Source organism: Paenibacillus borealis (genome assembly GCF_000758665.1).
Lineage (GTDB): Bacteria > Bacillota > Bacilli > Paenibacillales > Paenibacillaceae > Paenibacillus_AQ > Paenibacillus_AQ borealis.
The window spans coordinates 7375524-7606209 of sequence record NZ_CP009285.1 but is presented as its reverse complement, the minus strand read 5'-3'; the positions used below and the strand labels follow the sequence as shown (position 1 = coordinate 7606209).

Genomic DNA, 230686 nt, shown 5'->3' with positions numbered 1-230686 from the left:
CACGAGAGCAAAGAATATGTTTGAGAATAGAGCCAAAATCCTGGAGAAGGAAATTGCCGCAAAACGCGCGCTACAGGAGATTACACAGGAACTGATGGAAGAGCTGGTATTGTTTACAGGGTTCCATGATGCATATAATGACCTCGTTATTGCCGAGAATGCATTGATTGAATGGTCGCATGCTACGATCAAACATGAGAAGAGCTACCGTGAGAATCGTGGGGCGATTGATGCTATGTATGAGAATGTAAATGCCAGTCCTGAGAAGCGTCAGGAATTGATTCAACTATCAATGAAGATCCGTTAGTTCATATGCCATAAAAAAGAGCGCCGGAAACGGCGCTTTTTGTTTTGTCAGAGGATAGTGGTTTTAGAGTTTGAAGAAGGCAGATTATGTTTATTAACTTAACAAATATTGCTTAATGACGTTTGGAAACCGTCTATGCTATACTGATTCCCGTAGCCACCCAACATTAACAATAGTTAGTAGAACATACATAAGGTTCTTCTATTGGAACGGGGCCGGGACACAAAAAAGAAAAAAAGTTTTTTTGAACAAAGCGCAACTTTCTCGGAACTAATGCGTTTAAGGTGTAGAGTCACTTACACAAGGCAAATGCCTAATGGCCATTATGGAATGAAGCTTACTGCCGGATGGAAAAATTAGCTTTACGTGACTAGAGGCACATTGTATAATACTTAGGTAGAATTAGGAATCTAGTATTAGTCTGCCTTGAACCTGTTTACAAGTTTCTGTGATACCCGTCACAGACATTATTTATACTTAATATGCTCAACTCGGGAAAGGGGGTGCATCGGCTAATGAGTGACATGAGCTACCCAACTAAAGAAAAATCTCAGTTCATGAACGTCCAAGGAGGAGAAAAAAAGGTTATGAAGAAAATTTTATCCGTAGCATTATCTACAGCAATGGCATTCTCGATGTTTGCCTCTGTAGCATTTGGTGAAACAGCACAAGCAACTCCACAACAGGCATTCGACGCTTTGGCAGCTAAAGGTATTCTCAATGGGTACCCAGATGGTCAAGCTCACCTTGAAAAAGATCTGACTCGCGCAGAATTCGCTAAGATCGTTACTAAATTGTTCGGTCTTACTGAAGTAACTGGCAAGTTGTCTTACAAAGACAAAGGCTACACAGCTACTAACTGGGCTGTTCCTTACATCGAAGCTGTTACTGCAGCTAACTTGATGCAAGGTAAAGATACTGTTAAAGGTATCTTCGACTACAATGGTAAAGTTACAGTAGAAGAAGTTGCGGCTGTATTGTTCCGCGCTTTGAAACTGGAACAACCTACTACAACTGATAACTCCGCTTCTGTATGGGCTAAGGGCTATGCTCAAGCAGTTATCAACGCTGGTCTGGTTGCACAAACAACCAACTTCAAAGCTAACGCTACCCGCTCTTTGGTAGTTTCCACAGCTTATGCAGTTGATCAATTGTCCGTACAGCCTACATTGACTGTAGCTTCTGCTGAAGCAGTAAGCCCAACAAGCGTTGTAGTAACATTCTCTGACAAAACAACTCAAACTGTTGAATTGACAACTGCTCTTGTAGAAGGCGTTGAAACAACAATCAGCTTCAAACACCTTGAAAAAGATTACACTGCAAAAGTAACTTTGGCTGCTCCTAAGGTAATTTCCGCAGAAGCTCCAAACGCTAAGCAACTGGTTGTTAAATTCAACCGTGCGATTGATGCAGACTCAGTAATCTCTGATGGCAAGTTGATTGCTGATGTGATTAAAGTAGTTACTGTTACTGGTCAAACTGTAACAGCAGCTGGTTCTTCTGCTAGCCTTAACACAGCTGGTACTGAATTGACAATCACTTTCAACGTTAACGAATATGACTACCTGAAAGGTCAATACACAATCGTAGTTAGCGATGATGTTCTGACTACTTCCGGTTCAGCGGTTGCTGCTTACACTACGCTGATTTCTGTAGCTGATGTTGCTGCTCCAACAGTTAAAACTATCAACGCAGTAGCTAAAACTACAACAAACAAAGTATACGTTCAGTTCAGCGAGCCTGTTAAACCAGCTGGCATCATCGCTACTGTTAACGGTGTAGCTGCTTCTGTATACAGAGAATCCGCTGATACATTCAGCTTGACTGCAGGTACTTTGAACAGCGGCACATCGTATGATGTCTCCCTGACTAACGTTTCTGACTTCGCAAGCAACGTTGCAGCTCCAATCAAGACTACTGTAACTGTTGTTTCTGACACTGCTGCTCCTACAGTTGTGAGCATCACTCCTGTTAGCGACCAGTACGTTAATGTTAAATTCAACAAAAAAGTTAGCTACGAGTCCTTCAACGGTAATGTTGGTTTGCTTAAAGCTGACGGAGACAAAATCGGCAATATGAACGTGATTACTAAAGAAGATAGTGACACAATCAAATTGCAGGTTCCTTCTAACTTTGACTTCCCTACATCCGGCGCATTCACTGGCACACTGCAGTTCGGTGCAACAGTGCGTGATACTTTGGGCAACACACTGGGAACAGCTCTTTCGCAGCAGATTTCCCTGACTAAGGACAGCACAGCTCCTTCTGTAGCAAGTGCTACTTACGGTTCCAAAGGCCTTGTAATTACTTTCAATGAAGATATCACTTTCCTTGGTTCCCCAGCTACAATTAGAGTAATCAATAACGCTACTGGTGCTTATGTTACTACCGGCGTTGATTTCTCTGGTCAAGTTGTAAGTGGCGCTAAAGTGACATTCCCTAAAGTAACTGGTCTGAGCGGTGACTACACTCTCCGCATTGACAAAGAACTGGTTAAGGACTTGTCCAAAGCCGGTAATAAATCCGCTGCTGCAACAGTTGTAGTAACTGCTGCAACAACAACTTCCAACGACACAGACAGACCAACAGTTACAGGTATTACTTACACTGAAACTGCTTCTGAAGAAGCTGGATTCATTCAATTCAATGTACACGTAGAAGATACTGTTGGCTTGAACGCTGCAACTCTTCGCGAAAACTCAAGCTACACATTGGGTAGCAAGGCTCTTCCTAGTACTTCATTCGTTCTTATCGAAAGAACTGATGGTGGTGCAGCTAGCAGTGCACTGAAGAAGGCTATTGCTAAAGTATTCGTACCTAAGTCCGGAATCAGCAAAACTGAAGCTATTGAGTTCGTAGCATTCGGTCTTACTGACACTGCTGGTAACGTTGCAACTGTTACAGATAAGGCTGTTATTAAGCCAGTTCTGACAGACGGTGTAGCTCCTACATTGACTGCTGCTGTTGTTAACGCTGGTAACACTGGCCTGCTTACTCTGACATTCTCCGAAAAAGTTAAGAATGTTGATGGCGGAGACTTCACTGTTCTGGTGAACGGTACAGAAGTTGCTGTAACTTCAGCAAACGAAGGTACTGGTAGCGACGCTGACAAATGGCACCTGACACTGGCTGGATACTCTGACCTGAACGCAAGCAATGTAAATGCGATTAAGGTTACAGTTAAGAAGACTTCCAATATTACTGACACTTCTAACAATGGCATTACTACTGAAACTGAAGTATACGCTAAGTAATCTCCGATTACCGAAGCAAAGAATAGCCTCTTCGGAGGCTATTCTTTTTTTATAGCCATTTATTCCGAGTTGAGGAGGAATTTAGTTGAAAACGGTTTGGAAAGTCACGATGTCTGCGGTACTGTTAGCCGGTGGTCTTTGGGCGGGTACATTGCTTAATCTTACCGCTGAAGGCGCCAGTGTCGGCTCACAACCAGGAACAGCAGATGATCCGGTGGTTACAAAGAGCTATGTAGATCAACAGATCCAAAAGGCTTTGCAAGGTGGAACCATTAGTACCCCAACGCAAGCTCCCAGCGCAACTGCAACGAATGCTCCTGCCGCGACTGCAGCTCCGACAACAGCGCCAACTCAAGGTACAGGGAGTACCGGAACTACTGGTAACACCAGCGAGATCGTTGATGTTAAACCCGGCCAGACTCTAATTGCCGGTGCAGGTGCGGAATTTATTGTCCGTGCAGGGAAGGCTATTATTTATTCCCAGGATGCTAACGGTGTCGCTGATCTGACAGATGGTGTGGATCTGGCAAACGGCGTGGCTGCTCCTACGAATCACCTGTTATCTTTCCCACGGGATGGACGTGGAATCACGGTGCAGAACGGTCAGACATTAGGTCTTGTTGTTATGGTCCGTGGTTCATACACCTTGAAATAAGCATTTGCACATCCCATTGGTAAGCAGTAAACTTATGTTTTCCTTCTTATATAAAGGATGCCCTATAACTGGTTTCAACATACACCCGGAACTCATTCCCACAGCTGACAAACATTGAGCGGATTTGAAGCTCTGGAATGTGCACACAATACTACCTGTAATCTTAAAAAATTCACAGGAGGTGCTGTAACATGGCACGTACTAATCGCACAGTTGTACCAGAGAGCCGGGCAATGCTGAAACAAATGCAATACGAGATCGCCTCTGAATTTGGATTATATGGAGCATCGTATGGCGGTGGGATGGATACGGAATTTGCCTCTGAACTGGGGACAGTGGGTGGAGCAGGATCAACAGGCGGTACTCCGTATCTGGGACATCTTACTTCCAGAGATAACGGATCTGTAGGCGGGGAAATTACAAAGAGGTTGATCAAGCAGGCGGAGCAGTCTCTTTTCACATAAGCTGCCTTCAATTGACAGCACCCGGTAAATAAGATAATATGACTTTTGAGGAAAGCCTTAAACCTTTTCCATGCGGAAAAGGTTCATTTTTTGAATAAACCGGCTTATCAGATTTTATTATTCTACTTAATATATTGGCCTGTTTTTTACTAAGGTGCCCCCTTATACAGTGTCAGAATAATAATATGGGAGGTAGTTGTACATGTCTATTAAAGGGCGTCATTTGTTTACTTCTGAGTCCGTCACAGAGGGACATCCGGATAAAATCTGTGATCAGATATCCGACGCGGTACTTGATGCATTTCTCACTAACGATCCCAATGCCCGGGTTGCTTGCGAGGTAGCCGTAGCAACAGGTCTCGTGCTTGTTATTGGTGAGATTAGTACGAAGTCCGAATATGTGGATATCCCGGCAATTGTCCGTAACACGATTAAGGAAATCGGCTATACCCGTGCAAAATACGGATTTGATTTCAATACCTGCGCTGTGCTCAGCTCATTAAACGAGCAGTCGGCTGACATCGCCCAGGGTGTAAATGCTGCTCTGGAGAATAGGGATCCTGCGCTCGTAGCTGAAGAAACTGCCAACATTGGTGCTGGTGATCAAGGTTTGATGTTTGGTTTTGCCACTAATGAAACTCCTGAGCTTATGCCGCTTCCCATTGCCTTGTCGCACCGGATTGCCCGCCGCTTGGCGGAGGTTCGGAAGAATGGAACTCTGGAATATCTGCGTCCGGATGGCAAGACTCAAGTAACGATTGAATATCAGGATGAGAGACCGGTACGTGTAGATACAATTGTAGTATCCACTCAGCACGCAGAAGAAATTTCTCTTGAGCAAATCCAGGCTGACATTAAAGAGCATGTTATTCTACCGGTTGTGCCGGCTGAATTACTGGATGAGGCTACTAAATATTTCATTAATCCGACAGGCCGGTTTGTGATTGGTGGTCCTCAAGGTGACGCGGGTCTGACCGGACGTAAAATCATCGTCGATACATATGGCGGATATGCACGTCATGGCGGCGGCGCGTTCTCCGGTAAGGATCCGACCAAAGTTGACCGTTCTGCGGCTTATGCAGCACGCTATGTAGCGAAGAATCTGGTTGCTGCCGGCCTTGCTGACAAATGTGAAATCCAACTGGCCTATGCGATTGGTGTGGCTAATCCTGTCTCGATCAATGTAGATACATACGGAACAGGCAAGATCAGCGAAGAGAAGCTGGCTAATCTTATCAGCAGCAATTTCGATCTTCGTCCGGCAGGCATCATCTCAATGCTGGATTTGCGGAAGCCTATTTATAGACAAACCGCAGCTTATGGACATTTTGGCCGTACAGATGTTGACCTTCCGTGGGAACGTGTCGACAAAGCAGATATGTTGAGAGCCCAGGCAGGGATTTAATATAGAGGTCATAATTTCAGACGAAGAAGTGTTTATTGGAAACCCGCAGGGCGAATCTCCGGCCAATGGAGCAGCCTTGCGGGTTATTTGTGTTCGCAGACATGTTGAACATTCACGGATTTGGACAAGCTCTTTTCTAAACTTTGGAAGCCCTTTAACCGAATATAAGAATATACGAAAAGACGAAAGTATGGCTTGAGAGGAGTCTATTACGGCATGAAAAAGAGAATTTCAATCTGGACGGCAATTATTCTATCAGGCAGCATGATGATGGGAACTTGGCAGCCCCTGAGCGGATTCACAAACCCGGCAGTCTATGCAGCCGCTGAATTCGGTATTACGGTATCACCTTCGGCAGGAGCTTATTATGTGAATACGGGGGCGAATCTGGGATTGCGCTTCGATCGGCAGGTAAATCCGCAGAACGGGAAAATTACTATTACTAATAGTGAATCAAAGGAAGTCTTTGTGGAGATTCCTATCGGCAGTTATGGACTGGTGGGCACCTCCAATGCTTATGATATTAAGTGGGGGGGAGACAAGAAGCTTGCTCCAAATACTAAATACACGGCATCGATCCCTCAAGGGTTGTTCAAGGACAGTGAGGGTAACGGGTCTGCAGCCACCAGCTGGTCATTTGTCACAGCGCCTGAGAATGATACCTCAATAGCAGCAAGTGAACTTACACCAGCGAATAACAGCAGAGTAGATGCTGCCGGGTTAACCCAATTGAGCTTCAAATTGAATAAAAGGCTGTTGAAGGGCGGCGGAACTGTCCGGTTAATGTCTTCATTTAACAATGACGTCGTTCAGGAGTTCAGAATATGGGATGATGTTCCTGCTGTAGATGTGCAAAGTGATGCTTCCTCGACAACGGTGAAGCTGACTATTGCTGCGAATAAGGTAGCAGCGGGCAGCAATTATTATATACTTATTGATTCATATGCATTCAAGGCAGATGATAATCGAACCTTTGCCGGAATCTCCAGCGGTAATGTCTGGAGTTTCTCTACAGTGGGCGGAGAGGCTAAGAACATAACTACAGTTCCGGATAAAGGTGCAGTGAATGTACCTACAACTGAAGTATTCAGGCTGAACTTTGACCGTCCTATGATGCCGGGATCCGGATACATTACAGTTTCGCCCGGTACAACCGATGATTCCAGAACCAGATGGATTAATGTGAACTCAACCTCTGTAGTTGGAGGTGGAGAAAAGTCTATTGCGTTCACACCAGCGACGAATGATTCACCTTTGTTAAGCGGAACGACTTATACGGTAACGATCCCTCAAGGGGCTTTTTATGACCGGGACGGAAATGTGTTTCCGGCATCGGGACCTTATACTTGGACGTTTACGACCACTCCGCTCTCAGGTCTTGCTGCTGCCGCCTTGTCGCCTGCTGACAGGAGTGAATCTGTAGGGGTAAGTAAAGCTATGACAATCACGTTTAACAGAGATGCAGTCTACAACAGTACTATTATTGATGGTGTGCAGCTTTATAAGAGCAATGGTACCAAAGTTCCCGTTAACGTGAGCAATGGGGCTTCGGCCAAAGAATTCATTATCAGTCCGAATACAGCTCTCGATCCAGCAACAACGTATTATGTGGATATCGCCAAAGGCGTATTTACAGACGCAAATACTGCAGGACTGGTATATGACGGGATAAGCGGCAAAACGTCATGGAGCTTTCAAACGGAAGTTATGGATACCACAGCTCCTGCACTCGTCTCGGCACAGCTGGATAACAACCGTACGATCCGTCTGAAATATAACGAAACACTTAATTCGGGGATGGCACTTCTCTATTCAAGCTTTGCTGTGACAGTAAATGAGGAGAAGCGTACAATAGAGGGCCTGTATGTTCAAGGGGACAGTGTATATGTGACCCTAGCTACAGGAGTAGCTGTTGGACAAGTCGTGAAAATTAGCTACTCAGGCGGGTTACGTACGATTCAGGATAGCCACGGCAACTCTGCCGGCACTTTTACGCTGCAGCAGGTAACAAATTCAATTCAATCGGCTTTACCTTCACCAAGGGATGGAGTTTTATCCGGCAAAACAGTGACACTGAATTTCAATGATAGCCTCAAGGCGGTCTCCGCCAATGCCTATACTCAATTCTATGTCTATGCGGATGGCGGTTCCCTGGGAGTGAACAGCATCAGTTCCAGCGGCAGCTCCGTGGTCCTGGGGCTAAACAATGCTGCATCCAGCGGACAGACTATACGTGTTTCATACTACGCAGGGTCCTATCCGCTTCAGGATCAGTATGGCCAGAGTATTGCTAACTTTAATGATTTCTATATCCGGAATACTAGTGATACCACTGCACCGGTCTTCCAGAATGCTGTAGGAACAGGGAATAAAATCGTACTGACTTATAATGAAGGGATATCCTCATCTGCGCTGCCGCTGAACAGTCAATTCTCTGTTCTCGTCGGCAGTACTAGTACTCCCAATTATGTAACCGGCGTTTCGGTAAGCGGAACCCAGGTCACACTTACGCTCCAGAGTACGCTTGCACTTAATCAATATACTACCATTTCGTATGTTCCGGGCAGTGCAGGGCTCAGCGACCTGAACGGTAACCGTGCAGCCTATCTTAATCTGCAGGCAGTATCGGTTTCCGGAAGTACGGGGACCTCTGTACCTGATATCAGTTCGGCAACCATCTCGGGCGATGAGATTACGGTGACCTTCAGCAAGAATATGCAAGCTTCTTCTGCCTCACTCTATACGAATCAGTTTGGAGTCCGGGTGGATGGCAACAGTGTTGGTGTGCAGTCGTATTATGTATCCGGGAATGTGCTGAAGCTGACGTTGTCCGCCATAGTTAAGACCGGGCAAGTGGTTGATCTGTCCTATATGGCCGGATCTGGTGCGATAACGGATGCCAGCGGCATTCCGCTGCCTTCGTTCACCGCGCTCTCAGTCTACAACGGGGCTGGAACATCTTCGGCTAATTCCAGCCGCCCTTCATATCTGGGCACACTAGCTGCCAGTGAATTTGGCCAGGAATATCCGCTGCTCAAAAGTGATTCGGCAACGGTTGCAGATGACCGTTCTGTGTACAGCCAGTCCGTCAAAAGATATACACTAACTGCGGACCGTTTGACAGCAAGCTATGATTATCTGTACAAGCTGGGTACTTCGGTGCTTGCTTTTGAAGTGCCGTCTACAGAATTGGCAGCTTACGTAGCCTTGCCGCTGAAGCCGCTTTTGACCGCGGTGAACCGGGATAAGAAAGCTACAATGGTCGTACGCTTCGGAGATAACCTCTATACCTTGCCTTTAAATAACGTGGATATGAATAGCCTTGCGGCAAGCCTGGTGGCAGACAGCAGCAATATTTCACTTATATTGCGGATGGAGAAAGTCCCGGCAGGCACATTTACGCCATTTGAGCAAAAGCTGCAATCGCAAGGATTACAGACTATTACTGGCTTAACTGATATCCGTTTGACGGCTTCGATCAGCAGCAATTATGCCAATGCCAGCGCATTAAGCGTGGAAGCTGAGTATACCGCACGCACAACTGCTACATTGAATAGTGACCAGACTTCGGCCGTCAGACTGGATCTTGCCTATTATGATGCTACCTATCTGCCTACCAAAATCAGCACGGCTGGAAGCAATACTGTAATTCGGGCAAAGACAGTCGGCAATCAGGTAGTAGGAACATTCCTGTCTACCCGGACCTTCAGTGACATGAGCAAACATTGGAGTAATTCAATAGTCTCGCTGCTCGCTGCCAAAAACATTATCGACAGCAGCTATGGCAGCAGCTTTAAGCCGGAGCAGAAAATTACGCGGGCCGAATTTGCTGTCATGCTCAGCCGGGGGCTGGGACTGCTGGGTGACCGTGAGACGGCGCAGCGGTTCAGAGATGTGCAGCCCTCCACGCAAACCGGGGATTATATCGGTGCTGCGGCTAAAGCCGGTATTATTACTGGCAATACGGATGCAACTTTCCGGCCAAATGATAATATCACCCGTGAACAGCTGGCAATCATGATTATACGGGCCATGGAATATTCCGGGAATCCGATTACGTTGAACGGAACCTCTTCTTCGGCATTGTCCGCCTTCAAGGATAAGGCAAAGATTCAGAATCAGAGTGCTGAGTTTGTAGCCAAAGCGGTCCAGCAGGGAATTATTCTAGGCATGACACCTACTGAATTTCTGCCTCAGGGCAATGCTACCCGCGCCCAAGCCGCAGTGATGCTGCAGCGTATGCTTTCGATGGCAGGTTATTTGTAATTTAAATATAAGCCAAATTTGTTCTATGAGCGTCCGGCCTTGTGCCGGGCGCTTTTCTTATGGATAGAAAAGTAGCGCTCTTCCGGTTCAAGTAGAGTTGGAATCTACCAATATTCGCAACTTTTCAGCCTAAAATCAGTCTATTAAAGATGTAAAGGGATAGCAGGAACTAATGATAGGGATGTCTTTTATACATTAAGAGTAAATAAGATGGGAGAGTTAAACTGAAATGAATGAAGTTTTCATGGGGAAAAAGAATAGCAAGCTGGTACGGGAAAACAAAAGCTTAACTTCTAAAAAATGGGTTGCCGCCTCGTTAGCAGGCGTATTGTGGATCATGCCGGTTATCGGAAACACTGGACCCTCCTTATTCAGTGTAAGCTCTGCTTCAGTAGCTCAAGCTGCAACAGCCTCCTTCTCAGTGACAAAGCTGAGCGAAGAAGTCATTACTTCAGGCGCGATGATGATGAAATATAAATTTACGACTGTGCGGTCCGGCAAAAGTGTAACAGGTCTTGCTGACGTGGTTCGGGTCGATCTGAATAACCCTTATGTGTCTGTGGATGTAATGACAGGCAAAGGCGGTAATCTGACTACGCGGCAAAGTACCGGAGGAATGGCGGCAGAAACCGGAGCAGTGGCCGCAGTAAACGGGGATTACTTCAATACCGGCGGGGAAGGTGCACCGATTGGTGGTCAAGTATCAGGCGGGGTTGTAGTCTCTACACCTTCCCAGCTTGATGGAATGTATGCTTTTGCTGTGACCAAAGACCGTAAGCCGGTTATTGATGAGTATACATTCGAAGGCATGCTGACGGCAGAGGATGGTTCACAATTTCCATTATCCGGAATCAATAAAGGGGCATATAACCCTGAAGGCGGCAGTTCCACCTACAGTCATGCCAATGCTGCCTATATCTACACAGATGCCTGGACAGCGCTGGAGCGGCCTAAGAACAGCTCTACAACGCCTACAGAGGTGCTGGTAGAGAATGATGTCATTACCCAGATTTCCCCGGACGCAGCTTTGCCGATAACCGTGCCTGACGGGGCGTACATTCTGCGGACTCACGGGCTTGCAGCCCAATTTGTAAAAGCACATCTGGTTGTAGGGCAGAAGCTAAGCAGTGTCTACACCCTTCGTTCCAAAACCACTCAGCAGGAGCTTGATCCATCCACGCTGCAGATGATGATCGGGGGGCATACCATTCTGGTAAACAACGGGAAAGCAGCGACCTTCTCCCGCTCCACCACCAGCATCGGCGGGTATCGTGCCCGCACAGCTCTGGGTTATTCAGAGGATGGGCGGTACGTATATGTCATTGCAGCTGAGAAAAATAGCAACAGTGCTGGACTGTCACTGACAGAGCTGCAGTCCTTCATGACGAATATCGGTGTCTGGAAGGGGATCAACCTGGACGGAGGGGGCTCTACAACCATGGTAGACCGTCCGCTTGCGGAAACCTCTACGACCCTTACCTTCAATACAGAATACGGCACAGAGCAGCGCAGCATCGTTAACGGCCTTGGTGTATATACTTCTGCTCCGCAAGGTGAAGTGAAGGGAATTAAGATCAGCGGCAGTTCAGTGCTATTGATTGGACAAAAAGCTACGTATTCTCTAAAAGGCTATGATACGTACTACAATCCCATTGATGTGGCTGCAGCAAATCCTGCCTGGAGCTCCAGTGGCGGCAGTGTGACGGTAAATGCAGGTGAAGCAACCGCAGTCAAGGCGGGAACCGTTAACCTGAAAGCTACCAGCGGTTCGGCCAGTGCAGAGACCAAGGTAACCGTTCTGGGCGGAGATGACCTGACAAGTCTGACTTCAAGCACAACTACTGCACCGCTTATAGCGGGAGCATCGGTATCTGTTCCGGTTAATGCAGTGTCGAAGAGCGGGGCAACGATTGCCGTTCCGGCTGCATCGCTGAAATGGGAGTTTATCGGGTTTAAAGGGAATGTAGGTGACGGCAAGATCACGGTGCAATCCGTTGATCCGGGGGTAACTACCGGATATGCCATTGCACGTTATGACGGCTTCAGCACAGCTGTGGTGTTCTCGGCTGCGGCGTCAACAGCTTGGGAGGATTTCGAGAATGTAACGTATCCGTTTGCCTTCACAACCAACGCAGCTGGGGTAACGGGAACTGCAGCGGTTGTACCGGGCAGCGCGGAACGGGCTGGTTCGAAGGTATTGTCGCTTAGCTATGATATGACGGCCTGCACCGGCAAGATGTATGCCTATGCCCAGTTCAACGGCACAACGGGCAAGAGTATTCCGGCAACGGCAACGTCTATGTCCGTAGACGTGATGGGTGATATGAGTCTTAACTGGCTGCGAGCAGAGGTAACGGATGCCAGCGGGGCAACAGCGTATATTGATCTGGCCAAAGTGATCGACTGGAATGGCTGGAAGAACCTTAATATTGATCTTTCCGGTTCAGGGATTAAATTCCCAGCTTCCCTAAAGAGAATTTACGTGGTAAACGTAGAGGAAGGCCAGGATGAGCGCGCTAAGACAGGTACGGTAGCTGTTGATAATATTTCCTTCGTTATGCCTTCACTGTCCAGTGAAGCCGGATTGCCGAAGGGGACGGCATCCATGAGTATCGGAGCCAAGTCGATGGTTGTAAACGGCACAAAGCAGGCGATTGATGTAGCTCCGATTGTTAAGGACGGCAGTACCTATGTGCCGATTAAATATGTGCTTGATGCTTTTGGAGGCAATGCCATCTGGGATCAGAATACCAAGAAGATCATGGTGCTTCGCGGGTCCAAAGCGCTGGATCTGACGGTAAACAAGAAGGAATTCCTGCTTAACGGCAAACGCCAGAGTGCAGATGTGGCGCCTTTAATTCTAAATGGCAGGACTTTAGTACCGCTTAGACTCGTGACAGAACAGCTAGGACTCACTGTAAAATGGGAACAGAAAACGAAGACCGTAACTATCGAATCGTGATATGTTAGTATAAAGGAAACTCTTTAATACGATCCGATAGAAATGGGGCAAGCATCCGTGGAATTTCAAGCCGATGCGATTGATCGCGTTATTAAGAATACCATCGACGTGATGGAGAGCAGCAAGTATCAGATTTTTGAAATATTGCAGGTTGCACGTGATGAGCTTGCTGCACTCACCAAAGAACTGCAGCGGGTTATTGAAGAAACGGATGAAACATTGCAAAAGGTAGACAAGCTGGAGCTGCAGTATCACCGCTCCCGGATCCGGCTGACTGAGGTCAGCCGGGACTTTGTCCGCTATACGGAGAAGGATATCCGGATTGCTTACGAGAAAGCGACGGAGCTTCAGTTAGAGCTCATGATGACGAGGGAGAGGGAAGCCTACCTGCGGAGCAGACGGGATGAGCTGCAAATGCGGGCTCGCAGTGTCGAAAATTCTGTAGAACGGGCCGAATCGATTGGTTCGCAAATGAGCGTTGTCCTGGAATATCTGTCTGGAGAACTAGGCCAAGTGACGAGAATTGTCGAATCTGCGAAAAACACGCAAATGGTTGGACTCAAGATCATCCAGGCCCAGGAAGAAGAACGGAAGAGAATTGCCCGGGAAATTCACGATGGTCCTGCTCAAATGCTGGCAAATCTAGTCCTAAGGACGGAAATTGTAGAAAGAATGCTGGTAAAGCAGGAATTTGGGCTGGTACAAGCCGAAGTAATAGATTTAAAGGGGCAGGTAAGGTACAGCCTGGAAGAAATGCGTAAAGTGATTTTTAATCTGCGTCCGATGGCTCTCGATGATTTAGGACTGATTCCGACACTCCGGAAGTACGTGCATGATTACGAGGAGAAGACGAAGATACGCACTTCTTTTGAAACAAGGGGGAAAGAGCACCGTCTGTCCTCAGCCATGGAGGCTGCAGTCTACCGTCTTGTTCAGGAAGCTTTGTCCAACGCGGCGAAGCATGCCTATCCAAGTTATGTTCTGGTAGAGATTACTTATCAGGCACAGCTAATTAAGATCGTTGTGAAAGACAACGGTCTAGGCTTCAATGTGAAAAAGATCAGTGAACAAGCCAACCGTGAAAGCTTTGGGCTGGTGGGAATGCGTGAACGTGTGGAGTTGCTGGAAGGTAGAGTGGAAATACAGTCAGCAGAGAACCAGGGCACAACAATCATAATTCACATTCCGACGAATGTGGACAAAGGAAAGGAGTAGTGTGATGGAAAACCAGAATTCTGGAAAATCGCCCATAAAGGTTCTTTTGGCGGATGATCATCAGTTGTTTCGTGAAGGGCTTAAACGTATTTTGAATATGGAGGACGACATTGAAGTCATAGGTGAGTGCGGGGACGGCATCCAGGTGCTTGAGTTCTGCAATATCAATAAGCCGGATATCGTGCTGATGGATATCAATATGCCTATTGAGAACGGTGTGGAGGCTACACAAAAGCTCCGGGAAATGTTCCCGGATGTAAAAGTGATTATCCTCTCGATCCATGATGATGAAAGCTACGTATTCGAAACTCTGCGCAAGGGTGCGAATGGCTATTTGCTGAAGGATATGGAAGCAGAGTCGCTCATTAATGCGATCCGCTCTGTATGCGAAGGCCATGCCTTCATTCATCCCAAAGTAACCGGCAAGCTGATCAATCAGCTGCGCCGCATGACGTACCTTAACGAGACAGGTGCCATGGCCGAGACTCCGGTTAAGGAAGCTGGTGTGAAATTTGTTGCAGGCGACAACAATCCGCTGACCCGCCGCGAAGCAGAAGTGCTGCGTCTTATGGCTGAAGGCAAGAGCAACAAGATGATTGGGGAATACCTTTTTATCAGCGAAAAAACCGTCAAGAACCATGTCAGCAGCATTCTGCAGAAGATGGAAGTCGACGACCGCACGCAGGCTGTCATCAATTCGATTAAATACGGCTGGGTAACATTATAATTCATACGTAAACTTTTAACTGAGCGTTTTGGAGAATCCTAATGATCCTTATAAAACGGTACATAACTTGATTGCAGCGTTTTAGCTGCAGTCAACGTATTGTTTCAGTCCGCATGATATTCGAATTTTGCAAAATGCTGATTTAAATATGTACCCGAAACCGGAAGCTTTAATCTGTCTTCTTGCAGGAAGGCGGAAATTCTGTGCTTTGCGATATATAGAGAGTCAGAATAACCGGGTCATCTGTCCCGGCAGGCTGGGCTGTCACCGTCCCTTTATCACCGGCATATAGTGTCGGTATAAGAGGGAGGTGCATCTCCGTGATAGCCCAGTTAATCTGGATTGTGTCTATTTATGCATCCGCAGCAGCCCTTGTTCATATTCTGCATCACCGGGAAGAGAGCCGGGAGGCAATGCGGCCTGGAAAGCGGCTTCATTATATTCTGATCACCCGCAATCATGAAGCTGTTGTGGAATGGTATATCCGTATGCTCGCTGTGTATGCATTTTGGATGGGCAGACCGCTGTATGTCACTTTGATGGATGATGACTCATTGGATGGAACGCTGGCGGTTGCCTCACGGTTAGACTGCAGCGGCTCGTCTATCAGGTTCGCTCCGGTAATGCCGCACTACAATACTCTTGCTGAAGCGGAACACCAGAAGGAAACCGTACTGGATCTGCGGACACAGGAGCAGCCTTTTCCGCTGAAGATGATGCGGCTACCGGGAAGCAGGGGATACGGATCGAAGCATGGCGAATGATAATCAAATATGTCGGCAACGGGTGAAGCACACTCTCCAGTGATGGGGGAGTGTGCTTTTTTGTGTTTGTTGAGCAACCTGGGATGGCCGTCGGTTGTAGGAATCTAGAGGTGTGTTGAAATGGGGGGTGTTCTGGTGTTCTCACTCGCGCTGAAGTAAGTCATTTTTAAAATAGAGTGAACTTAAGAATCTGACTTGATGCGCTGGCTTAGAAATCCTTGATATACAGGGGCTTCGTAGTTCAGCCGGACACCAAACTTAAGGTCAGCTACTTTAGTTGTATTTCATGCAGCTATTATTCAGATTTAGACAGGATATCCGGAGATAGTTGCACTTCGTACACTTATTATTGCGGACATGAGGCCAAACTGCTGTTTTCCCGGATTTTAGTTGTACGAAATACACTTCAGTGGATAGATAGGCTGTGACAGTAAGAAATAGTTGTAGTAACTGCAGTTAAACCATCTGCTGTTAAATACAGCATTGAAAGAACAGATTCTAAATAGATAAGTAACAGAACAAACCAAAACCTGAGAAAAAACGCAACGGCCGGAATCCTGACATTCTCTGTAGTCACGACTAGCCCGGAATAGAAAGACGGTAAGTTTGTAGGTTCGGGGGAATCGCAATCTATGGTGACGGTGATGAGCTTCTTTGAAGGAGAGAGGGAGGGACATGATGAGAGTAGCAGTATATGCGGTAGAGCATAATGCCGCTTGGGAGATCAGGATATCGCTAAATATGGCTGTGGACAGGTTATGGTGGCATGGTGAAGGAAAAGGAGGTGTAGGCTGGGGCGGCAGACAGGCGGACAGGCTTGTGCTGTTATCGCCATCGTTCCCGCTTGGCTGGGGGGTGAAGCTACGGGAGGGCTTCAGAGCTTCCCCTGCTATGGGTCTGTGGAACATGGAGGAATGGGAAAGGTATGTTGCTAACTGTTTGAAGGCTGAAATTAGACAAGAGCAGGTGGCGGGAGGCTTCCGGGAGGCGGAGCGGCTGACCGCGGGAAATATCAGTGGAGAATCCATACTGGACGGGGCGGGAGGAGGTGTGAAGGAGGCAACAATTTCCGGGAACTACGGTGGTCAGCCGGTACTTCCTAAGGAATGCTTATTGGGATGGAGTGACCTCGCTGCGTTGGCAGCGGCGGCTAATCAGTTAGCAGCAGCGCTTGCCGGCCGTTCCCTGCTGCAGGGCGAAGTGGAAGCTCTGGTGGCAGAACGGCTGCCTGAGCTGGCAGGGAATTGGCCAGCTGCAGCACAGCTGGCGCATTTGCAGGGATGGATTAGGGTTGAGGCGGCAGTTGCTTATGATAACCTGAGGCAAGGCGGGGGAGTGGTGGGATGGATGAGCAAGGCAAAGCGGAGCGGGAAAGGGAGGGAGCGGATAGGTAACCGGGAGCAAGGCGGGGGAGTGCTGGGGTGGAGGAGCAAGGCGAAGCAGGGCGGGAAAGGGACGGAGCGGATAGGTAACCGGGAGCACGGCGTGGGAGTGTTGGGGTGGAGGAGCAAGATGAAGCAGATCGGGGGAGTGGTGGGATGGAGGAGCAAGGTGAGGCAGAGCATGCATGCGTTGGGACGGGTGAGCGAGGCAGTTGCCCGGCGCGGCGGCGCTGCCGCCCGCCGCGGGGCACCGCGCTGCCTGCGCTGCGGCAGCGTACCCACGGGCCGCACGGCCTGCGCCGCGTGCGGCCTTGCCGGCTGCGCCTATTGCGAGGCCTGCCTCGCACTCGGGCGCAGCCGGGCTTGCGCGCTGCTGCTGCGCAGCGCGCCGCTGCCTGCCGTGCGCTGCACGGCAGGCGTCTCCCCCACCGTAGCGGCACGCCGGTGGGGGCTTAGCGCAGCGCAGGCGGCTGCGGCCGCCGCTGCGCTGGGGTTCCTGGCGGAGCCGCGGGAGCGCTCCGCCTTACCCGGCCCTGAGCGGTTCCTGCTCTGGGCTGTGACGGGAGCGGGAAAGACGGAGATTACGTTCCCGCTCCTGGAGGCGGCGCTCGCCGCAGGAAGCCGGGCGCTGATTGCTACGCCGCGGCGCGACGTCGTGCTGGAGCTGGCGCCGCGCCTGGCCAAGGCCTTCCCGGCGGACACCCCCGCCGTGCTGTACGGAGGCAGCGAGGACCGCTGGAGCGCGAGCAGAATAACGCTGGCAACAACCCATCAGCTGCTGCGGTTCAATCAGGCCTTTGACCTCGTTATTATCGATGAAATCGATGCTTTTCCCTATCATAATGATCCAATGCTGGCCTACGCTGCCGAGCAGGTTTGTAAGCCCTCCGGATCCTTCATTTTCCTCTCAGCCACACCACCGGCAGAATTACAGCGCCTCGCTCGTTCAGGAAGACTGCCGCATGCGAGAGTGCCTGTCCGCTTTCACGGCCATCCCCTGCCGGTTCCCAAACATTTACATATGCCGCCGCTCCATCGTTGTCTGAAGCAGGGGGGACTCCCCGGAAGCCTGTTTCGTGCTCTACAGAGCTCCCTTGACCGCAAAGCACAGATTTTTCTCTTTGTCTCGCGGATTGCCCATATTGCAGGACTGCTGATGCTTCTCCGGCGGCTTTTCCCCGGAATAGCTATGGAAGGAACCTCGTCCAAAGATCCGGATAGAGCAGAGAAGGTGCTGGAGTTCCGCAATTGTACGATTTCACTCCTGGTAACGACGACAATTCTGGAGCGGGGAGTTACGGTTCCGCGCAGTGATGTGTTTATTCTGGATGCGGACAGCAGCCTGTTTGACGAAGCTGCTTTGGTGCAGATGGCGGGCCGGGCAGGACGCTCCAAAGATGATCCGGCCGGCCACGTCGTATTCGCTTCCGCAGAGTGGAGCAAGTCCCAGCGCAGAGCCATTTCACAGATTCGCAGCATGAACGCCATTGCCCATAGGCAGGGATACCTGTGAGATGAGACTCTACATACACTCTTTTATTCATAAACCCCTGCACATAGCCTGAAGGAGGTTATCGATGAATTCCGTATTGTCTTGGATAAAAAAAGCCCAATTCTTAATGGCTCCCTCTCTGCCTCAATGTCTGTTTTGTGGTAAAAGAAGCCGTCCTTCAACCGGGTTGCCCGGAATATGCGTAAGCTGCCATATAGGGATCCCGTGGATCCGCAGTCCACGGTGCCAGACCTGCGGACGCCATGTCGGCTGTCCGGATTGCAGCCGCAGCCGTGAGCCTGTGCCGATCCGCTGCAACCGCAGCGCGGTAGCTTATACAAGTGACATGCGCGAGTTGCTGGGCCAGTATAAATATAGAGGTAATGAACGCTTGGCCCCTGTACTGGGGCTGATGCTGGATAATGCATATGCCATACTCCAACAAGAGCAGAGTGAACAGCAACAAACCGCTACTCTACAAAGTAACTCTTCCCGCAAACCTTTTTCAGCAAGAAATCCAAACCATCTTCTTATTCACCCGGCCCTATGGCAAGCTGATTTGCTAGTCCCTGTGCCTGTAAGCACAGTCCGCCTGTCTGAAAGAGGATTCAATCAGGCCGAGCAACTGGCAGAAGTATTAACTCTGCGGAGGGGAATACCTCAACTTCCACTGCTGGTCCGTACCCACCATACCGGCAAACAGAGCTCCAAAAGCCGAAGCGAACGTCTGGCCGATATGAAGCATGCTTTTACCGGAAATACGGATCCTGAGATTCTGCGAAGTCTTAAAGGACAACTGGATTTGATAACTCCCCGGCTTCAGAAGCGCCCCCTGCAGATCATTATTATCGATGATATCTACACCACGGGAAGTACAATACGGGCCTGCGCCGAAGCACTACATCAGCTGATTGGTAATTTAGGCTACCGGGCGGAGATTTACAGTCTGACATGGGCACGTTCATAGCGGTTACGGCAGTCCGATAATTTACTAAAATGCTCCTCATAACCGATACTAATCATAGACGGAACATCAGCTATCATGTAATCTTATTAGCATAAGATATTTATAAGCTGTGCAGAATGTAAGGAAGGGAGCCGCGGTAGAAATGAATGTTGATAATTGTCCAAGATGCGGCCGGCTATATGTTAAGAATTTAATGAACCTGTGCCAGCCTTGTATCAAAGATTTAGAGCATGAATATGAAATCTGTGTAGACTACCTGCGCAAAAATAGAGGCACTAATATTCAGGAACTGTCCGATGCCACGGAGATATCCATTAAGGAAATTACCCGTTTTATTCGTGAGGGCCGGATTTCCATAGCGAACGCACCTAACATGATGTACCCTTGCGAAGTCTGCGGGACCTTGATCCGGGACGGGCATATGTGTGACAGCTGCCGCAGCCGTTTGACCAAGGATCTGGCAAATGCTGCCAAGGAAACTGTAGACAAAAGCAGTACCAAAAAGACTTCTGATGCCGCATACCGCGCCGTGGACAAGTTCCGCAACTAATAAAATCTGCAAAAAAACGTTTGCAGCTATAAAGAATGTTTCAACAAAGGCCGATAAACTTAGTAAAGATTATCGGCTTTTTTATATCAGAAGGAAGGTGGAAGTTATGAAAATTAACGAGACCGGACGAATTAACGCGATGAACCCGTATCAACGGAGTGCGGAATCGCAAAGGCAGGAACAAATGAAGAAGAGCACACGCAAGGATGAGGTATCGATTTCGGATGAAGCCATTAAGCTGCTCCAGGCACAAAACAGCGGCAAGATTGACGCTGAACGTGCGAACAAGATCGAAAGCCTGAAACAGCAAGTATCCGCAGGTACCTACCAGGTTGACGCAGCTAAGCTCGCAGAGACACTCGCCCCCTACTTTAAGCAATCCTCCGAGAATTAGGTGAACACACCCATGGCACTTACGACATTATTAGAATTGCTAGAGCGGCTGGACGAAGCGCATGTGCAAATGCTGGATTTGGCCGCTGTCAAGAAACAGACCATCATGGACAACAAGGTGGAGGGTCTCATCGACATCCTGAACCGTGAGTCCAAGCTTATGAAGGTGATCGGACAGCTGGAGGAGAAGCGTGCAGAAGCCGCATTTACTTTTCTGCAGGGGGTTGGAATCCGTTCCAATCTGAATTTGAATCTTACCGAGCTGTCCCGCCTTGTATTTGATCCTGAGGACAAATCGCGCCTGCTGCAAATTCAGCAGAAGCTTTCCGGCACATTGCAGCAATTGAAACTAGCCAATGAGCTGAACCAGAAGCTGATTGAGCAGTCGCTTACCTTTATAGATTATTCCCTGGATTTGCTTGTCGGAAGACCAAATCAGGAAATGACTTACCATCATCCGTCCGACAAGGGCAGCAGTGTGACTCGGCCGGGCCTTTTTGATGCCCGCGGATAACCCGTTTATCCTCATGGCCTCTTTCACCGCAGCAATCACAAGGGAGGAACAAGTAGCATGACATCCACATTTCACTCGATAGAAACAGCAAGACGAAGCCTGTTTACCCAGACTGCTGCGCTCAATACAACCGGCCACAACATTGCCAACGCCAATACGGAAGGTTATACCCGCCAGCGTGTGAACATGAAGGCGGCTATACCTATCGAGGCCTATGGTCTCAATAACTCAACACTGCCGGGACAAATGGGTACCGGTGTGGAATTCACTTCCATTGAGCGGATCCGCGAGATGTTTCTGGACGATCAGTACCGTGGAGAGAGTTCCGCCAGCGGCAACTGGAGCATCCAATCGGATACCTTAGATAAGCTGGAAGCCATCGTTAATGAGCCCTCGGATACCGGTATCCGTACAGTGCTCGATAACTTCTGGAAATCCTGGTCGGATCTCAGTAAGAACCCGGAAGATCCAACAGCCCGCAAGATTGTTGTACAGACTGCACAGTCACTAACTGATGCTATGAACTATATGAGTACACAATTAAGTAATCTGGATCGGGATCTGAGCACCAACGTTGAAGTCAAAGGAAAAGAAATACAGAGCTACCTCAGCTCTATCGCTGACTTGAATCAATCTATCTCCAAAATAGAAGGTATGGGAGACCAGGCGAACGATCTGCGGGATCAGCGTGATTTGATGACGGACAAGCTGTCCAAGATAGCGAATATCACGGTACTGGAAACCGATGCCGGTTATAACATATCACTGGGAACACAGCAACTGGTTCAAGGAGCAACGGTTACTGCGACTGTAGACAGTGCCTTTTTGAACACTGCCTATGCCTCTGGTGATCTGAAGGCCGGAGAAGCTTATGGGATGATTTTTTCCAGCACAACCTATGTGGCGGATTACAGGAAACAACTGGATGCTATGGCCAACACGATCGCTAATGGCGAAGTGCAGGTTACTATACCAACAGGCTCTACTTTACCTGCAGGTACCACCGTGCTTAAGGATTCAGAAATCATTAATGCTGACGGAACCAAAACCTCTCTTCCAGCAGGGAGTGCAGTGCCTATCCCATTGACAGGTGATTTAAAAACTACAGTCAAAGGTTTGAATGGACTGCATCAATTGGGGTATGCGATGAATGGAAGCTCAGGCCGGCCATTCTTTACAGCTTCTGTTGCTGGTGAGGCCATCACAGCAGGCAATCTTAAACTTAATCCCGAAATCGCTGCTGATCCTACACTGTTTGCGACTTCTCTTCGCACCACTACAGACAGTGCCGGAAATGTATCCGTCGTTAAAGGGAATAATACATTGGCGCTTTTGTTCAGCAATATGAAGGATAATAGTACATTTACAACAGCAGATGGTCTCAAATCAGGTACTGTCGGATCCTATCTTAGCTCTATGGTTGGGCAATTAGGTATTCAATCCCAAGAAGCCACACGTCAGGCGAGCAATGCCGATTATTTGGTGGACCAAGTGAACTCCCGCCGGCAGTCTGTAAGCGGAGTATCTCTGGATGAGGAAATGTCCAACATGCTGGTATTCCAGCATGCCTATAGCGCTGCTGCCCGCTTCATGACAACCTATGATGAGTTGCTAGACAAATTGATTAATTCTACCGGCACAGTCGGCAGATAAGGGAGGAACATACAATGCTCAGAGTCACCTCCAATATGATGAGCTCACAGCTGCTGCTTAACCTGAACCGTAATGCGCGTACTATGAATGATACGCAGCTTCAACTGGCGAGCGGCCGCAAAATCAACAAGCCCTCCGATGATCCGGTAGGTATCACATATTCCTTGCGTTACCGTGCCGAGTTGTCCTCGAATGAACAGTACACTAAGAACGTAGACAGTGCTCTGTCATGGCTTGATTATAATGACACTGTATTGGGACAGGCAGGAGATGTAGTTCAACGTTTGCGCGAGCTTACTGTGAAGGCTGCGACAGGAAGCAACCCTCAATCAGCCCTGGACAGCATCAACGAAGAGGTTTTGCAACTTAAAGAACAACTGGTGGACATTGCGAACAGCAAATTAAACGGCAAATACGTATTTAATGGCGAGAAATATGATGTCAAGCCATATGAATTTGGTAAGGGTGCCGATGGAACTTATGATACTACTAAGGAAGTCACGACAGATTCCGGACAAATTCAGTATATTGTAGGTGAAGGTGTACAAATGCCTATCAATATGACAGGTAATGATGTATTCGGTCATACGGGGGAAGCAGACAATCTGTTTTCTATTATCAATAATATTTCTGAAGGCTTGAAATCTGGCAATATTACAGCTGTTTCCGGACAACTTGATAAAATTGATACTCGCGTAGAGACCATTTTATCAGCCCGCTCCGAAATAGGCGCGAAGACTAACCGTGTAGAATTAATGCAGGATCGTCTGAGTGATTTGAACATAAATCTGACAGACCTTCAGGCTAAGACCGAGGATGCAGATTACGAAGAGCTCATTATGAAATCCAAGATTCAAGAGAATATTTATAATGCTTCACTTTCTGTGGGTGCTAAGATTATCTCTACAACTTTAGTAGATTTCATTAGATAACGGAGGTGATGCCCGTGCTGCAGCCTATCCTGCAAATTCGACAGACACCTGCTCTGATTGGTATTGATGCTGATCCTGGCACGTTCTCCATCACTCAACCAAAGGCTGAAGTTAACATCACAACTACACCTGGGGAGTTAAGCATTCAGTCGTCACGTCCGGAGCTTACAATTGACCAGAGCCGGGCACGCGCTGCCTATAACGGCGGAAGTGTGCTGGATATGAATAAGAGAATTTATTCAGGTATTCAGCAGCTATACCTTCAAGGTCTGGCCCGGAAAGTTGAGCAAGGGAACCGGATGGCTGAGTTTTTTAAGGCTGGGAATACCATTGCTGAAATCTACGGTACAGATACCGAGCCCAACTCTTTCCCCGAGCCTCTCGGACCAGCGTCCTATGACAATGTTGATATTTATTTTGACACTAAGGCTCCTGAAATAAGCTTCCGGGCGGCACAAGTTGATATTCAAGTGGAGAGACACCGTCCGGAGACCGAGTACACACGGGGTAAGCTAAATATTTATATGCAACAGTATGCTTCGGTGCAGTATATTCCGCCAGAAGTGAATGTTCAGATGTAGCTTCAGAGCTATAGATGTGCCAGAGAGCGCTTCTATAGCTTTTCTGCTGTTTATGTATCATATTAAATACAGATGAAATGACCGCCAAAGTAAATAACCTGGTTTTGCACAGCAAAACTGTTTGAGGAGTGAATAATTTGATTATTGAGACACTGTCTTGGGGAAAACTTGAAGTACATGAGGAACAATTGTATCATTTCTCCAAAGGAATCCCCGGTTTTGAAGAGGATACTGATTTCGCATTGGTTGCTATGGAGGATTCAGCATTCTGGGTACTGCAGTCCACCGAGAATAAGAACCTCTCATTTCTATTAGGAGATCCGTTTGCTTTTTATCCGGACTATGAGTTTGAACTTCCGAGTGCTGAAGCTGAGGAGCTGGGAATTGCTTCGCAGGTGATTGTAAGATGCATAATTACCCTCAAAGAAAAGGTGGAAGAGTCCACGATTAACCTACTGGCACCTATTGTTCTGAACCCGGAGGAACTGAAAGGTAAACAAGTGGTACTGCATAAAGCACCCTATCATACGAAGCATAGTTTATTTCAGGAACAGCCGGTAATCGACGGAAAGGATGGTGGATGAAATGCTCGTGTTATCCCGTAAAAAAGGTGAGTCCATTATCATTCAGGATCAAATTGAACTGACGGTCTTGTCAGTAGAAGGAGATATTGTAAAAATTGGCATATCCGCGCCGAAACATGTCGATATCTTCCGCAAAGAAGTATATCTGTCTATCCAGGAGACCAACCGTGAATCATCTGCACCTGTGCAATCTGATCTCAATGCATTGATTGACCGACTGCGCGGGCCGCAGAAATAAAAGGATTTAAACTAAATAAAACCAACTCATAATATGCAAAAAACCGTGAAATTTCTCTACTTCACGGTTTTATTATTGTGTTTAAATATGATTACATCAGGCGAATCGTTATATAATAAATTCACGATTCTTAAACTAATTTTTCAAATAGGGACTGAAGATGCTATGAATTTCAGTCTTCCATATTAAGAAGCAGGGTACAACCTGTTGAGACAGTTCATCTTCTAATGGACCCCAAGAATCTTGATTGAAATACATAACCGCTTCCAAAAGATGATCATTAAACTGTGCATTAAGTGGCGCCAGATTGTTTTCGTTTAGTAAATTAGATAAAGAATCTAATTGTTGATTTATTGTTGTGTAAGCATCTAGTACATCCTGCATAACTGTAGCTGCCTCGTTGTAGTTTTGTTCACTTATTTTATTAAGGATAAAGTCAAACCCCTCCTCTATCGAATCGCAAATATCTAACATACTACGCATCAACTGGAAAGAGTGTTTTAGATCATAGTCTGTTTTAATATTGTCCCTAATCGTAACGTTCATTGTGAAATTCTCTCTAAATTCAAAAATATAACTTGATCTTCCGCAATTCATCGAGTGTAGTGTGTTTTTTGAAAATTCATTTTCACTTAATTCTTTAGTTAAGCCGTACTTTAGGTCCAACTCAGCAACGTAATCGAATAGTTTGCGCAAAGAGGCATTCATTGCATGCGTATAATTTTTGAAAAGAGCGCCATCAAGATCAGCTTCTCCGATCCGTTTATAGTAGGTGAAATTATAATTTGTTAACAAGGTAGCTACCATATCTTTATCTTTTACTGAAGCAATATGATCCTCTTCACAGTGAAAGAGATAGTAACGTGTTTCCGAGGGAATTCTATGCTCTCTGGCTAAGAGATTCCGGATCAACTTATGTGAATCTCCAAAGTAGTTAGGGGAGGTCTCGTCCAAGATTGTCCACGGATTGTTATATGCATAATTTAGAGTATAAGACTTATTATTATAATTCAAATTAACAGCAAAGTCGGGTTCGAAGATTTCTCTGCCAACAATATGTTTCATTTCTGAGCGTGAAAACCCCGAATTATCAATAATGACTGAAAAGGTATTGGGCGCAAACTTTCCACATAACATTGCAATATAGCCACCGTATGAAGAACCATAGGCAATTATTTTCTTTTTATCTAAAAGAGGATATCTTCTGAGAACATCACCTAATACCGCTAAGTGGTCTAGAGCAGGTAAAAAGCCAAAGGACTGGTATTCATTCCGTTCTGTAATTCTTAATGCTTGACACCGAGGATCTAACTGGGACAATCCTTTGCTTTCCAGCAGTTGCCCTACCTTAGTATAAAAATCATTATCGCTTGAAATATTATCCCAGTAGTCACTAGGAACTCCGTATATATTTTTCATGTTTTCTGTGAAAAGACTGTCGGTTAAGGTCTTTACTCCTCTATATATACCAAAGTAATTAATGGATACTACTACACAATTGTATTTCTCAGCAAGGTATGGATTTAATTTTTCTAATTGATAGCTTGTATTTGCAAGCCCGCCAAATCCCGGAATCGTTAAAATAATACCAGTGGATTCTGTTATACCTTCGTATGGGATAGATATATAATAATCCAGTTCCTCTCTTACAAAACCTAATTCAATATCATCATGTGGTTTGATTTTATGGCAAAGTGTCTCCAACATCTTCACTCCTTATTTGAGTATGATTACATTTTAAATGATACGCTGTAATATCTTTATTTATCGGATAAACATAGGAGACTTGATATAGTGTGTAGAGAATGGGAGCAAGTATTTGTACAGAAAAAATTTAAATCTAAAAAGTCATATAAAATGCTATAAAGATATAGACACACTCTGACGATATATAATTTAGACGCTGAATCAGCAGGGCGGCCGACCTTAATGGCTCAGCGTTTACCACAAGGATGTGGAACTAACTTAATTTCAGGGAGGAAATATCAAATGATTATCAACCACAATATTCCGGCGTTGAACACTCACCGCCAACTGTCTATCAACACAGCTAACACTAACAAAAATATTGAGAAATTGTCTTCCGGTCTTCGCATCAACCGTGCTGGTGATGACGCCGCTGGTCTGGCAATCTCCGAAAAAATGCGCGGCCAAATCCGCGGTTTGGATCAGGCTTCCCGTAATGCTCAAGACGGTATCTCTTTGATTCAAACTGCTGAAGGTGCACTGAACGAAACTCACTCCATCCTGCAACGCCAACGCGAAATTGCGAACCAATCAGCAAACGGAACGAACACTGATGCTGACCGTCAAGCGCTGCAAGATGAGATGAACCAGCTGACTTCTGAAATCAACCGTATCGGTAACACAACTGAGTTCAATACTCAGAAACTATTGAACGGTGGTATTGGTTCAGGTGAAAGCGGCAAGCTGACTCAGGCAACCAGTGCTAAAGTCACTGCAACTACAGCAATTTCTTCGGGAGCAATCACTCTTACTGCCGGAGCAACTATTACTGTAGACAATCAAACGTTTGATCTTTCAGCAATTAAGGTAGGTTCTGTAGGTGCTTCTGTAGCAAATAATGCAAGTGCCCTGAAGACAGCACTAGAGTCTGTTACTTCGGGTGGTGTTAAATTATCTGACCTGGTAGATATCAAAGTCGGAACGGGTAATAAACTGGAGATTACAGCTAAATCTACAGGTACTTCAAGTGAACTGAAGTTTACAGGAGCGAGCTCTAGTCTGGGCTTGAGTGCAGCGCAAATTGGTGTAACTCTTAAGGGAGATCCATCGACTATAGAACGTGCTGGGGTTGAGGCTGCTACTTCGCTTACAGCAGGTGCTACTATTGCTTCACAGTCAACCATCAAGTTTACTATTGGTTCTGAAAGCGAAGTGGAAGTTACTCTTAACTCTGGTACTGCAGACAAGGTTTATAAAACAAATGATCCTGATGCCAATGTTGCTAAAGCAGCTATGGCTGATCTCGTTAAAGATTTGAATGCAGCACTGCAAACTGCCGGACTGGAAAGCAAAGTAACAGCATCTTTGTCCAAGGACAACAAGATTCAGTTTATTTCTGAAACTGGTAAAGATATTACAGTAGCTGCTGGTACCGGTGGGGCCTTAGCTGCACTTGGCGGCGGTTTGAATGCTGTTAAGAACGTTGACCAGGTTGTAGGTGCTGGAGCTCAAGGTGTAGGATTTAGCACGAAATTCCAGATTGGTGCTAACACAGGTCAATCTATGTCCCTGCAAATCAACGATGTTCGCGCAGCAGCACTTGGTATCACAGGAAATGCTGGACAAGCTGGTTTCACTAAAGAGAATGCCGTTACTAACGGTTCCAACGATGTTAAATCTGAAGCTGCGTTGAATATCGCTACCCGTGAAGATGCTTCCAAAGCAATTGCTGTTCTGGATAAAGCTACTTCCCTGGTATCGAGCGAACGCGCTAAACTGGGTGCTGTGCAGAACCGTCTGGAGCACACAATCAACAACTTGGGAACAGCTTCCGAGAACCTGACGGCTGCTGAATCCCGTGTCCGTGACGTTGACATGGCCAAAGAAATGATGCAACAAACTAAGAACAACATCCTTGCGCAAGCTGCACAAGCAATGTTGGCTCAAGCTAACCAACAGCCGCAAGGCGTACTGCAACTGCTGAGATAATAAGAATAGTAGTCCAAGGTTATTCAATGTATTATCTGCCACGACTCAAAGAAAGCCCCACTTTGTGGGGCTTTCTTGCTATACTTATTTTGTGAATTATCTAAATATTAACTTAAAAACCTTGGCAAGGAGCGAAACAATGGATCTGTTAAGCCGCAATATAGAAATCCTGTCCAGTAATTCTAATCACAGGATTGGAATGCCTGAGGAAAGCGAAGTAGCACAGGCGGTATTCAGTAAAGATGATGCCGGAAATGAGATCTTTATTACTCAGGATCAGCAATATATTATGAAAAGCGACTTTGATCATTCCAATCAGCCTAATTCGCTCAAACGGGAATTGATTTTTGTTATCGGGATATTCTCTGTAAATGAAATTAAACAGGTTATTCAAAAACGGGGTGACGGTTCTTTACTTGTAATCCTTGAACCCAATTCTGCACTTTTTAATTATGCTTTAAATCACAAAGATCTTTCATTTATCCAAGCCTCAGGAGCAGTAATCTTTGCTGATAAAATATCTGATTTGCCAATCTTTTTAGATAATTTACTTCTGACTGATGCGATTTTCTATATGAAAACAATTAAGTTTTACTTCACTTACTTTTATCGGGAATACGATATCAAAACAAGTCTGGAAATCGTCAGAAATATCAAAGACGTTGTCCAGTATAAAACTTTTATGTACGGAAATTCAGTAGAGGACAGCTTGATCGGGTTCAGACATCATATGAAAAATCTAAAGTATCTGACCCGCTCTAAGGATGTATCTTTACTCAAAAATAGAATGCTTGATGTTCCGGCTATTGTAGTATCTGCTGGCCCATCTTTGAATAAGAATATTAAACAATTACAAAGCTTGAAAGATAAGGCGGTCATTATTGCAGTAGATACAATAGCCCAGCGGCTGTGTGACGAAGGTATTATCCCTGACTTTATATGTTCGATCGAGCGGGGAATAGAAACGTACACATACTTCTACGAGGGCAAGTCATACCCTGTTGACTCAACACTTGTTGGCCCGCTTGTGCTCTATCCCAAAATATTTGAAGAGTATCCTGGTGAGCTAGTTATCCCTATGCGTGAGAAAGTAGGGGAATTTATTTGGCTTAAGGAAATTCTAGGGCTGGAAGCGGACTATTCTATTAGTATAGGCTTATCCTGTGCTCATGTAGCGTTCGGAGTTGCGGAACATATTGGGGCTTCGCCAATCATATTGGTAGGACAAGATTTGGCTTACGGTAGTTCTAAGGAAGAAACACATGCCGGGGGTACCATTTATGATGATAAAGAGATTATGAACAGCATAACTTCTAAAGAAAAAATGTTAGAAACCGAAGGATACTATGGAGGTACAGTTCCTACGACTGAAATTTGGAATACGTTTCGGACCTGGTTTGAGAGGGAAATTGAAGATAAGAATTTAAATGTCATAAACTCGACAGAGGGAGGAGCGAGAATTGCTTATACTAACCAGTTGAGTCTGGAAGAAGTGGGAAATAAATATTGTACTGCCAATGTTACTCCAGTTACTGAAATATTAAAAGGAATAGGCGTATATCCATTAGAGGAAAAACAGATGAAACATGCGTTAAGAGAGCAATACAAATTTTTTCTGGATATAAAAATGAAATTTGAATACCAACAGAAGCAAGTCAAACGCCAGAAACTTAGTGAGCATTCTAAGGAGAAGGAAATAAAGGAAGCACTGAGAAAAATAGACCGTACTGAAGATTGTTTTAGAATAGTTCTAAATAACTGGCTTCTTCGGCACTGCCTGCAGCCGGCAATGATAAACTCGATATGGAATTTGTATGATATCGAACGTGTAATTACTCCTGCTAGTGTAATGCAAGCTCGAGAAATCAATCTTGGATTTTTAGATATCGGCGTGTATACTTTGACTGAAATTGTTTCTGTTTTAGAAGCTGCGGCAGAATCTTTATAGCACAATAATTCATTAATATACAAGTGATTGCTAAAAGCATAAGGATGTGCATACATGAAGATGGAAACCTATACCGGAAAAAACATTCTTATAACAGGCGGAACCGGTACAATTGGACGGCAGCTAGTTCAACGGTTATTACAAGACAGTCCTCAAGTTATTCGTATTTTCAGCCGTGATGAACACAAACAATTCGAAATGGCAATGGATTTTCAAGAGCACTCCAAAAATTTACGGTTCTTGATTGGTGATATAAGAGACCAGCAACGTTTAGGAAGAGCGATGGAGAATATTGATTACGTATTCCATTGTGCGGCCATGAAGCATGTTCCTGCGTGTGAGTACAATCCTTTTGAAGCTGTTCAAACTAATGTAATAGGGACTCAGAATGTTATACAAACTGCCATTGAAAGAAATGTGAAAAAAGTATTATTCACCAGTACCGATAAAGCTATTTCCCCTACGAATACTTACGGTGCTACGAAATTAACTGCAGAACGTCTGATTTCAGCTACAGAGCATCATAAAGGGGCTATATCTACAATCTTTTCTGCTGTTAGATTTGGGAATGTAATGAGTTCCAGGGGTTCGGTGATTCCTTTGTTCAAGAAACAAGTATTGGAGAATCGCAGAATCACTTTGACTGATTATAATATGCTAAGGTACATGATGACGCCGTCTCAAGCTATTGATCTTATACTTGAAGCTAATAATATGGCCTTAGGAGGAGAAGTTTTTGTTTTGAAAATGCCTCTCATCAAAGTTGGGGACTTAGCAGAAGTCGTTATTGAGCAAATTAAGGAGAACTATGGAATTACCGAAGATATTCATGTGGATATAATTGGACTTCGTTCAGGAGAGAAACGGTTTGAAGAATTAATGACTGATGATGAAGCAGCAATTGCTTATGAAACTAATAGTATGTATATAATTCCACAGCAGGGCAAAAATCACTCAGTTTATGATGCGAATTACAAAAAAACATTTGAAAAACCTTACCCGGATATTAATAAAACAATTGAAAAAAATGAACTTGCTGATTGGTTTATTAAAGAGAAGTTACTATAGAAAATAAAATCCAAAGGAAGTTGCTTATGAAGTTTTTTATTCGAGCGGATTCATCAGCGAAACTAGGTGTAGGTCATGTGATGAGATGTCTTGCATTGAGTGAAGAACTTATCAAACGCAAGCAACAGGTCATTTTTATTTGCAGAGAGAGCAACGCTTATATTTCCAAACTTATCGTTGAAAAAGGGTGTGCTATACTCCAGAATGAGACCGAATATCTTCTTGGAAGCCAAAAGGAAGCCGAGTATATTATTGAACTTATAAATAGTAATTATAGTATTCAAAAAGAAGACTGGATAATTATAGATCACTATTCTCTGGCTTTTGAGTTCGAAGGATATCTACGAAAAGTATTTACCAATATAATGGTGATTGATGATCTTGCTGATAGGCAGCATGATTGCGATGTTCTGTTGGATACTGGTCTAAGTAAATTTAAAAGGGATAATTATGATCTTTTGATACCCCCAACATCAGTGAAATTATTAGGACCAGAGTATGCATTACTCAGGCATGAATTTACTAAAGAACGTAAATCTCTGAAGCTACGGGATGCAAAAAGTGTGGAAAATATATTTGTTTGTTTCGGTGGGACAGATCCGACTAATGAAACGTCTAAGGCTATTAAAGCTTTACTACCAATTTTAAATGAGTCTATGAAAGTTACAGTTGTTATGGGGAAAACAAATCCCCGTATAGAAGAGTTAATACACCAATACGAGGATGAAAAGATTGAATTTTTGATCCAACCTATCTCAATTTCCTCTTTGATGTCCTCTTCAGATTTAGCCATATGTGCTGGCGGAGGGATGACCTGGGAACGTTATTGTTTAGGCTTGCCCGGAATAATTATAGCGATAGCAGCAAACCAAGTAGAGGGAGCTCAACGCAGTCATTTACTGGAAGTGGATGAGTATTTAGGGTTAAGCCATCTGGTAAAAGAAGAAGATTTAAGGCAGACTATAGAACGCTTAATCTATTCAAATGAAAAGCTTAAAAATGCTAGAGAAAGAGCTATGGATATAGTTGATGGTAACGGGGTTTTTAGAGTGGCAGATATTTTAATGAAGAAGAATGAAGCGTTGGAATTGCGCGATTTCGGGGATGATGAAATTTTGTTTCTTTTGGAGTGTCGTAATGAAATTAAGGCGAGACTCAACTCAATTAATTCAACCGAGGTGTCTCTTAAAGATCACTTCAAGTGGGTAGAAGAAAGCAAGCTGATGCCGGATCGCAAGTTAATGGTTGCTTGGAGTGGAGTAGAAAAGATTGCTGTTGTTAGGCTTGATAGAGTTGGCGATTATGCAGAAGTGAGCATCAATGTTGCTAAAGAGCATAGAGGTAAAGGGTATGCTCAAAGAATTTTGAAAGAACTCGAGATCACGGCGATCATCTGGAACAGAAGCATCCATTTTCTACAAGCTGTAATTAAAAAAGAAAATAATATCTCTTTAAAAAGCTTCATTAAAGCTGGATATAGGGAATGGAATATTGATAATGAATTAATTATTATGCAAAAAAAAATAACTGACTAAGGGAGGTCAAAAGATGGAATCATCCAGCATTGAAGTGAAAATAGCGGGAAGAGAAATTGGACTAAATCATAAACCTTTCATTATAGCAGAGATGTCCGGGAATCATAACCAATCTTTAGACAGAGCTCTTGCGATAGTAGAAGCTGCTGCAAAGACTGGGGTGGATGCAATTAAGTTACAGACTTATACTGCTGATACAATGACCCTGAATGTTTATTCCGAAGAGTTCATGATTAGTGAAGATTCAAGTTTATGGAAAGGAAATTCATTGTACGACTTATATAAGCAGGCATATACTCCGTGGGAATGGCATTCTGAGATATTTAAGAAGTGCAAAGAATTAGGGCTTGTTGTATTCAGTTCACCATTTGATGAAACAGCAGTTGATTTTTTAGAAACTTTAGATGTACCTGCTTACAAAATTGCATCTTTTGAGAATACGGATATTCCACTAATTAAAAAAGTAGCTATGACTGGTAAACCTATAATTATGTCTACGGGTATGGCCTCCACGGCTGAACTTGACGAGGCTGTACGTACTGCTAGAGAGTATGGTTGCAATCAATTGATACTTTTGAAATGTACAAGTACTTACCCAGCAGAGCCTACCTTCTCGAATCTTGCTACAATTCCACATATGAAGCAGCTTTTTAACTGTGAAGTGGGGCTGTCGGATCATACTTTGGGTATAGGTGTTTCCATAGCTAGTGTGGCTATTGGGGCAACTGTTATTGAGAAGCATTTTACATTATCCAGGGCTGACGGGGGCGTGGATTCAGTGTTCTCAATGGAACCACATGAAATGAAAAGCTTGGTTGAAGAGACAACAAAAGCATGGCAAGCGATGGGTGTAGTTTCTTATGGTGCTACCGAAGCCGAGAAGGATTCTAGAAAATTAAGAAGATCTATTTATGCAGCGAAAGATATAAAACCGGGTGAAGTAATTAATTTTGATAATGTTAAGGTTATTAGACCGGGCTATGGGCTTGCTCCTAAATATCTAGATATAGTGATTGGAAGAACTGCTACAGTAGGTATTCCGCTGGGAACTCCGATTACATGGGAAGTTGTTTAGTATTCAATTCAATAGCTGAGGTGAATGATGAACTATACTGTTATTATTCAAGCCCGCATGGGATCGACCAGACTTCCTGGTAAAGTGTTAATGCCTCTTGGTGATACGAATATACTTGATTATGTTGTCTCAAGGTGTCAAAAAATTCAAAAAGTAGCTCAAGTGATAGTAGCCACTTCGATTCTCAATCAAGATAATGAAATTGAAAAATGGTGTGCACTAAATAATGTGAGCTGTTTTAGGGGTTCAGAAGAAGATGTATTAGCTAGATATTATGAATGTGCAAAAAAATATCAAGCGGACTATATACTGCGTGTGACTTCTGATTGCCCATTTGTAGATTATGACTTAGCGGATATGATGATTGAAGCGATGATAGCTAATCCTTCTGAGGTTTTGTTGTATGAAGAGGGATTGCCTCGGGGGCTAGCTGTTGAAGTCATATCATTTGTTGCTCTGGAAAAAGTGCATATGATGGGTAAAGAAACTCGGCATCGCGAACATGTAACGTATTATGCTTATGAAAATATTAAATCCTTCACACATGTTCCATTCAAACTTCCGCAACATTTGAAACACCCCCAATTAAGAATAACATTAGATACTCCAGAAGATTATTTGGTGTGTCAGGCTATAGCAAAGGAATTTTTCAACAATAAAATTGTAAGTTCTTCAGAGGTGGTTGACTTTCTATTGAGATCGCCTGAGATAACTAGAATTAATGCTCATATCGAACAAAAACCTGTAATCTAATACGCTTGCCGGTTTTCGATTTAATATAAGGAGGTTAACAAGTGAATATTCTACTTACTGGTGGTGCAGGATTCATCGGGCGTTGGGTTGCAAAACAGTTGCTAAGTGAAGGACACCAATTATGGATTCTCGATGATTTGTCTAATGGGCAAGAGCGTAACTTGACAGAATTCATTGATCATCCAGGGCTTGTGCAGTTTATTAATGATTCTATTCTTAATGAGAATTTACTGGAAGAATTGTTTAATAAGCATCACTTTGAAATATGCTATCACTTAGGTGCTTCAATTAATGTACAGGATTCTATTGATGACCCAGGAGTGACCTTTAATAATGATACTGTTGGAACCTTTTATATTCTGGAGCAGTGTCGCAAGCATAATACTAAAGTTGTGTTTATGAGTACTTGCATGGTATATGACCGATGCGTTGATGAGACGGGCATCACTGAAACGCATCCAACAAAGCCGGCGTCACCATACGCAGGTGCTAAAGTAGCAGCAGAGAATATGGTACTTTCTTATTTTTATGCCTACGGACTTCCTACCGTTGTTATCCGACCGTTTAATACCTATGGTCCATATCAGAAAACAGGTGGTGAAGGTGGCGTAGTTGCTATTTTCATTAACAATCATTTGAACGGCCGGGATTTGAACATTTACGGAGAAGGAACACAAACTAGAGATCTTCTATATGTGGAAGACTGCGCGAGATTTGTTGTATCTGCTGGGTTCTCCGATCAGGTTAACGGAGAGATTGTTAACGCAGGATTGGGTAAAGACATTTCAGTGAATGATTTAGCTCTATTGATTTCAGGTGATCCGTCAAGAATTAAACATGTAGAACATATCCATCCACAGAGTGAAATTCAAAAACTACTGTGCAATTTCGATAAAGCGCGTCATTTGCTCAAATGGGAGCCAGAAATAACATTAGACGAAGGAATCGCCCGTACTAAGGCATGGATTCAAAATGGTGGCCTTCAATAACATCGTAGTGGTAATTAGATAAGGAGGAGTTTGCATGTCAGGAATTGATCCCCCATTCGCTCAGCCGATACGCAAAACAACACTACCCTATGGTCAGCAGTGGTTAGATGAAGAGGACATTGCGGCTGTGGTTGAAGTTCTGCGAGGTGATTTTATTACGCAGGGTCCGACTATTCAAGCATTTGAATCTAAAGTGGCAGAATATGTCGGAGCTAAATATGCAGTTGCCTTCACTAATGGAACTGCTGCGCTACATGGCGCGTGCTTTGCTGCGGAAATTGGCCCGGGCGATGAAGTCATTACGACGCCTAATACCTTTTTGGCAAGCAGCAATTGCGTACTATACCAAGGAGGCATTCCTGTTTTTGCAGACATCGACATGGATACGTATAACATAGATCCTGTTCAGGTTGAGCAAAAGATCACTGATAAGACCAAAGCGATTATTGCTGTAGATTTTTCTGGACAACCGGTTGAAATAGATCGTTTAAGCATGATCTCCAGAGACAATAATTTAGTTTTGATTCAAGATGCTGCCCATTCTTTAGGAGCTACGTACAAAGAAATTAAGGTTGGGGCATGGGCAGATATGACTATGTTTAGTTTCCACCCTGTTAAGCATATTACTACGGGAGAAGGGGGGATAATAGTCACTAATAGTGAATATTATTTCCATCGGCTCCAAATGTTCCGAAGTCATGGAATGACTAAGGAGCCTGATAAAATGATTAAAAATGATGGACCCTGGTATTATGAGATGCAGGAGTTAGGGTGTAACTATAGAATGACGGACATGCAAGCTGCTCTAGGTGTATCACAGATGGGGAAGCTTGATAGTTTTGTGAATAGGAGAAGGGAAATTGCAGAGCGTTATAACCGGGAGTTAGCTGGTATCCAAGGTCTAATATTACCTTACCAACAGGAAGAGAGTAATTCAAGCTGGCATCTTTACGTTACTCGTTGGCTGCCTGAAGTACTTAAGGGAACCAGAAGAGAATGGTTCGATGCCCTTCGTCAATTAAATATTGGAGTCCATGTCCATTACATTCCTGTTTACACACAACCTTATTATCAGAAATTAGGTTATGAATCTGGTCTTTGCCCTAATGCTGAGACTTACTATAATACAGCTATTACGCTTCCTTTATATCCAAAAATGTCAGATCAAGATGTAACAGATGTCATTCGATCCGTCCGTTGGGTTGTATCAGAATTTAGCAAGTAAGAATGAGGTCTGCATTAGTTAATTACTTATAAAAATTACTAAGCTCAGAGAGTGTGTTCTCAGAGCTTTTTTCTTTTTTCTCTTGACTTCACCCCGAATCCTAAATTATCCCTGAAACTAACCGATATATAAAGTATAAAATGAGTGTTGGTGGAGGTCGGGGTTATGAATGTACAGTTCTCTCTTTCTGCGAGTTCGACAACAAGCGTCCAGAACAACAAGCCGGAAGTAGTGCCGGTTAGTTCTGAACAAGCAGCACCTGCTAATCAAGTTGCAGGAATTCGTACTACAAGAGATATGAATCTTAAGGAAAAGCAGGGCGTGAATGTATCCGTTGCAGAGGAGCAGTTGATCCGAACCATTGAAAGAGCTGTGAAATCTCTTCAGGGACCCCAGACCACGCTTGAGATCAGCATCCACGAAAAAACACATGATATTATGGTGAAAGTACTTAATAAGGATACCGGTGAGCTTATACGTGAAGTGCCCCCTGAGAAGACATTGGATTTGGTAGCCAAGATGATGGAAATTGCGGGGATATTGGTTGACGAGAAAATATAGAACAAGGGGGTGCCGACTTGGTAACACGCGTAAATGGATTTTCGGGTATGGATATTGACAGTATGGTTAAGAGCATGATGACGGCCAAAAAAGCGCCGCTCGACAAAATGAATCAGCAGAAGCAGCTATTAAACTGGACAAGAGAGAGCTATCGAGAAGTAAGCAGTAAGCTTTATGATTTCCGGTACAATAAGCTTATTACTAAGTATGGCAGTAATGACGTTCTTACAGTAAGCAAAGCAGTTGTATCCGGAAATACGGATGCTATCAAAGCTACCGCAGGCTCTAAGGCCAACGGGATTGATATGGAAGTATCTGTGAGTCAATTGGCGACCAAGACAACGGTTACGACGGCGGGAGCTGGATCAGGGAAACCAAGCACTAGCACGCTGGCGTCGCTGCAATCCGCCTTTGACAGCAGTGATCCAACCTCTGATGCGGCCAAGGCGAAAGAATTCAAGCTGGTAGTAAACAGCCAGACATTTACGTTTAAAGGCTCTACTGATATTCAGACGGTGATCTCTACGATTAATGATAATTCCTTGGCTAATGTCACTGTCACCTTTGATGAGACGACAGGTAAACTAGCAATTGCTTCTAAGACAAGTGGTACGGATGGTAAAGTAGAATTGGGCTCAGGAACTGACGACAATACGCTGTTGAGCCTCTTTAACAAAAAAAATCAAACTGAAGATGAATGGACCACTAAAACAGGTGTTAATTCAATTGCCACTATTAATGGCGTAGAGTATAACAATTCCGGAAATACGTTCACCGTTAATGGAGTTACAATTACCCTGCTAACTAAAACAAATACATCCGGTACCGACGTCCCTTCCAAAATAACTACACAAACCGACACTACTGCTGCGGTGGACATAGTAAAAAGCTTTGTTTCTGATTATAATACGTTAATTGCTGCCCTGAACTCCAAGATTGATGAGGAAAAATACAGGGATTACGCGCCACTTACGGATGATCAGAAGGCAGAAATGAAAGAAGCGGACATTACAACATGGACCTTGAAGGCACAAAGCGGCCTGCTCAAGAATGATGATATTATTAAATCAGTATTATCTGAAATGAGAGCCCACATCACTGAGCAATTGGGTGGACTTGCCGAAATGGGAATCTCTACTGGAACCTACGCAGAGAATGGTAAATTAGTTCTCGATGAAAATAAACTCAAAACAGCTATGGAAGCTAATCCCCAAAAGCTTATGAATATATTGCAGGGGCCGGCGAGTGCACCTGCAACTGGTATTTTTGACAAAATGGCCTCTTCTGTATTTAATGCAATTGAAAAAATATCTAATCGTGCGGGAACTAACCGTTACTCTGCTGATCTTACCAGCACTTTTAAAGAAGAAAGTGTGATGGGGAAGAAACTCAAAGAGTATAATTCACGGATTAGTACAATGCTCACTTATTTAGATAATCAGGAAACTCGTCTGTATAAACAATTCACTGCCATGGAAACCGCTATGAATAAGCTTCAGTCTCAATCTTCCAGTCTATTCTCAACTTCCAGTTAATTTATTTTAAATTAGAGGGTGACAACATTGATTAAATCTCCTTATGATAAATACCGCCAGTCGTCAGTCCAGACTTCAACACCTGCGCAACTCGTAATTATGCTGTATGACGGGGCTATCCGTTTCGTGAAAACGGCTTTGGATGGGCTGAGCAAACAGGATCTGGAGAAATCGAATCTGAATTTCGGTAAAGCCCAAACCATTATCAGTGAGTTGATGAGTACACTGGATTATTCAATTGAAGTATCCAAAGGTCTCTACTCTCTATACGAATATACGAACTACTTGTTAATCGAAGCCAACATCCACAAGAACCCGGCAAAAGCCGAAGAAGCCATTGGTTACCTTACGGATCTGCGCGAAACCTGGCTGCAGGCGTCTAAGCTTGCCGCGACTCAGACTGAGATTGCTAATGGATGAACTAATCCGTAGTCTGGACCTGCTTACCCGAGAGATGATGAGCAGGCTTCAGGAAGCAACATACGAGGAGCTTGTAGTGTTTGTAGAGGAGCGGCAGAAACTTGTCGATTCCATTGCAGAAAAAGTCGCAATTTATCCTTCGTCGGCTGCACAAAAGCAAGAAATTCATCGGATTTTAGGATACGATAATGAACTGCTGGACCGGATGAATGCTCTTCGTCAGGAAGCCCAGAACTTTCTGCAGAAACGCGGCCAAGCCAAGATTCAGCGCAGTGCCTACGAGCAGAATTACACTCCCGACAGCATCCTAATGGACCGAAAAAAATAATAGATTCCAGATGTTTCAGCTGGGGAGCGGGCGGGTATTTAAATAGCGTCTGCTCCTTTTTTTGTATCTTGTATCACAGAATCTGCCTTTTTTATGATAGATTTAAGGATGGTAAAATATTGCAAGTAATCATTTACTATTCCAATTGACAATAGAGAAGCAGCGGTGGTATAGTCGAATTGTGAGCAAGACTCACGTTCATCTGATGACGAAGGGAATGTTTAGTCAATGGAAGGTAAAGTAAAATGGTTTAACGCAGAAAAAGGTTATGGTTTCATCGAAACTGCCGATGGTGGCGACGTATTCGTACACTTCTCCGCGATTCAAACTGACGGTTTCAAGACATTGGACGAAGGCCAATCCGTAGAGTTCGATATCGTTGAAGGCGCACGCGGACCACAAGCAGCTAACGTCATCAAATTATAATCATCCGGCGAAGCCGACCTACATATATGGTAGATGGTTAGCAATTGAGACAACGCTAGCGTTAGACCTTGGGGGTATTCTCCGGGGTCTTTTTTACGTTCATCTAACAAAATGACGTGCAACATAAGGCGGAAAAGACACATTATTAGACACATTGTAAAATTTTATTTCAAGAATCCGTTATTTCCCTCCAAAATATGGGTAATAAGAGGCGTTGGGCTTTTTCGTTGCCTAGATAGCACCTCATTATTAGCTTAGGCGTATGCTTCCGAAAAGAATTCAGATAAGAAGACATGCAGTGAAGCCTATGCCCATCAAACACTCAGGAGGATGAACAAAAGAATGAAGAAAACATGGCGTGGCCTTATGGCCGGATTACTTGGTATTTCGATGTTGCTCGGATCATTAGGCAGTGTGTCAGCTGCGGCTACCCCCAAAGACATTCAAGGTCACTGGGCTCAGAAGCAACTGCAGAGCTGGCTGGATAAAGGATACCTGGGCGGTTATCCTGACGGAACGGTGAAGCCGAACAAGGCTATTACCCGTGGCGAGTATGTGGCACTGATCAATCGCCTGTTCGGGTTCACCGAAACGGCTTCCATTAGCTTCACGGATGTCAAAAGCACAAATTGGGTCTACAGCGAAGTAAGCAAAGCCGTGAAGGCTGGTTACATCGGCGGGTATGAGAATAATACCTTCCGTGCCAACAACCCGCTTACCCGGCAGGAAGCAGCTGTCATTGCTGCCAAGGTGCTGAAGCTGAGTACAAGCTCTACTACGCTTAAGTTCAAGGACAGCGCTCAAGTAGCGGCTTGGGCCAAAGGTGCGGTGGTGGCAGCAGCAGACAAGAAGATTATCAATGGTTATCCGGACGGAACCTTCGGGCCGAAGAAATCACTTACACGGGCCGAAGCGGTCGGAATCATCAGCAACTCTGTTGTCTATAAACCGGCAGGCACTGGTGGAGTAACACCTACACCGGCCCCTACGGCAACTCCGGCTCCAACAGCAACACCTGCACCAACTGCCAGCCCAACAGCAACCCCGGTTACCGGTGGTAGTGGTGGTGGCACTGGCGGCGGTGGTAACGGTGGAACTACCTCACCTACTGTCAGTGGTGTCACTTATGGTCATGTAGGGTCTGTTACGGCTGATGTGTATCTTACGACTTCAGTAACAGGTGCTGTATATTATGTGGTAGCTCCTTACAGCATCAATGCAACAGCACCAACCGCCCTTCAAGTGAGAGACGGGTTAATTAGTGCAAGCACAGCTGGAATTCATTCCGGGAAAAAAGCTGTAACCGCTGGTACTACTGCTACTTTCTCCGTGTATGGTCTAAATCCAAATACTGAATATACTACCTACATCGCAGTGACGGATGCTTCTGGAGCCTGGTCCGGGGTAACGCCTCTTCAACTGAAGACTGCTTCAGGTAGCACCACATCACTTACTCAGGTGGGAATTGACAGCATAGGAACGGTGACTGCCGATGTATATGCTAAATACGGGCAGACTGGAGGAATCCCTACACCGCTGAAATATGTTGTGGTTAAGGCAACTGATGCTGACCCGAGCGCGGCACAAATTGCTGCCGGGCAGGATAGTGCTGGCGTTCAGTTAACGGGAACTTTTGCCGGTCCGAATTCTACAGTATCTCCAGGTGTAAAGCATACCTTTACGCTAAACGGACTGACTTCGAACACAGAATATAAAGTCTTTTTCATCACTGGTTCTAATGGTGTCTGGTCACCAGTAGAAATTCTGCGTATCCAGACTAAATAAGCAAGAGGTATGGACGCAGAACCTTCTGCCCTGCAATAGGTCAGCAATCATTCATAATCTTGGCTTCAAAGTGAGATAATACTGTAGCTGTAATGGTCCGGCCAGGGCGAGTTCATGCGCCAGCCGGACCTGTTTATTGTTTAGGACAAGGCCGTGACATCTTTTGTTAGCTAAATGTAAAGGCTGTCATGATTTGTTTTTTACTTAGCCCTGACAATTTGCTATAATGAAAAGGTAAACAAAGGAGGAGTGCCCATGCAATTCAGCATTCGAGGTCAACAAATTGAAGTGACCGACGCTTTGAGAGACTATGTTGATAAGAAGCTCAGCAGACTTGAGAAGTATTTCGATGCACCCCCTACCTCAGAAGGATATGTGACGCTTGGCGTCGTTCGCGGCCTTCATACGGTGGAAGTTACAATCCCTCTGGCAGGTGTGACGCTTCGTGCGGAAGACCGCAGCGATGATATGTATGCATCCATCGATGCCGTAGTGGACAAGCTGGAACGTCAGATCCGCAAGCACAAGACCAAACTTAACCGCAAGTTCCGCCAGGAAGGCAGCTTGAAGACCTTGTTCGTAGAAGGTTCGGCCAGCGCCGTAGCTGTTGAGGATCAGGAACAGGATTATGATGATCTTGAGGTCGTGCGGAACAAACGCTTCACCTTGAAGCCTATGGATGTGGAAGAAGCGATTCTGCAAATGAACATGATTGGTCATACTTTCTTCGTGTTCTCCAACATCGACACTTCTGAAGTTAGCGTTGTTTACAAACGCGATGACGGCAAGTATGGTTTGATCGAACAGAACTAACCTGCTAACCGGAAATTGCTGGTATAAGGAAGGGCTTCCGTTTCAGCCTGACGTAGACAATTAGACGAGCCCCTATTCGCTTGAAGCGAATAGGGCTCTTGTGCGTATATACAGAAGGTAGAGGCAAGAATACCTGCATCTGTTCCTATGAAAAGGCATTATGCAGAATAAGGTTGCGGCAGCTTGTATTGCGGCTTCTCTTACAAACTGTTACAATTTATGAAGCAGCGGAATCGAAATCATATATGGCCCTTTCAATTTGTTGAGGATGGGCTCGGTTCCACCATCTGTGTTGCATGAAAGGGGTTAACCATGCTAGGACTTGTTAAAAAAATATTTGGCGACGTTAATGAACGTGATGTCAAACGTCTCATGAAGACGGTCGAAGTAATCAATGGTTTGGAGCCGGATTTCGTATCGCTTACGGATGAAGAGCTGCAGGCTAAGACGGTAGAGTTCCGTGCCCGTCTTGAGAAAGGTGAAACCTTGGAAGAGATTCTTCCCGAGGCATTTGCAACCGTACGCGAAGCTTCCAAACGGACGCTGGGCATGCGGCATTTTGACGTTCAGTTAGTTGGGGGTATGGCGCTGCATGAAGGCCGGATCTCCGAAATGAAGACCGGGGAAGGCAAGACGCTGGTAGGTACACTGCCGGTATATCTGAATGCACTCTTGGGCAAAGGCGTGCATGTCGTAACCGTAAATGATTATCTGGCTCAGCGCGACAGCGCACAAATGGGGCAAATCTATAACTTTCTGGGCATGACGGTTGGGGTTAACCTCAACGGCATGGACCATAATGATAAACAAGCAGCTTATGCCTGCGATATTACGTATGGCACGAATAATGAGTTTGGTTTTGACTATCTGCGTGACAACATGGTGCTCTATAAGGAACAGATGGTACAGCGTCCGCTGTATTTCTGTATTATTGACGAAGTCGATTCCATCCTCATCGATGAAGCCCGTACACCTCTGATCATTTCCGGACAAGCTGAGAAATCCACAGAGCTGTATTATGCAGCAGACCGTTTCGTGAAGAAGCTGACTGCTGAAGAAGACTACACTGTTGATATTAAGGTGAAGTCTGTTGCCTTAACCGAGAAGGGCGTTGCTGTCGCTGAGCGTGCTTTTGGCATAGAGAATCTGTATGATCACAGTCACGTTACGCTGAACCATCATATCGTACAAGCGCTTAAGGCAAATGCAATTATGCGCCGCGATGTCGACTATGTGGTCAACGAAGACGAGGTGATGATTGTCGATGAGTTCACGGGACGTCTGATGCAGGGCCGCCGTTACAGCGACGGGCTGCACCAGGCTATCGAGGCTAAGGAAGAGATTGAAGTCCAGAATGAGAGCATGACGCTGGCTACTATCACCTTCCAGAACTACTTCCGGATGTACCGCAAGCTCGGTGGAATGACCGGTACTGCGAAGACAGAAGAAGAGGAATTCAAGAAGATCTACGGTCTGGAAGTACTCCAGGTACCTACCAATAAACCAAATCAGCGTGTTGATATGCCTGACGTGGTGTACAAAAGCGAGAATGGCAAGTTCAACGCTGTAGTCGCTGAAATTGTGGAACGCCACAAAAAGAATCAGCCGGTGCTTGTAGGTACGGTATCGATTGAGAACTCCGAACGCGTATCTGAAATGCTGAAGCGCAAAGGTGTCAGACACCAGGTGCTGAATGCGAAGCATCATGCTGCAGAAGCTGAAATCATCTCTTATGCCGGTCAGCCGGGAACTGTAACGATCGCTACGAATATGGCTGGACGCGGTACGGATATCGTACTTGGCGAAGGCGTGACCGATCTTGGCGGTCTGCATATTATTGGTACAGAGCGTCATGAATCGCGCCGTATCGATAACCAGCTGCGCGGACGTGCCGGACGCCAGGGTGACCCGGGTTCCACACAGTTCTACCTGTCACTTGGGGATGAACTGATGAAACGTTTCGGCGCGGACAACGTGCTGAACATGATGGACCGTCTTGGATTCGAAGAAGATCAGCCGATTGAGAGCCGTATGATTACCAAGGCGGTTGAATCTGCCCAGAAACGGGTGGAAGGCAACAACTTTGATATCCGTAAAGTCGTATTGCAATATGATGACGTGATGAATCAGCAGCGTGAGATTATCTACAAACAGCGCCGCGAAATTCTCGAGTCTGACAATATCAAAGACATTGTAGTGGAAATGATCAAACCGGTTGTTGAACGTATTGTTAATGCCCACTGCAGTGACGATATCCCGGAAAACTGGGAGTTGCAAGAGGTTGCGGATTATGTGAACAGCAAATTGCTGGAGGAAGACTCCCTGACCCGCGATGATCTGTGGGGCAAAGAAGTAGAAGAAATCATCGAATTCATCTTTGGCCGTGTACTGGAGAAATATGCAGCACGTGAAGAACGTCTCGGCGCTGAGCTGGTACGTGAATTCGAGAAGGTTATTGTACTTCGTTCCGTAGACAGCAAATGGATGGATCATATCGATGCCATGGATCAGCTTCGTCAAGGGATTCACCTCCGTGCTTACGGCGGTACCGATCCGCTTCGCGAATATCAGTTCGAAGGCTTCGAAATGTTCAATGCCATGACGGCGAACATTCAGGAAGAAGTCGCGACCTACATCATGAAGGCGCACATCGAGGCGAATCAGGAGCGTCAGTCGGTAGTGGAAGAAGATAAGATTTCCACGAATGCTGAGCCTGCTGAAAAACGTCCAGTACATGTGGAGTCTACCGTCGGCCGTAATGATCCATGCCCTTGCGGCAGCGGCAAGAAATATAAGAACTGCCACGGTCAGGCGTAAGAGAGAATAAATTCACTATAATCTTTATAATACTGGTGAAATAATGAGCAGGCATCAAGCTGCGAATACTTTTCACCGTAATGCACTTCTAGTTTTGTTCACTGGCACTTAGGTTATAATGACAATAAAAGCGGCTGGGCCCGGGGGACTCCCCGTTTGCGGCCCGGCCGCTTTTTTGGATGTTTGAAGGAATGGGGCGATTGCTTCAAGCGAAGCGAACGGAATGGCTCTGTAGAACTGCAATTGAGGTGGAAGTGACGGAGGGGAAGTTTGGAACTGTAGGAGCGTCAGCGTCCGCCTTTAGGATTGAATTTCTACTGCGCTGAGCAGTTTGAATGAGGAAATTCAATCCTAACAGCGGCCGGAAGTCCAAACATTCCCCGCAGTTACGGTGTACACCGACAGGAATTTCTTAAGGGCGATTCATCAGCAGGAAGAAGCTGAATCACCCATTCCGCAAAACACCCGAACCCAGCGGCCGGCGCAATATTTTATTTTGAAAGGTGATGTGATCCAAGTGATCGATCCTAATGTGAAGCAGGACCTGCGTGAAATAGGCAAGAAACTAACCAATCTTAGGGGGTCACTTTGACTTAGACCTTAAGCTGGAGATTATAGCGAACTTTGAAGAGAAGATGGCGGCGCCCGGGTTCTGGGATGATCCGGAGAAGGCGCAAAGCGTCATTGGAGAGATGAACGCCGTGAAATCGGTGGTCGATCAATACGATAAGCTGCAGCAGGATTATGACGATGCGGCGATGATGGCGGAGCTGGCGGATGAAGAAGGCGATGATGCGCTTGCCTCTGAGATTGCCGGAACGATCCGCAGTGTGAGCAGCAGAGTAGATGAGTTCGAGCTGCAGCTGCTGCTTAATCAGCCGTACGATAAGCTGAACGCGATCCTGGAGCTGCATCCCGGTGCGGGCGGAACAGAATCCCAGGACTGGGGCCAGATGCTGCTGCGTATGTATACACGCTGGGCGGAGAAACGGGGCTTCAAGGTGGATGTGCTCGATTATTTACCGGGTGATGAAGCAGGCATCAAGAGTGTAACGCTGCTGATTAAAGGCTACAATGTATATGGATACCTGAAGGCAGAGAAGGGTGTACACCGTCTGGTGCGCATTTCGCCTTTTGACTCCTCGGGCAGACGGCATACCTCCTTCGTATCCTGCGATGTGGTACCGGAGATTGCCGATGACGTAGAGGTGGATATCCGTACAGAGGACCTGAAGATCGATACGTACCGGGCCAGCGGCGCGGGTGGTCAGCATATCAATACTACGGACTCGGCGGTGCGGATTACCCACTTACCAACCGGAGTCGTGGTGACGTGTCAGAATGAACGTTCGCAGATCAAGAACCGGGAACAGGCGATGAAGATGCTGCGTTCCAAGCTCTATGAGCGTAAGATCCAGGAGCAGCAGGCGCATCTCGATGAGATCCGCGGCGAACAATCGGAGATTGCCTGGGGCAGCCAGATTCGTTCCTATGTGTTCCACCCCTATAGCATGGTGAAGGATCACCGCACTTCTGTAGAAACCGGCAACGTTGGAGCGGTGATGGACGGCGATCTGGATGGCTTCATTGACGGCTACCTGCGCAGTCAGATCAAGACAGAAACTGAATAAGGGTATGGATATTCCTACGCGTCTTCGGAGGTGTAGGGATTTTTTTCTTGATAAAATAACAAGGCAGCAAGATTACATCTAAGGAGCACAGGGCAACTATGCAAAAAATCAATTCACGCAACAAACCTCCGCTCATCCCGCTAAACGGGCCGCTGCGTCATACGGTGGATATTGCGCTCATTCTGATCGGCTCGCTGATTACGGGTCTGGCGTTCAACCTGTTCTTCCTCCCGAACCAGATTGCTTCCGGAGGGGTATCGGGGTTGTCGGTGCTTGCCGAAGCCTGGTTTGGGGCGGAGCCGGCTTTTACCCAGTGGGCGCTTAATATTCCGCTCTTTATTCTCGGGGTCGTGTTCCTCGGTAAACAGTATGGCATCCGCTCGCTCTTGGGGAGCTTTGTGCTGCCGCTGTTTATCTTCCTGACCAAGGATGGGCCGGTGCCGACTACGAATCCGCTGCTTGCCTCTATTTATGGAGGAATTGGTGTGGGGCTGGGGCTTGGCCTGGTTTTCCGCGGACGCGGATCAACGGGTGGACTGACCATACTCGCGCAGATTATTCAAAAGCTTACCGGCTTCAGCTTCTCGCTGTCCGTCGTGCTGCTGGATGGTACGGTGATTACGCTGGCTGCTTTTGTGCTGGGCATGGAGCAGGCAATGTATGCACTGATCGGTCTGTTCGTAACGGGCAAGGTAATCAATGCGCTGGAGGTTGGCTTCAGTACCACGAAGGTGGCGTATATCATCTCCGATCAGACGGAGGATATCTCGCAGGCGATTCTGAATGATCTGGACCGCGGGCTGACCAAGCTGAATGCGCAAGGCGGCTACACCGGAGATAATCGTACCGTGCTGATGGCGGTGGTGGGTCAGAATGAAATTACGAGACTCAAGGCGATCGTCCGCTCGGTAGACCCGGGTGCATTTGTAATTATTACGGAAGCCCATGAAGTGCTGGGCGAAGGATTTAAAAGAGAAGCGTAGACTCCCTTTAGGGGAGCTCTGCGCTTTTCTTTTGATAAAAGGCATGGCTGTTTCTGGTGGGAACCTCCGAATAAAGTTAACGTTACGTGTTGTATTTATATTAATTCGGTCGTATAATAATACATATTTGCAGAACGGTTATTCACAGGTAATAATGATATAAAGTAGATATAAAGCAGAAACGGGAAGCGGGGATGACAGTGACAGGCAAGCTGAGAGCGGCAATTGTCGGATCAACGGGATATGGGGGCGTGGAGCTGATCAGGCTGCTGCAGAGCCACCCTGATATAGAGATTACTTCAGTAATATCTTCTTCGAGCGCCGGTACGCCGATTGAGGAAGGGTTCCCGCATTTAACTGGGATTGTGCAGCGTAATCTGGATGGTGTGGATGCGGCAGAGATTGCCGGGAGGGCGGATGTCGTATTCACAGCTACCCCTTCGGGTGTGAGCGCGAAGCTGGTGCCCCAGCTGCTCGAAGCCGGCCTCAAGGTCGTTGACCTGTCGGGGGATTTCCGGCTGAAGGACGGTGCGGAGTATGAGCAGTGGTATAAGCATCCGGCTCCTCCGGAAGCTTATCTGCAGCAGGCGGTATACGGGTTATGCGAAGTATACGGCGAGCGTGCCGCTGGTGTAGATTTCATCTCCAATCCCGGCTGTTATCCGACTGCTACGCTGCTGGGACTGGTTCCGGCGCTTGAGGCAGGCTGGATCAAACCGGACAGCATCATTATTGATGCGAAATCTGGGGTGTCCGGGGCAGGACGGGGAACGAGCCTGATGGTTCATTTTGCCGAGATCAATGAGAACTTCAAAGCCTACAAAATCAACAAACATCAGCACATCCCGGAAATTGAGCAGGCGCTTACGGATATCGCCGGGGAAAAAGTAACGGTAACGTTCACTACGCATCTTGTCCCGATGACCCGGGGAATTATGAGCACGATGTATGCCGGGCTGACTGGAGAACACAGCGAGCAGGAGCTCGTGGACTTATACCGTAAGTATTATGCAGGCAGACCGTATGTGCGGGTGCGTGAGCCCGGAGTGGTTCCGGCGACGAAGGAAGTCAGCGGATCGAACTACTGCGATATCGGCTTCGCGACAGACGCACGTACCGGACGGGTCACCATTGTGTCGGTTATCGACAATATCGTTAAAGGCGCTGCAGGACAGGCGATTCAGAACCTGAATTTGATGATGGGATGGGAGGAAACCCGCGGTCTTGGTTACACACCAGTGTATCCTTAAAGTGCAGCGGTCAAACTATAACATGAGCGAGAATTCATTATATACCGTCGTGGAAGGCGGAAGCATTACTACACCTAAGGGCTTCATTTCAGGAGGGCTGCACTGCGGGCTCAAAAAAACCGAACGCAACGACCTCGGAGCTATTCTCTGCGAGGTTCCGGCGACGGCTGCTGCGGTATTTACCACGAATGTGTTTCAGGCGGCTCCGCTGAAGGTGACACGGGAGAGTCTGGCGAATGGGACGCTGCAGGCGGTAATTGTGAACAGCGGCAATGCCAATGCCTGCACAGGTGATCAGGGCGAAGCGGATGCGTATGAGATGCGCGCTGCGGCTGCACGTTATTTGGGCGTGAACGAACTGGATGTTGCGGTAGCCTCAACCGGGGTAATCGGCGAGCTGCTGAAGATGGACTGTGTGCGCAGCGGCATTGCCGGACTGCCGGAGAAGCTGGATGGCGGCGCTGCCGGTGCAGAGGAGTTCAGCCAGGCAATTCTTACAACGGATCTGGTCAAAAAAGAAAGCTGCGTTAAGCTGACCGTTGGCGGTGCTGAGGTAGTGATTGCCGGTGCGGCCAAGGGTTCGGGGATGATTCACCCCAATATGGCGACGATGCTGGGTTTCATGACAACAGATGCTGTCATTGATGCCGAGGATCTGCTCAGCTTGCTGCGCAGTGCGACCAACTCTACTTTTAATATGATTACAGTGGATGGAGATACTAGCACGAATGATATGCTGGTCACTATGGCGAGCGGCCTGGCGGGGAATGAGAAGCTGACGCGTCTGCATCCGGATTGGGAGGCTTTTGCCGCAGCGTTCACGCATGTGTGCCGGAGTCTGGCGATGGCGATTGCCCGAGACGGGGAAGGTGCAACGAAGCTGATTGAAGTGCAGGTGAATGGTGCAGTGCATGATGAAGGTGCTGCTGCGATTGCCAAGACTGTAGTCGGATCAAGCCTGGTGAAATCAGCGATCTTCGGGGCGGATGCCAACTGGGGACGGATTATCGCCGCTGTAGGCCGAGCAGGAGTGCCGGTATCGCCGGAGCAGGTAGACATTAAGCTGGGAGATATAGAGGTGCTGCGTTCGTCGCGTCCGGTGGCTTTTGACGAAGAGAAGGCGCTGCATTATTTGCAAAAAAGTGATACCGTGCTGATCACCGTAACCTTGTCAGACGGAAGCGGAAGTGCTACTGCCTGGGGCTGCGATCTCACTTACGATTATGTGCGCATTAATGCTGCTTACCGTACGTGATTCGCGCTGATTGGCGGCGAGCACAATCTTATATATAAGCGGAATAAAAGTGAAACCAACAAAAAGCGAGAAGGATCGGAGGGGGATTTTGGAACTGTAGGAGCGTTAGCGACCGCCTAAAAGCTTTCCGCAGGAAAGCTCGCTTCGGAAGCATTAGCAAGTCACCGGATTTCCACCGCCCATAGTGGTATCAATTAATCAAGAAATCTGGGGACAACAGCGGCCGGAAGTCCAAATATTCACCGTAGTGACGACTGAGCTTTAAGTTAGTATCTTAAGTTCAGCTTATATAGGGAGGTAACTGAGGAATGACGTTTGAACCTATCGAGAAGCAGCCGGGCAGTAATATGTTCGTGATGAAATGCGGGGGAAGTACGCTGGCTGCGCTGCCGGATTCGTTCTTTGAGGATTTGCGGGAGCTGCAGCGAAGCGGGGTTCAGCCTGTTATTGTTCATGGCGGCGGACCGGCGATTTCGGGGAATCTGGAGAAGCTGGGGATTGAGAGCAGCTTCGTGGACGGCCTGCGGGTGACTACTGAAGAAGTGCTTGATGTGGTAGAGATGACGCTGTCCGGGAGCATCAACAAAACGATTGTCCGCCGCATTCAAGCCACCGGTGGGCAGGCGCTCGGATTATCCGGCGTTGACGGCAACCTGATTATGGTGCGGCCTGTTGCGAACAGTGATGTGCTGGGCATGGTGGGAGAAGTAACCGAGGTCAGAGCGGAGATTGTGACGGGTATCCTCGCGATGGGTTACATCCCGGTAATCGCACCTATCGGTGTGGATGGCGGCGGCCAGCGTTACAACATTAATGCGGACACAGCTGCCGGAGCGGTGGCCTCTTTTGTGGGGTCGCCTACAATGATCGTGGTTACGGATGTGCCGGGAATTATGCGTGTGCTGGATGGAGAGAAGGTTGTGCTTCCGTCCGTGACGGTGGCGCAGATTGAGGAACTGATTGCGGACGGTGAAATTTACGGCGGGATGATTCCTAAAGTGCGCGCTGCGATGGACTGCATCCAGGGTGATGTGTCTGAGGTTGTCATTGTAGACGGCAAAGAGCCGAATGTGCTCAGCCGGGTGCTGCAGGGCGAAGAGCTGGGGACGCGGATTGTCCGATAAAATTTATAGAGTCATATAAGGATGTTAGTATCTTGATTTCAGTTACATTGCAGTTGCTTTTGTAAGTACGGTATGAATGGCGCATGGCGGATGTGGCGGTACCAGGTATAGTGGAGAGTAAATTAGAAGCGCTGACGGTAATCCGGCAGCAGCATGGTGGGAGAGTGACTGAGAATGAGTGAGCTTACACAGGCAGATAAGGATTCTTTGACGGGGGCGCCGCAGGAACGTTCTGTGGAAACGAAGGAACAGGGGGCCGCTGCTGCTCCTGCCAAGCTGAGTGCGGTATTCCCGTCATACGCCAGATATGATATTAGTCTGGTTAAGGGTAAGGGAAGCTGGGTGTGGGATGATCAGGGGAACAAATACCTGGATTTCATGTGCGGACTCGCTGTAACCAGCCTAGGCCATGCCCCGGAGAAGGTAGGCGCGAAGCTGAAGGCGCAGATTGATACGCTGTGGCATGTCTCGAACCTGTTCCACATTCCGGGCCAGGACCGGGTTGCTGCGCTGCTTACAGACAACAGCTGTGCGGATCAGGTGTTCTTCTGCAATAGCGGAGCAGAAGCGAATGAAGCAGCGATTAAGCTAGCGCGCCGGTATCACCAGAAGGTAAAAGGTGCGGACCGCTATGAAGTGATCACGTTCGAGCAGTCCTTCCACGGCCGCACACTGGCTACACTGACAGCTACGGGTCAGGCGAAGGTAAAAGAAGGCTTCCTGCCGCTTCCGGCAGGCTTTAAGACTGTGCCTCTGCATGATCTGGAGGCGCTGAAAGCGGCAATTACTGAGCATACGGCAGCAATCATGCTGGAGATGGTTCTGGCTGAGGGCGGTGTAATTGAAGTACAACAGGAATTCCTGGATGCTGTGGTCGCGCTATGCGAAGAACATGGACTGCTGCTGATCGTAGACGAAGTGCAGACCGGCATGGGCCGTACCGGCAAGCTGTTCGCGCATCAGCATTACGGCATTGAGCCGGATATCTTCACCTTGGCCAAAGGCATAGCCAGCGGGTTCCCTGCCGGTGTCATGCTGGGCAAAGGCTACCTGCGTGAGGCCTTCAGCCCGGGCAGCCATGCGACTACCTTCGGCGGCACCCCGCTGGCAGCAGCGGTTATGGAAGCTACGATTGAGACGATGCTGGAAGACGGGCTGGCGCAGCGGGCTGCTGAGATGGGCGATTATCTGACCGGCTTGCTCAGAGAGAAGCTGGCGGACACTTCGTTCGTGAAGGACATCCGCGGCAAAGGCCTGCTGATCGGAATCGAATGTGCAGAACCAGTGGCTGAAATCGTGCTGGCCGGACAGAAACGCGGACTGCTGTTCGTCCAGGCCGGACCGAATGTCGTTCGCCTGCTGCCTAATTTATACGTAACCCATGAGGAGATCGACCAGGCGGTGGACATCCTTTCAGAACTAATTCATACTTATGCTAACAAAGGAAACGGGGAGGCAGATTCATGAGTCAGGGAACAACGGGCGTTACAGAGGCTATCGCCGCACAGCTCAAGGGACGTGATCTTCTGGAGCTGAATGATTACAGCCCGGAGGAAATCACGTATTTGATTGATTTGGCGATAGAGCTGAAGCGCAAAGCTAAGAACGGCGAAGTCTACCAGCCGCTGCTGGGCAAGACAATCGGGCTTATTTTTGAGAAATCCTCAACCCGTACACGCGTATCGTTTGAAGTGGGTATGTATCAGCTGGGCGGCCATGCGCTGTTCCTCAGCAAGAATGACATCCAGCTCGGCCGCGGTGAGACGGTTGGTGATACGGCGCAGGTGATGTCGCGTTATCTGGACGGTATCATGATCCGTACCTTCGGCCATGATAAAGTGGAAGAATTGGCCCGGTATGCATCCGTTCCGGTTATCAACGGCCTGAGCGATCTGGCGCATCCCTGCCAGGTTCTGGCGGATTACCAGACCGTGTACGAGCACAAGGGCAAGCTGAAGGGCTTGAAGCTGGCCTATATCGGCGACGGCAACAACATGGCGCATTCCCTGCTGATCGGTGGTGCCAAGCTGGGCGTGCATGTCTCAATCGCCGGACCGGAAGGATATGAGCCAGACGCGGCTGTAGTGGCCGAGGCGCGCGAGATCGCTAAGGAGACAGGTTCGGTCATCACCGTTACCCGCAGCCCGCAGGAAGCGGTACAGGACGCTGATGTGATCTATACGGATGTATGGGCGAGCATGGGCTTCGAGGCTGAACAGCTGGCGCGTGAAGCGGCGTTCAAGGATTATCAGGTCAATGAGGAACTCGTGAAGGGCGCTAAGAGCGATTACCTGTTCCTGCACTGCCTGCCGGCCCACCGTGAGGAAGAGGTCAGTACGGGCGTCATCGACGGTCCGAACTCCGTTATCTTCGATCAGGCGGAGAACCGCCTGCATGCGCAGAAGGCGCTTATGGCTGCTTTGATGGGCTAACTTATGCCCCGGCAATGGTTTAGAGTACATTTTAGAGAGAAACAGGGGTAACCCTGTTTGGATCTTATCTTATATACAAACCCAAATATAAGATGAACTTAAGTACAGAGCGTTAGATTTCCGGTGCGTAGCAGCGAAGTGAAGTTTGGAACTGTAGGAGCGTCAGCGTCCGCCTTTGTCTCCGGATATTGTCCGCAACAGCGGTATATTCAAAGATATCTGGAGACAACAGCGGCCGGAAGTCCAAACATTCACGCAGCTGCGTCCGGGCACCGGATATCTATAAGCAATGTTTCGAAGTTAATCTTATAACACCCCCCATACTGAAAGGAAGTTGCACCCCCATGGCAAAAGAAAAAATTGTACTCGCCTATTCCGGCGGACTGGATACCTCAGTCATTCTGAAATGGCTGAAAGAAACCTATGACGCGGAGATTATTGCTTTTACAGCCGATATCGGCCAGAAGGAAGAGCTGGACGGCCTGGAGGAAAAAGCGCTGGCGACCGGCGCCTCCAAAGTCTACATCGATGATCTGCGCGACGAATTCGCCAGTGACTTCATCTACCCGATGTTCCAGTCGGGCGCACTCTACGAAGGTCAATATCTGCTGGGCACAAGTATCGCCCGTCCGCTGATCGCTAAGCGTATGGTGGATATCGCCATCGCCGAAGGCGCAACTGCTATTGCTCACGGGGCAACCGGCAAAGGGAATGACCAGGTGCGCTTCGAACTGAACGCCGCAGCCTTGTCCCCAAGCATCAAAGTAATTGCACCTTGGCGTCTGGAAGAGTTCCGCAACCAGTTCCCGGGACGTGCGGAAATGATCGCTTACGCTGAAGCCAACGGCATTCCGGTACAAGCATCAGCAGCGAAGCCGTACTCGATGGACCGTAACCTGCTACATATCAGCTATGAGAGCGGCGTGCTGGAAGATCCTTGGTTTGATCCAAGCGCACCGGAGAACAAAGAAATGTTCCTGCTGTCGAATGCACCGGAAGATGCGCCGGACGAAGCCGAATATCTGGAGCTGGACTTCCTGAAGGGCGACTGTGTAGCGCTGAACGGCGAACCTTTATCCCCGCTGCAAGTCATGGAGAAGCTGAATGAGCTCGGCGGCAAGCATGGCATTGGACGCGTTGATATGGTGGAGAACCGTTTCGTCGGCATGAAGAGCCGCGGCGTGTACGAAACACCGGGCGGAACGATCCTGTTCACCGCTCACCGCAAAATGGAGTCGATCACCATGGACCGTGAAGTGATGAATCTGCGCGACAGTCTGATCACCCGTTACAGCACACTAGTGTACAACGGCTTCTGGTTTGCTCCTGAACGTCTTGCACTCCAGGCTCTGGTAAAGGAAAGCCAGAAGAACGTAACCGGTACTGTACGCGTCAAGCTGTACAAGGGCAACATCATCGGAGCCGGTGTGAAGAGTCCGGTCAGCCTGTACAACCCGGATATCGCTACGATGGAAGCAGATCCTACACAGGCATATGACCAGGGAGATGCAACTGGCTTCATCCGTCTGAACGCTCTGCGTCTGAAGGTATCGGCCGGTGTAGCAGAGTCCAACAAGTAGCAGCATATAGCCGCTTAGCGGTTTTTCAAAATATAAGAATTTATACAGCATCACACAATATAAGCGGACAGAAGAAGGCCGTTCCTCCCATCCGGACAGGGGCGGCCCTTCTAACGTCAACCGAGGAGGAAACAACAGGTGAGTAAGCTGTGGGGCGGACGTTTTACCAAAGGAACGAACAAGCTGGTGGAGGAGTATACGGCTTCCATCGGATTCGACAAGGCACTTGCAGAAGAGGATGTGCAGGGCAGTCTGGCGCATGTCACGATGCTGGGCAAATGCGGGATTCTGCCGCAGGAAGATGTAGATACGATCAAGAACGGATTAAACAAGGTACTGGATAAAGTGCGCGCGGGTGAAATTGTGTTCTCCGTAGCCGATGAAGATATTCATATGAATATTGAAAAGAATCTGATCGAGGAGATCGGCCCGGTCGGCGGCAAGCTGCACACCGGCCGCAGCCGTAACGATCAGGTAGCGACGGACATGCATCTCTACTTGCGTAACCGCGTGGTGGAGCTGGTGGCTCTCCTGCATGAGCTGCAGGACGCGCTGATTGGGCAGGCCAAAGACAATGTAGAGACCATTGTGCCGGGCTACACGCATCTGCAGCGGGCTCAGCCGATTCTATTCGCCCATCATCTGCTGGCCTATGTGTCGATGTTCCGCCGTGATGCGGAGCGCCTGACCGACAGCTACAAGCGGATCAACGTGCTGCCGCTGGGCGCTGGGGCACTGGCGGGAACTACGTTCCCGATTGACCGTCACTTCGTGGCCGAGCAGCTTGGCTTTGGCGGTGTCTATGAGAACAGCCTGGACGCTGTCAGCGACCGTGACTTCATCGTTGAGTTCCTGGCCAATGCTGCGCTGGTGATGACTCACCTGTCCCGGCTCAGCGAAGAGCTGGTGCTGTGGAGCAGCACGGAATTCAGCTTCGTAGAGCTGGACGATGCCTTCTGCACCGGCAGCAGCATCATGCCGCAGAAGAAGAACCCGGATGTGCCGGAGCTTGTACGCGGCAAGACAGGCCGTGTCTACGGCAACCTGATCGGGCTGCTGACCGTGCTCAAATCGCTGCCGCTGGCCTATAACAAGGATATGCAGGAAGACAAGGAAGGCATGTTCGATACGGTAGCCACGCTGACAGGAGCGCTGCAGCTGTTCGCGCCGATGATCTCCACGATGAAGGTGAACAAGACGCGGATGCGCGAAGCCGTCAACACCGACTTCTCCAATGCTACTGATATCGCTGACTTCCTGGTGGGCAAGGGCCTGCCTTTCCGTCAGGCGCATGAAGTTATTGGCAAGACCGTATTGTACTGCATTAACGAAGGCAAATTCCTGCTGGATCTGACCCTGGAGGAATTCAAGCAGTTCTCGCCGCTGTTCGATGATCAGATCTACGCTGTACTGCAGCCGGAGGCTGTTGTGAACGCCCGTAACGTATACGGCGGCACAGCTACTGTTCAGGTGCAGGCAGCCATTGAACGGGCCGAGGCAGCTCTGCTGGCGGCTAATGAATGGGTTGAGCAGCATGGTAATGCTGCTCAATAAGAGCAGCTAAGCTGGCAGCAGATATAGCTGAACATACAAGTGGAAACGGCTTTGCCATCCTTTAATAAGGACGGTATCGTTTCAGCGAGAAAGATAAGGATCATTTATTGTGCAAAGCATATAAATTCTTATCTTTTCAAAAAGACTGTCCTCTACCGCATCGATAGGATGCGGGAGGACAGTCTTTTTTGGCAGGAATGAATAAGTATTATTCACATACGTGGCGGGTACCCGCTTACAAGTCAGCGGACTTTACTTTGCCCAGTGGCAGCCAGTTCAGTACATCACGGATTTTGGTGTCCCAATATCCCCATTCATGCTCGCCCGGCCCTTCCTCATAGGTCAATGACAGCTTGGTCTTGGAGCAGGCCTTACGGAACGTCTGATTGTCCTCATAGAGGAAATCCTCGGTGCCGCAGCATTGGTAGAGAAGGGGCTTCGGCCCTTTGGAGCGGTTCACTTCCTTCAGCAGCCACAGCAGGTCTTCGGGCGTACCTGCAATGTCCTTGTCTCCAAAAATCTGCACATATTCTTTAGTCTTCTGCGAAGGTTCTTCCCCGTTCAAGAAATTATGTGCCATATCCAGGGCGCCGGACAGACTTGCGGCAGCGGCCCAATCTTCAGGCTTGCGCAGCCCCAGCTTTATCGCTCCATAACCGCCCATCGACAGCCCCGCTACGAAGTTATCCTCGCGTTTCGCTGACAACGGGAAGAACGAACGGGCCAGCGCCGGCAGCTCCTCACTGATAAATGTCCAATACTGTCCGCCCGCCGCCATGTCGGTGTAGAAGCTGCGGTGGACCTGAGGCATAACAACGGCAATGCCCATCTGCGCGACATATCGCTCTATCGAGGTCCGGCGCAGCCAGATCGAATCATCATCGGATAAGCCGTGCAGCAAGTATAGCGTAGGGTGAAGATTCCCCCGTGACACGTTGCTCATTCCGATCTGTGTAGTGGTCTGCTGCGGCAGAATCACGGTCATCGAGGTGTTCAGCCCCAGCACTTCCGAATAAAACTTGCATTCGATTAAAGCCATTCGCATATCCCCTTTCAGCCCAAATAATAGCACAGCCGCTAAACGATATAAATTGTAGAAATCTCTAGATTTATTCCCTGCAAGCATTGCTGGTGCCGGAGTTGAAAGAATATAATGGAAGTAGGTAGAAAGATTCAGAGAGACGAAGAATGGTACAGGTCTCAAGACCGATGATTGAATCCAATAGAGCATAGGGAGCGAACAGGATGTCTTGGAAAGACAAGTGGAACCGAAACCGGGAGCGGGGCAAGGAAGAGGGATTTACGCTGATTGAGGTGCTGGCAGCTATCGTTATTTTGTCGATTGTTTCCCTGGTGCTTACCTCCTACTTCACCAATGCGCTATCCTATTCAAAATCGAACCAGAATAAGACGATCATGGTCAATCTGGCGCGTAATGCGCTCTTTTATATGGAGAAGCAGGATTTTGAGAAGCTTGAGCTCTATTTCAGAGGGAAACCCGGATCAGGAGCACAACCTCAGATCATAGGACATCCGGCGATTCAAGCTGCTGGTTGTGTGCCGTTGACACCCACTGTAAGCTGCAGTGTCTATAGTACTGCGGTTAGTGATGTGACTACTTTGGCGAAGGTGCTGAATCCTACTATAAATAACGTCAATTATCATATAGATATTGAATATCAGTCGTCCTTGCATCAAGGGATGATCGGCTCCTCCGATCCGGTTGAGCAAGCCACTGCGGAGTTTCTTTTGCCCGTTCGAATTAAAGTAAAGGATTCAGGCAAGGGTGGGACTAATGTCAAGGAGACAGTTGTGGAGGGGTATATTACCGATGAGAAAATTCGTTGATCTTCTCCGCAGGGAACAGGGATTCACGCTTATTGAACTTATTGCCGCCTTGTCATTGTTCTCCCTGGTATCCGGACTGATCTATGGCGTGATGATGTTTGGTGTGCAGAGTTATCAGAGAGTTACGATGGAGAATACATTAAGGGATGAAAGTGACCTGTTGATGTCTGCTATTATTACTGAAATCTATACCTTTGCTCCAAGTACCGTTCGTTCAGACACGAATCAAACTATTTTTCTGCAGAGAGACAATATCAATGGGGGAACCGATGAGGTGGAAATTGGAATAGCGGGCGGACAGTTGGTGATTAACGAGATTCCGGCATCAAACCCGGCATCCAATCAGGGAACCCCAGATCCTGCAGATTCTCTAGCTACTCCGGTACCAGCGGATACCTACAATACGCGTACTTCGACTGATTCGAAGCTGGGTCCGGCTTCCTCCATCACTCTGGAATGTAGTGCGAATACAATACAGCCATGTGAGAGTGGTTTGTTGAATATTAATCTTTCACTGGTCTTACAACGCGGGGACAATACACGGCAGCTCAATCTTGAGAGCAAATTCGGATTCTAGGGGCGGTGGGCTGAAATGAAATTTAGCAAAAAGAAAAAGGGAAGCTCTTCTCAGTTTGTCGCCAATATAGAGTCGGAACGCGGCTCTGCTCTTGTACTGGTCATGTTCGTGGTGCTGCTCCTTACAATCCTTGGATTGGCGGTTCTTGGTGCAACAGTTGGGGGAGCCCAGCGAAGTGAGACGAGGGAGAATGATGTGCAGTCGCTGCATCTTGCCCAGAAGGGACTTAATGAAGCTGCTGCCTATATCCAATCTGAGCTGCAGGGACTAAAGCTGGAGGATATTGATCCGCAAAGCTTGGGAGATATTCTCGGGAAACTGGATGACAATAAATCGAGCCTGAAAGTAGCTACCGAATTGCAGTCTACCAGTAGCGGTTCGGTTGATGGTATTGAATATGATGATAATAACGATAAAAAGATAGGGAAACAGTCTATTCAATACACGATTACTATTAGTTCCAAGGCTGTGGTTAACGGGGTGGAGCGGACATTGAGGCAGCAGGTTATTATAGACAGCTATCCGGACTTCCTCAAATACGTGTTCGGTTCACAAAAGACGCTTAGACTTAATGGATCGCCCATCCTCAAAGGCAATGTATATGCGGGGGAGAAGCTGCTAGTAACCAATACACCTTGGTACACGTATTTGGGACGGAGATATCCTGAGGTCACCCTTGATTTCCCTAAGGTCACCAGTAATGCTGATGGATCTGCCTTGGGTGAGATACATGTCCAAGCGATGGATAATATTAAATACAAGGAGAACTTCCAGCCGAAGGAAAGTGTTTCATCCGAAGACCAGGAAGATAATATGACTTCTCTGCCAGGAAATGAGACAGCGCGAAATGATATTTTGAATAAGATTCTGCATGTGAATTCGTCTAATATCAAAATCAAAGAGAAAAATAAATTTGTCCAGATTAATGTAGAGGAATCATTCTTCGATAAACTGGCTCAAGGACTAACCCTCTCAAAAGATGATTCTACCCAAAAAACATTAAGAAACAGTATGCGCGCGGAATACAACCAGAGTACCGCTCAATTAAACTCATGGATTATTGGCCGCTCTGAGGTTACACATATTCAAGGAATGCCGGTAGCCCCGGTCAAGGTACTTCCGGATGCTGAGGAAGCTGACATTGAGCAGTACGAAAGGGATTTGAATAATTACAATATGAAACTCCAGCAGTTGGAGACTTTGGATTCCACTATGATCTTTAATGGGAATTTGGTCGTTGATGGTTTAGCCTATAAGAAACTGTTCTATCCGCCGGAAACGTCTACTCAAAATGATCCCAAAAGTGGAGAGTTGCCACGCTGGTTCATAGTAGCCGGGAATTTGGAGATTAATAACTTTACAGCGGATTTTTTACCGGTCCGGGCCAATATATTAGTTACGGGTAATGTGAAAATCAAAGGGAATGTTGAATTCGATTCAACGATGCTGGTGTTGGGAGAGACGACTGTAGAAGATGCCAACATAAAGGGCATACGAAGCAGTAACGGATCGAATAATGAGGAGACTAAAGAACTGGTGCTGATCTCCAAAGGGAAAGTGCTTATAAACCGCCTGCATGCCTTTGCTGTAAACGAACCAAGCGTAGAAGAAACGATGGAAGCATTTTTCTACACAGACTCCAGCGGAGAATTGTATGGTGTAGGTTCTATGTTCCACCTGATAGGCGGGTTTTTCGCCAAAGACAACCTGACAGTTAATGCAGTCACGGGAAAAGTTGTAGAGCCTGATCCACTTACAGGTGGGAGCCTAGTCATTTCACAGACACCTGCACCAGAGCGTTTTGTAATTGATTATAAACCGGATATTTATGAGAATCAGCAGTCCAGCTTACCCAGAGTACAAACCGTTAATGTAAATGTCGGACCTATGCAATTGGTGAACTGAAGATCTGCAATAAAAAAGGAGCCATTTCGCGGCAGTATCAACTGCGCAAAATGGCTCCTTTTAGGTTAGATCTCTTTAATAACGGTCATCCGTATCAAGAGGGTTTACTTTGACAAGAATAGTTGCTTTGATTAACGGATTATTGGCATACTGAACAGTTACCAATGTACTTCCGCTTTTGTGGGCATAAATTTTCCCTCGGTTGCTTGAGTCCACCGGAGTTTGGAAGGAAGCAATACCTGAGAAGGTGCTTTCCCAGTTCAATTGATTTCGTACATCATCCAGAACAATTTCTCTAGGGGAAAACCAGAGAAGCTGGTCTAGATACCTCGAATCTCCGACGTTCATCTCCACTATAGTACCGGTGAACTGCATATCAGTAAGAACCAGTGTTTCAATCTTAATTGGCTTGGTCCTGGTGATACCTCCTGCTGTAACAGAAATAGTAATGTTATCCTTCGGCGCAATGCCTGTTAAATTATACTTTGTGTCATTAGTATCGGTTGATGCTTTAGTAAGACTAGCGAATTGTATACCATCCCCCACGAGATCCCATTTAAATGGGACGATATCCGCATTATTAGGCACAAAATTCTTTAAGTTCAATTCAATAGATTTACCTACAAATACACTGCCGGCACCTTCAATGGTAAAGTCCGTTAAAGGGTTGGTGATGGTAACTATTTTAGAGGCAGGAGTACCAGCCGTATTACTATTGCTGTATGCAGTTACGGTGATGGTGTATTTCCCACTTTGAGACGCATTGAAAGCTCCAATAGGTGAAGCTGGACCCGTCGTTGTCAGGTAATGATTAACCACGTTATCGTCAGCATCTGTAACAGTCCAGCTATAGCTAATCCCCGTCTCAACCGGTTGGCTGGTATATGAAGCTGTGAAGTCTATAGAAGAATTGACGGTTCCCGAATTATCTCCTGTTAGTGTTATCTCGCGTATTGGCTCAGGAGGAGTAAGGGGATTTACAGTAATTGTTGCTGTATTGCTGATAACATTGCTTCCATCTTGGGCTGTAGCTGTGACTTTAGCCTGTCCGGCAGCTATTCCTTTAATCACACCATCACTTGTGAATTCGATGATATTGCTGCCGCTGACGATTGTCCACAGGGGCTTTTTGTTCTTTTCCTCTACATCCGATGGCTCTATCGCCGTCACTAAGGATTGAAGTGATAATGGGCTGTCAACTAATATGGTTTCATCCCGTACAGTTATTTTAGTGATTTCAATAATCACTTCCAGATCAACTCTAGTGAACGTCAGGGTCACACTTATTAATGGAGCCGGTGTAACCGTTGGTGCCACTGTTTGTGTTGCGACAGCAGTAGTAGGTGCAGGCGTAGCTGTAACGGTCGCAGTAGCTACCGGAGTAGCTGTAGGGACTGCCGTTGGGACTGCGGTGGCGGCTGGTAAAGGAAGGGTTCCTTTTAGTGTTGCAAGATGAGCGTTCATTGAACCACCTAGTGTACCAGGAACACTGAACGATTCCACGATAATTGAACCGGTTATGTTCGTGCTGTCAGAGCGCATAATAGCTAACGGTGCAAGGAAATTTCCATAAAAAGTGCCCTCAGTTCTTAATGTGCTTGCATTTGGGAAATTGTAAAGAATATGACTTGAATCAGTTTCGCCAAAATCGTACCAGATATTGGTGAATTGTGGACTATCCCCAATGATATTAACTATGGCAATTGAGCTTTTGGGAATTTTAAACTTCATTCCTCCAGGCTTAATATCATCAGCACTTACTTTGAAAACGTTATAATCGGCACGTTGGCCCTCGAATACAAGCAGGCCGTTCACAGGCTTAGTGCTTACCGCTGGAGAAAGTGTATTCAGATGAACTGATAACGCCTTTAGATATGCAGCTGTTTTATCAAAATTAATAGGATTTCCTTGCTTGATGTCGCCGTGAATATTACTTAAGCTTCTAACATTATTATTGAAATTTCTACCGTAAGTAATATCGGCATTGATTTCAATACCAGTGTCAGAGCCGCTATTGCTGTTATAAGTGAAATCTTGGCCGGCGATCATAATTCCTTTCGGCTTTATAACTACGCCACCAGACTTGTTACCCATAGTGATATCCCAACCTGCAGCAACATTTCCATCTACATTTAGGTTTCCTATGCTAATATCTATATTCTTCAAAGCAAAAATATTAAAATCACCAGCTAGTCCCAATGTAGAACCAGTAGTAGATACTGAAGGATCAAAAGCATCTACTATAGGAACAGGAGTCGGTATAGGCGTCGGCGTTGGTGTTGCTGTTGCTGTTGCCGTTGCGGCAACTGTTGCCACTGCTGTTGGTGAAGCCGTAGCCGTAGTTACAGGTTCAGCAACAGCATGGATTTCATCAAACGTAATGCTGGAATTATCCAGAACATATTTCTGCGCAGCCTTAGGTATGAAGCTTAAGGTGAATTTATATATAAGCGGGTCTACTGTACTGTTAGGGTTGACAGGCTTATAATATTTGACTCCATCTACTGTAGTTAACAAGAACTTGATGTCATCAAAGGTTGCTGTAATAGTGTAACCCTCTGTGAGACTACCAGTTCTGGTGAAACCTTGCGGCAGTGCCTCTTTACTGATTTCAAGATTTGGAGCAAATGTTTCCTCATAGCGCAGATTGGAAATCACCAGGTTGTCTTTCCCTTGATGTGGAGGTTGAACTTCCGTTAATGGTAATGTTTTTGGAGTAATGCTGTAGTCTATCGTTACCGTCTTGTCTCTACCTATTTTGGTAGCAGATTGACTTCGGCTAATCGATAAAGAAGAATCCACCTTCTTTACGGTCAGGGGAATGGTAACTGGCGAAGCGGAAGCACCCTGGTCGTCTTGTGCCGTAATCACAATTTGAATATCCCCGCTCTCAGAAAGCGGATTTCGGAAGGTCTGGGTAATTGTTTCTTCCGATCCTACGCGCCGGTCTTTAATAATATAATCCGGGCTGGTCAGTTCCGTTCCCTTCACAATAAATTTCAGACTGGTAGTCACGCTGCGGTCCTTCAGATCCAAATCGGCTACCGAATAGCTTACAGTCAGCTTATCTTGATAGGATGGGATAACAGTTCCGCTGTCAGGTGCATAAACGGTGATTTTGGGAGCGTGATTGGAACCCATGAATGCTCTATACATAGTATTGACGAATAGTTTTTGTTCCCAAACCGGGAATACTGCCTCGCTGCTTGAAAGACCGGATCCAAAAAGGTGGCCGGTGCCGGAATAGGTTACATTACTTTTGGAGTAAGTGTAGTAGTGGTTCCAGCTATCATCAGGTGTTCGTTGGTCAGTATTACTAGGTTCACTAATAATGTTATACCACGGCACAACTGTCGGATCTTCCAGATCGAGAGTGAAGTACTGGTTATGTGTTTTTGCTACCTTAGGCACATCTATACTGGTCTGTGCACCGTCGCTATTCTGCTGACTCAGGTAAAAAGGATATTGCATAAGCAAGCCATCGTTCACCGGTTTTACTTTGGTTGATGGATTAAGCGCATTATGGCCGAGATTGACAACGGGGTCCTTTTGGCCCGTAATTTCTTTGAAGTTGTTTACCCAGGTATTGGCACCATAAAGGTTAATGACAGTGTCATGTGTGAACATAACGCTTTGGTGGGAGATCCCAATAAAATTTTCCACTGCTTCTATAGATCTAGTCTTCATGATTGCTTTTAAGTAATATTCATCACGGAAACCGAACAATAACATATCATAGACGCCATTGAGGCCATAGTTCTGAGTTTTTGTATAGGTGTTCTCAACATAAGAATTGAATTCATCCATAGTCATAACAGTAATATCTAAAGAATAATCAGTTGAAGCCAGATAATCCTGATTCATGTTTACAGTTTTTTTCAAACTGCTTTCAGGAATAGTACCGGTTCCGGCAGGAGTAACCTGGAGAACCTTTACAACGGTCTTCTCATTCCGGTAACGGATACTTCCGCGTTCGTAATCTTTTAATTGCAGAGTACTGGTAGGATTGCTGATTTCAAGCTTCCAGTACAACAGCCCTGAGAAAGTCCGGGGGAGCGTATACTCCAGTGTTCCGGTTGCTTTGTTCACTTTAACAGAAGCTACAACCTGTTGTTCGCTCATGGCAATGGACTTATCAAGGTTAATGTATAACTTGGCTGTCAAAGGATGATTCTCGAGGTCTATAGTGTTGCCGACGCTGAAGTTGAATTTCAGCTTATCACCTGGAACATAGATTTTTCCGTCTGTGGATGCCGGAACGTAGTTTTTGATCTCACTGCTGTTAGTGATTTCAAGTTGCGGGCGTTGCTTCAGTATGGAACTGTCGGTCTTCAGTCCATTGAAGAAATCAGTCAGTCCATTATCATTCAGAAAAAGAACATTGCTTTTCTTAGCTGTAGAGCTGCGCAAGGGATTGAAAGCTTCATAGAGGATGCCTTTGCTGGCGCCTGACTTCTCCTGATTTAAAAAGGTTTGCTCATGGAAAATTACATACAAGCCCTTATCAATGAAGAGCTTAGTAATATCGTCCGCCCGAAGACGCGTAATATCGTTCTGGACTGCCGAGGTATTCATTGCTTTGGAGCGGACAGAAGGGTCCTTATCCTTAAGATTACCCAGGGTTACGGGACTGTAGGTACCTTTACCTATGTAAATGCCGTCATATTGTCCATCCAGATCATCGCGTAAAGCTACAAATCTCTTCATGCTCATGGTAACGACTGTAAAGTCTGTCAATCCGGTCTTGAGGGAGGATAACTGGCTTGCACCGTCTTCCGTGACTTCAAGCAGGCGAATCGGATAACTGGCCGGGCCAGCGTCAATTTTGGATACCATGCTCCAGACGATACCAGCCATGATCAAAACCAGTGGAAGGCTAAGCATAAGCAGCAGTCTTTTTCGTTTCAAGACCTTCATCGCGATCTCTCCCCAATAGTTATAAATAACACAAAATATGTCATATAAACTTCTATTTTGCCTTATAAAGGCTGCAGTTTAGGTCGGTTTCCGTTGTAAAATTATCCATTCTATGCTATATACATTCTAGGACATATTTAGTAGATAGGCAATTAAAAGATATGCATATTCACCTAGTAAACTGAGACTAAATAACTATAAAATTTAAGATAATTTACAGGTGAATAATCGATACGCTGAGTTCAGAGGGTTAGAGTGATTAGTTTGTACTAAGGTCAAAAATAAAGCGCTCTGGAGTGATACGGATATGGCTATCATGAAGAAGAGACTGGGAGATTTGCTTGTAGAAAACGGGATTATCTCTCAAGAACAGCTTGAAGAAGCGCTAGTGGAGCAACGTAAAACCAAACGCAAGCTGGGGGATCTTCTAATTAATCAAGGGTATATCACTGAGCAACAGCTCATTGAAGTGCTGGAGTTTCAGTTAGGTATTCCCCATGTAAGCCTGTTTAAATATCAAATTGACCCGGCGATCACGCAGATTATCCCTGAGAGTATGGCTAAACGCTATCAAGTGCTCCCTTTCATGAAGGAAGGCAGCAAGCTGATGGTGGCGATGGCAGATCCCTTGGATTATTTCGCCATTGAAGATTTGCGCATGAGCACCGGATTCCGGATTGAACCGGCGATCTCCAGCCGGGACGAGCTGACAAGAGCGATAGCCAGACACTATGGCATGCGGGACTCTATGAGCCAGATGATGGTTGAGCTTCCTACTCAGGAAGAAATAGAAGAAACAGAAATTACGGATGAGGATTCACCGATTGTGCGTCTGGTCAACCAGATGATTCAGCAGGCAGTTTCATTACGGGCTTCGGATATTCATGTCGACCCGGGTGAGAATAATCTCTCCATCCGTTACCGGATTGACGGAACTTTACGTACAGAGCGGATCATTCCTAAGCAAATGCAGGGTTTTATAACCGCAAGACTTAAGATTATGGCCCGCTTAAACATAGCAGAACGGCGATTACCGCAGGATGGCCGGATCAAAATGCAGTTTGACTACAAGATGGTCGATATACGTGTATCTTCGCTCCCAACTATGCATGGCGAGAAGATCGTACTGCGGCTCTTGGATCTAAGTACCGGAGTGAAGTCGGTAGATACCCTGGGATTCAGTGACGGAAACGCGGAAGCCTTCAGAGATATGATCAGCAAGCCGTACGGAATACTCCTGATTACAGGCCCGACGGGCAGCGGTAAATCAACAACCTTATATTCAGCCTTGAGTCAGTTGAACACTGAAAATGCAAATATTATCACAATTGAAGATCCGGTGGAGTATCAGCTTGAAGGCGTTAATCAGGTACATGTGAATCCGGCAATTGGCCTGACCTTCGCAGCAGGCCTCCGTTCCATTCTCCGCCAGGACCCGAATATCGTTATGGTAGGGGAAATACGGGATACGGAAACTGCAGAAATTGCTGTGCGTGCTTCGCTGACAGGACATCTCGTCTTGTCCACATTGCATACAAATGATGCCATCAGTACGATCTCAAGATTGCGTGATATGGGTGTTGAGCCCTATCTGATTGCATCTTCGCTACTGGGGGTTGTCGCTCAGCGGCTGGTACGCAAAATTTGCCCGGATTGCAAAGAGGAGCACAAGCCTACAGAACAGGAAGCAATTATGTTAAGGCGCCATAGTCTGCCTGCTGAGGTGATATACCGCGGGAGAGGCTGTGGTAACTGCAACAATACGGGCTACCGGGGCCGGATTGCCATACATGAGGTGCTGAAGATTAATGATCGTATGCGGCAGTTGATTACCGACTCTGCTTCCATAGAAGAGCTTCGTGCAGCCGGCAGAGAACAGGGAATGGTGCAATTGATGGAGGACGGGTTCATCAAAGTGTCCAAAGGAATTACAACATTGCAGGAAGTAATGCGTGAGACGGTATCGCATTAGTTAGGGGGAGTAAGAATGCCATTATTCAATCGTGATATTGTTCAGCTGCTGCACATGGCCTTTACTTCCAAAGCTTCGGATTTGCACATATCTGTTGGATCGCCACCGGTTATCCGGATAGATGGAATGCTTCATACGCTGGAGGGAGAGAACATCGTCCCCGAAGAATCAGCAAGCATGGCGGACGCTTTGCTTGGCAGCAGCAGGAGTGAAATCTTCCGCGATATTGGAGAAATGGATTTCTCTTACCCTCTGGACAACGGAGTCCGGTATCGTGTCAATGTGTATAGGCAAAGAGGAGAAGTCAGTATAGCAGCGAGGGCAATACCTGTAGAGATTCCAACTCTTGAACAGTTATCATTGCCTCCCATACTCTCCAGTCTCGCTATGAAACCACAGGGTCTAATATTAGTAACGGGTCCCACAGGCAGCGGTAAATCCTCAACACTTGCCGCAATGCTGCATCATATTAACAGGACAGAACGCAAACATATTGTTACTCTGGAAGATCCGATAGAATTCCTGCATACCCACGGCACTTGTCTAATAGATCAGCGTGAGGTAGGAAGTGACACCGGCAGCTTCGCCAGCGGATTACGGGCTGCGCTCCGGCAGGACCCTGATGTGATTCTGGTAGGCGAGATGCGTGATCTGGAGACGATGTCGGCAGCAGTTACGGCTGCGGAGACCGGACACCTTGTGATGGCCACTCTACATACGACAGATGCACCGCAGACGATTGACCGGATTATTGATACGTTTCCAGGCCATCAGCAAGGTCAGATTCGTTCACAGCTGGCCTCGGTTCTGCTGGCGGTACTCTCGCAGCGCCTGTTCCCGCGGGCAGGAGGCCGGGGGCGGCTAAGTGCAACGGAACTGTTAATCAATACTCCGGCTGTGGCTAACCTAATTCGCACGGAAAAGACCCATCAGCTCAAAAATGTGATGCAAACCGGGCGTTCACTCGGAATGCACACGCTTGAAATGAACATCCGCGAACAATTGCAGTACGGGCTTATTAAACCTGAAGCTGCCAAAGCCTATCTCACGGAGGTGGGCAGCTGATGCCGCAATTCGAATATCAGGTTAAGACCCATACAGGGAAGCAATTGAAGGGTAAGCTCACTGCAACAGATAAATCCATAGCGATGGAAGAGCTTCGGAAACGCGGATTGACAGTGTTCTCACTTGTAGAACGCAAAACGACGATTCTGTCTATGGAGATTTATATTGGGAATCCGGTCAAGACGATTCATTTCATAATTTATTGCCGCCAGTTCGCCACGCTAATGCGTGCCGGTGTTTCTATCGTGGATGCCACCCGGATATTAGCGGAGCAGACAGAGAGTAAACCTCTACGCAAGGCATTGCTGGATGTGAATTCCAGTCTGTTAAGGGGGACGGCGTTCTCGCAAGCCATTCAGGACCATAAGAAAATATTCCCGCCGCTCTTCGTCAGTATGATCCGTGCAGGTGAGGAAACAGGAGATCTTGAAGGAACGCTAGAACGGCTTGCGGTGTATTTCGAGAAGCAGCATACAACCACCGAGAAGATCAAATCAGCACTCACCTATCCAATTACAGTTGGAGTTATGGCCATTGCGGCAGTGGTATATCTTCTCTGGGCGATTGTGCCTCAGTTCGTCAGCATGTTTGAGTCCATGGATGCAGAACTGCCCGCTATAACTAAGATGGTACTGGCACTCAGCAAAAGCATTCAAGGACAATGGTATATTTGGTTGCTGGTAATTATTCTGCTTATAACTGCCTATCAGTTTGCTAAACGGACAGAACGTGGTGCGTATGCGCTTGATTATGCAAAGCTCAAGATTCCGGTGTTCGGCAAACTGAATCAAAAGGGCTCCATTGCGCAATTCACGCGAACCTTCTCCTCGTTATATGCCAGCTCAGTGCCTATTCTTCAATCGCTCGCGATTGTGGAAGAAGTGGCGGGTAACCGGGTAATAGGCGGATATATCCGCAAGGCTAGTGATTCTCTGCGCCAGGGTAAGCCGTTATCAGAGCCGTTGAAGAAAGCCTGGGTATTTCCGCCGCTGGTTACGCAGATGATTGCCATCGGTGAAGAGACAGGGGCACTGGATCAGATGCTCTCCAAGGTTGCTGATTTCTATGAAATGGATGTAGAGAATACTGTTGACCGCTTGAAATCGCTCCTTGAGCCGTTGCTGATTGCTTTTCTGGCAGGTGTGGTTGGAATCATAGTAGCAGCCATAATGCTGCCTATGTTCAGTCTTTACAGCAATATGTGAGCCATGTGCTCCTTGCATAGATTGAGAGGGGTGACGCCAAACAGGCGGACCGGGAGCGAAAGCATAAACAGGCTCCTCGACTAGCTGGGATAGGACAAGTACATTTCGATGAGAGTAGTAGGGCAGCAAGAGATTACGGAATTACGGAGTATCGGTCTTATTCACTAACATCATTTATAAGGGGGAAACGGCATGTTGGCACAAGCAATTCGTAAGAAATTGGGCAAGGCGGTTAAAGAGGAAAAAGGGTTTACGTTGATTGAATTATTGGCTGTAATTGTGATTTTGGGGATAATTGCAGTAATAGCATTTCCTTTAATCGGTAAAATAATTACAAATACGGGGAATTCTGCAGACTATGCAACTGCCCGACAAGTATATGATGCTGCAAGATTGTATGTAACGGCTGAGGAGCAGGGAGTTTTCGATACTGATTCAACTACAGCAAATACACTAGTTCAAGTCACAGTAGGTGAAATGCAAACTGCTGGTTATTTAGATACTCCGATTTTTTTGCCGAGTACTAAAGAGGCTATTTTTAGCGGAACGGTTACTTTTACTGATGGGAATTTAACCGGTGATACAGCCGTAGTTTTGACTACAAGAGTTACTGCGAGTGGTACCTCCACAGATACACCGCACAACTTTAATGGTGCTAAAGTGCTGAAATCAAGCAATAAATAAATATATTGATCAAAAAAAGGAATCGGAATTCCCGATTCCTTTTTTAAAATTCACCAGACAGGAACCGTTGAACCATGACGATTTTTCTAGCATGTTACATCACGCTTATCGGTCTGATTCTGGGCTCTTTTTTTAATGTAGTGGCCTTGCGTATACCGGCAGGCGAATCGTTGCTGCGGCCGCCCTCACATTGTCCAAGCTGTAGTACACAACTGAAAGCAAGGGATCTTGTGCCTGTCTTAAGCTATTTGTTCACTCAGGGGAAGTGCCGCCACTGCGGGAGCAGGATATCACCGTTATATATGCTTGGTGAACTAGCTACAGGCTTATTATTTCTATGGATGTACCTGCAATTCGGCCTGACGGGCAAGGGGATTATTGGCTTTCTATTGGTGAGCCTGGCGGTTATTGTGACGGTAGCCGATCTTAAGTTTATGCGGATTCCGAATAAGGTTCTGCTGTTTTTTCTCCCATTACTCTCTCTAGCAGTGCTGCTGTTTCCTGAAACGTCGCTAGTCTCTCATCTGCTGGGAGCGGCGTTGGGTGGTGGTATTCTCCTGTTATTGGCCTTGTTTGGCGGAATGGGCATGGGGGATGTGAAGCTGATGGCATTGCTGGGCTTGGTATTGGGGTTCCCTAATGTCATTCTGGCCTTTCTGATCGCCTGCCTGTTAGGGACGATGGTTGGCGGTACTTTATTGCTTACGGGACGGATCCAGCGCAAGCAGCATATTCCTTTTGGACCATGGCTGGCAGCAGGAGCGCTACTTGCCTTCTCATACGGGTCACATCTTATCAGCGGTTATCTTGCGCTCATTCGTTAGGAGGAACTCTAGAGCATGTTTGGATTAGGTCACAGAGCGGCCGGTATCTCCATTGAGCAGACTGGAATCCGCTATATCAGCTTCAAGAATAACAATAAGCAGGTTCATAAAAAGAAATTCATCTCCCTGCTTCCGGGGATGATTGTAGAGAATCAGATCGCTGACAGGGAGGCTCTGCTTGACCGGTTGAAGCAATGGGTCAAAAATAAGGGCCTGCGCGGCAGTGTAGTGGATCTGTCGATTCCTCCCTCACAAATGATTGTCCGTAAGATGATGATTCCCAGTATCGGCGAAAAACAGATTGACCAGCTTGTGAAGCTGGAGGTTGAAACCGGCCTGCATCTGCCGTTCGAGAATCCGGTATATGATTATGTGATTACCGATCAGGATGAGGGCCAAAGCCAGTTAATCATTTTTGCGGCTCCGCGTAAGGTCGTTCAGGATTATGTGGATGTTCTCGAAGCTGCCGGTCTGCGGATCAGGAGTGTAGAAGTAACAGCCACTGCGCTTGCGCGAAGTATTGTGGCAGGTTATGGACATGAATTCAGTGAGACGATGCTGATTCACCTGGAGCAATCTTTGCTGGATATTTATATGTTCCGCAGTGGTAATCCTGTGTTCATGAGAACCATTAGCCTGGTCGATCTGACGCATGAGCAGCCGCTGAACCTCCAAAAGGAGCTGCCATTCCTGGCTGAATCCGAAGTTGCAGCTGCTTCACAGGAATACCTCTCTACCGAGCAAGTCGTAGAAATAACAGCAGAAATTTCCCGTATGCTCAGCTTCTATCAGTACAGTCTGCATGACGGCTCCACACGTATCACTGAGATGCTGATTACCGGGTCTCCGGAGATGCGGGTTCAGCTGCAGCAGGAACTTCAATTAGCGCTTCCGGAGATGGCAATCGCACCAATCGCAGTGGACCAATTCTCACAAGGGGCGAAGCCGGATAGCAGTCTTAATGATTACAGGATTGCTGCAGGAGCGGCACTGCGTGACAACAAAATCCGCAGCATTAATCTGCTGCCCCGTGAAGACCGTGAGACGATCGTTTTTCCCTATTTCGCTATATCCTTAGCGGCAATATGGATTCTGGGTGTTGCCGGGACAGGCATTCTATATGCATCTGCCCAGGGACAATATACGGAGCGGAGTGAACAGATTCAAGCTTATCAGGACCAGAATGCAATGCTTCAGGCGGAGTTAGCCGGATTAAACAACAGTAATCCATCCTCGGGAAGTCTTGACCGGGCAGCTGTTATTGAAGCGATGTCGGCTAACCGTGCGGATGCCGCTGCCGTCCTTGACGAATTGCAGGCAGGTCTTCCTTATGGTGGAGTAATCAGAGACATTAATTATTCGTACCATGGAGAAATCGCTCTTTCATTGAACTTCACAGCAATGGAGCATAGCACAATTTATTTGACTGCACTCCGTCAGATGTCATTCTCCAAGGGAGCTTCTATTCAGAAGCTGACAGAAGGAACTCAGAATACCGGCAATTCTATCGCCAAATACACTGCTGTCTACAGAGTGGATATGGCACCTGTGGCAGAACTGAATGCAGACGCCCAGGCTCCAGCGGAAGGAGGGACGGATAGCAATGGAACAAATCAATAAATACCGTTCGTCCATCGTACTCGGGTTGCTCGTTTTGTTCCTGATTCTGTTTGCCTTCTATATGTTCGCGATACGCCCGGTGAATAACGACATAGCCCTGCAAGACAATGAGTTCTCGATGCTTCAGCAGGAAAAGGAAATTCTGGCGAATAAGATCAATGAGCTTAAAAGTGCAGAAGCTGGACCGGATTCAAGTGAAGACACTGCCTTGGCAGCAATCCCCCAGGGCGATGACAGCGAAGGGTTGATTCTGGATTTGAAGAGCATTGGCAACAGCTCCCACGCCAGATTGAAGGATATTGGATTCTCGCTAACAGAGACTAATGGAATTAGCGCATGGACGGGGATCCCCCCGGAGGCTACCGGTAGCCTGAAAGAAATTAAAATGGCAGCCATTGTAGAAGGCGGCTATACAGAGATTCACGAATGGTTAAAGCAGCTGCATGACCTTCCGCGTATCATCACTGTAGACTCCTTTTCCTTTCAGCAGCCATACGAATTCCCTACATTGACGAAACCGGGCAGTATTCTGACGGCAAATGTGTCCTTTACCGCTTACTATGAAGCTGAAGCAGCAGCTGCACAGCCTCAGTAATTCAGGCAATACATGCTATATAGTTCCATTTATTCCAGCTCTGGCCCCTATAAACAAGAGGCCGGAGCTTTTTTATGCAGTTTCGGGGTTTAACCGTTTACACCCGGGGGTGGTTTGGGTATTTTAGCTTACGGGCTATCGTAAGTTATATAGTACTTATCGCAGCAGTTGGAGAGAATTAATTCTTCAAATTATAAAACAGGATTACAAGGAGGCGTTCAGGATGAACAAAAAAATGTTGATCGGTTCATTAGCACTATCACTGGGTCTGGTTTCGGCGGGAAGCGGGGCATTCGCGGCTTCGCCGGCGGGAGGAATAGAAGGGGTACGAACAGTAGCGGTGTCTGCGCCCGGCAAGGAGGGTCCGGCTACGATCAATAATCTGACCGAGAAGAGTATTATTCCGCTCATGGTTCACGCGAAGGCAATCTATACGTATGCAAGCCGGGGAGGCAGTGCATTCAATCCAGAGCTGTTTCATTATAATACGGTAGAGTACCGTTACCTTTCCAGTGACCTTGGCAGCAAGCAGCAGCTGATGAACTATATTAAAAGAGCATATACCCACAACGCCGCAGCCTTCTATCTGCAGACACAATTCCTTGAGTACAACGGTAGAATGGCACAGCCTAATGTAGACCTGGGCAACACGCTGGATTACAGCAGAGCCACAGCCCGGATGGTATCAAAAACTGCGCTGACCGCAGTATTCGAGCTCAGTGTACCGCCAGTAGGGACGACTGGTGTTAATGAGAATGTAGTGGTGAAGCTGAAGAAGGTAAGCGGCTACTGGAGAATTGATGTCTCACCGGATACGGTGTTTTAGTACGAAGATGGTAAGGAAATGTGCATAACTTAAGAGGACAGCAGCTCTGCCGCACTCAGTGCAGCAGCTCCGCAGGGTGAAGGATACCGGCAATCCGGCCTTGATCGGTCACGATAATGCAGTCGTTTCTCATCGGTTCGGGACGCTGCATGGCTTCGGCCCAGAGTAATTCTGCAGAGGTGGAGATATCGGCTACCAGAGGCTTGCGGTTCATCAGCTGAGATACAGGTTCGTGGTAGAATCTGTCCATTCCCATCCGTCCTGTAGCCTTGAGGAAGAAACGTTCGCACATAATCAGTCCTACGGGTTCATTGCTGCTGCTGCGGACGACGATGCATTTGGATTCCGGATGCTGGAACAGCACCCTCAGGGTCTCGCGGCAGGTAAGGGAAGGCAGAACAGCCGGAGCTTGGCGGATGATCGCGGACAGGTCGGTTGTTGATGCTGTAGTCATAACATTTCATCCTTTCTGAAGAGGTCTACTTTTACTGTAGCGCGCAATTGTAAATTATAAGGGCTTCCCGGGTAAGCCCTATGTAAAGGATGCCATTATTTATTAAAAAGCATGCTTAAACTACAGTTTGAGTTCCCGCCTAATGTTACGCACGAACGGCTGTGCCTCCCTTTCAACAAGGAGGGCACAGCCGTTTTTACTTGCAGCAGTTTATTGGCCCTTTACCCCGTCTTCAACCAGCTGTCTGCCCGGGGATTCCGGCAGCGTGGATTTGCTCATGCCGCCACGGTTAATGGCAATGACGCGTTTCTGGGCGTAGTAGGTATCGCGCGAAAGTTTCTTCTTCTCCATGGCTTTACCGTCAACATAGCGGGTAATGTAAGTCTCCACTACATAGCCGGTTTTGCCGGATTGCAGTACCCTTGTTCCGCCCTTCGGGAGCGAGGCATCGCTCACATATTTGTCGGCGGGAGGAAGTACCTCCACGGTCCGGGACTCCACGGAATAGGTGACGTTCTTCGGAAAAGTTCCAAACAGCTTGACGGTCAGCGTGCGCCCCTTCACTTCGGATTTAATAATCAGATATTTGCCGGTATTATTACGGAAGCGGAAATTGATATAGCCCTCGGCAAAGGTGGCATCCTGGCCTTTGGGCAGGTAGCTCACCGGAAGAGAGTGGTTGCGCCGTTCGACGATCTCTAGCCCGGAGCGCAGCGCGGCATTATACAGGGTGCTGGAGACCTGGCAGATTCCCCCGCCCGTACCGGGCTGTAGCTTGCCGTTTACAATGACCGGAGCCTCGCGGAAGCCATATTCCGCCTGGGCCTTCTGGATTGCTTTGCCGTAATCGAAAATAGCGCCAGGAGGCAATATGGTCCCGTTGACGGCTTTGGCAGCAGCCTCCACATTGAAGCTGCGCCCGGGCCCGCTGGCCCCGAGGGAGGTGCTGAACTGGGTGATTTTGCGCTCGATGCCCTGATCCTTCAGCTCCTGCAGCGTGATATTCGGCTGCTTGACGGTTAAAGGTACCTCAAGCAGAATGCGTTTATCCTCCTGTGCCCCGTTGCCGGCAAGCCGGGTTGGCAGCGCCGCCTGCAGGGCAAGCTCCAGCGCATGCCAGTCTACCTCGAAGGAGGTAGTTCCGGGAGTATAGACGACCTGGTCATCACTGGTGATCCGCCGCACCGCGTCGACAGGAACGCCGAAGGATTCTTTTTCCCAGGCCGGACTTAGGCTGTTCGCCAGCTGCGAAATTTCCAGATGAATTCCGATATTCCAGTTACCGTTCCAATTGCGCCGGGCCTGTACCCGTTGCATGAGCGGACCGTCCGTCAGCGTCTTCAGTGCACGCCGGAATTCCTGGGCTTCGTAGGTTACCCCCGCTTGCAGCAGTGAGACACTTAGCCCGGTATCTCCCTTTGCCTTCAGAGTGAGCGGGGTAGCTTCCAGAGCCTGAAGTTTTGCCTCCAGCCCGGCCTGCACCTCGGTGATGTCCCGGCCGCTGATATCCCAGCCGGCAATGGCCGTCCCTTTGGGCAGGGTGGTCTGGGTGCCATATAAATGAAACCCTCCGGCAACCAGCGAGCCGGCCAGGACCAGGCCGAAGCCCGCGATGAGGGCAGCGTGTATTTTTTTCATAAGCAATCTCCTTCTGAGGGGGCGGATTTGCGCCGGAAGCAGCGCGGGCCATGGATACAAGTGTTAAGGAACGTCTCGGAATGCCGATATATATAAGAGCTGGAGCTGCAGTTAACCTGATATTTTTATGTATATGTAAGGATTCGGTAAAACTTTCGGGTACTCAAGGAGTTATGGATTTGTTACAATAGATACGCCTGCGATAATAATGCAGTTTATGGAAGCTTCCGCAGTTTGGTGCCCGATTGGGCAGGCCCGCGGAATATGTCAGAATCGGGAAGTGAAAAGATGATCGAGATGCAGGATGTATGGAAGACTTATCCTAACGGAACCCATGCGCTCCAGGGGATATCTGTCAAGATCGACCGTAATGAGTTCGTATACATCGTCGGACCGTCCGGCGCAGGTAAATCAACGTTCATGAAATTAATTTATAGAGAAGAAACACCGACCAAAGGACAGATCTCTGTAGGCGGGTTCAATATAGGTAAGCTCAAGCCCCGCAAGATTCCTTACGTACGCCGCAATATCGGCGTGGTGTTTCAGGATTTCCGCCTGCTGCCGAAGATGACGGCTTATGAGAATGTTGCTTTTGCCATGGAGGTTATTGAGGCCCCGAAGAAGGTTATCAAGAAACGTGTGAATGAAGTGCTCGATCTGGTTGGACTGCGCAGCAAAGCGGGGCGTGAACCCTCGCAGCTCTCAGGGGGAGAGCAGCAGCGGATCGCCATTGCCAGAGCCATTGTTAACAATCCTTCTGTTATTATTGCGGACGAGCCTACGGGCAATCTGGACCCCGAGACCTCATGGGGCATTATGCAGCTGCTGGACGAGATTAATTTTCGCGGAACAACGATCGTAATGGCCACCCACAACAGGGATATTGTCAACAAAATGCGCAAACGGGTGCTGGCTATTGAGAACGGGACGATTGTCAGAGACCAATTGAGAGGGGATTACGGTTATGAGTTTTAAAACCTTCTTGCGGCATGTGCGGGAAGGCTTCAAAAACGTATTCCGCAACGGCTGGATGTCGGTGGCTTCCATCACGTCTATCGTTGTCTCTCTCTTCGTGCTCGGAGTGTTTATATTGCTGGTGCTCAATGTCAATGAAGTAGCGGACAAAGCAGACAGCCAGGTGCAGATCAACGTGCATCTGACGCTGAATACGGACCAGAAAATGCGGGAGAAGCTGGAAAACGAAATCGGCAGTATGCCGGAAGTCAGCAAGGTGGAGTTCGTCTCCAAAGAACAGGGTCTGAAGGAATTCCGTGAAGATATGGGGCCGGATGCCGCCGAGCTCCTGGAAGGTTTCGATGAAGATAATAATCCGCTGCCGGACAAGCTGCTCGTCGAGGTAATTGAGCCGACAACCGTTCCGTTCGTAGCTGAGAAGATAGAAGCACTGAATAAGACCCACGAAGAGCAGCCGATCTACAAAGTGAATTATGGCAAAGGCTCGGTGGAGACCTTGTTCAAAGTGACTAAGGCTGTACGCAATATCGGTTTTATTTTTGTGGCAGGTCTGGCGCTGATGTCGATGTTCCTGATCTCGAATACCATCCGGGTAACGATTCTCGCCCGCCGCAAGGAAATCGGCATTATGAAGCTCGTAGGAGCGACGAATTATTTTATCCGCTGGCCGTTCTTTATTGAAGGAGCACTCATCGGGCTGATCGGTTCGCTGGTTACTTCGGGTGCATTGTATGTCGGCTATAGCAGTCTGGTGTCTTCCGTGCAGGGAGATCCGATGCTGGGGCTGCAGCTGATTCCGTTTGAGGATATCTGGCTGTTCCTGTGCGGGCTGCTGGTTGGCCTCGGTGTATTGATTGGCGTGTGGGGAAGTACCGTGTCGATCCGCAAGTTCTTGAAGGTATAGCATAGATAAAATTCACATTTGAACAAAGGACGGGGAGTGCGATTTGAAGAAGATTGTCGCCGGAATAGCCGTAATGTTACTGGCTGTCACAATGTTCGGGCCCTCTGACGGATATGCGAAGAAAACAAGTGTTGCCGAGATTGACAAGCAGCTGAAGCAGCTGCAGCAGGAGGTCCAGGCGGCCAAGGCGGCGCAGGAGAAGGCGGCATCCCGCAATCAGGAAGCGCAGCACTATAAGAATAAGACCACGCTGAATCTCCAGTATGTGCTGGACCAGATTGATCAGGTGAAGGGTGAGATGACGACCATTTCCGGTAAAATCGCCAGTACGGAGGAGTCGCTTAATGTGACGGCAACTGAACTGGACGACGCAGAGGCACGTGTAGCTTCCCGCGAAAAGCTGCTGGAATCGCGTGTCCGCCTGATGTACACGGATGGTGCAGTCTCTTACCTGGATGTGCTGCTGTCTTCAACCAGCTTCTCGGATTTCCTCGACCGGGCCGATTCCCTTAAGATGATCGTGGATCAGGACCAGGATCTGCTGGTGCAGCATAAGCTGGACAAGCAGACGGTCATCGCGAAGAAGCAGGAGCTGGAGGGCCAATACGCCCAGGCTAAGCAGCTGTATACCGATCTAGAATCCCAGCGCAGTGTTCTGAAGGAGAAGGAAGCGGAGAAGCAGGAGCTTATCGCCTACTACGATGAAGAGATTCAAGAGGCTGAGGTGATCTCCGAAGAGCAGAATGCCAAGCTGGTGCAGCTGGCCAGCAACCGTTCTGCCCTGGAAGAGCAGAAGGACAAGATTAAGGCTGAGGAAGCTGCCCGCCGGGCAGCGGCCGCCAAAGCTGAAGCGGCACGCCGGGCAGCAGCTGCTGCAGCCAAAGCCGCCAAGGCCGCCAAATCTGCGAGCAGCGGCGGAAGCTCCATTGCCAGCGTAGAGGAATACGCCGGCGGAAACGGGCCGTTCCTGCTGCCGGTAGGCTCGGCGCGTGTCTCCTCGCCATATGGTGTCCGCACACATCCGGTTACGGGTGAAGTCGGCAAAATGCATACCGGTGTCGACTTCGCAGTTCCGCAGGGTACGAATATCCATGCGGCGGATTCCGGTACCGTCCTGGTGGCGGAATGGTGGAGTGGCTACGGCTATTGTGTAATCATTGACCATGGCGGCGGTGTATGGACGCTGTACGGCCATATCCGTGAAGGCGGGATCCGGGTGAAAGTGGGAGACCGGGTAGAACGCGGACAGACGATTGCCGAATCCGGTGCCACCGGACGCGTAACCGGCCCGCATCTGCATTTCGAAGTGCGGGTCGACGGCAAGACGGTTAATCCTATGCCTTATCTGTAAATTTAAGCTCTAATAAATATAATTTCATTCAGCGGCATATACTGGAAGAGATGCCGTTTCTGATGGAACGGACCCTTGCGGGTGAGAAGATGGACAAGAAGGGACGGTGGGAACATCATGTTAAAGAAGAGTACCGCGGCCTTTATGATCGTCGCCGCGCTGCTGTGCGGCAGCCTGCTGACCCTGGGCGTGACCGGCTATGCGCATGTATTCGGACAAGCTGCAGGTGAAGGAATTGCGACGGTCCTGCAGACAACCGGGCTGCAAGACAAGGAATCCAAGAAGCTAGGTACCGCCCTCAGCCTGATTGAGAGCAATTATTATGAGACCGTGGACCGCGAGAAGCTGATCGACGGGGCTGTCAACGGTATGATGGAAGCACTGGGCGACCCTTATTCCAACTATATGGGCAAGGAAACGGCAGAAAGATTCGAAGAGAGTATCGAAGGCTCCTTCTCGGGCATCGGTGCTGAAGTTTCCTCGGATAACGGGAAGGTCGTTGTAGTCTCGCCAATCAAAGGTTCACCGGCAGAGAAGGCCGGCATTCAGGCCAAGGATGTAATCCTCTCCGTGAATGGCGAGTCGCTGGAGGGGCTGGAGCTTAATGATGCTGTAGCTAAGATCCGCGGCCCTAAGGGAAGCGATGCAACCCTGAAGATTCAGCGTACCGGAACTGCAGAGCCGCTGGAATTCGTCATTACCCGCGATGATGTGAGACTGGAAACGGTCTATGCTACGATGGAGAAGGACAATATCGGTGTGATTGAGGTTACTCAATTCTCACAGAACACTGCGAAGCGGTTCGAGGAAGAACTGACCAAGCTGGAAACGCAAGGCATGAAGGGACTTGTTATTGATGTCCGCAATGACCCCGGCGGTGTACTGCCGGTTGTTATTGAGATGGCTGAGCAGTTTGTACCGGCCGGCAAAGCCATCGTGCAGGTGGAAGACAAAAACAAACAGCGCGAGGTCAGCACCTCCAAGGGCTCCAGTAAAAAGTATCCGGTAGTTGTGCTGATGAACAAAGGCAGCGCGAGCGCTTCGGAGATCATGGCAGGAGCACTGCAGCAATCTGCGGGTGCCAAGCTGATCGGTGAGGACTCGTTCGGCAAAGGCACCGTCCAGACCAGCTTCGAAGAGCAACTCGGTGACGGCAGTCTGCTGAAAATTACGATTGCCAAGTGGCTGACACCAGACGGCACCTGGATCCACGGCAAGGGCATCAAGCCGGATATTGCGGTCGCCCAGCCGGATTACTTCTCGGTGGCACCGATTAATAAGAGTGTAACGCTGCAATATAATATGAACAGCACGGATGTCAAAAGCGCACAGACGATGCTGGATGGTCTGGGTTATAAGCCGGGCCGCAAGGACGGGTATTTCGATGCCGGCACCAAGGAAGCGGTCAAGAAATTCCAGAGCGCCTCGAAGCTGAAGGCGACAGGCGTGATTGATGCCAAGACTGCTGAAGCACTGGAGCTGTCGCTCATCAAGGTCATTCAGGACCCGGCCAACGACAATCAGCGGAATAAGGGTATCGAAGAGATCCGGAAGGAAATCAAGGCTACGGCGTCGAACAAGTAAGAAGGCTGATTCCAGCCTTCTTTTTTTATCAAAAGATAAGAATGTATATGCTTCGCGTAATAAATTATCCTTATCTTTCTCGCAGAAACGGAAACCATCTCTTAGAGGATGGTGTAGCCGTTTCTACTTACCCGGACGAAAAGGAGTGTGACGAACGGTTTGAATGTGATGCCGGAACTGCTGGCTAGCTGGGGTACAGCGGTTATTCATCTGCTGATTCAGCCTTATTACTATATCGCTCTTGTATTTATTGCACTGTATTACCGCAGGCAGGTAGCGCTGGAGCGGAAGCTCATTCACGTGAAGCTGCACAGCTGGGGCCGGGAAACGTGGCGGACCGTGTGGACCGGCGGGGTTGCGGGACTTGTTGTTTCCTTAGCAGCTGTAGCCTTGGGTATCTCTTTATCATATACGGCTGTAGCCTGCATCTGGGTGGTCAGTCTGGTATTAATGCTATTTCGTGTGCGCTATTTATGCTTTGCGTATTCTATAGGTATTCTGGGAGTTGCCCAGTTTGTTCTTTCGTTCTTTCCGGATACGCTGCAGAGCGGAGCCGCAGGAACTATTGCCGGCGGGCTGCGGGAGATGGATATCCCCGCGCTGCTGGTGCTGGCCGCGCTGCTCCATCTGGCCGAAGCGCTGCTGGCGCGCTGGCAGGGTACCAGGCTGGCGACCCCGCTCTTCCTTGCCGGCAAGCGCGGCAAGGTGGTCGGCGGCTACCAGCTGCAGGCCTTCTGGCCGCTGCCGCTGTTCCTGCTGATTCCCCCGGGTGCGGGAATCGGCGAGCTGCCCTGGCATCCGCTGCTGGGCGGGGGCCTGGGCCTGGTCTCACTGCCGGTCATCATCGGCTTCAGCGAGATGACCCAGGGCATGCTGCCCGGACGCAAGGCGGCGCGCACTTCAGGACGGCTGCTGGTATACAGCATCGTCCTGCTGGGCTTAAGCCTGCTTGCGGACTGGTGGAGCCCGCTGACCGTTGTCGCGGCGCTCAGTGCAGTGCTCCTGCACGAAGGGTTAAGCTGGTACAGCGCTCTGGAGGAGCGCAGTATCAGTCCCATCTTCGTGCATCCCCCGGCCGGCCGCAAGGTGCTGGCCGTGCTGCAAGGCAGCCCCGCGCAGGAGCTGGGCATCCTGCCCGGCGAGATCCTTTTGAAGGTCAACGGGGTCCTGTTGACCGGCGCGGCGCAGCTGCATGAGGCGCTGCGCATGAACCCGGCGTTCTGCAAGCTGGAGGTGCTGAACCGCGAAGGCGAGAGCAAATACCTCCAACGCGCAATCTATGATGGCGATCACCATCAGCTCGGCATCATTCTGGTGCCGGAGCCGGACGGAAGCGTGACCGCGGAGGCCAAGCCGTCCAGCATCTTCAGCATCATCGGGATGCAGACGGGAGTCCGCCCGCGGGGGCTTACACCCGGGCGGCGCGGCCGGAAGAAGCCTGCCGCTTCTGCGGAGGCTAAACAGAAATCTGCCGGAGTCTGACGGAATTACTTAACCTGTAACAGTTGAAAGGCCAGTTCCCTGATTACCATCCGGGGTACTGGCCTTTTTTGTGGGAATTTGAGTATTTGCTTGCTTCATTATGCAACTTGAAGGTTCCACCGTCCCACCAACCAGCCAAGCAGACAGAAATCCTGCACAAAATACAACAATGTACGCTCAGCACCCGCCAATCCGGCAGAAATCTTGCAAAAAATACAACAATGTGCGCTCACCACCCGCCAATCCGGCAGAAATCTTGCAAAAAATACAACAATGTGCGCTCAGCACCCGCCAATCCGGCGGAAATCCTGCATAAAGTACAACAATGTGCTGCGGCAACCCAAAAACCGGCCAACACGCACCCTATGGGTTATTCCAAATCGAATATTGATTGGATTAAAGGAGAATTCGGCTTATTGCCAACCCGTACCTCTACCGCTTCCCCTGCTGACTCTTCAAATAGAGAATAGCGATCTGTGTCCGGTCCCGCAGCCCGAGCTTGCTGAGGATATCGGTAATATAGTTTTTGACCGTGCCTTCGCTTAGGAACAGCTTCCCGGCAATTTCTTTATTGGTAAGTCCCTCTGCAATCGAGGACACTATCGTCAGCTCTGCTTTGGTCAGCCCGTAGCAATCCAGAGCCTGGCCATAAGCGGGTTCCTGACGCGGGGACGGCTGGAGGAAGCCGGCCAGCTTGCGGGCGATATCGGGATGGATGAGCATGTTCCCTTCATATACTGTCTTGATGCCCTGGATGATCCGGTCCGGCGGTATATTCTTGAGCAGATAACCGCTGGCTCCGTTACGCAGCGCTTCAATGATATATTCATCATCATCGAAGGTGGTCAGCATCAGAACGGCTACCTGCGGATAAGCTTCTTTGATCAGGCGTGTGCCTTCCACGCCGCCGCAGCCCGGCATCCGGATATCCATGAGTGCGACATCAGCCATTCCGTCTGGCGCCCCCAGCAAAGAGAGAGCTTCCAAGCCATCCCCTGCCGTACCGGTAACCTCAATCTCAGGGTCCAGCCCGACCAGCACCTTCAAGCTCTCACGGATAAAAGAGTCGTCGTCCACGATCATTACTTTAATCATCCTAAGCTTAGCTCCTTCACACAATATAATTGGGGCTTTAGCAGCCCATTTCATCTAGAAGCTCTCACCTTGCCTGTACACAGGCAACCGGGTAATAACTGTGAACTGCGGCAGAGGCCGCAGCTCTAAGGCTCCGCCGATCAGGACGGTACGTTCCAACATACCTGTTAGCCCCATCCCTCCGCCGCTTTGCAGTTTATGCAAAGCCGCTTCTTCGGGCTGCCTGCCGTTATTTCCTGCCTCCATCATGACCTCGTGGTCCCTATATGATAAGGTAATCCAGACAAAGTCCGCCTTGCCGTGCCGCAGCGCGTTGGTGATGGCTTCCCGGGCATTTTTGTAGAGCACGACCTGAATGCTCGGATAGAGCGGATAGGGTATTCCGTGAACCGTATAAGAGGTGGTGACACCGGTGTCACGGCCAACCTCCTCCAGCAGCCGGTCGAGCGCATAGGCTCCTTCGAGCTGCGGTGTGTAGTTAATCCGCTGTAGCGCAGCCCGCATATCGTCCATGCTGGCCGAGAGCTGGTCACGGATCTGATTCATCATTTGCAGTCCTGTTTCGGGAGCGGCGGGCAGCGTATGGATGGCAGCTTCTGTCATCATTTTGACCCGGATCAGCCGGTGTCCGATATCATCATGCAACTGGCGCGCGATCCGGACCCGTTCTTCCGCTTGCGCGGCGACCTCTACCTGCGAGGTGAACTGGAGCAGCCGGGAGCGGGCTTCTTCGAGCTCGAAATGTTTCTTGCGCAGCTCATCGTAAAGGAACAAGGTATCTGCGCGGCCGCGTCCTGTACGGATCAGCAGTACATTCAGCGCGGCAGCCAGCAGAAAGGTGAGATTCATGAACGCCTGCACAGCAGGGGCAGCACTCCTAAAGGCAGCATTCAGCAGCAGCAGGTGGATGCAGAAGAAGGCGATGGCCGTGTGCTTGTGCTGAAGCCGGGAATAGGACAATACCGCCGACAGGGCCGGGAAAATCATCAGCGTGCTGTAATGGTAACATAGCCAGGCTGTAACGATTAGCTCAAGGCCTCCGGTAAGCAGAGAAATAGGCTTCGGCAGCTTTGTGCCCAGCGTGGCAATTAAGAGCAGCAGGAGGAAATGCAGAGTGAACTTTTCATAGTCGGCGTATTCATAGACATAGATAGATAGTACTGCAGGAATGATAATGAGACCGTAACGCAGCATATTCAGTTCTCTGGTCAAATAAGGTCATCCTTTTTGTCAGTAAAGTATCCTTCAATAACTTCTCAGCTATCTCCATCTTAGCATAAGAGCGCCATCGTTCAGGAGATGACTTTGGTCACCTCTAAAATGATGACCTTCTGTACCTCCGGCCGTACTCCCGCTGCGCTACAATGAGCATATGAGAACTAAGGGAACAGGAGCGATGGCAAATGGCACTTGTGGTTTTAAACGATGTAGTCAAACGGTATGACAGCAAACTGATTGTGGATCATGTGAATTTCAGCATACAGGAAGGTGAAATCTTCGGCTTGCTTGGTCCGAACGGTGCCGGGAAAAGTACGACAATCAGCATGATTTGCGGACTGCTTAAGGCCGACAGCGGCGAGATTAACATCGACGGACTGTCCGCGAAGGAGAAACCGCTGGAGGTCAAGAAGCGCATTGGGCTTGTTCCCCAGGAGCTGGCCTTATACGAAAATATGTCGGCGACAGATAACATAAGCTTCTTCGGGAAACTGTATGGCCTGCGCGGCAAGCTGCTGAAGGAACGGATTCAGGAGGCGCTGGAGTTCACAGGCCTCAGTGACCGGGCCAAGGATAAACCGTCCACCTTCTCGGGAGGAATGAAGCGGCGCCTCAATATTGCCTGTGCCATCATGCACCGGCCGCGCCTGATCATTATGGATGAGCCGACGGTCGGCATCGATCCGCAGTCCCGCAATCACATTCTCGAATCGGTCAAAACACTGAATAAGCTGGGTTCAACGATTGTTTATACCAGCCACTATATGGAGGAGGTAGCAGCGGTCTGTGACCGGGTGGCCATTATGGATAAGGGCCATATTATAGCCTGCGGCACAGAAAGCGAGCTGCGCGAACGGGTAGCCCATGAGGAGAAAATAGTGGTGAAAGCGGCGAATATTACTCCCGCTCTAATTAACGAGCTTCGCCAGCATCCGCGGATCAGCCGGGTGGAAGTTGTGCAGGATGCTGTAGAGATGTATCTGCCTTCTTCACAAAGTGAGCTGCAGGATATTCTGTTTATTTTCGCCAAGCATGAAGGGGTGATCGCTTCCCTTAACATAGAAGAGCCGGATCTGGAGACGTTATTCCTCAGTCTGACCGGTCGGACATTGCGGGATTAGAGGGAGGAGGACAGCAATATGAACACCTGGAATATTATGATTCATGAACTGCGCAGATTGTTCCGCTCACGTTCGATGCTGCTTAATATGTTTCTGCTGCCGCTGGTGCTGATCTTTCTTCTGGGTGCTTCGCTCTCCGGGGTGGTAGGTGTGAAGGAAGGCGATGAGATAGAGCCTGTGAGGGTAGCAATTGTGAATTCTACAGACGGAGGAGCAGAGGCTTCTGCAATGGTTACCGCTTTTCTGGAGGCTCCGGAAGTTAAGGATGTAATCATCGCCCAAAAGGCAGAGAGCAGGGAGGCGGCTGAAAGCGGGCTGCGCACAGGCAAATATGCTTATGCGGTTATTGTTCCTTCAGATTTTGACAGCGAGGTGCAGCGCGGAGAGAGCGCTCAGCTGGAGTTCATTCTGGGCAAGAATCATACCGATAATCTGGTGGCGGGAACGGCTTTTGATAATTTTCTCAATACGCTTAATTACAAGCAGTCGGCAGCGGTTACGCTTGGGCCGGAAGCCCTTGCAGTTACTCCGGTATCAGCTGAGACAGAAGCAGTGGTGCTGGGTGATCTCAACAATGGCGGTAAAACCTATACGGCCTCCCAGTTCTACGCTGCTTCCATGCTGATGATGTTTCTCCTGTACAGCGGGCTGACAGTAACGGGGTCTCTCTTCAGTGAAAAGGAAAACCATACCCTCTTCCGGATCAATTCGATGCCCGTAAAGAGCTCAGAGCTATTCATCGGCAAAATGCTAGGGGTAGGCCTGGTCAGTATTCTTCAGTGTCTGGCCATTATTCTGCTGTCCGACTGGCTGTTCGGGGTCTATTGGGGCAACCGTCCGGGACTGCTGCTGCTGTTCTGTCTGCTGATGATTATCGCTTCCATGACATTGTCCATAGTGTTCTGCCTGTTCAGCAAGACAGCGACAAGTGCAACGAATATTATTAATGTCCTGACCGTAGTGATGACCTTTGCCAGTGGCGGCATGGCTCCACTTCCGGATTCCTGGGTGAACAGCATCGGTGCATTCACAGTCAACCACTGGGCGCAGCAGGCCATTATCCGCATGATGCTGCATTCCGGCCTGAAGCAGATTCTGCCGAACTTATGGGTGATGTGTCTGATTTGTGCGGTTCTGTTGTGCGTAATGACTGTCTCATACCGGAAGGTGGGCTATCATGAATAAAATAATAACCATTGCCTGGAATATGATCCGGCGAAGCATTGGCTCTGTCAAAGGGATACTGATATTTATTCTGCTGCCCAGTGTTGTGGTTGCAGGGATCATTTCGCTTACCGGAGGCGTTGTAGATGGTCCGGCAACCGTATTGTATGCCAATATGGATACAGGTGCAGCCGGAAAGCACCTGCTTGCCGAACTGGAGAAGACCGGTGATTACAAGTTCGAGCCGCGCAGTGATGAGGCGGCATTAAAGGAAGCGACGATTGGCCAGGAGGGTACGGCAGGACTGTGGATTCCGGCAGAATATTCAGCCGCGCTGATTGCAGGTCAGCAGCCGCAGATTAGTATCTATGAGCTCCGGGCAAGTGAAAGCTCGATTGTCCTTAAGATGAAGGTCAATACCATCGCCGGAAACATGGCTGAAGCTGCGCATGCCGTTGCTGCGCTAAGCGGCGGCGCAGCCGCAGCAGATCAGCAGGCACAGTTCACCGCTGTGCTGGAGCAGGCGGAGCAGCATAATGTGGGGAGTACACGTACGGACTATGATTTATATCCGCGGGAGACACTGGGTGTAATCACGGGTCTGACACTGATGTTCCTGATGGCGCTGGTAACTAGCTCCGTCTCCCTGATAACTGATGACCGCAGAGGGCGCACGATGATGCGGATGTTCAGCGCTCCGGTCCGTTCTTACGAGATTGCGCTCGGGAATTTTCTCGGCAGCTTCCTCGTGGGGATCATTCAGATCGTTGTGGTGCTCTCGCTTGGGAAATGGGTGCTGCGCTACGATTATGAGATGCCGATGTTTCTCTACTTCCTGGTTCTGGCCGCATTCATGCTGGTATCCATGGGAATTGCCAGTTCGGTAGCGGGGCTGATCCGTAATCCCCGCAATGCCGGTATGCTCAATGCACTTATTCTTACACCGACCTGCATGCTCGGCGGCTGCTTCTGGCCGATCTCCATCATGCCGGATTATATGCAGAAGGCGGCTAATTTCACGCCGCAGAAATGGGCTATCCAGGCGGTAGATATCGCCGCAACCGGCGGCGGCTGGAACGAGCTGTGGCTGCCTTTTGCGATATTAGGTCTGATGGCCGCAGTCCTGCTGACGATTGGTTCAACCATTCTCCGTCCGAATGAAGCTGGGATCAGTTCTTGAGCTCATACATGCGCGGCGGTTTACAGCCATTATCATTAAAGCTATACTAGAGATAATAGTTTGAACCGAACTGAATATTTATGTGTTTTTAGGAGGAGCCTGTCACCAAGGGCTCCTCTTTGTCTTTTTTAGGGACCCAATACAGAGTAAAGGGAGTAGAATGCATCATGGAATTCATCTTATATTTGCTGCTGATTCTGTTATTCACCAAACTGGCGGGGGAACTGTCCGTGAGGCTGGGGCAGCCTGCTGTTCTCGGCAAGCTGATTGTTGGTATACTGCTGGGACCGGCGGTGCTGGGCTGGGTGCAGGATGGGGAGTTTATTCATTACATGTCGGAGATTGGTGTGCTGCTGCTGATGTTCATCGCCGGACTGGAGACGGACCTCGACCAGCTGCGCAAGAACTGGAAGTCTGCCTTTGCGGTAGCGGTTGGCGGTATTATCCTGCCTTTTGCGGGCGGATATGCCATCGGGGAATGGTTCGGCTTCGCGTATCATAACGCGCTGTTCCTGGGGGTGATTCTGAGCGCTACTTCAGTCAGTATCTCCGTTCAGGTGCTCAAGGAGATGAACCGGCTGAATACGCCGGAAGGCTCCACAATTCTGGGTGCGGCGGTTGTCGACGATATTCTTGTAGTAGTTCTGCTCGCGGTGCTGATGAGCTTCTTTGGTACGGGCGATGATATTTCGATAAGTCTGCTGATCGGTAAAAAACTGCTGTTCTTCGCCGTTGCCGTCCTCGCCGGCTGGCTGGTTGTCCCCCGGGCGATGCGCTGGCTGGCTCCGCTGCGGGTGACCGAAGCGACGATCACGGCAGCGCTGGTGATTCTGTTCGGATATGCTTATTTCGCTGAAATGATGGGGATGGCCGGGATTATCGGCGCGTTTGCCGCCGGGATTGCTATTGCGCAGACCTCCTTCAAGCATGTAGTGGAATCCAAAGTGGAGCCGATTGCTTACTCGCTGTTTGTGCCGGTCTTTTTTGTCAGCATCGGTCTCAGTGTCAGCTTTGAGGGCCTCGGCAGCCAGATCGGATTCATGGTGGTGTTGTCGCTGGTCGCCATTCTGGCTAAGCTGCTTGGCGGCGGAATCGGCGCACGCCTTACCGGCTTCAATACCCGCTCGTCACTGGTGATTGGTACGGGAATGATCTCCAGAGGCGAGGTCGCCCTGATCATTGCAGCCACGGGCTTAGAGAGCGGGCTGCTGCTGCCGCAATATTTCACCGGCGTTATCATTGCCGTAATTATCACCACATTGGTGACACCGCCGCTGCTTAAGGTTGCATTCCGGTAGTAGTAGCTCTATAAAATATCCGGGTTTCAGGCTGTCCTCTACAGGGCAGCTTTTTTGTGTTCGTTTGAAATCGCCAGATGGGATGCCGCTCCTGCATGGATGTACCTCTGGAAGGAGGAGCGACCCGCCTTAAGACCGAGAGTGAAACCCTCCGCCGGACCGTTTTGACATCAGTCAAAAGCTTCTACACTTAAGCAAGAATCTGCGGCTCATACATAAGTGAACAGACATACAGTGTTCGATACTTTTGAAGGATGGAAGGGGTAAAAGAAATGACATGGCTCGCGAAATGGTCGTTTGGCAATAAGGGGGCAGTCGGGCTGCTGGTGGTTATGGCACTTGTAGTCGGAATCCTGAGTTATACCACGCTGCCGATGGAATTCATGCCGGAGGCGGATAATCCTCAGGTAACTGTTGCAGTTCTGGGACCCGGCCAGGATGCGCACGCGATGGAGACGCAAGTGACGAAGCCGATTGAGGCTGCGACCTCACTGGTGAAAGGCAAGACAGAGCAGATGTCCACTTCCGCTGACGGCTATGCCAAGGTAGATATTTATTTTGACGGCAAAACCAATATGAAGGAAGCGGCACAGGAGGTTGAGAAGGCAGTAAATGCCCTGCAGTTTCCGCAAGGCGTGATGGACCCGTTCATCATTCAGCTGAATACTTCGATGATCCCTGTGTCTCAGGTGACTGTAGCGTTCGATGAAGGGCTCACCAAGGAGAACCTGGAGATTGCCGAGAACAAGATCCTGCCCGAAATGCAGAAAATTGATGGTGTGGCGAGCGTAGCCCTCTACGGCAAAACGTCTCCGCAGGTCCGGGTGAGGCTTGATCCGGCAGCAATGGCGGCGAAAGGCGTAAGCACGGCGCAGGTGATGGGACTGCTTCAGGGCCGCAGCGTATCGGCATCTGTAGGCGAGCAGACGATTGGCGGCCAGACGGGCAACGTGAACGTGGTTTCGTCCATTGAGAGTGTCGATACGCTTAAGAAGCTGCCGGTGACAGCGGGAGTCACACTGGGTGATATTGCTGCTGTCGAGCCCAAGCTGGACCAGGAAAGCGTCAGCCGCTCGAACGGCAAGGATGTGCTGTTCCTCATCATCACCAAAGAAGCAAGTGCCAACGCGGTGGATGTGGGCGACAAGGTGCGCAGTACAGCAGAGGAGCTTAGCTCCAGCGTCAAAAATGCCGAGGTATCCATGATCTTCAGCACTTCGGATATGGTTGTAACATCGGTGAACAGCATGCTGCGTGAGGTGCTGCTCGGTGCTTTGTTTGCTACGATTGTGATCCTGATCTTCCTGCGCAACGTCCGGGCAACGCTGATTACGGCGATTTCCATTCCGCTATCACTGGCGGTTACCTTGTATCTGCTGAAGGTATCCGGCATAACGCTTAATATAGTCACACTGGGCGGTGTAGCGGTTGCGGTTGGACGGCTGGTCGATGACAGCATCGTGGTCATTGAGAACATTTACCGGCGGATGCAAAAAGAGAGCTTGTCCCGTGAGATGGTAGTCAGCGCAACCGGGGAGGTTGCCCGGGCAATAACTACCTCCACGATTGCAACGGTAGCAGTATTCCTGCCGATGGGTCTGCTGCGCGGCGGGCTGCAAGCCTTCCTGCTGCCGTTTGCCCTGACGGTCACTTACTCACTGCTGACCTCGCTTATAGTTGCGTTAACAGTAGTACCGCTACTCAGCTCCTGGCTGCTGAAGGGCTCCTCCTTGAAGGAGCATGAGCCTTCCCGCAAATTCAGCCGCTTCCTGGAATGGAATCTGCAGCGGAAGTGGGTTACGTTATCCCTCGGACTGCTGTTGCTTGTAGGTTCCATTGGCGCCTATGTCGTTATGCCCAAAGGTGCACTGGATGCTACAGATGCCAGCACGGTAACCGTTCAGCTGGTCTATCCGAATAATGTTCCGGTCTCAGAGGTGCTGGAGAACGGCAAGCAGCTGGAAGCTGAGCTGATGAAGCAGCCGCAGGCAGAAATCGTCATTATGCAATCCGGCAACAGCGCGGACTCGGCACAGTGGGGCAGTGTGGTGTCGCTGACCCAAGTGGATTATACCGTCATGATGAAGGAAGAGGCCGATGCGCAGGTATTCATGGACCATATCCGCAGCCTGCAGTCTTCTTATGACGGAGCTACGTTGACTGTGGGGGCAGCCAGTATGATGGGCGCAAGCTCAACCAGTGAATACATTGATATTGTGGGCGAAGATCTTCAGGCCATCAATACGGTTGCCAAGGAAGTGGCTGCCAAAGTAAAAACGATCGAAGGCGTAGGGAAGGTAGCCAGTAACATGGAGGATACCAAGCCGGTATTTGCCTTCAAGGTAGATCCGGCTGTCGCAAATGCCCAGGAAATCTCCATGCAGCTTAGTGCGATGCTCAATCCGGTTCCGCTGGGTCAGATCGGGCTGGATGGCTCCCCTGCTGCAGTAGTGCTGGAGCCAGTGGTCCAGCCTGCATCGCAGCAGGATCTGCAGAAGATCACCATCATGACTTCTGCAGGTCCGCAGCTGCTGTCACAAGTGGCAGAGCTTACGGTCACCGACCAGCCGGCAATGCTGTATCATAAAGACGGCAAGCCATATGTACGGATTACCGCAGAAGCAGATCCGAAGCGGGTCTCGGAGATCGGCGCGGATATTAAAACAGAGACTGACAGCATTACCTTGCCAGAGGGAGTAACCCTGTTAGCCGGTGGTGCCTCGGCCGATCAGGCCGGAGATTTCAGCGACCTGGGCATGACCGCGTTGATCTCGATCGGACTGGTATACCTGATCATGGTATTGACCTTCAAGACACTGCGCGCGCCTCTGGCGATCATGTTCTCCCTGCCGCTTGCGGCGATAGGAGCCATCGTAGCCCTGCTGATCTCGGGTATCACCCCTGACTTTACCGCATTATTCGGGGCACTGATGCTCATCGGTATTGTGGTTACCAATGCGATCGTGCTGATCGACCGCATTAAGCATAATGAGGAGCAGATGACAGTCCGCGAAGCCATTCTAGAAGCAGCGGGCACGCGGATGCGGCCGATTCTGATGACGGCCATCGCTACCGTCTGCGCCATGCTGCCGCTGCTGTTCGGGCAAGCCGAGCAGGGCAGCATCGTCTCGCAGAGTCTGGCCATTGTAGTTATGGGCGGTCTGACGGCGGCAACCCTGTTAACTCTGATCGTAGTTCCGGCAATCTATGAGCTGCTCTATTTCCGCAAATCATCCAAAGAACGCAAGAAGGCTGCCGCAGCGCCGGCTTCGGCTGAGCTGCCCGGCTAAATACGGGATGAGGCTTTGGGAAGAAGAGAGCGAGATGGAAGAGAGGATAGCAACAGCACAGCTGGAAGTAGTAATTTAGGAGCAGGAATAAGAACCGCTATGAGCGGAATAAGTGCAGTCATGAGAGCAATGCGGGATTGTCCGCACTGCTCTTCGCTGTCTGCCGGGGCAGTGGAGTCTTCCTCGTCAGTTTCTTCTATAACCAAACCGCACTTACGACTATAACCAAACAAGCGGACGGTTGATCGCCAGCGGGGTGGGACATGGGAAATCGTTCAATTTCTCATACCTGATGCATTGCTGGCAGGGTTGAGAATCTCAAGCTCACACCATGTAGGCAAAAATGTTGTACGTTTTACAACTTTGACTTAAGGATACCCGTGTGTTTAGGAAGATTGTTGTATGAAATGCAAGAATTGTTTGGCTAAGCCGCCTAGATGAAGAGGAATGTTGTGTTTTGTACAACAATTTTGGATTATGGCTGTTTTGATGAGGGAATTGTTGTATTTTGGGCAGGATTTTTGCGAAATGCGATATTAGCAGCCGGGCACTCTGCTTGAATTGCAGGTTGTCTGCTACGAGACCCTCACTTAAGCTCAAACTAACTAAGTACTAACTGTAATTGATACAACTAAACCGGGCTATTATTGCGCATGAGGAGTATAGAGATAGTAGTTACTATTTTTTAATGAGTAGAAGACAAGATTTAAATTTGTGAGAGGGTATATAAATATATAATTGGAAGTACTTGTGATGTTACACAGAGAGGGTGAGTTCAATCAGATCTAAAGCAACAACGCTGGCAGCGGGCGCGATCCTGTCATTCGGTCTGCTGCTGGGATGCAACAACCAAGAAGCTCCCGACACAGCTGCTCCAACGGCAGCAGTAACTCCGTCTGCTTCTGCTATACCTTCTGCACCTGCACCTTCGGATTTATCTGCCCCAACGGCAACAGCAGCGATTCCGGCAAGTACTGGGGGGATAACCAGCCAGTTCCCCCTGGAGGGTCTGGCCAGCTCAGTGCAGATTGACTCCGTTAATGATAAGGGGACCATCCGGGCGAGAGCAGCTACGGAGCGGGGTGAGCTGCTGATGATCTCCAGCGGTCCGGAAGAGCGGGGGCATCTGAATGTCTCCAGCAATGACGGTGTGGAAGGTGATCAGACCTATCAGGCGGATTACTCCATCGTCTACAGGGAGAATAATCAAGATCAGGAGTTATGGACTCTGCCTGCTTTCTTATTCGTGCAGCCTTCAGACCGTATCCTGGAGTTCGATAAGATCAGTTTCAAGGATGCAGATGTATATCTGCTTACTCCCCAGTATAAATCGGGGCATGGTCTGGTAGCTTATGCTTTCGCCATCAACAAGCTGAGCGGAGAGGCATTCCCGCTATTCTTCGCACAGGAGGATACCTCCTCACAGGTCAACCTTGTCTATTCCGAATTGCAGCCGGCACCTGCCAACGACAATGAACGCTTGATTGTGTACCCGCCGGTTGGCGCTGGTGGCGATCCCGAACTGGAGCCGCATGTATACGAATTAGATCTGGACAAGCGGCGTTTTGTTGCACAGTAGGCAAAGTGGAAAATACTATCAGTATGCACAAAGAAACCTCCCTATTGAACCGGTTGCTAGCACTTCCAGTACACCAAAAAGGAGGTTTCTTCTTTTGTTCTTTTAATGTTGTAAACCCGATTCCCGCTTAAACAGCGGAGCGGACGGAACGATTGTGGAAAAGCGGCAGCGGTCGCCTTTGTGTCCGGATTTTTACCGATAAGGTAAAATCAAAAAAATCTGGACACAACAGCGATTGGAACAACGTTCCGTTTGCGGAGCGTCCATCAATGAACTACCACTGATCCTACTCCAAAAATAGACTTTTTATAACTTAACGGACGTTCAATTCCCCGTACTCTCATACTTAGACAATCCATACCGGAAGATACCATAAGCCGCAGCCGCACTTCCTATTGCCGCAACAGGGGCGAGCAGCCACCAGCCGGACCATCCGCTTTTGCCGAAAATATAGGTTGCCGGATAAAAGCTGATGAACGCATAGGGCAGCACAGTAGAAATAAAGATGCGGATCGCCTGAGGGAACAGGGTAATCGGATATTTGGCCAGATCGGACAGGTTATGCACCATCAGCGGGAAGGCATTTCCCGCATTGCGGATCCAGAAGGCGGCGGAATTCCCGGCGAGGTTGATCGATACCCGGATGATGACCGCAGTAATAAACAGCAGGATCAGAATGGCGGCTTTGCCCGGCGTCCAGTGAATCGGGCTATGCACCAGCGACTGCCAGACGATCACTCCGCCAATCAGCAGATTGCCGAGTCCGTTAATACCGATCCCTGTACAGAACACCTGAAGGACAACGGGCACAGGCCGCAGTAAATAACGGTCCAGCTCACCCATGTTGACCAGCCGCCCGAGCCGCCAGGTCCCTTCGAAGAACAAGGAGCCGATGCCCTCTGTCAGGAAGATCATAGCGTACATAAACGTAACTTCCCAGAACCTCCAGCCGTTAATATCCGGAATCCGGTCATAGATTACCCAGAGGAAGACAAACCCCAGAATCTGCGTCAAGGCGGCAGAACACATCAAAATATAGAAGTCCTTATTATATTCCAAAATCGCTTTTAGCTGCTGCACATACAGCCGCTTGTACAGGTAGAGCATTTGGGACATTTTCATTCTGCGGCCTCCTCCAGCCTTAGCCTCCATGGATAGTTACCTGGCGTACCGCCCAGTTCCACATTGCCCTGCCGGCAATCCAGAGTGCTGCCCCCCAGAAAAGTTGGATACCGATCAGCCGCAGACTCTCCCCGGTATCCGCCTGCTGCAGAAAGATCATCGATGGCGTATGAATGATAGCCTGGAAGGGCAGCAGCAGAGCCAGCTTTTCCAGCCAGTCCGGGAAGAAGGCGAGGGGCACCAAAGCTCCGGACAGGAGATTGGTCAATGCTATCCGTGTCCAGACGATGCCCATCGATCCGGTGGACCAGAAGCATAAAAGTGCCGCAAGATAGACAACGCCGAATTTCACCACGATTGCACCGAGCAGACTGACTACGAACAAAATATAGACAGGGAGCGAACCCGGAAAGGTGACTCCGGTCAGGAAGGTGGCGAACAGGATCAGCAGCACCGTACTCATGCCGCCTTCGAGCAGGCTCGAACCCAAGGTTTCGGCGAACCTTGCGGTCTGGAAATCAATCGGCTTCAGCAGGTCCACAGCGACGCTGCCGTCCAGGATTTTGCCGGAAATAGCGGATTCCGAATACCAGGACAACACGGAGTTGGCCAGGAAGGTAACCAGCAGATAGGTTTTCATCTGGTCCCAGGAATAGCCGCCTACCACCTCCCGCCCGCTGTAAATGCCCTGCCACAGAAAGTAGATGGCCAGCAGATTGATAGAGTTCGCCAGAAAGGTAATGATGTAAGAAATCCGGTAGGCCAAAACCTTTTGCAGGGAGCGGTTCGCGATACTTCTGTACATTTTAAACTGGGCAGCCGTCATCATCGTGTATAAGCCTCCTTATTTCCCGGTTCCGTTCAGATCCAGATTGCCGTCATAGACGGCCTTGATGACCTGCTCAATATTAGTATCTTCCATCCGGAAGTCGACCACTTCGCCATATCTCATCACCCGGCCCACCACTTCACTGGCGGTATATTCGTACCGGTCAAAAGAGACCGAGAATTCCTGCGCGCTCTGCTGCGCAAGCTTCATTCCGGGTGTCTGCGCGAGCTGCGCGTATAACTCCGGCATCGGGGATCCGACCTGAAAGAAGATGACACGGTTTTTGGCAAAACGGGCCTTGACCTCGCTCAGGCTGCCGTCATAAATAATCGCCCCGTGGTCGATGATAATCAGCCTTTTGCACAGATCCTCAATATCCCCCAGATCATGGGTGGTCAGCATGACCGTAGTGTTCTGTTCCTGGTTGATCTGTTTGATGAACTCGCGGATTTTCTGTTTCACGGATACATCGAGGCCGATGGTCGGCTCATCCAGATACAGAATCGGCGGATTATGCAGCAGGGCTGCGGCCAGATCGGCACGCATGCGCTGACCCAGGGAGAGCTTCCGGGCTGAGAGATGTATGAACTCGCTCATCCCCAGCATTTCAATGAACAGCTCCATATTCGTCTTGTAGACAGCGTCGGGAATCTGATAAATATCCTTCAGCAGCGAGAAAGACTCGACAATCGGGATATCCCACCACAGCTGGGTACGCTGGCCGAACACGGCGCCAATCTGGGCGGCATTGTCCATTCTTTTTTTGTACGGATTGATACCGTTTACAGAAACAGTGCCGGCTGAAGGCATGAGGATTCCGGTCAGCATCTTAATCGTGGTCGATTTGCCTGCACCGTTCGGGCCCACGTAGGCTACCGTCTCGCCAGCTTCTACACTCAGATCCAGCGGCTTCACCGCCACCTTCTCAATATGCCGGGGGAGGAACACGTGTTTAACCGCCCCCTTAAGGCCCGGCTCCTTCACAGCCTGCATAAAGGACTTGCTCAGCCCTCTGGCTTCAATAATACTCAAGGCTAACCCTCCTGTAATTCACTTTGAAAGCGTGTTCGTATTTTCGCAGCAGATGAAATTTGTGAATCCCAATCTATGTAAAAGACGTATGAATAAATATATCACCGCGGCAATGTCGAAAACTATCATAATCCATCGAATGAATATATTTATTTAGATTATTATGGCGAATGATGCTGCAAAAAAGCGGCTACCCTGGTTAACTAGACTAACCGGGATTTGCCGCTTCGTTCGAGAATGGCTTTGAGGAGTAACCCTATTAACAGTGGCAGCACCAGCTGAACTTCCACTCTCCAGTCTACAGCGTAAAGGTCTACAAGGTTGATCTGCTTCAATAGAACATAGACCACGTTGTACATCAGGAAGGAGCAGCTGACGGTGAGCAGGGGGATTAGGGCCAGATGGCTTTTGGAGCGGAGCAGCCGGTAACCCAAGAAGAGCAATAGTGTATGGCTTATCATGATCGCCAGTGCATAATTACTGCCGAAGCGCATGAATGATACCAAGGCGGTCGCCAGATTCAAAGCTGCCGAGATATAGCCGATGCGAAGCAAAGTAGAACCTCCTTGCTGAAACGGTACTATCTTTATTAAAGGACAGCAGGGCCGTTTCCACTTGTAATGTTTGATTGCAGATTTCTCTATTTTATAGCGCTTGCAGGTTCATTTACAGGTCCAATGCTGAATGTTCTATATTCGGTGATTGTATGTTATAATACTTTCTTTTAAAATCGGTTATATAATAATTGGTAAAAATGGAGGTGGATCGTCCTGAGAATCTTTGAACAATCTAGAGCCTGGAGTGTGCCCGGAGATTTGGAAGCACAGCAGCTTGAAGCTTTCCGGCCGCTTGATGCAGAGCAAATCGAATTAAATAGCGGGCAGTCCGGGGTTTCTTATCCAGAAGAATCCAAAGAGCATATCTATCATAGAGCCATGATATCTTCCATCCGCAGTGAAATGAATAAATTAAGCCAGCTGCTCTCCATTCCTTATGTCGTATTTCTGACGGACAGGGCGGGAACCATTCTGGAGCTGGTTTGTTCTTCTCCGGTGACCCGGGAAGAGATGGATCAGGCGGAGCTGCGTCCGGGGGTCAGCTTATCCAGGCAGCGCTCGGGAATGAATGCTGTATCCTTGGCTATGGAGATGAATCGCATCGGCGTAGTGAGAGGGGCGGAACATTCCGACCAGACCTTCCAGAATTGGAACTGTGTATGTGCTCCGCTGCAGGACGATGATACTGTCTATGGATATGTGGACATTTCTTTTAATAGAGGAGAACCGATTGAATTCGCCATTCCGTTCGTGCAGCAGATTGCCGAGAATGTTATGGAGAAGTGGATGGAGAAGAACCCGGAGATGCAGCAGTACCGGCTGGAAGCCACTCTACAGGATTATAAGCTGACGGCGCGGGAGCAGGATGTAGCAAGGCTGTGGTTACTCGAGAAAAGCGCGCTGCACATCGGGAGTGATCTGGGCATCAGTGAAGGTACGGTGCGCAACATGCTGAAGAGTATCTACAGCAAAATGCGGGTGAATGACCGCTTTCAATTCGTCAAAAGGCTTACGCCATAGACGGCGCGCTGAGCCCATATATACATAAGAATAGCCGGGCAGGGATACTAGCGTATCGCTTGCCCGGCTATTTATATGCAGCTTATTTCCGGAGTACTTAGCCGCAGGAGCAGTTCAGTACCGGCTTCCGCGCGGCCTGGGTCTCATCCAGACGGCTGATCTCTGTGGTATGCGGTGCATTAATCACGACCTCAGGTGTCTCCTGCGCTTCCTTAACAATCTGAATCATCGTCTCAATGAAGCCGTCGAGGGTTTCCTTGCTTTCGGTTTCGGTCGGTTCAATCATCATGCATTCCTCTACAGTCAGTGGGAAGTACACAGTCGGCGGATGGTAGCCGAAGTCGAGCAGCCGTTTGGCCACATCCAGCGTGCGCACGCCGTATTGCTTCAGATTTCTGCCGGACATGACGAATTCATGCTTGCAGATGCCCGGGAACGGAATTTCGAAATAAGGCGCCAGCCGGTGCATCATATAGTTGGCGTTCAGCACAGCGTTCTCGGATACCTCGCGCAGCCCGTCCGGACCGTAGGTGCGGATATAAGCGTAAGCGCGGACGAGAATACCGAAGTTGCCATAGAAAGCTTTGACGCGGCCGATAGACTCCGGTCCGCCCGAGTCGAGCGAGAAGCTGCCGTCTTCGTTCTGCACCACCGACGGCTGCGGCAGGAACGGGATCAGCTTCGCCTTCACGCCGACCGGTCCGGCTCCCGGACCGCCGCCGCCGTGCGGAGTACTCATCGTCTTGTGCAGGTTGAGATGGACCACATCGAAGCCCATATCGCCCGGGCGGGTGATGCCCATGATGGCGTTGGAGTTCGCTCCGTCATAATAGAGCAGTCCGCCGGCTTCATGGACAATTGCAGCGATCTCTGCGATCTGCGTCTCGAACAGTCCGAGTGTACTCGGGTTCGTGAGCATCAGCGCGGCGGTGTCGCTGCCGACAGCGGCCTTCAGTGCTTCAAGGTCGACCATTCCCTTATCATTGGAAGGGATGGTGACGGTGTCGAGTCCGGCTGCAGCGGCGCTGGCCGGGTTGGTACCGTGCGAGGAATCCGGCACGATGACCTTAGTGCGGACTTCGCCGCGGCTCTCATGGTAGGCGCGGATCATCATAAGGCCGGTCCATTCGCCATGGGCACCGGCGGCAGGCTGCAGGGAGACGGCATCCATGCCGGTCAGTCCGGCGAGATCCTTTTGCAGTGTATACATCAGTTCAAGTGCACCCTGGATGCTCTCTTCCGGCTGGTACGGATGGATCTTGGAGAGGCCGGTGAAGCGGGCGACATCTTCATTGATCTTCGGATTATATTTCATCGTGCAGGAGCCTAGCGGATAGAAGCCGTTATCGACCCCGAAGTTACGCCGGGACAAGGCAGTATAATGGCGGATAACATCCACTTCGGATACTTCCGGCAGTACTACCGCCTCGCTGCGGAGCAAGCCTTCGGGAATCAGTGAGCTGATGCTCTCTTCCTGCGGCACATCACATAGAGGCAATGAGTAAGCCGAGCGGCCGGGACGGCTTAATTCAAAGATCAGGGTTTGTTCCGGTTTCATATACAGCCCTCCAGTGCAGTGGCGAATTCGTCAATTTCGGTTTTGCTTCTTTTCTCAGTCACGGCAACCAGCATATGTCCGGCCAGCTCTGGATAATCACGGCCCAGATCATAGCCGCCCAGATAACCTTCCTTCAGCAGCTTGGAGTTCACTTCGCTGACACTGCTGCCTTCCGGGAGCTTCAGGACAAATTCATTGAAGAACGGGGCGGTGAAGACGCGCTCTGCACCGGTGATTTCAGCCAGCCGTCCGGCAGCATAATGGCTCTTGCGGATGTTCAGCTCGCCAACCTCACGCATGCCCTCCTTGCCCATGACGGACAAGTAGACGGAAGCGCATAACGCCAGCAGCGCCTGGTTGGAGCAGATGTTCGAAGTCGCCTTCTCGCGGCGGATATGCTGCTCGCGCGCCTGCAGGGTCAAGACGAAGCCGCGCTTGCCGTTACGGTCAACGGTCTGGCCGACGATCCGGCCCGGCATGCGGCGCATCAGCGGTTCAGCAACCGCGAAGAATCCGCAGGTTGGTCCACCAAGCGATGCGGAGATACCTAGCGGCTGCGCATCACCGACTACAATGTCAGCGCCTAGCTTGCCCGGCGTTTCCAGAACGCCGAGTGCAATGGGGTTCGCGCTGACAACAAGGAGGCCTTTGACCGCATGGATCAGCGGCTCAATCTGGCGCAGATCCTCAATGCCGCCGAAGAAGTTGGGCGACTGAACCAGAACGGCAGCAGTATCGGCATCAATGGCCTCAGCCAGCTTGGCAAGATCGGTAACCCCGTCCTTATAATCGATTTCCACGATTTGCAGGCCCCAGGCATTGGCGGAAGTGCGCAGTACCTGGCGGGCTTCCGGGTGAACTGTACGGGAGACAATCAGCTTCTTGCGTTTGGTGGCGCCTGCGGCAAGCACGGCTGCTTCGGAGAAGGCCGTTGCGCCGTCATACATACTGGCATTAGCGACCTTCATGCCGGTCAGCTCACAGATATAGGACTGGAATTCGAAGATTGCCTGAAGCTCTCCCTGGCTGATTTCCGGCTGATAAGGGGTGTAGGCGGTATAGAATTCCGAACGGGAAATAATATGGTTAATGACAACCGGAATGTGGTGATCATAGAGTCCGGCACCGAGGAAGCTGGCGTGGGTATCAAAGTCGGCATTTTTGTCAGCCAGACCCTTCATATGGCGCAGCAGCGCATATTCGTCCAGCGGACCGGACATTGGCATCGTTCCCTGGTAGCGGACAGACTGCGGGATATCTGCGAACAGCTCATCGATAGATTGAATTCCTACAGTTTCCATCATCTCTGCGCGGTCTTGCTCCGTCATAGGCAGATAGCGGTGCTTCATTACGGCTTCACTCCTTGGCTCTTTTTGTAGAACGGTGCTTTGATCACGGCAGCCTTCAGCTGCTTGCCGCGGATCTCCACATACACCTCTGTGCCGATTTCAGTATAGGCAGCATCCAGCAGGGCAAGTCCGAGATTCCGTTTCAGCGTTGGGGATTGGGTGCCGGTTGTGACTTCACCGATCTTCACACCGTCTGCATATACAGGATAATGGGAGCGGGGAATCCCGCGGTCGATCATTTCAAGTCCTACCAGGCGGCGCGGCAGGCCGGCTTCCTTCTGCTTCAGCAGGGCATCACGGCCGATGAAATCCGCTTTGTCCAGCTTCACGAAGAACTGGACACCCGCTTCGAGCGGGGTAATATCCGCCGAGAGCTCCTGGCCGTACAGCGGCAGCTTGGCTTCGAAGCGAAGCGTGTCGCGTGCGCCGAGTCCGGCTGGAGTCAGGCCATGCGGTGCGCCTGCGGCTAGCAGACCGTTCCAGAGTGCAGCCGCTGTGTGGGCGGGGGCGTACAGCTCGAAGCCGTCCTCACCGGTATAGCCGGTGCGGGAGAGCAGTACAGATACGCCGCAGACCTCGGCGTGTTCGATGAAGTGGAAGGGCTTCAGCTCTGCGAGCGGGGCAGAGGTCACTTCGGCCAGAATCGTCTCAGCCAGCGGACCCTGCAGCGCGAGCAGCAGCGTCTCATCCGAGACATTCTTCAGGCTGACACCGCTGAATTCAGCGGTGAGATGCTCCTGCAGCCACTGGAAGTCCTTGTCGATATTGGATGCGTTCACGACGAGCATGTAGCGTTCATGGCCCAGGCGGTACACCAGCAGATCGTCAACCACTCCGCCGCCCGGATAGAGCATCAGGGTATACTGCGCCGCGCCGTCTGCAAGGCGGCTGACATCATTGGTGGTCATCTGCTGCAGGAAGGCTTCAGCGCCGTTTCCGTCAACCATGAATTCCCCCATATGCGATACATCGAACAGTCCGGCCTGCTGGCGGACCGCTTCATGCTCCTTAACGATGCCTGTAAACTGCACCGGCAGCTCCCAGCCGCCGAAATCAATGCATCTGGACTCCGCATAAGCGGCATAGAGATCATAAAAAGGCGTTCTTCTCAAAGACTCCATCTTGTCACTCCCTTGGTCTGATTACATGAGAAAAAGGACAGGCGAAAGCCATTATGCACGAGTCGCATAAATTGACTTTCGCTCTGTCCTTTGTACCTGAGAGTTACCCTGCTATCCTGCCCGCAGGTTTCCCCGTTGGTGATCCGTTTCCTGCATTGCAGGCTGTGGATGCTCTCCAGAGATGCGTCCGGCAAAGGTCCTTTTGCCTGAGAGATTCACCCATCCCGGGCTTACTCCTTCGGCGCTGTCCCCTGAGGGTCAGTCTCTCCCTATGCCATCATTCGCAAACGATATGTTTTTCTACTGACTCCATTAAACCGGGTTTACAAGCACGCTGTCAATCAAAAAACGTCAAAAAGATGACAAATTTAATTTTCCTGTCAGTTATATTGACATTAGGCAAGGTCATAACTTAGGCTATAACTAAATTTAGAACTCCAAATGTGGAAAAGAGGCGGCTTGGAAATGAGTGAAGTGTTGGACAACCTGCTATACAGCGAAGAGCATGAATGGGCACAGCAGGGTGAAGGACGCGTAGTACGTGTGGGGATTACGGATCATGCGCAGCATTTATTGGGCGACATCGTGTTTGTAGAGTTTCCGGAAGTCGGTGCAGCCATTTCCGCAGGCGACAGCGTAGGCAGCATTGAGTCCGTTAAGACAGTGTCAGAGCTGTACTCGCCGGTATCCGGCAAGGTTACCAAGATCAACGACGCACTCGAATCCAGCCCGGAACTGATCAACGACCAGCCTTACGGCGGGGGATGGATTTTTGAGCTGGAGCTAGATGTTGAGTTCGCGGATGCAGTGTCGGGCCTGCTGGATGCGGCTGCTTATAAGGAATTGGTTGGGGAATAGTTTCAAGCGTTTATGTACTCGGATTTTAGAATAAATGGTTTAACTGGATGTACTAACCGGCTAAAAACGGCAGGCTTCTCTTGTTACATTAGATGTCACTAATGTGAGAGGTCTGTCTTTTTGTCTTTACGTATCATTCCGGAAAGCTAAGCAGCCCCGGATAAATGCTGGGAGCCAAGTGCCAAAGGGCGGGCAATAGAGCCAGGCCAGCAACGGCAAAGATAAGGCACAGCAATAGAAACCGGTATCTTTTTCTGGGACGGGCATTGGGTTTGAGCACGAAGTAATACACACCAGCCGAATAAAACGGGAAAAGCACCACGGCAGACATACCCATACAAACCAGAAATGTGGATTCTCCGGCGGAGGAAGGGATCATGGCTTCCGGGTTATAGACCGGATTAATCTGCAGGAAGAGGATAACAAACGTCAAGTAAGCAAAGAGCAGAAGGAGCGGGAAGCAGCGGATACGTCCATCCTCGGACAACCCGTACAGCATCCACCAGACCCCGAGCCAAGGCAAGGCAAAGGCTGCGCCGGCCATGAGGAAGTCAATGCCTATATACATTAGTTTATCGGGTGGATAAACATGAGCCAAGTCCCCCCAGAAGTAATTGGAGGAGAAGAACATCATGAATACAGATAATAAACCAATGAAGAAGGTAATTATTCCCTGAGCAAAAACAATCATGATCAGCGAAACCAGCTGCCGCAGAAAATAGAGAAAACGGGTGGCATCCGGTGTCGTTCCGTTTGTAGTCTGCATAGCGTTCAATCTCCTTATATTAGCAAATGGTTGCCGTGCCTTCTCATCTGCTGATCTCTGAGCTGATTCGCTTGCGGATACGTGTTATTCTTCCTCCTGAAGCTGCCGCAGGACAATAAGTTCGACCCGGCGGTTCTTTTGCCGTCCTTCAACGGTAGCGTTATTGTAGGCAGGTCTGGTATCCGCGTAGCCGGCATATTGGAAAGTATCGGGGCTAAGCCCCTCGTTATCCAGGAAGAAGCGCAGGACGGACAATGCCCGGGCGCCGGATAGCTCCCAGTTATCTGTGTAATCTGAAGCGGCGGTTACCGGAACATTGTCGGTATGTCCCTCGATGCTGATCGTGGCACCGATTCCGCGGAACAGGCCGGATAGCTGGCGCAGTGCCGGGAAGGCAGGCGATTTCAGTTCAGCTTTGCCGGCATCGAACAGGAACCGGTCGCTAAGCGTGATGGCAATGCCCTGCGGTTTATCCGCCACAAAGATCTGCTCTCCAAGGTTGTTATCCTCCACGTATTTGGTGATTACACCCATCAGCGCGGCCAGTTTGGCCTCCTGCTCACGAAAAGCGAGCTCACGCGCCGAAGGCTGGTGTTCGGCAGTCTCCCCGTTTTGCCCGGAGGGATCCGTGCCCGTTCCGTTTGAACCATTCCCATTCCCATTGCCGCCGGAAGACAGACCGCCATCAGCGCTGCCGCCAGCTTCTTGTTCATTCGAGACTGCTGCTCCGGTGTTCCCCTGATTACCATCCAGCACTCCATTTCCGCCTTCAAGCACAGAAGGACCGCTCTTAAAGGTATCAGACAGTGACCCGGTAACGATCGCGTATTTTTGCGTATCCAGACTGCTCATGGCATACAGGATGATGAAAAAAATGAGCAGAAGTGTAATCAGATCCGCATAGGTAATCATCCAGCGGTCCCGGTTCTCCTTACCTCCACTACGCCCCTGGCGGCGGTTTCTTTGTCTCATAGCGGGTCTCCCGGGTTGTTATTGCTGCTGCGTCTCGGGGAGATATCGGGAATAAAGGCAGTCAGTTTTTTGCGAACCAGGTGTGGATGATCCCCATTCTGCAGGGACAGGATACCGACAAGCAACATCTCCATACTGCCCAGTTCGCTTTGGCTGCGGGATTTGATTTTGGAGGCGATGGGTAAAAATATAAGATTAGCACTGGCTACGCCATAGAGCGTTGCTGTAAAAGCTACGGCGATCGAGGCCCCCAGATTAGAAGGGTCCGTCAGATTGCTGAGTACCCGTATCAATCCCATTACGGTGCCGATGATGCCCATAGTGGGAGCATAGCCGCCGGCGGCTTCGAAGATTTTGGCATAGCCTTCATACTTCAGTTCCTTGGCGTCCATCTCCAGCTCTAGGATTTGCCGGACCTGATCCGGATCGTTGCCGTCGACAATAAGGAAGAGCCCTTCGCGGGTAAAAGTATCGGGATGCTCCTCCGCTCTCTTCTCCAGTGCGAGCACCCCCCCGCGCCGAGTAATTGCAGCCATGGAGATCAGCTCTTCGGCTTTCTCCTGAGTGGTGTCGGGATGCCTGCCGAATGCCAGGCGCAGAGCGGCCGGTACGCTGCGTAATCTGGAGGCCGGAAAACTGATGAGTACAGCGGCAAGCGTGCCTCCAAATACGATTAGCGCGGCATTCAGCTGCAGCAGTCCGGATAGGCTCCCGCCCTCCCAGAGAAAGCCGCCGATCATTGCGGCAATGCCTGCCAGCAGGCCGATAATTGAAGTGATATCCATAAGTTCAGGCTCCTTAAATTTCTATATATTATGGTTTGCATCAATCTGGGCAACGCTGTATAATAAACGGGAACGTGTATTCCTATCTTCCATATTTTTCAGTACGGTATGGATAGGCAACCATTAGGGCTACAATTATAATATATTCATATATTTTAGACGATAGAGGGGAGACGGGCAAATGAGTGATATTGTCGTCAGTACAAAGACATTTGAACTGGAGTCCGAGTATACACCCCAGGGCGATCAGCCTCATGCCATAGAAGAATTATTGGACGGCATCCGGCAGGGCAAGAAGCACCAGACGCTGCTGGGAGCGACAGGTACAGGTAAGACCTTTACCATCGCACAAGTGATTTCCAAACTGAACCGCCCGACGCTGGTTATAGCGCACAACAAGACGCTTGCTGCGCAGCTGGCGAGTGAGTTCAAAGAGTTTTTTCCGAACAATTCCGTTGACTACTTCGTCAGTTACTACGATTACTACCAGCCTGAGGCGTACATTCCTTCCTCCGATACCTTCATAGAGAAAGATTCCAGCATAAATGAAGAAATTGATAAGCTCCGCCACTCTGCCACCAGTTCGTTGTTTGAACGGCGTGACGTTATTATTGTTGCGAGTGTGTCCTGCATTTACGGCCTCGGTTCGCCGCAGGAATATGGAAGCATGCTTTTGACACTGCGGGTAGGGATGGAGAAGCCGCGCAATCAGATTCTCAGCCGGCTCGTGGATATCCAGTACCAGCGCAATGATATTAACTTCGTACGCGGGACGTTCCGGGTGCGCGGTGATGTAGTCGAGATCTTCCCGGCTTCACAGGGGGAGCATGCGATCCGTGTGGAGCTGTTCGGAGATGAGATAGAGCGCATTACCGAGATTGATGTTCTCACTGGAGAGCTGATTGGTGAGCGCGATCATATAGCGATCTTCCCGGCTTCGCACTTTGTTACCCAGGAAGAAACAATGCGTGTAGCTATTATCAACATTGAGCGGGAGCTTGAGGAACGGCTGGCCGTGCTTCGTGATGCGGGCAAGCTGCTGGAAGCCCAGCGCCTGGAGCAGCGGACCCGTTATGATATTGAGATGATGAAGGAAGTGGGCTTCTGCTCCGGTATCGAGAACTATTCCGGACCGCTCACCTTCCGTGAGCCGGGAGCGACTCCATATACCTTAATGGATTACTTCCCGGATGATATGCTGATTGTTATTGATGAGTCCCATGCAACGCTGCCGCAGATCCGGGCTATGTACAATGGTGACCGTGCGCGTAAGACCGTGCTGGTGGAGCATGGCTTCCGCCTCCCGTCCGCGCTGGATAACCGTCCGCTGCAGTTCGAGGAATTCGAAGAGAAAGTGAACCAGATTGTATATGTTTCAGCTACACCGGGACCTTACGAGATGGAGCACTGCGATACTATGGTGCAGCAGATTATCCGTCCTACCGGCCTGCTTGATCCGATTATTGAAGTACGCCCTACAGAGGGGCAGATCGATGATCTGATCAGTGAAATCCGTGACCGTGTAGAACGTGATGAACGTGTACTCGTTACAACACTTACGAAGAAGATGTCCGAGGACCTGACCGATTACTTCAAGGAAATCGGGATTAAGGTGCGGTACATGCACTCCGATATCAAGACGTTGGAGCGGATGGCCATCCTGCGTGATCTCCGGCTCGGTACGTTCCATGTACTGGTGGGTATTAACTTATTAAGAGAGGGTCTTGACCTGCCGGAGGTCTCCCTTGTCGCCATCCTCGATGCCGATAAGGAAGGCTTCCTCCGCTCCGAGCGTTCGCTCATTCAGACGATCGGCCGGGCGGCCCGTAACTCTGATGGACGTGTCATTCTGTACGGCGACCGTATTACGGATTCCATGGAGAAGGCGATGAGCGAAACCCAGCGCCGCCGTGAAATTCAGATTGCCCATAATGAGAAGCACGGCATCACCCCTACGACAATCAACAAGAAAGTGCGTGACATCATCGAGGCCACCAAAGTGGCCGAGTCGAAGGCCGATTACCTCACCGGTGTTGGCGGCAAGCTAAGCAAGAAAGACAAGCAGAGCCTGATGCAGCGTCTGGAGGCCGAGATGAAGGACGCGGCCAAGAACCTGCAATTCGAACGCGCCGCCGAGCTGCGCGATGCTTTACTCGAACTGCGTGCAGAGTAAGCTGGCCCCGCCAGCATTTACACTTAATAATCACGGAACGGCGCTTCACTGGCCGTTCTTTTTGAAGATAGATTGCCCTTCGCGCATCCCGCAGGGACAGCTGCACTTACGCACTTCGCGTATCCCGCAGGGACAGCCTGCAGTTAAGCCCTTCGCGCATCCCGACGGGACAGCGTTACCGGCAAGCAGCAGCGAGCCGTATCTGCTCTAAGCCCTGCTCTAAGCCGTATCCTGCTCTAGCAGTATAGCGGTCCCGTAGGGACTAGCGCTCCCATTGCCCCAGTAGCCAATTCCATCCTAGTCCTAACTCCTTCCGCCAAGCTTGCGGGTGTCCAGAGGGTGCAACCCTTGGGGCCCTCCCTTGGAAGGGAGGGTTTGGGAGGGATCGAAAATATTTTGAACTGGTTTTGAATTTGAATTTTTGAATTTGAATTTTTGAATTAGAATTTTGATTTAGAATTTTTGTATTTGAACTTTTGTTTTGAACTATTGAAATAAAAATATAAAAACTAGCTTTTGAAATAGTTTTTTTATAAAGGAGAGGTACCGTTGGCGAACGAAAGCATAATAATCAAGGGCGCAAGGGCCCATAATCTCAAGAACATCGACGTAACGATTCCGCGTGACCGCTTCGTCGTGCTGACGGGACTGAGCGGCTCGGGTAAATCATCTTTGGCATTCGATACCATATATGCCGAGGGCCAGCGCCGTTATGTTGAATCGCTGTCTGCGTATGCCCGCCAGTTCCTGGGCCAGATGGAGAAGCCGGATGTGGATTCCATTGACGGGCTATCCCCGGCGATATCAATTGACCAGAAGACCACAAGCCGTAACCCGCGTTCGACTGTAGGTACGGTTACAGAAATTTATGACTATCTGCGGCTGCTCTTTGCCCGGGTCGGACATCCCCATTGTCCGGATCATGGCATAGAGATTACTTCCCAGACGGTCGAGCAGATGGTCGACCGGATTATGCAATATCCGGAGAAGACCCGTCTGCAGATTCTGGCACCGGTAATTTCCGGCCGTAAGGGTGAACATAAGGGCTTGTTCACGGATATCTCCAAGCAAGGTTTCGTCCGTGTGCGTGTTGACGGTGAGCTGCGCGAAGTTACGGAAGATATTGTACTGGAGAAGAATAAGAAGCATACGATCGAAGTTGTTGTCGACCGGATTGTCATTAAGGATGATATAGAAACCCGTCTTACCGATTCGTTAGAGACCGCACTGAAGCTGTCAGGCGGTCAGATTCTGGTCGATGTGATGGGCCAGGAAGAGCTTTTATTCAGCGCAAGCTTTGCCTGCCCGGTTTGCGGATTCAGTATAGAAGAACTTGCTCCGCGCATGTTCTCGTTCAACAGCCCGTTTGGGGCCTGCACGGAATGTGACGGGCTTGGTGTGAAGATGGTGGTCGATCCGGATCTGCTGATACCGGATGCGGAGAAGTCGATCGAAGAAGGTGCTTTCTTGGCCTGGACAGGCAGTACGTCGAACTATTATCCGCAGTTCCTGAAATCGGTGTGTGAGCATTTCAAAATTCCGCAGAATGTGCCGGTCAGCAGCCTGTCGCCGGAGCATATGACCAAGCTGCTGCACGGAACGGGCAGTGAGAAGATCCGCTTCCGCTATGAGAACGACTTCGGCCAGCGTAAGGATGCACTCGTTGCTTTTGAAGGGATCATCCCAAATCTGGAGCGCCGCTACCGCGATACGGCCTCCGAAGGCATCCGCGAGTTTATCGAAGGCTTCATGAGCGCTAAGCCATGCCATGTGTGCAAAGGCAAAAGACTGAAGAAAGAGATTCTGGCCGTGACGATTAATCAGCAGAATGTTGCCGATGTTACGGATCTTTCGATTGGAGATTGTCTAGACTTCTTCGAGAATCTCAAGCTCAGTGAGAAAGAAACAGCCATTGCCAATCTGATTCTTAAGGAAATCAGCAGCCGCTTAGGGTTCCTCGTGAATGTAGGGCTGAACTATCTGACGCTCAGCCGCGCAGCAGGCTCGTTATCCGGCGGTGAGGCGCAGCGGATCAGGCTGGCTACACAGATTGGCTCCAGTCTGATGGGTGTCCTGTATATTCTGGATGAGCCGAGCATTGGGCTTCATCAGCGGGATAATGACCGGCTGATTGCCACGCTGGCTCATATGCGCGATCTGGGCAATACGCTGATCGTCGTTGAGCATGATGAGGATACCATGATGGCTGCCGACTATATTATCGATATTGGTCCCGGTGCCGGAATACATGGCGGACAAGTGATTGCTCAAGGTACACCACAGGAGATCATGAACGATCCGAACTCTCTGACCGGCGAATACTTAAGCGGACGCAAATTCATCCCTGTCACTACTAAACGCCGTCCTACCGATAATGAACGTTGGATCGAGATCCGCGGTGCCAAAGAGAATAACCTGAAGAATGTGAATGTGAAGATTCCGCTTGGTGTCTTTACAGCGGTAACCGGAGTATCCGGTTCCGGTAAATCCTCGCTCATTAACGAGATTCTCTACAAGAGCCTGGCACGCCAGCTCAACAAGGCCGTCAAGGTCCGTCCCGGCCTGCATAAAGAAATCCGCGGTCTGGAGAATCTGGATAAAGTAATCGAGATTGACCAGTCACCAATCGGGCGTACACCACGTTCCAATCCGGCCACGTATACAGGCGTGTTCGATGATATCCGCGACCTGTTCTCCAAGACCAATGAGGCCAAGGTACGCGGCTTCCAGAAGGGACGCTTCAGCTTCAATGTGAAGGGCGGCCGCTGTGAGGCTTGCCGTGGAGACGGAATTATCAAGATTGAGATGCACTTCCTGCCGGATGTGTATGTGCCCTGTGAAGTCTGCAAAGGCAAACGGTATAACCGCGAAACGCTGGAAGTGAAATATAAAGGCAAAAGCATCTCCGATGTACTGGAGATGACCGTCGAGGATGCAACGGAATTCTTCAAGAATATTCCCCGTATCCACCGTAAAATGCAGACACTGCTTGATGTGGGTCTGGGTTACATTAACATTGGCCAGCCGGGGACAACCTTGTCCGGTGGTGAAGCGCAGCGCGTGAAGCTGGCTTCCGAGCTGTACCGCCGCAGTACCGGCAAGACGCTGTACATTCTGGATGAGCCGACAACCGGCCTGCATGTGGATGACATCGGCCGTTTGCTTGAGGTACTGCACCGTCTGGTGGATTCCGGCGAATCGGTGCTGGTCATTGAGCATAACCTCGATGTGATCAAGACAGCCGACTACATTATTGATATGGGTCCGGAAGGCGGCAGCGGCGGCGGTACTGTACTTGCGACAGGAACGCCGGAGAAGCTGATTACTGTTGAGGAATCCTACACCGGCCGGTATCTGAAGCCAGTCCTCATCCGCGACACAGAGCGTACTGAGGCGCTTGAACTTCAGACCTCTGACACGGTGTAACCGGAGGAAGCTCCAATCTTAAATAACCCATGCCCACCTCAAGGTGGGCATGGGTTATTTTTTACTACAACTCACTACGGATGCCGAGGATGATTTTGAATTGACTGCGCGTTTTTGAATTTCGTTTGAAGCCGTCCTGTGAATCCAGGATCCATACCGTTCTTCGGATCCAGAGTCTGAGATACAGGGAACGGAATTTAATTGGACCAATAATTCCCGGTGCTTCGGTCTCCGTACCATCAGGCTTCTCAGTCTCCGTTCGTACAAACCATGTGTTTCCTATTCCGAATTCGATGTATTTCAAGCCGGCGGCACCTCCAGTTCTGCATGACTGATCGTAACATCACCGTCCGGAATTTTACAATGAGAGTTGTAGCGTACGGCTTCATGTTCGCAGCCGCAAATTAAGCAGGCCACGGACAAGTGGAGCAGGCATAACTACAGCATGTCCGCAGTAAGATTCAAAGAGAGGGTTTTGCGTTGAATGATTAGCAGAGGTTGTTTAAGGGTTGCAGTGAGAACCGGTTCTTTGAAAACCACAAACACAATCACTCCAGATGGTCAATGACGAATATCTCTGGATCGGAGCGCATTTCCGCCTTCAGAAATATTTTTTATGACAAATACATAATTTTTAGACAATTTCTATTGCGTCACTGAAATGGTAGCGATAACATAGAAGGTGATATGGATTAGATGAACTTGCTTGACAACACTTTCAGGGAGGGATTGCCATGCTGCTTGCAGAAGCTGCCGCGCAAGAACCGTCTACATTTCATACCTTCGATGTATTTATGATTCTATTCACGATCCTGATTTTTATCGGTGTGGTCCGGCTATTGAAAGCTCCGCAGAAGAACAAATTTGCAATCGGCTTCGGGGTGGTGAGCCTGCTGGTTTTTGCAGTCTCTGATTATGCAATGGTTATGAATTGGTTCAGCTAAGCTCAGGCACAACTAACTTCAGAAGCAAGGTCTTCCAAAGACACCTTTACCCGCCACCCGGCGACCCTAAAGGCGTCTTTTTTTACAAAATATAATTCATGTGCTATGAGCAATGGAAATCGTGTTGTACAAGAATCAGCTGTGCAGGAGAAAGGGGGAAGGCGATGAACGGGAGAAAGAATGCAGTTGCCCGGAGCGGTGTTGTGCTGTTGTGCGGATTGCTATTGTCGGGATTCACAGGCAGCCCGCTGTCTGCACTTAGTGCGGTGTACGGAGGGGCAGGTTCTGTAACGGCTGGAGAAGTAGGCGGAGTCAAACCCGTTAACAAGGAGCAAATGGCTAAGCCCGCAGTTGATCCGGTACCGCAAATCATCCGCGCTGTGTCACCATCGGTTGTGGGCATTATCGGGAAAGCCAGTGGTGAGCCTGGAGGCCCGGATGACCGCTACAATCTGACACACGGCTCCGGGATTATCGTCAAAGCGGACGGGTGGATCATTACCAATGCCCACGTCATGACAGGGTTGCAGAATGCAGTAGTGGTTACCTCAGACGGTACAAGCTATAACATCACAGATACATATATGGATGAGTTGAGTGACCTCGCTCTAATCAAGATTAAGGCTAAATCCCTGAAGCCGGCAAAGTTCGCCACCAGCTCAGCAGGCATACAAGTTGGAGAGAAGGTCATAGCGATCGGCACACCTATTTCGTTCTCCCTCAGAAATTCGGCTACAGTGGGAGTGATCAGCGGTCTCAACCGTTCGGTGGATGCGGCTTACCGGCTGATTCAGAGCGATACTGCGATCAACCCCGGTAACAGCGGAGGTCCGCTGGTCAGCATGAAGGGTGAGATTCTCGGGGTCAACAGCTTGAAATATGCGGCAGTAGGCGTGGAAAATATGGGCTTCTCCATTCCGGCCGATACGGTGCAGTATATTATGAATCAGCTGCTCAAATACGGTGAAGTCCGCCGCCCGAGTCTCGGAGTTGAACTGGAGGAGAGCTGGCCCGTGATTGTGGGGCTGCCTACGCAGGAGCCTTTAACGGTTACGAAGGTAGTCACTACAGAAGCGCGTAAGGCGGGGATTGCCGAGGGAGATGTGCTGTATGCGATAGACGGCCACCGGGTCACGTCGCTTGTGGATATTAACGAATGGTTCAAGCAATACAAGCCGGGTGCAGTGGTCAAGCTGCTCATGCAAAGTGACGGCGATATCGTCGCCAGAAGCCTGGTCCTTGGCCAAGGTGATCCTCTGGTGAATGCGGAAGAGGCGGAGGTGGATGACGATGCTCAGGCGGAAGAGTAGAAGGCTTTCAGGAACAGGGATGCGGCGATTAGGGTTAAAATATATACCCCGCGGACTGTCTGTCATGCTGGTATTTCTATTGCTGCTGGCCATATTTCCGGCCGGGGATGCTTATGCGGCGGAAGGTGCATTACTTAAGCTAAGCCTGAAAGTGGGCAGTACCTCCGCAACGGTTAACGGGGAGCCGATAGCGATTCAGAAGCCGTTTACGGAGAGCGGGGCGGTCATGGTACCGCTGGGGATTTTCAAAAAAGCATTCGGCAGCACCGTCTCCCTGGAAGGAAGCGATGTGGTGAAGGTCATGTACGGCCCGCACACCGGAGCAATGACGATAGGAAGCACTACTGCCTGGAAGGATGGCGTCAAAATAAAGCTTGCTGCGCCGCCGCGTATGGTTTCCGGTGTGCTGATGGTGCCCCTGCGGTTCGTGACCGGAGTGCTCGGCGCGCGGGTTACTGCGGCAGATGGCGGAGGCTTGCTGGTTACACTTACTCCTTCGGAGAAGGAGGCGGCAGCCGAACCGGAGAGCGGCATCGACAGTGATGTCGGCAAAACCCGGATCGGCAACAGTTATTTTGAGTGGAGCATGAACTACCCGCCCGGACTTGTTGTGGGTGACAGCGGGGACAATGAGAGTGTAGCGACTTTTATGAGTGCAGAAAATGATTATTATCTGGAGGTCCATGCTTCGGCGCTTGAGGTGCCGCTGGATCCGGAAGGGCTGCTGGAGAATCTGGTGCGATCGTCGGAGGAAGGCGGGGAGACTGTGCTGGACCGGAAGGTTGTACCTGGAGCCAAGGTTCCTTACGCCCGGATAGTCAGCAAGGATTCCAGCGGAGCGCTATGGGAGGGCAGACAATATTATGCCGGCGGCAGGCTGTATGAGGTCTATCTGACGGATGATAACGCGGTGAACTATAAAGACCTGGATCAATATGCGGTGTTGCTGGACTCTTTTCAAACTTCATATAATTCTTCCGACAAAAGCATTCGCGATCTCTCCACAGTCACCAACGGACTGCGCGAAGGATACAACGAAGATTATGGCATCTCGCTGCTGGTGCCGGCAGACTGGAGTGTGGATGACCAGCATTTATATTATGAGAGCAAGCAGGGTAGCTATCTGCGTGTAAAAGTGAGCTCCGCACCTGCGGGCTCGACGCTCGAGAGCTGGAGCCGGGAACTGGAGGCGCAGCTGCGTGACACCTATGTAACCGAAGCTTATACTCTGAAGGACAGCATAGCAGGCAAAGTCTCCGGTGAGCCGGTATTGATCAATGAAATGGGACTCAATCCAGGCAACGGCTGGAGTACGGAATATCAGATTTTGCTGCTGAAGAACGGCTACCGCTACTATTTTGAATACCGGACAGAGTCAGGACAGGACAGCGACAAGGCGCGGTTCACGGATGTGCTAAACTCGATAGATATTGATTTCACCCAGATCAAGGAGAACTTTGGCCGTCTGGAAACCGATGATTACGCGCTGCTTAGCACCAAATCAGTCACTAAGCGCTCCAAGGCTTACGGCTACAGCATTGATATTCCGCGTCTGTGGACGCCGTATCAGGATATATTTGAGAGTCAGACCGTGGAATACCGCTTCACCGGCGGACGGTTCCAGATTTATGCCAGTCCGGATGTTACCATGGAATATGCCGTCAGCCAACTGCAGAGCTATTACCAGAACACCAAAAAAGACCCGAAAGGGCCGCAGGTGAAAAGCGTGGAGGAAACCACCTTTGCGGGAGTGCCTGCCACGATCCTCACTGTACAACAAACCAAGAACAGCATCCCGGTGAGCACGCGAAACATCATTTTCAGCAAAAATGATGTGGTGTTCACGATCACGGTCACGCTAAATGATGCGAATGCAACGGCCAGCCAGCAGGCGGTGCTGGAGAGGGTGTTGGGGTCGTTTGGGTGGGGGAATCCTCATAGTTTATTCTTAGCGTAAAAGTAGCTCGTACGAAGAACGTCTCGGTTGCCGGTAGGCAGCGGGGCGTTTTTTTCTGTAAGGGAAAGAGCTTGAGGATAGTGTAGAATCATGGAAAAGATATGATTTATTACAGCCGGACGGTATTTCGTGCACTGGAGAATTGCGATGTAAAAGAAAAAAAGCAGCATGGATGCTTCTGTCCTCCTATTATTCATATAATTCTTGCCATTTCGATGGCGCAGAGGTGTGATATTTGATACAATTAATAAGTTAAAAAGCTGTAAATGACCCGCCGAACAGGCGGCTTGGGAGGATATAAATGAAAGAGCAAGGATTACGCAGAGAAGACGTGGAGCTGCTGGCTCCGGCGGGAGACTGGGACTGCATGCGTGCAGCAGTGGCGAACGGGGCGGATGCTGTCTTTTTTGGCGTAGAGAAATTCAATGCACGGGCCAGAGCCAACAACTTCCGTATGGACGAGCTGCCGGAGATTATGGCATTTCTGCACAGCTATGGAGTGAAGGGGTTTCTGACCTTTAATATACTGGTGTTTGAGAATGAGCTGCCGGATGCAAAAGAACTGATCGATGCCTGCGTAGATGCCGGTGTGGATGCGGTTATAGTACAGGATTTGGGTCTGGTCCAAATGATTCGTGAGATCTCACCGGACTTCCCGATTCACGGCTCTACGCAAATGACGATCACTTCACCGGAAGCGGTGGAATTCACGAAGCCTTGGGGGCTGGAGCGTGTAGTCCTTGGCCGTGAAAATAATCTGAAGCAGATCCGCACGATTGGCGAACAAGCCCGCCTGCCGATGGAAGTCTTCGTGCATGGTGCGCTTTGTGTATCCTACTCCGGACAGTGTCTGACTTCCGAAATGTGGGGCGGACGCTCTGCGAACCGCGGAGAATGCGCTCAGGCCTGCCGCCTGCCGTATGACCTGATGGTAGATGGAGAAGTGAAACCGATGGGTGATGTAACCTATCTGCTGTCCCCGAAAGATCTTGCTGCTATTGATCTGATGCCTGAACTGATTGAAGCAGGAGTGACCTCTTTCAAAATTGAAGGCCGGCTCAAGACTCCGGAATACGTAGCAAATGTGGTCAGCAAATACCGTAAGGCGATTGATAAGTATTTTGACGGCAACTGGACACCTACCTCGAAGGAGGACATGCGTGAACTGCAGCAGAGCTTCTCGCGCGGCTTCACCCATGGTTTCCTGGACGGAACTAATAATAAAAAATTAGTCGATGGCACCTTCCCGAAAAGCCGGGGTGTGTACATGGGAACGGTTGAGCAGATTCTGCGCGATGGCGTGGTCTGCCGTATTCATGCCCCGCTTAAGCGCGGAGACGGAATTGTGTTCGATGCCGGAGATCCGACCAAGAAGGAAGAAGGCGGCCGCGTCTATGATCTGCGCCGTAAAGGGGTCAAGCTGGAGGGCGAAGCCGGAGAAGGCTGGATCATCGACATCGTGCCTGGCCGTAATGACGTGGATCTGCGCCGTCTGCATGTGGGTGACCGCATCTGGAAGACGAATGATCCGGCACTCGACAAGGCGCTGCGGCAGTCTTACGAGACCGAGAAGCCGTACCGGGTCTTCCCGGTTCATGTGAGAGTGCAAGGCTGCGCCGGTGGGAAGCTGACGACTTGGTGGACGGACATTCAGAAGAAGGTAACCGTCCGTGTGGATTCGGAGCTCGCGCTGGAGACAGCGCAGAAGCGTCCGATGGATACCGCGCTGCTGGAAGAACAATTCGGCCGCCTGGGCGGAACCGTATTCCAGCTTGAAGCGCTGGAGTCGCATCTGCAAGGCGACGTGATTGTGCCCATGCGCGAGCTGAACAGCATCCGCCGCCAGGCGGTGGAGCTGCTTGCAGGCGAGCGCCCGAAGCCTCCCGTGTATGTGAAACGGGAGGTAGAGGTCTACGGCGGCGCCTCCCGCAGGGGCGCCGCAGAGGCGCGCGGTGAAGCGGAGCTCACCGCGCTGTGCCGCAGCCTGCCGCAGGTGCAGGCTGCGCTCGAAGCCAGCGTGACGAGCATTTACGCCGATTTCGAGTTCATCAAGCAGTTCCCGGCGGCAGTAGACGCTGTGCGGGCTGTAGGGGCCAGCATCACGCTGGCTACACCGCGCATCCATATGCCGAACGAGAACGGCTACCATGCCAACATCCTGCGGCTGCAGCCGGATGCTGTGCTGGTGCGCAATACCGGCGCGCTGTATTATTACCTGCGCCACCGGATGGAGCATCCGGATGCTGTGCATCCCCGGCTGATCGGCGATTTCTCGCTGAATATCGCCAACCACAGAGCAGTTGATCTGTTCCTGAATGCCGGCTGTGATGTGGTGACACCGTCGTATGACCTGAACATCCAGCAGATGGTTGATCTGCTCGGACACAGCGACACCTCGCGGATGGAGGTTGTTATTCACCAGCATCTGCCGATGTTCCACACTGAGCACTGCGTATACTGCACCTTCATGAGTGAAGGTACTGACTACACGAACTGTGGCCGTCCTTGCGAGGAGCAGCGTGCTTCGCTGCAGGACCGGATCGGCATGTCCCATCCTGTCCGTGTAGACGAAGGCTGCCGCAACACTGTCTATAACGCCGTTGAACAGTCAGGCGCTGAATACCTGAATCACTTCCGTGAGCTTGGCGTATCTTCTTTCCGAATAGAGTTCTTGGAGGAAACACCGGAGCAGGTAGCTGAGGTCATTAGCCTTTACAGTCGCGCTTTGCGTGGTGAAATCTCCGGAACGCAGGTTTGGAAGAGCCTGAAGGCCACCAACCAGCTTGGGGTAACACGCGGGCAGTTAGTTAATGCGAAGTAAGAAGTAATAACTGTATACAGGCCAGCTTATTCCGAAGTCTCAATTTATAATCTTCGGAACAGGCTGGCCTCTTTTTTGACTATCAATTGAAAGCGTCCCTTCTAACAAAAAAACTGAATCCCAGATGCACACTATGCAACACAATCACCCTGCCAATATTCTGCTATAACTGCTATAATTGAATCAAATATGCCATTTTTCTATAAGAAATTAGTGGTGAAAACAAGAAGCCAGAAGGAGCTATGTCATGAAGATCCGTAAAGCCATTATTCCCGCGGCTGGTCTGGGTACCCGCTTTCTGCCCGCGACCAAAGCGATGCCCAAAGAAATGCTGCCGATTGTAGACAAACCGACGATCCAATATATTGTTGAAGAAGCGGTTGCTTCCGGGATTGAAGATATCATCATTGTGACCGGGAAAGGCAAGCGTGCCATTGAAGACCACTTTGACAATTCGTTTGAATTGGAGTTCAACCTGGCTGAGAAACAGAAGTGGGAGCTACTGGAATCGGTACGTAAATCCTCGGAAATGGCCGATATCCACTACATCCGTCAAAAAGAACCCCGTGGCCTGGGCCATGCCATCTGGTGCGCACGTAAATTCATCGGCAATGAACCTTTCGCCGTTCTGCTTGGGGATGATATTGTAGAGTCGGACAAGCCTTGTCTCAAGCAGATGATTGATGTGTACGATCAGTACAAATCCTCTATTGTGGGAGTTCAGCAGGTGCCATGGGAAGAGGTTTCCCGGTATGGACTGGTGGATGGAACTGAATTAGCAGAACGTGTATACAAGGCCAACCGGCTAGTCGAAAAGCCGAAGAGAGAAGATGCTCCATCGAATCTCGCTATTCTGGGACGCTATATCCTGACTCCGCGTATCTTCGATATGCTTGGTGAGCAGCAGGTGGGGGTAGGTGGAGAGATTCAGCTTACGGATGCTATCTCCCGCTTGAGCGAAGTAGAGCGGATTATTGCGTATGATTTCGAAGGCAAACGTCATGATGTGGGCGAGAAAATGGGCTTCATTCAGACGAGCATCCATTATGCGCTTCAGCATGAGGAGCTTAAAGAAGGGCTGTTGCAGTATCTTAAAGAGGTTATAGAAAATGAAGAAAAGCTGTACAGCAGGTAGCAGGTTGAATCATTATTAACTACAATCTTGAGTGGAATATCATCATTTAATCATAAAAAAGCGGTCCACTGTATCCAGACAGTGGACCGCTTTTCTCTATGCGTTCTTAGGGTGTATCCTTTGAACGTTTTAGTATTGTGTATTCACAATGACGTCAATCTCTGCAGCCTCTGCAGGATCAGCGGCAATGAGCTTATCATAGACTGTCTGGTCTTGCGCGGTCTCTGATTTCTTCAGTGCAGCTAAATACCAGCGGGCTGCTTCGCGGTTGGCTGCATCACTGTAATCATCGCTCAAGGCAAGCTTTAAAGTGGCTGCGGCTGCCTGCACCTGACCTGCCATATACTGGAGTTTTCCTGCATTCAAGTTGATTGACGAAGGAAGAGGCTGGCCTTGCAGATCAGATGCCACTTGATTGTAGGCATCCAGTCCAATGTTGAGATGAATGATTTTGTTAGCCTCATCCTGCTGAGCGAAGGATTGTTGTGCCAGTTCGAAGGCACGGGCAATCAGAGAGCTATACCAGTTAGTGTCCCATAGTGTTGTGCTACTGACGATATCTGCATAGTTGTCTGCAAAACCGAGCTTCAACGTAGCAGCAGCTTGCTCAGCTTGGCCTGACAGCATTTGCAGCTTGCCGGCATTCAATGCAATTGTTGGCGTGATTGAGAACGGACGGCCCTGCAGCTGTTCAGGCGGCAAAGTCTTCAGGTGCTCTACACCGTCAACCACATGCTGGTATGCTTCAAGACCGGCAGTCAGGTACTCCTGTTTCTTAGCTTCGTCTTTTTGCACATTGGCAGCAGCTGCAAAAGCCTGTGCCCGGCTAATCAATGCCTCATACCAATCGATGTCCCAATTGAATTTATCTGCGTTGTCGCGGTAGACATTGAAGCCCAGGTCACTTTGTCCTTTGAGATCGTAGTAACTGATCAATTGTTTCAGTAGATCTTTATTGTAAGGCTCATCCTTGAGTGCACGGCTCAGAACATCATAAGCTTCAGCCAGATACTGCTCATCTTGTGTTTGTTTAAAGACCGTCAGGTCAAGGGATGCAAGATAGATTGCCGATTCCGGGTGGAAAGGACGACTCTGCAGTGCTTCGACCAGCGGAGTCTTAATCTCTTCGTATGATTGACTCACGCTAACTAGATTTTTACCTTTGAGTGCAGCATTGCTGGACCCGATGTAGCTGATGGACAGGAAGAGCAGGAACACAGAGCCGATGGCCAGCACAGCAAAGTACCCGAAGCGTAGTCCAGCCTTGTTCCAGCTCTGGCGCAGAGGCTTGTTGTCCATAACCGCTCCCATACCAGCCAAACCGATGAACACCAGAATCCCCATGAACGCATAACTCATGTTAAAGTCCAGCAGACTGTGAACAAGAATGGATAAAGCGATAATGTAGAAGAAGAATCCATTGTTGAACTCGTCCTTGTCCCGTTTCAGGTAAGCGCGGATGTATTTGTAGAAAATATAACCGATAAAGCCCATAAACACGATAAATCCGACGATTCCAACCTCAATCAAATACTGAAGGAAGAAATTGTGAACCTGACGGCTTACATAAGGGTTGTTCTGATAATGCTCATATAAGGAAGCCCAGCCTCCGCCGCCGGATCCGATTATCGGATAATCCTTAACAACCTTCATAGCATCCTTATAAAAAGTGATGCGCTCCAGTACACTATGCTGTTTAAAGTTAATGTTCTCCAGCCGTGTTTCGATATTATCAGGTAATATACTACGTACGCTTGTCCCGATAAGCAGGAAAGCAACAATAGCTACAAGAACGATTGAACCGAGTGGAATCCACAGCCCTGTTAATTTACGTGTTTCCCAGCTTCCCAGCTTCTCTTGCAACCGCGGAGAAGCAAATCGCTGAACCGCCCAGCCAAGAACTGCAACAACCGCTGAGGCCACAAGCAGGTACGCCCAGGCCTTTAACGCGGCTGACGAAGTGAAGGTGGTATTCAACTCTGTTCCAAGCGTAGTCAGCGGGCTGGTAACCAGCAGAGCAGCGATACCAGAAATGGCAAGATGAATAATCCACAGAATCTGCTGAGCAGGCTTCAGGAACAACAGAAGAAGAATAAACACAACAGGCAGCATTACGAGTCCGCCACGGGATAGGGTCAGCAGCAGAGATACAATAATCGGTACAAGCATGAAACTGTGAGTCAATGTGCCGTACCATTTTTTAGAGCGGACGAGTGCAAACACAGCAACAAACAAGAAAGCCATCAGGAACGCAGCGTAAGTGTTGGCATACTGGAAAATGGAAGTCAGACGCAGCCCGTTAGAGTCTGTCATTACCGCATCCAAATATTTACCACCGCGTACGGTATTAGAGAACCAGCCAACAAGTCCTCCGGCGAATTTCCAGCTTCCAAGCCAGTTCAACAGACCGAAGCCTACAATGAAATACGCAATCGCCAGAATGGCATTCTGAATGACAACATTTAGTTGCTTTTGCTGGAGCAGATATAACGCTATAATGAATATTGCGACATACATGCTCTGTATAAACAGCAGGTTCATCGCCATATAATGCGAAACAGCGCCAATAAGCGACAACGCGTACGTAGCGGGAAGCAGCAGCGAGGCCACAGCCAGCAAGTCACGCTGTCCTTCCAGCTTGAACTTTGTGAAGTATAAGCCTATCCATACCAGCAGCAAGAGGCTGCTCAGCAGTGAAGACACATAAATCGGCTTCTCGAAGTCGATCTGCTGCCCATTAAACAATCCCACTTGAAACGGGGTCCAAACCAAAAACACAATGAAACCAATACCCAAAGCCCATATGTAACTGGATATCTTTTCAACATTTCTCGACTGTACAGCATTTTTACCGTATACTGGTTTCGACACGTTATGATCTCCTTTTCCTGTAGGTACGAGGATATTTTAACATATGATTATATTCAGAGTCAGTATATATTCGTTTTGAAATTAAAGACATATACTTCTGATGACGTTAAAGAGAGGGATCATATGAAATGTTGCTGTATTAGATGGTAATTTTAGTTCTTCTTTTACCTTGTTAAAAAGTTCAGATTAATTATTGATAGAATAATAAATGACTCTCATTGATTTTTTTGATAATAATGTTATCTGAGTTATTGATTTGAAAGCCTATTTACGATTATCAACGGATTAAATCGGAATTATTCATAACACTAAATTATGCCGTGCACTCTTGGTGTTTTTTGAGTAAAGGGCTACGAGCTTGTTAATATGTATCTGAGATAGTGACTTAGAAGGAGAATTATTATGACGTTATTTAATTATACCCTCAGTATTATTAAACAAAGAAACATGGTTAAAGAGCTTGCTAAAAAAGACTTTAAAGCTAGGTATCTTGGATCAACGTTAGGGAGCTTTTGGGGTTTTTTTCAACCGATTTTATTGATTCTAATTTATTGGTTTGTGTTTCAAGTTGGGTTTAGAAATAACCCTGTTGAAAATGCACCGTTTATTTTATGGCTTTTAGCGGGTATTGTTCCATGGTTTTTCTTTTCTGAAAGTTTGGCGTCAGCTACCACTTCAATTGAACAAAATAGTTTTTTAGTAAAAAAAGTAGCGTTTAATACGTTCTTGTTACCTGTTGTTAAAATTGCGTCGGCATTAATAGTTCATATTGTATTTATCGCGTTGAGTTTAATAATTTATTACTTTTATGGTAGACCCATAGATTTATATCAGTTTCAGATATTTTATTATTCATTTATTTTATTTCTTTTTCTGACTGGACTATCTTGGGTTGTATCTGCACTTAATGTTTTTTTGAAAGATGTTGGGCAAGTGGTGAATATTATATTGCAATTTGGTTTTTGGCTTACACCAATATTTTGGTCGTTCAATCAAGTTCCTACTAAATTTCATTGGATATTTAAATTAAATCCTATGTATTACATTGTGGAAGGTTATCGAGATTCATTGATTAATAAAATATGGTTTTGGCATCACTATAACTTAACCATTTATTTTTGGTTAATCACTGGATTTCTTTTGGTAGTTGGAGCTAGTTTGTTTAAAAAATTGAGTCCCCATTTTTCAGATGTGCTTTGATTTGAAAGGAGCTATTATGGCAACCCCAATAATTAAAATCAACCAACTTTCTAAGGTGTATCGAGTTTATAATACTCCTGGAGATAGATTGAAAGAAACATTAAGTATAACTAAGAAAAAATTTTCATCAGATTTCCATGCACTTAATAATATTTCATTGGTAATAAATAAAGGAGAAACAGTGGGTATAATTGGTAGGAACGGATCGGGGAAATCGACTTTATTGAAAATATTAGCACAAGTTTCTACTCCGACAACAGGTAGTGTTCACATTCAAGGTTCTGTTTCAGCAATATTAGAACTAGGTGCAGGCTTTAATCAAGAGTATAGCGGATTAGAAAATATATATTTAAATGGTACGATCCAAGGGAAGAATAAGGAACAAATGAACAAAAAACTAAATGATATTTTGGCATTTGCAGATATTGGTGATTTTATTAATCAGCCAGTTAAAACATACTCGAGTGGAATGTTCGCTAGATTAGCTTTTGCTGTTGCAATTAATGTTGAACCAGATATTTTAATTGTTGATGAAGCTCTAGCGGTTGGAGATATGAAATTTCAAGCGAAATGCTTCAGGAAGTTTGAAGAGATGAAAACCAAAGGAACTACTATTCTGTTTGTAGGACATGATGTATCTAGTATTCGTAAATTTTGTGATAAGGCTATGTGGTTGCATCAAGGTAAGTTAGTTGCTTTTGGTGATACACTGGGCGTGACAGCGGAATATATGGAATTTATGAATTCAGAAGAATCAGAACAGCCTGATATTAAAGCACTTGATGAAGAGGGTTTGTCAGATGTGGAACCTGCTGAAATGTTTAGTGAAATTAAAATCGATGCAATAAATCGGTGGGGATCTCACAAAAATTCAATAAAGAGTGTGGCTTTAATAAACGAAAAGGGAAGATCCACAACAGTGTTTCAACATGGTGAGACGGTTAGGATCATTCTTAAATTTACCTTGCCAGAAAATATTGATTTATTGCATTTCAGTGCAGCCATCTCGATTAAAAATACAATGGGACTCGATTTAATTGTGTTTACTACTCATGATGAAAAAAATACTATATTTGAATCAACATCTAATGAGATTGAACTGACCTTTGAATTTGTTAATTATCTAACAGAAGGCGATTATATTCTCGTGGCTGCACTGGAAAATCGTAAGGGAATACAACCAGAATATTATGATTTTATAGAAGGGGTAGCATACTTTAAATCGATTGCGACAAAGCAACTCTTTGGAGTAGTTCATACACCCTATCGTATATTGTTGAATAAAGAGGTGAACCTAACAAGTGGAAAATGAATTTACAGTGAATAGCAAAGAGTACTGGGATACTAGATTTGAAACGAATTGGGATTCCTATTCAGGAAGAGAACAAACACTATATTTTGGGGGTATTGCTATTGAAATGCTTCCTGATTGGTTTAAGAACGTTTTATCAGAGGGGGTAACGTTTGCTGATGTTGGTTGTGCAGAAGGAGACTGCACGAATTTCTTCTCCAAATTATTTCCTAACACCGATTTCACAGGTATTGATTTTTCTGAATCAGCTATAAGGAAAGCAAAAGAATATTATCCAGAACAAACATTCATCCAAGCAGATATTAAATCTATTGATAAGAAATTCGATGTAGTATTCTCATCTAATACTTTAGAACATTTCATTAACCCATTTGACATTATTAGGGATTTATTTAGAATATCTTCCCAATACACTGTGGTATTAATTCCCTTTCAAGAATATGAAAGATTCAGCGAGCATTTTCATACTTTTGATTATAAGGATTTTAATGTTGAATATAATGGTTTTACTGTTGTTTATGCTCAGGAATATGATTGTTCAATAAAAGAAAATATTTTTTGGGCTGGAAAGCAACTTTTGGTGATTTATGAAAGAAACCAAGAAAATCAGAAAAGAAAGAAAGATGTAACTTTAAAAGATTATATAAATTCATTAACTTATAACTATAGTGATTTAAAGAAAGAATTGAAAGGAATTCAACTTGAAAACACTTCTTTAAAAGAGAACAACAAGAAACTTGAAATTAATTTAAATCACTTAATAGAAACAAACAAAGAACAATTAGCATTGATCCATACTAATATAATTAACACAGATAAACTTAACGATGAAAAAATTAGATATATAGAACAAGTGAATAGCCTAGAAAATGAATTGAATACTTCTATTTCGCAAAATTTAGCCTCTAAAGAAAAGTTGGATTTTTTCGATAAACAAGAAAAATGGTTGATAGCAGAAAAGTATAGATTAGATACTGAGATTAATGAGATTAAATCTTCAAATATATATAAAATATCTAGAAAATATTACAAAATTAGGGATAATGTGCCGATTGTAAAACATGTTTATAAAGGTTTGCGGATTTGGAAAAGACATGGTTTTTATGCATTGTGTCGGCAAATTAAACATAAAATCACTAAACCAACACCTCAAAACAAAGTGAATAAAAATATTGAGACATTGTATAGCAATATTAATGAAAAATATCAAGAAAATAAAATAAATGGCCTCTTTATTATTCCCTCAGCTTTTGAGTTTGATGAATTATACAATCAAAGAACAATAAATTTGGCGAAATATTCATCTAAAGATAATAAAGCAGTTTTATTTGTTGTATGGCAGTGGAATAAAAATGAAATAATCCCAGGTGCATTTAAAGAAGTGTATCCAAACGTCTTCCAAATACCTTTGTTTGAGTTTACAGAAAACATAGAGAAGCTGCAATTAATGAATGAAATAAGTAACAGAAAAGCTATATTAAACATACCTTCGGAACAATGGAATACCGCTTTATATCGTATTAAAGAACTAGGGTATAGTACTATATATGACATTATGGATGATTGGGAAGAGTTCAACAAAGTAGGACAAGCTGCTTGGTACAATAAACAGTTAGAGGAAGAAATGATTATCAATGTGGATAGTGTTGTAGCTGTGTCCCCTCCACTATCGGAAAAGTTTAGTTTTTTGCGGACTGATATTATATGTATTGGTAATGGCTATTACGATGACTTATTGGGAGAAAACAATAAATATATCTCCAGAAAAAATAATACTTCTAATAAAATAACGGTCGGATATTTTGGTCATCTGACTGAGTCATGGTTCGATTGGCAATTGGTGGAAAGTATGCTTAAAAATGAGAAGATTTTTGTTGAGATCATTGGATACGGCGCTAAAGAAGCTACGATCAACAATCTCAAAAAATACTCTAATTTTAAATATATTGGAAAAGTTGAACCGAAAAATTTATATAAGTATATTCAAAATTGGGATATAGGGATGATACCTTTTAAAAAAAGTAAATTATCTGAAGCTGTAGATCCAATAAAAATTTATGAATATATTTATTTTGGATTAAAGGTAGTTGTAACGGGAATTCCACATCTTGAGTTGTTTCCAAATACATTATTATATAGTGATGAAATCCCGATAGTTGATTTTATTTATAAAGTATATAAGGATCCAATAGAAAATAATGATCTGGTTGTTGAAACATTTCTGAATGAATCCTCTTGGGATCAACGTTTTAAAAAGATGATGGAATACAAAAATATCTATAACACGGAGATATATCATTATGAAACAGCTAAGAATTCTTAATGTATATAAATGGGCGACAATGGGCGGGGTAGAAAGGGTATTTCTAAACAGAGCTCATGCGTTTAAAGAATACAATTGCCCCGTTATATATGATATTTATTTTATGTATGATAGTGGTGGGTTGACACAATTTAAAGATTATATTAAGAGGAATGAGTTAGATAGTTTTATTCAAGTGGTTGACTCAATCGATGAAGAAAAGTACGACTTTATTTTTTCAGTTGATACACCTGAAATATTTGACATGGTTAAATTAAATGAGAAAGTATTTATAGAATGCCATACTGCTTACAAAGAAAATCGAGCATATATTCGCAAATTACCTCAGAATATTGCTGGTATCATTGTTCCAAGCAATCATTTTAGAAATATTTTAATAAAAGAAGTTACTAACAGCCATACAGATATTGTCTTCAAAATTTCTAATGCTGTAATTGCACCTACAAATAAAAGTGAGCATTTCGTACGGATATGGAATAAAAAGCCGATGCTCTATTTGGGAAGAATGGACAAACTTAAGAATGTAGAAGAGGTTATCGAAATTTTTTCTCAATATAAGCAGAATATTGATGATGACATGATTCTAGTACTAGTTGGTCATGTTATTAAACATGAACTAGATTTAATTTCATTACTCGATAAATATCAAGTTAGGGGGAGGACTATTATTATGCCCCCTATTGCATTTGAAAATGTTCATAAAATTTTTGAGATGGTTAGAAATCATAGAGGGGTATTTATATCTTCATCAACGCAAGAAACTTTTGGACTTTCTGCTGCTGAAGCGATATGCAGTGATATACCAGTGATATTATCAGACATAGTGGCTCACAATGAGCTTGTTTCAGGTGATGATGAATTTTTATACACTATCGGAAATATAGAAGAAGCGGTATCTAAGTTAGCAGAAGTTAATAGGCACTATAATGATTATCAAATAACATTAAAAAACCACCAATCTAAACTGCAATATAATCAATTCATAGAGGATTGGAATAATCTTATGAGTGGTAAGCAATATGGTTAAGATTGCATATTTAATGCATATAGATTGGAATTGGGCAAAACAGAGACCTCACTTTATTGCCGAAAAATTATCAGAGGTCTATGAGTTAGATCTGATATATATAAAACAAGTTGCAAATAGTAGCAGATATAAAAAGCAAAAAGTTAGTAAAAACTTAAACGTGTTAAAATTAATGAAACTTCCTTATTCTGGAAGGAATAAGTGGTTGAAAATAGTCCAAGATAGATTGAATCAGAAAATTTTAGACATCGACTTTTCTTCGTATGATTTAATTTGGGTGACTTCACCCATTATATTAGACTTCATTGATGCTGATAATATAAATAATTGTAAGGTTATTTATGACTGTATGGATGATTATCTAGAGTTTTTTGAACATCAGAAAGACATCTATAAGCACAAGCAATTGGAAGAAGAATTGGTTAACAAGTCGGCTATTATTATTACCTCATCAAGTACATTAAAAGATCGTCTTCAAAGCCGTTATGAAAATATTATTAATACAAAAGAAGTATATGTAATCAATAACGCACTTAGTCAAAAATGGTTAAGTAAAAGAGATGATTACCTCAATATTCACACTACATATAATAAAAATAGAAATTATGTAATTGGATATATTGGCACAATAAGTGATTGGTTTGACTTTGATTTACTTAAGTATATTCTTTCTAAAAATGAAAAAATTGAATTTAAACTTATAGGCCCTAGCACCGTGAAAAAGATTACGCATCCACGGATTATTTATGTAGGTGCAGTTAGCCATGATTCTCTAGCTTCTTATATAAAAGATGTTGATGCATTTATAATGCCTTTTATTGTAAATAGGTTGATAGAGGCTGTTGATCCAGTCAAGATGTATGAATATATTTTGTTTAACAAACCTGTATTCTGTATAAGGTACCCAGAAGTAAAGAAGTTTGAAGAGTATGTATATCTTTATGAAGACAAGGATGAAATTTTAGAAGAAATAAATAAAGTGATGAAAGGACCACACGAAACTAAAGAGTCATTTGAATACTTGAAAGAAAATACATGGAATGAAAGGATTAATGAAATAAAAAAGGTAATCATTTTAGCTTTAAAATTGGAGGAGTAATTAATTTTATGAAAGTAGGTAGAATATGGACTCTTCTGATCTACGTAATTTAAAAATTGGTGTAGTATTAAAGCAAATATTATTATTTATAGCGTTGGTCTTTATTTCCTTTATTGTTTATTTTACATTAAGAGCAACTACTCCGTATGCAACAAGCCACACTGGTACTTACTATCTTTCTTTTTTGTTTGTCCCAATTGTATATATTATTTCATTTATTTCAAAAAAATATTATCCCGAATCTAAACAGTTTATATTAATTATTATTATGTTGAGTTTCACAATCAGATGGATGTGGATATTTACAATAGATTCAAAACAAATATCTGATTATTCCCTTTTGTATGACTCTGCTTTGAAATTATCTAAAGGCGATATGTCTTATCTTTCGTACCCATATTTCCAAAGTTGGACGTATCAACTTGGTTTTACAATGTATCAAGCCGCTATTATGAAGTTGTTTGGCAACTATGACATAGTGTTGAAGCTTCTTAATGTTGTGTTTTCTACAGGGATATGTGTACTGATATACAAAATTGCGAAAATTATTTTTAATGAATTTACTGCAAGAATTTCTAGTTTAACATATGCCTTATTTATTCCTAATATAGTATTGAGCTCTGTTTTAACTAATGATCATTTATCTTCTTTTTTGTTTTATTTTGGATTTTATTTGCTTATTAGGAATAATAAGTTAAATTATAAAACCTTTATAATATCAGCAGCATTAATTAGCTTAGGAAATCTTATTCGTCCAATTGGCGCGTTGGTGATTATAGCCGTTATTCTATATGTGTTGATCTATTTATATTTAATGAAAAAAAATTCATTTATTTATCTTTCAAAGTTAATATTTATATTCATAATTAGCTTCTATAGCGTGTTTTATATAACTAGTTATATAGCAATTGGAGCAGGATTTTCAAATTCGCATTTGACTAATCACGAGCCTATGTGGAAATTTGTGCTTGGTATGAATTATGAAACAACTGGTTCATATTCGAACTCGGACTATGAAGAAGTTATTAAGTATCCGCTTGGAAGAGAACGTGATGAGTTTGAAAAAAAGATAGTAATAAATAGATTGAATGAAACCGAAAAAATCCCTGGATTGTTGATAAATAAAATCGGGAATATGTGGGGAGAAAGTGACACCTCGATTTATTGGAGTCTTAGTGAATCAGGGAAGCCTCAATTATCGGCTTCACTTATTGTTAGTTCGCAGGTAGTTTATTTATTAATTTATATTTTTTCATTTATTTCTATTATCTGTTTGATGTTCAGTCGTAGAGAAAATAATAAATATATATTTATTTTGTTACTTGTATTAGGGTATTTAACTATTCACCTATTTATCGAGATACAGACAAGATATAGATATTTCATTATGCCTGTGCTAATTATATTTTTTGGTTACTCTCTTAGCTTTATAAATAAGTATTTTAGTCAAAAACTTAAAAATATCAATTTAACTAAAACAATTGGCTTGAGCTTGAATACAAAGAAACGAGAGTCTAATTAGTGTATTTTATAAATAATCAAATTTCGCTTCGTTTAGGAAGGGGTACGTCGTGAAAGCTCCAATATTATATATAAGCATACCTTGTTATAACGAGGAAGAAGCTTTAGCCAAAACTATTGATCACCTTTTAGTTGTAATGAATAATTTAATTAATAGTGAGTTAATCTCAAAAGAAAGCCGATTATTATTTATTGATGACGGAAGTAAAGATCGTACATGGGAGGTTATAAAAAGTAAACATCAAAGGGAAAGAATGGTTCTAGGACTTAAACTTTCAATAAATTCAGGCCACCAAAAAGCATTATTATCTGGATTAATGTTTTCCAGAAAGTTTGCTGATTGCGTAATTTCTATGGACGCCGATTTGCAGGATGATATTTGGGTAGTTAAAGACTTTGTAGTTAAATATCTTGAGGGCTTTGAGGTTGTATATGGTGTTAGAAAGAGTCGTGACAAAGATACATGGTTTAAGAGAGTAAGTGCGGAGTCATTTTATAAGTTAATGCTCAAGTTAGGGGTACCTGTCATTTTTAATCATGCGGATTACAGGTTGTTAAGTTCTAGAGTGCTAAATCATTTGAACGAGTTTAAGGAAACTAATTTGTTTTTAAGAGGAATTATCCCTTTGATAGGATTTCGTTCATGTACTATTGAATATGATCGTAAGGAAAGAATTGCAGGTGAGTCAAAATATCCTTTGAAAAAAATGTTGGCATTCGCTTGGGACGGAATCACATCATTTAGCAACAAGCCAATTCGTTTAGTAACAACGGTTGGATTTATAAGCTTAGGGATAAGCGCTGCAGTTGGATTGTATGCATTATTCTCTAAATTAGCAGATCATACAGTTTCTGGGTGGACCTCAATAATGATATCTCTTTGGTTTATTGGTAGTATTCAACTATTAGCTTTAGGGGTTATAGGAGAATATATTTCAAAGATTTATAGTGAAGTGAAAAGACGTCCACTCTATATTGTTGAGGAATATTTGACTGAGTCAACAGAATTTAAGCTGGATATTGAACCTACATTAATTAGAGAATTACGTAAATGACTAAATCCTCTACATTATAGGTTCGGCTAGTATTGGGGGAGATAGCCAATAGCTCTCTGAATTTGCTTAGTAAAGACAAGATTAGAACGTAAATCGGCGATTGTTTTATCTGCTTTTATAAACTCCACAATTCCCAAATAATTCAACCGTACAAATGGATTACAGAGTTACAATCTTGTCGAAATGCACTAATGGAGGCCGCTGCTTTTATCGTAGTGGTCTCTTTCTTTGTAGTCCAAATAATAATTCACATTAGATTTAATTGCTCTATAATCTAACATTGAAGATAAATAATAATCTTCCACAACTCATTTAAGTAGGGTGAAAAAATTGGAGAAAGTTCAAATTCTCATGTCGACATTTAATGGCGAGGCATATATCGAAGAACAACTTCAAAGTATATTTCAACAAACCTATCATAATATATTCATCCTTATTCGTGACGATGGTTCAAGCGATAACACCGTACCAATAATTCAAAAATTTATGGGTTTGTACCCCGGCAAGTTCCACCTCATTAAAGGGAGTAATGTAGGGGTGATCCAAAGTTTTTTTGAATTACTGAATTCAACTGAATTAGATGCATCATATTTTTGTTTTTGTGATCAAGATGATGTTTGGATGAATGATAAAGTTGAAAGATCGGTACAGTACCTGCATTCATGTCATACTGCTGGAATGTACTGCTCATCTACAATGCTAGCAGATCAAAATCTTAGTCCGATTAAAGTATGGCCAATTCCTCCGAAAAAGGATCCAGACTTCTACAATGCTATAGTGCAAAACATTGCTGTAGGTGCAACCGTGGCTATTAATAAAGCAGCAAGAGACATAATCGTCTCTAGAAAAATTAATATAAAAAACCTTCAAATGCATGATTGGTGGATTTACATATGTATATCTGCATTTGGTAATGTATTTTATGATGAGCGACCGACGATTTATTATAGGCAGCATAACAATAATGTTGTTGGTGGTCATAGAAGCATTCTACATGAGTTCAGGAATAAGTGGAGTAGCTTTCGTAAGCATTCGGGTCATAAGCTTTTAAAAAAACAAGCAATTGAATTCAATAGGCTCTATATGAATTTATTAGATGATGAAAAAAAAGACCAGTTACATCTATTCATTCAAGAGCGAAAGTCAATAAAAGAGAAGTATCAATTCCTTCAAAAGTCAAAGTTATATAGGAATTCGTTTTTAGAAGATCTGCTTTTTAAAATTCTGATTTTAATTGGGTATGTCTAGTTTCAAGAAGTATATGCTCTATTCTCTGTTAAGTATAAATACAAGGATTTCTTAATATATTAATTCATGGAACGGACTAACTTCAACACCTAAAGTATTCATTTTAAGGCTAATACCATTATCCACAAAATAATTACAGCATATAATGATATAACCCGATATTGAAGTGAAAATATTCGTTGTTGTGCTAAACTTAAAATTATAAATTTCATAAAAATAAAGGTGGTCAACAAATGAAACTCCTTGTTACCGGCGGAGCCGGCTTCATCGGCAGCAACTTCGTAATATATATGCTGCAGCAACATCCTGATTATAAGATCGTCAACGTGGATGCGTTGACTTACGCAGGGAATCTGGAGAACCTGAAATCGATTGAGAATCATCCTAACTATACGTTCGTCAAAGCAGACATTACCGATGTGGCGGCGATGGATGCGCTGATCGGTGACGGTGTGGATGTAGTGGTTAACTTCGCTGCTGAGTCTCACGTAGACCGGAGTATTCTGGAGCCGGAAGTGTTTGTGAAGACGAATGTGCTGGGTACTCAAGTACTGCTGGATGCAGCTAAGAAATACAGTATAACTAAATTCGTGCAAGTCTCCACGGATGAGGTCTATGGATCCCTTGGTGCTACAGGTTTGTTCACTGAAGAAACGCCGCTTACACCGAACAGCCCTTATTCCGCGAGCAAAGCGGGCGGGGATTTGCTGGTTCGAGCTTATCACGAAACATTCGGATTGCCGGTTAATATTACGCGTTGCTCCAATAACTACGGTCCTTATCAGTTCCCGGAGAAGCTGATTCCGCTTATGATCTCCCGTGCGCTGGCTGATCAGGCGCTGCCGGTATACGGTGATGGATTGAATATCCGTGACTGGTTGTATGTTGAAGACCACTGCAGTGCGATTGATTTGGTTATTCATGAAGGTGTTAACGGTGAAGTGTACAACATCGGCGGCAATAATGAACGGACAAATGTGCATATCGTGAATACCGTACTTCAGGAGCTGGGCAAGCCAGATTCGTTAATTTCGTATGTTCAGGACCGTCCTGGACATGACCGCCGTTACGGCATAGATCCGGCTAAAATTACGAACGAGCTAGGATGGAAGCCAAAGCACACGTTCGAAACCGGCATTAAGGAAACCATTCAGTGGTATTTGAATAACAAGGATTGGTGGACCCGTATTCAGTCCGGAGAATACCAGAAGTATGCCGAACTCCAGTACGGCAGCCGTCTGGGGGATTCACTGTAATGGCGAAGATGAAAGTGTTCGTTACAGGCTCGGGCGGACAACTTGGGCAGGATCTTATGCTCTTGCTTCAAGGTCAGGATTACGAGGTACTAGGCTGTGACCGTCAAGAGATGGATATTACCGATCTGGACCAGTGCCAGGAGATCATCGGCGCTTTCGCTCCTGATGCAGTTATTCACTGTGCGGCCCATACAGCGGTTGATGCGGCAGAGACGGATGTTGATGCAGCATACCTAATTAATGCTACCGGAAGCCGGAATGTGGCTCTGGCCGCAGAGAAGGCTGGTTCTAAGCTGGTCTATATCAGCACGGATTATGTGTTCGATGGCATGGGGGTTCAGCCTTACCATGAATATGATAATACAGATCCTAAGAGTATCTACGGTAAGTCTAAACGGGCTGGAGAGATCCTGGTTCAGTCTTTATCGTCTAAATTCTTTATCGTGCGTACCTCTTGGGTCTATGGCAAATACGGCAATAACTTTGTGAAAACCATGCTGAAGCTAGGGCAGGAAAAGCCGTTGCTGCAGGTTGTAGATGACCAGAAGGGCTCTCCTACCTATACGGTGGACCTGGCAAGATTCTTGCTTGAGCTTATCCAGACTGTAAAGTATGGTGTATATCATGCTTCGAACAGTGAATCTTGCACATGGTATGAATTCACTCAGGCCATCTTTGCGGAAGCAGAAGATATTCTGGGGCTGAAGTTCACAGCGAAGCTTGAGCCGTGTTCTACCGAACAGTTCCCGCGTCCTGCGCCGCGTCCGCGCAACTCGGTGATGGAGCATCTGGCCATCCGTACCAATGGGTTCCAGGACATCCGCCCATGGCGGGAAGGTCTGAGAGACTTTTTGCTGGAGATGAAGTAATCACTGGCGCGGGATTTGCAGAAATAACTAACTAACTATATAAGACGCACTAAAAAAATAAACAAAAAGCGAAAGAAGCGGAGGGGAAATTTGGAACTGTAGGAGCGGTAGCGACCGCCTTTGTCACTGGATTTCTACCGCGAGTAGCGGTTCAAATCAAGAAATCTGGGGACAACAGCAGCCGGAAGTCCAAATGTTCATCGCAGTGACGACTAAGCTTCAAGTTCAAATCAAAAGTACTTCTTATATAGCAACAAATGAAACTCCTGATCGCTTATGCGGTAAGGAGTTTTTTGCTGTCTGCGACAATATAGCAATAGGGTTGAACTACAATAACTATGTAACTAACATTACCTTCTAATGTGCTTAACATAGCCTGTCAACCTTCTTTCCGCTATAATAAATATAGATTTCATTAAAGAACCAGGAATTCGAGGTCACCCATGAACCCTAAAACAGTCAGTGTACATATCGTTACCTATAACAGCGCAGATGACATCATTGAATGCTTGTCGGCTGTGCTGGCTCAGGATTATCCGGTCAAAAAAATTGTCATAGTGGACAACGCTTCAACGGATGGTTCGGCGGATAAGGTCAGAGCGTTCTATCACCAGATACATTCTAACTCAGCTAAAGTAGTCTCAACGGACTCTCAAGTACCCAGCTCTGCAGGTGGCAGTACCCGGACGCCATCTCTTGTCCTTCTTGAAAATGAACACAACACCGGCTTTGCCCCCGCGCACAATCAGGCTATTGCCGGTACAAATACAGATTATGTGCTGGTGTTAAACCCTGATCTTACGCTTGCCCCGGATTATATATCCAGACTAGTCGCTCGTTTTGAAGCTAATCCCCTAATCGGCAGTGCCACAGGCAAGCTACTGCTTAGGGCGGACCACTCACTTGTGGACAGCACAGGGCTGCGGATGAATAAAGCCCGGCGGGCGTTTGACCGTGGAGCCGGAGAGTCTGCAGACCTGTGGAAGGAGTCAGGGGTTGTATTCGGTGTATCCGGCGCGGCGGCGATGTACTCTCGGCGGATGATTGAGGAGATTAGCGTCGAAGGCGAGTTTTTTGATGCGGACTTTTTTGCCTACAAGGAAGATGTGGATGTGGCATGGCGCGCGGGATTGTTTGGTTGGCAGGCCTACTATGATGCGGAAGCGATAGGTTACCACGAACGGGGCTGGAAGACATCCGGGCGGAGCGGCAAGGCGATGTTCATCAAGCGGATCTCATATATTAACCGTTATAAAATGATCTACAAGAACGAGTCCTCCCGCAGACTGCTGCTTACCCTACTATATTCTCTGCCGTATGAGATCGCCGCACATGGCTACTCACTATTGAAGGAACCAAAGTTAATGGGAGCTTGGTCATCTTTCTTCTCGCAGTGGACAGCTCTGAAACGCAAGCGCCGTTATATTCAGGAGAAGGCTAAGCGTCAGGGATTATGAAGCGAAACGAGAGAGAACTCAACCGATTGTGAAAAAGATTCTTCTATTCCCCGGATTTCCGTCAGCTATTTAGATTGAACTTAAAAATAAATGGACAGGGAAAAGTGGCGGAGGAGAATTTTGGAACTGTAGGAGCGATAGCGTCCGCCTTTGTCTGCGGATTTCCACCGCGAACAGCGGTAAAAATCAAGAAATCTGCAGACAACAGCGGCCGGAGGGCCAAACATTCTTTGGAGTCACGGCAATCCTATAATAGAAAAAATACAAGTTCAATCTTATAGAATTGTTACTCCCACATTATCCTCACACTTGTAAAAACCTCCCTGAACAGGCTGCGCCTATCATGGGGGTTTTTGTGTTATAATAATTGTCGATAGATTACTATATTTGTCAGGAGAGTATAGCAGTGAATGTAGATGTTAGTATAATCATTCTAAATTACAACACATGCCGCCTGACGATGGACTGTCTGAGGTCGGTATATGATTCCGAGACCCGCTACTCCTATGAAATTATTTTAATAGATAATAACTCCCATGATCACTCGGTAGAGACGATAAGCAAGGAATTCCCGGATGTGCTGCTGATTGCCAATTCGGAGAATGTAGGGTTTGCCAAGGGTAATAATCAGGGGATGGAAGCTGCCTCCGGGCGATATGTTTTATTGCTGAATTCAGATACAGTGATCCGCAAGGATACGCTGGAGACGATGGTTGCTTTTATGGACAGCCGTCCGGATCTGGGGGCTTCTGGCTGCAAGGTGATACTGCCGGATGGTTCGCTGGATAAGGCCTGTAAAAGAGGATTTCCAACGCCATCCGCTTCATTCTATTATGCTTTCGGTTTCAGTAAGCTGTTTCCGGACCGTCCAAGGTTCAACGGCTATCAGCTGGGTTATCTGGACCCGGATGACTCCTACCCGGTAGATTGTCTGGTGGGAGCGTTCATGCTGCTGCGGCGGGAGACCATCGAGCAGGTGGGCGGACTGGATGAGACGTTCTTTATGTACGGGGAGGATCTGGACTGGTGTTACCGGATCAAAGCGGCTGGCTGGGGGATTTATTACTATCCGCAGACATCGATCGTGCATCTCAAAGGTGGCAGTGCGCGCCGCAGACCGTTTAAGATCGTGTACGAATTCCACCGGGCGATGATTTTATTCCATAAGAAGCATTATAGCAAGCGGTACAACAGTATGATAAACGGAGCGGTATATGCGGGAGTTGGCGTCAAGTTCACGCTTTCGCTGCTGCGCAATGCGCTGATTGCTCCACGCAAGGTTCCAACACCAGCACAGAGTCTGACGGTCCCCGGGGAAGCCGGTTTACGCAATGAATCGAATGCTGAGGTGAGATTATGATCCGCCGTAATCAAAAGTTTCTAACACAGTTATATATGGTTGCCGATTTCCTGGTCATTCAAGTGGCCTTCCTGGCTGCCTGGTGGCTGAAGTTCAAAAGTGGTTTGCTGGAATCCTACAGGACCCTTCCTGTAGAGTCCTATGCTTACTGGAGTATTATCTACGGTGCCATCGCTATTCTGATCGGAATTGTGCTTCAATTGTATTTGCCGAAACGGAAGAAACGCTTTATTGATGAATTCATCAAAATCTTTCAGGTTCACGCCATGGGTATCTTCATTCTGCTCGGCCTGATGTTCTTCCTGAAGGAGATTGACGTCTCCCGTCAATATCTTGCTATTTATATGGGCTTCAATATTCTGTCCATTATGCTGTACCGTTATGTGCTGAAGAAGATGCTGAAATCGCTGCGTGAAAAAGGCTTTAACCGCCAGTTTGTGCTGATTCTCGGTGCAGGTACGCTGGGTAAAAGATTCTACAACAATCTTGAGCAGTATCCTGAGCTGGGATATGAGGCTATCGGGTTCCTGGATGACTTCCATGAATGGGATGGTATTGAGGAACAACGCTATAAGCCCATTCTCGGCACCGTGGATCAGCTTGAAGGCATGCTGGAGATGCTGCCAGTCGATGAGGTCATTCTGGCGCTTCCACTGGATGCCCATTCGAAGTATCCGACCATTATCGCTACCTGCGAGAAGGCGGGTGTACGGACACTGATTATCCCTGACTTCTTCGACTACCTGCCGGCCCGTCCTTACTTCGATAACTTCGCGGGGATGCCGATGATTAACGTACGCGATATTCCGCTGGATATGGCCGGGAACAAAATGGCTAAGCGGGCGTTTGATCTGGTATTTTCCCTGTTCGCCATTATTATGTTGTCTCCTGTAATGCTGATTGTAGCGCTGGGTGTGCGCCTAACTTCGCCTGGACCTATTATTTTCAAGCAGGAGCGTGTAGGACTTAACCGCCGTAACTTCATGATGTACAAGTTCCGTTCCATGAAGATGCAGACCGATGGTGAAGTGGATACGGGCTGGAGTACGCGCGAAGATCCGCGCCGCACACGTTTTGGGACCTTTATCCGCAGGACCAGTCTGGATGAGCTGCCGCAATTTTTCAATGTGCTGTTTGGCCAGATGAGTGTGGTCGGTCCGCGTCCGGAGCGCCCGTACTTTGTAGAGCAGTTCCGTGGTGAGATTCCGAAGTACATGGTGAAGCATCATGTGCGTCCTGGCATTACCGGCTGGGCTCAGAGTAACGGTCTGCGTGGGGACACGTCGATCGAGGACCGGATCAAACATGATATTTTCTATATCGAAAACTGGTCACTGTTGTTTGATATCCGGATTATCGCCAAAACCATCCGCAACGGCTTCAAGAACGCTTATTAATGCAACGGCCTCATTATATATTATTCCATAGAAACGGTTGCCGACCCTCCCTGGAGGAAGACACAGCCGTTTCTTCTTGTTTTCAGTCCTACTACTCTAACACTTGCAAAGGAACCTGCCATCATGAATAGAAAAAAGATTATCGCCTCCGTCATTATGATCGGAGCTATTGCACTACTGCTTGTACTCACACTTGGGGGGAAAGAGAAGCAGCCGGCTACAGGCTTTGCGGCCCATAGAGTTGTAGCTCATGCCATGGGAGGGATTCATAACTATACGTATACGAATACGCTGGATGCTTTTATCGCTAACTATGAGCAGGGGACCCGGGTTTTTGAGGCGGACCTGCTGCTGACTAGTGACGACAAGCTGGTGGCCCGGCATGAATGGACTGCTAATATGAGCAAGCTGCTGGGCCAGCAGAGTGTTCTTCCCGCCGCCAAACAGGGGACGGTGCTGAACTATGAGGATGTCATGAGCAGCCCGGTTCTTGAACTCTACTCCCCGCTGGATATTGATAAGATCATGGACTTGATGGTGATCTACCCGGATGCCTACATTGTAACGGACACGAAAGAGCTAGAACCGGAACTTGTAACGAAACAATTTCAGCTTATAGTGGAAGCGGCCGAGAAGAAGGACCCTGCCCTGCTGCAGCGGATTGTTCCGCAGATTTACAGCCGGGATATGCTGGAGGTAGTGAACAAGGTGTATGCTTTTCCTGAAGTGATCTTTACGCTATATCAGACGCAGGACAGTGATGAAGTGGTCATTGATTTCGCCAGTCAAACCGGAGTGGATATCACCATGCCGACGGTAAGAGCTACCAAGAGTTTCGTGCGGAAGCTGAAGAATGCCGGGGCAAGAGTCTACGTGCATACGGTGAATGACGACAAAGAAATCTCGGAGCTGTCCCGGATGGGAGTCGACGGATTCTATACCGATTTTGTCTCTGAGGACGACTTAAGCCGGATCAAGGGTGTCCGCTAGTAGTTGAACGTGCTGGCTTCTGTACATCAAAAGCATATGCTCCAAAAATACGAAAAAATGTTCGCATTTTTGTTCGCTTTAAATTGACACCCGCCTTCGTGCTGACTTAGACTAGAGATACGGCTTTTGCGTGTGCAGGAGTGTATTTGTTGTTTTGAAATACAGGAAATTAGAATATTTACTTAGATGAACAATGAGGATGGACGATGATGAATGGAATGCGGCAAATGATCAAGCCGTGGCGGCATGTGTTCAAGCTGGACCCGGACCGTGAGCTTGGTGACAGGGAACTGGCGGCTGTCTGTCTCTCGGGAACCGATGCAATACTGGTAGGCGGCTCCACTGGAGTGACTTATGAGAATACCGTGAGTCTGCTCTCGAGAATCCGGCAGTATGATCTGCCTTGTGCCCTGGAGGTGTCGGATCTGGAAGCCGCTGTGCCTGGATTTGATCTGTATATGATTCCCATGGTGCTCAACACTGCCGATACTTCATGGATTCTTGGCCATCACCGCCGGGCAATTGAACGATTCGGCAGTCTGATTCCATGGGAATTGCTGCTGACTGAGGGCTATATTGTGCTCAATGGAGATTCTTCGGTAGCGCGGCTTACAGGAGCAGACTGCTCACTTAGCGCAGACGGTGCAGCGGCCTATGCGCAGATTGCAGACAAGCTGATGAATCTGCCGGTGGTTTACCTTGAATACAGCGGATGCTTTGGAGATATGGAGACTGTGCGTGAGGTCAGGGCAATGGTCGAGCACAGTCAGCTTTTTTATGGAGGCGGAATTACGGGCGGGGAAGAAGCCATGCAGGCTGCTGCTCTATGTGATACAGTAGTGGTCGGCAATATTATTTACCGTGATGTGGAGCAGGCGCTGCTGACCGTCCAGGCTGTGAAGAGTACGCCGCAGATTGACCGGAAGAACTTATAAATTCCAAGCTTTTATTCAGAAAGGAGCATGTCACACATGCAACTTGTTAACATACACGACGCCGTAAGCCGGCTGAATCCCCCGCAGCGTCAGGCTGTTGAAGCTACCGAAGGGCCTCTATTGATCATGGCCGGAGCGGGCAGCGGTAAGACCCGCGTGCTTACCCACCGGATCGCCTGGCTTATCGCGAACCGCAAGGCGCCGCCTTGGGCGATTCTGGCGATTACTTTTACGAACAAAGCCGCCCGGGAGATGCAGGACCGTGTCTCCAAGCTGGTAGGGCCGGAAGGCCGGGATATCTGGGTATCCACCTTCCACTCGATGTGTGTACGGATCCTGCGGAAGGATATTGAACGGATCGGCTTCACTTCGAACTTCTCCATTCTGGATTCGACGGACCAGTTGTCCGTAATCCGCAATTGTATGAAGGATCTGGACATCGATACCAAGAAGTTCGAGCCGAAGGCGATCCAGGCTGTGATCAGTACGAACAAGAATGAGCTGATTACACCGGCGCAGTATGAGCAGAAGATCGGCGATTATTTCGAAGGCCTTGTGGCCAAAGTGTACACTAAGTACCAGCAACGGCTGAGAAGCAATAACTCGCTGGATTTCGATGACCTGATTATGAAGACGATCCAGTTGTTCAAGGAAGTTCCTGAGGTATTGGATTTCTACCAGAAGAAGTTCAAATACATTCACGTCGATGAGTATCAGGATACGAACCGGGCGCAGTATATGCTCTGCCGGATGCTGGCCGAAGGCCACCACCGGATCTGCGTAGTCGGGGACAGTGACCAATCAATCTACCGCTGGCGCGGGGCGGATATTTCGAACATCCTTAATTTCGAAGAAGACTATCCGGAAGCCAAAACCATTCTATTAGAGCAGAATTACCGCTCAACCTCCAATATTCTGAACGCCGCCAACGGTGTCATCGCACTGAATACCGGACGCAAGCCGAAGAAGCTGTGGACCGATTCGGACGAGGGCGCGAAGATCAAGGTGTTCCGCGGTGACTCCGAGCATGATGAAGGATACTTCGTCACCGGAGAGATCAGCAAGAATGTGAAGCAGGGCCAGGCGTACCAGAACCATGCGATTCTGTACCGTACGAACGCCCAGTCCCGTGTAATAGAAGAAATTCTGATCAAGTCGGATATTCCTTACCAGATTGTCGGCGGGATCAAGTTCTACGACCGCAAAGAAATTAAGGATCTGCTGGCGTATCTGCGCCTGCTCTCCAATCCCGATGATGATATCAGTCTGACGCGGATTATCAATGTTCCTAAGCGTGGCCTTGGGGATACGACTGTCGGCAAATTGGCTGCGGCCGCAGCTTCCCAGGGAGTATCGATCTTCCGGGCGCTGCAGACGGTGGATGATCTGGGCTTTGCCGGCCGGACGCGCAATACGCTGGTAGAGTTCTATGATATGATCGAAGCCCTGCACCGTATGGTGGAATTCCTCTCGGTGACCGAGCTGACAGAGAAGATTCTTGAACTGTCCCAGTACCGTCTGGAGCTGCAGAATGAGAATACCCTTGAGTCCCGTTCCCGCCTGGAAAATATAGACGAATTCCTATCCGTAACGATGGAATTCGAGAAGAACAACGAGGATAAGTCGCTGGTCTCCTTCCTGACGGATCTGGCGCTGATCGCCGACATCGACAGCGTGAATGACGAAGAAGAGCGCAGCGATGCTGTCGTGCTGATGACAATGCACAGCGCGAAGGGTCTGGAGTTCCCAACCGTATTCATCATCGGGATGGAAGAAGGCGTGTTCCCGCACAGCCGTGCCTTCCAGGACAATGACGAACTGGAAGAAGAACGCCGGCTGGCGTATGTGGGCATTACCCGTGCGGAGAAACAGCTGTTCCTCAGCTGTGCACGGATGCGCACGCTGTTCGGGCGGACGACCGCGAATGCGCCGTCCCGCTTCCTGGAGGAGATTCCGGAGGAGCTGAAGGAAGATACCGTGAAGGAATCGGACCGCTTCCGGCGCGGAGGCGCGGAGGTTGGCGGTGCTTACGGCGGCCGCGGCTTCGGCGGAGGCAGCCGCGGGAACTTCGGCAGCCGCACCGCTGCTGCCGGGAACGCGCCGGCAGGCGGCGGGGCCGCCAGCTTCGGCAGCGGCAGCTCGGCCAGCGCGGTGCCGGGCGCGGGCCGCGTCGTAGTGACGACCGGTGGCGCGCAGGGCGCTCCGGGAGCAGGGGCTGCAGCGTCCGCCGGCTTCAAGGCGGGCGACAAGGTCGCCCACGGCAAATGGGGCACCGGCACCGTTGTGGCCGTGAAGGGCAGCGGCAATGATACGGAGCTGCAGATTGCCTTCCCGGCGCCGGTAGGCGTGAAGCGCCTGCTGGCCGGCTTTGCACCGATCACCAAAGTTGAATAAAGCAAGCTGCGATTAACGATTGTGTTTTTGGATCACGCTAACCGTAGGAAACCTATTTGACGGAGGGATGTGCCGGATGGATATTATGTTCACGATGGAAGAGCTCGTAGCCGAGCTGAATCAATATAACTATCATTACTATACAATGGATACGCCGCAGATCAGTGACAAGGAATATGATGCGCTCTACGACAAGCTGGTGGCACTGGAAGCGGAGAGCGGAATTGTACTGCCGCATTCTCCAACCCAACGCGTAGGCGGGGAGCTGCTTAAGGGCTTCACGCCACACCGCCATCTCGCGCCGCTGTGGAGTCTTGACAAGGCGCAGAACATTGAACAGCTGCGCACCTGGAACGCCCGTGTACTGAAGCTGGTGAATGAGTATAACACCAAGAATCCGGAGAATCTGCTGCCGGAGCCGTGTTATGCGGTGGAGCTGAAGTTTGACGGCTTAACGCTGAACCTGACCTACCGTGACGGCGCACTGGTCCAGGCGGCAACGCGGGGCAACGGTGTCACAGGCGAAGGAATTCTAGCTCAGGTGAAGACGATTAAGTCCGTTCCTTTGAACATTCCGTTCAAGGAAGGGCTGATCGAAGTGCAGGGCGAAGGGATTATGAATTTGTCCGTGCTGGCTGACTATAATACACGCGCAGCGGAGCCGCTCAAGAATGCGCGCAACGGTGCAGCCGGTGCGCTGCGCAACCTGAATCCCAAGATGACTGCAGACCGCAGGCTGAATGCTTTCTTTTATAATGTGGGGTACTCGGAAGGTGTGCAGTTTGCCGATCATCAGGAGATGATGGATTTCCTGCGCAGCAACCGGTTCAAGGTCAACCCTTATCTCAACTACTTCAGTAATTTCGATGACGTTACCGAGCAGCTGGCAGAGATCGAAGAGAGCCGTTCCGGCCTCGATTATCTGATTGACGGGGCAGTTATCAAGGTGACTGATTTCCGGATCCGCGAAGCGCTGGGCTATACGGATAAGTTCCCCCGCTGGGCGGTTGCCTACAAATTCGAGGCGGAAGAAACTACGACGATCCTGGAGTCGGTCAGCTGGAACGTAGGCCGCACAGGCAAAGTCACTCCGCTGGCGCGCGTGGAAGCTGTCGAACTGGCCGGTGTTACCGTACAGAATTGCACGCTTAACAATGTAGGCGACATTGAACGCAAGAACCTGAAGTTTGCACTGGGCACACGGGTATTCATCCGCCGCTCCAATGATGTGATTCCGGAGATTCTGGGCAAGGTGACGGAAGAGAGTGACGGCGGGGAGATTATTTTCCCAGAGAACTGTCCGGCCTGCGGTTACCCGCTGGAGATGCGCGGTGCGCATCTGTTCTGCAACAACAAGCTGGACTGTAAGCCGCAGATTGTCAGCCGGATCACGCATTTTGCGTCACGTGATGCCATGGATATTGAGACGTTCAGTGAGAAGACAGCCGCTCAGCTGCATGAAGAGCTTAGTGTACGTGAGCCGGCCGATCTATATGAACTGACCTTTGAGCAGCTGGTGAAGCTGGACCGTTTCGGGGAGAAGAAGGCGGATAATCTGCTCAAAGCACTGGAAGAGAGCAAAGGGCGGGATCTGGCATCCTTCCTGTATGCCCTAGGCATCCCGAATACCGGAAAGGCAACCACCAGAATGCTGGCTGACCACTACCGCAGTCTGGAAGCTGTAATGTCTGCGACAGCGGAGGAGCTGGCTGGTCTGCCAGATATCGGCGGGATTGTAGCTGAGAGCATCGTGAATTATTTTGCCGACCCCTTCGTGGTGGTAAGCATTAACCGCATGCTGGCGCTGGGTGTCGAGGCTAAGGCACCGGAAGCTCCGCGTGTAGTCAGTACCAATACCTTCTTTAGCGGCAAAACAGTCGTGTTGACCGGCTCCCTGCAGAAAATGACCCGTGAAGAGGCGGCTGAACGTCTGGAGGCGCTTGGTGCCAAGGTGTCCGGCAGTGTCTCCAAGAAGACCGATCTGGTCATTGCCGGCGAGAAGGCAGGCAGCAAGCTGGCCAAAGCGCAGCAACTCGGCATTCAGGTGATTGAAGATGAAGACGAACTGATCCGGCTTCTGGAAAGCTAAGCATACACAAAGTCCCGGGGTCCTCGCGTTTAGCGAAAGACACCGGGACTTTTTTCAATGTAATATACAATATGCCTGCATTACTTAGCTGCGTTCAGCCCCATCGACTGCAGGAGCTTATCAAAAATCAGAGTATTCTCATAGATGCCGGTGAACAGCTGAGCGTTCTTGCCCATAGCCGTAACCGGAATATCAACCGCGGTATGTCCTGAAGTCGTCCAGTCGACTACAAAGTTAAGCTTGGAGTTGGCAATAGCGAAAGGGCCATCTTCCTGAGAAATAGCATCTCCGCTCTCATCCTCTGCATCCACCGCTTCAATCGAGAATCCGCCTGTTTCATGGTCAGCCAGTACAAGCACCAGGGTGTCGGGGTTTTTCTTCGCATAGTCTTTGGCCACCTGAACGGATTTATCCAGCTCCTGGCCGGATTTGATCGTCATTTTGGCGTTGTTTTTGTGGGCGAATTCGTCTGTGCCTTCTTCTTCAACCATCAGGAAGAATCCTTTGGAATTGGCGTCCAGCGTATCGATCGCTTTCTTCGTCATCTCGGCCAGGGAAACGACTGGTTTGTAGATATCACCTTTGCCTTCTTCATTCTGCTGGAACATCTCTTCATTGGCGAAAAGACCCAGCAGCTTGCTGCCCTTAGCCTTCTGCAGATCCGTCTTAGTGGAGACATAGCTGTAGCCAAGCTGCTTCGCCTTTTCTACCAGATTCCCCTGGGTTCCCTTGCTCTTCTCGGAAGGGTCTTCAGCAGGCTCGTCCGGGAATTTGCCGGGCTGTCCTGCCGGATACCAGAAATCCTCCCCTCCGCCGAGAAGCACATCTACCTTGCTTTTGGTCAGCAGCTGGAGTGCGATATCGCTCTGCTTGGAACGGTCTTCCACATGTGCGCCAAAAGCAGCTCCCGTAGCGTCAGTAACCTGGCTCGTCGTCACCACTCCGGTGGACTTGCCAGCTTTTTTGGCATATTCCATTATGGTCGCAACCGATTTCTTTTCGGCATCCATACCGATTGCCCCGTTGTAAGTCTTCACACCGCTGGCGTAGGCTGTAGCTGAGGCCGCGGAGTCTGTTACCGGAATTGTGGAGCTTGTATGAATCAGGCCGACGTATGGCATGGAGTCCATAGCAAGGTTGCCCTTTTCACCAACAGTGGCTAGCCGGATAGCATTACGCTGAGCTGTACCCATGCCGTCGCCGACGAATAGAATTACATTTTTGGTTTTGGAGGTTGCCGCGTCAGCCTGATTGCTTGAAGATCCTGTTGTGATTACACCTGAAACGAGCAGCGCCGTGGCTGCAGTTACTGCAAAAGCTGTCTTCACTCCATACTTTTTAGCTGATTTCATATTTACCCTCCTATAATCTATGGTTTACTCCCTTATACTAGAGAGCATTCATTAAGAGAGTGTTACTTGAATATACATATAATGTAAAGATGACGGGTGATTCTGTAAAATAAAAATCTCCCGTCCCTGATCGAGGGAAACGAGAGATTAATAGTAGCCTTAAGTTACAGCATATAGAGAGTAGAATGGAGAAGTTATACCCGCTTGGCGTTAGGCAGCCAGGCATCAATGTCATACCCGCGCTGTTCCCAATAGCCGACATGATCACCTGCAATCAATTCGATGCGGTTGAGCCATTTAACCGACTTATAGGCATACATTTGCGGAGTGACCAGACGTACAGGCCCGCCAAGCTGATTCGGGATCGGTTTGCCGTCATGCATCACAGCCACCATGATATCCTCCATCCGCGCCTGGGCCAGGGTTAGAGAGTCCGTGTAGACACCGTCTCCCGAGTAGAGCTTAACCGTAACGGCTTCATCCTGTACACCGGCCATATCCAGCAACTTGTAGAGCGGAAGGCCTTCCCATGTATTTTTATAGACAGACCAGCCGGTTACACAGTGAAAATCACTGACCTGCACCTCGCGCTGCAGCTTGACGAATTCTTCCCAGTTCCAGGTGAACTTCTTGTCCACCAGACCGTCGATTGTAAAAGACCAGTTGGAGTTGTCGAAGGCGGGAATGTCTGTGACGGTGTATACGCGAAAGCTGCCCTCGGCTCCCCCGCCGATGGGAGGGGCTGATTCCGCCAGCGGAACCGGATCGGGAATCAGGGCATTGGCATTCGAGGCCGCATAATCAGCAGTACCGGGAAACTGCAGGGATTTGCCGATCCAGCGTACAAAGGTTGGGCCGAGCGTTACGGCGAGACCTGCTCCTACAGCCACCTTGATGAAACCGCGGCGTGTGTACATGGGCTGAGCTTCAGATGAAGCTGCGGGTCGTGGCCGCCCGATAGGAGCAGGGCTGTCCCCTGCAGGCACCGTTTCAGCTGTGATTGAGCGCTTATTGGGTTCCTTCAGCCATTTAACCCGGGTAATGGAATGGTAGATAATCACCGGGAGTCCTACCCAGGTCAGCAGATCATGCACAAACAGTGCTGCATTTGCCGCTCTCGGCCCGGCAAGTCTGAATTGCCAGAGGACAACCCCGGAGATCAGCCAGCCGGTCAGAAGAGTGAGCACGAAGATGACATTAGCTTTTTGCCCGCTCTTACCTTTCAATCGCTTCCAATGCTTCGCAGCCAGCAGCAAATAATAAACTACGGGAATCAGCAGCGCCAGTCCAAACACAATATGGCCCCATTTCAGCCACACTCTGCCTTCCCCCAGTATCTCCCTCCAGAAGCCGCCCACCAGCATCAGGCCGCTAAGCGCCAGGAACAAGACCAGCCAGGCATTCCACATGTGAATGGATACCAGCTTTTTACCGTACCCTTTGCGGATTTTCGTAAGTATATTCTTCAATTGCCTACCTCCTTCGGAGCTTCCAGCCTGACAATAGATAATTCAAGTTTAAACTAATTGTACCGCAAAAAAAACCTGTTGAATAATGTTCCCCATCCAGGATGGACAGAGTGGTTGCCTTTCCTGAACTTTATCTTATAGACTAATGGAAAGAGCTCTGGAAAGGATCAAGTACCCGTGAACCAAGAAACGATTCTGCTGGTGGATGATGAAGTGGAGATTGTAGAACTGCTGGATATCTATCTTAGTAATGAGGGATACCGGCTGCTTAAGGCTTTTGACGGAATGGAGGCACTGGAATGCCTGGCCAAAGAGAAGGTGGATCTCATTATACTCGATGTGATGATGCCCCGCATGGACGGGATTGCCGCCTGCATGAAGATCCGTGAGGAACGGAACATGCCGATTATTATGCTCTCCGCTAAGAATGCCGATATGGACAAAATCCTTGGACTCAGCATCGGTGCTGACGATTATGTAGGCAAGCCGTTTAATCCGCTGGAGCTTGTGGCGCGGGTCAAATCGCAGCTGCGCCGTTACCATAAATTGAATCGGGACGCTCCTGCCAGAACGAATGAGCATGAACTGGTCTTTGAAGATTTGCTGATAGATACGCTTAGGCATGAGGTGAGCGTGGACAACCGCAAGGTAAAGCTGACGCCCCGCGAGTTTTCTATCCTGGAGCTGCTGGCGCGGCATCAGGGACAGGTGCTCAGTATGGAGCAGATTTACCTGAAGGTGTGGAATGAGCCTTTTCTGGATGGCGGCAACACCGTGATGGTGCATGTCCGCAATATCCGTGACAAAATCGAGCTCGACGCTAAGCAGCCCCGTTATGTGCAGACCGTGTGGGGCATTGGCTACAAGCTGGATCATCCGTCCTGAAAGCTGAGGTGAACCGTAGTGAATACCAAATATATCAGTACCATCCGCTGGAAGTTTATCTGGGCCTTTGTGCTGAGTATTATGTCGGGGGCAGTGCTGCTTTTGGGTGGCTATCGGCTGGTCAATTCCTTGATTTATCTGAATCCGGCGCCGCCCTCGGCGCTGTACTCCCTCATTCTGAAATGGATCATCAACCATATCGGCTCAGCGCCGCTGATGACTGCTGTCGGAATTGCCAGCTTCCTGATCTTCTTCTTCATCTATACGCGTAAAATCGTCTCCTATCTCGAAGAGATCACCAGCGGTATCCAGCAGATCACGAAGCTTGACGAATCGCACCGGATCGAGGTTCGCACGGCGGACGAGCTGGGGGTGCTTGCGGAGAACATCAACATTATGTCTGAGCGGCTGCAGCGTTCGCTGCTGGAAGAACGCAAGGCCGTTGAGTCCAAAAACGAGCTGATTACCGGCGTATCGCATGATCTTCGCACACCGCTGACATCGGTGCTTGGCTTCTTGGAGTATATTGAGCAGGACCGCTGCCGGGAAGAGACGGAGATACGCTACTACGTAGGGATTGCCTATCAGAAAACATTAGTGCTGCGCAAGCTGATTGACGACCTGTTTGAATACACGCGGGTTAACAGCAGCAGACTGCCGCTTGTGCTGGAACGGCTCGATCTCAAGGCCTTTATGCGCCAGCTTGCGGAGGAATCCGTTCCGGCTCTGGCCCGTGCAGGCATGACTTATGAATTGTACGATGATACCGAATCGCTGTGGATTGAAGCGGCTCCTTATGAACTGGTGCGCGCTTACGAGAATCTGATTGCCAATGCGATCCGGTACGGCAAGGACGGGAAGCGGCTGGAGATTGGGCTGAGCCGTGAAGGAGACGCTGCGCTCGTGCGGATCAGTAATTTCGGCGAGATGATCGCTGAAGGGGATCTCCCGCATATTTTTGAACGGTTCTACCGGGCGGAGCGCTCCAGATCGCAGATTACCGGGGGATCGGGCTTGGGGCTGGCGATTGCCAAGGGGATTGTGGAACGGCATCATGGGGAGATCACGGCCCGCAGCACCAGGTCCCGGACGGATTTTATTACACGGTTTCCGGTGTCTTCTTAACAATCTTCAGCGTTTCTTAAGAAGTGGCAACGGTAATTCTTAAGATTTAGCCGATATCCTTGTGCTATGGGGATGAAACCCCGGAAGGCAGGAGGAACTGGCTGATGTCAAAAATACACACGATACGCTCACTTTATCTCTACATTTTCTGCGGCAGCGCCTTGCTAAGTGCAGGGCTGCTACTTGCTATGCGGGGGCTGTTTGCTATGCTCTACTCCCGGTATACGCCTGAATCGGCGGCGCTGTTTGTCCGTTTCACGCATTGGATAATGAATCATATCGGCGCAAGACCGGCGGCTGTCATGATGTTCACCGCTGTATGTGCAGGGCTGTTCCTGCTCCGTTCGCAAAAAGCAGCCAACGATACCACGGTGCTGCTGCGCGCCGCAGAACAGCTGGCGGCCCGCGGCTCCTGTGAGCTTGCGGACCTTGAGGTGCAATCCGGCGGGGAATTCGGCCGGCTGGCCGCCAGTCTGCGCCGGATTCAGCAGGCCGGGTTGCGGCCGGCGGCGGCCTCCGCACCACAGATACAAATGCCGGCGCCGGACGCACAGGAGTCCATGGCGCTTATTCTGCGGACACGGACGCTGATCCGCATGCTGGGACAGGCAGAAGCGGAGTCAGAGGAGGCGGGCTGCAGCATCCCTGGTGCGGTTCTGCAGCAGCTGGAGATTGCCAGGCGCGAGGCACAGGGACTGGAGAAGACTCTGGAGAGATGGATACGGCAGGTATGAGAACAGGACGGAAGCAACTCCTGCGTATTTGCTATGCCGGTTTTGATCTGGCGGTCATCCTATCCATGCTGATGCTGGCAGGACTTATTTATATTATTCAGTATGGGGGGCTGATGCTGGACCGTTATCCGGAGAAAATGATTTTACCGGAATCGAGCGTCATTATTGCCTCAGACGGAACTGTGTTGCGGAGAATACCACTGCCTGAAACAGGCTATCGGACCAATGCCGGACTTGGAGAAATGCCGCAGCTGCTCATAGACACTTTTATTGCTGTCGAAGACCGCCGCTTTTACAGCCATGAGGGTCTGGACTACCAGGGAATAGCCCGCGCATTGGTGAACAATACGGTACGGATGGGGGTATCCGAAGGCGGAAGCAGCATCACCCAGCAGTTAGCACGGGGATTGTATCTGAACCGGGGGCAGAATCTGCTGCGCAAGCTGAATGAGGCCTCGATCGCGCTGGCACTGGAGAAGCGGCTATCGAAGGATGAGATTCTGCAGCTGTATCTCAACCAGATTTATATGGGGCAAGGGCAATATGGGGTGAAGTCTGCAGCGGAGCGTTATTTTGGCATATCTGATCTGAAGCAGTTGGGAATTGGGCAGATCGCGACACTGGCAGCTATTCCCAAAGGCCCGTCCATTTACAATCCGGCAGACAACCTTGAACGGTCTGCAAGCAGACGGAATCTTGTCCTGCGGATTATGCAGCAGCACAAGCTGATTACAACGGATCAGATGACGGCGGCAATGAATAGCACCTATCAGCCTCCGGTTAAGGCTAAGACTGAGATTGTCGGGGCGTCCTATATGGATGCGGCACTTCAGGAAGCGATGCAGCAGACAGGGTTATCCCAAAAGGAGCTGCGCACAGGCGGGTATACTCTCGTAACGGGAATGAATATCGGGGCGCAGCGGGCGATGGAACATGTATTCTCTCAGGAGGATGCATTCCCGCCGAATGGAAAAGACCAGAGAGCCGAAGCAGCCATGGTCATCATCGACCAGCGGACCGGTGAAGTGGCCGCGCTGTTAGGCGGGCGAAACCCGAGTACAGGCGATCTGAACAGGGCTATAATCCCTTCCCGGCAGCCAGGCTCCGCGCTCAAGCCCATTATAGATTATGGGCCGGCGCTGGAGAGCGGCAAATATACGCCGGACAGTCTCCTGCCTGATGTCAAAACCGCCTATGGCAGCTACAGACCCGCCAATCTGAACGGAGTATATCGCGGACAGGTGAGCATGAGGGTAGCCCTGCAGCAGTCCATCAATGCCCCTGCGGTCTGGCTGCTGCAGCAGGTGGGGGTCAGTTATGCCCGCGGCTTTGCCGCCAGGCTGGGGGTGAATCTCGCGGCAGAGGACAATCATCTTGCTATTGCCCTTGGAGGTCTGCACAGCGGCGTCTCCCCGCTCACGATGGCCCAGGCTTACACCGTCTTTGCGAACGGAGGCATTCTTAACAAGGCATATCTGGTGCGCAGCATCAGGGATGCGCAGGACAGGGTAGTGTACTCGCATGTCTCTGCGCCGCAGCAGGTCATTTCGGCGCGCACCGCAGCGGATATGACCGGGATGCTCCGTCAGGCGGTGAGTGAAGGAACGGGTAGACGTGCGCGTATGGACGTGACGGTGGCCGGCAAGACAGGAACCACCCAGCTGGATATGCCGGGAGTCCCCGGCAAGGCCAACCGCGATTTATGGTTCGTCGGTTATACCCCGAGATGGACAGCGGCGGTATGGATGGGCTTTGACCGCTCCGGCCCTGACAACTATATGACTGCCGGAAGCGGGCTGGCGGCTGCTTTATTCTCCAGGATTCTCTCAAAGCTTTGAATAGATTTGCTTATTCCGCCGCCCATTCTTCAAGCTTCTTGTCACCGGGCAGCAGCAGCGCAAGCAGACCAAGCAGCGGAAGGAATCCGCATGCTACGAACACCGTTGCAATTCCGGTCGTATCGATCAGATGTCCGATCACGACAGAGCCGATGCCGCCAAGGCCGAAGGCAAGTCCGGTAATCAGGCCTGAGACCGTCCCGATATTGCCCGGATACAGCATCTGTGCGTAGATAACGGTTACGGAGAAGCTTGACAGCAGCACAAAGCCGGAAATAATCAGCAGCACAGCCGCCCAGAACTGATTCACAAAAGGCAGAGCCAGCGCAAATGGAACCGTGCCGATCATCGAGACCAGTATGAGATTGCGGCGGCCGAAACGATCGGCAAGCGGACCGCCGAAGAATGTTCCTACAGCACCGGCTGCGAGGTACATGAAAATATAGATCTGAGCATCATCAAGTGTCATTCCGTATTTGTCCATTAAGTAGAAGGCATAATAGCCGCCGATGGAGGCACCGTACCAGGATCGTACGAACACAATGAAGACCAGAATGACTGTTGTAATTAGAATACGTTTGCTCCGGGCAGGATCAATAGAGCGGGACACCGACTTTTTGCGGAAGGTGTATCCGGCATCGAGCATTTCCCGGTACCAGCGGGCCACATAAGCCTGAATGGCGATCCCGGCAGCGGCGATTACTGTGAAGCCGAGTGCTCCCATCTGCCCGAAGGGGATGAATACCCATTTCATTAGAAGCGGTCCTAAGGATTGACCCGCATTGCCGCCCACCTGGAAAATAGACTGGGACAGCCCCTTCCGTTGACCGGCAGCCATATGGGCTACACGCATACCTTCCGGATGAAAGGCGGCTGAACCAAAGCCTACAAGCATTACGGAGAGGATGACCAGTACATAGTTCCCGGCAAAGGCTAGTAAGAAGACGCCAGCAAAGGTACAGCACATCCCCAGCGGGAGCAGGATAGGGCGCGGTTTGCGGTCAGCGGCAAAGCCGATAATAGGCTGAATCACCGAGGAGGTGAGATTCAGTGCGAACGCAATCCAGCCAATCTGGGCATAAGAGAGCAGCATGTTATCCTTCAGTACAGGAAACATTGCCGGAATAAGCGCCTGGATGGAATCATTGAACAGATGAACAAAACTGACTGCGAGTAAAATACGGTAAATGGTTGCCTGCTGCAGATTGCGCGGTTCCTCTATAACGGTGGCAGGAGCAGCGGGTATTGACTTGTTGGACATTAGAACTCCTTTCAGAGACGGGAATTAGCAAGAGCATCTATAAGATGAAGATAAATCCTATTGTAGCCACAAGCGATGTATTATGGGAATCAATTTGTGCGCTATAGAGCGTATTTATGCGTTCCTGGTTGTATTTATAAAAAAGGCTTGCAAACATCCGGATGGCATGATATATTATCTCTTGTGCTTATGAGACATCGACGCTGAAACAAGCGGCGAAGGAAAAATAAGTTGACAAGAAATACGCAAACATGATATGATCTAATTCCTGTGCAAGATACATAATGTTGAAACGCCGGGAGCAAGTTCTTTGAAAACTGAACAAATGGAACGCGTTAATTTTTACAAGATTCATTTAATGAATCGTCAGTTTCAAAATGAGCAATCGCTCTTTCTAAATACAATTTGGAGAGTTTGATCCTGGCTCAGGACGAACGCTGGCGGCGTGCCTAATACATGCAAGTCGAGCGGAGTTTGAATGGAAGCTTGCTTCCATTCATGCTTAGCGGCGGACGGGTGAGTAACACGTAGGCAACCTGCCCTCAAGACTGGGATAACTACCGGAAACGGTAGCTAATACCGGATAATTTCTTTCCTCTCCTGAAGAGAGAATGAAAGGCGGAGCAATCTGTCGCTTGGGGATGGGCCTGCGGCGCATTAGCTAGTTGGTGGGGTAACGGCTCACCAAGGCGACGATGCGTAGCCGACCTGAGAGGGTGAACGGCCACACTGGGACTGAGACACGGCCCAGACTCCTACGGGAGGCAGCAGTAGGGAATCTTCCGCAATGGGCGAAAGCCTGACGGAGCAACGCCGCGTGAGTGATGAAGGTTTTCGGATCGTAAAGCTCTGTTGCCAGGGAAGAACGTCCGGTAGAGTAACTGCTACCGGAGTGACGGTACCTGAGAAGAAAGCCCCGGCTAACTACGTGCCAGCAGCCGCGGTAATACGTAGGGGGCAAGCGTTGTCCGGAATTATTGGGCGTAAAGCGCGCGCAGGCGGTCATTTAAGTCTGGTGTTTAAACCTTGGGCTCAACCTGAGGTCGCACTGGAAACTGGGTGACTTGAGTACAGAAGAGGAAAGTGGAATTCCACGTGTAGCGGTGAAATGCGTAGATATGTGGAGGAACACCAGTGGCGAAGGCGACTTTCTGGGCTGTAACTGACGCTGAGGCGCGAAAGCGTGGGGAGCAAACAGGATTAGATACCCTGGTAGTCCACGCCGTAAACGATGAGTGCTAGGTGTTAGGGGTTTCGATACCCTTGGTGCCGAAGTTAACACAGTAAGCACTCCGCCTGGGGAGTACGGTCGCAAGACTGAAACTCAAAGGAATTGACGGGGACCCGCACAAGCAGTGGAGTATGTGGTTTAATTCGAAGCAACGCGAAGAACCTTACCAGGTCTTGACATCCCGATGAAAGCATTAGAGATAGTGCCCCTCTTCGGAGCATCGGAGACAGGTGGTGCATGGTTGTCGTCAGCTCGTGTCGTGAGATGTTGGGTTAAGTCCCGCAACGAGCGCAACCCTTGACTTTAGTTGCCAGCAGGTAAGGCTGGGCACTCTAGAGTGACTGCCGGTGACAAACCGGAGGAAGGTGGGGATGACGTCAAATCATCATGCCCCTTATGACCTGGGCTACACACGTACTACAATGGCCGGTACAACGGGAAGCGAAACCGCGAGGTGGAGCCAATCCCAGCAAAGCCGGTCTCAGTTCGGATTGCAGGCTGCAACTCGCCTGCATGAAGTCGGAATTGCTAGTAATCGCGGATCAGCATGCCGCGGTGAATACGTTCCCGGGTCTTGTACACACCGCCCGTCACACCACGAGAGTTTACAACACCCGAAGTCGGTGGGGTAACCCGCAAGGGAGCCAGCCGCCGAAGGTGGGGTAGATGATTGGGGTGAAGTCGTAACAAGGTAGCCGTATCGGAAGGTGCGGCTGGATCACCTCCTTTCTATGGAGAATCGTCACCTGCAACGGTGACATTCAAATCGGAAGCTTAGCTTCCAAGATACTTAACGCGTATCCATTTGTTCGGTTTTGATGGAATTTGCGGGGCCATAGCTCAGCTGGGAGAGCGCCTGCCTTGCAAGCAGGAGGTCAGCGGTTCGATCCCGCTTGGCTCCACCAACAAACTTCATCAATTGTTATACAACTTTGATCCTTGAAAACTGGATACCGAAACGAATTTGCGTTTTAGAACATCTTTTAGCTGAAACTTGTGAAAGCAAGTTGAAATAGTTATTAGTCATGCTGAGCGATGGTTTTGGTTTATGAGGGACTTTTGGCTTTAAACAGAATAGCGGACGGATTCATCCGGAAGCGCTGTTTAAAACAAGATGAGCGAATGAGCCAATACCGGAGCGATTGGTTAAGCTAATAAGAGCACACGGAGGATGCCTAGGCGCCAGGAGCCGACGAAGGACGTGGCGAACAACGAAACTGCCTCGGGGAGCTGTAAGCAAGCTTTGATCCGGGGGTGTCCGAATGGGGAAACCCAGCTGTGGTAATTCGCAGTTACTCATTTCTGAATACATAGGAAATGTAGAGGCAGACCAGGGGAACTGAAACATCTAAGTACCCTGAGGAAGAGAAAACAATAGTGATTCCGTCAGTAGCGGCGAGCGAACGCGGAACAGCCTAAACCAAGGGGCTTGCCTCTTGGGGTTGTGGGACGTCTCACATGGAGTTACAAAGGAATATGGTAGGTGAAGAGGTCTGGAAAGGCCCGCGATAGAGGTAAAAGCCCTGTAGCCTAAACTGTGTTCTCTCCGAGACGGATCCCGAGTAGTGCGGGGCACGTGAAACCCCGTATGAATCCAGCAGGACCATCTGCTAAGGCTAAATACTACCTGGCGACCGATAGTGAAACAGTACCGTGAGGGAAAGGTGAAAAGCACCCCGGAAGGGGAGTGAAATAGAACCTGAAACCGTGTGCTTACAAAAAGTCAGAGCCCTCTTTATGGGTGATGGCGTGCCTTTTGTAGAATGAACCGGCGAGTTACGTTTAACATGCAAGGTTAAGGTGAGAAGCCGGAGCCGCAGCGAAAGCGAGTCTGAATAGGGCGACTGAGTATGTGGACGTAGACCCGAAACCGTGTGATCTACCCCTGTCCAGGGTGAAGGTGCGGTAACACGCACTGGAGGCCCGAACCCACGCATGTTGAAAAATGCGGGGATGAGGTGGGGGTAGCGGAGAAATTCCAATCGAACTCGGAGATAGCTGGTTCTCCCCGAAATAGCTTTAGGGCTAGCCTCGGTGAATGGAGTGGTGGAGGTAGAGCACTGATTGGGTGCGGGGCCCGCAAGGGTTACCAAGCTCAGTCAAACTCCGAATGCCATTAACTTCTTGCCGGGAGTCAGACAGTGAGTGCTAAGATCCATTGTCAAAAGGGAAACAGCCCAGACCATCAGCTAAGGTCCCCAAGTGTGTGTTAAGTGGGAAAGGATGTGGAGTTGCACAGACAACCAGGATGTTGGCTTAGAAGCAGCCACCATTGAAAGAGTGCGTAATAGCTCACTGGTCGAGTGACTCTGCGCCGAAAATGTAACGGGGCTAAACACACCACCGAAGCTATGGCTAGATGCTTTGCATCTGGGGTAGGGGAGCGTTGTATGTGGGTTGAAGGTGTACCGTAAGGAGCGCTGGACAGCATACAAGTGAGAATGCCGGTATGAGTAACGAAAAGATCAGTGAGAATCTGATCCGCCGAAAGCCCAAGGTTTCCTGAGGAAGGCTCGTCCGCTCAGGGTAAGTCGGGACCTAAGGCGAGGCCGAAAGGCGTAGTCGAAGGACAACAGTTTGAAATTACTGTACCACCGTAATCCGCTATGAGCGATGGGGTGACGCAGGAGGGTAGTGACGCGGACTGATGGATGTCCGTCTAAGCAGTGAGGCTGGTGTGTAGGCAAATCCGCACACCGTAAGGCTGGGCTGTGATGGGGAGCGAAAATTGTAGTAGCGAAGGTCATGATCTCACACTGCCAAGAAAAGCCTCTAGCCAGGAGAAGGTGCCCGTACCGCAAACCGACACAGGTAGGCGAGAAGAGAATTCTAAGGCGCGCGGAAGAACTCTCGTTAAGGAACTCGGCAAAATGACCTCGTAACTTCGGGAGAAGAGGTGCCTCGGTAGGGTGAATAGCCCGAGGGGGCCGCAGTGAAAAGGCCCAAGCGACTGTTTAGCAAAAACACAGGTCTGTGCGAAGCCGCAAGGCGAAGTATACGGGCTGACGCCTGCCCGGTGCTGGAAGGTTAAGGGGAGTGGTTAGGGGCAACCCGAAGCTGTGAACCGAAGCCCCAGTAAACGGCGGCCGTAACTATAACGGTCCTAAGGTAGCGAAATTCCTTGTCAGGTAAATTCTGACCCGCACGAATGGCGTAACGACTTGGGCGCTGTCTCAACGAGAGATCCGGTGAAATTTTAATACCTGTGAAGATGCAGGTTACCCGCGACAAGACGGAAAGACCCCATGGAGCTTTACTGCAGCTTGATATTGAATTTGGGTACGATCTGTACAGGATAGGTGGGAGCCGTTGAGGCAGGAGCGCAAGCTTCTGCGGAGGCGCCGTTGGGATACCACCCTGATCGTATCTAGGTTCTAACCTGGTACCCTAAGCGGGTACGGGGACCGTGTCAGGCGGGCAGTTTGACTGGGGCGGTCGCCTCCTAAAGAGTAACGGAGGCGTTCAAAGGTTCCCTCAGAATGGTTGGAAATCATTCGCAGAGTGCAAAGGCATAAGGGAGCTTGACTGCGAGACCTACAAGTCGAGCAGGGACGAAAGTCGGACTTAGTGATCCGGTGGTACCGCATGGAAGGGCCATCGCTCAACGGATAAAAGCTACCCTGGGGATAACAGGCTTATCTCCCCCAAGAGTCCACATCGACGGGGAGGTTTGGCACCTCGATGTCGGCTCATCGCATCCTGGGGCTGAAGTAGGTCCCAAGGGTTGGGCTGTTCGCCCATTAAAGCGGTACGCGAGCTGGGTTCAGAACGTCGTGAGACAGTTCGGTCCCTATCTGTCGTGGGCGCAGGAAATTTGAGAGGAGCTGTCCTTAGTACGAGAGGACCGGGATGGACGTACCGCTGGTGCATCAGTTGTTCCGCCAGGAGCATGGCTGAGTAGCTACGTACGGACGGGATAAGCGCTGAAAGCATCTAAGCGTGAAGCCCCCCTCAAGATGAGATTTCCCAACTAGTAAGACCCCTTGAAGACGACGAGGTAGATAGGTTGGAGGTGGAAGTGCAGCAATGCATGGAGCTGACCAATACTAATCGGTCGAGGGCTTATCCAACAATTCTAACACGCAGATTCGTTTCGGATTCAGTTTTCAGGCGATCAAGCCTGGCAGGATGTTAAACCTAGGGTTTGATATTTTCTGCAGCGATTTCGAGAAGCGGAAGCTTCGAAAAATCATGTTTGGTGGCGATAGCGGAGGGGTTCCACGCGTACCCATCCCGAACACGACCGTTAAGCCCTCCAGCGCCGATGGTACTTGGACCGAAGGGTCCTGGGAGAGTAGGACGCCGCCAAGCACATGAAGCCATTGTTGAGTAATCGACAGTGGCTTTTTTGGTTTGTGCGGGACTGTGGAAAAGCTGTGGATAGATTTCAGTAAGTGCAGAAAACTTACGCACATGTGGATACAATTTCAGGAAGAGTTCTATCCCCGGTTTGTGTGGACTTAAGGCATATTTATGTGGACGAGTCAAGAGAAAACCCTAGTAATCCACTGTTTTTGTGGATAAAAAGTGAATTTTGTGGATAGTTAAAGGTGAATCGTGGATAACTAATTATTACCGGGAAGAAACTCTTTCCGGCTTTTTGTGCTAAAGCTGTGGATAACTTTTTTCTTAAGCGTGTTTTCCTGCCTCATTAGCTTCTGGACAATTTGCTTGTTATACTCAATTTGAGCAACAATTGTACTCTATCTCTATAAATTCATTAACGGGGTGAGCAGCATGGAAATAAGGCAATTGCATGCAGAGGACTTTGAAAAAGGCTTAAGCTTGTCCGAATATGCTTTTCAGTACAAGGTGTCCGGGGAAGACAGGGAGCGTGCCAGGGAGAAATTCAAACCGGAGCGAATATGGGGACTATTCGAAGGTGAAGTATTGGGCGCCGAGCTGACGCTGCTTCCGCTTCAGACCTACATACAAGGCAAACCCGTTTCTATGGGCGGTATTGCAGGTGTTGCCACTTGGCCGGAGAACCGGCGGCAGGGATATGTGGCCAAGCTGCTGACCCATACGCTGCAGACGATGAATGAGGCAGGCCAAACGCTGTCTTTTCTGCATCCGTTTCTGATCCCTTTTTACCGTAAATTTGGCTGGGAGATCTATTGTGAGTATAAGAAATACAACATACCTGTGGGTAAATTCCCGAAGAAGGCTGAAATACAGGGTTCTGTAAAGCGCGGTGCAGCTAATATTGAAGTATTGCAGCAGCTGTATATTTCATTTGCAGTCCGTTATAACGGATCTCTGCAGCGTACGGAGGAATGGTGGAAGGAAAGAGTACTTGATGAAGATACACATCAATGTGTATTTTATTCGCAGCAGGGTGAACCGGAAGGGTATGTGCTGTATAAAATAGTGAACAAAGAACTGGTCATTGATGAATTTGTCTATCTGAATGAGGAAGCCCGCCAAGGGCTGTGGACATTTCTGGCCAATCATGACTCGATGATCACAGGAGCTTCATTGAAGCTGGTGCCTTCTGATGACATCCTGCCGTATTTGCTTCCCGATCCGCGGATTACACAGGAGAATTATCCTTACTTCATGGCACGTATTGTCAATGCTAAGGCCTTCGTGGAGAATTTGTCATTCCATGTGCTGAGCGGTGTCCAGGAACGATTGCTGTATATTGAAGATGAGCATGCACCCTGGAACAAGGGCCTGTGGCGGTGGGAAGCGGCTGAGCACGGGAAGGTATCTCTAATTCAGATCCCGGGTGACAAGACAAATGCTGAGCTTGTATGCAGTATTGGCACACTTACCGCCATGCTTATGGGATACAAACGTCCGGTTGAAATGTCACGGTATGGTCAGTTATCCGGAACGCATGAAGCTGTAGATTGGCTGGAGAAGCTGATCCCGGAGGCAGAAACGGCTTTATTCGATTTTTTCTGACAAAAAGCTGGCTCTTCCGCTGGCCTCGGAAGCAGGGGAGCCTAATATACATATCCGATTGTAATGGGATCAGTGAAGCTATTCGGAATACAATGTTGCTAAAAAGTAAAAAATAAGAGCAGCCACTTGGAATTCAGTGAGAATATGTTATAATATGAAAAAAGTCAAAGAAAGTCAAAGTCAACGCGGCCCGAAAACAGGCACTAAAGATATACCCGTTGAATTGTGGAAAGGCACAGGCTATACAGCCGATTCGCATTTCTGTCCCAGGGTTAAGTTCTTTAGAGCTATGTTTTGAACGGCAGACGTTGAAACAGCACAAGTTTAACCAAGGCTTACACACTGGAGGATGAGTGATGCGTAATATCTCCGATATTATTGAACAATATCTGAAGAATATTTTGCATGAAAGTCCCGAAGGTACGGTGGAAATTCAGCGCAATGATCTGGCGGACCAGTTCTCCTGTGTACCGTCCCAGATCAATTACGTCATCAGTACACGCTTTACTTTGGAAAAGGGCTATGTAGTGGAGAGCAAACGCGGCGGCGGCGGTTATATCCGGATTCAGCGCTTCGAGCTGCCTCAGAATGTGGCACTGTATGCACATCTGAACTCCACAATAGGGAACGATATTGATCAGAATTCCGCCGAAGGACTGATTTATCAGCTGGAGGAGGCCCGTTTTCTCTCCAAGCGTGAAGCGTGTCTTATGCGATCCGCTGTTTCCCGGGAATGCCTGACGGTTAATCTGCCGTACCGGGATGAGATTCGTGCCAAGTTAATGAAGGCCATGCTAATCTCTTTGTTAGGCAAATAATTGTCAAATTGTGAGGGAGGGACACCGCTCATGCTATGCCAGGAATGCGGGGTCAAACCGGCTACACTCCACTTCACGAAGATCGTGAATGGAGAGAAGACAGAATTTCATATTTGTGAAAGCTGTGCGCGGGAGAAGGGGGAACTCATCCCCGGTACTGCTGGAGGATTCTCCATTCACAGCTTGCTTTCCGGGTTACTTGATCTGGAGAGCGCAGGCAAGGGCAAGTCAGAGGCCGCACAGACTGTGCAGGGGCTGCATTGTGAGAACTGCGGCATGACCTATTCACAGTTCAGTAAGCTTGGACGCTTTGGTTGCAGCTCCTGCTACAAATATTTCGACAGTACGCTGGACCCGCTCTTCAGACGGGTACACGGAAGTACAGCCCATGTAGGCAAGCTTCCCAAACGCGCCGGTGCACAGATTATGTGCAAACGCCAGATTGATGAGCTGAAGCAGGAATTGCAGCAGAGTATTATGCAGGAGGAATTTGAGACCGCAGCTGAGCTGAGGGACAGAATCCGCAAACTTGAAAAAGAAATGCCACAAGAGTAAAGTCTTTGATATATAGGGGGGATTCGCCATGTCAAGTCTCCGGTTTACCGAACAAGCACTCAGTGACTGGATGCGCTGCGGCGGGAGCCATTCCGAGATAGTAATCAGCAGCCGTATGCGTATCGCCCGCAATCTGGAGCACCTGCCCTTCCCTCTACTAGCATCTGCTGAACAGTCGGAAGAGGTGCTGGAGCAGCTCGCTCCCGTATTTCAGGGAGAAGCCTCTGCGGATTTCGGCAACTTTCAGCTGCTGAGGCTGGATGAGCTCGATGAGCTGGACAAAAAAGTACTGGTTGAGAAGCATCTGATCAGTCCTAACCTGGCTGATGATTCCAAAGGCGGAGCAGTCATCCTTAATGAGGACGAGTCAGTCAGCATTATGATCAACGAGGAGGATCATCTCCGCATTCAATGTCTGTTTCCGGGCCTGCAGGTCAGAGAAGCCTGGGTAAGAGCAACAGCCATCGACGATATCTTTGAGGCTGCGGTGAATTACGCCTTTGATGACCGGCGGGGATACCTGACCAGTTGTCCCACTAATGTGGGAACGGGACTAAGAGCCTCGGTAATGGTTCATCTGCCGGCGCTGGTTATGACACATCAGATCAACCGGATTCTGTCCGCAGTCAATCAGGTCGGACTTACGGTTAGAGGAATTTATGGTGAAGGCAGCGAAGCAGTAGGGAATATCTTTCAGATCTCGAACCAGATTACGCTCGGGCAGACCGAAAGTGAGATTATTGAAAATCTTCACAGCGTAGTCACCCAGATTATAGAGCATGAGCGGAACGCGCGTGAACGTCTACTGGTCGATTCCGCATTGCGGATTACTGACCGCATCAAACGTTCGTACGGGATTCTGGCTTACGCGGCTGTGATGGAGCTTAAAGAATCTGCACAGCGGCTATCCGATCTGAGGCTGGGTGTGGATCTGGGGATTCTGGAAGGGCCTTCGATTTCAGTGCTTAATGAGCTGAATGTCAAGACTCAGCCGGGCTTTCTGCAAAAGCTGTTCGGCGACGAGCTTTCGTCCACCGAACGCGATATGTACCGGGCGAAGCTGCTCCGGGAAACACTGGGATCACAACATTAATTATAGATATATATTATCCGTGGAGGTGCAGGAGATATGATGTTTGGAAGATTTACGGAACGCGCACAAAAGGTGCTGGCGCTGGCGCAGGAAGAAGCCGTACGTTTGGGACACAACAACATTGGGACAGAACATATTCTGCTCGGACTGATTCGCGAGGGAGACGGTATTGCCGCCAAAGCGCTGATCGGACTGGGTCTGGGTCTTGAGAAAATTCAGGATGAAGTGGAAACACTGATTGGCAGAGGTCAGGAACAACCGACCAACATCGCTTATACTCCTCGTGCCAAAAAAGTTATCGAGCTGTCCATGGACGAAGCCCGCAAACTGGGACATACGTACGTAGGCACAGAGCATATCCTGCTCGGTCTCATCCGTGAAGGAGAGGGCGTAGCTGCCCGCGTGCTGAACAATCTCGGTATCAGCTTGAATAAGGCCCGCCAGCAGGTATTGCAGCTTCTGGGCAGCAGTGAAGCCACATCAAGCCATAGCGGTGCTCCGGTTAACGTCAGCACACCAACGCTGGATGGCCTGGCCCGTGACCTGACTGCCTATGCCAAGGATGGCAATCTTGACCCGGTTATCGGCCGCAGTAAGGAGATTGAACGTGTCATTCAAGTACTCAGCCGCCGGACCAAGAATAATCCGGTGCTGATCGGTGAACCAGGGGTTGGTAAAACAGCAATTGCTGAAGGCCTGGCTCAAAAGATCATCAACAATGAAATTCCGGAAACATTGCGCGACAAACGTGTAATGACCCTCGATATGGGTTCAGTAGTTGCCGGTACGAAATACCGCGGTGAGTTCGAGGACCGCCTCAAAAAAATTATGGATGAGATTCGTCAGGCAGGCAACATCGTGCTCTTCATCGACGAGCTGCATACCCTGATCGGAGCCGGTGGTGCGGAAGGTGCTATTGACGCCTCCAACATCCTGAAGCCAGCTCTGGCCCGTGGTGAACTGCAGTGCATCGGTGCCACTACGCTTGATGAATACCGCAAATATATTGAGAAAGATGCTGCACTTGAACGCCGCTTCCAGCCGATTACGGTGGATCAGCCTTCCCCTGCAGAAGCTGTTCAGATCCTGTTCGGTCTCCGCGACCGTTATGAAGCCCATCACCGGGTGAAGATTACGGATGAAGCTATTGTAGAGGCTGTGAAGCTGTCTGACCGCTATATCCCTGATCGGTTCCTGCCGGACAAAGCGATCGACCTCATTGATGAAGCTGGTTCCAAGGTAAGACTTAACTCTTACACGATCCCGCCGAATCTGAAGGAACTCGAAATGCGTCTGGATGATATCCGCAAGGAGAAGGATTCCGCTGTACAAAGCCAGGAATTCGAGAAGGCTGCAGCGCTGCGCGATACCGAGCAGAAGATCCGTGAAGAGCTGGACACAACGAAGAACCAATGGAAAGAGAAGCAAGGCCGTACGGATTCCCAGGTTACACCTGAGGATATCGCACAGGTGGTTGCCAGCTGGACCGGCATTCCGGTCAGCAAGCTGAAGGAAGAAGAGACAGACCGGTTGCTGAACATGGAGTCTCTGCTGCATGAACGTGTAATCGGGCAGGATGAAGCCGTTAAGGCTGTCAGCCGGGCACTCCGCCGGGCGCGTGCGGGTCTGAAGGATCCGAAACGTCCAATGGGCTCCTTCATCTTCCTCGGTCCAACCGGGGTCGGTAAAACCGAGCTGGCACGGGCACTCGCCGAAGCAATGTTCGGTGACGAGAATGCGGTAATCCGCATCGACATGTCGGAATACATGGAGAAGCACTCTACGTCCCGTCTGGTCGGAGCGCCTCCAGGCTATGTAGGATATGAAGAAGGCGGACAGCTGACCGAGAAGGTACGCCGCAAACCGTATTCCGTTGTCCTGCTGGATGAGATTGAGAAGGCTCACCCTGAAGTATTCAATATTCTGCTGCAGGTACTGGAAGACGGCCGTCTGACCGACTCCAAAGGCCGTGTAGTCGATTTCCGCAATACACTGATTATCCTGACCTCGAACGTGGGGGCACAGGCGATCAAGAAGAATTCGACGCTTGGATTCACCGCGGTACAGGATGCAGGCGCTGATTACAGCAACATGAAGGGCAAGGTAATGGAAGAGCTGAAGAAGAGCTTCCGCCCTGAGTTCCTGAACCGGATCGACGAGATCATTGTCTTCCATTCCCTGGATGAGAAGCATATCGCTGAGATCGTTACCCTGATGTCCGAGGAGCTGCGCAAGCGTCTGCGTGAGTATGATGTAGACTTCCTGCTAACAGACAGTGCCAAGGCGTTCCTGGCTAAAGAGGGCTATGATCCGGCCTTCGGTGCCCGTCCGCTCCGCCGCGCGATTCAGAAGCATATTGAAGACCGCCTGTCTGAAGAGCTGCTTAAAGGCAACATCAAGAAAGGCGATTCCCTCAACATTGATGAAGTGAACGGTGAGCTTGTCGTAACCACAGTGGAACCGCCGGTTGAAGTCTCCCTGGAGAAAGAAGTCGGAACCGAATAATTTTTACCAGCAAAATGAAACAAAGCTCCCGCTCCTCCGTATAGAGGGGCGGGAGCTTTTATATGGAAATATAAGAATATATATGTGATTAATTCTGCCGTAAATCAGGCAGGTTAAGGAGGACGCAAACGAAAAGTAGATCTTAAGTGACCTTTCGTTCAGTGTGCAGAAATGGTAAACTTTGATTAAGAGAAAATTATCCGCAATTTTAGTAAGTTTCGGACTGTAAGGAGCGCACATGGCCAAACCAAAAACAAAATTTTTCTGCACCGAATGTGGTTACGAATCACCGAAATGGTTCGGCAAATGCCCGGGTTGCCAGGAATGGAACTCGATGGTGGAAGAAACAGAAAGCGTAGTCAAAACACAAGGCATGAATGCACCTATTTTTCAGAGTAAAGAAAAGGCGCAATCGATCATAAATATAGAAAGTGACAAAGAGCCGCGGATCCTGACAGGCATCGGAGAGCTTAACCGTGTGCTTGGCGGCGGTATCGTCCCCGGCTCGCTGGTACTGGTCGGAGGCGACCCCGGCATCGGGAAGTCCACACTGCTGCTCCAGACGTCGCATGCCCTTACTACCCAGGGGCTCCGCGTTCTGTATATCTCGGGGGAAGAATCGGTACGTCAGACCAAGCTTCGGGCTGACCGCCTCGGAGCGTTGTCGGCGGAACTGTATGTACTTTGTGAGACGAATATGGAGAGCATTGAAGAAGCGATCGAGCAGATTAAGCCGCAGTTTCTGGTCATCGACTCGATCCAGACCGTATTTATGCCTGAAGTGACCAGTGCTCCAGGCAGTGTGACACAGGTGCGGGAATGTACGACAAGATTTATGCGGATTGCCAAAATCCGTGGAATCGCAACAGTACTTGTAGGGCATGTAACCAAAGAGGGGGCCATTGCCGGTCCCCGGATGCTGGAGCATATGGTGGATTGCGTGCTCTATTTTGAAGGAGAAAGGCATCATACGTACCGGTTGCTGCGGGCGGTGAAGAACCGCTTTGGCTCAACCAATGAAATCGGTATTTTCGAAATGGGAGAGGTTGGGCTTACCGAGGTGGAGAACCCTTCCGAGCTGTTCCTTTCAGAGCGGCCGCTTGGGGTGGCCGGTTCGGCAGTTGTGGCCAGCATGGAAGGAACAAGACCGGTGCTTGTTGAACTGCAGGCGCTGGTTGCAGCAACCCATTTCCCTTCGCCCCGCAGAATGTGCACAGGGATGGATCATCAGAGAATGGCGCTGATCATTGCTGTTCTGGAGAAACGGATGGGCATGTTCCTGCAGAATCAGGATGCTTATCTCAATGTCGCCGGAGGCGTTAAGCTGGATGAGCCGGCGGTTGATCTGGCTGTCGCCATCAGTATTGCTTCCAGCTTCCGCGATATTCCGACCAAGCCTTATGATGTGTTTTTTGGGGAGGTAGGACTTACGGGTGAGGTAAGAGGGGTGTCACGCGCAGAGATGCGGGTGAAGGAGGCCGCTAAGCTCGGCTTCCGGCGGGTAATTATGCCTGAGAAGAGCATGAAGGGCTGGAAGCATCCGAAGGATATCCAGATTATAGGCGTCAGCACCGTAGCAGATGCACTAGCGGTCGCGTTAGATTAGGGGGCACAGGGACATGAAAGAATACAATCCATTAGATAATATGAATGATCTGCTTAGAATGGCCGCACCTGGAACGCCTTTCCGGGAGGGTCTGGAGAATGTGCTGCGCGCGAAGACCGGGGCACTTATTGTTGTCGGATACAGTCCGGAAGTGATGGAAGTTGTCGATGGAGGATTCTCCATTAACTGCGATTTTTCACCCAATTATTTATACGAGCTGGCCAAAATGGACGGAGCAATCATTCTGAGTGAGGATTTGAAGCGGATTCTGTATGCCAACACCCAGCTGATACCCGACTCCTCCATCTCATCCATCGAGACAGGCATACGTCACCGGACCGCCGAACGTGTAGCCAAACAGACCGGCAAACTGGTTGTTTCCATTTCCCAGCGGCGGAATATAATCACCCTTTATCAGGGATCCATCCGTTATGCGCTTAAGGAAATCGGCGCTATTCTGGCCAAAGCCAATCAGGCGATTCAAACCTTAGAGAAGTACAAAGCCGTGCTGACACAAGGGTTGACTAACCTTTCGGCGTCCGAATATGAAGGGCTTGTGACAGTCGCTGAGGTAGTCGGCGTGATCCAGCGGGTAGAGATGGTGCTGCGGATCAAAATGGAAATTAAGCGTTATATTAACGAACTGGGCAATGAAGGCCGGCTGATCAGCATGCAGATGGAAGAACTGGTCGGAAATACAGAGGAAGAAGCCTGGCTGCTGTACAGAGACTATGCAAGAGAGGAGCAGGAGGACAAAATCCGCGAAATTATCGCCGGGCTGAAACGAAGCAGTGACGATGAATTGATGGATGACAACCATATTGCCCGCTTGCTCGGCTATTCCTCCACAGCCATTGCATCCGAAGAAGCCGTAACTCCGCGCGGTTACCGTCTGCTCAACAAAATTCCGCGGCTGCCGAATGTGATCATTCATAATCTGGTGGAACGCTTCGAGATGCTGCCGAATCTGATGACGGCGAGTATTGCTGAACTTGATGAGGTGGACGGCATTGGTGAGGTCCGGGCACGCAATATTCAGGACGGACTTAAGCGTCTCCAGAAACAAGTTCTTATTGACAGGCAAATGTAAATAACATACAATCACGTAATATTGGGAACTCATGAAGTTCAAAGTAGGAAAATTGAGGTGAAGAAATGATACAAAAATCAATTCCGAGTCTTTTTACCATTGGTAATCTGATGCTTGGAATGTTTGGTATCATGATGGCGTTTGACGGTAAGCTGAGCATGGCCGCTATCATGGTGATTATCGCTATGCTGCTCGACGGGCTCGACGGCCGTGTTGCGCGCGCGCTGAAATGTGAGAGCGAGTTCGGTAAGGAGCTGGATTCCTTATCCGATGTAGTTTCTTTCGGTGTGGCACCTGCGCTGATTATGTATCTCACAAGTTTGCAGGACATGAACTCTGCACTAGGATGGACCGTTACAGCGATTTTCCCTGTGTTCGGAGCTTTGCGTCTGGCACGGTTTAATGTCCGCCCGGGGATTCCGGGATATTTCGTAGGGTTGCCGATTCCTGCTGCAGGTGGCGTTCTGGCCACACTGGCACTTTTCCATAAAGATGTATCTGCACCATTTATGATTGTCGCTACCCTATTGTTATCCTATCTGATGGTCAGCACAGTGAAGTACCCGAACTTTAAGAAGATCGGCTTCCCCAAAAAAGCGGTTATAGGTGCACCTGTAGTGATTGTCATTGCCGTAGCGGTAGCTGTGGTTTTCCCTGAACAGATTGCCAAGCTGATCTTTGCTCTGCTTGCGTTATATGCCCTATACGGGTTCAGGCAGAGTCTGGGCCTCTTGACAGCCCGCCGTCAACGTCGCCGCCGGAAGAGACGTACGGAAGATAAGGTGTATCACTCCAAGAACGGATAGCCCCAACTACGCACTTTTACATTTTTTGTCTATACAGAAAAGGCTGTGCCCTCCTGACTCAGGAGAAGGCACAGCCTTTTCTGCTTGTTGTAACGGATGAAGGAGAGCGCGGGCAGTCTGCTAGGACAAGTTAAATAATCCGAGTGTAGCGCATTTTTGCGATTCCTTTGACACAACCTCGTCCATATTAATATCGAGCAGATTGCAGAGTGCAGACATATAGAACAGCTCGCGGCCCAGTTCTGAGGCAATGACTTCCCGGCAGTTCTCGCATAGTTCACCTTCAAGGTGGGTTCCGGCAAGCTCTTTGGCTTGTTCAAGTCCCAAAGCGGGTTCGAAAACCTGCTTGGTGGCATGCAGCTGAATGCAGCCGCATTCGGTAATGGATTTGACGACAGCTCGGTTGACGGATGCACTGCTCTGTCCGTTCTTGGACATTACATCCAGAAGACTGCGGTGACGGAGCAGCAGTTCGGAAACTTGATCCTGAAAGGCCTGTAAACTTGGTGCGCTCATTTTTCCATTCACCCCTGGGTTCGTAATTGAGTTCATTATATGCCAGGGCCTCCCCTGTTTTCAACATGGAATAGAAGTTTACCGCAGGCTTTGCAGACGTTGAAATGAATGGCTTCAGAAAAAATAACGGTTCCCCGGATTACCGTCCTAAAAATTGGAACATACTGGTGAGGTATAGATGATTTTTGGATCAATAGAAGGAGGTGCTGAGGTTATGTGGAAAAAGATTATTTTGACGCTTGCCGGGTTATGTGGAGCCTGGTCCGGTTATTCGCTATATCATGCGGCAGAAAGAGGGTTCCCGGAAGGCATGGGGAAACTGGGTGATAGCTTGCCCGTGGAAGGAAGCATTTTGTTTGCGGTGCTGGGTGCTATTATTTTTTTGATTGCGGGGACGTTGTGCGCAGATTGGACAAGTACAAAACTGCGGGAGGCGGTTCAGTATTGTTCGCGTATACCGATGAGCGAACTCGCTGCAGGCGCCGCAGGGCTTACAGGAGGTCTGCTGCTGTCTTTGCTGCTGTATCCGGCCATGGCCTGGCTGGGCAAGGCCGGGGAGCTGCTGCAGGTGGCGGCAACGCTGGCTCTGGGTTACATGGGCCTGCGGATCGGGCTGGAGAAGAAGGAAGAGCTCGCTTCGCTCTGGACTACCGGACGCTGGGGTCGCTCTGCTGAACCGGAGGGACGGGGACCTGAGGAGCATAAGATTCTCGATACCAGCGTCATTATTGATGGGCGGATAGCTGATATCTGCAAAACAGGTTTTATTGAAGGGACCATCGTTATTCCTGAGTTCGTACTTGAAGAGCTTCAGCATATCGCTGATTCGTCGGATCTGCTGAAGCGTAACCGCGGACGCAGAGGGCTTGATATCCTCAACAAGATTCAGAAAGAGCTGGATGTCAAAGTACTGATCTACGAAGGTGATTTCGAGGAGATTTCCGAAGTGGACAGCAAGCTGGTCAAACTGGCTAAGGTGCTACATGGCAAGGTCGTTACCAATGACTTCAATCTCAACAAGGTTTGCGAGCTCCAGGGCGTATCGGTGCTGAACATTAACGATCTGGCCAATGCGGTGAAACCGGTGGTCCTGCCTGGTGAGGAAATCATTGTGCAGGTGATTAAAGACGGCAAAGAACATGGACAAGGCGTGGCTTATCTGGACGACGGCACCATGATTGTTGTGGAAGGCGGCCGTGATTATATCGGCACCACCATGGAAGTTCTTGTAACCAGTGTGCTGCAGACTTCCGCGGGCCGGATGATTTTTGCCAAACCGAAGCTTCTGGAAAAAGCGCAATAACGGTAAATCGGCCATTGGGGCGACCTTAAAGGCTTGGAAATGCCGTCCAAACACGTTATGATGGGGATATACGTGAAAGACAGGAGCCGAAAGAATGTCAAACAGTGTAGGCGCCGTTATAGTGGCGGCAGGCAGAGGCACACGGATGGGAACGGCAGAGAGCAAGCAATATCTGCTGCTGCAGGGCAAACCGATTATCGTGCATACCCTTGAGGTATTCCAGAAGCATGAGCTCATCTCTGAAATCGTGCTTGTCACTGGTGAAGAGGATGTAGAACGCTGCCGGCAATGGGTGCAGGCCTACAAGCTGGACAAAGTGTCTGTTGTAATTCCGGGAGGGGCTGAACGCCAGCATTCGGTACGCCGTGGGCTGGGAGAACTTACGACCACCTGGGTAATGGTGCATGATGGTGTCAGGCCTTTCGTACAGGGCAGTGAGATCGAGGCTTGTTATGAACGGGCCCGTTCAGCCGGAGCCTCGGTGCTTGCAGTGCCGGTTAAGGATACGATCAAGCAGGTGGATGGCGAAGGTAATGTGCTGTCTACGCCGGATCGGCGAAGTCTGTGGGCGATTCAGACCCCGCAGACTTTTCGTTTGTCCGACCTGCTGTCGGCTTATGATGAAGCAGAGCGTGACGGCTTCCTCGGCACAGATGACTCCAGTCTGGCGGAACGCAGCGGGATTACCGTTTCTGTAGTAGAAGGAAGCTACAGGAATATTAAGATTACGACACCGGAAGACCTGGATTTCGCTGAATTCACAGAAAGAAGCAGGGGAGAGGAACGCAGATGATCGCTGTAGGACAAGGATTTGACGTACACCAACTGGTAGAGGGAAGGCCGTGTATTATTGGTGGAGTGACCATTCCCTATGAGAAGGGGTTGCTGGGACACTCTGACGCGGATGTGCTGCTGCATGCAGTAAGCGATGCTATACTTGGGGCGCTTGGACTGGGGGATATCGGAAGACATTTTCCCGATACCGATCCTGCCTTCAAGGATGCAGACAGCCTGAAGCTGCTGGAGCATGTATGGGCGCTTGCCCGTGACCGGGGATACCGGCTGGGAAATATAGATTCGACTATTATTGCCCAGAAGCCCAAAATGGCCCCGTATATTCCGCAAATGACCGAGATTATTGCCCGTGCACTTGATGCGGACCTCTCGAAGGTTAATGTAAAAGCGACAACTACCGAGCAGCTCGGCTTCGCCGGACGCGGGGAAGGAATTGCCGCACAATCTATTGTCTGTCTGCTCCAAGATGTGATATCATCTTGAGATGGCTGAAGAAACTGCAGCCTAATTTTAACCAATATGAAGCGGAGGGAAACCCATGACGGATCAAGTCCGGGTGCGTTACGCACCGAGCCCTACGGGACATTTACATATCGGAAATGCCAGAACGGCATTGTTTAACTACCTGTTCGCCCGCAATCTGGGCGGTAAATTCATTATCCGGATCGAGGATACAGACCTTAAGCGTAATATCGCAGAAGGCGAAGAAAGCCAGTTGAAATATCTGAAATGGCTGGGAATGGATTGGGATGAGAGCGTAGATGTAGGCGGCGAATACGGCCCTTACCGCCAGACAGAACGTCTGGATCTGTACCGTGTCTACTGGCAGGATTTGCTGGACCGCGGTCTTGCGTACCGTTGTTATTGCACGGAAGAGGAGCTTGAAGCAGAACGTGAAGAACAGACGGCACGCGGCGAAACCCCGCGCTATTCGGGCAGACACCGTAATCTGACGGAGGAGCAGCGCCTTGCCTATGAGGCGGAAGGGCGTATTGCCAGCATCCGTTTCCTGGTTCCGGAAGACCGTACTTATACCTTCAATGATATCGTTAAAGGCAGCATTTCGTTCAACACCAAAGAAATGGGTGACTTCGTCATTGTGAAGAAGGATGGTATTCCAACCTATAACTTCGCTGTAGCTGTAGATGATCATTTGATGGCCATCTCCCATGTGCTGCGCGGGGAAGACCATATCTCTAACACGCCGCGTCAGCTCATGATCTATGAAGCGCTTGGCTGGGAAGCGCCGCTGTTCGGCCACATGACACTGATAGTCGGCGATGACCATAAGAAGCTGAGCAAACGGAATGAATCTATCATTCAGTTTATCGAGCAGTATGATCAGCTCGGCTATCTGCCGGAAGCGCTCTTCAACTTCATCACGTTACTCGGCTGGTCGCCGGAGGGTGAAGAGGAGATATACAGCAAGGAACAGCTGATCTCGATCTTTACAGCGGACCGTCTGTCGAAGAGCCCGGCTGTATTCGATACGAACAAGCTGGCACATCTCAACAATCATTATATCAAGCATGCGGATCCTAAGCGGATCGCGGCACTTGCTATTCCTCATCTGCAGAAGGCTGGACGTCTGCCGGAGGTTCTGAGTGATGAGCAGCAGATCTGGGCGGAAAGCCTGGTGGCACTGTATCAGGAGCAAATGAACTCTGCATCCGATATTGTGGGGCTCTCCGAGTTGTTCTTCCGCAGTCATCTGGAATTGGAGACAGAGGCGGCACAAGTGCTTGCCGAAGCCCAGGTTCCTGAAGTGCTGTCCGCTTTTCTCGCTAAAGTGGAAGCTGCTGAAGATTTCAGTGCTGCCAATATGGCTGTCCTGATCAAAGAAGTGCAGAAGGAAACCGGACACAAAGGAAAAGCGCTGTTTATGCCGATCCGTGTCGCATTGACCGGACAGATGCATGGACGTGATTTGAATGCGACCATTGCCCTTCTTGGCCGGGACCGGGTCATCGAACGTCTGAAATCGCAAATTAAAGGCGCATAAACAAGGGTGCACGGGGGAGAACCCCTTGTCAGCCCTGAGGCTTTTCGCTAAGATAGAAGAATATAATAATAGCTGTGATCAGGAAAAGTACGCGTATACGGACAATTGCCAGAGAGAATAACCGCTGAGGGAGATTTCCCTTGCAGGCTGGGAGTTATTCATTTGTCTGCCGCTGAACATGCACCTGTGAGCTGCACGGTTGAGCGTCCCTGTCAGGGACAGTAGACTGTGCCGGGGACGTTGCCGTTACAGACGCCAAGAGGGACACCGCATGTACTTGCCGCCAGGCTGACGGCAGCTGGTTATGCGAATGTTCAAGCAGAGTGGGACCACGGTTAAACGTCTCTGCAGCATTATGCTGCAGGGGCGTTTTTTGTTGAAATATAAGGACTTATAAGGATTTATAATTCTCATACCACACATATAGACCGATTTAAAGCTCACGGCATACAGATGAATAGAGACAGTGGGCTGAAGACAATACCTTCCTTTGCGCACCTGTAAACAGGAGGTGGGGAAGTCAAAGAAGAGGGGAACCGTGATGTTTAAGCATATCAAGTCGGACATTCGGGCAGTATTCGACAACGATCCCGCCGCCCGCAGCAAGTTCGAGGTTGTCTTCACCTACGCCGGACTTCATGCCATCTGGGCACACCGGATTGCCCACTCTTTTTACAAACGCCGCTGGTTTACGCTGGCACGCATCGTATCGCAGATCAGCAGATTTATGACCGGAGTGGAGATTCATCCGGGTGCGGTTATCGGCAGCCGGTTGTTCATCGACCATGGAATGGGTATAGTCATTGGTGAAACCTGTGAGATTGGTGACGATGTGATTATCTATCAGGGGGTCACACTCGGAGGAACCGGGAAGGAAAAGGGCAAACGCCATCCTACCGTCGGCAATAATGTTGTTATCGGCTCCGGTGCCAAAGTACTGGGATCGTTTAGAATCGGCGATAATTGCAATATCGGCTCCAATTCAGTTGTTCTGCGCGAAGTCCCCAGCAATAGCACCGTAGTGGGGAATCCCGGACGAGTGGTTAAGCGTAATGGGGAGCGCGTATCTGACCGGCTGGATCATACCAAGATGCCGGATCCGCTGATTGATTCCCTGCGTTTCCTGCAGAAGGAAATCGAAGAGCTCCGCGAACAGATGGGCTCCGAAGACAAGCAGAAGAAGGAGCAGCGGCGGCTGGAGAGCCAGCAATATATCGGTGATTATGAAATATAACCATATGGAGATTCAAGAGAATCCAGGGGGAACAGAAAGGATTGGAAAAAGAATGTCTTTGCAGATCTACAACACTATGACGCGAAGTAAAGAAGTATTTGTACCGCAGGAGCCAGGCAAAGTGAAAATGTACGTATGCGGACCAACCGTATACGGCTATATGCATATCGGCAATGCCAGACCGGTAATCGTGTTTGATATGGTGCGCAACTACCTGGAGGCACTTGGCAATGAAGTCCGCTATCTGACGAACTTTACCGATGTGGATGATAAAATGATCCGCAAAGCAGAAGAGATGAACATCACCGTAGCAGAAGTTGCGGAAATGTTTATTGCTGCCTATCAGGAGGATTTGGCCGGATTAGGCGTGAAGCCAGCATCGATGAATCCGCGCGTTACCGAAAGTATGGATAAGATTATTGAGTTCATCAAAGAGCTTGAAGAGAAGGGCTATGCCTACGAGAACGGCGGAGATGTATATTATCGTACCGGCAAGTTTGCCGATTATGGCAAGCTGTCAGGCCAGAATCTGGAGGAACTGCGCTTCGGTATCCGGGTAGAGGTGGATTCGCGCAAGGAGAACCAGGAGGATTTTGTGCTCTGGAAGGCAGCCAAACCGGGTGAGGTACACTGGTCCAGTCCATGGGGCGAGGGACGACCGGGCTGGCATATCGAGTGCTCGGCAATGGTCCGCGAATATTTGGGCACAACGATCGACATCCACGGCGGCGGAGAGGATTTGAAGTTCCCGCACCATGAATGCGAATGCGCGCAGACAGAAGCGCTGACGGGTGAGCCGCTGTCGAATTATTGGATGCACAACGCATTTTTGAACATCGGCGATGAGAAAATGTCGAAATCACTGGGGAACGGTCTGCTTGTGAAGGATATCCGTGCACGCTTCAAAGCAGGGACTATCCGTTATTTCATGCTTTCAAGCCATTACCGCAATCAGCTGAACTTCTCGGAGGAAGCACTTCTGTCTGCCGAGAAGAGTGTGGAACGTATCGCTCTGGCAGCAGGCAATGTGAAGCATCGTCTTGATCTGGATACAGATGGAGCAGAGGGAGAGGCAAGTCCGCAGATCACGGAACGGCTTACGGCTATCGTGAACAACTTCCATGCCAGAATGCAGGATGATTTCAATACGCCGGATGCGATTACCGCTGTATTTGACTGGGTAAGCCTGGCCAATCTGACGCTTGCTGATAATAACGCTCTGCCCGCTGATTTTGCAGCATTGCAGAAAGCTTTTACCGAGATGAATACTGTACTGCGTCTTACGCCGGAGGCTGATGAAGAGGTTGCCAGCGAAGAGGTAGAACGTCTAATTACTGAACGCGCTGAAGCCCGCAAGAATAAGAACTGGAGCCGGTCCGATGCAATCCGCGATGAGCTGAATGCGCTGGGCATCCTGCTGGAAGACACTCCACAGGGAATGCGGTGGCGGCGTAAATGAGCGGGCAGTTTGACCTGAACAGCGCATGGTTCCCGTACGAACCATCCCAGCCTGCCCGTTTGCTCTCGCCGATTGTTCTGGCATATGCGGGTGATGCCATTTATGAAGTGGCTGTGCGGCAGTATCTGATTTCGCTGCCTAATCTGCGTCCGAATCATCTGCACCGCTCGGCAACGGGACTGGTCTCGGCCAAAGCGCAGAGCACCATTCTGGCCTATCTTGAGCCGGTGCTCACAGAGGAAGAGAAGGATGTGGTAAGACGAGGGCGCAATGCCAAATCCGGCACGATTCCCAAAAACGCGGATGTGCTGGAGTACCGTCATGCCACAGCTTTTGAATGCCTGATCGGACATTTGTATTACACCGGACAACAGGCGAGAATACAGGAGCTTATTCATAACAGCATCGAATACATGTTGAACCGGTCCAAATGAGTTTAATTCGGCCGCGGAGTTTATAGTTATATAAGGGTACTTAGAACAGGAGACATGAACATGGAAGAATTGAGAACGGAAGAGGAAATATTGGCAGGCAAGCATTCAGTCCTTGAAGCGCTTCGCGCCGGCCGCACATTGAACAAAATATGGATCGCCGAAACGGCACAAAAGCATCTGACGGCACCTATCATTGCTGAAGCCCGTAAAGCAGGGATTGTAATTCAGCATGTAGACAAACGGAAGCTGGATCAGCTTGCCCCCGGTGTGCAGCATCAAGGCGTAGTGGCGCAGGCAGCACCTTTTGCCTACACCGAGGTTGCTGATATTCTTGCAGCTGCTGAAGCCAAGGGGGAACCGCCTTTTCTGCTTCTGCTGGATGAAATTGAAGATCCTCATAACCTGGGGTCCATCTTGCGTACTGCTGACTGCACGGGTGTACATGGTGTTATTGTACCGAAGCGGCGTTCCGCGCAGATTACGGCAACAGTATCCAAAACCTCTGCCGGTGCAGTGGAATATGTGCCCGTTGCACGCGTAACCAATCTGGGCCAGACGATAGACCGGCTGAAAGAACTGGGAGTGTGGGTGGTTGGAACCGATGTGGATACGGACCAGAATCTCTTCGGGTCTGATATCTTTACCGGACCGGTAGCGGTGGTTATCGGCAATGAGAATAAAGGAATGGGCCGCCTGATCCGTGAGAAATGTGACGTGCTGCTGAAGCTGCCGATGGCGGGAAGAATTAACTCTCTTAATGCTTCGGTAGCAGCCGGTGTAATTATGTACGAGGTTCTCCGCCGCCGGCAAGAACAGGAATAGCTATGGCAGACTGGCGCGATATACTGCTCGTGGACGGATACAATATGATCGGCGGCTGGCCGGAACTTGCGGCGCTGTCGCAGACCGGCATGCAGGGAGCACGCGACCGGCTGCTCGATATGCTGGCCGATTATCAGGCATTCTCCGGGCTGCGCGTCATAGCCGTATTCGATGCATACCGTGTACCGGGGCTTGGGCGGTCGTTTGTACAGGGGAAAGTCCAGGTCTTTTTCACCAAGGAAAAGGAAACGGCAGATGAGTGCATCGAGCGGCTGGTGGGAGAATTCACTCACCGCCGCAGACAGATTTCTGTGGCGACCAGCGATTTTGTGGAGCAGCATGTTGTTTTTGCGCAAGGTGCGCTCCGGATCTCAGCGAGAGAACTGAGGCTGGCGATTGAAGAAAACCAGAAACAGGTTAAAAAGGCTATTGAACCGGGAAGTGTGAGCGGGACCCGTCACTCCCTGGAAGACAAGCTGCCTCCGGAAACGCGTAAACGTCTCGAAGACTGGCGCAGACAGTAAATGTAGGGGCAGAATCGGATTCTTACAGAAAAATGCCATAATATGTTATAGAAGATTGTTTTTGGACAATCTTCGGTTGACGTTGTAAGGTAACATAATATATACTGATCCTATATTTCGCGAAGTAACGATGTGTCTAGCGTTGCAGCCGGGGGGATTCTTGGTGAGTGTCGACCTCAAGGAATTAATGCTATCCGAGTATGATTTCATAAGTGATGAAGAAATTGTCGAGATCTTCCGTGGTGGCGACAGTGGCGCATTGGAACATTTAATCAACAAGTACCGTAATTTCGTACGTGCCAAGGCCCGTTCTTATTTTCTGATTGGGGCAGATCGTGAAGATATTGTACAGGAAGGCATGATTGGCCTGTATAAGGCAATTCGTGACTTCAAGGGAGACAAGCTCTCTTCCTTCAAGGCATTTGCCGAACTGTGCATTACCCGTCAGATTATAACTGCCATTAAGACGGCGACCCGCCAGAAGCATATTCCGCTGAACTCATACGTTTCGCTCGACAAGCCCATCTATGATGAGGATTCCGACCGGACGCTGATGGACGTGATTTGCGGAACGCAGGTGCTTGATCCCGAAGAACTGATTATCAACCAGGAAGAGTTTATCGGACTGGAAGATAAGATGGCGGAGATCCTTAGTGATCTGGAACGCAAGGTTCTGATGCTCTATCTGGATGGACGTTCCTATCAGGAGATTGCCGAGGACTTGAAGCGGCATGTGAAGTCTATTGACAATGCTCTGCAGCGAGTGAAGCGTAAATTGGAAAGATATCTGGAAGTGCGTGACAATTAATGATATAATGAACTAGAAAGGCTCGGGACTCGAGTCTTTTTTTAGTGTTCCGCAAGATTTCGTCGTGATGGAAATGTAATTTGTTTGGGTAACAGCAGGCTGCAGGTTTAACCACATGCGGAATGATCCATAATGGTAATGAAGACAGTGAGTGGCAAAGGAATAGACAAGACCAAAGATAACGTACGGCACAAGGCTACAGCACCCGGAAATACCCAGTGCGATGGGGGAATTCTTTCGTTGACACGGACAATGTTATTATGCTAAAGTGTTTTAGGTAGGCCTAAATTCGCGGCTTTTTTTTTGAATCAATATTTGCGTCTTCTAATTTAATCGTTAGAAGTACGTCTTCGGGAGGTGCATATCATGCGGGTAATTATCACTTTGGCTTGTACAAGTTGCAAACAAAGAAACTATGCAACAACCAAAAACAAGCGAAATCACCCCGACCGCTTGGAGATGAAGAAATTTTGCAAGTTTTGTAACGAGCAAACTCCTCATCGCGAAACCAGATAGTCTTTGGAGGTGTAGTCGGCGTGAAACGTAGTTTCAAGTCTTTGTTTTCCTTTTTCACTGAGAGCTGGAGTGAACTCAAAAAGGTTCGCTGGCCTAGCCGTAAAGAACTGAAAAACTATACATTGATCGTTCTCGGTACAATTGTAGTTATCGCTCTTTACTTCTGGGTTCTGGACATCGGTATTTCCGCTGTGATTGAAGCGATTATTTAGAGAGGTCCCAGGTGGCTTGATATGGAAAAAAGATGGTATGTCGTTCATACCTATTCCGGGTATGAGAATAAGGTCAAGGCCAATTTGGAAAAACGCGTTGAGTCCATGGGCATGGAAGACAAAATATTCCGCGTTCTTGTTCCTATGGAAGAAGAAATTGTAAACAAGGATGGCAAGAAAAAAACTGTCATGCGCAAAGTTTACCCTGGTTATGTTTTGGTCGAAATGGTTCAGACTGATGATTCATGGTATGTAGTCCGCAATACGCCGGGCGTTACCGGATTTGTCGGTTCAACGGGTTCCGGGTCCAAGCCTACCGCTTTGCTTCCTGAAGAGGTTGAACAAATTCTGAAGCATATGGGCATGGTTGAACCTAAAGCGAAGATTGATTTCGAAATTAAGGAATCCGTACGTATTATGGTCGGTCCGTTTGCGAATTTTGTGGGCTCCGTGGAAGAAATTTTGGTAGACAAAAGCAAGATCAAGGTACATGTCAACATGTTTGGACGGGAAACCCCGCTCGAGTTGGATTTCACTCAAGTGGAGAAGATATAACAAGCGCAAGGGTTTCTTGTGGGAGAACGCTAACTAGCGTTCGAATACCACTATTTACGCAAGGAGGTGTCACTCATGGCTAAAAAAGTTATTAAAATGGTGAAACTGCAGATTCCTGCAGGGAAAGCGAATCCAGCGCCTCCAGTAGGTCCGGCGTTAGGTCAAGCAGGTGTCAACATCATGGCATTCTGTAAGGAATTCAACGCCCGTACTGCCGACCAGGCTGGCCTGATCATCCCGGTTGAAATTACAGTATTTGAAGACCGTTCCTTTACCTTCATCACTAAAACTCCTCCGGCTGCTGTTCTGCTTCGCATCGCTGCAAAAGTAGAAAAAGGATCCGGTGAACCAAACAAGAAAAAAGTAGCAAAGCTCGGCCGCGCAGCGGTTCGTGAAATTGCTGAAACAAAAATGCCCGATCTGAACGCTGCATCTATCGAAGCTGCAATGCGTATGGTTGAAGGTACTGCCCGCAGTATGGGTATCACAATCGAAGACTAATATGTATTCGATGAACCGGTCATTCATGACCGCAATATGTGGGAGGAATTTCCGCTAACACCACAAAGGAGGAACATTTTCATGGCTAAACATGGTAAGAAATACCAAGAATCTGCTAAGCTGATCAACAGCGAAGCAACTTACGAGCCTTCAGAAGCTGTAGAGCTTGTGAAAAAGGCGGCAACTGCCAAATTCGACGAAACCGTTGAAGCAGCAGTTCGTCTGGGTGTAGACCCGCGTAAACAAGACCAAGCTGTTCGTGGTGTTGTTGTCCTGCCTCACGGCACAGGCAAAACTCAACGCGTGCTGGTATTTGCAAAAGGTGAAAAAGCGAAAGAAGCGGAAGCTGCTGGCGCGGATTTTGTTGGTGATGCTGATATGATCAACAAAATTCAACAGGGCTGGTTTGAATTTGATGTCTGCGTAGCTACACCTGATATGATGAGTGAAGTCGGTAAACTGGGTCGTCTGCTCGGTGGTAAAGGCCTTATGCCTAACCCTAAAGCAGGTACAGTTACTTTCGACGTTACCAAGGCTGTTCAAGAAATCAAAGCCGGTAAAATCGAATATCGTCTTGACAAAGCGGGCCAAATTCACGCGCCAATCGGCAAAGTGTCTTTCAACGCTGAACAACTGAACGAGAACCTTAAATCCCTCATCGACGCTCTGAACCGTGCGAAACCGGCTGCTGCTAAAGGTGTATACCTTAAAGGCATCGCTATTTCGTCCACAATGGGACCTAGCGCTCGCGTGAACGCAGCTGCTTTCAGATAATTAAGGGTTGACTCTTTGAGTCATCTTTGATAATCTATAACAGTTGTGAACATTAAGGTGATCAATCTTGAATTCGAATATGCTTACCGTAGACAGTAGGTGCCGTAGGGCTTAATTTCCTACCGAGGTGTTGTGATAGAAACAAAAAGTAACAGGCTCGCCTGACTGCTTTCCGTTTTATCAAGCCTTCGTGAATCTGCGGAGGCTTTTCTAATGCCTGCGTAGGAGCGGCGCGGATTCCCCGGAATAATCGCCGTCACATAAATTTTCAGGAGGTGTATACAATTGGCAAATGCAAAAGTAATCCAAGCTAAACAGGATGCGGTTGATGTTGTAACTGGCAAACTGCAGAACAGTATCTCTACTGTTGTTGCGGACTACCGTGGATTGAACGTTTCGCAAGTGACTGAACTGCGTAAGCAGCTTCGTGAAGCTGGCGTTGATTTTCAAGTCCTGAAGAATACATTGCTTCGCCGTGCAACTGCAGCGGCTGAGTTGACTGATCTGGACGCTGTCCTGACTGGTCCTACAGCGATCGCTTTCAGTGAAACTGATGCGGTAGTAGCAGCCAAAATTTTGAACGACTTCGCTAAGAAGAACGACGCTCTGAAACTTAAAGGCGGCGTTGTAGAAGGTCGCGTTATCGACGCTGACCAACTGAAAGCACTGGCAGAGCTTCCATCCCGCGAGGGTTTGCTGTCCATGCTGCTTAGCGTGCTTCAAGCTCCAATCCGCAACTTCGCGCTTGCAGTTAAAGCTGTTGCTGAGAAAGAAGAACAAAGCGCGTAAGCCTTTGCTTCTAGCTTCATAATTAATACCACAAACCAATTCAAATATAATGGAGGTTCAATCATGAGCAAAGAAACAATCTTGGAAGAAATTAAAGGCATGAGCGTATTGGAACTGAACGACCTGGTTAAAGCAATCGAAGAAGAATTCGGCGTAACTGCAGCAGCTCCAGTAGCGGCTGGCGGCGCAGTAGCAGCTGTTGAAGAAGAGCAATCCGAATTCGACGTAATTTTGACAGGCGCTGGCGCTTCCAAAATCAACGTTATCAAAATCGTTCGCGAAATCACAGGTCTTGGCTTGAAAGAAGCTAAAGACGTTGTAGACAACGCTCCAAAAGCAATCAAAGAAAAAGTAAGCAAAGAAGAAGCAGAAGCTACCAAAGCAAAATTGGAAGAAGCAGGCGCTTCTGTAGAAGTAAAATAATTTGATTTAAGCAGGTACTGCTCCGGATATGAAGTGATTCGTTCCGGTTCTTGCAACCCCCTTGAACTTGTTCAAGGGGGTTGCTCTATAAGATATGCTATGAATATTAGAACCAAGTGAAAGGGAGGATTGTATGTCGCAGCATTATTACTCGCAGCAGCCGGAAGCACGTCATGACAGACGAAGCATTGATACGGTACTGAGAGGCAGAAGCCTCCGCTTTACAAGCGACGCCGGTGTTTTTTCCAAAGGGGATATTGATCATGGCAGCCGAGTTCTGATTGAAGCGATGGAGATTCCGGATGGGGCTCAGGTACTGGATGTGGGCTGTGGGTACGGTCCGATAGGGATTAGTGCGGCACTCCTTGCCCCCAAGGGACATGTGACGATGATTGATATCAACAGCCGTGCAGTAGAGCTTGCCCGCGAGAATGCGCAGCATAACGGAATCCGCAATGTTACGGTTATGGAAAGTGATGTGCTGTCAGCAGTGCAGGGGCGTACATTCGATGTGGTTCTTACTAACCCGCCGATTCGTGCAGGCAAGGCTGTAGTACATGAGATTTTTGAGCAGGCACATGCGCATTTGAATGAGGGTGGAAGTCTGTGGATTGTTATCCAGAAGAAGCAGGGGGCACCATCGGCCGCCGCCAAGCTGGAGAGCTTATTCTCGGACGTGGAAGAAGTGGGGAAAGACAAGGGCTATCGCATTATTAAAGCGAAGAAATAAAAAAATATTAATACTTATTGACATGGAATGTTGATAGTGTTATTATTATAAAATGTCAGTATTAAGCTAGGCTCCATGTCTTTAGTTTGCTGAAATGTCAAGTGATATATTGTCGCCCGGTAAGCGCATGCCGTACGGCAGGTTTTTGCGAATTCCGTTCTCTATGTTCCTGTCACGGCGAAGGTCGCCGGGACAATAGATAATAGCGCATAAACTGTTGCTTGGTGACGTATAATACGCACGTTTTGGGCAAATCTACTGGATAAGGAGTATTTTGGCCGTGGATAGATGTGCTCTTTTTTCGAAAGATTTCGATAAGGGGCTTTTCTGTATTTATGGCTGAATCCTTGTGTTATGGTTCCATTATACGGGTCCAAACAAGGGTTCGCAATCAATTTTTAAGTGAGTAGACATGAGGGGTGAGTAAAGTTGGCAGGACATCTTGTTCAGTATGGTCGACGCACTCGGCGGAGCTATGCGAGAATTAACGAGGTACTCGAGGTCCCGAACCTGATCGAGATCCAACAAAAATCTTATGACTGGTTTTTGGAGGAAGGATTGCGGGAAATGTTCCAGGACATCTCGCCGATCCAGGATTTCACAGGGAATTTGGTACTAGAGTTCATTGATTACAGCCTGGGTGAACCGAAGTATACGGTTGACGACGCTAAAGAGCGGGACGTGACATATGCGGCTCCTCTGCGTGTGAAGGTGCGTCTCATCAATAAGGAGACCGGTGAGGTCAAAGAGCAGGAAGTGTTCATGGGAGATTTCCCGCTGATGACGGAAACCGGCACTTTTATTATCAATGGTGCGGAACGGGTTATTGTCAGCCAGTTGGTTCGCTCTCCAAGCGTCTATTTCAGCACAAAAGTGGATAAGAACGGAAAAAAAACCTACACCGCCACAGTAATTCCGAATCGCGGAGCTTGGCTGGAGCTGGAGACCGACGCTAAGGACATCATGTATGTCCGTATCGACCGGACCCGTAAGATCCCGGTAACCGTGCTTCTACGTGCTCTAGGCTTCGGCAGTGATGCAGAAATTCTGGAACTGCTTGGCAATGATGAATATATTCGCAATACGCTGGATAAAGACAACACGGACTCCACGGAGAAGGCGCTTATTGAAATTTACGAGCGTCTGCGTCCGGGCGAACCACCGACACTTGACAATGCCAAGAGCCTATTGGTCGCACGTTTCTTTGATCCGAAACGTTATGATTTGGCCAATGTTGGCCGTTACAAAATCAACAAAAAGCTGCATATCAAGAATCGTCTATTCAACCAGCGTCTGGCACAGCCTTTGGTGGATGAGTCTACAGGAGAAATTCTGGCAGAATCCGGACAAATGGTTGACCGCCGCCTGCTTGATGAGCTGATTCCTTATTTCGAGAAGAATGTGGCTGGCAAGAACTACCGTGTAACCGGCGGGGTCATGGACAGTGAAGATATTCCGCTGCAGACGATTGACGTATTCTCGCCAATTGAAGAAGGCCGGATTATCAAGCTGATCGCCAATGGCAACATTGACAAGTCGGTCAAGCATATTACTCAGGCTGATATTATATCCTCAATCAGCTACTTTATTAATTTGCTGCACGGTATCGGTAATACGGATGATATCGACCACCTGGGTAACCGTCGTCTGCGTTCTGTAGGGGAACTCTTGCAGAATCAGTTCCGTATCGGTCTGTCCCGTATGGAACGCGTAGTCCGCGAGAGAATGTCGATTCAGGATGCCAATGCAATTACACCGCAGGCACTGATCAACATCCGCCCGGTTATCGCGTCCATCAAAGAGTTCTTCGGTAGTTCGCAGCTGTCCCAGTTTATGGATCAGACGAACCCGCTAGCTGAACTTACGCACAAACGCCGTCTATCGGCACTCGGACCCGGCGGTCTGACCCGTGAACGCGCAGGCTTTGAAGTCCGCGACGTACATCACAGTCACTACGGCCGTATGTGTCCTATCGAAACACCGGAAGGTCCGAATATCGGTCTGATCAACTCTTTGTCGACCTTTGCACGCATCAATGAATACGGCTTTATCGAAGCTCCGTATCGTTGGGTGGATCCGAAGACTGGCAAGGTTACGGAACAAATCGATTACCTGACCGCTGATGAAGAAGATAACTATGTAGTTGCCCAGGCGAATGTGCAGATTGACGACAATGGTACATTTAAGGAAGACATGGTTATCGTTCGTTACAACAAAGATTCAGATAACATTACTACAATGCCTAGTAACCGTGTTGACTACATGGACGTTTCCCCTAAGCAGGTTGTGTCGGTCGCTACGGCGCTCATTCCGTTCCTTGAGAACGATGACTCCAACCGCGCACTGATGGGATCGAACATGCAGCGGCAGGCCGTTCCGCTTCTGATTCCGAAAGCTCCGCTTGTCGGCACAGGGATGGAACATAAATCCGCCAAGGATTCGGGCGTATGTATTGTCTCCAAATATGACGGTATTATCGAACGTTCTTCTGCCAATGAAATCTGGCTGCGCCGTGTAGAGGCAGTTGAAGGCAAGGAAGTTAAAGGCGATATCGTTAAATATAAATTACACAAATTTATGCGTTCGAACCAAGGTACCTGTATTAATCAACGTCCGCTGGCTAAACGCGGCGACATTGTTAAGAAAGGTGACATTCTGGCAGACGGACCTTCCACAGAAATGGGCGAACTTGCTCTTGGCCGTAACGTAGTCGTTGCATTCATGACTTGGGAAGGTTACAACTACGAGGATGCGATCCTGCTGAGTGAGAAGCTGGTTAAGGAAGATGTATACACTTCGATCCATATCGAGGAATACGAATCCGAAGCCCGTGACACAAAGCTCGGACCTGAAGAGATCACGCGTGATATTCCAAACGTTGGTGAAGAGGCGCTCCGCAATCTGGATGAGCGCGGAATCATCCGTATCGGTGCGGAAATCAATGCCGGCGATATTCTCGTAGGTAAAGTTACTCCTAAGGGCGTAACTGAACTGACTGCTGAAGAACGCCTGCTGCACGCTATCTTCGGTGAGAAGGCTCGTGAAGTCCGCGATACCTCCTTGCGCGTTCCTCATGGTAGTGATGGTATTATCGTTGACGTTAAGGTGTTCACCCGTGAGAACGGTGATGAGCTGCCTCCAGGTGTGAATCAGCTGGTTCGCGTCTACATCGCTCAGAAGCGTAAAATTTCTGAAGGTGACAAGATGGCCGGACGTCACGGTAACAAGGGTGTCGTTGCCCGTATCCTGCCTGAAGAAGATATGCCGTTCCTTCCGGACGGTACACCGGTACAGGTAGTCTTGAACCCGCTGGGTGTACCTTCCCGTATGAACATCGGACAGGTGCTGGAAGTCCATATCGGTATGGCTGCACTGCGTCTGGGTATTCATGTGGCTACTCCGGTATTTGACGGGGCACGTGAGTATGACGTGTTCGATACGATGGAAGAAGCCGGTATGCAGCGTAATGGTAAGACTGTGCTTTATGACGGACGTACAGGTGAGCGCTTCGAGCGTGAAGTTACTGTCGGCGTCATGCACATGATCAAGCTGGCGCACATGGTTGACGATAAGATTCATGCCCGTTCTACAGGTCCTTACTCACTCGTTACACAGCAGCCACTGGGCGGTAAAGCTCAGTTCGGCGGACAGCGTTTCGGGGAAATGGAAGTGTGGGCGCTTGAAGCTTACGGCGCGGCGTATACACTGCAAGAAATTTTGACCGTGAAATCCGATGACGTGGTCGGCCGTGTGAAAACGTACGAATCCATCGTCAAAGGTGAAAATGTTCCAGAACCGGGTGTCCCGGAATCGTTCAAGGTATTGATCAAGGAGCTGCAGTCGCTGGGTATGGATGTTAAGATCCTTAGCGGTGACGAGCAGGAGATCGAGATGAAGGAACTGGACGATGAGGACGAGACGTCAGGCGACAAGCTGAGCCTCAATTTGGAAGGCGCAGAAGTCGGCATAGAGTAGTTCACCAGCAAGCCACTAATTTCGTTATACAAAGGACCGCGCCCTCTGTTGACCTTACCGTCTACAGAGGGCCTGCGGTACTAAATCAGGATATAGGTTAAGGAGGGTTGCTCCTTGTTGGACGTTAACAATTTTGAATTTATGAAAATCGGGCTCGCTTCCCCGGAAAAAATTCGTTCTTGGTCCCGCGGAGAAGTAAAAAAACCGGAGACCATTAACTATCGTACTTTGAAACCGGAAAAAGAGGGTCTTTTTTGCGAACGCATCTTCGGACCGCAAAAAGACTGGGAATGTCACTGTGGTAAATACAAACGCGTCCGTTATAAGGGCGTTGTGTGCGACCGCTGCGGCGTGGAAGTTACCCGCGCTAAAGTCCGCCGCGAACGTATGGGCCACATCGAGCTGGCAGCTCCGGTATCTCATATCTGGTATTTCAAAGGTATTCCGAGCCGTATGGGTCTGGCACTGGATATGTCTCCGAGATCGCTTGAAGAGATTATCTACTTTGCATCTTATGTTGTAACCGATCCGGGTGAAACTCCTCTGGAGAAGAAACAACTGCTGTCTGAGAAAGAATACCGCAGCTACCGTGAGAAATACGGCTACGGGTTCCAGGCCGGCATGGGTGCTGAAGCCGTCAAAAAGCTGCTTCAGGATATCGATATCGATAAAGAACTGGAATTCCTCAAAGAAGAGCTGCGCACGGCCCAAGGCCAGCGCCGCAACCGGGCGATCAAACGTCTGGAAGTTATTGAGGCTTTCCGCAACTCCGGCAACAAGCCTGACTGGATGATCATGGATGTGCTCCCGGTCATTCCTCCGGAGCTTCGCCCTATGGTTCAGCTCGACGGCGGCCGTTTTGCTACGTCTGACCTTAACGACCTGTACCGCCGTGTAATTAACCGTAACAACCGTCTGAAGAGACTGCTGGATCTCGGTGCTCCTGATATTATCGTGCAGAATGAGAAACGGATGCTTCAGGAAGCTGTTGATGCCCTGATCGACAATGGCCGCCGCGGCCGTCCTGTAACAGGTCCTGGTAACCGTCCGCTCAAATCGCTCAGCCATATGCTGAAAGGTAAACAAGGGCGTTTCCGCCAGAACTTGCTTGGTAAGCGCGTTGACTATTCCGGACGTTCCGTTATCGTCGTAGGGCCTTACCTCAAGATGTACCAATGCGGTCTTCCTAAGAAGATGGCACTGGAACTCTTCAAACCGTTTGTAATGAAAGAATTGGTTAATAAGGGCCTTGCCCACAACATCAAGAGCGCGAAACGCAAGGTTGAGCGCGTAAGTCCTGAAGTCTGGGATGTACTTGAAGAAGTAATCAGAGAGCATCCGGTTCTGCTGAACCGTGCTCCTACACTGCATAGACTGGGTATCCAGGCGTTTGAACCGATTTTGGTAGAAGGTCACGCGATCCGTCTTCACCCGCTCGTATGTACGGCGTACAATGCCGACTTTGACGGTGACCAGATGGCGGTACACGTTCCTCTATCCGCTGAAGCTCAAGCTGAAGCCCGTATTCTCATGTTGGCATCCGGTAACATTCTCAACCCTAAAGATGGTAAGCCGGTTGTTACACCTTCCCAGGATATGGTCCTTGGTACATTCTATCTGACCATGGACAACAAGGAAGAAAAAGGAACAGGCATGATTCTGCGTACCGTGAACGAGGCTGTTTCAGCTTACCAACGCGGAACCGCTGGTCTGCATGCGCGTGTAGCTATTCCTGTTAAGGCACTGGGTAAAACCAACTTTACAGAGGCACAGCAGAATGCATTGCTGATTACAACGGTGGGTAAGATTATCTTCAACGAAATCTATCCAAGCAGTTTCCCATACATCAATGAAGCTACCAAAACTAACCTGCTGCAGGGTACACCAGAGAAGTACTTCATCTATGAAAAAGGCGCGGATGTCCGTGAATTGATCATGGCTGCTCCGGAAGCCAGTGCTGTAGGTAAAGAATATCTGGGCTTAATCATTGCCCGCTGCTTCGAAACCTACCACACTACCAAAACTTCAGTGATTCTGGATAAAATTAAGCAACTCGGCTTTACGTACTCTACACGTTCCGGTGTTACGGTTGCCGTATCAGACGTTATCGTGCCTGAGGAAAAAGCTACAATTCTTAAAGAATCCGAAGCTAAGGTTGATGTAGTAGCGAATCAATACCGCCGTGGTCTGATTACCAATGATGAACGGTATGACCGTGTTATCGAGATCTGGTCGAAGACTAAGGATGAACTTACGAACGTCCTGCTGAAATCGATGGACCGTTTCAACTCCATCATGCTCATGGTTGACTCCAAAGCGCGTGGTAACAAATCGCAGATCACCCAGCTCGGTGGTATGCGTGGGCTGATGGCTACACCTTCGGGCCGGATTTTCGAATTGCCAATCAAAGCGAACTTCCGTGAAGGTCTGACCGTCCTCGAGTACTTTATCTCCACTCACGGAGCGCGTAAAGGTCTGGCCGATACAGCGCTGCGTACAGCGGATTCCGGGTACTTGACACGCCGTCTCGTTGACGTGGCACAGGATGTCATCGTCCGTGAAGAAGATTGCGGTACTGATAAAGGCTTCACTGTCAGCCGGATTCAAGATGGTAAGGAAGTTATCGAGGATCTCTACGACCGTATTGAAGGCCGTTATTCCTTCGAGACTGTCCGTCATCCGGAAACGAAGGAAATCATCGTTCACCGTAACGATCTGATTGACTCTGACAAGGCTGAAGAAATTGTGAATTCTGGTGTTACCAAACTGCAGATTCGCTCTGTACTGAGCTGCCGTGCCCGTCATGGTGTCTGCAAGAAGTGCTACGGACGTAACCTGGCAACAGGTAAATTCGTGGAAATTGGGGAAGCTGTCGGCATTATTGCCGCACAATCCATCGGTGAACCAGGAACACAGCTTACCATGCGTACATTCCATACCGGCGGTGTTGCCGGAGACGATATCACGCAAGGTTTGCCGCGTATCCAGGAGTTGTTTGAAGCCCGTAACCCTAAAGGTCAGGCGACAATCAGTGAAATTGACGGGGTAGTTAAGGAAATTCGTGAAACTAAGGACCGCCGTGAAATCGAAGTCCAGGGTGAAGCAGAGTCCAAGACCTATTCCATCACTTACGGTTCCCGTCTGCGTGTCAGTGAAGGCCAGGAGATTGAAGCCGGCGATGAATTGACAGACGGTTCTATCGACCCTAAAGAAATGCTGCGTATCAAAGGGATCCGCGGGGTACAGAACTACATTCTGCAAGAAGTACAGCGTGTATACCGTAACCAGGGCGTTGAGATCAATGATAAGCACATTGAAGTTATGATTAAGCAGATGCTGCGCAAAATCCGTATCATCGATGCCGGAGACACCACTCTCCTGCCGGGTGCTTTTGCGGATATTCATGAATATGAAGCAGCCAATAAGGAAGCCATTCTGGCCGGTAACGAGCCTGCGGTTGCTAAGCCAGTGCTGCTCGGTATTACCAAAGCCTCTTTGGAAACAGACTCCTTCCTGTCTGCGGCTTCTTTCCAGGAAACTACCCGCGTCTTGACGGATGCAGCGATTAAGGGTAAAGTGGATAAGTTGCTCGGTCTTAAAGAAAATGTTATCATCGGTAAGCTGATTCCTGCAGGTACTGGCATGAATCGTTACCGTAATGTGAAGCTTAGTGATCCGAATGAAGAAAGCAAGCAAGCCGCTTTAGAAACGGTTCCAGCTGAGTAAATAAATAATCATGGCATGCAGCATTCGCGTCACGTGATAACCTTGCGTGACGCGGCTGTCTGTTATGAATATTATAAATTTATTGCTGTTTTTCTTGACATCGTGTGCTGAGGATGCTAATATGTCTAAGGTGCGTGAGTAGCCTTGTCATTCTTGTTCAGTGGAGGTAATGATTTTCATGACTGATGATAGAGGGTTACAGGATGCTCAGGTCAAGATCGGTTCCAAACAAACCGTCAAGGCGGTGGAGTTGGGCCAAGCCGCAGAAGTCTATGTGGCGGAGGACGGAGATCAACGGCTTACTTCCAGAATTGTTATGCTTTGCGGCAAACAAGGTGTGAAGGTCACATATGTGGACACCATGCTGAATTTGGGCAAGGCCTGCGGTATAGAAGTTGGTGCTGCTATGGCAGCCGTCTTAAAACAATAGCAACAAGAGAACGTTTTTGTACCGGGGTACACTTCGGCAGCAAGGACTTTTCATTTGTCTTTTTATGAACCACCTGGGTCTGTGGACTTAATGTTTGTAAATTGACTATCATTTCAGGAAGGGGGTGGCACAACATGCCAACTATTAATCAATTGGTTCGTAAAGGCCGTCAAGCCAAAATCGAAAAATCCAAATCTCCCGCTCTTCAAAAAGGGTTTAACGCCCTCAAGCGTGAGGCTACAAATTTGAGCGCCCCGCAGAAACGCGGTGTGTGCACTCGTGTAGGCACAATGACTCCACGTAAACCAAACTCAGCACTTCGTAAGTATGCCCGTGTTCGTTTGACGAACCGTCTTGAGGTGACTGCTTACATTCCGGGTATCGGACACAACCTTCAAGAGCACAGTGTAGTATTGCTGCGCGGAGGTAAAGTTAAGGACCTTGCAGGAGTTCGTTACCACATCGTTCGTGGTGCACTTGATACTGCAGGTGTTGCTAACCGGATGCAAGCTCGCTCCAAATATGGTGCGAAACGTCCTAAGGCTAAGAAATAAGACAAGCATTTCCGAATAATAAACATTTAAGAAAGGGGGATATCCATGCCACGCAAAGGTCCAGTTACTAAGAGAGATGTATTGCCAGATCCATTGTATAATAGCAAGTTGGTTACTCGTTTGATCAACCGTATTATGCTGGGTGGTAAAAGAGGTGTCGCTCAAAGCATTTTGTACAATTCGTTCAAGTTGATTCAAGAACGTACAGGTAAGGAACCGATGGAAGTTTTCGAAGCTGCCATCAAGAACATCATGCCTGTATTGGAAGTTAAAGCTCGTCGTGTCGGCGGTGCTAACTACCAAGTACCTATCGAGGTTAAACCTGAAAGACGTACTGCTTTGGGATTACGTTGGCTTGTAAACTACTCACGCAACCGCGGTGAGAAGACTATGGAAGAGCGTTTGGCGGCTGAGATTATCGATGCTTCCAACAACACAGGCGCTTCCGTTAAGAAACGTGAAGACACGCACAAAATGGCTGAAGCGAACAAAGCGTTTGCTCACTACCGCTGGTAGGATTATAGCCGTTCAAATAACTTCTATTTTGAAAGGAGATCCATTTCATGTCAAGAGAGTTCTCCTTAAAAAATACACGTAATATCGGGATCATGGCACATATTGATGCTGGTAAAACTACCACTACTGAGCGGATTCTTTTCTACACAGGCCGTACGCACAAAATCGGTGAAGTTCACGAAGGCGCTGCTACAATGGACTGGATGGAACAAGAACAGGAGCGCGGAATTACGATTACTTCCGCTGCTACGACTGCTGCATGGAAGGGCCACCGCATCAATATCATTGATACCCCTGGGCACGTTGACTTCACTGTTGAAGTTGAACGTTCCCTTCGTGTATTGGATGGGGCAGTTGGTGTATTTAGTGCGAAAGAGGGCGTTGAGCCTCAGTCCGAAACCGTATGGAGACAGGCTGACCGTTACGGCGTTCCCCGTATCGCATATGTGAACAAAATGGATATCATCGGTGCAGACTTCCTGAACGTTATCGAGAGCATGCGTGACCGCCTGCAAGCCAATGCAATTGCTATCCAGTTGCCAATTGGTGCCGAAAACGACTTCACAGGTATCATTGACCTTGTTGAGCAAAAAGCTCACATGTTCAAAGATGACCTGGGACAGAACATCGAAGTTACTGATATTCCTGCTGAATTCTTGGAACAAGTTGAGGGACTGCGTCTCGAGTTGATCGAGAAGGTTGCAGAACTTGACGAAGATCTGACTATGAAGTATCTGGAAGGCGAAGAAATTACCGTGGATGAGATTAAGGCAGCATTGCGCAAAGGCGTATGTGAAGTTAAGATCTTCCCTGTAATTGTCGGATCCTCCTACCGTAACAAAGGTGTTCAGCTCATGATGGACGCTGTTGTTGATTACTTGCCATCCCCACTGGATGTACCGGCTATTCAAGGTCATCTGGATGACGGTACAGAAGCGGTTCGTCACTCTTCGGATGAAGAACCATTCGCAGCACTGGCATTTAAAATCATGACAGACCCTTATGTGGGTAAACTTACGTTCTTCCGCGTATACTCCGGTGTACTGGAATCCGGTTCTTATGTAGTTAACGCTACCAAGAACAAACGTGAGCGTATCGGCCGTATCCTGCAAATGCATGCGAACAGCCGCCAAGAAATCTCCATCGTGTATTCCGGTGATATCGCGGCAGCAGTTGGTCTGAAGGACACAAGTACTGGCGATACCCTGTGCGACGAGAAACATCCGGTTATCCTGGAGTCCATGAACTTCCCTGATCCGGTTATCGAAATCGCAGTTGAACCAAAAACCAAAGCTGACCAAGATAAACTCGGCGTGGCTCTCGGAAAGTTGACTGAAGAGGATCCTACTCTTCGTGCTCACACTGATGAAGAAACAGGCCAAACTATCCTGGCAGGTATGGGTGAGCTTCATCTGGATATTATCATCGACCGTATGCGCCGCGAATTCAAGGTAGAAACCAACGTGGGTAAACCACAGGTTGCTTACCGTGAAACATTCAAAGCACCAGCACGCGTTGAAGGTAAATTCGTTCGCCAATCCGGCGGTCGCGGTCAGTATGGTCACGTATGGGTTGAATTCGAACCTCTCGAGCCGGGTACTGGCAGCAAGTTCGAAAGTAAAGTTGTCGGTGGTTCTGTACCAAGAGAATACATCGCTCCTGCACTTGCCGGTATTGAAGAGCAAATGAAAAACGGCGTTATTGCAGGCTTCCCGCTTGTTGACGTTAAGGCTACCATTGTAGATGGTTCCTATCATGATGTTGACTCCAACGAAATGGCGTTCAAAATCGCCGGCTCGATGGCACTCAAAGCAGCTAAAGACAAGTGTAAACCTGTCCTGCTTGAGCCAATCATGAAAGTGGAAGTAACTGTTCCTGAGGAATACATGGGCGATGTTATGGGTATGTTGAACTCCAGACGCGGACGGATCGAAGGTATGGATTCCCGTGGCGGTGCGCAAATCATCCGTGCAAAGGTGCCTCTTTCCGAAATGTTCGGATACTCCACAACACTTCGTTCCGGTACTCAAGGACGCGGCGTATTCTCAATGGAACTTTCTCACTATGAAGAAGTGCCTAAATCCATTGCTGAAGAAATCGTAGCCAAGAACAAAGGCGGAGAATAAATACCATTTTTAACTTGCCGTCCGGGTATATCACATCAGTCATCTAAGAATTGCATGTAGGCGGGCGGCTCAAATATAAGGAACCCCACATTAAGGAGGAACTGTTCAAATGGCAAAGGCAAAGTTTGAACGTAACAAACCGCACGTTAACATTGGTACTATTGGTCACGTCGACCATGGTAAAACAACTCTGACTGCTGCAATCACTACTGTATTGTCCAAAAAATACGGTGGCGCAGCTGTAGCATTCGACCAAATCGATAAGGCTCCTGAAGAACGCGAACGTGGTATCACTATCTCCACTGCTCACGTTGAATACGAAACTCCTAACCGTCACTACGCTCACGTAGACTGCCCTGGACACGCCGACTATGTTAAAAACATGATCACTGGCGCAGCGCAAATGGACGGAGCTATCCTGGTTGTATCCGCAGCTGATGGCCCTATGCCACAGACTCGTGAACACATCCTGCTGTCCCGTCAAGTAGGTGTTCCTTACATCGTTGTATTCTTGAACAAATGCGACATGGTGGAAGACGAAGAGTTGCTTGAATTGGTTGAAATGGAAGTTCGCGACCTGCTGAGCGAATACGACTTCCCTGGCGATGATACTCCAATCATCCGTGGATCTGCTCGTGAAGCTCTTCAGAACCCTGAAGGCGAATATGCACAGAAGATCGTTGAAATGTTCGAAACGATCGACACGTACATCCCGCTTCCAGAACGTCAAACTGACAAACCATTCTTGATGCCTGTCGAAGATGTATTCTCCATCACTGGCCGCGGTACTGTGGCAACTGGTCGCGTAGAACGCGGAACAGTTAAAGTCGGAGAAGAAATCGAAATCGTTGGTATTCACGAAGAAAAGAAAAAATCCGTTGTTACAGGCGTTGAAATGTTCCGTAAATTGCTCGATTCCGCACAAGCGGGCGACAACATCGGCGCATTGCTGCGTGGTGTAGACCGTAACATGATCGAGCGCGGCCAAGTATTGGCTAAGCCGAACTCCGTTAACCCACACACAGAGTTCACTGCTCAGATCTACGTTCTGACTAAAGAAGAAGGCGGACGTCACAAACCATTCTTCACTGGTTACCGTCCACAGTTCTACTTCCGTACAACTGACGTAACTGGCATCATCAACCTGCCAGAAGGTACTGAAATGGTTATGCCTGGTGACAACATCACTGTAACTGTTTCCCTGATCTCCCCAATCGCTATTGAAGAAGGTACTAAATTCTCCATTCGCGAAGGCGGACGTACAGTTGGTGCCGGTTCCGTAGCTTCCATCCAGAAATAATTCGTCTCTATCCGTTAGGATAGAACCGGATATATAAGTCAGGGCCCCTTCATTTGAAGGGGCCCTGTTTTTGTATCTGGCAGCATGGTCTAGATTTCTTTAGCATATGCCGGACTTGGCAGCTTGGACAGAACGACATGAAGGCTGGAAGGGGAAGAGCTGTCATTAGTGTAGGCAAAAGATTCATCGCCGGCGATATATATAGTCTCTCCTTCAATAAGGGGCTGCTCCGCTTCATTTACATGAATGGTTCCATTTCCTTTTAAAGCAAGGATATATACATCCGCTCCAGGATGCTTATGAACAGGCAGCTTTTGACCCGGCATGAAATTAAGCACGAATACAACACTTTCACCTTGCTGGAAGAGGATCTTCTTTGTAAAACGTTCCTCCTGATATTGCACCACGGCAGCCAAACTTTTCTTTTCCATTAGATAATCCCTGCTTTCATAATAATAAATTTAACCATCTCAATCTCATCCATTAAAGCTTTACTTCGTACTCGCAATGATCATGACCAGTTACATTACATTTAATCTCTTTAACAGAGACCTTACGGCCAAGAATCCTGCCGATTGCTCCTTCAAGAATCGCTCCTTCTAAATCACATACCATTTTTTCTTCTTCCAGGGAGGGCAGCCCTTTGCAAAAGCAATCCTCCACTGCAATATTGATCCTGCGTTCATCAGAATGAACAATCCGCGGAATACCGATTTTGAGCTCCTCAAAGATATGCAGAAGATCTTCAATGGAGCTGACAGGCAGGCTTTCGCCAATTTTTCTGCCAATGGTAAGCGTAGTCCCCTTTCCTCCCAAGGGAAGTCCCTGGTTAAGTCCAATCAGACGAATAGTACGGAACAACTCAAGAGGTACCGTATTACCAAGGGTGCTCCTATCGATCTGGCGCATATCTTCAAATGAATAGTGCAGCAATTACTCCAACTCCTTTACTCTCTCTATGGTTCTATTGTAATGAAAACCCTTTGAAGAAACCTTGACGCAGATCAAGTTTTTGAAATTTCTGTGAGCCCAGTCACCCGGCTGTTCCAGTAACCTTGATATGTTAGAGTCAGCTATATGGAAGGGTGAAGGATCATGAGCTGTAATACCTGCAATTCGCATACATGCGTACGTCAGGTTCCCGTGTTTCGGAGCTTGTCTGATGAAGAATTAGTGATCATTGAATCGATTACAGAGACACATAATTATAAAAGAGGAAGCCAAGTGTGCAGAGAAGGAGAGCCATCTGAAGCACTGTATGTAGTAAAAAGCGGGCTCATCAAATTGACGCAGAACAGTAAGGATGGAAAGCAGCATATTGTCCGTTTTCTTTTCCCGGGCGATTATTTCGGCCAGTTTGCTCTGCTCCACAATAAGAATAATGATGTAACGGCAGAGGTGATTGAGAGCGGGGAAGTCTGCCGGATGTACCGCAGAGACTTTATTCCGCTACTGGAACAGAATGCAGCTCTTGCCTTTAGCTTCCTTATGTCTGTAAGTGAGCAGCTGCATCAGGCGGAGGAGGCTGCAGGGGCCCTGCACATGTTTGAAGTAGAAAAGCGGTTGGCCAGATTATTAGTATACCTGTATACCAGGAATCTTGAAGAGCCGGCAGTAACTGTACAAGCGGTGAAACAATCCGTAGATTTGCCTTCAGCACAAAAAGAGGTGGCAGCCATGATTGGAACTACAGCAGAAACTCTCAGCCGCAAATTGAATAAGTTAGAAGCTTTGAAGATAATCGCCATGCACAAAAGGACGGTGAGGATTCTTGAGCTGGAAGCTCTTATCCAGATAGCCGAGATCAGGGAATGAATTCTAACAATCGACAAAATACGACTAATTACAGTGATATATACGCGTAATTTCAACATTATTCTACAAAATAATACTTAAAATTCTTTACATCTAATCTATCGATAGAGTAGAATATTTCTATATAGACAATGTAAATTATTAGGATTTTAGGGAGCGTGGAAGTATGGGGAAATGTCCTTTTTCATTTATGCATGGTTTGGCGTCAAAAAACACCAATGAGGAATCTCCCGCCGCTCAATCTACGGACAGCAAGAGCATTGCACCCACTGCCACAGAGACGTTTCATACCCTTGACGGGCATGATGATTTGAACGAGCAAATGAGAATGATTGATTTAACCGAGGAAGATTTAAGACTCCTGCGTTTGATGAAGCCTGTTGTTGAGCAGAAAATTGACTTCATCACCGATCAATTCTACAACACGGTTCTTGGAGTTAATAAACTGGAAGCGATTATTCTGGAACACAGCAGTATTGAACGGCTCAAAAAGACGTTACGTGAGCATATCATCGAGATCTTCGATGGAAATGTTAACGAGGAGTACATAGCCAAACGGCTAAAAATTGCAAATATTCACAAGAGAATTGGTCTGGAGCCCAAATGGTATCTATCCGCTTTTCAAAATCTGCAGAATGTGTTTATTAGCGCAATCTATAATGAAGCACATCAAGATGCCGAGAGAATTAAATTGGTCCAAACCGTAACCAAACTGCTTAACCTGGAACAGCAGCTGGTCCTCGAGGAGTATGAGAAGGAGAATATTAGGGAAAAGGAAGAACAGTATTTGCTGGTTAAGAATGAATTGAAACATAAGATTGCTGAATTCAGCGGAGAGCTGATCGATCTTAGCATAGATACTAACGCTGCTGTGGAGCAGCTGGTGGCGAGCAGCAATGAAGTGAATAATACATTCCAGCGTACAGCTTCCTCCGCTCTGGAGTCACAGGGGAAGGCCAGGGATGGACATGGACAGCTGCACAACCTTACCGGTCAGATTAATCTAATATATGAGAGCACTAATGAGATGGAGCGGTCTGTAAATGAACTGAGCAGTTCATCTCAGAAGATCCGTAAAATTGTCGCGGCTGTCCAGGATATTGCGGATCAGACTAAGATCCTGTCACTGAATGCAACCATTGAGGCTGCACGGGCGGGAGAACATGGGAGGGGCTTCAGTGTTGTAGCGCAGGAGGTAAGCAGACTTGCTGAAGATACCAAGAACACTGTTGTCCGGATCGGAGAACTGACTCTGCAGTCCAGCTCCCTTACATCGCAGGTTGTTATGGAGATCCGCAAAGTTCAGGAGCTGACGGAGAGTGGCAAGAACCAGTCCATTGAGACCAGCCGTCTCTTCAGTGACATTGTAGATTCCATGCAGACGAGTACCCAAAGAATCGTTACGGTGGAAGAAGAGATCAAGGTGCTCATTCAGACCATTGAAGGCATTGGTTCAGCAACTGCGCAGACTGCAGCTTCGGCAGGGCAATTCAAAGCAGCGACAGATAATTTATAAACAGAGTTACTTTATATAGAAGAAAAACGATATTTTACACCCCGTACGGCACCATTCTGAACAGGAAAGGTGCCTTTTCTATTTTTTTCGGAAAAAGTTGATTTGTTTTTGCAAATCCCCTTGCAATATAGCCGCCTATTATATATAATAATAAATGTTGTTCTGAGACGTTGCGATGATGTGAGAGGTTACTGACACACCCGGCCCCTTTGCCATGAGGTCGACGTCAGAAAATTTTCACGGAGTATGTCCGATAATAAATTGGGCGATAGAAGGAGGGACTAAAATGGCAAAGCAAAAAATTCGTATTCGCTTGAAAGCATACGACCACAGAATTCTTGATCAATCCGCAGAGAAAATCGTTGAAACAGCAAAACGTTCGGGTGCTGGTGTATCCGGGCCGATCCCGCTGCCAACTGAGAAGCAAATCATTACTATTCTCCGTGCGGTACACAAGTACAAGGATTCCCGTGAACAGTTTGAACAACGGACTCACAAACGTTTGATCGATATTGTGAACCCAACACCACAAACTGTGGATGCCTTGATGCGCTTGGATCTACCGTCCGGTGTAGATATCGAAATCAAATTGTAATTCCATTATTAAGCAACTAGGAAAAGAAAAGAGGTGTCAACATTGAAAGGTATCTTAGGAAAAAAACTCGGTATGACTCAAGTGTTTACTCCAGAAGGTAACGTAATTGCGGTTTCTGTTATCGAAGCTGGCCCTTGTGTGGTACTGCAAAAGAAAGACCTGAATATCGACGGATATGAAGCAGTGCAGTTGGGCTTTTCCGACAAAAAGGAAAGTCGCTCCAACAAGCCTGAACAAGGTCACGCCAAAAAGGCAAATGCAACACCTAAGCGCTACGTTCGCGAAATTCGCGGTGTTGACCTCGGGTCACTCGAGGTTGGACAAGAGCTTAAGGCTGACATCTTCGCAGAAGGCGAATTTGTTGACGTAACAGGTACTTCGAAGGGTAAAGGCTTCCAGGGTAACATCAAACGCTGGGGACAAAGCCGCGGACCAATGGCACACGGATCGCGTTACCACAGAAGACCAGGCTCCATGGGTTCCATTCAAGCTAACCGTGTTCCTAAGGGCAAACGCCTGCCAGGACATATGGGTCACACGACTGTAACGGTTCAAAAGCTTGAGATCATCCGAGTTGACGTAGAACGTAATGTATTGCTGGTTAAAGGCGCGATTCCGGGCCCTAAAAACAGCTATGTGAAAGTTAAACAAACCGTTAAGAAATAATTTCTGAAGAAAGGAGGAACATGAAATGCCAAAAGTAACACTTTTTAATATTAGTGGTAACGAAGTTGGCGAAGTTGAACTGAGTGATTCAGTTTTCGGTATCGAACCGAACGTACATGTGCTGCATGAAGCTGCACTTATGCAAAGAGCTTCCCTTCGTCGTGGTACACACAAAGTAAAAGGACGTTCTGAAGTACGTGGCGGCGGACGTAAGCCTTGGAAACAAAAAGGTACAGGTCGTGCTCGTCAAGGCTCCATTCGTTCACCGCAATGGAAAGGCGGCGGCGTAGTCTTCGGACCAACACCACGCAGCTATTCCTGGAAACTGCCTAAGAAGGTTCGCCGGTTGGCCATCAAATCCGCGTTGTCCTCGAAAGTACTCGAGAATGACATCATCGTATTGGATAGCTTGACTATGAATGCTCCGAAGACGAAAGAATTTGCAGCGATTCTGAACAACCTGAAGGTTGGCACAAAAGCATTGATCGTAGCTCCTAGCTATGATGACAATGTAGCACTTTCCGCTCGTAACATCCCTGGGGTGAAATTCGTAGCGGCTGACGGCATTAATGTTCTTGACGTACTGACGTACGACAAACTGATCATCACTAAAGAAGCAGTTCTGAAGGTAGAGGAGGTGTTCGCGTAATGAAAGATCCGCGTGATATTATCAAGCGTCCGGTGATTACGGAACGCACATCCGAATACATGAGCGAATTGAAATACGCTTTTGAAGTGGATATCCGTTCTAACAAGACCGAAATCAAAAAAGCTGTTGAAGCTATTTTTAAAGTTAAAGTTGTTAGTGTGAACACAATGCGCGTACCTGGTAAACTGAAACGTTACGGCAAATATTCCGGTTACACTCCGGAGTGGAAAAAAGCCATCGTTAAGCTTAGCCCGGACAGCAAGCCGCTCGAATTCTTTGAAGCGGTAGAATAATACTCTTAAAGTAAGGAGGAAACTATAGTGCCAATCAAAAAGTACAAACCGACCTCTCCGGCAAGACGCAACATGTCTGTGTCTACGTTTGAAGAAATCACAACAAACCAGCCAGAGAAATCGTTGCTTTCTCCGCTATTCAAGCATGCGGGACGCAACAACCAAGGTAAAATTACGGTTCGTCACCACGGCGGCGGACACAAACGTAAATACCGTATCATCGACTTCAAACGGACTAAAGACGGCATACCAGGTAGCGTTGCTACAATCGAGTATGACCCGAACCGTACTTCCAATATTGCTTTGATCCACTATGCTGATGGAGAGAAACGTTATATTATCGCTCCTAAAGGCCTTAAAGTTGGGGATAAAGTTGAGTCCGGCCCTGCTGCGGACATCAAAATTGGTAACAGCCTTCCGTTGATCAACATCCCGGTAGGTACAATTATCCACAACATCGAGTTGAAACCTGGTAAAGGCGGACAACTGGTCCGTGCTGCTGGTACTGAAGCTCAGTTGCTTGGTAAAGAAGAAAAATACGTTTCCGTTCGTTTGAACTCCGGTGAAGTTCGCAGAATCTTGAGCGTTTGCCGTGCAACTATCGGATCCGTTGGTAACGAAGATCATGAATTGATCAAGATTGGTAAAGCCGGACGCAGCCGCTGGCTGGGACGTCGTCCTGAAGTTCGCGGTGTTGTCATGAACCCTAACGATCACCCACACGGTGGTGGTGAAGGCCGTGCTCCAATCGGACGTAAATCGCCAATGTCACCTTGGGGCAAACCAACCCTAGGCTACAAAACGCGTAAGAAAAACAAAGCATCTGATAAATATATCGTTCGTCGCCGCACAAAATAAGACGCTTCTGGCAAGTTAGACTAGCGCGAAGCGTCGATTCGCGGTTTGAAGAACCGGATGAAGGGAGGATTCACACATGGGTCGCAGTTTAAAGAAGGGGCCGTTTATCGATGGCTACCTGCTGAAAAAAGTTGAGGATTTGAACGAGGCAGATAAGAAAGTTGTAGTTAAAACCTGGTCCCGTCGCTCAACCATTTTCCCTCAGTTTATCGGACATACGTTTGGTGTATATGACGGCCGCAAACACGTGCCTGTATACGTAACAGAAGATATGGTAGGTCACAAGTTGGGCGAGTTCGCGCCAACACGTACTTACAAAGGCCACGCGGGTGACGATAAGAAAACCAGAAGATAATTAACGTCTTCGTTTGAGAGGAGGGAAAACAATGGAAGCAAAAGCACATGCAAGATCGGTGCGGATTTCCGCTCGTAAGGCGAAACTGGTTGTTGACTTGATTCGCGGCAAGCAAGTGGGGGAAGCAATTGCAATTCTTCGCCACACTCCGAAATCCGCTTCTCCGGTTGTTGAGAAGCTACTGAACTCGGCGATTGCGAACGCTGAGCATAACTACTCTTTGGACGTAAACAGCTTATTCGTAAGCGAAGTTTTCGTTAACCAGGGTCCAACAATGAAACGTTTCCGTCCGCGCGCCATGGGTCGTGCAAGCCGGATTAACAAACGTACCAGCCACATTACTTTGGTGGTATCTGAGAAATAAGGAGGGATAACACGTGGGTCAAAAGGTAAATCCAGTCGGACTCCGAGTCGGTATTATTCGCGATTGGGAATCTAAATGGTATGCAGGCAAAGATTTCGGTACTCTTTTAATGGAAGACGTCAAAATCCGGGAATACCTTAAAGGCAAGTTGAAGGATTCCGCTGTTTCCCGCATTGAAATCGAAAGAGCGGCAAGCCGCGTGAACGTTACAATTCACACTGCTAAACCAGGTATGGTAATTGGTAAAGGCGGAGCAGAAGTAGAAGTACTTCGCAGCGCAGTTACAACTATCGCCGGTGGCAAAAAAGTGCACATCAACATCAATGAAATTAAGCACCCTGAACTGGATGCAATTCTTGTTGCAGAAAGCATTGCACAACAACTGGAACGTCGCGTATCGTTCCGTCGTGCACTGAAACAAGCAATTCAAAGAACTATGCGTTCCGGCGCAAAGGGAATTAAAACTCAAGTAGGCGGACGTCTTGGCGGCGCTGAGATTGCCCGTTCAGAAGGTTATAGCGAAGGAACAGTTCCACTTCATACGCTTCGTGCTGATATCGATTACGGAACAGCTGAAGCACATACAACTTACGGCCTGATCGGCGTAAAAGTATGGATCTACCGTGGAGAAGTTCTTCCCCCAGCTAAGAAACAAGCTGCTCAGGAAGGAGGCAACTAATCATGTTGGTACCAAAACGCGTTAAACACCGCAAGCAACAACGCGGTCACATGAAGGGTATGGCAAAAGGCGGAACCGAACTCAACTTCGGCGAATATGGTTTGCAGGCACTGGAACCATCTTGGATCACTAACCGTCAGATCGAAGCTGCCCGTATCGCAATGACACGTTACATCAAACGTGGCGGTCAGGTTTGGATTAAGATTTTCCCAGATAAGCCTATTACTCAGAAGCCTCTCGAGGTTCGTATGGGTAGTGGTAAAGGTAACGTTGAGAAATGGGTAGCCGTAGTTAAACCGGGCAAGATTATGTTCGAACTCGGAGGCGTGTCGGAAGAAATCGCTCGTGAAGCGATGCGTCTTGCCGCTCACAAGCTGCCTGTAAAGACTAAGTTTGTGAAACGTGAAGAATTGGGTGGTGAAGCAAATGAAAGCTAATGAACTTCGCAACTTAACCACTGCCGAGATTGAACAAAAGATCGCTGGATTCAAAGAGGAACTTTTCAATCTCCGTTTTCAATTGGCAACTGGCCAACTGGATAACCCGACTCGGATTCGTGACGTGCGCAAGGAAATAGCTCGTGCTAAAACCGTTATCCATCAAAGAGTACTTGGGATCAGTTAAGTGACCGCGGATTGTTAATCCGTAATCAGGAAGGAGGCTAACTATGAGCGAAGAACGTAATGCACGTAAAGTGCTGACCGGTAAAGTAGTCAGTGATAAAATGGATAAAACCATCGTAATTGCTGTTGAAACCTATAAAAAGCACAATCTGTATCACAAACGCATCAAGTCCACGAAGAAATTCAAGGCACATGATGAAGAGAATGTAGCAAAAATTGGTGATGTCGTGAAAGTCATGGAAACTCGTCCATTGTCCAAAGACAAACGGTGGAGACTGGTTGAAGTGGTAGAAAAAGCGGTTATCATCTAAGATAAGAAGCTGATCCCTTTCCGGAAGGAGGAAATTAATAATGATTCAACCATTTACACGTTTGCATGTGGCTGACAACTCTGGTGCGAAGGAACTGATGTGTATCCGCGTACTGGGTGGTACTGGACGCCGTACAGCAGCAATCGGCGATTTGATCGTTTGTTCCGTTAAACAAGCAACACCAGGCGGCGTTGTCAAAAAAGGTGATGTTGTTAAAGCGGTAGTTGTTCGTACGAAACGTTCTGTACGCCGTAAAGATGGATCTTACATCGCATTCGACGAAAACGCAGCTGTTGTTGTAAAAGACGACAGAAGCCCGCGCGGAACCCGTATCTTCGGACCAGTTGCTCGCGAACTTCGCGACAAGGACTACATGAAGATCGTTTCCTTGGCACCGGAAGTAATCTAATAAATCGAGCCGGTCTCGGTTTTAATTGAAAAGGTCAGTTATAGGAGGTGTAATAAATGCCTAGAGTGAAAAAAGTTCTGGAATCCCATAACAATAAACTGCACGTGAAGAAAGATGATGTGGTACTTGTGATCAGCGGGAAAGACAAAGGTAAAAAAGGCCGTGTCATCGCTGCTTATCCTCGTGAAAACCGCGTCCTGGTAGAAGGCGTGAACATGGTGAAGAAACACCAAAAGCCGAACCAGCTGAATCCACAGGGTGGAATCATCGAGCAGGAAGCTTCGATTCATGTGTCCAACGTAATGCACATCGATCCGAAGAGCGGTAAAGTAACACGTATTGGTTACAAAGTGCTCGATAACGGTAAGAAGGTTCGGGTAGCAAAAAGATCCGGAGAGATTATCGACTAATACAGTCCTAAAGAAAGGAGGTAAATCTTCATGGCAGCAAGAATGAAAGAACGTTTTCTGAATGAAATTACACCTGCTCTGATGCAGAAGTTTAACTATACAACTGTTATGCAAGTGCCTAAGATCGAGAAGATCGTCATCAACATGGGTGTGGGTGACGCTGTTCAAAACTCCAAAGTACTTGATGCTGCAGTTAATGATCTGCAATTGATCTCTGGTCAAAAGCCAGTGATCACCAAAGCAAAAAAATCCATCGCCGGTTTCAAACTGCGCGAAAATATGCCGATCGGGGTTAAAGTAACACTGCGCGGCGAGCGTATGTATTACTTCCTGGATAAATTGATCAACGTAACGCTTCCACGCGTACGTGACTTCCGTGGTATTTCCACTAAAGCCTTTGATGGCCGTGGTAACTACACACTGGGTCTTAAAGAACAATTGATCTTCCCGGAAATCGAATATGACAAAGTGGATAAAGTCCGCGGTATGGACATCGTTATCGTAACGACTGCAAAGACGGACGAGGAATCCCGTGAGCTGCTGAATCAGCTGGGAATGCCTTTCACAAAATAAGAATCATCCATTTCTCCGAAAATGTTTAGGAGGTGTCAGTCTAAGTGGCAAAGACTTCAATGAAAGTTAAACAACAACGCGAGCCTAAGTTCAAAGTACGTGCATATACACGTTGCGAGCGTTGCGGTCGTCCACATTCGGTACTGCAAAAGTTCAAAATTTGCAGAATTTGTTTCCGTGAATTAGCTTATAAAGGCCAGATTCCTGGCGTGAAAAAAGCAAGTTGGTAAGAAGTTTATAAACGGGAAGGAGGTTTACACACATGACTATGTCTGATCCTATTGCAGATATGCTTACTCGTATTCGTAACGCCAACACTGTGCGTCACGAGACAGTAGAAATGCCTGCTTCTACTATGAAGAAACAAATCGCGGACATTCTGAAACGTGAAGGTTTCATCCGTGATGCTGAATTCGTTGAAGATAGCAAACAAGGGATTATCCGTATTTTCTTGAAATACGGTCCGAACCAAGAGCGCGTTATCTCTGGTCTGAAAAGAATCAGTAAACCAGGTCTTCGCGTTTACACGAAGAGCAATGAAGTGCCTCGTGTACTCGGTGGCCTTGGAATCGCGATTATCTCCACATCTAAGGGAGTTATGACCGACAAAGAAGCTCGTCAATCTAAATCCGGCGGAGAAGTTGTCTGCTACATTTGGTAATAAACGTCACAAGATAAGGAGGTGCAACACATGTCTCGTATTGGTCGCAAACCAATCGCAGTACCTAGCGGTGTAGATGTCACTTTGGACAACGCCGTTATTACAGTAAAAGGTCCTAAAGGCACTTTGACTCGTGAGCTTCATAAAGACATGAAGATTACAGTTGAAAATAACGAAATCACAGTTGTTCGCCCGTCGGACAACAAATTGCATCGTTCACTTCACGGCACAACCCGCTCCGTTGTCAACAACATGGTGAGTGGTGTGACTGAAGGTTTCTCGAAATCTCTGGAGCTGGTTGGGGTCGGATATCGTGCAAGCAAATCCGGAGATAAAATCGTATTGAACGTTGGTTACTCCCACCCGGTTGAAATTACACCGGAAGCGGGCATCGAGTTCGACGTTCCTGCGAACACGAAGATCATCGTTAGAGGTATCGATAAAGAACGCGTTGGCGCTTATGCTGCCAAAATCCGTTCCGTACGTGAACCTGAACCGTACAAAGGTAAAGGTATCAAATATGAAGGCGAGCGTATCATCCGCAAGGAAGGTAAAGCTGGTAAGAAGAAATAACCAGCTCTACCTTAATTGTAAGATACCCCGTGCATCTTAAAGTGAAGCTGTTTACGGCAAACTGAAGGGAGTGAAAGGGAAGTCATGATTACAAAAGAGGATAAAAACAAGGCTCGTCTCAAAAGACACCTGCGTGTTCGTAAGAAGATCCAGGGTACTACTGAGCGTCCACGTTTGAACGTGTTCCGTTCTTCGAAACACATCTACGCTCAATTGATCGATGACGTGACAGGCGCTACTATCGTATCCGCCTCCACTCTGGATAAAGAATTGAGTGCTACAATCGGAAATGGCGGCAGCGTTGAAGCTGCAGGCAAAGTGGGTCAATTGATCGCTGAGCGCGCTAAAGAAAAAGGTTATGCAGTGGTTGTATTTGACCGCGGTGGATACTTGTACCATGGACGGATTCAAGCTTTGGCTAACGCAGCTCGCGAAGCTGGTCTTGAATTCTAGAATATTTCTTAAAAGGAGGTTAACGACTTGCGTGTAGATCCGAACAGTTTAGAACTGACAGAAAGAGTTGTACACATTAACCGTGTTGCAAAAGTTGTAAAAGGCGGACGCCGTTTCAGCTTTAGCGCACTTGTTGTTGTGGGCGATGGCAACGGCTACGTCGGTGCAGGTATCGGTAAAGCCGGCGAAGTTCCGGATGCCATCCGTAAAGGCATTGAAGACGCCAAGAAAAACCTGATCCACATTCCAATCGTAGGAACTTCGATTCCTCACTTGGTTACTGGACATTTCGGCGCAGGACGCGTTCTGCTGAAACCAGCATCCGAAGGTACCGGCGTTATCGCTGGTGGTCCAGTTCGTGCGGTACTTGAATTGGCAGGCGTTGGCGACATCTTGACAAAATCTTTGGGTTCTTCGAATTCCATGAACATGGTCAATGCTACTTTAGAGGGACTTTCCCGTCTGAAACGCATTGAAGAGGTCGCGAAGCTTCGCGGCAAATCTGTCGAAGAATTACGCGGTTAAGGAGGGGAACGTCAATGGCAAAATTGCAAATTACCCTCGTACGCAGTGTGATCGGACGTCCAGAAACACAACGTGTTACTGTTAAGACGCTCGGCCTGCGCAAAACCAACTCGTCCGTGGTTCACAACGACACTCCTGCAATTCGCGGAATGATCAATAAAGTGAGCCACTTGCTATCCGTTACTGAAATTGAAGGCTAATTGCCTCGCATAAATTAACAAACATAAGGAGGTGCAAACGATGAAGTTACATGAACTTGCTCCAGCTCCTGGTTCACGCAAAGAACGCAACCGCGTTGGTCGTGGTCCAAGTAGCGGGAACGGTAAAACTTCGGGCCGCGGTCACAAAGGTCAAAACTCCCGTTCCGGCGGTGGTGTGCGTCCAGGCTTCGAGGGTGGACAAAACCCACTCTATCGTCGTCTGCCTAAACGTGGTTTCATCAATCCTACCCGTAAAGAGTACGCGATTGTGAACCTGGAAGATCTGAACAGCTTTGCTGAAGGAACAGAAGTGACTCCACAACTGTTGCTTGAAACTGGTGTTGTCAGCAACACTAAGAGCGGCATTAAGATTCTCGGCAATGGCGAACTGGCTGTTAAATTGACTGTACAAGCAAATAAGTTCTCTCAATCTGCGGTAGAGAAAATCGAAGCTGCCGGCGGTAAAACCGAGGTGATCTAATGTTCAAGACGCTTAAGAATATATGGCATGTTGAAGATTTGCGCAAAAAGATCCTGTTTACCCTGTTCGTTCTGATCATTTACCGCATCGGTTCGTTTGTACCGGTTCCCGGTGTGAACAAAGAAGTACTGGAATCAACAAATCAGGGCGGAGACGCTTTGATGGGTCTTTTGAACACCTTCTCGGGCGGAGCGCTCAAAAACTTCTCGATTTTTGCGATCAGTATTTACCCGTACATTACAGCATCCATCATAGTGCAATTGCTCTCGATGGATGTTATCCCTAAGTTTGCCGAATGGGCAAAGCAAGGGGAGCACGGGAAAAAACAACTGGCGCAAATTACGCGTTACGGCACAGTAGTGCTAGGTTTGATTCAAGCGTTTGCCACATCTATCGGGTTTAACCGGATTTATGGCACTGAGATGATTCCAAATGCAACCTTTGCGGATTACCTGCTCATTGCGATCATACTGACAGCGGGTACATCGTTCCTGATGTGGTTAGGTGAACAGATCACTGAAAAGGGAATAGGAAACGGGATTTCGATCCTAATTTTTGCGGGAATCGTCGCCGCCTTTCCGGGATATATCACAACTACGGCTCAATCAAGTTTTATTCAGCCGGATCAGATGTTCCTGAATATTCTTAAAGTCGTTATTGTACTGATTGTGGTTGTTGCGATTATTGTCGGGGTTATCTTTGTTCAACAAGGTATCCGTAAAATCCCTGTACAATATGCCAAACGCGTAGTCGGTAACAAAATGTACGGTGGACAGAATACGCACATTCCGCTTAAAATTAATGCGGCTGGTGTAATTCCGGTTATCTTCGCCGTTTCACTGCTTCAATTCCCGATCGTTATCGCAAGTATCTGGCCACATCTCGCTTGGGCAAAGTGGGTCTCCCAGAATCTTGATCATACTAAGCCGCTCGGCATGGTCCTGTACGTGATCATGATCATCGGATTTACGTTCTTCTATACGTTTGTCCAGATGAACCCGCAGCAAATGGCCGACAATATGAAAAAGAATGGTGGATACATTCCGGGGATTCGTCCAGGCAAGGCAACAGAGAAATATCTGACTAGAGTTATGTCGCGTCTGACTATGTCCGGTGCGTTGTTCCTATCACTCATTTCTGTGCTGCCAGTATTGTTTGGTTCACTGTCCGGGTTGCCGAAGCAAGTACAGATCGGCGGTACTGCTCTCCTGATCGTAATCGGTGTGGCATTGGATACTATGAAGCAGATCGAGAGCCAATTGATCAAACGCCATTACAAAGGCTTCATCAATAAATAGGCGATAGGTTCCGGTGAAGTATCTGGGTTCTTAAACTTCCCGGTACCTATTGTGCTGTTTCTTGCTTGGTGGCGAACTTTTGGGGGGAGAAGAGAATCGTGAACATTTTATTCATGGGCCCTCCTGGGGCAGGCAAGGGAACACAAGCCTCTGTAGTAGTGAAGGAACTTGGTATTCCGCATATTTCGACTGGAGATGCTTTCCGCTTGGCAATTAAGCAGGGAACCCCAATCGGGCTGAAAGCTAAATCCTACACGGAGCAAGGCTTGCTTGTACCTGATGATGTGACTATTGGAATCGTTGAAGAACGGCTGCAGCAGTCCGATTGCGAAAAAGGTTTTTTATTGGATGGCTTTCCAAGAACCCTTTCGCAAGCGGAAGCGCTGGGAGAAATCCTAAGCCGCCTCGGCACTTCACTGGATCACGTAATCAACTTGAATGTGGACCGCGGACTGCTTATGGCGCGCCTTACGGGACGCCGGATCTGCAGCACTTGCGGAACATCCTACCATTTAATTTTCAACCCGCCGAAGCAAGATGGCATCTGCGACATTGATGGCGGTGAATTGTATCAACGTCCGGATGACAACGAAGAGAGTGTAGGCAAGCGTCTGGATGAGTATGATAACAAAACAGCTCCGCTGCTTGCATTTTATGACGATAAAGGTCTTTTGCGTCAGGTAAACGGGGAAAACGAAATCAATGTCGTTTCTTCCGAAATCGTATCTTTATTGCGGGGTTAATGTAATGATCATTTGTAAATCCGAACAGGAACTTGCCTTTATGAGGGAAGCTGGACGAATTGTTGCCGAGAGTCACCGCCGTATTGCCGAGGCTGTTGAGCCTGGCATTACAACTGGAGAGCTCGACAGAATCGCCGATCAATACATCCGCAGTCAAGGTGCTGTGCCGTCTTTCAAAGGTTACAACGGTTTTCCTGCCAGCATTTGCGCTTCAGTCAACGAACAATTGGTGCATGGATTTCCAGGTAAACGCAAACTGGTAGAAGGCGACATTGTTACGCTGGATATCGGTGCAGAGTACCGCGGTTATCACGGTGATTCCGCCTGGACCTACGGGGTGGGCAGCATTTCTGAAGAGGCTCAGCGTCTGCTGGACGTCACGGAAGGCTCCTTGTACGCAGGACTGGCGTTAGTCAAACCGGATGTGCGCTTGTTTACAATCTCCCATGCTATTCAACAGTACATTGAGGACGCCGGCTTCTCCGTTGTCCGCGAGTATGTTGGTCATGGCATTGGGGCAGAACTGCATGAAGAACCGCAAATTCCGAACTATGGCATAGCGGACCGCGGACCACGTCTGAAGCCGGGTATGGTACTCGCGATTGAGCCGATGGTTAACGCCGGGGACAGATATGTCAGAACGCTGGAAGATAACTGGACGGTCGTTACGGTAGACGGTTCACTGTGCGCTCACTTTGAGCATACAGTAGCAGTCACACCGGACGGCATGGAGATTTTCACAAAACTGAATGCGTAGGTGATCTTCACGTGAATACTGGGAGCAGCCCGCAGATTGGTCAAATCGTGAGAATTCTCAAAGGCAAGGATGCCGGAGAGGCTGCCGTTGTTATCGCAGTTGTTGATAGCAGATTTGTATATATTGCTGACGGGGACAAACGTAAGTTTGATAGTCCAAAGAAGAAGAATATTCAGCACTTGGAGCTCATACCCTTCATCAGCAGTGAGATTGTAGACAGTTTGGAAGAAACCGGTCGGGTCACCAACGGAAAGCTGCGGTTCGCAGTGATGAAGTATGGAGCACCCGCTGGAAAAAGTGCTAATGAGAAAGGAGACTAACTGTGGCTAAGGAAGATGTCATTGAGGTAGAAGGAACGGTCATTGAGCCGTTGCCTAACGCAACGTTTAAGGTTGAGCTTGAGAACGGTCATCAAATACTTGCCCATGTGTCCGGGAAATTGCGGATGCACTTTATCCGTATCCTAACCGGAGACAAAGTGGTCGTGCAGTTATCGCCTTATGATTTATCAAAAGGCCGTATAACTTACCGTAAATAGATGGGAACTACAACAAAAGTTTTGCTTCGCAAAACTTTGAGGAGGTAATTAACATGAAGGTAAGACCTTCTGTAAAGCCCATTTGCGAAAAATGCAAAGTCATCCGCCGCAAAGGGACTGTTATGGTAATTTGCGAAAATCCGAAACACAAACAAAAACAAGGTTAAGAAGGGGGTGTAGCGTAAAATGGCTCGTATAGCTGGAGTGGATTTGCCACGTGATAAGCGCGTTGAGATCGCCTTGACTTATATTTTCGGAATCGGTAAAACGACTTCCCAGAAAATTCTTAATGAAACAGGCATTGACGTTAACACACGTGTCCGTGATTTGACGGAAGATGAAGTCAGCAAACTGCGTGAAACGATCGACAAGCAAGTTAAGGTTGAAGGTGACCTTCGTCGTGAAATTTCCTTGAATATTAAACGTCTTACTGAGATCGGCTGTTACCGCGGTGTTCGTCACCGTCGTGGATTGCCTGTTCGCGGTCAACGTACCAAAACAAATGCCCGTACCCGTAAAGGCCCGCGTCGTACGGTAGCAAACAAAAAGAAATAAGAAGAGGTGATAAGAGACAATGGCTAAACCGAAAAAAGTCGTACGTACTAAACGTCGCGACCGGAAAAATATCGAGTCTGGCGTGGCACATATCCGTTCCACGTTCAATAACACTATCGTTACGATCACGGACCCTCACGGAAATGCAATTTCCTGGGCAAGCTCCGGCGGTCAAGGATTCAAAGGTTCCCGTAAATCGACTCCATTTGCAGCGCAAATGGCAGCCGAATCTGCTGCTAAGGCAGCTATGGAACACGGCATGAAGTCCGTTGAAGTTATGGTTAAAGGACCGGGCGCGGGCCGCGAAGCAGCCATCCGTTCCCTTCAGGCCGCTGGCCTTGAAGTAAACCTCATTAAAGACGTTACTCCGGTTCCTCACAATGGATGCCGTCCGCCGAAGCGTCGCCGCGTTTAGTAAAATCAGAATTGTGATTGTGGTATAATTCTGACGCATCTGCTAATAATAGGTGTTTAGGCATACTACATGATACACCTGATGGGGTGACTGTTTCATATAGGAGCGACGTTTGAAGGAGGGGTACACTCGTGATAGAAATCGAAAAGCCGAAGATTGAGACCGTAGAAGCCAATGATGATGGAACCTATGGGAAATTCGTAATTGAACCGCTGGAACGTGGATATGGCACGACTCTGGGGAATTCGCTTCGCCGGATCTTGCTTTCCTCCCTTCCGGGAGCCGCAGTGACTTCGGTCCAAATTGACGGCGTTCTGCATGAGTTCTCGACCGTTCCCGGCGTAATGGAAGATGTGACGGAAATCATCCTGAACCTTAAAGCTCTTTCTCTGAAGATTCATTCGGATGAAGAGAAAGTGTTCGAGATTGATGCTGAAGGAGAAGGCATCGTTACCGCAGGTGATATTCGTGCGGATAGCGATGTTGAGATCCTGAACCCGGATCTTCATATTGCAACGCTGGGACCTGGAGCGAGACTACACATGCGCATTTTTGCAGGCCGTGGTCGCGGCTACGTCCAAGCGGACCGGAACAAACGCGACGATCAGCCAATCGGTGTTATTCCAGTTGACTCCATCTACACTCCTATTTCCCGCGTGAATTATGGTATTGATAATACCCGTGTTGGTCAAGTGACTAACTATGATAAGTTGACGCTGGAAATTTGGACGGATGGTAGCATCAGACCAGAAGAAGCCGTTAGTCTTGGAGCCAAAATTTTGAACGAGCACCTCGTTCTGTTCGTAGGTCTTACGGACGAAGCGAAAGACGCCGAAATTATGGTGGAAAAAGAAGAAGATAAAAAAGAAAAAGTACTCGAGATGACCATCGAAGAGCTTGATCTTTCTGTCCGTTCCTACAACTGCCTCAAACGTGCCGGTATTAATACCGTGCAAGAGCTGACTACGAAAACTGAAGAAGATATGATGAAGGTTCGTAACCTGGGCCGCAAATCTTTGGAAGAAGTTCAAGAGAAGCTTGAGGAACTCGGTTTGGGTCTTCGTACAGAAGAATAGTTATAGGGTTTCTTGAGACTTGAGTGAAGGAGGGAAAACAAATGGCATACCAAAAATTGGGCCGTGATTCCAGCGCGCGCAAAGCATTATTCCGCGATATGGTAACGGATCTGTTCCTATACGAACGCATCCAGACAACAGAAGCCAAAGCGAAGGAAGTTCGTTCCATCGCTGAGAAACTGATCACAAAAGCGAAAAAGGGCGATCTTCATGCTCGCCGTCAAGTAGCAGCATTTGTTCGTCGTGAGACTGTAGACGGTGAACAAGATGCAATCCAAAAATTGTTCTCTGATATTGCTCCTCGTTACACAGAGCGTCCAGGCGGATACACTCGTATCCTGAAGCTGGGACCTCGCCGTGGCGATGCTGCGCCTATGGTTTATCTTGAACTGGTAGACCGCGCGTAGTTTCACAAGCATGATTTCCGGATGTACGCATTACGTATTTAACGTTATTGTACTGCAGGGCATTTTTGACCCTGCCGTGCAAATAACCGCGGGAATCACCTTGTATAGAGTAGAAGGAGCTCCCGCCGGGGCTCTTTTTTTATGAAACAGAAAAACCTATGGACCAACAGGAGAATGAAATGCGCAATCTATTGATGAAAGTCAATTATGACGGTACCCATTATGATGGCTTTCAGACCCAGCCTCAGGGCAATACGATTCAGGACAAGCTGGAGCATGCCATTCTTCATCTGACCGGTGAGACGCTCAAGATAACGGGCTCAGGACGGACAGATGCGGGTGTGCACGCTTATGGCCAACCTTTTAATTTCATAACCTCATCCCAGATCCCACTGGAACGCTGGTGTCTGGCTCTGAACGCCAGGCTTCCGCAGGATATCGTGGTTACCGAGGCCTGGGAGGTTCCGCTCTCTTTCCACTCCCGTAGAGGAGCGAAGCGTAAAACCTACCGGTACACGATCAATGGCAACCGGTTCCCGGACCCGTTCCAGCGGCGCTGGCAGCATCATCATCCGATGAGGCTGGATATTCCGGCGATGGAGCAGGGGTTGGCAGGACTGCTGGGTACCCATGACTACACTTCATTTGCGTCCAGGAAGTCTACCAAGACTTCGCATGTACGCACGATATTTGAAGCACGTCTTGAGGTGGACCGCAGCATGTGCCGTCCCGGATCCTCCGATCAGGGAGTTATCCATACGTATATTACAGGCAGTGGCTTCCTGCAGCATATGGTACGCATAATTATGGGCACGCTGATGCAAGTGGGGCAAGGCAAGATCAGCGCGGATAGAATCCCTGTAATTCTTGCGGCATGTGACCGCGCGGCAGCTGGACCTACAGCTGTGTCAAAGGGTTTGGCACTCTGGAGTGTAGAATATGATGAGAATGAGAACTAAACGATCAGCGCATTATTTTTTATGAAAAATAGTGTTTGAAAAGTTAAAAATCACTTGCACTTGTCATGTTTATGCTGTAATATAAAAGTTGTGTTTTCTTGATGGCTATCCCACAGCCCCGATCAAGGAAATGCCAACAAACAAGCTTTTCTTAACTCACATAATTGTAATCCAATGAGAAACAAGATATACGAAACAGATGATTTTCGTACGAGAACAAGGAGGAAACATTCATGCGTACCACCTATATGGCGAAGCCGAACGAAGTTGAACGCAATTGGCACATCATTGATGCCGAAGGCAAAACACTTGGCCGTTTGGCAAGCGAAGCCGCTGCTCTAATCCGTGGCAAACACAAACCGCAATTCACTCCACATGTTGATACTGGAGATTTCGTAATTGTTATCAACGCTGAGAAGATTCACCTGACCGGTAAGAAAATGCAAAACAAGAAATACTACCGTCACTCGATGCACCCAGGTGGTTTGAAAGTCACTGTTGCTGAAGACCTGATCAAAACCAAACCTGAGCGTATGATTGAATTCGCAGTTCACGGCATGATTCCTAAGACTCGTCAAGGGGATCACATGAAACTGAGACTCAAAGTATATGCAGGCGCTGAACATCCACATGCAGCACAAAAACCTGAAGTTTACGAACTTCGCGGATAAGAATAGAGGAGGACAGTTTCATGGCACAAGTACAATACTATGGGACAGGTCGTCGTAAACATTCGGTAGCACGTGTTCGCCTTGTACCGGGTGAAGGACGCATTGTCATTAACAAACGTGAGATGGACGAATATTTCGGTGTAGAAACACTGAAGATGATCGTAAGACAACCTTTGAACCTGACTGAAACTCTGGGCAACTACGATGTAATCGTTCTTGCACATGGTGGCGGCATTTCCGGTCAAGCTGGCGCAATCCGTCACGGGATCTCCCGTGCATTGCTCAAAGTAGACCCTGAATATCGCGGTGCGCTGAAGAAAGCCGGCTTCCTGACTCGTGACCCACGTATGAAGGAACGTAAGAAATACGGCCTCAAAGCCGCTCGTCGTGCTCCACAGTTCTCGAAACGTTAATATCTGTCTCCTTGTTATCAAGGAACTCAAGCTCCTGGCCTTTATGGCCGGGAGCTTTTTTACGCATGCGGGCGTATTTAGTTGCCGGTGGATATAAAAATTGCCCATGCATAATTGCATGGGCTTGCTTTTGTAGTTATAACTGGCGGAATTCTTTATCATAGAAACCTTCGTACGGTGCTTTGATCTGCTTCAAGAATCTGCTCAATATCCCTCATTTGCAATACAAAATTCCTTTTAGATAATCCATGCCGATACACAAGCTGATGAATTTGTAAGGTAAGCTGTCCATCAAAACAGATTAAGTCACCTCTTGATGCAGACTCAAGTTCAAGATTCTTCAATGCATCTATCTCTATTTCCTTAAACCTTTCCTCCATGGGGACAATCCATTCATGCTGAGTGGACAATGTTGCATGATCAAGACAGACAATAAGCTGATCCGGACCATCCAGTGTGCTATGGGGATCGTAGTAAGCGAAGATTACAGGTTCATCTAAAGCATGACTTGGTTCCGAATTCTTTTGATCAAATGAATGTGAAATATATTCTCCTCTCCTCCACGGCAACATCTCTCCCTCGTACTCACGGCGTAAAATTTGATCGAAGCGTACTTTTGCCATTTCCCTGGATACCCCAAAAACATTTGAAATTTGCTGAATGGCGGTACTGTAATCTCCTGATAAGCTAAAGGATTGGATCATGAAAAAGGGCATGGTGGCATAAAGAACAAACTTCTCAGCATCCTCCTCCTGTGCCTTGATAAATGGAACGGGCAGCGTCATTTGGTTGCCGGCGTGCCTCAGCATGTGACATAACTCATGCAGAAAATCGAACCGTTGCTTCATTGGGGTAATACGGTTGTCCAATAATACAAAGCGCATACCCGTTATGGATTCATAAGCCCGGCTCCGGACAGGAGCATAATCAATATGGATATCCAATTCAGTCGAAAGCCTCTGTATCGTGATGTCTTCCGGCTTAAGAATAGAATGGTTTATGTAGAGCTTTTCCACGAAATGCTCAAGATGTGTTTTTTTATAATGAATAAACATAAAAAACCTCCGAGATAAGAATATATGTTCGTATATATAGATATGAGGAATCAGCCCGTTGGCTGAAACCACGATTATTTCTGCTTTTAGTTGTCGTCCGAAGAGTCTGATTTTTTCTTTTCGAGATCTTTAATAAATTGCCAAAAGGTCAACATTTCCCGTTTACGTTCGTCCGGGGCGTCCAGGTAATCCTTGAAAAACAGTCCATGCTCCGGATTATTTAAAAAAGCCTCAAATTCAGACAGTTCCGAAAGCAGTGGAGCAGCCTCTTCTTTACTTGATCCGAAGGCCAAACGATCCATTTCTTCGGTAGTAATGCCTAAAGCCCGACAAACTTTAAGAACATTATCGACAGAAGCTCCTCCTACCCCCCGCATCAAGATTGATCTAAGCGTAGTATAAGGAATTCCTGCTTTTTCTGAAAAAGCCTTCGTGTTCAGGCCTGTTTCCTCGATTAGCCTCTTTAAGACTTCAGCCCGTTGCACATGTAGTCCTCCTCAAAATCATCAGTATATACGCTACTTCGTATTATTAAATTCATTGTAGAAGGTTTGTAGGCAAAAGTAAATATGCATTTTCGTACTTTTAAGGTTTTAAAGCTTGACTAAGTGCGATATTGAGTATAACATGATTTAAAAATACGAAATTGAGTATATTTCAATCAACATGGGTGAAAGGGGAATTGACATGGAGTGTGTAGAGCAGGTGGATCTGGAATTTATATATTCTGAATTTGTGCAAAAACTGATTCCAGAATATCAAATTTCATTAAAGGGTGTAGAACAACTTTACAGAAGTGCGGAGGCGGAAGACAAAAAGGTAATCGCCGGAATGGTCAGTGACTGCGAATATGTTATTGAGTGGCTGAGCAGTGGACGGCGGCCGGGCAACAAGCGGGGAATCGAACGGCGTGCGGGTTATGAGCGGGAAATTCTTTTGGAACCTATTCTTATGCAAAACTTCACCTGTCACTTCAATGCGGTCCCTTCTGAAGGACTCACAGAGGATCAACGTTTTCAATTGGAATATGTATTGGGGCTGTTGAGCAGGAGGGAGAAGGAGTGTTATATGCTTGCTAACGGTGAGGGGTTCTCGCATGTGGCTATCGCTGATATGCTCCAGATTTCGGCTGGCAGTGTAAGTGAATATATACAGCGGGCGCAAAAAAAGATCAGCTCCGTTATAGATGAGTATAGGTCCCTCATTTAAAGAGGATATAAATAAAATGTTTGGTTTTGTCTAGTGAAAGCCCCTAATAAATAGAAAGACAAATAACGGCACTCATCCTGCTGATGCCGCAAGGGGAGGTGACTGCAAAGATGGTGAAGCGGTTGGGGACGATCCGTATCTTCGAGAAAGAGTTCTAGGAGCAAGGAGGGACACAGTGACAATTACTTTACTAATCATGGCGATTCAAAAGTATCTGAAAGAGCAATTGGCAGATGACATGCTGCCCGTACCATCCGTACTGCTGGGATATTTGCCGCAGAGTGATGCCGGGAACCCGGGATATCCGGTAATTAAGATTAGGCCGGCCGAAGGAGAAGGTGATTCTGGTCAAGGGCAAATTCAAATTAAACTACAGTTTGGAGCCCAGTCAGAAGATGACACAGGACTCATTGATATGCTTAATCTGATGGAGCGGGTACGCATTCTGCTTTTGCGCAAGAGAGTACTTGAACAAAAATTCGTCATGGACGCCAGCTGGAAGATGAAACTTAACGAGGAGCACCCAGCAGCAGACTGGGGAGGCGAACTTACAACAACCTGGGTATTGCCCCAAATTAGACCGGAGGTACAAATATGAACTTCATTAATAATAAAGATAATCTCCAAAATGAGCAGGAGCCGGCACAGGAGCCGCCACAAATCTATTTAGGTCCAAATCTGCGTGGCGGGCGGCTGCTGCAATCCACCGTTTTTCGGGAGGGCATTCCATCCTATCTACTGCCGCTGCTGGAGGAACAGCCGGATGTGGCTGAACTGATTATACCGTTAGAAGAAATAACGGCTGTGCAGGAACGTATTGTTCAAGCAGGAACAGCTGAATATGCAGTCTATCAAAGGCTTTTAGGGAAGGGGATTTAATATATGGCTTTTAAACATGGTGTAACTATTATTGAACAATCGACTTCAGTTCTGGCTCCAACAAAGGCAACAAGCGGTATTCCTTTTGCGGTAGGAACGGCTCCGGTTCATTTGGCTGCGGCATCTGTGCCGGTGAATACTCCGGTACTTGTATATAGTTACGCGGAAGCGGTGGCTGCCTTCGGGTACAGCGAGGACTGGTCAAAATATACACTGAGCGAATTAATCTATTCACATTTTGCGTTATATGAAAAAGCTCCAATGATTCTGGTCAACGTGCTTGATCCGGCCACACACAAGACAACGGTTGCTCCAACAGCGGCTGCTGTAACTAACCGGGATGCCATCCTGCAGGCGGAAGGGGTGCTGTTGTCCACACTCCTTGTCAAATCTTCAGACGGTACATCAACCTATGTATCCGGCAAGGATTATACGGCTGCATTTGATGAGAACGGTCATGTGATGATCTCAACAAAGCCGTCTGGTGCTATCGCGGCCAATGTTAATCAACTGTCCGTGGGTTATGACAAGCTGAATCCGGAAGCTGTAGAGGCTGAGGATATCATTGGGGGCGTGACCCCGTCCGGAGAATATACCGGTTTTGAACTGGTCCATCAAGCTTACCCGCGTTTTGGCATTCTTCCGGATCTGCTGCTTGCTCCCGGCTGGTCACATCTGTCTGCAGTCGCTGCGGTGATGAAGGCAAAAGCCGGAAATATCAACGGGAATTTCAAGGCGATGGCGCTGACGGACATTGATCCGTCCCAGTCCTATACAGATGCTGGCACATGGAAAGCGGATAACAGCTACACTGCTCCTCTTCAAGTTGCGGCTTACCCGATGCTGACTCTAGGGGATAAGAAATATCATTTCTCTACACAGCTCGCTGGACTTATCGCTGCGACAGATGCCAATAATGGCGGTGTTCCTTTTGTATCGCCGTCTAATAAATCTTTGCAGGCGGATGGGACTGTACTATCCGATGGGACAAGCCAGTTCCTGGGGATAGACCAGGCAAGCTTCCTTAACAGCGCAGGAATTGTAACGGCACTTAATCTTGGGACGAGCGGCTGGAAGAGCTGGGGGAATCATACTGCTGCCTACCCTGGTGCCACTGACCCCAAAGACAGCTTTATTCCGGTCCGCCGCATGTTTAACTGGATCGGCAACAGTCTGATTCTGACCTACATGCAAAAGGTGGATGATCCGATGAACAAGCGGCTGGTGGCTGCAGTCACAGATTCAGTGAATATTTGGCTGAACGGTCTGACGGCATCCGGAGCTCTGCTGGGCGGACGGGTAGACTTCAATGAGTCCGAGAATCCAGTGGCGGATCTGATGGCCGGCAAGGTTACCTTCCATCTGCACATCACACCGCCGGGACCGGCACAGGAGATTTCATTCCTGCTTGAATACGACACAACATACTTAGCTGCGCTGGTAGCGTAAAAGGAGGAGCAATATGCCTAAAAGATCAGAAAGAGTTATTGATTATTCGGTGTACTTGAATGCAGTGGATTATTTGGGTACGGCAACCGCCACATTGCCGGAAATCACCTACCTGGTGGATACAATTAAAGGCGGCGGAATCGCCGGAGAAATGGCGGCGCCTTCTCCGGGACACACGGGAGCGATGAGTCTGGCCCTCAAGTGGCGCACCATTGAAAAGGCAGCGGCATCGCTTCTGGCACCGAAGATCCATACGCTGGATCTCCGGGCTTCGATCCAAACCTTTGACACGGCAACAAGTGAATACCGTGAGGTGCCTTTTAAGGTTACTGTCCGTGCAAGACCGCTTGGCTTAACGCTGGGGAATCTCGAGACTGCCGCAGTGATGGATACCACCAACAACTTTTCAGTGAATTATTTGAAGGTGACACTGGATGGCGTTCAGGTGCTGGAAATTGATAAATATAACTACATTCACAAAGTTTATGATGTAGATTACCTTGCTGCAACCAAAGAGAATCTTAGTCTATAAGGAGCGTGCACGATGGGGACAAAGAATATAGAGGAGGCTGGCGCGGAAGTCTATACTTTCGCCCGGCCTGTAACATTTGAAGGCGATACTTTTGAGAGCTTGAGTATTGATTTCGACAAGCTGACAGGTGAAGACATTCTGATCTGTGACCGGCAGTATCAGGTAGAGTCGGCGCGGCAATCCAGCGGGGAATTGATTAAGGAGACCAATAAAGCCTATCAGGCTTATATTGTAGCAAAGGCTGCAGGTGTCCACGTTGGGCTGATCAGAGCACTTTCAGCTAAGGATTTTACAAAACTGACCTTGCGGGCACAAAGTTTTTTGCTGCTGTAGGCTGCGGAGATGGCGATGGGATTAAAGACATCGCCGTCTCTTTGGCCATGCTCACCCATACTCCCATCCCTTATTTTCTCGCTTTGCCTTTGGAGGAACTGGGGGATTGGGTAGAGAGGGTGTCCAGGATTAAGGGAAGGAGGTAACTTATGGCAGGGACAGGCAATTCAAGCGGCAGCATTAATGAGATTATTCTTCAGCTGAATTTATTGGTGACTCCTGCTTTCCAACGTTCTGTCGGGGAAGCGGAACATCATATTCAGGATTTGGACCGGGTTCTGCAGGAAATGGTCAGCAGGGGGTATTTCGATGTACTGCGGAGAGAGGCTGATCAGGCGGATGACAGCATTGAGGAGGTAGGCGACAAGGCCGGAAAACTCGGTGACAAGCTTAAAGATGCAGTCAAAGAAGTGGACTTCTCCATGCTGCAAAAAGCCGTTGAACCTCTGAAGGCGGTATGGGCGGCTGTAAATGATTCTTCCGGGGCGATGGCGCAGCTTCAGGCTGCAACCGGGTTGACCGCCAAAGAAATGAGTGGAATGAAAGATATCTCTAATAACCTGTACAGCCAGAATTATGGTGAGAACTATGAAGATATCGGTGACGCCGTAGGAACAGTGAAACAAATTCTGCAGCAAACAGGAGAAGAGCTGGAGAAGACAACGCAGACGGCTATGACGTATCGTGATGTTTTTAAGGGAGATATAGCTGGCTCTGTACAAGCAGTTGACGCTATGATGCGCAAATTCGGCATCTCCTCGGAACAAGCCTATAATCTGATGGCTCAAGGCGCGCAGAAGGGGCTGAACACATCCGGCGGACTTTTGAGTGCAATAGGGAAATACAGCGATGATTTTCAGAAGATGGGTTATTCTGCCGACGAGATGTTTGAATTATTAAGTGCAGGCATGGACAACGGAGCGGACTCGCTTGATGGTGTTGCCGACATTGTGAAAAAATTTGGATCAAACGTTAAAGCAGGCTCGGATACTGCAAAGGCCGCCGTCTACGAGCTGTTTGCTCCTAAGCAGCTGGATCAATTCAGCGCCGCGCTTGTCAGTGGCGGGACGAAGTCGAAGGAATTTGCCGATTTGGTAAAAGCCGCCGGACAAAAGGGTGCCCTTGCACTGGTTGGAGACTTGAAGGCGGGAGGAGATTCGGCCAAAAAGGCTATGCTTCAACTGCAAAAGACGCTCGGCGGCGGCGATAGCCTCTTTAAAGGGTTGGCAGACGGATCGATTACCAGTAAGGATGCAATGAATCAGGTTATTGTGAAACTGAAGGCCATCAAGGATCCGGTTCATCAAGCAGCGCTTGCCGGTACTCTGTTCGGCTCTCAATTTGAGGAAATAGGGAACAAGGCAGTGCTGGCGCTTGGCCAAACCCGCAATCAGTTTGATATGACCAGGCAGACCATGGAGGAAGTAGCGGCGATAAAAGACAATACACTCTCAGAGCAGTTTGCGGCAATGGGACGGGAGCTGATGGCAAGTCTTGTAGTTCCCATGGGAGAAAACTTGATGCCCGCGCTTCAGGGCTTAACAGGCTGGGTTTCAGACAACAAAGAGCCGCTGATGGTAATCGGTCTTGCGGTTCCTGCTGCGATGCTGGCTACAAAAACAGTCAAGATTGTCCAGGAATTCTCCAAGATTATCACGGCGGCCAGAGGAGCCAGCGGAGCAGCTGGAGGAATTGCCGGGGCGCTGGGTATGCTCACGAATCCGTTGGGTCTCACCGTAGCGGGTATAGGGTTGGCCGCTGCAGGAGTCATAGCCTTCAGAAAGCATCAGGAGGATGCGCGCCTGGAGCTTTTGAATATGGGGGATGCGCTGGATGAATCCTATTCCAATTATGCCGGAATTGAGGAGACGACTGCAAAAACCCAGGGTCTAATTACCGAGTATGACCGGTTGACAGGGAAGCTTAAGGACGCCAAAACTCCTGCTGCTGAATTGGCAGAAGCCAGGCGAAAGCAGAAGCTTGTGGAACAAGAGCTTATTGACATGAATCCGGATATTCTGTCTGCGGAAGACTTAAAAAGTGGCAGATTCAGCGATCAGCTTGGACTTGTCGGGAATCTTGCCAAAGCGCAGGAGGACATGAGCCGGCGAGAATTAGAGCATGATGTACTTTCAGCTCAGGCGAAATTACCTGATTTGGAGGATGAATATACAGCATCGACTGAGAAACTCGCCGAGCAGTACGCTAAATATGATACTAATATGGCGAAATTTCAAGATTATCGCCAATACGTGAATCAGCTTGATGAGATTTGGAATGGAAAGGGAAGCGAAAAGGAGAAAGTAGTACAAATAGATGCATTAAGAGATAAAATCAATAAAGCTCAGGGTACAGAATACGATGTTTCCGGCGGTTGGGCTATTGAGTCGATCAAACAAGATTACGAAAAGTATAGGACTTCCTTTGATGACCAGTACACTGAAATCAAAGAGACCGAAAGTGATAAAAAAGAAGCTGAAAGCAGCATGCTCTCTTATTACAATGCCCAAAAAAAATTGATTGAGCTTGATCTTGGGGGCACCTTAGAAGAGCAAGTAGCGAAATACAAGGATTTGTCCATTGCTCAAAAAGAACAGATCACTCAAGCATTGATTGATACGGCAAGCCTTAATAATGAGGTGGATAAACTGCCTGCTGAAAAGATAGTGAATGTTCAGGTCCTATGGCAGCAGATCGGAGAGGTTTCAAATTTCAATGTTGCGGGAGATGAGGGGCGAAAAACGGCCAATTCGAAAGGAAAGCCATATTTGCCGCTCTATGGTGGTCCAAAAATTGCGGAATACGCTGAAGGCGGAATCGCATATGTTCCATCTATATTTGGTGAAGCCGGTCCCGAAATGGCCATTCCATTAAATCAGAAGCCACGGTCCCGATCTTTATTGGAAAAGGCAAATGATTTGATGGGCTACAATAACAATTCCGGTAACAATGGAGATATTCATGTAACGTGGGCCCCAAGTATCACCCTCCAGGGCGGGGATAAATCTGTGGTCGAACAGCTGCGTGAGGCCTTGAAACAAACGGAGGACGGTTTTGAACGCCGCTTCAAGGCCATGCTCCAGCAGCAGAGGCGGGTGAGCTTCCAATGATCTATAGAACCGTGCAGGGAGATATGTGGGATGGAATAGCTTTTAAACTATATGGTGACGCCCAATTCATGGCTCTGCTCCTGAATGCTAATCCAGCACATGCTCCGGTCAGTGTGTTTTCCAGCAATATTGTGCTGAATGTACCGGAGTTGCCGGCTGACACCTCCAGCTCATTACCTCCATGGAGAAGGGGGTGAGCCGGATGGAATCCATGCAGGACGCACGCAGAGCAGTACTGGAGCTTCGGTATAACGGGAAGGATGTCACGGTGGATATTGCGAAATCGCTAACTGACTTTCAATATAACGATGCTGCCTCCGGTTCTCTGGACGATCTTACAGTTTCGCTGGAGGACCGGGATCGCAATTGGCAGGGACCTTGGGCACCTGTTGAAGGAGATCAGCTGGTTGCTTCCATCCGGACTGTCAACTGGGGGAAGCCGGGTGAGATCAAGAAGCTGCCGCTGGGAACCTTTGAGGTGGACAGTATTGATTTTAACGGTCCCCCTGACACGATATCCATTAAGGCGGTTTCACTTCCCATCACCTCCGAGATTCGGATGCAACGCAGTTCGCGCAGCTGGGAGAAAACCAATCTGAAAACGGTAGCCGCTCAAGTTGCCAAACGCGCTAAACTGAAACTAATTTATGAGGCACAGGACAATCCTTCTTATGAACGTCTGGAGCAGTCGGAGATGTCGGACTTGGCCTTTTTGCTGAACACAGCTACTCAAGAGGGCATCGCCATTAAAGTATCCGGCGGGAGTGTGGTTCTTTTTGATGAAAGGGAATATGAACAAAAAGCAGCGGTCGCGACGATTGTGCGCGGGGAGGCTAATGTGACAGGGTACAGCTTTGCGCTAAATACTGCATATGCGGCTTTCCGGGCCTGTACGGTTACGTATACGCCTCCCCAGGGCAAAGAGCCCCTAAAGGCTACTTACACACCTGAGGGTGCGCCGAAGAGTGGTCCTGTGCTTAAGATCAATGAGCAAGTCGATAGCCAGGCTGATGCATTGCGTCTAGCCCGCAAAAGGCTTCGGGAACGCAATAAAGAAGGCGGAAGAGGGACGCTTTCCCTAATGGGTGATATGCGGATGGCTACGGGACTAACCATTAATATCAAGGGCTGGCAGCGGTTTGACGGGAAATACATCATAGAATCCGCCAGGCATTCGATTGGAAGCAACGGGTACACAACAAATCTGGAAATTCGCAAAGTATTGGGGTGGTAGAATTGATTCTTATTGGCAGGGTATCCACAGTTAATGTGGCAGCGGGAAGTGTCAGGGTTTCTTTTGCAGACCGCGATGATATGGTTTCTGGCGAATTGCCGGTTCTCACGCCGGGCGGTTGGGGAAGGGGCAATGCGATACCGCTGCCGGGCGAGAGGGTGCTGTG

At 48.4% G+C, this 230686-nt stretch carries 206 protein-coding genes, 1 tRNA gene, 3 rRNA genes, 2 riboswitches and 1 other annotated feature (2 of these 213 only partly in view); of the genes, 183 read left to right on the top strand and 27 right to left on the bottom strand.

All coding sequences use genetic code 11. The features are described 5' to 3' along the window. The 20 genes from PBOR_RS32340 to csrA all read left to right on the top strand — a co-directional run. A protein-coding gene (locus PBOR_RS32340; protein ID WP_042218091.1) for a hypothetical protein crosses the window boundary here: on the top strand, positions 1–307 show its 3' portion. 35 nt of this gene lie to the left of the window's left edge; 307 of the gene's 342 nt are visible here — the last part of the coding sequence; its start codon lies beyond the left edge, outside the window; it ends in the stop codon at positions 305–307. A 515-nt stretch (positions 308–822) separates the two neighbouring features. Continuing rightward, positions 823–3561 carry an S-layer homology domain-containing protein gene (locus tag PBOR_RS32335; RefSeq protein WP_042218090.1) on the top strand — a complete coding sequence of 913 codons (2739 nt, stop codon included), beginning with the start codon at positions 823–825 and terminating at the stop codon, positions 3559–3561. Positions 3562–3646: 85 nt separating this feature from the next. Next, complete coding sequence (locus PBOR_RS32330) at positions 3647–4216, top strand: hypothetical protein (protein ID WP_042218089.1); 570 nt, start codon at positions 3647–3649, stop codon at positions 4214–4216. 191 nt (positions 4217–4407) lie between these two features. Then, positions 4408–4680: an alpha/beta-type small acid-soluble spore protein gene (locus tag PBOR_RS32325; protein WP_042218087.1), complete on the top strand. Its 273-nt coding sequence runs from the start codon at positions 4408–4410 to the stop codon at positions 4678–4680. A gap of 202 nt (positions 4681–4882) precedes the next feature. Beyond that, positions 4883–6085: a methionine adenosyltransferase gene (gene metK, locus PBOR_RS32320; RefSeq protein WP_042218086.1), complete on the top strand. Its 1203-nt coding sequence runs from the start codon at positions 4883–4885 to the stop codon at positions 6083–6085. Positions 6086–6301: 216 nt separating this feature from the next. After that, positions 6302–10351, top strand: coding sequence for an Ig-like domain-containing protein (locus tag PBOR_RS32315; RefSeq protein ID WP_042218084.1), 4050 nt, complete (start codon positions 6302–6304; stop codon positions 10349–10351). Between the two features lie 244 nt (positions 10352–10595). Continuing rightward, entirely contained in the window at positions 10596–13313 is a 2718-nt protein-coding gene (locus PBOR_RS32310; RefSeq protein ID WP_042220168.1) for a stalk domain-containing protein, read from the top strand. Positions 13314–13370: 57 nt separating this feature from the next. Continuing rightward, entirely contained in the window at positions 13371–14528 is a 1158-nt protein-coding gene (locus PBOR_RS32305; RefSeq protein ID WP_042220166.1) for a sensor histidine kinase, read from the top strand. A gap of 4 nt (positions 14529–14532) precedes the next feature. Continuing rightward, positions 14533–15255 (top strand): response regulator, encoded by a 723-nt coding sequence (locus tag PBOR_RS32300; RefSeq protein WP_039303779.1) that lies wholly within the window; start codon positions 14533–14535, stop codon positions 15253–15255. Between the two features lie 320 nt (positions 15256–15575). Next, positions 15576–16019, top strand: a complete 444-nt coding sequence (locus PBOR_RS32295) for a hypothetical protein (protein ID WP_052429739.1) — start codon at positions 15576–15578, stop codon at positions 16017–16019. Between the two features lie 675 nt (positions 16020–16694). Continuing rightward, positions 16695–18914, top strand: a complete 2220-nt coding sequence (locus PBOR_RS32290) for an ATP-dependent helicase ComFA (RefSeq protein WP_245647964.1) — start codon at positions 16695–16697, stop codon at positions 18912–18914. Positions 18915–19239: 325 nt separating this feature from the next. Beyond that, positions 19240–19860: a ComF family protein gene (locus PBOR_RS37270; protein WP_157764182.1), complete on the top strand. Its 621-nt coding sequence runs from the start codon at positions 19240–19242 to the stop codon at positions 19858–19860. A gap of 142 nt (positions 19861–20002) precedes the next feature. Next, entirely contained in the window at positions 20003–20410 is a 408-nt protein-coding gene (locus tag PBOR_RS32280) for a TIGR03826 family flagellar region protein (RefSeq protein ID WP_042218081.1), read from the top strand. A 106-nt stretch (positions 20411–20516) separates the two neighbouring features. Further along, positions 20517–20804 (top strand): flagellar biosynthesis anti-sigma factor FlgM, encoded by a 288-nt coding sequence (gene flgM / locus PBOR_RS32275; protein WP_042218079.1) that lies wholly within the window; start codon positions 20517–20519, stop codon positions 20802–20804. A 12-nt stretch (positions 20805–20816) separates the two neighbouring features. Then, positions 20817–21317 (top strand): flagellar protein FlgN, encoded by a 501-nt coding sequence (locus PBOR_RS32270; RefSeq protein WP_042218077.1) that lies wholly within the window; start codon positions 20817–20819, stop codon positions 21315–21317. A gap of 57 nt (positions 21318–21374) precedes the next feature. Then, a complete protein-coding gene (gene flgK, locus PBOR_RS32265) occupies positions 21375–22970 on the top strand; it encodes a flagellar hook-associated protein FlgK (protein WP_042218075.1) in 1596 nt (531 codons plus the stop codon). A gap of 14 nt (positions 22971–22984) precedes the next feature. Continuing rightward, on the top strand, positions 22985–23902 hold the full coding sequence (flgL, locus tag PBOR_RS32260; protein WP_042218074.1) for a flagellar hook-associated protein FlgL: 918 nt from the start codon (positions 22985–22987) through the stop codon (positions 23900–23902). Between the two features lie 8 nt (positions 23903–23910). Next, the gene (locus PBOR_RS32255; protein ID WP_042218072.1) at positions 23911–24483 is read left to right on the top strand and encodes a DUF6470 family protein; all 573 of its coding nucleotides are present in this window, start codon (positions 23911–23913) and stop codon (positions 24481–24483) included. A 137-nt stretch (positions 24484–24620) separates the two neighbouring features. Beyond that, on the top strand, positions 24621–25067 hold the full coding sequence (gene fliW, locus PBOR_RS32250) for a flagellar assembly protein FliW (protein ID WP_042218070.1): 447 nt from the start codon (positions 24621–24623) through the stop codon (positions 25065–25067). Between the two features lies 1 nt (position 25068). Beyond that, positions 25069–25305, top strand: coding sequence for a carbon storage regulator CsrA (csrA, locus tag PBOR_RS32245; protein ID WP_042218068.1), 237 nt, complete (start codon positions 25069–25071; stop codon positions 25303–25305). Between the two features lie 135 nt (positions 25306–25440). On the opposite strand, the gene PBOR_RS32240 is transcribed toward csrA, so the two are convergent. Next, a complete protein-coding gene (locus PBOR_RS32240; protein WP_042218067.1) occupies positions 25441–27012 on the bottom strand; it encodes a DUF2920 family protein in 1572 nt (523 codons plus the stop codon). 282 nt (positions 27013–27294) lie between these two features. Here PBOR_RS32240 and PBOR_RS32235 point away from each other — a divergent pair, with 282 nt between their 5' ends. From PBOR_RS32235 to argH, 26 genes are all read left to right on the top strand, one after another. After that, positions 27295–28980: a flagellin N-terminal helical domain-containing protein gene (locus PBOR_RS32235; RefSeq protein ID WP_042218066.1), complete on the top strand. Its 1686-nt coding sequence runs from the start codon at positions 27295–27297 to the stop codon at positions 28978–28980. A gap of 139 nt (positions 28981–29119) precedes the next feature. Beyond that, positions 29120–30928: a motility associated factor glycosyltransferase family protein gene (locus PBOR_RS32230; RefSeq protein WP_052429736.1), complete on the top strand. Its 1809-nt coding sequence runs from the start codon at positions 29120–29122 to the stop codon at positions 30926–30928. 60 nt (positions 30929–30988) lie between these two features. Beyond that, entirely contained in the window at positions 30989–31996 is a 1008-nt protein-coding gene (locus tag PBOR_RS32225; RefSeq protein ID WP_042220161.1) for an SDR family NAD(P)-dependent oxidoreductase, read from the top strand. Positions 31997–32022: 26 nt separating this feature from the next. After that, positions 32023–33531, top strand: coding sequence for a UDP-2,4-diacetamido-2,4,6-trideoxy-beta-L-altropyranose hydrolase (gene pseG, locus PBOR_RS32220; protein ID WP_052429735.1), 1509 nt, complete (start codon positions 32023–32025; stop codon positions 33529–33531). Positions 33532–33544: 13 nt separating this feature from the next. Further along, on the top strand, positions 33545–34606 hold the full coding sequence (gene pseI, locus PBOR_RS32215) for a pseudaminic acid synthase (RefSeq protein ID WP_042218065.1): 1062 nt from the start codon (positions 33545–33547) through the stop codon (positions 34604–34606). Positions 34607–34633: 27 nt separating this feature from the next. Next, positions 34634–35359 carry a cytidylyltransferase domain-containing protein gene (locus PBOR_RS32210; RefSeq protein WP_042218064.1) on the top strand — a complete coding sequence of 242 codons (726 nt, stop codon included), beginning with the start codon at positions 34634–34636 and terminating at the stop codon, positions 35357–35359. 41 nt (positions 35360–35400) lie between these two features. Beyond that, on the top strand, positions 35401–36348 hold the full coding sequence (locus tag PBOR_RS32205; protein ID WP_042218063.1) for a dTDP-glucose 4,6-dehydratase: 948 nt from the start codon (positions 35401–35403) through the stop codon (positions 36346–36348). Between the two features lie 34 nt (positions 36349–36382). Further along, positions 36383–37573 carry a UDP-4-amino-4,6-dideoxy-N-acetyl-beta-L-altrosamine transaminase gene (pseC, locus tag PBOR_RS32200; protein ID WP_042218062.1) on the top strand — a complete coding sequence of 397 codons (1191 nt, stop codon included), beginning with the start codon at positions 36383–36385 and terminating at the stop codon, positions 37571–37573. Positions 37574–37738: 165 nt separating this feature from the next. Continuing rightward, positions 37739–38134, top strand: a complete 396-nt coding sequence (locus PBOR_RS32195; RefSeq protein ID WP_042218060.1) for a flagellar protein FlaG — start codon at positions 37739–37741, stop codon at positions 38132–38134. Positions 38135–38151: 17 nt separating this feature from the next. Next, positions 38152–39669, top strand: coding sequence for a flagellar filament capping protein FliD (fliD, locus tag PBOR_RS32190; protein WP_052429734.1), 1518 nt, complete (start codon positions 38152–38154; stop codon positions 39667–39669). Between the two features lie 27 nt (positions 39670–39696). Then, positions 39697–40089, top strand: coding sequence for a flagellar export chaperone FliS (fliS, locus tag PBOR_RS32185; protein ID WP_042218058.1), 393 nt, complete (start codon positions 39697–39699; stop codon positions 40087–40089). Continuing rightward, positions 40082–40417 carry a flagellar protein FliT gene (locus PBOR_RS32180; protein ID WP_042218056.1) on the top strand — a complete coding sequence of 112 codons (336 nt, stop codon included), beginning with the start codon at positions 40082–40084 and terminating at the stop codon, positions 40415–40417. Before fliS ends, PBOR_RS32180 begins: the two co-directional genes overlap by 8 nt. 228 nt (positions 40418–40645) lie before the next feature. Next, a complete protein-coding gene (locus PBOR_RS32175) occupies positions 40646–40843 on the top strand; it encodes a cold shock domain-containing protein (RefSeq protein WP_019915069.1) in 198 nt (65 codons plus the stop codon). A 342-nt stretch (positions 40844–41185) separates the two neighbouring features. Beyond that, positions 41186–42628 carry an S-layer homology domain-containing protein gene (locus tag PBOR_RS35870; protein WP_052429733.1) on the top strand — a complete coding sequence of 481 codons (1443 nt, stop codon included), beginning with the start codon at positions 41186–41188 and terminating at the stop codon, positions 42626–42628. A 255-nt stretch (positions 42629–42883) separates the two neighbouring features. Then, entirely contained in the window at positions 42884–43441 is a 558-nt protein-coding gene (gene hpf, locus PBOR_RS32165; protein WP_042140221.1) for a ribosome hibernation-promoting factor, HPF/YfiA family, read from the top strand. A gap of 312 nt (positions 43442–43753) precedes the next feature. Further along, complete coding sequence (gene secA, locus PBOR_RS32160) at positions 43754–46258, top strand: preprotein translocase subunit SecA (protein ID WP_042218054.1); 2505 nt, start codon at positions 43754–43756, stop codon at positions 46256–46258. 391 nt (positions 46259–46649) lie between these two features. Beyond that, complete coding sequence (locus PBOR_RS37885; protein WP_218918937.1) at positions 46650–46850, top strand: hypothetical protein; 201 nt, start codon at positions 46650–46652, stop codon at positions 46848–46850. Next, positions 46776–47889, top strand: a protein-coding gene (prfB, locus tag PBOR_RS32155) for a peptide chain release factor 2 (RefSeq protein WP_099052574.1) whose coding sequence is annotated in 2 segments (ribosomal slippage) — positions 46776–46847 and positions 46849–47889 — 1113 coding nt in all. Because the reading frame shifts where the segments join, the coding sequence is not laid out codon by codon here. Before PBOR_RS37885 ends, prfB begins: the two co-directional genes overlap by 75 nt. Positions 47890–47987: 98 nt before the next feature. Then, complete coding sequence (locus tag PBOR_RS32150) at positions 47988–48872, top strand: YitT family protein (RefSeq protein ID WP_042218050.1); 885 nt, start codon at positions 47988–47990, stop codon at positions 48870–48872. Positions 48873–49066: 194 nt separating this feature from the next. Continuing rightward, the gene (gene argC, locus PBOR_RS32145; protein ID WP_042218048.1) at positions 49067–50122 is read left to right on the top strand and encodes an N-acetyl-gamma-glutamyl-phosphate reductase; all 1056 of its coding nucleotides are present in this window, start codon (positions 49067–49069) and stop codon (positions 50120–50122) included. A 22-nt stretch (positions 50123–50144) separates the two neighbouring features. Next, positions 50145–51377, top strand: a complete 1233-nt coding sequence (gene argJ / locus PBOR_RS32140; protein WP_042218046.1) for a bifunctional ornithine acetyltransferase/N-acetylglutamate synthase — start codon at positions 50145–50147, stop codon at positions 51375–51377. 308 nt (positions 51378–51685) lie between these two features. Continuing rightward, entirely contained in the window at positions 51686–52501 is an 816-nt protein-coding gene (argB, locus tag PBOR_RS32135; protein ID WP_042218044.1) for an acetylglutamate kinase, read from the top strand. A gap of 174 nt (positions 52502–52675) precedes the next feature. Then, positions 52676–53968: an aspartate aminotransferase family protein gene (locus PBOR_RS32130; RefSeq protein ID WP_245647963.1), complete on the top strand. Its 1293-nt coding sequence runs from the start codon at positions 52676–52678 to the stop codon at positions 53966–53968. Next, on the top strand, positions 53965–54933 hold the full coding sequence (argF, locus tag PBOR_RS32125; protein WP_042140216.1) for an ornithine carbamoyltransferase: 969 nt from the start codon (positions 53965–53967) through the stop codon (positions 54931–54933). The genes PBOR_RS32130 and argF overlap by 4 nt, the downstream gene beginning before the upstream one ends. Before the next feature lie 344 nt (positions 54934–55277). Further along, on the top strand, positions 55278–56513 hold the full coding sequence (locus tag PBOR_RS32120) for an argininosuccinate synthase (protein ID WP_042218042.1): 1236 nt from the start codon (positions 55278–55280) through the stop codon (positions 56511–56513). 138 nt (positions 56514–56651) lie between these two features. Further along, on the top strand, positions 56652–58067 hold the full coding sequence (argH, locus tag PBOR_RS32115) for an argininosuccinate lyase (RefSeq protein ID WP_042218040.1): 1416 nt from the start codon (positions 56652–56654) through the stop codon (positions 58065–58067). Positions 58068–58302: 235 nt separating this feature from the next. Here argH and PBOR_RS32110 read toward each other — a convergent pair whose 3' ends face one another. Continuing rightward, positions 58303–59106: an alpha/beta hydrolase gene (locus tag PBOR_RS32110; RefSeq protein WP_042218038.1), complete on the bottom strand. Its 804-nt coding sequence runs from the start codon at positions 59104–59106 to the stop codon at positions 58303–58305. A gap of 206 nt (positions 59107–59312) precedes the next feature. Here PBOR_RS32110 and PBOR_RS35865 point away from each other — a divergent pair, with 206 nt between their 5' ends. Genes PBOR_RS35865 through PBOR_RS32095 form a run of 3 tightly spaced genes read left to right on the top strand, consistent with a single transcriptional unit; the run spans position 59313 to position 62397 of the window. Next, positions 59313–59915: a type IV pilus modification PilV family protein gene (locus PBOR_RS35865; RefSeq protein ID WP_052429732.1), complete on the top strand. Its 603-nt coding sequence runs from the start codon at positions 59313–59315 to the stop codon at positions 59913–59915. Further along, positions 59899–60492, top strand: coding sequence for a PulJ/GspJ family protein (locus PBOR_RS32100; protein ID WP_042218036.1), 594 nt, complete (start codon positions 59899–59901; stop codon positions 60490–60492). The genes PBOR_RS35865 and PBOR_RS32100 overlap by 17 nt, the downstream gene beginning before the upstream one ends. 15 nt (positions 60493–60507) lie before the next feature. After that, positions 60508–62397 carry a hypothetical protein gene (locus PBOR_RS32095; RefSeq protein ID WP_042218034.1) on the top strand — a complete coding sequence of 630 codons (1890 nt, stop codon included), beginning with the start codon at positions 60508–60510 and terminating at the stop codon, positions 62395–62397. Between the two features lie 75 nt (positions 62398–62472). Here PBOR_RS32095 and PBOR_RS35860 read toward each other — a convergent pair whose 3' ends face one another. Beyond that, positions 62473–67314, bottom strand: a complete 4842-nt coding sequence (locus PBOR_RS35860; protein ID WP_052429731.1) for a collagen-binding domain-containing protein — start codon at positions 67312–67314, stop codon at positions 62473–62475. A gap of 307 nt (positions 67315–67621) precedes the next feature. Here PBOR_RS35860 and PBOR_RS32085 point away from each other — a divergent pair, with 307 nt between their 5' ends. From PBOR_RS32085 to PBOR_RS32050, 8 genes are all read left to right on the top strand, one after another. Continuing rightward, positions 67622–69286: a GspE/PulE family protein gene (locus PBOR_RS32085; RefSeq protein ID WP_042218032.1), complete on the top strand. Its 1665-nt coding sequence runs from the start codon at positions 67622–67624 to the stop codon at positions 69284–69286. Positions 69287–69301: 15 nt separating this feature from the next. Next, the gene (locus PBOR_RS32080; RefSeq protein ID WP_042218030.1) at positions 69302–70351 is read left to right on the top strand and encodes a type IV pilus twitching motility protein PilT; all 1050 of its coding nucleotides are present in this window, start codon (positions 69302–69304) and stop codon (positions 70349–70351) included. Continuing rightward, entirely contained in the window at positions 70351–71556 is a 1206-nt protein-coding gene (locus tag PBOR_RS32075) for a type II secretion system F family protein (RefSeq protein ID WP_042218028.1), read from the top strand. The genes PBOR_RS32080 and PBOR_RS32075 overlap by 1 nt, the downstream gene beginning before the upstream one ends. A 192-nt stretch (positions 71557–71748) precedes the next feature. Then, positions 71749–72240, top strand: coding sequence for a type II secretion system protein (locus tag PBOR_RS32070; protein WP_052429730.1), 492 nt, complete (start codon positions 71749–71751; stop codon positions 72238–72240). Between the two features lie 74 nt (positions 72241–72314). Then, positions 72315–73064 (top strand): prepilin peptidase, encoded by a 750-nt coding sequence (locus PBOR_RS32065; RefSeq protein WP_042218027.1) that lies wholly within the window; start codon positions 72315–72317, stop codon positions 73062–73064. 15 nt (positions 73065–73079) lie between these two features. Beyond that, the gene (pilM, locus tag PBOR_RS32060; RefSeq protein WP_042218025.1) at positions 73080–74684 is read left to right on the top strand and encodes a pilus assembly protein PilM; all 1605 of its coding nucleotides are present in this window, start codon (positions 73080–73082) and stop codon (positions 74682–74684) included. Beyond that, positions 74668–75279 (top strand): type 4a pilus biogenesis protein PilO, encoded by a 612-nt coding sequence (pilO, locus tag PBOR_RS32055; RefSeq protein WP_042218023.1) that lies wholly within the window; start codon positions 74668–74670, stop codon positions 75277–75279. Before pilM ends, pilO begins: the two co-directional genes overlap by 17 nt. A gap of 223 nt (positions 75280–75502) precedes the next feature. After that, entirely contained in the window at positions 75503–76105 is a 603-nt protein-coding gene (locus PBOR_RS32050) for a DL-endopeptidase inhibitor IseA family protein (protein WP_052429729.1), read from the top strand. A 55-nt stretch (positions 76106–76160) separates the two neighbouring features. On the opposite strand, the gene PBOR_RS32045 is transcribed toward PBOR_RS32050, so the two are convergent. Then, positions 76161–76559, bottom strand: coding sequence for a CBS domain-containing protein (locus PBOR_RS32045; RefSeq protein ID WP_042218021.1), 399 nt, complete (start codon positions 76557–76559; stop codon positions 76161–76163). A gap of 210 nt (positions 76560–76769) precedes the next feature. Beyond that, positions 76770–78197 (bottom strand): VanW family protein, encoded by a 1428-nt coding sequence (locus PBOR_RS32040; RefSeq protein ID WP_042218019.1) that lies wholly within the window; start codon positions 78195–78197, stop codon positions 76770–76772. 288 nt (positions 78198–78485) lie between these two features. Here PBOR_RS32040 and ftsE point away from each other — a divergent pair, with 288 nt between their 5' ends. The 6 genes from ftsE to PBOR_RS37880 all read left to right on the top strand — a co-directional run bounded on the left by ftsE (position 78486) and on the right by PBOR_RS37880 (position 84963). Continuing rightward, entirely contained in the window at positions 78486–79172 is a 687-nt protein-coding gene (gene ftsE / locus PBOR_RS32035) for a cell division ATP-binding protein FtsE (RefSeq protein WP_039302777.1), read from the top strand. Continuing rightward, positions 79162–80076 (top strand): permease-like cell division protein FtsX, encoded by a 915-nt coding sequence (ftsX, locus tag PBOR_RS32030; RefSeq protein ID WP_042218017.1) that lies wholly within the window; start codon positions 79162–79164, stop codon positions 80074–80076. Before ftsE ends, ftsX begins: the two co-directional genes overlap by 11 nt. A gap of 43 nt (positions 80077–80119) precedes the next feature. Then, positions 80120–81427: a murein hydrolase activator EnvC family protein gene (locus PBOR_RS32025; RefSeq protein ID WP_042218016.1), complete on the top strand. Its 1308-nt coding sequence runs from the start codon at positions 80120–80122 to the stop codon at positions 81425–81427. 117 nt (positions 81428–81544) lie between these two features. After that, entirely contained in the window at positions 81545–83011 is a 1467-nt protein-coding gene (locus tag PBOR_RS32020) for a S41 family peptidase (RefSeq protein WP_042218014.1), read from the top strand. Positions 83012–83170: 159 nt separating this feature from the next. Beyond that, positions 83171–84493, top strand: a complete 1323-nt coding sequence (locus PBOR_RS32015) for a PDZ domain-containing protein (protein WP_081972268.1) — start codon at positions 83171–83173, stop codon at positions 84491–84493. Positions 84494–84516: 23 nt separating this feature from the next. Beyond that, positions 84517–84963 (top strand): hypothetical protein, encoded by a 447-nt coding sequence (locus tag PBOR_RS37880; RefSeq protein ID WP_157764181.1) that lies wholly within the window; start codon positions 84517–84519, stop codon positions 84961–84963. Here PBOR_RS37880 and PBOR_RS32010 read toward each other — a convergent pair. Together PBOR_RS32010 and PBOR_RS35135 are read right to left on the bottom strand one after the other, a co-directional pair. Continuing rightward, complete coding sequence (locus PBOR_RS32010) at positions 84926–85588, bottom strand: response regulator transcription factor (protein WP_042218013.1); 663 nt, start codon at positions 85586–85588, stop codon at positions 84926–84928. The two genes, PBOR_RS37880 and PBOR_RS32010, sit on opposite strands and share 38 nt — an antisense overlap. Before the next feature lie 54 nt (positions 85589–85642). Continuing rightward, complete coding sequence (locus PBOR_RS35135; RefSeq protein WP_052429728.1) at positions 85643–86800, bottom strand: sensor histidine kinase; 1158 nt, start codon at positions 86798–86800, stop codon at positions 85643–85645. Positions 86801–86991: 191 nt separating this feature from the next. Here PBOR_RS35135 and PBOR_RS32000 point away from each other — a divergent pair, with 191 nt between their 5' ends. From PBOR_RS32000 to PBOR_RS31975, 6 genes are all read left to right on the top strand, one after another. Then, positions 86992–87927, top strand: coding sequence for an ABC transporter ATP-binding protein (locus PBOR_RS32000; protein ID WP_042218012.1), 936 nt, complete (start codon positions 86992–86994; stop codon positions 87925–87927). Between the two features lie 18 nt (positions 87928–87945). After that, a complete protein-coding gene (locus tag PBOR_RS31995) occupies positions 87946–89112 on the top strand; it encodes an ABC transporter permease (protein WP_042218011.1) in 1167 nt (388 codons plus the stop codon). Continuing rightward, entirely contained in the window at positions 89105–90271 is a 1167-nt protein-coding gene (locus PBOR_RS31990) for an ABC transporter permease (RefSeq protein ID WP_042218010.1), read from the top strand. Before PBOR_RS31995 ends, PBOR_RS31990 begins: the two co-directional genes overlap by 8 nt. 167 nt (positions 90272–90438) lie before the next feature. Continuing rightward, entirely contained in the window at positions 90439–91569 is a 1131-nt protein-coding gene (locus PBOR_RS31985) for a cation:proton antiporter (RefSeq protein ID WP_042218008.1), read from the top strand. Between the two features lie 272 nt (positions 91570–91841). Then, complete coding sequence (locus tag PBOR_RS31980) at positions 91842–94859, top strand: efflux RND transporter permease subunit (RefSeq protein ID WP_042218006.1); 3018 nt, start codon at positions 91842–91844, stop codon at positions 94857–94859. A 769-nt stretch (positions 94860–95628) separates the two neighbouring features. Further along, positions 95629–96438, top strand: coding sequence for a hypothetical protein (locus PBOR_RS31975; protein ID WP_042218004.1), 810 nt, complete (start codon positions 95629–95631; stop codon positions 96436–96438). Positions 96439–96762: 324 nt separating this feature from the next. Here the strand turns inward: PBOR_RS31975 and PBOR_RS31970 are convergent, their stop codons facing one another. The 4 genes from PBOR_RS31970 to PBOR_RS31955 all read right to left on the bottom strand — a co-directional run bounded on the left by PBOR_RS31970 (position 96763) and on the right by PBOR_RS31955 (position 99975). Continuing rightward, positions 96763–97560 carry an ABC transporter permease gene (locus PBOR_RS31970; RefSeq protein WP_042218003.1) on the bottom strand — a complete coding sequence of 266 codons (798 nt, stop codon included), beginning with the start codon at positions 97558–97560 and terminating at the stop codon, positions 96763–96765. A gap of 19 nt (positions 97561–97579) precedes the next feature. Continuing rightward, positions 97580–98389 (bottom strand): ABC transporter permease, encoded by an 810-nt coding sequence (locus PBOR_RS31965; RefSeq protein ID WP_245647961.1) that lies wholly within the window; start codon positions 98387–98389, stop codon positions 97580–97582. 15 nt (positions 98390–98404) lie between these two features. After that, complete coding sequence (locus tag PBOR_RS31960; RefSeq protein ID WP_042218002.1) at positions 98405–99421, bottom strand: ABC transporter ATP-binding protein; 1017 nt, start codon at positions 99419–99421, stop codon at positions 98405–98407. A gap of 203 nt (positions 99422–99624) precedes the next feature. Then, complete coding sequence (locus PBOR_RS31955) at positions 99625–99975, bottom strand: hypothetical protein (RefSeq protein WP_042218001.1); 351 nt, start codon at positions 99973–99975, stop codon at positions 99625–99627. A 249-nt stretch (positions 99976–100224) separates the two neighbouring features. Between PBOR_RS31955 and PBOR_RS31950 the strand changes: the two genes are divergently transcribed. After that, positions 100225–100998, top strand: a complete 774-nt coding sequence (locus PBOR_RS31950; protein WP_157764180.1) for a helix-turn-helix transcriptional regulator — start codon at positions 100225–100227, stop codon at positions 100996–100998. Positions 100999–101095: 97 nt separating this feature from the next. Here the strand turns inward: PBOR_RS31950 and gcvPB are convergent, their stop codons facing one another. From gcvPB to gcvT, 3 genes are read right to left on the bottom strand one after another with little or no spacing between them, the layout of a single operon-like run. After that, positions 101096–102556, bottom strand: a complete 1461-nt coding sequence (gene gcvPB, locus PBOR_RS31945) for an aminomethyl-transferring glycine dehydrogenase subunit GcvPB (RefSeq protein WP_042217998.1) — start codon at positions 102554–102556, stop codon at positions 101096–101098. After that, complete coding sequence (gene gcvPA, locus PBOR_RS31940; protein WP_042217997.1) at positions 102553–103905, bottom strand: aminomethyl-transferring glycine dehydrogenase subunit GcvPA; 1353 nt, start codon at positions 103903–103905, stop codon at positions 102553–102555. The genes gcvPB and gcvPA overlap by 4 nt, the downstream gene beginning before the upstream one ends. Beyond that, positions 103905–105026 (bottom strand): glycine cleavage system aminomethyltransferase GcvT, encoded by a 1122-nt coding sequence (gcvT, locus tag PBOR_RS31935; RefSeq protein ID WP_042217996.1) that lies wholly within the window; start codon positions 105024–105026, stop codon positions 103905–103907. The genes gcvPA and gcvT overlap by 1 nt, the downstream gene beginning before the upstream one ends. 81 nt (positions 105027–105107) lie before the next feature. Further along, a riboswitch (glycine riboswitch) is annotated at positions 105108–105207 on the bottom strand. 3 nt (positions 105208–105210) lie between these two features. Continuing rightward, positions 105211–105307, bottom strand: a riboswitch (glycine riboswitch). A gap of 184 nt (positions 105308–105491) precedes the next feature. Here gcvT and gcvH point away from each other — a divergent pair. Further along, the gene (gene gcvH / locus PBOR_RS31930; protein WP_042217995.1) at positions 105492–105884 is read left to right on the top strand and encodes a glycine cleavage system protein GcvH; all 393 of its coding nucleotides are present in this window, start codon (positions 105492–105494) and stop codon (positions 105882–105884) included. Positions 105885–106017: 133 nt separating this feature from the next. Here the strand turns inward: gcvH and PBOR_RS31925 are convergent, their stop codons facing one another. The 3 genes from PBOR_RS31925 to PBOR_RS31915 form a co-directional block, all read right to left on the bottom strand. Continuing rightward, positions 106018–106650, bottom strand: a complete 633-nt coding sequence (locus PBOR_RS31925; protein WP_042217994.1) for a hypothetical protein — start codon at positions 106648–106650, stop codon at positions 106018–106020. Positions 106651–106734: 84 nt separating this feature from the next. After that, a complete protein-coding gene (locus PBOR_RS31920; protein WP_042217992.1) occupies positions 106735–107622 on the bottom strand; it encodes a flagellar motor protein MotB in 888 nt (295 codons plus the stop codon). Then, positions 107619–108407: a flagellar motor protein gene (locus tag PBOR_RS31915; RefSeq protein WP_042217991.1), complete on the bottom strand. Its 789-nt coding sequence runs from the start codon at positions 108405–108407 to the stop codon at positions 107619–107621. The genes PBOR_RS31920 and PBOR_RS31915 overlap by 4 nt, the downstream gene beginning before the upstream one ends. 181 nt (positions 108408–108588) lie before the next feature. On the opposite strand from PBOR_RS31915, the gene uvrB reads away from it, so the two are divergent. From uvrB to uvrA, 3 genes are all read left to right on the top strand, one after another. Next, entirely contained in the window at positions 108589–110580 is a 1992-nt protein-coding gene (uvrB, locus tag PBOR_RS31910; RefSeq protein ID WP_042217990.1) for an excinuclease ABC subunit UvrB, read from the top strand. Then, complete coding sequence (locus tag PBOR_RS37875; protein WP_218918871.1) at positions 110570–110791, top strand: hypothetical protein; 222 nt, start codon at positions 110570–110572, stop codon at positions 110789–110791. The genes uvrB and PBOR_RS37875 overlap by 11 nt, the downstream gene beginning before the upstream one ends. 338 nt (positions 110792–111129) lie before the next feature. Next, positions 111130–114006 carry an excinuclease ABC subunit UvrA gene (gene uvrA / locus PBOR_RS31905; RefSeq protein ID WP_042217989.1) on the top strand — a complete coding sequence of 959 codons (2877 nt, stop codon included), beginning with the start codon at positions 111130–111132 and terminating at the stop codon, positions 114004–114006. Between the two features lie 64 nt (positions 114007–114070). Here the strand turns inward: uvrA and PBOR_RS31900 are convergent, their stop codons facing one another. Continuing rightward, positions 114071–114310: a DUF3977 family protein gene (locus tag PBOR_RS31900; RefSeq protein WP_042217988.1), complete on the bottom strand. Its 240-nt coding sequence runs from the start codon at positions 114308–114310 to the stop codon at positions 114071–114073. A gap of 430 nt (positions 114311–114740) precedes the next feature. On the opposite strand from PBOR_RS31900, the gene PBOR_RS31895 reads away from it, so the two are divergent. The 5 genes from PBOR_RS31895 to galU all read left to right on the top strand — a co-directional run bounded on the left by PBOR_RS31895 (position 114741) and on the right by galU (position 122173). Beyond that, a complete protein-coding gene (locus PBOR_RS31895; protein WP_042217986.1) occupies positions 114741–114950 on the top strand; it encodes a DUF2759 family protein in 210 nt (69 codons plus the stop codon). A 164-nt stretch (positions 114951–115114) separates the two neighbouring features. Next, positions 115115–116260, top strand: a complete 1146-nt coding sequence (locus PBOR_RS31890) for a S1C family serine protease (protein ID WP_081972267.1) — start codon at positions 115115–115117, stop codon at positions 116258–116260. A 64-nt stretch (positions 116261–116324) separates the two neighbouring features. Then, positions 116325–118217 carry a stalk domain-containing protein gene (locus PBOR_RS31885; RefSeq protein WP_052429727.1) on the top strand — a complete coding sequence of 631 codons (1893 nt, stop codon included), beginning with the start codon at positions 116325–116327 and terminating at the stop codon, positions 118215–118217. Between the two features lie 301 nt (positions 118218–118518). Further along, positions 118519–121038 carry a U32 family peptidase gene (locus tag PBOR_RS31875; protein WP_042217980.1) on the top strand — a complete coding sequence of 840 codons (2520 nt, stop codon included), beginning with the start codon at positions 118519–118521 and terminating at the stop codon, positions 121036–121038. Positions 121039–121285: 247 nt separating this feature from the next. Beyond that, complete coding sequence (gene galU / locus PBOR_RS31870; protein WP_042217979.1) at positions 121286–122173, top strand: UTP--glucose-1-phosphate uridylyltransferase GalU; 888 nt, start codon at positions 121286–121288, stop codon at positions 122171–122173. A gap of 129 nt (positions 122174–122302) precedes the next feature. On the opposite strand, the gene PBOR_RS31865 is transcribed toward galU, so the two are convergent. Then, positions 122303–125044: an O-antigen ligase family protein gene (locus tag PBOR_RS31865; protein ID WP_042217977.1), complete on the bottom strand. Its 2742-nt coding sequence runs from the start codon at positions 125042–125044 to the stop codon at positions 122303–122305. A 402-nt stretch (positions 125045–125446) separates the two neighbouring features. Here PBOR_RS31865 and PBOR_RS31860 point away from each other — a divergent pair, with 402 nt between their 5' ends. The 17 genes from PBOR_RS31860 (at position 125447) to ligA (ending at position 148576) form a co-directional block, all read left to right on the top strand. After that, positions 125447–126244, top strand: a complete 798-nt coding sequence (locus PBOR_RS31860; protein WP_042217975.1) for an ABC transporter permease — start codon at positions 125447–125449, stop codon at positions 126242–126244. A gap of 16 nt (positions 126245–126260) precedes the next feature. Next, positions 126261–127556 (top strand): ABC transporter ATP-binding protein, encoded by a 1296-nt coding sequence (locus PBOR_RS31855; protein WP_042217973.1) that lies wholly within the window; start codon positions 126261–126263, stop codon positions 127554–127556. Next, positions 127546–129879 (top strand): methyltransferase domain-containing protein, encoded by a 2334-nt coding sequence (locus tag PBOR_RS35855; RefSeq protein ID WP_052429726.1) that lies wholly within the window; start codon positions 127546–127548, stop codon positions 129877–129879. Before PBOR_RS31855 ends, PBOR_RS35855 begins: the two co-directional genes overlap by 11 nt. Further along, positions 129857–130906: a glycosyltransferase family 4 protein gene (locus tag PBOR_RS31845; protein ID WP_042217971.1), complete on the top strand. Its 1050-nt coding sequence runs from the start codon at positions 129857–129859 to the stop codon at positions 130904–130906. Before PBOR_RS35855 ends, PBOR_RS31845 begins: the two co-directional genes overlap by 23 nt. Beyond that, positions 130899–132005, top strand: a complete 1107-nt coding sequence (locus PBOR_RS31840) for a glycosyltransferase family protein (RefSeq protein WP_042217970.1) — start codon at positions 130899–130901, stop codon at positions 132003–132005. The genes PBOR_RS31845 and PBOR_RS31840 overlap by 8 nt, the downstream gene beginning before the upstream one ends. A 25-nt stretch (positions 132006–132030) precedes the next feature. Next, entirely contained in the window at positions 132031–133527 is a 1497-nt protein-coding gene (locus PBOR_RS31835; protein WP_052429725.1) for an ArnT family glycosyltransferase, read from the top strand. Positions 133528–133576: 49 nt separating this feature from the next. Continuing rightward, a complete protein-coding gene (locus PBOR_RS31830; protein WP_042217967.1) occupies positions 133577–134581 on the top strand; it encodes a glycosyltransferase family 2 protein in 1005 nt (334 codons plus the stop codon). A 330-nt stretch (positions 134582–134911) separates the two neighbouring features. Beyond that, positions 134912–135829 carry a glycosyltransferase family 2 protein gene (locus PBOR_RS31825; protein WP_042217966.1) on the top strand — a complete coding sequence of 306 codons (918 nt, stop codon included), beginning with the start codon at positions 134912–134914 and terminating at the stop codon, positions 135827–135829. 233 nt (positions 135830–136062) lie between these two features. Then, positions 136063–137085 carry a dTDP-glucose 4,6-dehydratase gene (gene rfbB, locus PBOR_RS31820; RefSeq protein ID WP_042217964.1) on the top strand — a complete coding sequence of 341 codons (1023 nt, stop codon included), beginning with the start codon at positions 136063–136065 and terminating at the stop codon, positions 137083–137085. An 8-nt stretch (positions 137086–137093) separates the two neighbouring features. Then, a complete protein-coding gene (gene rfbD, locus PBOR_RS31815; RefSeq protein WP_042220144.1) occupies positions 137094–137954 on the top strand; it encodes a dTDP-4-dehydrorhamnose reductase in 861 nt (286 codons plus the stop codon). A 443-nt stretch (positions 137955–138397) separates the two neighbouring features. Continuing rightward, entirely contained in the window at positions 138398–139411 is a 1014-nt protein-coding gene (locus PBOR_RS31810; RefSeq protein ID WP_042217962.1) for a glycosyltransferase family 2 protein, read from the top strand. 460 nt (positions 139412–139871) lie between these two features. Next, positions 139872–140771, top strand: a complete 900-nt coding sequence (locus tag PBOR_RS31805) for a glycosyltransferase family 2 protein (RefSeq protein WP_042220143.1) — start codon at positions 139872–139874, stop codon at positions 140769–140771. Beyond that, positions 140768–142168: an undecaprenyl-phosphate glucose phosphotransferase gene (locus PBOR_RS31800; protein WP_042217960.1), complete on the top strand. Its 1401-nt coding sequence runs from the start codon at positions 140768–140770 to the stop codon at positions 142166–142168. The genes PBOR_RS31805 and PBOR_RS31800 overlap by 4 nt, the downstream gene beginning before the upstream one ends. Before the next feature lie 123 nt (positions 142169–142291). After that, the gene (locus tag PBOR_RS31795; RefSeq protein ID WP_042217958.1) at positions 142292–143158 is read left to right on the top strand and encodes a phosphatidylinositol-specific phospholipase C/glycerophosphodiester phosphodiesterase family protein; all 867 of its coding nucleotides are present in this window, start codon (positions 142292–142294) and stop codon (positions 143156–143158) included. Positions 143159–143376: 218 nt separating this feature from the next. Next, positions 143377–144093, top strand: a complete 717-nt coding sequence (pcrB, locus tag PBOR_RS31790) for a heptaprenylglyceryl phosphate synthase (protein ID WP_042220141.1) — start codon at positions 143377–143379, stop codon at positions 144091–144093. Between the two features lie 36 nt (positions 144094–144129). Further along, positions 144130–146487 (top strand): DNA helicase PcrA, encoded by a 2358-nt coding sequence (pcrA, locus tag PBOR_RS31785; protein WP_042217957.1) that lies wholly within the window; start codon positions 144130–144132, stop codon positions 146485–146487. Positions 146488–146563: 76 nt separating this feature from the next. Further along, positions 146564–148576, top strand: coding sequence for an NAD-dependent DNA ligase LigA (gene ligA, locus PBOR_RS31780; RefSeq protein ID WP_042217955.1), 2013 nt, complete (start codon positions 146564–146566; stop codon positions 148574–148576). Positions 148577–148656: 80 nt separating this feature from the next. Here the strand turns inward: ligA and PBOR_RS31775 are convergent, their stop codons facing one another. After that, entirely contained in the window at positions 148657–149928 is a 1272-nt protein-coding gene (locus tag PBOR_RS31775; RefSeq protein WP_042217954.1) for an alkaline phosphatase, read from the bottom strand. A gap of 194 nt (positions 149929–150122) precedes the next feature. Further along, positions 150123–151397 carry a molybdopterin-dependent oxidoreductase gene (locus PBOR_RS31770; RefSeq protein ID WP_042217952.1) on the bottom strand — a complete coding sequence of 425 codons (1275 nt, stop codon included), beginning with the start codon at positions 151395–151397 and terminating at the stop codon, positions 150123–150125. Positions 151398–151574: 177 nt separating this feature from the next. Between PBOR_RS31770 and PBOR_RS31765 the strand changes: the two genes are divergently transcribed. The 4 genes from PBOR_RS31765 (at position 151575) to PBOR_RS31750 (ending at position 155979) form a co-directional block, all read left to right on the top strand. Beyond that, complete coding sequence (locus tag PBOR_RS31765; RefSeq protein ID WP_042217951.1) at positions 151575–152282, top strand: response regulator transcription factor; 708 nt, start codon at positions 151575–151577, stop codon at positions 152280–152282. An 18-nt stretch (positions 152283–152300) separates the two neighbouring features. Beyond that, positions 152301–153407 (top strand): sensor histidine kinase, encoded by a 1107-nt coding sequence (locus PBOR_RS31760; RefSeq protein WP_052429724.1) that lies wholly within the window; start codon positions 152301–152303, stop codon positions 153405–153407. A 104-nt stretch (positions 153408–153511) separates the two neighbouring features. Beyond that, positions 153512–154141 carry a hypothetical protein gene (locus PBOR_RS31755; protein WP_042217949.1) on the top strand — a complete coding sequence of 210 codons (630 nt, stop codon included), beginning with the start codon at positions 153512–153514 and terminating at the stop codon, positions 154139–154141. Beyond that, entirely contained in the window at positions 154138–155979 is a 1842-nt protein-coding gene (locus PBOR_RS31750; protein WP_245647960.1) for a transglycosylase domain-containing protein, read from the top strand. Before PBOR_RS31755 ends, PBOR_RS31750 begins: the two co-directional genes overlap by 4 nt. 10 nt (positions 155980–155989) lie before the next feature. Here PBOR_RS31750 and PBOR_RS31745 read toward each other — a convergent pair whose 3' ends face one another. Continuing rightward, positions 155990–157240: an MFS transporter gene (locus PBOR_RS31745; protein ID WP_042217946.1), complete on the bottom strand. Its 1251-nt coding sequence runs from the start codon at positions 157238–157240 to the stop codon at positions 155990–155992. A gap of 402 nt (positions 157241–157642) precedes the next feature. On the opposite strand from PBOR_RS31745, the gene PBOR_RS31740 reads away from it, so the two are divergent. The 12 genes from PBOR_RS31740 to pssA all read left to right on the top strand — a co-directional run bounded on the left by PBOR_RS31740 (position 157643) and on the right by pssA (position 172854). Further along, a 16S ribosomal RNA gene (locus tag PBOR_RS31740) occupies positions 157643–159200 on the top strand. 100 nt (positions 159201–159300) lie between these two features. Then, positions 159301–159376, top strand: a tRNA-Ala gene (locus PBOR_RS31735). Positions 159377–159615: 239 nt separating this feature from the next. Next, a 23S ribosomal RNA gene (locus PBOR_RS31730) occupies positions 159616–162541 on the top strand. Positions 162542–162665: 124 nt separating this feature from the next. Beyond that, positions 162666–162782: ribosomal RNA gene (gene rrf, locus PBOR_RS31725) — 5S ribosomal RNA — on the top strand. Together the 16S, 23S and 5S rRNA genes with 1 tRNA gene alongside form the textbook arrangement of a ribosomal RNA operon. A gap of 426 nt (positions 162783–163208) precedes the next feature. Further along, a complete protein-coding gene (locus PBOR_RS31720) occupies positions 163209–164381 on the top strand; it encodes a GNAT family N-acetyltransferase (protein WP_042217944.1) in 1173 nt (390 codons plus the stop codon). Between the two features lie 356 nt (positions 164382–164737). After that, the gene (locus PBOR_RS31715) at positions 164738–165199 is read left to right on the top strand and encodes a CtsR family transcriptional regulator (protein ID WP_039298529.1); all 462 of its coding nucleotides are present in this window, start codon (positions 164738–164740) and stop codon (positions 165197–165199) included. Positions 165200–165229: 30 nt separating this feature from the next. Next, the gene (gene mcsA, locus PBOR_RS31710; protein ID WP_042217942.1) at positions 165230–165754 is read left to right on the top strand and encodes a protein-arginine kinase activator protein McsA; all 525 of its coding nucleotides are present in this window, start codon (positions 165230–165232) and stop codon (positions 165752–165754) included. Positions 165755–165782: 28 nt separating this feature from the next. After that, positions 165783–166847, top strand: coding sequence for a protein-arginine kinase McsB (mcsB, locus tag PBOR_RS31705; RefSeq protein WP_042217941.1), 1065 nt, complete (start codon positions 165783–165785; stop codon positions 166845–166847). A 36-nt stretch (positions 166848–166883) separates the two neighbouring features. Beyond that, positions 166884–169352, top strand: coding sequence for an ATP-dependent protease ATP-binding subunit ClpC (gene clpC / locus PBOR_RS31700; protein ID WP_042217939.1), 2469 nt, complete (start codon positions 166884–166886; stop codon positions 169350–169352). A 238-nt stretch (positions 169353–169590) separates the two neighbouring features. Next, complete coding sequence (gene radA / locus PBOR_RS31695; protein WP_042217937.1) at positions 169591–170958, top strand: DNA repair protein RadA; 1368 nt, start codon at positions 169591–169593, stop codon at positions 170956–170958. A 13-nt stretch (positions 170959–170971) separates the two neighbouring features. After that, on the top strand, positions 170972–172048 hold the full coding sequence (disA, locus tag PBOR_RS31690) for a DNA integrity scanning diadenylate cyclase DisA (protein ID WP_042217935.1): 1077 nt from the start codon (positions 170972–170974) through the stop codon (positions 172046–172048). 65 nt (positions 172049–172113) lie between these two features. Further along, positions 172114–172854 (top strand): CDP-diacylglycerol--serine O-phosphatidyltransferase, encoded by a 741-nt coding sequence (gene pssA, locus PBOR_RS31685; protein WP_042217933.1) that lies wholly within the window; start codon positions 172114–172116, stop codon positions 172852–172854. Positions 172855–172974: 120 nt separating this feature from the next. Here the strand turns inward: pssA and PBOR_RS31680 are convergent, their stop codons facing one another. Continuing rightward, positions 172975–173370, bottom strand: coding sequence for a nucleoside triphosphate pyrophosphohydrolase family protein (locus PBOR_RS31680; protein WP_039298549.1), 396 nt, complete (start codon positions 173368–173370; stop codon positions 172975–172977). Between the two features lie 214 nt (positions 173371–173584). Here PBOR_RS31680 and PBOR_RS31675 point away from each other — a divergent pair, with 214 nt between their 5' ends. From PBOR_RS31675 to tuf, 25 genes are all read left to right on the top strand, one after another. Next, positions 173585–174673, top strand: a complete 1089-nt coding sequence (locus PBOR_RS31675) for a PIN/TRAM domain-containing protein (RefSeq protein ID WP_042217931.1) — start codon at positions 173585–173587, stop codon at positions 174671–174673. Positions 174674–174767: 94 nt separating this feature from the next. Then, a complete protein-coding gene (ispD, locus tag PBOR_RS31670) occupies positions 174768–175466 on the top strand; it encodes a 2-C-methyl-D-erythritol 4-phosphate cytidylyltransferase (protein ID WP_042217929.1) in 699 nt (232 codons plus the stop codon). Further along, positions 175463–175951, top strand: coding sequence for a 2-C-methyl-D-erythritol 2,4-cyclodiphosphate synthase (gene ispF / locus PBOR_RS31665; RefSeq protein ID WP_042217927.1), 489 nt, complete (start codon positions 175463–175465; stop codon positions 175949–175951). Before ispD ends, ispF begins: the two co-directional genes overlap by 4 nt. Positions 175952–176006: 55 nt before the next feature. After that, positions 176007–177470 carry a glutamate--tRNA ligase gene (gene gltX, locus PBOR_RS31660; RefSeq protein ID WP_042217925.1) on the top strand — a complete coding sequence of 488 codons (1464 nt, stop codon included), beginning with the start codon at positions 176007–176009 and terminating at the stop codon, positions 177468–177470. Between the two features lie 541 nt (positions 177471–178011). Then, a complete protein-coding gene (cysE, locus tag PBOR_RS31655; protein WP_042217923.1) occupies positions 178012–178704 on the top strand; it encodes a serine O-acetyltransferase in 693 nt (230 codons plus the stop codon). 52 nt (positions 178705–178756) lie between these two features. Then, positions 178757–180163 (top strand): cysteine--tRNA ligase, encoded by a 1407-nt coding sequence (gene cysS, locus PBOR_RS31650; protein WP_042220138.1) that lies wholly within the window; start codon positions 178757–178759, stop codon positions 180161–180163. Next, entirely contained in the window at positions 180160–180597 is a 438-nt protein-coding gene (locus tag PBOR_RS31645; protein WP_042217921.1) for a Mini-ribonuclease 3, read from the top strand. The genes cysS and PBOR_RS31645 overlap by 4 nt, the downstream gene beginning before the upstream one ends. Positions 180598–180657: 60 nt before the next feature. Continuing rightward, positions 180658–181419: a 23S rRNA (guanosine(2251)-2'-O)-methyltransferase RlmB gene (gene rlmB / locus PBOR_RS31640; protein WP_042217920.1), complete on the top strand. Its 762-nt coding sequence runs from the start codon at positions 180658–180660 to the stop codon at positions 181417–181419. Between the two features lie 2 nt (positions 181420–181421). After that, complete coding sequence (locus PBOR_RS31635; protein WP_042217918.1) at positions 181422–181943, top strand: NYN domain-containing protein; 522 nt, start codon at positions 181422–181424, stop codon at positions 181941–181943. A gap of 163 nt (positions 181944–182106) precedes the next feature. Beyond that, the gene (sigH, locus tag PBOR_RS31630; protein WP_020427086.1) at positions 182107–182751 is read left to right on the top strand and encodes an RNA polymerase sporulation sigma factor SigH; all 645 of its coding nucleotides are present in this window, start codon (positions 182107–182109) and stop codon (positions 182749–182751) included. Between the two features lie 366 nt (positions 182752–183117). Next, the gene (gene rpmG / locus PBOR_RS36535) at positions 183118–183267 is read left to right on the top strand and encodes a 50S ribosomal protein L33 (RefSeq protein ID WP_074086515.1); all 150 of its coding nucleotides are present in this window, start codon (positions 183118–183120) and stop codon (positions 183265–183267) included. Between the two features lie 20 nt (positions 183268–183287). Continuing rightward, positions 183288–183479 carry a preprotein translocase subunit SecE gene (gene secE / locus PBOR_RS31625; protein ID WP_020427085.1) on the top strand — a complete coding sequence of 64 codons (192 nt, stop codon included), beginning with the start codon at positions 183288–183290 and terminating at the stop codon, positions 183477–183479. Positions 183480–183500: 21 nt separating this feature from the next. Then, entirely contained in the window at positions 183501–184034 is a 534-nt protein-coding gene (gene nusG / locus PBOR_RS31620) for a transcription termination/antitermination protein NusG (protein ID WP_042217916.1), read from the top strand. A gap of 75 nt (positions 184035–184109) precedes the next feature. Then, on the top strand, positions 184110–184535 hold the full coding sequence (gene rplK, locus PBOR_RS31615) for a 50S ribosomal protein L11 (protein WP_020427083.1): 426 nt from the start codon (positions 184110–184112) through the stop codon (positions 184533–184535). A gap of 81 nt (positions 184536–184616) precedes the next feature. After that, complete coding sequence (gene rplA / locus PBOR_RS31610) at positions 184617–185309, top strand: 50S ribosomal protein L1 (RefSeq protein ID WP_039298583.1); 693 nt, start codon at positions 184617–184619, stop codon at positions 185307–185309. 68 nt (positions 185310–185377) lie between these two features. Further along, positions 185378–185530, top strand: a sequence feature (ribosomal protein L10 leader region). Positions 185531–185594: 64 nt separating this feature from the next. Beyond that, positions 185595–186098 (top strand): 50S ribosomal protein L10, encoded by a 504-nt coding sequence (gene rplJ / locus PBOR_RS31605; protein WP_042217914.1) that lies wholly within the window; start codon positions 185595–185597, stop codon positions 186096–186098. A gap of 63 nt (positions 186099–186161) precedes the next feature. Then, positions 186162–186521, top strand: coding sequence for a 50S ribosomal protein L7/L12 (gene rplL, locus PBOR_RS31600; protein WP_039298590.1), 360 nt, complete (start codon positions 186162–186164; stop codon positions 186519–186521). Positions 186522–186654: 133 nt separating this feature from the next. Continuing rightward, entirely contained in the window at positions 186655–187251 is a 597-nt protein-coding gene (locus PBOR_RS31595; RefSeq protein ID WP_042217912.1) for a class I SAM-dependent methyltransferase, read from the top strand. Between the two features lie 429 nt (positions 187252–187680). Next, entirely contained in the window at positions 187681–191226 is a 3546-nt protein-coding gene (rpoB, locus tag PBOR_RS31590; protein WP_042217911.1) for a DNA-directed RNA polymerase subunit beta, read from the top strand. A 114-nt stretch (positions 191227–191340) separates the two neighbouring features. Further along, entirely contained in the window at positions 191341–194952 is a 3612-nt protein-coding gene (gene rpoC / locus PBOR_RS31585) for a DNA-directed RNA polymerase subunit beta' (protein WP_042217910.1), read from the top strand. Between the two features lie 178 nt (positions 194953–195130). After that, positions 195131–195382, top strand: a complete 252-nt coding sequence (locus tag PBOR_RS31580) for a ribosomal L7Ae/L30e/S12e/Gadd45 family protein (RefSeq protein WP_039298604.1) — start codon at positions 195131–195133, stop codon at positions 195380–195382. A gap of 134 nt (positions 195383–195516) precedes the next feature. Next, entirely contained in the window at positions 195517–195936 is a 420-nt protein-coding gene (gene rpsL / locus PBOR_RS31575; protein WP_020427075.1) for a 30S ribosomal protein S12, read from the top strand. 45 nt (positions 195937–195981) lie between these two features. Next, positions 195982–196452, top strand: a complete 471-nt coding sequence (gene rpsG / locus PBOR_RS31570; RefSeq protein WP_020427074.1) for a 30S ribosomal protein S7 — start codon at positions 195982–195984, stop codon at positions 196450–196452. 47 nt (positions 196453–196499) lie between these two features. Further along, positions 196500–198578, top strand: a complete 2079-nt coding sequence (gene fusA / locus PBOR_RS31565; protein ID WP_042217909.1) for an elongation factor G — start codon at positions 196500–196502, stop codon at positions 198576–198578. A 109-nt stretch (positions 198579–198687) separates the two neighbouring features. Further along, positions 198688–199878, top strand: a complete 1191-nt coding sequence (tuf, locus tag PBOR_RS31560) for an elongation factor Tu (protein WP_039298612.1) — start codon at positions 198688–198690, stop codon at positions 199876–199878. Between the two features lie 89 nt (positions 199879–199967). Here tuf and PBOR_RS31555 read toward each other — a convergent pair whose 3' ends face one another. After that, positions 199968–200309 (bottom strand): cupin domain-containing protein, encoded by a 342-nt coding sequence (locus tag PBOR_RS31555; RefSeq protein ID WP_042217908.1) that lies wholly within the window; start codon positions 200307–200309, stop codon positions 199968–199970. 52 nt (positions 200310–200361) lie between these two features. Continuing rightward, a complete protein-coding gene (locus PBOR_RS31550; protein WP_245647958.1) occupies positions 200362–200811 on the bottom strand; it encodes a V4R domain-containing protein in 450 nt (149 codons plus the stop codon). 162 nt (positions 200812–200973) lie between these two features. On the opposite strand from PBOR_RS31550, the gene PBOR_RS31545 reads away from it, so the two are divergent. The 36 genes from PBOR_RS31545 to rpsI all read left to right on the top strand — a co-directional run bounded on the left by PBOR_RS31545 (position 200974) and on the right by rpsI (position 220719). Beyond that, complete coding sequence (locus tag PBOR_RS31545) at positions 200974–201693, top strand: Crp/Fnr family transcriptional regulator (protein ID WP_042217907.1); 720 nt, start codon at positions 200974–200976, stop codon at positions 201691–201693. A 166-nt stretch (positions 201694–201859) separates the two neighbouring features. Then, a complete protein-coding gene (locus tag PBOR_RS31540) occupies positions 201860–203209 on the top strand; it encodes a protoglobin domain-containing protein (protein WP_052429722.1) in 1350 nt (449 codons plus the stop codon). 286 nt (positions 203210–203495) lie between these two features. Further along, positions 203496–203804, top strand: coding sequence for a 30S ribosomal protein S10 (rpsJ, locus tag PBOR_RS31535; protein WP_017692074.1), 309 nt, complete (start codon positions 203496–203498; stop codon positions 203802–203804). Between the two features lie 42 nt (positions 203805–203846). Then, entirely contained in the window at positions 203847–204470 is a 624-nt protein-coding gene (gene rplC, locus PBOR_RS31530) for a 50S ribosomal protein L3 (protein WP_081972263.1), read from the top strand. A gap of 25 nt (positions 204471–204495) precedes the next feature. Then, positions 204496–205119: a 50S ribosomal protein L4 gene (gene rplD, locus PBOR_RS31525; RefSeq protein WP_042217906.1), complete on the top strand. Its 624-nt coding sequence runs from the start codon at positions 204496–204498 to the stop codon at positions 205117–205119. Then, positions 205119–205412 carry a 50S ribosomal protein L23 gene (gene rplW / locus PBOR_RS31520; RefSeq protein ID WP_039298634.1) on the top strand — a complete coding sequence of 98 codons (294 nt, stop codon included), beginning with the start codon at positions 205119–205121 and terminating at the stop codon, positions 205410–205412. The genes rplD and rplW overlap by 1 nt, the downstream gene beginning before the upstream one ends. A 27-nt stretch (positions 205413–205439) precedes the next feature. After that, a complete protein-coding gene (rplB, locus tag PBOR_RS31515) occupies positions 205440–206270 on the top strand; it encodes a 50S ribosomal protein L2 (RefSeq protein WP_039298637.1) in 831 nt (276 codons plus the stop codon). A 76-nt stretch (positions 206271–206346) separates the two neighbouring features. After that, a complete protein-coding gene (gene rpsS, locus PBOR_RS31510; protein WP_039298640.1) occupies positions 206347–206625 on the top strand; it encodes a 30S ribosomal protein S19 in 279 nt (92 codons plus the stop codon). Positions 206626–206656: 31 nt separating this feature from the next. Continuing rightward, positions 206657–206989, top strand: coding sequence for a 50S ribosomal protein L22 (rplV, locus tag PBOR_RS31505; RefSeq protein ID WP_036680546.1), 333 nt, complete (start codon positions 206657–206659; stop codon positions 206987–206989). 13 nt (positions 206990–207002) lie between these two features. Further along, a complete protein-coding gene (gene rpsC / locus PBOR_RS31500; protein ID WP_039298645.1) occupies positions 207003–207668 on the top strand; it encodes a 30S ribosomal protein S3 in 666 nt (221 codons plus the stop codon). 2 nt (positions 207669–207670) lie between these two features. After that, positions 207671–208105, top strand: a complete 435-nt coding sequence (gene rplP, locus PBOR_RS31495) for a 50S ribosomal protein L16 (protein WP_039298647.1) — start codon at positions 207671–207673, stop codon at positions 208103–208105. Then, complete coding sequence (gene rpmC, locus PBOR_RS31490) at positions 208095–208292, top strand: 50S ribosomal protein L29 (protein WP_019908232.1); 198 nt, start codon at positions 208095–208097, stop codon at positions 208290–208292. The genes rplP and rpmC overlap by 11 nt, the downstream gene beginning before the upstream one ends. Positions 208293–208335: 43 nt before the next feature. Further along, the gene (rpsQ, locus tag PBOR_RS31485) at positions 208336–208602 is read left to right on the top strand and encodes a 30S ribosomal protein S17 (protein ID WP_039298654.1); all 267 of its coding nucleotides are present in this window, start codon (positions 208336–208338) and stop codon (positions 208600–208602) included. Positions 208603–208642: 40 nt separating this feature from the next. Then, a complete protein-coding gene (rplN, locus tag PBOR_RS31480; RefSeq protein ID WP_019908234.1) occupies positions 208643–209011 on the top strand; it encodes a 50S ribosomal protein L14 in 369 nt (122 codons plus the stop codon). A gap of 56 nt (positions 209012–209067) precedes the next feature. Then, a complete protein-coding gene (gene rplX / locus PBOR_RS31475; RefSeq protein WP_019908235.1) occupies positions 209068–209421 on the top strand; it encodes a 50S ribosomal protein L24 in 354 nt (117 codons plus the stop codon). A gap of 30 nt (positions 209422–209451) precedes the next feature. Further along, the gene (gene rplE, locus PBOR_RS31470) at positions 209452–209994 is read left to right on the top strand and encodes a 50S ribosomal protein L5 (RefSeq protein ID WP_042217904.1); all 543 of its coding nucleotides are present in this window, start codon (positions 209452–209454) and stop codon (positions 209992–209994) included. Between the two features lie 44 nt (positions 209995–210038). After that, complete coding sequence (locus PBOR_RS36530) at positions 210039–210224, top strand: type Z 30S ribosomal protein S14 (protein ID WP_036589425.1); 186 nt, start codon at positions 210039–210041, stop codon at positions 210222–210224. A gap of 32 nt (positions 210225–210256) precedes the next feature. After that, a complete protein-coding gene (gene rpsH, locus PBOR_RS31465) occupies positions 210257–210655 on the top strand; it encodes a 30S ribosomal protein S8 (protein WP_019908239.1) in 399 nt (132 codons plus the stop codon). A 30-nt stretch (positions 210656–210685) separates the two neighbouring features. After that, entirely contained in the window at positions 210686–211228 is a 543-nt protein-coding gene (gene rplF / locus PBOR_RS31460) for a 50S ribosomal protein L6 (RefSeq protein WP_036721827.1), read from the top strand. Between the two features lie 84 nt (positions 211229–211312). Then, the gene (gene rplR / locus PBOR_RS31455; RefSeq protein ID WP_042140134.1) at positions 211313–211681 is read left to right on the top strand and encodes a 50S ribosomal protein L18; all 369 of its coding nucleotides are present in this window, start codon (positions 211313–211315) and stop codon (positions 211679–211681) included. Positions 211682–211708: 27 nt separating this feature from the next. Beyond that, on the top strand, positions 211709–212206 hold the full coding sequence (rpsE, locus tag PBOR_RS31450) for a 30S ribosomal protein S5 (protein ID WP_036652980.1): 498 nt from the start codon (positions 211709–211711) through the stop codon (positions 212204–212206). A 14-nt stretch (positions 212207–212220) separates the two neighbouring features. Then, positions 212221–212406, top strand: a complete 186-nt coding sequence (gene rpmD, locus PBOR_RS31445) for a 50S ribosomal protein L30 (RefSeq protein WP_019908243.1) — start codon at positions 212221–212223, stop codon at positions 212404–212406. 40 nt (positions 212407–212446) lie between these two features. Beyond that, on the top strand, positions 212447–212887 hold the full coding sequence (rplO, locus tag PBOR_RS31440) for a 50S ribosomal protein L15 (protein WP_039298666.1): 441 nt from the start codon (positions 212447–212449) through the stop codon (positions 212885–212887). Then, positions 212887–214185, top strand: a complete 1299-nt coding sequence (secY, locus tag PBOR_RS31435; protein ID WP_039298668.1) for a preprotein translocase subunit SecY — start codon at positions 212887–212889, stop codon at positions 214183–214185. Before rplO ends, secY begins: the two co-directional genes overlap by 1 nt. A 98-nt stretch (positions 214186–214283) precedes the next feature. Beyond that, the gene (locus PBOR_RS31430; RefSeq protein ID WP_042217899.1) at positions 214284–214928 is read left to right on the top strand and encodes an adenylate kinase; all 645 of its coding nucleotides are present in this window, start codon (positions 214284–214286) and stop codon (positions 214926–214928) included. Between the two features lie 4 nt (positions 214929–214932). Further along, complete coding sequence (gene map / locus PBOR_RS31425; protein ID WP_042217898.1) at positions 214933–215685, top strand: type I methionyl aminopeptidase; 753 nt, start codon at positions 214933–214935, stop codon at positions 215683–215685. Positions 215686–215696: 11 nt separating this feature from the next. After that, positions 215697–216005, top strand: coding sequence for a KOW domain-containing RNA-binding protein (locus PBOR_RS31420; protein WP_042217896.1), 309 nt, complete (start codon positions 215697–215699; stop codon positions 216003–216005). A gap of 2 nt (positions 216006–216007) precedes the next feature. Then, positions 216008–216223 carry a translation initiation factor IF-1 gene (gene infA, locus PBOR_RS31415; RefSeq protein WP_018753971.1) on the top strand — a complete coding sequence of 72 codons (216 nt, stop codon included), beginning with the start codon at positions 216008–216010 and terminating at the stop codon, positions 216221–216223. Positions 216224–216276: 53 nt separating this feature from the next. Next, on the top strand, positions 216277–216390 hold the full coding sequence (rpmJ, locus tag PBOR_RS31410) for a 50S ribosomal protein L36 (RefSeq protein WP_003322638.1): 114 nt from the start codon (positions 216277–216279) through the stop codon (positions 216388–216390). 19 nt (positions 216391–216409) lie between these two features. Beyond that, the gene (gene rpsM, locus PBOR_RS31405) at positions 216410–216778 is read left to right on the top strand and encodes a 30S ribosomal protein S13 (RefSeq protein ID WP_025706577.1); all 369 of its coding nucleotides are present in this window, start codon (positions 216410–216412) and stop codon (positions 216776–216778) included. A gap of 19 nt (positions 216779–216797) precedes the next feature. Then, complete coding sequence (gene rpsK / locus PBOR_RS31400) at positions 216798–217193, top strand: 30S ribosomal protein S11 (RefSeq protein WP_019908251.1); 396 nt, start codon at positions 216798–216800, stop codon at positions 217191–217193. Positions 217194–217324: 131 nt separating this feature from the next. Next, positions 217325–218269, top strand: coding sequence for a DNA-directed RNA polymerase subunit alpha (locus PBOR_RS31395; protein WP_039298711.1), 945 nt, complete (start codon positions 217325–217327; stop codon positions 218267–218269). A gap of 41 nt (positions 218270–218310) precedes the next feature. After that, on the top strand, positions 218311–218676 hold the full coding sequence (gene rplQ / locus PBOR_RS31390; protein WP_019908254.1) for a 50S ribosomal protein L17: 366 nt from the start codon (positions 218311–218313) through the stop codon (positions 218674–218676). Between the two features lie 179 nt (positions 218677–218855). Beyond that, entirely contained in the window at positions 218856–219635 is a 780-nt protein-coding gene (gene truA, locus PBOR_RS31385) for a tRNA pseudouridine(38-40) synthase TruA (RefSeq protein WP_042217891.1), read from the top strand. A gap of 233 nt (positions 219636–219868) precedes the next feature. Further along, on the top strand, positions 219869–220306 hold the full coding sequence (rplM, locus tag PBOR_RS31380) for a 50S ribosomal protein L13 (RefSeq protein WP_042140128.1): 438 nt from the start codon (positions 219869–219871) through the stop codon (positions 220304–220306). 20 nt (positions 220307–220326) lie between these two features. Further along, positions 220327–220719, top strand: a complete 393-nt coding sequence (rpsI, locus tag PBOR_RS31375) for a 30S ribosomal protein S9 (RefSeq protein ID WP_042140127.1) — start codon at positions 220327–220329, stop codon at positions 220717–220719. Positions 220720–220877: 158 nt separating this feature from the next. Here rpsI and PBOR_RS35850 read toward each other — a convergent pair whose 3' ends face one another. Beyond that, complete coding sequence (locus tag PBOR_RS35850; protein ID WP_052429721.1) at positions 220878–221774, bottom strand: ImmA/IrrE family metallo-endopeptidase; 897 nt, start codon at positions 221772–221774, stop codon at positions 220878–220880. 86 nt (positions 221775–221860) lie between these two features. After that, positions 221861–222259 (bottom strand): helix-turn-helix domain-containing protein, encoded by a 399-nt coding sequence (locus PBOR_RS38260; RefSeq protein WP_052429720.1) that lies wholly within the window; start codon positions 222257–222259, stop codon positions 221861–221863. A 220-nt stretch (positions 222260–222479) separates the two neighbouring features. On the opposite strand from PBOR_RS38260, the gene PBOR_RS31360 reads away from it, so the two are divergent. From PBOR_RS31360 to PBOR_RS31315, 10 genes are all read left to right on the top strand, one after another. Continuing rightward, on the top strand, positions 222480–222983 hold the full coding sequence (locus PBOR_RS31360; protein ID WP_245647955.1) for a sigma factor-like helix-turn-helix DNA-binding protein: 504 nt from the start codon (positions 222480–222482) through the stop codon (positions 222981–222983). Positions 222984–223158: 175 nt separating this feature from the next. Next, positions 223159–223581 carry a hypothetical protein gene (locus PBOR_RS31355; RefSeq protein ID WP_042217889.1) on the top strand — a complete coding sequence of 141 codons (423 nt, stop codon included), beginning with the start codon at positions 223159–223161 and terminating at the stop codon, positions 223579–223581. Next, on the top strand, positions 223578–223862 hold the full coding sequence (locus PBOR_RS31350) for a hypothetical protein (protein ID WP_042217888.1): 285 nt from the start codon (positions 223578–223580) through the stop codon (positions 223860–223862). Before PBOR_RS31355 ends, PBOR_RS31350 begins: the two co-directional genes overlap by 4 nt. Before the next feature lie 3 nt (positions 223863–223865). After that, entirely contained in the window at positions 223866–225311 is a 1446-nt protein-coding gene (locus tag PBOR_RS31345) for a phage tail sheath family protein (RefSeq protein ID WP_042217886.1), read from the top strand. A gap of 13 nt (positions 225312–225324) precedes the next feature. Continuing rightward, positions 225325–225843, top strand: coding sequence for a phage major tail tube protein (locus tag PBOR_RS31340; RefSeq protein WP_042217884.1), 519 nt, complete (start codon positions 225325–225327; stop codon positions 225841–225843). 12 nt (positions 225844–225855) lie between these two features. Continuing rightward, positions 225856–226176: a phage tail assembly protein gene (locus PBOR_RS31335; RefSeq protein ID WP_042217882.1), complete on the top strand. Its 321-nt coding sequence runs from the start codon at positions 225856–225858 to the stop codon at positions 226174–226176. 149 nt (positions 226177–226325) lie between these two features. Next, complete coding sequence (locus PBOR_RS31330) at positions 226326–229286, top strand: phage tail tape measure protein (RefSeq protein WP_042217881.1); 2961 nt, start codon at positions 226326–226328, stop codon at positions 229284–229286. Beyond that, positions 229283–229483, top strand: a complete 201-nt coding sequence (locus tag PBOR_RS31325) for a tail protein X (protein ID WP_042217879.1) — start codon at positions 229283–229285, stop codon at positions 229481–229483. The genes PBOR_RS31330 and PBOR_RS31325 overlap by 4 nt, the downstream gene beginning before the upstream one ends. 5 nt (positions 229484–229488) lie before the next feature. Further along, entirely contained in the window at positions 229489–230520 is a 1032-nt protein-coding gene (locus PBOR_RS31320; RefSeq protein WP_042217877.1) for a phage late control D family protein, read from the top strand. A 2-nt stretch (positions 230521–230522) separates the two neighbouring features. After that, on the top strand, positions 230523–230686 hold the 5' end (the start) of the coding sequence (locus PBOR_RS31315) for a phage baseplate assembly protein V (RefSeq protein ID WP_425415510.1). The gene runs 265 nt beyond the window's last position; 164 of the gene's 429 nt are visible here — the first part of the coding sequence; the start codon lies at positions 230523–230525; its stop codon lies off the right edge, out of view.

What these genes read in the sequence shown, in the direction of transcription:
- PBOR_RS32335 (WP_042218090.1), top strand. Translation starts at nt 823, where the DNA reads ATGAGTGACATGAGCTACCCAACTAAAGAAAAATCTCAGTTCATGAAC.
- PBOR_RS32325 (WP_042218087.1), top strand. Translation starts at nt 4,408, where the DNA reads ATGGCACGTACTAATCGCACAGTTGTACCAGAGAGCCGGGCAATGCTG.
- metK (WP_042218086.1), top strand. Translation starts at nt 4,883, where the DNA reads ATGTCTATTAAAGGGCGTCATTTGTTTACTTCTGAGTCCGTCACAGAG.
- PBOR_RS32315 (WP_042218084.1), top strand. Translation starts at nt 6,302, where the DNA reads ATGAAAAAGAGAATTTCAATCTGGACGGCAATTATTCTATCAGGCAGC.
- PBOR_RS32310 (WP_042220168.1), top strand. Translation starts at nt 10,596, where the DNA reads ATGGGGAAAAAGAATAGCAAGCTGGTACGGGAAAACAAAAGCTTAACT.
- PBOR_RS32300 (WP_039303779.1), top strand. Translation starts at nt 14,533, where the DNA reads ATGGAAAACCAGAATTCTGGAAAATCGCCCATAAAGGTTCTTTTGGCG.
- PBOR_RS32290 (WP_245647964.1), top strand. Translation starts at nt 16,695, where the DNA reads ATGATGAGAGTAGCAGTATATGCGGTAGAGCATAATGCCGCTTGGGAG.
- PBOR_RS37270 (WP_157764182.1), top strand. Translation starts at nt 19,240, where the DNA reads ATGCGCGAGTTGCTGGGCCAGTATAAATATAGAGGTAATGAACGCTTG.
- PBOR_RS32280 (WP_042218081.1), top strand. Translation starts at nt 20,003, where the DNA reads ATGAATGTTGATAATTGTCCAAGATGCGGCCGGCTATATGTTAAGAAT.
- flgM (WP_042218079.1), top strand. Translation starts at nt 20,517, where the DNA reads ATGAAAATTAACGAGACCGGACGAATTAACGCGATGAACCCGTATCAA.
- PBOR_RS32270 (WP_042218077.1), top strand. Translation starts at nt 20,817, where the DNA reads ATGGCACTTACGACATTATTAGAATTGCTAGAGCGGCTGGACGAAGCG.
- flgK (WP_042218075.1), top strand. Translation starts at nt 21,375, where the DNA reads ATGACATCCACATTTCACTCGATAGAAACAGCAAGACGAAGCCTGTTT.
- flgL (WP_042218074.1), top strand. Translation starts at nt 22,985, where the DNA reads ATGCTCAGAGTCACCTCCAATATGATGAGCTCACAGCTGCTGCTTAAC.
- PBOR_RS32255 (WP_042218072.1), top strand. Translation starts at nt 23,911, where the DNA reads ATGCCCGTGCTGCAGCCTATCCTGCAAATTCGACAGACACCTGCTCTG.
- csrA (WP_042218068.1), top strand. Translation starts at nt 25,069, where the DNA reads ATGCTCGTGTTATCCCGTAAAAAAGGTGAGTCCATTATCATTCAGGAT.
- PBOR_RS32240 (WP_042218067.1), bottom strand. Translation starts at nt 27,012, where the DNA reads ATGTTGGAGACACTTTGCCATAAAATCAAACCACATGATGATATTGAA.
- PBOR_RS32235 (WP_042218066.1), top strand. Translation starts at nt 27,295, where the DNA reads ATGATTATCAACCACAATATTCCGGCGTTGAACACTCACCGCCAACTG.
- PBOR_RS32230 (WP_052429736.1), top strand. Translation starts at nt 29,120, where the DNA reads ATGGATCTGTTAAGCCGCAATATAGAAATCCTGTCCAGTAATTCTAAT.
- PBOR_RS32225 (WP_042220161.1), top strand. Translation starts at nt 30,989, where the DNA reads ATGGAAACCTATACCGGAAAAAACATTCTTATAACAGGCGGAACCGGT.
- pseG (WP_052429735.1), top strand. Translation starts at nt 32,023, where the DNA reads ATGAAGTTTTTTATTCGAGCGGATTCATCAGCGAAACTAGGTGTAGGT.
- pseI (WP_042218065.1), top strand. Translation starts at nt 33,545, where the DNA reads ATGGAATCATCCAGCATTGAAGTGAAAATAGCGGGAAGAGAAATTGGA.
- PBOR_RS32210 (WP_042218064.1), top strand. Translation starts at nt 34,634, where the DNA reads ATGAACTATACTGTTATTATTCAAGCCCGCATGGGATCGACCAGACTT.
- pseC (WP_042218062.1), top strand. Translation starts at nt 36,383, where the DNA reads ATGTCAGGAATTGATCCCCCATTCGCTCAGCCGATACGCAAAACAACA.
- PBOR_RS32195 (WP_042218060.1), top strand. Translation starts at nt 37,739, where the DNA reads ATGAATGTACAGTTCTCTCTTTCTGCGAGTTCGACAACAAGCGTCCAG.
- PBOR_RS32180 (WP_042218056.1), top strand. Translation starts at nt 40,082, where the DNA reads ATGGATGAACTAATCCGTAGTCTGGACCTGCTTACCCGAGAGATGATG.
- PBOR_RS32175 (WP_019915069.1), top strand. Translation starts at nt 40,646, where the DNA reads ATGGAAGGTAAAGTAAAATGGTTTAACGCAGAAAAAGGTTATGGTTTC.
- PBOR_RS35870 (WP_052429733.1), top strand. Translation starts at nt 41,186, where the DNA reads ATGAAGAAAACATGGCGTGGCCTTATGGCCGGATTACTTGGTATTTCG.
- hpf (WP_042140221.1), top strand. Translation starts at nt 42,884, where the DNA reads ATGCAATTCAGCATTCGAGGTCAACAAATTGAAGTGACCGACGCTTTG.
- secA (WP_042218054.1), top strand. Translation starts at nt 43,754, where the DNA reads ATGCTAGGACTTGTTAAAAAAATATTTGGCGACGTTAATGAACGTGAT.
- PBOR_RS32150 (WP_042218050.1), top strand. Translation starts at nt 47,988, where the DNA reads ATGCAAAAAATCAATTCACGCAACAAACCTCCGCTCATCCCGCTAAAC.
- argC (WP_042218048.1), top strand. Translation starts at nt 49,067, where the DNA reads ATGACAGTGACAGGCAAGCTGAGAGCGGCAATTGTCGGATCAACGGGA.
- argJ (WP_042218046.1), top strand. Translation starts at nt 50,145, where the DNA reads ATGAGCGAGAATTCATTATATACCGTCGTGGAAGGCGGAAGCATTACT.
- argB (WP_042218044.1), top strand. Translation starts at nt 51,686, where the DNA reads ATGACGTTTGAACCTATCGAGAAGCAGCCGGGCAGTAATATGTTCGTG.
- PBOR_RS32130 (WP_245647963.1), top strand. Translation starts at nt 52,676, where the DNA reads ATGAGTGAGCTTACACAGGCAGATAAGGATTCTTTGACGGGGGCGCCG.
- argF (WP_042140216.1), top strand. Translation starts at nt 53,965, where the DNA reads ATGAGTCAGGGAACAACGGGCGTTACAGAGGCTATCGCCGCACAGCTC.
- PBOR_RS32120 (WP_042218042.1), top strand. Translation starts at nt 55,278, where the DNA reads ATGGCAAAAGAAAAAATTGTACTCGCCTATTCCGGCGGACTGGATACC.
- PBOR_RS32110 (WP_042218038.1), bottom strand. Translation starts at nt 59,106, where the DNA reads ATGGCTTTAATCGAATGCAAGTTTTATTCGGAAGTGCTGGGGCTGAAC.
- PBOR_RS35865 (WP_052429732.1), top strand. Translation starts at nt 59,313, where the DNA reads ATGTCTTGGAAAGACAAGTGGAACCGAAACCGGGAGCGGGGCAAGGAA.
- PBOR_RS32100 (WP_042218036.1), top strand. Translation starts at nt 59,899, where the DNA reads ATGAGAAAATTCGTTGATCTTCTCCGCAGGGAACAGGGATTCACGCTT.
- PBOR_RS32095 (WP_042218034.1), top strand. Translation starts at nt 60,508, where the DNA reads ATGAAATTTAGCAAAAAGAAAAAGGGAAGCTCTTCTCAGTTTGTCGCC.
- PBOR_RS35860 (WP_052429731.1), bottom strand. Translation starts at nt 67,314, where the DNA reads ATGAAGGTCTTGAAACGAAAAAGACTGCTGCTTATGCTTAGCCTTCCA.
- PBOR_RS32085 (WP_042218032.1), top strand. Translation starts at nt 67,622, where the DNA reads ATGGCTATCATGAAGAAGAGACTGGGAGATTTGCTTGTAGAAAACGGG.
- PBOR_RS32080 (WP_042218030.1), top strand. Translation starts at nt 69,302, where the DNA reads ATGCCATTATTCAATCGTGATATTGTTCAGCTGCTGCACATGGCCTTT.
- PBOR_RS32075 (WP_042218028.1), top strand. Translation starts at nt 70,351, where the DNA reads ATGCCGCAATTCGAATATCAGGTTAAGACCCATACAGGGAAGCAATTG.
- PBOR_RS32070 (WP_052429730.1), top strand. Translation starts at nt 71,749, where the DNA reads ATGTTGGCACAAGCAATTCGTAAGAAATTGGGCAAGGCGGTTAAAGAG.
- PBOR_RS32065 (WP_042218027.1), top strand. Translation starts at nt 72,315, where the DNA reads ATGACGATTTTTCTAGCATGTTACATCACGCTTATCGGTCTGATTCTG.
- pilM (WP_042218025.1), top strand. Translation starts at nt 73,080, where the DNA reads ATGTTTGGATTAGGTCACAGAGCGGCCGGTATCTCCATTGAGCAGACT.
- pilO (WP_042218023.1), top strand. Translation starts at nt 74,668, where the DNA reads ATGGAACAAATCAATAAATACCGTTCGTCCATCGTACTCGGGTTGCTC.
- PBOR_RS32050 (WP_052429729.1), top strand. Translation starts at nt 75,503, where the DNA reads ATGAACAAAAAAATGTTGATCGGTTCATTAGCACTATCACTGGGTCTG.
- PBOR_RS32045 (WP_042218021.1), bottom strand. Translation starts at nt 76,559, where the DNA reads ATGACTACAGCATCAACAACCGACCTGTCCGCGATCATCCGCCAAGCT.
- PBOR_RS32040 (WP_042218019.1), bottom strand. Translation starts at nt 78,197, where the DNA reads ATGAAAAAAATACACGCTGCCCTCATCGCGGGCTTCGGCCTGGTCCTG.
- ftsE (WP_039302777.1), top strand. Translation starts at nt 78,486, where the DNA reads ATGATCGAGATGCAGGATGTATGGAAGACTTATCCTAACGGAACCCAT.
- ftsX (WP_042218017.1), top strand. Translation starts at nt 79,162, where the DNA reads ATGAGTTTTAAAACCTTCTTGCGGCATGTGCGGGAAGGCTTCAAAAAC.
- PBOR_RS32020 (WP_042218014.1), top strand. Translation starts at nt 81,545, where the DNA reads ATGTTAAAGAAGAGTACCGCGGCCTTTATGATCGTCGCCGCGCTGCTG.
- PBOR_RS32010 (WP_042218013.1), bottom strand. Translation starts at nt 85,588, where the DNA reads ATGATTAAAGTAATGATCGTGGACGACGACTCTTTTATCCGTGAGAGC.
- PBOR_RS32000 (WP_042218012.1), top strand. Translation starts at nt 86,992, where the DNA reads ATGGCACTTGTGGTTTTAAACGATGTAGTCAAACGGTATGACAGCAAA.
- PBOR_RS31995 (WP_042218011.1), top strand. Translation starts at nt 87,946, where the DNA reads ATGAACACCTGGAATATTATGATTCATGAACTGCGCAGATTGTTCCGC.
- PBOR_RS31990 (WP_042218010.1), top strand. Translation starts at nt 89,105, where the DNA reads ATGAATAAAATAATAACCATTGCCTGGAATATGATCCGGCGAAGCATT.
- PBOR_RS31985 (WP_042218008.1), top strand. Translation starts at nt 90,439, where the DNA reads ATGGAATTCATCTTATATTTGCTGCTGATTCTGTTATTCACCAAACTG.
- PBOR_RS31980 (WP_042218006.1), top strand. Translation starts at nt 91,842, where the DNA reads ATGACATGGCTCGCGAAATGGTCGTTTGGCAATAAGGGGGCAGTCGGG.
- PBOR_RS31970 (WP_042218003.1), bottom strand. Translation starts at nt 97,560, where the DNA reads ATGAAAATGTCCCAAATGCTCTACCTGTACAAGCGGCTGTATGTGCAG.
- PBOR_RS31965 (WP_245647961.1), bottom strand. Translation starts at nt 98,389, where the DNA reads ATGATGACGGCTGCCCAGTTTAAAATGTACAGAAGTATCGCGAACCGC.
- gcvPB (WP_042217998.1), bottom strand. Translation starts at nt 102,556, where the DNA reads ATGAAACCGGAACAAACCCTGATCTTTGAATTAAGCCGTCCCGGCCGC.
- gcvPA (WP_042217997.1), bottom strand. Translation starts at nt 103,905, where the DNA reads ATGAAGCACCGCTATCTGCCTATGACGGAGCAAGACCGCGCAGAGATG.
- gcvT (WP_042217996.1), bottom strand. Translation starts at nt 105,026, where the DNA reads ATGGAGTCTTTGAGAAGAACGCCTTTTTATGATCTCTATGCCGCTTAT.
- gcvH (WP_042217995.1), top strand. Translation starts at nt 105,492, where the DNA reads ATGAGTGAAGTGTTGGACAACCTGCTATACAGCGAAGAGCATGAATGG.
- PBOR_RS31925 (WP_042217994.1), bottom strand. Translation starts at nt 106,650, where the DNA reads ATGCAGACTACAAACGGAACGACACCGGATGCCACCCGTTTTCTCTAT.
- PBOR_RS31920 (WP_042217992.1), bottom strand. Translation starts at nt 107,622, where the DNA reads ATGAGACAAAGAAACCGCCGCCAGGGGCGTAGTGGAGGTAAGGAGAAC.
- PBOR_RS31915 (WP_042217991.1), bottom strand. Translation starts at nt 108,407, where the DNA reads ATGGATATCACTTCAATTATCGGCCTGCTGGCAGGCATTGCCGCAATG.
- uvrB (WP_042217990.1), top strand. Translation starts at nt 108,589, where the DNA reads ATGAGTGATATTGTCGTCAGTACAAAGACATTTGAACTGGAGTCCGAG.
- PBOR_RS31895 (WP_042217986.1), top strand. Translation starts at nt 114,741, where the DNA reads ATGCTGCTTGCAGAAGCTGCCGCGCAAGAACCGTCTACATTTCATACC.
- PBOR_RS31890 (WP_081972267.1), top strand. Translation starts at nt 115,115, where the DNA reads ATGAACGGGAGAAAGAATGCAGTTGCCCGGAGCGGTGTTGTGCTGTTG.
- PBOR_RS31885 (WP_052429727.1), top strand. Translation starts at nt 116,325, where the DNA reads ATGCTGGTATTTCTATTGCTGCTGGCCATATTTCCGGCCGGGGATGCT.
- PBOR_RS31875 (WP_042217980.1), top strand. Translation starts at nt 118,519, where the DNA reads ATGAAAGAGCAAGGATTACGCAGAGAAGACGTGGAGCTGCTGGCTCCG.
- galU (WP_042217979.1), top strand. Translation starts at nt 121,286, where the DNA reads ATGAAGATCCGTAAAGCCATTATTCCCGCGGCTGGTCTGGGTACCCGC.
- PBOR_RS31860 (WP_042217975.1), top strand. Translation starts at nt 125,447, where the DNA reads ATGACGTTATTTAATTATACCCTCAGTATTATTAAACAAAGAAACATG.
- PBOR_RS31855 (WP_042217973.1), top strand. Translation starts at nt 126,261, where the DNA reads ATGGCAACCCCAATAATTAAAATCAACCAACTTTCTAAGGTGTATCGA.
- PBOR_RS31845 (WP_042217971.1), top strand. Translation starts at nt 129,857, where the DNA reads ATGAAACAGCTAAGAATTCTTAATGTATATAAATGGGCGACAATGGGC.
- PBOR_RS31840 (WP_042217970.1), top strand. Translation starts at nt 130,899, where the DNA reads ATGGTTAAGATTGCATATTTAATGCATATAGATTGGAATTGGGCAAAA.
- PBOR_RS31835 (WP_052429725.1), top strand. Translation starts at nt 132,031, where the DNA reads ATGGACTCTTCTGATCTACGTAATTTAAAAATTGGTGTAGTATTAAAG.
- rfbB (WP_042217964.1), top strand. Translation starts at nt 136,063, where the DNA reads ATGAAACTCCTTGTTACCGGCGGAGCCGGCTTCATCGGCAGCAACTTC.
- rfbD (WP_042220144.1), top strand. Translation starts at nt 137,094, where the DNA reads ATGAAAGTGTTCGTTACAGGCTCGGGCGGACAACTTGGGCAGGATCTT.
- PBOR_RS31810 (WP_042217962.1), top strand. Translation starts at nt 138,398, where the DNA reads ATGAACCCTAAAACAGTCAGTGTACATATCGTTACCTATAACAGCGCA.
- PBOR_RS31805 (WP_042220143.1), top strand. Translation starts at nt 139,872, where the DNA reads ATGGACTGTCTGAGGTCGGTATATGATTCCGAGACCCGCTACTCCTAT.
- PBOR_RS31800 (WP_042217960.1), top strand. Translation starts at nt 140,768, where the DNA reads ATGATCCGCCGTAATCAAAAGTTTCTAACACAGTTATATATGGTTGCC.
- PBOR_RS31795 (WP_042217958.1), top strand. Translation starts at nt 142,292, where the DNA reads ATGAATAGAAAAAAGATTATCGCCTCCGTCATTATGATCGGAGCTATT.
- pcrB (WP_042220141.1), top strand. Translation starts at nt 143,377, where the DNA reads ATGCGGCAAATGATCAAGCCGTGGCGGCATGTGTTCAAGCTGGACCCG.
- pcrA (WP_042217957.1), top strand. Translation starts at nt 144,130, where the DNA reads ATGCAACTTGTTAACATACACGACGCCGTAAGCCGGCTGAATCCCCCG.
- ligA (WP_042217955.1), top strand. Translation starts at nt 146,564, where the DNA reads ATGGATATTATGTTCACGATGGAAGAGCTCGTAGCCGAGCTGAATCAA.
- PBOR_RS31775 (WP_042217954.1), bottom strand. Translation starts at nt 149,928, where the DNA reads ATGAAATCAGCTAAAAAGTATGGAGTGAAGACAGCTTTTGCAGTAACT.
- PBOR_RS31755 (WP_042217949.1), top strand. Translation starts at nt 153,512, where the DNA reads ATGTCAAAAATACACACGATACGCTCACTTTATCTCTACATTTTCTGC.
- PBOR_RS31750 (WP_245647960.1), top strand. Translation starts at nt 154,138, where the DNA reads ATGAGAACAGGACGGAAGCAACTCCTGCGTATTTGCTATGCCGGTTTT.
- PBOR_RS31745 (WP_042217946.1), bottom strand. Translation starts at nt 157,240, where the DNA reads ATGTCCAACAAGTCAATACCCGCTGCTCCTGCCACCGTTATAGAGGAA.
- PBOR_RS31720 (WP_042217944.1), top strand. Translation starts at nt 163,209, where the DNA reads ATGGAAATAAGGCAATTGCATGCAGAGGACTTTGAAAAAGGCTTAAGC.
- PBOR_RS31715 (WP_039298529.1), top strand. Translation starts at nt 164,738, where the DNA reads ATGCGTAATATCTCCGATATTATTGAACAATATCTGAAGAATATTTTG.
- mcsA (WP_042217942.1), top strand. Translation starts at nt 165,230, where the DNA reads ATGCTATGCCAGGAATGCGGGGTCAAACCGGCTACACTCCACTTCACG.
- mcsB (WP_042217941.1), top strand. Translation starts at nt 165,783, where the DNA reads ATGTCAAGTCTCCGGTTTACCGAACAAGCACTCAGTGACTGGATGCGC.
- clpC (WP_042217939.1), top strand. Translation starts at nt 166,884, where the DNA reads ATGATGTTTGGAAGATTTACGGAACGCGCACAAAAGGTGCTGGCGCTG.
- radA (WP_042217937.1), top strand. Translation starts at nt 169,591, where the DNA reads ATGGCCAAACCAAAAACAAAATTTTTCTGCACCGAATGTGGTTACGAA.
- disA (WP_042217935.1), top strand. Translation starts at nt 170,972, where the DNA reads ATGAAAGAATACAATCCATTAGATAATATGAATGATCTGCTTAGAATG.
- pssA (WP_042217933.1), top strand. Translation starts at nt 172,114, where the DNA reads ATGATACAAAAATCAATTCCGAGTCTTTTTACCATTGGTAATCTGATG.
- PBOR_RS31680 (WP_039298549.1), bottom strand. Translation starts at nt 173,370, where the DNA reads ATGAGCGCACCAAGTTTACAGGCCTTTCAGGATCAAGTTTCCGAACTG.
- PBOR_RS31675 (WP_042217931.1), top strand. Translation starts at nt 173,585, where the DNA reads ATGTGGAAAAAGATTATTTTGACGCTTGCCGGGTTATGTGGAGCCTGG.
- ispD (WP_042217929.1), top strand. Translation starts at nt 174,768, where the DNA reads ATGTCAAACAGTGTAGGCGCCGTTATAGTGGCGGCAGGCAGAGGCACA.
- ispF (WP_042217927.1), top strand. Translation starts at nt 175,463, where the DNA reads ATGATCGCTGTAGGACAAGGATTTGACGTACACCAACTGGTAGAGGGA.
- gltX (WP_042217925.1), top strand. Translation starts at nt 176,007, where the DNA reads ATGACGGATCAAGTCCGGGTGCGTTACGCACCGAGCCCTACGGGACAT.
- cysE (WP_042217923.1), top strand. Translation starts at nt 178,012, where the DNA reads ATGTTTAAGCATATCAAGTCGGACATTCGGGCAGTATTCGACAACGAT.
- cysS (WP_042220138.1), top strand. Translation starts at nt 178,757, where the DNA reads ATGTCTTTGCAGATCTACAACACTATGACGCGAAGTAAAGAAGTATTT.
- PBOR_RS31645 (WP_042217921.1), top strand. Translation starts at nt 180,160, where the DNA reads ATGAGCGGGCAGTTTGACCTGAACAGCGCATGGTTCCCGTACGAACCA.
- rlmB (WP_042217920.1), top strand. Translation starts at nt 180,658, where the DNA reads ATGGAAGAATTGAGAACGGAAGAGGAAATATTGGCAGGCAAGCATTCA.
- PBOR_RS31635 (WP_042217918.1), top strand. Translation starts at nt 181,422, where the DNA reads ATGGCAGACTGGCGCGATATACTGCTCGTGGACGGATACAATATGATC.
- rpmG (WP_074086515.1), top strand. Translation starts at nt 183,118, where the DNA reads ATGCGGGTAATTATCACTTTGGCTTGTACAAGTTGCAAACAAAGAAAC.
- nusG (WP_042217916.1), top strand. Translation starts at nt 183,501, where the DNA reads ATGGAAAAAAGATGGTATGTCGTTCATACCTATTCCGGGTATGAGAAT.
- rplK (WP_020427083.1), top strand. Translation starts at nt 184,110, where the DNA reads ATGGCTAAAAAAGTTATTAAAATGGTGAAACTGCAGATTCCTGCAGGG.
- rplA (WP_039298583.1), top strand. Translation starts at nt 184,617, where the DNA reads ATGGCTAAACATGGTAAGAAATACCAAGAATCTGCTAAGCTGATCAAC.
- rplL (WP_039298590.1), top strand. Translation starts at nt 186,162, where the DNA reads ATGAGCAAAGAAACAATCTTGGAAGAAATTAAAGGCATGAGCGTATTG.
- PBOR_RS31595 (WP_042217912.1), top strand. Translation starts at nt 186,655, where the DNA reads ATGTCGCAGCATTATTACTCGCAGCAGCCGGAAGCACGTCATGACAGA.
- PBOR_RS31580 (WP_039298604.1), top strand. Translation starts at nt 195,131, where the DNA reads ATGACTGATGATAGAGGGTTACAGGATGCTCAGGTCAAGATCGGTTCC.
- rpsL (WP_020427075.1), top strand. Translation starts at nt 195,517, where the DNA reads ATGCCAACTATTAATCAATTGGTTCGTAAAGGCCGTCAAGCCAAAATC.
- rpsG (WP_020427074.1), top strand. Translation starts at nt 195,982, where the DNA reads ATGCCACGCAAAGGTCCAGTTACTAAGAGAGATGTATTGCCAGATCCA.
- fusA (WP_042217909.1), top strand. Translation starts at nt 196,500, where the DNA reads ATGTCAAGAGAGTTCTCCTTAAAAAATACACGTAATATCGGGATCATG.
- tuf (WP_039298612.1), top strand. Translation starts at nt 198,688, where the DNA reads ATGGCAAAGGCAAAGTTTGAACGTAACAAACCGCACGTTAACATTGGT.
- PBOR_RS31555 (WP_042217908.1), bottom strand. Translation starts at nt 200,309, where the DNA reads ATGGAAAAGAAAAGTTTGGCTGCCGTGGTGCAATATCAGGAGGAACGT.
- PBOR_RS31545 (WP_042217907.1), top strand. Translation starts at nt 200,974, where the DNA reads ATGAGCTGTAATACCTGCAATTCGCATACATGCGTACGTCAGGTTCCC.
- PBOR_RS31540 (WP_052429722.1), top strand. Translation starts at nt 201,860, where the DNA reads ATGGGGAAATGTCCTTTTTCATTTATGCATGGTTTGGCGTCAAAAAAC.
- rpsJ (WP_017692074.1), top strand. Translation starts at nt 203,496, where the DNA reads ATGGCAAAGCAAAAAATTCGTATTCGCTTGAAAGCATACGACCACAGA.
- rplD (WP_042217906.1), top strand. Translation starts at nt 204,496, where the DNA reads ATGCCAAAAGTAACACTTTTTAATATTAGTGGTAACGAAGTTGGCGAA.
- rplW (WP_039298634.1), top strand. Translation starts at nt 205,119, where the DNA reads ATGAAAGATCCGCGTGATATTATCAAGCGTCCGGTGATTACGGAACGC.
- rpsS (WP_039298640.1), top strand. Translation starts at nt 206,347, where the DNA reads ATGGGTCGCAGTTTAAAGAAGGGGCCGTTTATCGATGGCTACCTGCTG.
- rplV (WP_036680546.1), top strand. Translation starts at nt 206,657, where the DNA reads ATGGAAGCAAAAGCACATGCAAGATCGGTGCGGATTTCCGCTCGTAAG.
- rplP (WP_039298647.1), top strand. Translation starts at nt 207,671, where the DNA reads ATGTTGGTACCAAAACGCGTTAAACACCGCAAGCAACAACGCGGTCAC.
- rpmC (WP_019908232.1), top strand. Translation starts at nt 208,095, where the DNA reads ATGAAAGCTAATGAACTTCGCAACTTAACCACTGCCGAGATTGAACAA.
- rpsQ (WP_039298654.1), top strand. Translation starts at nt 208,336, where the DNA reads ATGAGCGAAGAACGTAATGCACGTAAAGTGCTGACCGGTAAAGTAGTC.
- rplN (WP_019908234.1), top strand. Translation starts at nt 208,643, where the DNA reads ATGATTCAACCATTTACACGTTTGCATGTGGCTGACAACTCTGGTGCG.
- rplX (WP_019908235.1), top strand. Translation starts at nt 209,068, where the DNA reads ATGCCTAGAGTGAAAAAAGTTCTGGAATCCCATAACAATAAACTGCAC.
- rplE (WP_042217904.1), top strand. Translation starts at nt 209,452, where the DNA reads ATGGCAGCAAGAATGAAAGAACGTTTTCTGAATGAAATTACACCTGCT.
- rpsH (WP_019908239.1), top strand. Translation starts at nt 210,257, where the DNA reads ATGACTATGTCTGATCCTATTGCAGATATGCTTACTCGTATTCGTAAC.
- rplF (WP_036721827.1), top strand. Translation starts at nt 210,686, where the DNA reads ATGTCTCGTATTGGTCGCAAACCAATCGCAGTACCTAGCGGTGTAGAT.
- rplR (WP_042140134.1), top strand. Translation starts at nt 211,313, where the DNA reads ATGATTACAAAAGAGGATAAAAACAAGGCTCGTCTCAAAAGACACCTG.
- rpmD (WP_019908243.1), top strand. Translation starts at nt 212,221, where the DNA reads ATGGCAAAATTGCAAATTACCCTCGTACGCAGTGTGATCGGACGTCCA.
- rplO (WP_039298666.1), top strand. Translation starts at nt 212,447, where the DNA reads ATGAAGTTACATGAACTTGCTCCAGCTCCTGGTTCACGCAAAGAACGC.
- secY (WP_039298668.1), top strand. Translation starts at nt 212,887, where the DNA reads ATGTTCAAGACGCTTAAGAATATATGGCATGTTGAAGATTTGCGCAAA.
- map (WP_042217898.1), top strand. Translation starts at nt 214,933, where the DNA reads ATGATCATTTGTAAATCCGAACAGGAACTTGCCTTTATGAGGGAAGCT.
- rpmJ (WP_003322638.1), top strand. Translation starts at nt 216,277, where the DNA reads ATGAAGGTAAGACCTTCTGTAAAGCCCATTTGCGAAAAATGCAAAGTC.
- rpsM (WP_025706577.1), top strand. Translation starts at nt 216,410, where the DNA reads ATGGCTCGTATAGCTGGAGTGGATTTGCCACGTGATAAGCGCGTTGAG.
- rpsK (WP_019908251.1), top strand. Translation starts at nt 216,798, where the DNA reads ATGGCTAAACCGAAAAAAGTCGTACGTACTAAACGTCGCGACCGGAAA.
- rplQ (WP_019908254.1), top strand. Translation starts at nt 218,311, where the DNA reads ATGGCATACCAAAAATTGGGCCGTGATTCCAGCGCGCGCAAAGCATTA.
- truA (WP_042217891.1), top strand. Translation starts at nt 218,856, where the DNA reads ATGCGCAATCTATTGATGAAAGTCAATTATGACGGTACCCATTATGAT.
- rplM (WP_042140128.1), top strand. Translation starts at nt 219,869, where the DNA reads ATGCGTACCACCTATATGGCGAAGCCGAACGAAGTTGAACGCAATTGG.
- rpsI (WP_042140127.1), top strand. Translation starts at nt 220,327, where the DNA reads ATGGCACAAGTACAATACTATGGGACAGGTCGTCGTAAACATTCGGTA.
- PBOR_RS35850 (WP_052429721.1), bottom strand. Translation starts at nt 221,774, where the DNA reads ATGTTTATTCATTATAAAAAAACACATCTTGAGCATTTCGTGGAAAAG.
- PBOR_RS31350 (WP_042217888.1), top strand. Translation starts at nt 223,578, where the DNA reads ATGAACTTCATTAATAATAAAGATAATCTCCAAAATGAGCAGGAGCCG.
- PBOR_RS31345 (WP_042217886.1), top strand. Translation starts at nt 223,866, where the DNA reads ATGGCTTTTAAACATGGTGTAACTATTATTGAACAATCGACTTCAGTT.
- PBOR_RS31340 (WP_042217884.1), top strand. Translation starts at nt 225,325, where the DNA reads ATGCCTAAAAGATCAGAAAGAGTTATTGATTATTCGGTGTACTTGAAT.
- PBOR_RS31335 (WP_042217882.1), top strand. Translation starts at nt 225,856, where the DNA reads ATGGGGACAAAGAATATAGAGGAGGCTGGCGCGGAAGTCTATACTTTC.
- PBOR_RS31330 (WP_042217881.1), top strand. Translation starts at nt 226,326, where the DNA reads ATGGCAGGGACAGGCAATTCAAGCGGCAGCATTAATGAGATTATTCTT.
- PBOR_RS31325 (WP_042217879.1), top strand. Translation starts at nt 229,283, where the DNA reads ATGATCTATAGAACCGTGCAGGGAGATATGTGGGATGGAATAGCTTTT.
- PBOR_RS31320 (WP_042217877.1), top strand. Translation starts at nt 229,489, where the DNA reads ATGGAATCCATGCAGGACGCACGCAGAGCAGTACTGGAGCTTCGGTAT.